Origin of the sequence: Mesorhizobium sp. M2A.F.Ca.ET.046.03.2.1 (genome assembly GCF_003952425.1) — a bacterium.
Classification (GTDB): domain Bacteria; phylum Pseudomonadota; class Alphaproteobacteria; order Rhizobiales; family Rhizobiaceae; genus Mesorhizobium.
The window spans coordinates 4,503,299-4,729,941 of record NZ_CP034449.1 but is presented as its reverse complement, the minus strand read 5'-3'; the positions used below and the strand labels follow the sequence as shown (position 1 = coordinate 4,729,941).

Here is a 226,643-nt window from a genome sequence, read left to right as displayed (position 1 = left end):
CTTCTCCACAAACTCGGCTCCGAGCACCGCCTTGCGGATTTCGAAGCCCTTGTCGAACATGTCCTTACCCATCGGGTTATTCCTTTCTGCTTAGGACGGATCAGAGGCCGGGTGTCGGCCGGTATTTGCGACCGCGCGCCAGCACGTGGCCAAGCGAGCCGTCGGTGAGGTAGATCTGGGTGGCCTTGGAATCGTACTGCACGCTTTCCTGGCCGGGATAGCCGAGCAGCTCGCGCACGCGCGGGTTCATGTAGTAAGTGCAAATCGCGATCGTCGTGACGGCAGAGAAGGCGGCGCCGTCTTCCTTGTTCAGCCTTTCGAGATGCGCTTCCGCGCTCAATGAGGGATCGGCGTCGAGCGCACGATAAAATCCTTCCTTGAGATCGACGCGAAAATCGAGCGCCTGTTCGGCATCGGCGAAGCTGCAGACGGAACCGAACGCCGGCATTGTGCCGTGGGCCGGGATGAGGAAGTCCGCAAGAGCGAGGAACGTCTTGTCTTTGCTCATCTCAGGCGACCTTCTGGTTGCGACGTTTCGCAATCATGCGACGTGTGTTGCGCAACGCCACCGCCATGATCGTCGCAGTCGGGTTTGTCGCCCCCGAGGTCGGGAAGGTCGAGGCGTCCATGATGTAGAGATTGGGCACGTCATGGCAGGCACCCCACTGGTCAACCACCGAGCGCTTGGGGTCGTCGCCCATGACGGTCGTGCCGATCAGGTGCCAGCCGGACTCGCGCACCGGCGTGGAAACGAGCGTCTCGATGGCGCCGGCGGCGCGCACCGATTCCAGGCAGCGGTCGATGTTGAACTGGAGTAGGCGGTTCGAGTTCTCGTTGACCTTGTAGATGATCTGCGGCGCCGGCAGGCCGTCGGAGTCGACGAGATCCTTCGACAGCACCACCTGGTTCTCCTCTTCCGGCAGGTCCTCGCCGACAATGCCCCAGATCAGCGAATGACCGAAGCGGCGGGCGACATTCTCGTGCAGGTTGGCGCCCCAGAAATCCTGGAAGCGGCCTTCCTCGGCGACATAGACCTTGGAGCCGATAGCGCCCGAGACGCCGACCGGACCGCCCGATGGCATGCAGTTCCATTTCGATCCACGCACAAAGCCGCGCCGCTCGTCGGTCTCGTAGAATTCGAGCGAATAGACCTGCTGCCCGAACGGGCCGCGCCAGGAGTCCAACGGATCCGCGTAGGAGGCAAGGATGCTGGCGAAGGGATGCATCATCAGCCGCTTGCCGACCATGCCCGAAGAGTTGGCCAGTCCGTCCGGGTGTTTCGCTCCGCCCGACATCAACAGCAGCCGCGGCGTGCCGACGCCATTGGCGCAGAGGATGACGACCTTGGCGCGCTGGCGCCGGTCGCGGCCATTGGCGTCGACATAGACGACGCCGGTGGCGAGCCCCTGCTCGTTGGTCTCGACCTCCTTGACGCGGGCACGCGTGACAAGCCGGGCGCCGGCCTTCAGCGCAAGCGGCCAGTGCGAACGGTCGGTGGTCGACTTCGCGCCTTCGGGGCAACCGGTGAGACAGGTGCCGCGCCGCACGCAGGCGTTCAACTCGCCGAATTTTTCGGACGGTATCGCATTACTGCCCGGCCACCAGTGCCAGCCCATGCGCTCCATGCCGAGCGCGCCGCGCAGACCGACGGAGCCTATCGGCAGCGCCGGGAAAGGATATGGTCCCCGTGGCGGAAATGCCGGGTCGCCGGCAAGGCCAGACACGCCGACCTCGCGCTCGATCTCGAGCTGGTAGGGCAGCAGATCCTCATGAGAGAAAGGCCAGTCTTCGGCCACCCCGTCGAGCGAGCGGACGCGGAAATCCGAGGGTAGGAAATGCATCCATTGCGCACCGTAGAGAGTGGCACTGCCGCCGACGCCGGCAAACATCAGCGGATTGATGTCCGTGGTCGAGGTGTCGACCGGATAGTCGTTCGGGTTGTCGCGCACATTGGGGTTGGGGTGCCAGAGCTTGGTGCTGACCAGCTCGTGCTCCGGCCGCGCCCCGGTGTAGTCGTTATATTCGGGCCACTCGCCCTGCTCCAGTACGACCACCGAAAGACCGGCCCGGGCGAGATGGAGCGCCGCGACCGAGCCGGAAGGCCCGGCGCCGACGATGGCGACATCCACTTCCTCGTCGCGCCGCGCTCGGGCGCCGCGTTCGCTCAGGCTCTCGACATTCATTTGCTACCTCCCTCGATGGCTGGCGACCGGCTCATGCGAGCCTTGTGCGGTAAAACGCGGCCGCGCCGATGATGATGATGCCCTTGATGATGAGTTGCATCTCGATCGGAAAGCCCAGCAAAAGCACCAGATTGTTGATGACGACCAGCACCGCGACGCCAAGCAGCGCGGCAAAGATGTTGCCGCGTCCGCCCGTCAGCGCCACGCCGCCCATGACCGCCGCGACGATCGAATCCAGCTCGTAACCCTGGCCGACCCAGTTGGAAACCGTCCCGACATAGCCGAGCAGGAACAGGCCTCCTATGCCTGCGCAGACCGAGCAGATGACATAGCAGAAGATGATGACGCGATCGGGCGCGACACCATTGAGGAACGCCGCCTTGCGATTGCTGCCCACCATGAATATCTCGCGCCCGAGACGCGAGCGATGAAGCACGATGCCGAAAACGATCGCCAGCAGCGCCAGGGTGATCAGGTTGACCGGGATGCCGAGGATGCGGCCCGACGCAAGAAAGCCCATGCCCGGCGGCAGGGTGCTGATCGGGGCGCCGCCCGTATAGGCAAAGCGGACGCCCTGCAGGATGATCATCATGGCGAGCGTGGCAAGGAACGGACTGACGTTGCGCTTGGCGATCAGCCAGCCGTTGACGAGGCCGACGACGGCGGAGAAGGCGATCGCCGCCACGAAGATCAGAGGGATCGCGTCATTGGTCGTCGCCTTGAAGGCGGTTGCAAGCACGGCCACCGTCGCCATCAGCGAGGCCACCGACAGGTCAAGTCCGCGCACCAGGATGACGAAGGTCTGACCGACCACCACCATGCCGAGCGGGGCCGCGATGGTGAGCACGTTAACCAGGTTGGCCGGCTGCAGGAAAGTGGGCGAGAGCGCTGCCGCGACCAGCAGCAGCGCGAGGAGGAAGACGATCAATCCATAGCGCTCGAAAACCGAGGCGACGGACATGCCTCGCGACCGGGGCAGCGGTGTCTCCAGCGGTGCCATCACTGCCTCCGCCTCGTGGTGTGGATGCTGACGGCGATGATGATGATCAGGCCCTGGATTACCCACTGGTAATAGGAAGACACGTTGAGGAAGTTCAGCAAATTGTTGAGCATCGTCACCAGGAGCACGCCGAGCAGCGTGCCGAGCACGCCGCCGCGCCCGCCGGCGAGAACCGTGCCGCCAACCACCACCGGCGTGATCGATTGCAGCGTCAAGGCGGTGCCGATGCGCGGGTCGCCGACTCCGGTGCGGGCCGTCAGGAAGATCGCCGCCAGCCCGGCGCACAGGCCGGAGAGCGCATAGACCATGACCACGATGCGGTTCACTGGTAGGCCGTTCAGCCGCGCCGCCTCGCGGTCGCCGCCGACGAAATAGATACTGCGGCCCGAGCGCGAGCGCTGCAGCCAGAGCCCGGCAAGCGCGAAGACCGCCACAAGAACGATCGCCGTCACCGGGATGCCCCACAGCTTGGCGTAGGAAAAGTCGGCTAGCCCACGCGGGACCGATCCGCCCGGCTCCTTGTTGTACATCAGCGTGCCGCCAAAGATGATCGACGACATGCCGAGCGTCACGATCAGCGGATGGACGCGCAGCACGATGGTGAGAAGGCCGTTGAGCGCGCCGATCGCCGTCGCGGCGATCAGGGCGAGCGGCAGAGCCAGCCAGAGCAAGTCCGGCCGCCATTCGAGGAAATGCGCGATGAATACGGTCGATGCGCTGACCAGTGAGCCGACCGCAAGATCGATGCCGCCGAGCAGCACTACGAATGTCTGGCCGAGGCTGACCATGCCCAGCACGACGAGTTGCTGGAATAGGTTGCCGAAATTGCGCCAGGTGAGGAACCGATCGGACAGGAAGCCACCCGCCACAACAAGCAGGATGAGCAACGCCACCACGATGACATAGGACAACGAGAGCCGGTTGCGGCGGAACTCGGCGACGACAGCGCTCATGCGACCTGCTCCAGCCGGGCCGCCTTGCCCTCGCGCCGGTCGACCGAGCGCACCGCGAGATCCATGATCGCCTCCTCGGTGGCGGACGCGCCATCGATCTCGCCCGCGACATGGCCCTGCGACATCACGAAGATGCGATCCGACAGACCGATGATCTCCGGCAGCTCGGAGCTGATCATGAGGATGCCCACACCCTGCTCCGCCAGGCTGCGCACGATACGGTAGATCTCGACCTTGGCGCCGATGTCAACGCCGCGCGTCGGCTCGTCGAGGATGAGAAGCTTTCGGGCAATGCGCGACCAGCGGCCGAAAAGCACCTTCTGCTGGTTGCCGCCGGAAAGATTGCCGACCTTGACCTCCGGCGAAGGCGCGGCCACGGCGAAGTTGTTTATTTGCTCTAGCGCGATGTCGCGCTCGCCGCGCCGATCGATCAGTCCTCGCCTGGTGACGCCTGCCAGATCGGGCGCCATGACATTTGCGGAGATCGGCAGGCCGAGGAAGAGCCCCTCGTCCTTGCGGTTCTCGGTGAGGAAGCCAAGGCCGTTGCGGATTGCCTCCCGCGGCATGCGACGATCGAACGGCTTACCATCGAACTCGATCGTGCCGCCGTCGAGGTCGCGCACACCGAAGATGACCTCTGCAACTTCCGTGCGGCCGGAGCCGACCATGCCCGCGATGCCGACGACCTCGCCCGGCTTGACCGCGATGCTGACATTGCGCACGCGATGACCGGCGCGAAGGTTGCTGACCTTGAGGATGTCCGGCCCGCTGGCTGGCGCCTTGCGGCGTGCCGGATAGATCTGCTCGAGGCGGCGTCCGACCATTTTGGTGATCATCTCATCGCGTGTCAGGTCGCCGACAGGACCAGTACCCGCCACTTGTCCATCCTTCAGGATCGTTACGCGGTCGGCGATCTCGAAGATCTCTTCCAGCCGGTGCGAGACATAGACGATGCCAACGCCTTCGCGCTTCAGGCGCCGCATGTTGTCGAACAGGAGATCGACCTCGTGGCCGGAGATCACGGCCGTCGGCTCGTCGAGCACGAGGAGCCTCACCTCGCCGACCAGCGCCTTGGCGATCTCGACCATCTGCTGGTCGGCAAGCGGCAATTCGTCGATCTTGGCATGGGTAGAGATCTTCACGCCGAGCTGCGACAGGATCTCGGCTGCCCGCGCATGGCGGGCACGGCCCGAGATCAACCCCAGGCCGTTGCGCGGCTGCGCGTCGACCAGGATGTTCTCGGCGACGGAAAGCTCGGGAAACAGAGCGAGCTCCTGATGGATGACGTGGATGCCCGCCGCGCGCGCCTGCTTGGGCGACTGCCAGGAAACCGGCTTGCCCAGATAAGTCATGTTGCCGCCATTCGGTTTGATGGCGCCGCCCATGACGCGGATGAGCGTGGATTTTCCCGCGCCGTTTTCGCCGAGAAGGGCATGTATCTCGCCAGGACGAACGGCAAAATCCACCTTGTCCAGGGGTTTTACGCCCGGATACTCCTTCTCGATGCGACTGAGCTCGATGACGGGAGTGACCATTTATCCGATGCTCGAAATTCCGGTTACACCAGGGTGTGCGTCCAAAGGAACGCACACCCTGGCCAGGCTGGGAGGCTTACTTCGGATAATCGGGCTTGAACGTGCTCGGATTATATCCGGCCGGCAAGCCGTTGCTCGGCGACAGGTCGCCCGGGTCACTCATGCTGACATGGTCGAGAAGATGGCGGTCGCCCTTGACCGAAACCGTGTCGGCTCCGGGCGAGGTCACCACATTGAAACTGACCTCGACCTTCTCGGGAACCGGGATGCCCTTCATGACGTCGAGCACGGTCTCGATGCCGGTGATGCCCATCGAGGTCGGATAGTCGATGCCGACCATCTTGATGTTGTGCTGCGAGGCCAGTTGATACATCAAGGCGATGTCGCCGCCGGTCATCGGCGGAATTTCGCCGTCCTTGTAGCCGGCCGCGAGGAAAGCCTGGATAGCGCCGGAGCCCTGCAGCGCGCTGTCGGCCAGCACGCCGTTGATCTCCTTGCCGTGCTTCTGGATGAGCGCGGCCATCACTGATTTGCCGGTCGCGGGGTTCCAGTCGCAATATTGCTTCTCCAGCACCTTGATGCCGGGGAACTTCCCGAACACCTCCTCATTCGCCTTGATACGGATTTCAGCGACGCTCGAGCCGGCGATGCCGGGCAGCATGACGATGTTGCCCTTTCCGCCGAGCGTCTCGCACAGCCACAGGGCTTCGAGGCGACCGAGCGCCCAGTCCGAGGCGGTGATGTAGGTGATGTAGTTGCTTGCCGTCTTCACCTTGCGGTCGACCATGATGACGGGAATGCCCTGCTCCATGGCGCGGCCGACGACGGAGTCCAACGCGTCTTCCGTCGCGGCTGCGATCAGCAAGACGTCGACGCCCTGGCTGATCAGGTCCTGGATGTCGGCGATCTGCTTGGAGGGATCGTCATTGGCGTCGGTCGCCAGAAGATGCGCAATCTCGTCGCGATGCTGGCCGGCCGCCCAGAACACGCCGTGCTGGAAGGCCACGCGCCAGGCATTGGATATCGAGGCGTTGGAGAAGCCGATCGTATAGGGCCCCTCCTTCTTCCACTTCGAAGTGTCGACCATCGAGTTGGCGTTCGGATTCCAAATCCAGGTCCGCGGCACCCCGTAATAGCCGGGCTTGGCTTCCTCCGCCGCGGCAGGGGCAGTGGCGCCAAGTCCCAGGGCCGAAACCGCGCCGGCGGCCGCCATAGCGGCAGGCGCTTTGCGGATCAAGCTCGCTCGCGATATTTTTTGATCGAAGATACTCTTTACAGTCATACTTTCCTCCTCCTGGGCACCTTTTCGGATGCTGATTGTTCCTACCCCAAGTAAAAACTGAATAATTTATGGTATATTTCGCAACTTATATCGAAAAATACAAAGCGCCCGGCCACAGCCGATTGCCCAGGCCTCCCAACGCTTCGAATTAGCGGACGCATCGCCGCGAAGGTCAATCACCTGAGTTGTAATAGCTGCTATTACGATTTTCTCGATTGGGCACAGCAACGGTTGCGATCTAATAGGCCGCAGGTACCGGAAGGGTTGAGGTCACCCGGGGAGGATCGACGCTTGAAAATTCTCGTTGTGCTGCGAATGATTCCGGATTCCGCGGGCGAGCTCGAACTGACGGGCGACGGACGCGGCATCGACCGCGAATGGCTGGATTTCCAGCTCAATGATTTCGACGACCACGCGCTCGAAGAGGCTATCCTCCTGAAGGAAGCGTCCGGCGCGACGGTCGTCGCCGTCGCCATCGGCGAAGGCAGTAATCGTGTGCTGCAGATGGCGGTTGCGCGCGGCGCAGACGAGGCGGTTGCGGTCGAAGCTGAAGGCGATGGCATGATTGACTCGCGCGCGATTGCCGGTTCGATCGTCGCGCTCGCCCGCTCGAAGGCCGCCGACCTTGTCCTGTGCGGCGTGCAGTCGACCGAGGATCTCTTCGGCCAGCTTGTGCCCTATATAGGCGCCCTGCTCGGCTGGCCGCATGTCTCCGGGTCGAGCAGGCTCGGCATCGAGGGCTCGGCCCTTCGGGTGACGCAGGAACGCGGCGGCGGCATCGCCGCGACCTACGAGATTACGCTGCCAGCGGTGATCGGCGTGCAGACCGCTTCCAAAGCGCCGCGCTATGTTTCGGGAAGCAAATTGCGAGAGGCGTCGAAGACGGCCATCGGCAAGGCGCCGTCCGAACCTGCCAGGTTCGAACGATCGGCCGAGATCGTCGCGCTGAGAATGCCTGGACAGCGCGGCACCGGTGAAAACCTGGGAGACAATCCCGAAAATGTCGCCGAAAGGCTGGCCAGCATCCTGGCGGCCAAAGGTTTTGCGGGGGTTTGAGCGATGCGAATTGTCGCCTGCACGGAAGGCTCATTCGGCAAGCTCGAGCCCTTTTCGCTGGAAATGATCACTGCGGCGCTTGCGGCCGGCACGGCGAGTGACGAGGTCGTCGCTTTCTTCGCCGGGCAGGATCCGGAACCCGCCATCGCCAATCTCGGCGCCGCCGACAGGCTCGTCGCGGCGACAGCGAGCGGCTCTCAGCTTATCGCCGCCGAATCCTACGCGCGGCTGTTGGCAAATACTGTCGCCGCCGAAGAGCCCGGCCTGGTGCTGGTGCCTTATTCCGCCAATGGACTCGACGTCGCCGGCGATCTCGCTGCGCGCACGGGTTGGCCGCTGGTCTCCTATATCAACGAAATTAACCGCGACGGAGACCGGCTAACCATTATCGCGCAGGTCTATGGCGGCAAGATCCTCGCCGAATGCAGCGTGCCCCTGCCGGCCATTTTGATGGTCAATCCCGGCGCCTTTGCCGAGGCCGAACGGCGTGTGGTCGATGCATCCAGGGTGCAGCATTCTGACGCCACGTCAATCGTCGCCGAGGGCAAAGTCCGTCTCGTGCGCGTCGATGTTCCCAGCTATGACAGCGTCGACCTCACGACGGCCGAGCGGATCGTCTGCGTCGGTCGCGGCATCGGTGACGAGGCCAGCATCGACATCGCGCGGGGGCTGGCGGACATCCTTGGCGCGGAGATCGCCGGCAGCCGTCCCGTGGTGGATAGCGGCTGGCTGCCCAAGGTGCGGCAGGTCGGCAAGTCCGGCCAGAAGGTCAAGCCGAAGCTCTATTTGGCGCTCGGCGTTTCCGGCGCGCCTGAACACCTCGAAGGCATGTCGAAGTCCGACCTTATCATCGCCGTGAACACCGACCCCAAGGCGCCGATCTTCAACGTCGCCCATTTCGGCGCGACCTGCGACCTGTTCGATCTCGTCGCCAATCTGAGCGAGCGGCTGCAGGCAGCGTCCGGCCGTTGATATGAGCGAAACGCCAATTCTATGGACCGTCACGCTGGCGGCCGCCGCGCTCACGGCTTGGCGTTCCCGCCGCTACATCGCCGCGCTGGCGCAGGCGCCGGGCGCCAGCCGTTTCGACCAACCCTGGCGCCGCCTTGAAGGCGTCGCCATCGCGATCGGGCTGCATCGCAAGATGCTTCGCAAGCCGCTGTCGGGGGTCCTGCACGCGCTGATCTTCGTTTCGTTCTTTGTCCTGTTCACCGTCACGGTCGAGGCGTTCGGCTCACGCCTGTTTCCCGGCTTTTCACTCGCGCCAGTTGGCGGCGACAGCTGGATCGCCTTGCTCCAGGATTTGTTCGCGGTGCTGATGCTGCTGGGTCTCGGCCTGGCCGTCTACCAGCGCTATATCCTGAAGCCGGCGCGGTTCAGGGGTTCGAGCGGAACCGATGCGGCGATCATTTATGTGCTCATCCTGCTCATCGTCTCATCCCTGCTGATCGAGGCCGGCGCACGGATCCTCGGCGGTGCCGACGGCTCATGGCGGCCGGTCGCGTCGCTTATAGCCGATCTGCTCCGTGCGTTGAGCTTTCCCGCCGATCCGGCGGAGCGGATCGCCTATTGGGTCCATATCGGCGCCATCCTCGCCTTCCTGATCTATATTCCAGGCTCGAAGCATCGGCACATGTTCCTGGCCGCGCCGAACATCTATTTTCGCAACCTCGAAGCGGCCGGGACCGCGCCCGCCGTGCCTCCCGATCGCGAGAGTCCGGGCGTGGCTTCGCTCGCCCAGTTCGACTGGAAGCAGCAGCTCGACCTCTTGTCCTGCACCGAGTGCGGACGCTGCCAGGCGGTCTGCCCGGCCTATGCCTCGGGCTTGCCTCTCAGCCCGAAGATGCTGATCACCGATATGCGCGACGCGCTGGCGAACGACGCGTCAACTCCTCTGGTCGGCGGAGTGATCGCCGAAGAGACGCTCTGGGCCTGCACGACCTGCCGCGCCTGCATGGAGGCCTGTCCGGTCGAGATCGAGCATCTGCCCAAGATCAACGACATGCGGCGCCATCTGGTCGATGAAGGTCATGTCAGCCCCATGCTCCAGGACGCGCTGTCGAACCTCACGCGCCTCGGGAACTCGATGGGCAAACCGTCGAAGATGCGGGCGCGCTGGACCAAGGAACTCGGCTTCCCGGTCAAGGACGCGCGCAGCGAACCGGTCGACGTGTTGTGGTTCGTCGGCGACTACGCATCCTACGACCCGCGCGTCCAGGACGTGACCCGCAAGGTCGCCGAGCTTTTCACGGCCGCCGGCGTCGATTTCGGCATTCTCTTCGATGCCGAGCGCAACAGCGGCAACGACGTGAGGCGCGCCGGCGAGGAAGGCCTGTTCGAAACACTTGCCCAATCCAACATCGACGCGATCCGCGCCTGCAGCTTCAACCGCATCGTCACCACGGATCCGCACAGCCTCAACGCGCTGAAGAACGACTACCGCCATTTTGGCGGCGCGTTCGAGGTGCTTCACTACACGGCGCTGCTTGCCGAACTGGTGGCGGCGGGCAGGCTTGATATCGCCCCGGCCGACGGCGCCACGGTGACCTATCACGATCCCTGCTATCTCGGCCGCTACAATGGCGGCTTCGACGCGCCGCGCGACCTGATCAGGGCAGCAGGCTATACACTGCACGACATGCCGCGCTGCCGCGAGAATTCCTTCTGCTGTGGCGCCGGCGGCGGACGCATCTGGCAAGGCGACGACGGCGTCAAGGAACGACCCAGCGAAAACCGCATCCGCGAGGCGCTTGGCCTCAACGTTGAGATCTTTGTCGTCGCCTGTCCCAAGGACAAGGTCATGTACACGGCCGCCACCGACGCGCTTGGCGTGGCAAGCAGTTTGAGGATCCTCGATGTGGCCGAATTGATAAACCTGCGCGAGGCACCCAGTGCCTGATGGTTCTGTGGTTTGATGGCGGAGCCGGCATTCCGACACCGCTCAATGCCGGAGACGGGAAGTGCTGCGTAGTCGGGATGAACTTTGGGCAAGTCTGCTAGCTGTGTGGCTCACAACGTTCGCTTTCAGGCTGCGGGGAACTGAGCCTAACATCAGTAGGAGGCGCAAAGCGGTCATCCGTGGCTGTGTAACAAACTGGGTAACCAGCCATAAGAAAATGCGAGTAATTTCAATGGTTTAAGCAGGAATTCGAAAGACGCTCTCTCCGCCATCGCTGTTGCTACGATATTGAATCGCCTGCAGATTTCGCAACCCTAGTCTTCAAAGCCCGCATTTTACCCCACATTTTGAACAGGATGTGGCGGCTTATTGAGCGACCGAAGAGGACAAAGCATATGAGATCAAAATCATCGCGGGACATGCCGGGCCCGAAACCCCGGAAGGACAAAGAGCGGGATACCCGGGAGGCGGAGGCCAAACGCCCGACAGGACCAATGACCGGGACCGCGACCTCGTCCACGGTGATGGTCAAACCTCCGGGATAAAGTCTGAGCAGGGCGTGGCCTCAAAATAGTCAAAGACAGCCACGGCAGGCTTGCCCGGGTAGAAAGCGTTGTTTGCCCGCTTTGAGGCCTTACCGCTCGCGGGCTAGACTGGCTCCATGATTTTCAAACTGACGTTTCTTGGCACCTCGGCCAGCGTACCCTCTGCCGAGCGAAATCACCCTGCCCTGCTCATCGAGGCCGGAGGCCACCGAATTCTGGTTGATTGCGGGGAAGGCACGCAGCGCCAGCTGCTGCGCAGCGGCGCCGGGTTCAGGCGTCTTCACCGCCTGTTGCTCACGCATGCCCATTTCGACCATATCCTTGGAATCCCCGGCCTGTTCTCGACACTCCGGTTGCGGCAAAGTGACGATCTCCTGACCGTCCACGGAGGCTCGGACACCCTGGACCTCGTTGTGCGCATGCTCGCTGGTCTGTGGGGTGAAGGACGAGCGCCGATCCCACTAAAGCTCGAGCCGCTGACGCCCGGCCGGTTTTTCGACGCGGACGAATTCATGATCGACTGCTTTCAGGTTCGTCACCGCGACACCGATAGCTACGGCTTCGTGCTCGAGACTCCACCGCGCCGCCACCTTCGCGCCGAGCGCCTCACGTCTCTGGGCGTGCCAGACCGTCCAATCAGGAAGGAACTGGTAGAAGGCCGGTCTATAACCCTCGTCGATGGCCGAACAGTTGCTCCCGAAGATGTATTAGGCCCGCTGGAAGCAGGCAAGAAGCTGGTCATCATCGGCGATACGGAGTCGACCGATGATCTCGCGGACCATGTCTGCGGCGCCGACCTTCTGGTGATCGAGGCCACCTTCCTGGAACGGGATGCGACCATGGCCCGCGACTATGGTCATCTCACGGCTGCGCAGGCGGCATCTCTGGCAGCGATGAGCAACGTGAAGCAGCTCGCTCTTACGCATATCTCTGGTCGATATGCCGACGAAGAAATACTCGCGGAAGCCGTGCGGGCATTTCCGAACAGCCGTATTGCGGCTGATCTCGATGTGCTCACCATATAATGGCCGACAATGAAATTCAGGTTAGGCATCATTTCTGACACGCACGGCCTATTGAGGCCTGAGGCGGAACGACGCTTGGCCGGGGTAAACCACATCATCCATGGCGGAGACATTGGCAGTCCTGACGTTATTTCCGCGCTTCAGCAGATCGCACCGGTTACCGCGATCAGAGGCAACGTGGATACGGCCCGGTGGGCTTCAACCTACGCCGATACGGCGTTAGTGCGGCTGGCAGGCCGAACCTTCTACGTCCTTCATGATCTCAAGGCGCTTCAGGTCTCACCAGCGGCACTCGGCATCGACATGGTCGTGTCGGGTCACTCCCATGTGCCAAAACTCAAAACCGTTGACGGTGTGCTCTACCTTAATCCGGGCAGCGCCGGTCACCGTCGTTTTAAGTTGCCGATCACGCTTGCGACGGTTGATATCACGCCTGACGGTCTACAGCCGGCTATTCACGATCTAAGTAGCGGCTAAGGCGCGGGCTCAAGGCGGTCGGGTGCCAAGCGGGACGCATCGGCCGAATGAACGCCCGCGCGCGATCAATCATGCGGCGCGGGCCAGATGCGGCCAATGCGTCACAGCCGGTCGACGTGCTCGGGTTCGAAATCACCCGGCGGAACCTTTCCTGCCCAGTCTGACGGGGTTACGCTGGTTAGCAAATCAGCCTTCCTGAGAGGCTGCTGCCAAGCCGGCAGGTCATCCCAAAAGTGTCTTCACGTTGTAACCTCCCAATTACAACCTGCATCGACGCGCTAGGGAATATGCGCCGAGATTTGGGTTGGTAGGTCCCGCTGCCGGTTAAGAAGGCGTCCTGGAGTCTCGTCTGGAAGCAGCCAACGGTCTTGCCGCCTTAGGGACAACGGATAGGGTATTCACCTCAGTGACTCAGCCCCACCAGCGCGATGTCAGGTTTCGGGAAAAACGAACTCATTTGCTAATGGATCACCTCTTTTTACATGCATTGTCGAATCGGCGCCTGCGACTGTGATCTGCATGATCTGATGGCCCCGGCATCGCGGACGGTGCAAACAGGGTCCGTCGGCTCTACCTCGGCCATCAGCTCGCGGACTATATCGAACGCGCTTTCCATGGCCTCACCTTGGCTCTTGAGAAAGGTTCCGTGCGCATCATGATAGACATCCCCGCCTTAGTAGTAGTCGGCCGGCGGAGCTTGCGATTCTTCTTAAAGGAATCGACTGGGGCGCTCCCGAGGCGTGTCTGGAGACCTGCGCTCGCCGGCTGAATCGGTCCGCCGGATGCTCGGAAAAGCCTGGAACCCATAGGTCCTGGGCCATGTTGATCGATCTCGCGAATCTGCCTCCCGACCCGCAGCTTTTGCAGCGTCTCGAGCGCGACATGGCTGCAGCGGTCGAGAGCCGCGACGGCTGCTAGCGCAGAGCCCAATAGAGGCGCTTCATTGCCAAAATTGAATGGAAATACACACGGCAAGATTAGCCACCCAGCGATTGCAAAAGACGCCAGTTTACCATATCCATTGCACCCGTTATGATGCCGGTGACCGCGGGTTGCGCTGATGGGGACCTACCTTCGAACCAGGCGCGGGTAGACGGCGTGGTGCATAATCCTTTGGTGTCAATCGTGGTTCCGGCGCACAACGCCGAAGTGACGCTAGCGCGTGCACTCGATTGCCTTCTGAATCAGAAAATAGTGAATTGGGAGGCGATCATCGTTGACGACGCCTCCACGGACCGCACCCCCGCGATCGCCGCCCGTTATGCGGAGCACGATAGCCGTTTTCGGGCATTGAGGTCTTGTGCGAATAGCGCCGCCGGCGCGCGCAATAGCGGGATTGCGACAGCGCGCGGAAACTGGCTCATGTTTCTTGATGCGGACGATTGGGTGGATGCCAGCTTCCTGGCGAAGATGCTGGCCGCACTGGAAACCGCCCCCGATGCAGTGGCCGCCTATTGCGGTTCCCAGCGCGTGATGCCCGATGGCGAACTCACCGCGTCGAGCATCCCAACGGAGGTTGCGATCCAGCCCTTCGAAACATTCGCCCGCCAGTGTGCCATACCGACCAACGCACTCCTGGTCGATCGGCAGACAATTGTCGAATTGGGCGGTTTCGATGTGTCGCTGCGTACCTGCGAGAACTGGGATCTGTGGCAGCGCGTCGCACGGCTAGGGAAGAATTGGGTGATGGTCGACGAGCCGCTGGCTTTCTATCAGACCAGCCCCAACTCGCTCTCGCGTAATTCGAGGCAGGTGCTGGCAGATGCGGAAATCGTGATCGCCCGCGGTTTTTCTCCTGATCCCAGGGTCAAACACCCGGCATCGGCTCACGCCAATGGAGCGGTCGAGACGATCGGCCGCTCCGCATCTGAAGCCCTCGCGTGGTTCGCGTTGTGGAACGCCGCGTCGGATTGCGGCAGCGGCTCGCGTTCGATCGACCCGCAGTCCCTGCGCGCGCTCCCCGCGCAACGCAAGTGGGCGCGACAGATCGCCGAGGTGGCCTTGGATGGCGTTATGGCAGGAAGCCTGTCGGCGCCGGCGCAATTGGCTGCCAGATGGGACAGGTTCGGCGGCGCCCTCACCGGGTTGATCACCAGGCTCGGAAAGGTTTGGGAAAATTCCGTCGCGGCTCGCCGCGTCCAGTATCACCTCGAACAGATGCTTCTCGACTTCGACGATCTCGCCGCGCCGCGACGGCTGGCGCTGACACTTGGACTTCGGGTCGATGCTCGAAATCCAGCCGCGACCCAACTTCCGGAAGGAATCGATCAAATCTATGCCTGGCTGATGCGGGACGCCCAGATCGAGGCTCGCGTGCAGTTTGGCGTGCTCGGGACCGTGGCAAGGCATCACTGGATTGAATTGACCGCAAATGTCGTGGCGCCGGACCAACTGACACGCGGGTCAGATCCGGACAGCCACTTCGGCAAACTCGAGCGATTGGCCGCGAAAGCGGTGGAGCTGGTACGGTCGAACGCCGAACCCACCGAGCCGCCTCCAGCGCCGCGCCATGCACGGGCCGCGGATGGGCGCGACAACGATCGCACGTCGTTCTGGAATGGCTATTTCGCGATCGAGGATCCCTGGAACTACGGTTCGTCCTATGAGCAGGAAAAATATGAGCGGCAGCTCGAAATTCTCCCTGCCGGCCACATCGACCGAGCGCTTGAACTGGCCTGCGCTGAGGGCCATTTCACGCGACAGCTCTCGCCTCGCGTGGGTCATCTGACCGCAACCGACATCTCCGCCATAGCCATCGAGCGAGCACGCGAACGGTGCAGCGATCAGTCTAATGTTGAATTCGGCGTGCTGGATTTCGATGCGGACACGCTGCCGGGCGGGATGGATCTGATCTTTTGTTCGGAAGTGCTCTACTACCTGGATGATCTCGATGAGTTGCGGCGCATCGCTAAGAAGATCGTCGAGGCGTTGGCGCCTGGCGGCAGTTTTGTCACCGCGCACGCATTCGTGCTGCGCGACGATCCGAAAAGGACGGGCTTCGACTGGAACACATTCGGTGCGCAAGCGATCTCGGAGACGCTGTCGGCAACCGAGGGCCTGGTCCTCGAGCACTCGATCCAGACCGAACTCTATCGCATAGACCGTTTCCGCCGCCTGTCGCCGGGCGAGGTGGCGACCGAACCGAGGATTGACCATTTGCCGGTCCGCGCCCGAGTCGAAATCGGGGTCGCGCGAAAAGTCGTCTGGGGGGGGGCGCGGGCCTTGCGCCGCGACGTCGCCCGCAGCGAGCGGCGGCCGCATATCCCAGTCCTCATGTATCACAGCGTCGCCGATGATGGTCCGGCCGGGCTTGCCCGTTTTCGGCTCACGCCCGCCGCGTTCGCCAGTCAGATGGCATGGCTGCGCGCCAATGGCTTTCACGCGATTGGGTCCGAGCAGTTGGAACAGTCCATCGCCAACCGCCAGCCCTTTGTTGGCCGCCCGGTGCTCATCACCTTCGATGACGGCTTCCAGAACTTTGCCGACCATGCCTGGCCGATCTTGCGCGCGAACGACTTGACGGCAGAGGTGTTCCTGGTGACGGACTTGGTGGGTGAAAGTGCAAGATGGGACGCCGACAGCGGCCCGCCGACGCCGCTTATGGACGCCGCGACGGTGCGAAGCCTCGCCAGCGAAGGTGCGTTGTTCGGAAGCCATCTGGCGACGCATCGCGCGATCGACGGTCTGTCGAGCTCTGACCTTGCCGCCGAACTCCTGCGTTCTCGTATGTTCGTCGAACGGTGGACCGGTCGCACAACCACGGCGTTCGCGGCACCCTACTCCGTCACCGACCGACGGCTTGGCCGGTTGGCCAGAGAGTGCGGCTATCGGATCGGCTTCGGCGGCAAACACGGGCCGGCGCACCTCGACTGCGATCCCATCGATCTTCCGCGCATCGAGATTCGCGGGGATCGCTCGCTCGATGACTTTGTTGCCGTTCTCGAGGCCGCGCTCGAATGAACAAATTGCTTCCGCTTTTTGTTTGGTGTCCCGCCCGACTGCCTCGTTCGCAAGTCTATTGGGCGACTTGGGACACGGCTGACATCAGCTCCCGCGGGCTTGGTGCCGCGAACATGTATCGCCCACCCTCCGGAACTTCCGTGAAGCTCCAGCGGACGATCCCCTGCCGGTCCAGTAGGAACTGGCCGATCAGTTGTCCGTGTCCCGTCGCCATCATCTGCTCGTCGGCTTCGGTCACTTCGTAGTGGTCTTTATTGTCGAGAAACTCGCTGGCCGCAAAAGGATCCATGGGACCGGGCAACTCGCCTGGTATGTTGACCCGCATATCCTTTGCCGCTGCCATCGAGACCTTGTACGGCCAGTTGGTCTCGTCTTGGGTGAATTCGAGATTGGGCAGTCCAAAGGCACGATGCGAAGCGCGTTCGGGGTCGGAAGCCGCAAGCAGATTCGGCATCGGGTGGTAACGGAAATAGAGACGTGCCCGCTCGATCGGCGTGTTGACCACCGTCAGGCTTCCCACGCCCTTTTCGCGCAGCTCCGGATCAAGCCGCGCCTGGGCGGCGATATGGCGCCGGCAGAACGCGCAATGCAGACCTCGGAAAAGGCCGACCAAGACCGGTTTTTGTCCGCGAAAATCGTCGAGCGCGATCTTGCCTTCCTGGGTTATAGCGTCGAGTACCACGTTCGGCGCACGATCGCCTGGTTGAAGCGGTATCAAGTCAATGCGCGCTGACATTGCCAACCTCCAACCCGGCTAGTCGAGAAAAGGCAGCACCACAAGCCCTTCCGGGTCGAGCCCGTGCTGGGCGCATATACCCTGCGCCAGGGAAAAGTAGCGTTCGGCCTCGGCCAGATTGTCGAGGTCGAGATTGAGCGTTGCGAGACCATCATAGCACGGAAACAGCAGTTGCGGCTCGCCCGTTTCGCGAGCTACGTCCAGCGCTTCGTGGAATAAGCCAATCGCGAGTTCCGGACGGCCGTTGCACTGGTGGATCTGCCCAAGCACTATCAACGGTACGGACAGGTGCTCGCGCTGGTCGAGCGCCCGGTCGATCTCGATGGCCTTCTCGGCGGCCGGCACGCCCTCCGTCGGACAGCGATCCGTGAAAGTACAGCAAGCGACCGCCAGATTGGCGAGGAGGCGCGCCTGGTATCCCAAATCACCAATACGGCGCGCCACCTCAAGACCGCGCCGACAGACCTCCATCGCCTTTGCCGGGTCGATGGTCGTGTAAAGCACGCCGAGATTGGTGTAGCCGCGGCAAGCCGTGCCCATTAGACCGGCGGCTTCGGCCAATTCGATGCTGCGCTCGACCTGGCCAACGGCTTCGCGGTCTCGTCCAAGGCGTGCCAACGCGACAGCCTTCGTATTGAGCGCCTCGGCAGTCACAAGAGTGGCATCACGCCCTACCTCGGAGACATGTTCGGTTGTCAGCGTGCGTACACAATCCAGCGCCGCGTCCGCCCATTTTGCCGCGAGAGCGTTGCCTCCGCTGCGGAACGCCTGTCGGCCACGTTCTTGCCAGAGATGCGCCTGCTCGACCGGGGCATCGGCGCCATCGAGCAGCGCTGCCGCTTCGGCGTAGCGCGATTCCGCGTTGTCCCGCTTGCCGACGTCCCAGAGCAGCCGACCGATCTTGCGCAAAACCCGCGCCGAAGCGACGCGATCGGCCGACGCGCGATATGCCTGCAGCACCGTCTCGTAGTGCTGGTGCGCGACGTCGCGGCGGCCTGCCGGGCCGCTCAAGTCGGCAATGCGCTCTGCGATTGCCAGTTTGAGCGGTGTTTGCCCGGTCGCGCCCAACGCAGTCAGTGCTCGCTCGTAGAAACGAAGGGCGTCGTCGTTGGCATATATCATGCGGGCGCGATCGCCCGCCGCCTGCAGGTAACGCGCGCCCCTCTCCCGCTCGACACTCTGTGCGAAATGATGACCGAGCGCGGTCAAATCCTCGAGCCGTTCCGGCTTGTCGCCGCACAGTTGCTCCAAGGCGGCACCGACCCGCCCATGGATGTCGGACCGGCGTTGCAGGAGCAGATTCTGATAGATCACGTCCTGCAGCAATGTTTGTGTAAAGCGGTAGCTTTGCGACGAAACCGAACCTGATCCGGCTACCTCCTCTATGATTTCCGCATCGCAAAGCAGTTCGCAACCGGCTTCCAGACGGCCGGGGTCGGCTGTCACGGCTTTCAAAAGGGTCGCGTTGAAACGCGGGCCGATCACAGCGGCTTCCTGAGCCAACCGGCGCACCTCGTGCGGCAGCCGGTCGACGCGGGCAAGCAACATTGCCTGGATGGTGGCGGGAATGCCGGTTGCGACTTCGCCTGCCACTGTCCGCCATCGCTGGCCCTCGCGCATCAGTACACCGCGGTCGATAAGGCCGCGAACGATTTCCTCTACGAAAAGCGGATTGCCGCCCCCGCGCTCGAGGATCTGGTCGGGAAGCCCTCCTGCTGAGTTTACCCAACTCTCGCCGAAAAGCGCCGCCAGCAGTGCGCGTCCGTCATCATTGTTGAGCGGCGAAAGCCTGAGCGCTGTGTGACTGACCCGACTTGAGTCGAGCTGGTCGTTGTCCGGCGCCGGACGATGCGTGACCAGCAACATCAACCGCGTGCGTTCCAATCTGTCCATCACGAAACGCAGTGCCTCGAGCGACGCGGCGTCGGCCCAGTGCAGGTCTTCGACGACAATCAACAGCGGCGATAAAGCAAGCCGCCGTTCGATGATTGTGCGGACTGCGTAGAGAATTTGCCGACGCAACTGCTCGGGCTCGACATGCTGCAAGGTGGCATCGGGGTCGCCAAGGCCAAGCACATGGTAGATCAAAGGCATCAGCCGATCCGCCTCCTCGCCCTCCAGGCCGAGATCGGTTAGCAAACCTGCGAGCTTGCCTCGCATCTCCTCCCCATTGTCGTTTTGCATCATCCCGGCAGCGCTGCGCACCACTGCGCCCAAGGCGCCAAATGATTGTTCCCCCAGCGGTGAGCACGTCGCCTGCCGCACGGCGACGTTGCGAAAACGATCCTCGTCGCCGACGCGGGCGACGAACTCCTTCACCAGCCGCGATTTCCCGATACCGGCTTCTCCGACAAGGCGGACAAGCTGGGCCGAGCCGCCGCACGCCTGGTCAAGGCTGGCCAGCATTCTATTGAGCTCCGCACCGCGGCCTATTATCGGCGCGCTCAGGCCGAGCGCCTCGAGCCCACGCGCTGCACGCGGCGTCGCAAGCGGTGCATCCAGTCGATGGACGAGCACGCTGCCAGCCTTGCCGCGAAGCGCGACATCGCCCAGCGACTCATATGAGAACGCATGGCGGGTCAGCCTGTGGGTGAGCTCGCCGACCAGCACCTCACCCGGTGCGGCTAGCGATTGTAGGCGTTGCGCCGTATTCACCGTGTCGCCGGTCACCGAATAGGATTTGGCGGTGCCGATGCCCAATCCTCCAGTAACGACCGGACCAGTGTTTATGCCGATGTGGAGTAACAGAGGCGAGCCGGAGTGGGAGGTGCTTTCGCCGAGCCGCGCCGTCCGGGCGATCATGTCGAGAGCGGCACGAAGCGCACGCTCCGGATCGTCTTCATGTGCGACCGGCGCACCGAACAAGGCGAGCAGCGCGTCGCCGATGAATTTGTCGACGAAACCACCAAAGTTTCGCACGGCCGCCGTCAATTCCTTAAACAAGTCGTTCTGCAGCGCTTGCATGACCTCTGGGTCGAGCTGCTCGCTGAGCGTCGTGAAGCCGCAAAGGTCCGCGAACAGGACCGTCACCGTTCGGCGATCGGCGTCGGAGGCGGGATGCAGCCCATCTTCGCTTTCGATGTTCGCAAGCAGCGACGGAGTTCGAGAAGGCGGCACAATGGTCCGGCTTGGTGTCGGAGCGGGACGCTCGACGACCTTTGCGGACGCACCGACACCAGCCCCGCATTTCGGACAGAACTCGAAATCAGGTGCGCAAAGGTAGCCGCAACTGGCGCATGGCACGGGCTGGCGCTTGCCACACTTCGGACAGAAGGCGAAACCGCGCTCAACCTCGAAACCGCAGCCCAAGCAGTCCATGCAACAAGACCTCACTTGCGGCCGTGACGGGCATGATCTCGCCACGTACTTCACGGCCAGGGTATTCACACAAGGATGAACCGATCGCCGTCGACCGGCAAGCGCCAGCGCAAATGGGCATGGAGCGACCAGTATGGGTTCAAGGAGGCAGCCGGATCAGAGGCCAAGTTCACCGATAGGTCGCCGTCGGTTGGCGTTGCGCACTAGAAAATCAACCTGAATAGGGCCTGAAGCAAGGCTCAGGTCCCTTGATCTCCGCCCAGCCGATCTTGCGCCATCGGGAGTCTTCGCGGACCAGTTTCAGGTCGTCGGTCGTGTCGGCAAGTGTCCGCAAACTATATTGCCGGAGCAGTTCCGGGAAGAGCGCCCCTTCCGGCAGGCCGGCAAGCTGCTCGCGGACCGATATCTTTTCATCGATGACTCGCATGCCCCAGGCATTTTCGCGCACCTGCAGCTCCGCAGCCAGATCGCGCTCTTCCGGCACGTTTTCATCCAGCGCGGCCAGCAGGATCGAGTGGAAAAGCGCTACGTAGCCAATCTGTCTCAGGCCGCCCACGGCCCGCACGCGCGGCAATATGGCAAGGACGAGGAACATCAGGAACAGGTTCGGCAGCAGCACGCCATCCAGCAGCGCCTGCCTGAGATGCGGCCGCTCGAACGGGATGGAAAGACCGTGCGGCCTGTCAGGCTCGATCAGGTGTCCGTTGTCGAGGGCGAGCTTGCGCACGCGCTGCTCGCGGATGCCCCAGAAATAGTCCGTCGCATTGGGCAGGAATCTGCCAAACGGGCCCGATGCGGCCTCTTGCAACGCATGGTCGAGACGCTGGCGCCTTGCGGGCTGGGTGAGCAGCCTGGAAAGAAGGCTGCCGTCATATTCCAGATGCCGTGCCATGGCAGAAGCGGCGAGCCGATCATCGATGAAGACGGGAGCGGCCATGCCGGAACGATCCCAATTGGCGACCAGATCCTCATTGAGGGCCGTCAGCGCATCGGCGGCGGTTCCAAACACCTTGTCCTGGCTGGAAAGCAGTGTGCCCCGCCAGCGGCTGCCATCCGTTTCATCGCCAACCGCTTCGAGCGCGCGCTTGTTGAGGGAGACAGGACCGGCCACGCAGACGCTCTTGCGGCACAGTTTGTGGCGCCCCAAGCCAAACAGGTTGACCTTGTCGTCGCCGACATCGAGCCATCCCGGACCCTCCCGGCCAATGGTCTCCATGGTCATCGTCGTGCCCATGAAGCCGACGAAGGCCGACAGCCCGTTTTCTACCGCGCCGAGCCAGGCAAGCAGCAGGGCATCGAAGGTAATCCGATCCATCAGGAGGAGGCAGTGCAGGCCGGATTGAATCACCGGTCTGTGCTCGAACTCTTCGACGACCTTAGCGACTTCCTCAGGCTGCATAATTACGTCGAGGCGCTGACGCAGGACGTCGCGCAGGATCGAGCGGGCGGCGATCGCCGGGCCCGATACAGGCCTTGCCACCGGCCGCCACAGATGGCGGGCGTAATCGGAAACCGGTGCATTCCAGTTCTGCTCGATGTCGCGCACGACTTCAGGGCAGAGCAGCGACAGTACAGCCAGAATTTCCACCGGAGGCGTAGGGGTTGGATCGAAGACGGCGGTCATTGATCCCGTCTAGCCGCATGTGGTGCAAACGCCAAGGGAAACAGCGAATCTTAGAACCGCAGTCGGGCCATGCTCAGGAGGTCGTGGTACTGCCCGTCAGTAAAGCCGGCCTTCACATGCCGACCTTCGACCTCGAAGCCGTGGCTTGTGTAGAGACGGATGGCCGGTTCGTTGTCGGCATAGACGGTCAATTCGACCCGCTTCAGGGCCCGCCAGTTATCGGCCACGTCGAGCAGCGCGCCGAGTATGGCAGAGCCGATGCCCTTGCCGACAAAGGCATCGTCAAGGCCGATGTTGATCTCGCCGACATGCGAGCGGCGCGAACCCTGCACGACAAGGTTGCCATGGCCGACGACCTTGCCTTCCAGCTCCGCCACGATCCAGGTGGTTTCCTGGCCGGACTTGGCAATGCGCCGCTCCACCTGCTCCACCCGCTCGAAAGGCATCCTGAGAGTGCCCTGGCGAAAGCCCGGCATGTTGAAGATAGCGCAAAGCGCCTCCGCATCGCTTGGCCGGACGGCTCGAAGCTGCGGTTCGATTTTCTCGGAGGATGGCGAGGTCGTGCTGGTCATGGCGTTCCCGGCTAGAGCAATTCTAGGAAAGGTGTAAGCGGTTTTCCGCCCGGAATTGCGTCAGAACAACGAGATAGAGCAGTTCGCCGTTTCCTTTGAAACGGTGAAATGCTCTAGGGCGATCGGCCCGGCACGATGCACCGGACGTCACTCGAAAATCCAGTCGTCTCCATAGTCTATGATGCCGATTGCGAGCTAAAATACCGGAAGGCAGCGTAGAATTTGAAGACGCCGCTGAGACCGATCCAGCCGAAAAGGGCGAGCCAGCATAATGTCTTTGTTGCCGTCCAGTCGATCCGGTGCACCGCAGCGTCGGTGATGACCAGGCCAAGGATGGCTAGCAGGCCAACCAGAAGCTGCGCCAGACCGAGCACCAGCAATTCCTCGCGCGGAGCGTTTTTCCATAGGAGATACACGCCGCCGGCGCCGGCGAGGAAGATGGCGCTGTAGACCTGGGCGTGGAAGGGATCGACCGGCCACGGCCAGCTGCTGCTGACAACCCGGGGGAACAGCAACATGCCGACGCCGTATAGCCCAAGGATCACCGTTTCCGCTGACATGTAGCCGCGCCATGCGGGGGTTAAGGCCACGCCTTTTGCCGAAGGACGGGCCCTGGCCCGCCACAGGAACAGCCCGGATACCGCGGCCGAGGCAAGATAGACAAGGAACCAGAGCCAGGCCGCTTTTCGTTCGAAGTTGAAATAGCCGAGATTGATGAACGAAGCCGCCGACACGATGACGGTGAAAATGAAGGCCATGACGAGCACCAGCCTGCCGGGCGACCAGCGATTCCAGAACAAGAGCGCCGCCATCACCGCCATTTCGGCGGTGTAGAAGCCGCCGAGGAAGCGGGCGCTGAACGGCGTGACGGGCCACGGCCAGCGCGGCTTGACCAGCGTGGGCGCGAAAAACAGGCCGGCGCCCACGATCAGGACGACGATGACAGCCGCGGAGAAAAGGCGAAGGGCCCCTGGAAGCGGCGGATTGTCGGATTTCGGCATGAGAGAGAGCCCAAGATGAATGCCCATGGACCATCATAGTGCCGCTTGCAGCCGGTGAAAATCTGCCGAGTGGAATTGAACCGTCATCAGGCTTTGTTCTATTCGAATGGCCGTAGGGTCAATTTAGACGTAAAATGGAGCATTCGGACCAAAGCGCGGTCCAGTTAATACGCCTCGGGGCGGATTTTACGGAGCCTGCACGATGAACGAAGCTCAGGATCTGTTCTCGCTTCTGCGGCAAACGGCCGATGTCGATCCCCCGGCTGTTGACGCGATCAAGCGAGCCATTGCCGAGGGCGAGGACCGCGAACTTTGCCGCATCAATGTGCTCGCCTTCGCCAGCAAGCATGGCCTCGACGAGGAGCGCGCCATAGGCGCCTTTCTCCACGCCGCGCGGGTAGGCATCTTCGACATTTCCTGGAATGTTCTGTGCCCCGGCTGTGGTGGGGTGCTCGACACCAACGCCACGCTGAAAACCCTGCAGAAGGACGAATACACCTGCGCGCTGTGTTCCCAGGGCTATTCGCCGACGCTGGACGAGATGGTCGAGGTGACATTCACCGTCAGTCCCCGCACACGCAGGATTGCCGCCCACAATCCACACGAACTTCCTGCGGTGGAATATTTCCGCCAGATCTACTGGGCGTCCGGCGTCGACGTGCCGGAGGAGGGTTTCGCGCAAAAGATGGAAGAGTTCTCGCTGGAGGACATCGAGCTTGCGCCCGGTGAGAAGGCGGTTCTGCCGATACAGCTTCCGTCCGAATTCATCATTGTCTTCGAGCCGGTCACCCATTCAGCGCAGTTCATCGACGTGAAGGGCGAACCGACAAAGGAGCGCCGAAGCCTCTCTCTGGTCTTCGACCGCGACCATGTCCAGAGCCAGACGCTGGAGATGCAACCCGGCCCGTTGCGCATTTCGCTGGAAAATAGGACCGACACGCGTGTGTTGCCGGCAGTTTTCATCGCCGGCCATGAACTGCATGAATTTCTGGGGAAACGCCGACCCTTTCTCACCGCCAAGCGACTGCTGACCAACCAGACGTTCCGCGATCTCTATCGCACGGATACTTTGGCCGTCGACCAGCGCCTGAAGATCACCAGCCTGACTTTCCTGTTCACCGACCTGCGTGGATCGACCGCGCTCTACGAGCGTGTGGGCGACCTTTCGGCCTTCGATCTCGTGCGGGAGCATTTTCAGGTTCTGCAAGATATCGTCGCGGCGGAGGCGGGCGCGGTGGTGAAGACCATCGGCGATGCCGTGATGGCGACCTTCGCCACGCCAGATCGTGCGATTGCTGCGGCCCTCAGGATGCGCGATGCCATGCGCGCGCTCAACGACAAGAGTGGGCGCGAGGATCTGCTGCTCAAGATCGGTGTCCATGCCGGCCCCTGCATCGCCGTGTCCTTGAACGAGCGGCAGGACTATTTCGGCCAGACGGTCAACATTGCTTCGCGGGTCCAGAACCTTGCCAACGCACAGGCGATCTTCGCCACTCGTGCGGTGGTCGACGACAATCTCACCGCCGACCTGCTACGCAGGAAAGCGCTGAAGCCGGAGCCCCACGAGGTCTCGCTGCGCGGCATTGAGCGGGAGGTTGCTGTCTATATGATCCCCTGAAGACTTCTCGACCTCTCACAGTCGCCTATAGATAAATAACGGTCGGCGGGCACCGAAGGCGGCGGCGGGAGGCGTTCCAAGTGCGGGTGATCGAGCGGCGTGCCGCTGACGGCGATGCCGCCGACGCGAAGCAGGCGCGCGGTCAGGTCGGGAAGCCAGGTAGCGGTCACTGCGTCGCGATCTTCATACCCGGTGCCGATGTCGGCATGAAGAAGAGCGGCGTCGATGCCAATGAACCTGATCGCCGTCTCGCGTATTTCGCCGAGCACGAGGTTTTCAGCTTCGGGAATTGAGCTGGCGTGGGCGGCCAGTGCGCGGTCGAACGCCACGATCCGGCGTCCGGGCAGGCGCTCGCGCAGATGATGAAACGTCCGGCCATTGCCGAGGCCGAGCTCGAGGACAGGGCCCTCGATGGTCGCCACCTGCGCGCAGACTTGATCGAGAATGTCGCGCTGCGCGGTCAGCCTGCGGATGAAACTCTCGAGGCGACTCATTTGCGTTTGTGTGTCCTGAACCAGCTCAAGAGATCGGCAATGCCCGGGACCGGAACGGTTCGCGGGTGAAACCCGAGGGCGATGTATTAAACCCCGATCGAGCCTCGCGGCATATAGAGGCGAACGATGAACACTGCAACAACCGAACAGGCTGCGGACAAGGCGGCCCGGCGTACAGCAGGGTAACGATGTCACTTGTAAGGGTCTGCGGCGTCCCGCAGGCCGTCGCCGAGGAAGTTGAACGCCAGGATGACGAGAATGACGGGGAGGATCGGCAAAAGCAGCCATGGATAGAACGCGATCACGCTAACGCTGCGCGCCTCGGTGAGCAGGATGCCCCAGCTGGTTATCGGCGCCCTCAGGCCAAGCCCGAGGAAGCTCAGCGCCGTCTCGCCCAGGATCATGCCGGGGATGGAGATCGTCGCCGTCGCGATCAGATGCGACATGAAGCCGGGAATGAGGTGCCGGCGGATAATGCGGCTGCTGCTGGCGCCCATCAATTGCGCGGCCAGAACGTAATCCTCCTCACGCAAGGCTAGAAGCTTTGAACGCACGGCCCGCGCCAGCCCGGTCCAGTGGAGCAGCCCGAGGATGACGGTAATGCCGAAATAGATCAGAATCGGACTCCAGGTTATCGGCATGATCGCCGCCAGAGCCAACCATAACGGAATGCTGGGAATCGATTGCAGAACTTCGATAATTCGTTGAACGATCAGGTCGGACATACCGCCATGATAGCCGGCCAGCCCCCCGATGACGATGCCAAGGACGAAGCTGAAAGCGATGCCTACGAGGCCGATCGTCAGTGAAATGCGTGCGCCATAGATGATGCGCGAGAGCACATCGCGCCCCAGCCTGTCGGTGCCGGCCAGAAAGAGCTGGCCGTTTTCGGCAGGGCAGACAAGATGCCTGTCACCTTCGATCAGGCCCCAGAACCGGTAACTGTCGCCCTTGCAGAAGAAACGGATCCGCTGAACATCATCCTGCTTGTCCATATAGTTCCGCTTGAGCGTGTCCATATCCAGCGTCATCTGGCGGCCGTAGACGAACGGCCCGACGAACTGGCCGTTGTGGAACAGGTGCACCTGCTGCGGCGGCGAATAGATGTAGTCCATGTTGCGCGTGTGCAGATTGTAGGGCGCCAGGAACTCGCAGATCAGTATCCCGAGATAAAGCGCTACCAGGAATATGCCGGACATGAGGGCAAGCCGGTGCCGCCGGAATTTCCACCACATCAGCCGCAACTGCGACGCCTGAAAGACCTTCGACTGCTCCGGCGTCATCGCCTCGACCGACTGCAGGTCAAAGGGCGCAATGGAAACGTAATGTTGCAGCGGAGCACCCGGAGCGGGCAGCGGAGATTGCGTGTTCATTTGGTGCTGCCGCCCTGCAACCGAATTCGTGGATCAAGCAGCGCCAGCGCGAGGTCGGAAATCAGGACGCCGATGACCGTCAGGAAGGCGAGGAACATCAGGAATGACCCCGCCAGATACATATCCTGGCTTTGCAGCGCCTTGATCAGCATCGGCCCGGTCGTTTCCAAAGACAGCACGATCGCCGTGATTTCGGCGCCGGAAATGATGGCCGGCAGGATCGAGCCGATGTCCGAAATGAAGAAATTGAGCGCCATGCGCAGCGGATATTTGACCAGCGCCTTGAAGGGATGAAGGCCCTTGGCGCGCGCGGTCACGACATATTGCTTGTGCAGCTCGTCGAGCAGATTGGCGCGCAGCCGCCGGATCATGCTTGCCGTGCCCCCGGTGCCGATGATCAAGACCGGGATCCAGAGATGGGCGAGGATCGATTTCGCCTTGGCCCAGCTCATCGGCTCGCCGAGATATTGCGGGTCCATGAGATGGCCGATGGACGTGCCGAACCAGATGTTGGCGAAATACATCAGGATCAGCGCCAGCATGAAATTCGGAATGGCAAGGCCGAGAAGACCGAAGAAAGTCAGGCCGTAGTCGCCCCAGCTGTATTGATGGGTGGCTGAGTACATGCCGATCGGAAAGGCGATGAGCCAGGTGAAGATGATCGTGACGAAGGAAACCAAAATGGTCAGCCACATTCGGTCACCGATGACATCGCGAACCGGCAGCTCATATTCGAAGGAATAGCCGAAATCGCCGTGTAGCATTCCGCCGACCCAGTAGAAGTAGCGAATGACCGGCGGCTTGTCGAAACCATACTCCTTGCGCATCATCTGGATGCGATCGGAATCCACCGCTTCGCCCTGAGCCCGAAGCTCTGCAACATAGCTGTCGAAATAGTCGCCCGGGGGAAGTTCGATGATCGTGAACACCAGCGCCGATATGATCAGCAGCGTTGGAACCATCACAGCAATGCGCCAGACAATATATCGAAGCACGCTCAGGACTCTCCAAGCCAGAATGTGTCCATCATATAGACACCGAAATAGGCGGTCGGATCGTAGCCGTAGAGCGCCTTGTCAGGCAGATTGCGCAGCCTCGAGGACGCCAGAACCGGCTGATGCGTTCCGTTCACCGTGCCGATCGAAAACACCTGATCGGTGTAGATCGACAGCATTGAATTCCAGATTTCGGCGCGCTCCGCGGCTTCGGTCGAAACGTTCCAGCGCTTGAGCAAAGCCATCAACTCAACGACAGGCGGAAGATCGGGCGCCTCGCCGACCGTGCCGTGAGACAGGTAGTGAGCACCCCAGAGCGGCCATTGCAGCTGGTCGTCCATGGTGGGGGCCAACTGGGACGGGTTCATGTCGGCGGTCGGCACACCATTGTCGATACCCGACCAAATCGACATCATGATCTCGCCACCTAGCGCGCGGCTGCGGAAGATGTCTCGCTGCGAAGTCCGGACGAACAGGGCGATGCCGACCTGCCGCCAGTGATCGGTGATGAGTTCGAGCGCGTCCGTTTCCAGCGTGCTTTCGCCGGCCGTTTCCACGATGACCTGCGCCGGGCGTCCATCGGGAAGGATCCGCAGACCGTCATCGTCGCGCGCCTTAAGCCCGACCTCGTCGAGCAGGGCGTTGGCTCGGTCGGGATCGTGGGCGACCCAGGCTCTCGCGAATTCCGGCCGGTAAAGCGGGCTCTCCGGCAGGACTGTATCGGCACTTTCCTGCGCCAATCCATAGAACACGGCCAAGTTGATCTCGCGCCTGTCCACTGCGAGCGAAAGCGCGCGGCGCACGCGCACGTCGCGAAGAAGGTCACGCCACACCGGGTCGGCACAATTGAGGTTGGGCAGCAGCGCCAGCCGCGAACCCTGTGTGCGTTTCCACAGATGCATCTTCACCGGGTAGCGCTTCTCCGCGTCCTTCAGGAAGGCGTAGTCGGCAAAGTCGATTCCCATGCATTGCAGGTCGCTCTCGCCCGCACCGGTCTTGGCGGAAATGATCGCCGACGAGCTGACATTCATGACAACCCGGTCAATGTACGGCAGTTGCCGGCCATTCTCGTCTATTCGATGAAAGAACGGGTTCCGCTCAAAGACGAACTGCTCGGCCGGTGGCTTGGTCCGGTTCTGCCAGGGATCGAGCGTCGGCAGTTCCGGGTTCTCCGGGCGATACTGGCGCGACATGCGGATATGCAGGAGCGTCCATTTCTTGGCCCTGTTCTCCTCCATTAAGCCGGCAAGCCGGAATGGGTCCTGGTATTTCTTGTGGAACTGCTTGAGATAGGCGGCCGGCAGAACAAGCGATAGCGGCGAAGCGGCAGCGAGCTTGGGCAGGAAGTCGGGATTAGGCGCATCCCAGCTATAGCGGACTGTCAACGGATCGACGATCTCGAAGCGTGGCGGCTTGCCGTCCGCCAGCAGGGTCGGGGTGAGCCCGCCTTGCGTAAGCTCATCGTTCAGCCAGACATCTTCCCAGCAATAGCGAAAATCCTCTGGCGTCAGCAGGCTGCCGTCAGACCATTTATGTCCTTCCCGTAGCTTGAAAGTGAAGACACGATCGTCCGCCACGTCGAAACTTTCGAGAATATCGGGCTGCAGGTTGAGCTTTTCGTCATAGCCGACCAGGCGAGCATATCCGTAGATGGTCATCATCCGGATGTCTTTTTGGCTGCCGATGATCGTGCGCAGCGTGCCGCCGTACTGGCCGGGCTGCCGGCCCATCGCAGCGAGGTTCACCACGCGCGGGCTCTTGGGCAAGCGCTTGGCGAGTGCCGGCAGCGCCAGGGCCTTCAGCAGCGGCTGAAGAAATTCCGGCTCCAGATCGCCGGCGTGCAACGTGCTCGGCACAAATGCCGAAGCCATGAGTCCAAGGACGGTGCGCCGGCTGATCAATGGCGTAGCTCGCTGGCATCGGCCGAGCGTCGGGCCAGAACAAGGTGGCCGCCGCCAAGATCGAGCGGCGACAGCACGTCCTCTTCGCCCTCGTCGCGGAATTGCGGTCCCCATGCGCTGGTGTCGGAAGCGCCGCTGAGCTTCAGCGTCTTGAAATCCATCGGCCTGTCGAGATCGGGGAAAGGTACTGCGGCGACCAGTGAGCGCGTGTAGGGGTGGATCGGTTTCCTGAGCAGAATTTCGCGCGGCGCTAGCTCGACGATACGCCCCCCGCACATCACCGCGATGCGGTCTGCCATGTAGTCCACCACCGCCAGGTTATGGGATATGAACAGATAGGTCAGTCCCAGTTCCTTCTGCAGGTCCTTCAGAAGGTTCAGGATCTGCGCCTGGACGGAGACGTCGAGCGCTGAAACCGGCTCGTCGCAGATCAGCAGTTCAGGCCCCAGCGCCAACGCGCGCGCGATGCCGATCCGCTGACGCTGCCCGCCTGAGAAACTGTGCGGATAACGCTTGATGAAGCGCGGATCGAGCCCGATTGCCTGCATCAGGCTCTTGACCGTGGCTAACCGGGATGCGGCATTGCCACGCTGATGAATTTCCAGCGGCTCGCTCAAGATGTTCTCCACCGTCATGCGAGGTGAAAGCGACGAAACCGGGTCTTGGAAGACCATCTGGATTTTCGCGCGCAGCATGTGCAGGGCGTCTCCCTCGCCTGCCAGGACGTCGATCGGTCGATCGCGGCTGTTGAAGATCACAGAACCACCGCTAGGGGTGACAGCCCGCATGAGGATCTTGCTGACGGTGGTTTTGCCGGAACCGCTTTCGCCGACCAGACCCAGGCATTCACCCCGCTTGATGTCGAAGCTCACGCCGTCGACGGCGCGAACAGAGGTTTGATGATCCCCACCGAACCATCCGGACTTGCGGATGGTGAAGGTCTTTGTCAGATCCCTGACCGACAGCAGGATGTCGTCCGGCCCCTTCGATGCCGGCGCGGTCTGCTTGCCGAGCAGGTTTCCGACATTCACCGGCACCTCGCGCAGCGCCTTTAGCCTTTCGCCAGGCTTCAGGTCGAAATGCGGAACGGCTGCCATCAGGCCCTTAAGGTAAGGATGGCCTGGCCGGCGGAATATCGCCTCGACGGGTCCCGCCTCCATGATCTCGCCATGGTACATGACCACCACCTCGTCGGCGACATTGGCGACCACGCCGAGGTCGTGCGTGATCAGCAGCATCGCCATGTTCAGCTTGGTCTGAAGCCCGCGCAGCAATTGCAGGATTTGCGCTTGGATGGTGACGTCCAACGCCGTCGTCGGCTCATCGGCGATCAACAGGGCGGGCCGGCAGATAAGCGCCATGGCGATCATGGCGCGCTGACGCAATCCTCCGGAAAGTTCGAAGGGATACATGTCATAGGCGCGCTTGGGATTGGGAAAGCCGACAAGGCTGAGCATTTCCTCGGTCCGCGCCTTGCGCTCCGCCCGAGCCATGGGCGTATGAATCTGCAGGGATTCGCTGACCTGGTTGCCGATCGTGTGCAGCGGCGACAGCGATGTCATCGGCTCCTGAAAGATTTTGCCGATGCGGCTGCCTCTCAACGCCCGGATTTCGGGCCCATCACGCGACATCTTGAGGATATCCTGCGTCGTGCCGGGCTTTTCAGGATCGGAAAACAGGATCCGGCCGCGAACATGGGCTGTGTTCGGCAAAATGCCCATCACGGCCTGGCTGAGAACCGATTTTCCGGAACCGGACTCGCCCACAAGCGCGGTAACCTTACCGGGCAGGACGCGAAGATTTGCGCGCCTGACGGCATGCAACGGCCCCCCCATGATGGCAAAAGAGATGCCAACGTCTTCGATCCGCAGCAGATCGACACTCGAATTCATCTTCACACCAGCCCCACTCTGGCAGCTCTCCAGAAAGCGAGACTAGCGCATTGCCAGCGCAGAGCAACTTGGATTCGAAGCGGTCGTCAGTGGCGGAACCGACGACCGAACTGGCTACCAAAGGCGATCGGGCCAGATCGCGGCGGTTTACTGGAGCTTACTCGGGTCGCCCGCCGCCATCCGCGCGGCGTCGCGGTGAAGCAGCATGACCTGCTCGGCGTCCGATCTTCGGCCGTGAATCGGCTCCGGCGCACCGTCTTCATCGAGTGCGAGAGCTCCCGACAGATCTGGTGAAAGCACCGTCAGCTTCTGCTTGATGCCAGCCAGTTCCTCGTTGCCGAGCGTCAGCCATTTGTTGGCACCGCAATAGCCGGCGAAGTCTTTGCTGGCCAGAACGCTATGCGGATATTTCTTGGTCAGGGTCTGAAGGCGCTGGACCTCGTTCACAGCCGAGCCGAAGACAGAGAATGTGAGCCGGTCGGTAAGCCCGACATTGCCAAACATCACATTGCCGACATGCAGGCCGATACCAAATTTGATGTCGGACAACCCCTGCTCTTTTCGGCGCAGGTTGAGATCCATCATGCGCGCGCTGGCCTTGTGCGCGGCCGCAAGAGCAGCCTGGCAGGCGATCTCGGACTGCGAACGGTGCCTTTCGCAAGGGTAGACGGCAATGAAGCCATCACCAATGAAACTCATGATCTGCCCGCCGTTGCGATTGAAAGGTGCGGCAACGGCGTCGAAAAACTGGTTCAGCGTATCGATATAGACTTCGCGGCCGGAAGTTTCGGCAAGCCTCGACGACCCGCGCATATCTCCCATTACCAGTGCGGCCCGGATTGTATCGCCCTCGCCGCGCTTGATCTGGCCGTCAAGCACGCGCCTGCCAGCGTCGCCGCCGAGATAGGTGGTCATCATGTTGTCAGCGAGCTTGGTGAGCACCGCCATCTTGGTGGCGATAGCGAGATGGCTCTGGATGCGCAGCAGCGCCGAAATCATGCTGTCGCTGAAGCCCGCGGCGCTGTCGGTGGACCAAGACCCCATCATGCCCTGACTGGTGTTGCCGCTGAAGGGATGGACGAAAGCCATGTAATCGGTGATGCCCATAAGCCGGAGGTCATCGAAAACAGGAAACTCCGATAGCACCGACGGGTCGAGCCGGCGTCGCAGATGGTCGAGCTTATTGCTGAGCAGATGGTAGTATGGACTGGTCAGGAATCTTTCAGACGGCACACCGGCCTCCTTGCGGAAGCCTTCCACTTCCATGCCCTGGCCGCGAACCCAGGTGAAGCCAAGCGCGTCATAGAGCGGATGGAGCATCGAGAAGCTCAAATGCACCCGCTTCAGCGGCAGGCCGGCAGCAGCCAGCCGTTCGCAAAAGCCATTTACCAATGCTTCCAGGTCGTTGCCCGCCAGCGCCGATTCGTTCAGCCAATCGGCAACCTTATCCATGAGGATGGTGGAGATTTCTGCGTACGATGTGCTCATGCTATCCCGAAACCCGTCGGAAGACGGAACCATTATCTTCTGATCTGTCATAACACAGTCCGTCAACGACCCAACGATAAGACACCCGAAGTCAACAAGCCGGCCTCGGCGGCAAAAGCGGCGAAGAATATCCCGGATGACTACCCTTGCGGCCAAGGGGAAGGCGTAAATGCATCTGTATTCCGTGGCGTTATGTGGCGAGTCAGCCGACGCAGTGCAACCACGATCCTGACACCGTGCAAGAAATTCGCCGGCTCAGATGCCGTCAGGCCTTCACCACCGTCTCTCGGTCTAGCCCGAGGCGGCCAAAAACATTGCGCGTGTCGACGATCAGAGGGGCGTGATCAGCGATCGTGTGATAGTCGATCGCGTCGTGGTCGGTTGCAACGACGACAGCATCGAAATCTTTCAGGGCCGCCTCGGTCAATTCGACCGAGCGGCGCCCCTTGATCGCCATATGCTCTCGTGTGGTCGGTATCTCGATAACATGCGGATCGTGGAATTCCGCCTTGCCGCCCCAATCCTCGATGAGTTCAATGAGCCGCAATGAAGGGCTTTCGCGGATATCGGGCACATTCTTCTTATAGGCGAGCCCCACGATGAGAATGCGCGAGCGGCTGAGCGCCTTGCCGCAGCGCTGGTCCAGCGCCTTCGCCAGCTCATCGACCACATGACGCGGCATGGCCGTGTTGATCTCTGCCGCGAGCTCGATGAAGCGGGTCGGCAGTTCGTATTCGCGCGCCTTCCACGTCAGGTAGAAGGGATCGATCGGAACGCAGTGCCCGCCAAGGCCGGGGCCAGGATAGAACGGCATGTAGCCGAAGGGCTTGCTCTTTGCCGCCTCGATCACCTCCCAGATGTCGATGCCCATCGCACCGAGCACGACCTTCAACTCGTTGACGAGAGCTATGTTGACCGAGCGGAAGATGTTTTCCGTCAGCTTGACCGCTTCGGCGGTCGCGGTGGTCGAAACCGGAACGACGGTCTTGACCACGCCATGGTAGAAGGCCTGCACGAGCGTCGCCGCTTCAATGCCGTCGCCTGCCACGACCTTAGGAATCGTCGCGACTTCAAAGCTGCGGTTGCCGGGATCCTCGCGTTCGGGCGAGAAGCCGAGGAAGAAGTCTATCTTCGACCGCAAGCCGGTTTCTTCCAATATGGGCTTGATCACGTCGTCGGTGGTGCCGGGATAGGTGGTCGATTCCAGCACGACGAGCTGGCCTGGACGCAGATGCTTGGCGATGGTGCCTGCTGTGTTCCTGACAAAGGAGAGATCCGGCTCACGGTTTTTCGTCAGCGGTGTCGGAACACAGATGATGATGACCTCGCAGACGGCCAGTTCCGCAAAATCCGCAGTGGCGCGGAACCGTCCGCTCGCCACCTGGCCGGCAAGGGCTGTCGACGTCACCGCCTCGATGTAGGATTGGCCGTTGTTGAGGCTCTCGACCTTGTGGGCTTCGATGTCGAAGCCCGAAACCGGGAAGCCCGCGCGTGCTACCGCAACCGCCAGCGGCAATCCGACATAGCCCAGTCCGATCACGCCGACTTGCGCGGCGCGCGTCGAAATCCGGTTTAGAAGATGGTCATATATCGATCGTGAGGCGTCCAAAAATCTGCTTTCCCGTCAATTCGGACAGGCTTGTCCGTTCCCGTGGCGAGGCTCACTTGGTCCCAGGACCATACCGGAGGCATATTGCGGAAGATCGGTTTCCGCAAGCCGTCATCAAACCGGCACCTTCGCCTTCAGGCTTGCGGCAGCCATCGCATAGCCGCCGGCAGCGCCATCGATGAAATGAAGGTGATCGCGCTGCAGCGGCGAAGCGACGAGACATGTCATCAAGGCCGATTTCTGGCGGTGCAGGCCATAGGTGCAGATGCCCGCCTGTTCCGCCTGTTTCAGCCGGTTTTCGATCCGTTGCAAGACATCGGCGTCAACATCGATGGTCATCTTCAAGCCGTCGTCGAACTTCCGGAAGTCCGAATTGCTGGCCACTTCACGTTTATAGACCTTCGGATCGAAACCGCCGATCGTCCAGCCACATCGATCGGTGACAGCCGTAAGCGTCATGAGGAACACTACCCACAGCTTCGTCAGCCACCGCCGTCCAGCCGGCCCCGTGGCCCGCGCCTCGAGATCGAGACCGGCGGGCAGTAAACTGTAGGCCGGCCCGTCCGCCGGTACGGGGTGGCCATCGCGCTCCTGCCTGCCAGCAAGGGCGATGATGTCGGAAACCAGCAACTGAAAGCCGCGCAAGTCGCGTGACGCCCCTGGTATGGCTATGATCGAGACGATTTCGCCATGTCGGGCCTCGATCGGGTTCCAGCGGCAGGAGAGGCCGGTCAGGTCCGGCCGCGCGCCGGCCGGCGCGGGATCGATGCCGTAGCGCCCCGCTTTCATCTCGGCTTCCGCCCAACTGCCGCCACCGCCGGCGAACATGGCATAGAAGACCGCTTCGGAGGCCTGGAACCTCGCCACGCGAACGTCGAGCCCTTGCGCTCTTATATCCCTTATCGGCACGATTGCGGCACGCAGGGCTAGGTCCAGTTCTTCCGCCACCCATCTCTGGACAGCGGCAAGCGCGTTGCGGGCGATCTCCAGCGCCGAGCCGGGAAACGCCACGAGCGCGCCGTCGCCGCCGAAGACAAAGGGAAAATCTTGCCGACCCAGCGCATTGAGCAGCGCCGAAATGACGCTGGCGCCGGCCATATTGACGGTTTTATAGCGCCCAGCCTCGATCGCCTTGGTCGAGCCGACGATGTCGGCGGTGGCCAGCGCCCAGTCATCGGGGAGAGGCCGATAGTTGTCGATATCGGCAACGCTTTCGAACTTTGCGAAGACCGGCAGAGAAGCGACAAACGGGTCGGACGCGGCAGCTGTTTCCATGGGCATCAGATAGCATATTCCACTGCTTGAAGGGTGAAGTCGATCATGCTTCGAAATTGACTTGCGGCGGCTTTCTGATGATAGGGTCCGGCGATGCGAATTGCCTTCTACGCACCACTGAAGTCACCCAATGATCCCGTTGCCTCCGGCGACCGCCAGATGGCACGGACGCTGATCAAGGCGCTGGAGCACGTGGGGCATCGCGTCGAACTGGCATCCGAATTGCGCTTCTATCTACGCGAACCGGAGCCGAAAAGTTTCGATGCGCGCAAGATCGAGGCCCGGGAAGAAGCCGCGCGGCTGACAAGGCTTTGGGCTCGTGACGGCAAGCCCGATCTCTGGTTCACTTATCATCCCTATTACAAGGCGCCCGACCTGATCGGGCCCGAGCTGACGGCGGCCTTTGCTGTCCCCTATGCGACAGCGGAAGCCTCCTATTCGAGGCGGCGCAACGCCGGTTTGTGGGCTGATACGCAAGCTTTGGTGGCGCGAGCCGTCGAACAGGCGGCGCTGAACATCTGCTTCACGCAAAGGGACCGCCAGGGACTGGCGGATGCGGTACCCGGCGCCACTTTCGGCATGCTTTCGCCCTTCATCGACACATCGGCATTCCGTGAAACGCCGGCACGGGGTTGTCCGACACGCCTCGTTACTGTCGCCATGATGCGCCCGGGCGACAAACTCGAAAGCTATCGCATGCTGGCGCAAGCGCTCGGCTCGATCGGTCACCTGCCCTGGACCATGTCGGTCGTCGGGGACGGGCCTGCCCGTGACGAGGTCAAAGCGCAATTTGCCGGCTTGCCCGCCGAGCGTATCGAATGGCTTGGCGCGATTGAGCCGGCCGCCGTGCCGGATGTCCTCTACAGTGGCGGAATTTACGTCTGGCCGGGTTTCGGCGAGGCCTATGGCGTTGCCTATCTTGAAGCGCAGGCCGCCGGCCTGCCGGTGGTGGCTCAGGACATCGCCGGCGTGCCGGAGGTCGTGCGGGATGGCCGGACCGGGTTCCTGACCCCGCCGGGCGATTTGACGGCGTTCGCTTCAGCCATTGAAAGGCTTCTGGCCCGCAACGACGAAAGAACCGTCATGGCCGCAGAAGCCAGACGTTTCATCCTCGAAGAACGCTCCCTCGGTGCTGCGGCAGCGCGTCTCGCCGAACTTCTTGCGAAGATCCCGGTTTCATGACGTCCGATCAGATCTGGCAACCCTTGGTGAAAGAACTGGCGCGCTGGCAGCGGGCGGACCGCAAGGCAGAGTTCTGGCTGCGCGATGATGACGCCGTGGATCCGACGGCTGCGCTTGATCGGCTGCTCGACCTCACCGGTCAATTCCCAATTCCGGTCACTCTGGCCGTCATTCCGGCCCTGACTGATGGGAAGCTGGTCGCCCGGCTTGACGAGGCGCCGCATGCCACAGTCGCCATCCATGGCTGGGCGCACCGAAATCATGCGTCGGAGGGCCAGAAAAAGCAGGAGCTCGGCCCGCAGCGGCCACGCGAGGCGGTGCTCGATGATCTGGCTCGCGGGCTGTCGCGCATAACCGGCCTGCACGGCGCACGTGCCGTTCCGATGCTGGTGCCGCCCTGGAACAGGATCGACGCCGGCTTGGTATCCGAGCTTGGATCGATGGGATTTGCGGCATTGTCGGTCTATGGGCCGCCGAAGCCGGCTTCGCTGGCGGTCGTCAACAGCAATGTCGACATCATGGACTGGCATGGCACGCGCGGTTGCCGCGATCACGGCATATTGGTTCAGGCCATCATCGCGCAATTGCGACAGGCATTCGACGGCGGCGAACCGGTCGGCGTGCTCGCCCACCATCTCGTACACGATGAATCGGCCTGGCTTTTCCTGGAACGGCTGTTCACGGTCACCGCACAGACTGAAGCCTGCGCATGGCTTCCGATCAGGACATTGGTCAGGCGCGGCGCCGGTAGAGCAATTCCAGGAAAAGTGTGAGCGGCTTTCCGTCCGGAATTGCGTCAAAACAAGAAGAGAGAGGAAACAGCTCAGCGCGCTTTGTGCGATAAGACTGGAAATTCGAGCGTCTGGCCATCCCGCGCGGCGAAAGCGCCGGCAAACCTGTCCTTGGCCAGTTTCTCCATCTCGTCCAACTCATTGTCGGTGCGTGCCGGATCGTGGTGAACCAGCGCAAGCTCCCGCGCGCCGGCCGCCTCGCAGAGCTTGACCCCCTGTTGCCATGTCGAGTGCCCGTTGCCGCGGTAGCGCTCCATTTCCTCCTCGGTGTAGGTGCAATCGTAAATGACGAGGTCGGCATCTTCGATGAGGTCGAGGACCGCCTGATCAAGCTTGCCCGGCTCGTGTTCGGTGTCGGTGATCACCGCCACGACGCGGCCGCCCCATTCGACCCGATAGCCTATACAGCCACCGGGATGGGTTAGGCTGCCGGTTCGGATCACCACCCCTTCGCGCGGCCGAAGAACGTCTCCTGATACGAAATCGCGGTAGTCGAGGCTTGCCTTGCAGACGTCCAGTCTCACCGGAAACCAAGGCGGCCGCATGAACTCATCGACAATCTGCTGAGTCGTCATGCGTCCTGCAAGATGCCCGGACCAAAGCCTGACTTTGACGCTGCGGTCGTAGATCGGCTTAAAAGCCGGCAGCCCGATGATGTGGTCGTAATGGCAGTGGGTGAAAAACAGGTCGAAATCGGTTACGCCCGACGCCCGAAGCGCTCGGCCGGCAGGCGGCAGGCCAGAGCCCGCGTCGAAGAGAATCGTATGCTTACCGCATCGCATCTCGATGCAGATCGTGTTGCCGCCATAGCGGGAGAATTCTGGCCCCGATACCGAAATGCTGCCGCGCACCCCCCAAAACTTGACCAGGAAAACCTCGTCCTCCATGCTGCTCCTTCGCGGTCCAGTCGCCCATGCTAGCCGGAGCCATCACGACGGCGAGGATTAAGTGCGCGTCACTGGTTACTTGGCGCTCCGTGCGTCGATCAGATCCGCGGTCGTATGGCTTAGGCGATCGGCGAGGACCCGCACCATTTCGATGGTCATTTCCGGGAACTCCCTCATGAGCCTCAGGAAATGATCCTTGCGAATTCTCAAAGCTTCCACCGGACTTGCAGCTCTGACGGTGGCCGTGCGAGAGCTGTTGCACAATATGGCGATCTCGCCAACGATCGAATTTGGCAGCAGTTCGGCAACTTTTATCGGTCCGTTGTCGGAATCGACCAGAATATCCGCCTTGCCTGAAAGGATGACATAGGCGGCATCTCCCTCGTCGCCTTGCCGGAAAAGAATCTGGCCGGCGCTGTAGCTGACGCGATCGGATGTGAACGCAAGCAGCTTGAGCTTTGCCGACTCAATGCCGGAGAACAAGGGAACGCGTTGCAGCATTCCAACCTCATCCTTGAGCAGCATTGTCGCAAACCTCCCAAAATTCACGTCTGCCAGACTAGAACAACCCACGCCCAGATGAAAACAATTCCGTTTCCAGGTGGCAATACGAGCCGCTTGAGGTAGCGAGCCCAATCAGCCGGAACTCTCAATCCCTTGACCTTGCAGCGAGTTTCCCACCGGCGGAAGGATTCCATCTGAATGTCCAATGCTCTATGAGAGCAGTTCCTTGAAAATACCGCCCCCGGCCAAAAGCGTCTCGTGTGTTCCGTCTTCCACCAAACGACTCGAGTCGAAGACGACAACGCGATCGAACATCATCGCCATTGCCGGATTCGTCACGACGCACACAATTGCCGGAGAACGGCCGTCGCGCCTGGCTTCCTCGAGCACGTTTTGCGACACCTTGTCCTGTACGCGCTGGTCGAGCGCCGACAGCGGCCGGTTGAGAATGAGAAAATCGGGCCGCTTGAGCAGGGCTCGGGCAACATCGAGCTTCTGTCGCTGCCCAGCGGTCAACCGCCTGCCGCCGGCGCCGACATTGAAGTCCAAACCGACATCCAGCAGTTCGGCATAAAGCCCCAATTCATCAAGAATGTCATAGACGATGGAGCGTATGCGATCCGGCGCGTCGGGATGATTGCTACCCAGACGCCCGAATAGGACATTGTCCATGACCGTAGCCGCGGCAATGTATCTGGCGGGATCGTAGCGTTCGACCGCATTTTGCAGCTCGGGCGGCAGGTTTTCATAAAATCGATTGCGTGCGGCAACGATCTTGTTCATCAGTTCGTCGCCCAGCAGGCCGAAGCGATGCCGGGGCTCGATATAAGCAAAGCTCAGGGTGACGATCATGGCGCGGTCGTTCTCCGAGACCGTCTCGTAGGGACGGTTCTTGAGCCGTTGCAGCAAGGTTTCGTAGGCGGGTATCTCCTCGGCGCTCATGAAGGCGAGCTGCTGGAAGAACTGGTGATCGGGCGGCAGATCGGCAAACAGCTCGATCGATTGTTCGGCGATATTCAGGCCCATCTCGTAGAGCGTGCGATCGAGGCCGGCTTGCCTCAGCACGGAAGCAAAATAGGAATTTGCCGCCAGAGCCTTGTCGGCAAGCTCCGGGCCGGCGGCAGCGCCGAAGAGCAGGTTCTGGCCGATCGTTGCTTCCTTGTTGTAGGCGCCCGGCTCGAAAGGAACCACCAGTTCGTTCAATCCTTCATTTTCCAACCGGGTTCGCAGCGCCGCACGCAGTTCGACGATCCGCCCGGCAAGCTTGGTGTGACGCGTGAGGTCGGCCGAAGAACGCAAGCCTAGATCCAGAATGTCGCGCGACAGAAGAACTGCGTCGAGCACCTGGCGCACGGCTTCAAAGAGGTCGTGCGGGCCGGTAGCGCCGACGGAAGCATAGTCGATCCAGTCGCTGTGGACATCAAGGTCCGGGTTGCCCGACCGGCGCGCCTCGTGAATGTTCCAGCGGTGCTGGTCCGCCGCGGCACCGTCATAAGTCACCGATGTCAGCGGCGCATGCTTCAATCCGTAGAGCAGATTGTCGCGGAGGCTTGCCTGGAACAGGAAAACATCGGACGAGGCATAGGACATGCGCCGGCCGGTCACTGCTTCAGGGAGTTCAAGCAGGTCGTCGGCACCCGAAGCGACCTTTCCGCTTTCCGGCCAGCTCAGCCGCGCGAAGGCCTCTGCAAGCGCCTCCGCTCCACCTGTTGAGGTGCTGACCAGCGCCACCGTCTCACCGGGGTTCACCTGCAGAGAGACCCGGTCGAGGAGCATTGCACCGCCATCGTCTGCCATGGACAGACCGATCGCCGACAGAGGTTTGGTCATCGGACCGGGATCATCGATCGTCAGTGCGCCGATTTGCGGCGCAATGAGACCCTCGACGGTGAATTGTTCGACGACCTGCTGGTATTTGACCTGGACATCCTGCCGATCCTGATCCCAGTCGATCAGTTCCTTCATCGGTCCGGGCAGGTCCTTGTAGGCGCCGATCACGGCCACGAGCTGGCCAACGTCCAGCCGGCCATGGATGACCAGGTAACCGCCGACCATGTAGAACAGAAAGGGCGTGATCTGCGCGAGAAAATTGTTGAGGAACTTCACCATGAATTTCCATTGGTAAAGATCGAAGCGGATCTTGAAGATGAGCCCGAGCCGGGCAGCTATGTCGGCGCGCTCGTAGTTTGATGTATCATGGACGTGAACCGCGCCGATGCCGTCGACGATTTCGCCGACGCGGCCCGATAGCGCGCGCGCCGTCAACTGCCGTTTACGCCCGAGCACGATCAGCCGCCGCCGCATTCGCGGGATGAGCACGATCTGGATCAAAACGATTACGGCGGCGATCATTCCGAGCCAGAAGTTCTGGACCACGATGAACAGCATGGCCGTCACCGCCTGGCCGCCGAGCAGCACCGGCTGCAGGAAAGCATCGCCGATGAACCCGCCCAGCGGCTCCACCTCGTCCTTCACCATGGTTGCCACCTCGGCGGATTTCACGCGCTTGAAATAACGCGGCGGAAACCGCAGCACACGATCGACCAATTCGAAGCGGATACGGCGCAGCATGCGTTCGCCGAGGCGGCCCTTGTAGGTGTTGATGTAGAATTTGAACAGGCCGTTGATGATGACCAGCAGGAGGAACACGAGGCTGAGGGCAAACAGCGTCGTCGTGCGGTCGAGCTGAAAGCCAGGAAAGAACTGGACCTCTCCGATGAACGGCAGGTTGTAGTGCAGCCTCATGAATGGCTGGGTCGCGCCCGGTTGCTCGAACCCCTTGCCTTGGATCGGGCCGTTGACGATCAGCTTCGGCAGGTCAAAGGACATGAAATACGGGATCATCGAAAGCAAGACGATAACCAATATCCAGAGCTGCTGCTTCTTGGTGTGCGTCCAGATATAGCGAGCTAGGCTGGGTTCCATATGCGACTGTGAACCTTCAGTTCAAAGAACAAAGTAAAAGCATCGGCTGGTGGACGGCGCATCGGCAATCATCGCCGGCGACGCGTTCGAAGCCTGCGAGGCGGCTTGGCGAGGCAAGATTGCGTTGTGTCGCCCGAAATCCCAACGTACAAGGCGAATATGATGGATGTCACGCAACCGCGCAATGCCGGCATGGACGGGCACGAGCAGGCCTTGGACCTCACGCGGGGAATTGCCGCCTATGTCAACCACCCTCTCGTGGCAGGGCTGGCGCGCGTCATCGCCAAACATCCGCAGGCCGACATCGCCAACGCCTTCAACCACAAGCAGGTGGCCTGCAAGATGTGGGCGCTCGACAGACTGTTCGAAAGCTGCGGCGGGCGCTTCGCGCGCATATGGGTTCTGGGCGGATGGTACGGCATCTTGCCGGCGATGCTTTTCAACGACCCCCGCTTCGACATCGCGACGATTGACAGCATCGACATCGATCCCGAAGTCGCGCCGGTTGCCCAGACCCTCAACCGGGAAGCCGGCGACCGGTTCCGGGCGCTGACAGCCGATATGTACGCACTCGACTATGCGGCCGGGCCGTCCGACCTGATAGTCAATACGAGCTGCGAGCACATCGCCGATCTGCGCGCCTGGCTTGCCCTGCTCCCGCGGGGCACGAATGTACTGCTGCAATCGAATGACTATTTCAGCGAGCCGACGCACATTAACTGCGTGGCTTCACTTGCAGCCTTCGAGGCAATGGCGGCGCTGCGGGAGATACGATTCTCCGGCGAACTACCGACAAAAAATATACGCGCTTCATGCTGATTGGGACGGTTTAGTGCCTTTCGTCCAAAACCGCGTAGCGGTTTAGGACAACGACATGCATCAAGACTTAAAGCGCGTCGACTGAATCCGTTCAGCGCGACGCGCTTTAGGCCCCGCCGTCTGCTTGGTTATGTCCCGGGCCCCATTTTTAGCGACCGCGTTCGATGCCGCTCGCGCAGGATTTGCGCCGAGTGATGCGCCCCTTCCAGATCGAGACGATGCGCGGACGGCCTCGGCGCCACCAGCGCCTGTTCGATCGCCTGCGCCAAACCTTCAGGCGTCAGGTCCTTTTCCATCAGCACCGTTGCAAGACCGAGTTCTTCGAGCATCAGGGCGCGAACCGTTTGTTCGGTTTCCCCGCCGGCTGCAAACGGCACGAGCAGGGAGCGACAACCCGCGCGCAGGACATCGCAGACCGTGTTGTAACCCGCCTGCGAGACCGACAGGCGGGCACCGGTCAGCAGGCTGGCGAAATCCTCGCGGAAGCGGAAGATGGACAGGCCCGGCGTGGCATCGCGTGCGATCGCGTCAAACTCGTCTTTCGGCAGGTTGGGGCCGGTGATCAAACACCATTTCCAGCCATTTTTGGCATTCCGCGCCGCTGCGATGGTGGAACTGACAAGACCCCTCCCGGCAGCTCCACCGCCAACCGACACCAGAATGTCGAAGCGCTCGGAGGCCGCGGGCGATGGCGGCGCGGCAACGAGCCCTGTGTAGGTGACCTCGGCCCTGATTGCCCAGGCTAGTGGAAATGTCCTGTCGATGGTTGCGAAAGTTGGGTCGCCGTGGACCATGACAAGGTCGAAATGCCTGTTGATGAGATCGACCGTTTCCTCGTTTCGGCCCGGCTTGACGCGCTCCTGAAGGATATCGCGGACGGACGTCGCCAGCAGCGGTCTGGGCGATGTCGCCTCGATGGCTTCGAGCAGCGGCATGAGTTCGAAGCGCATCTGCCGGCGTCCAAATGGAAAGGCCTCGACAATGACGATATCAGGTCTGCAATCCCGGTATGCCTGCAGCAGCATCTCTGAACGCCGTTTCTTGAAATCATCGTCGATGGGCTTGCCCTGCAGGTCGACAAGTCCGGAAAATCCTTCATCACCGGAGGTGACAGGCGGCAGGGTTACAGTTTTCACCCCTGGTCCCGGAAACCCCGCGATCGGCGCGCCGCCGGTCACGACGGTTACGTCAAACCCGACATCGACCAGTGCCGCTGCGATGCGGCTGGAGCGAGCGAGATGGCCGATACCGAGCAGGTGCTGGACATAGAGGAAGACGCGCTTCAATCGGCGGCCCGCCACTCGCGCTCGAACAGTTCCTTGAGCTGTCCGATGCTTGCCGTATGGTCGAAATTGCCGCGCACGCGCCGCTCGGCGGCGTCGCCGAGGCGGGCGCGCAGCACGGGATCGCGGATCAGGCGCTCCAGCGCCTGTGCGAGGGCAATTGGGTTTTCCGTCGGAACCAGCAGCCCGGTTTCATCCGGCGACAAAAGCTCCGGCACGCCGGAAATATCGGTCGACACGCAGGCAAGCCGCTGGCTGGCCGCCTCCACCAGAACATTCGGCAGACCGTCCCGGTCGCCATTTGCGGTGATCCTGCAGGCCAGGGCGAAGATGTCGGCGCACCGGTAGTGCTCAAGCACCTCCTCTTGCGCAAGCGCGCCCTTCCAGGACACGCGACCATCCAGTCCGAACTTTTGCGCCAGCGCCTTGAGCCGTTCCAGTTCCTCGCCGCCGCCGATATGCTCGAAATGCCACGCCAAATCGCCAGGCAATAGGGCAAGCGCCTCCAGCAAGGTATCGTAACCTTTCTTTGCAACTGCGCGCCCGACACTGAGAATGATAACCGGGTCGTCCGCCGCCGAGCCGTCATGCTGTTTTCGCGCCTCGCCGAAACTGCCGAAGCGATCAAGGTCAAGCCCATGGTAGCTCAGATGCACGGACGAGTTGCCGTTTGCGAGTTCTTTAAGACGATCGAAGCCGGTTTTCGTGCAAGTGACCGTCCAGCGCGCCGAGGAAAGCTTGCCGGCCAGATCCCAGTCCGCAGAAGTCCAGATGTCCTTGGCATGGGCTGAGCAGCTCCAGGGCAGGCCACGAAGCTGGCTGACGTAGCGCGTCACCGATGCCGGCGTGTGCGCGAAATGCGCATGCAACCATCCCGCGTCTTCCGGCCATTCGGCCGCCAGCACGAGCGCTTGCCCGAAGCGGCGCACGCGATTGCGCGTAAAGTCGCGGCGGATATCGGCAGCCAGCGATCCGAGCGCGCGCCAGAACCCCGGCCGCAGCAGATAGGCAAACAGCGAGCGAAGCACGCGCAGCGGCTCTTCATGCAGATATTCCGGCAGATAACGGATGGGCGCCTTGATCTCGTCATGCACAGGGTGGCGTTTTGCGTCGGTCGGCCGCCTGAGCGCGACGAGTATCAGGTCAAATCCCGCGCGCTCCAGACCGAGCAGTTCCTGCGCGATGAAGGTTTCCGACAACCGCGGATAGCCCTTTAGAACCACGACGATCTTGCGACGTTGCAACTCAGCTCATTCCCTCAATGACCGAAAGGTGAGGGCTGGCCCGCCGATCGAGCAGTTCTGCGACGATTTCGGAAATATGAGGCAGTCCTTCCAGCCTCAGATGCGGATTGCTCTGAGATGGGCGGGGCCGGTCCGGCAGCGCCACCAGTGCATCGGCAAACCGCTGGGAATCCTTGGCTTCGTCCGGCAAAAGCATCTCGATAAGGCCGAGTTCGGCTGCGCGCCGAGCGCGGATCAGTTGTTCCTCACGGGGCTCGACGCGCGGCACGATTAGCGCCGGCTTGTCGAAAGACAGTATCTCGCAATAGGTGTTGTAACCGCCCATCGCCACTACCGCCTTGGCCCCGGCAATCAGGTCTTCCATGCGGTTGTCGAACTCGATGATCTTGATGCAGGGGATCTTGGCCCCCTTCTTGAGCAGCTTGTTGCGCTTGCGCGCCGGCATGTAAGGCCCAAGCACGATCAGCGCCCTGTGCTGCAACTGCGGGTTCTGCTGATAGGCATCGATGACGTCGTGGATCAGTTCCGCGCCGTCACCGCCGCCCCCTGTGGTAACAAGGATATACTCACCCTCGGGCCGGTGGCCGGGCAACTCGTTCCGCTGCAGGCGCCGTTGCAGGAAACCGACGAACCTCATCTTTGCCCTGACGGCCGGCGGCACATCCAAGCCGGTCAACGGATCGTAGAAATCCGGCGGGCCATAGGCCCAGACCTTGTCGTAGAACAGGCCTATCTTGCGCATCACATCCCTGCGTGCCCACTCTGCTTCGAGCAGATGCGGCGCATCCATCACCTCGCGCAGGCCAAGCACGAGCGTGGTACCCCGCGTCTTGAGGTAGGACAGTGTGTCCTCGATCTCACCGCGCAGGCCGAGCGGTTCCTTGTCGACGATGAAGATATCCGGCCGGAAGGTCTCGGCCGTGTGGCGGATGATCGACTGGCGCATTCTGAGCGTCTCATGCAGATCGATATCCTTTTCCAGCGAGGTGTACTCGCCGTTGCGCAACTTGATGACGCTGGGGATCTTCACGAAGTCGACACGGGCGCGATAATCGAACGCGCCGGCGATGGGCGCACCCGAAATGATCAGCACCTGAAGTCCGCGGAAATCCTCGACCAGCGAATGCGCGATGGTCCGACAGCGCTGCAGGTGGCCGAGCCCGAACGTGTCGTGGCTGTACATGAGAATTCGAGCGTCTTGTACGTGCTGGATCATTTCTGAACGTCTTTTAGAATTCTCGCCTTGGGAACCGGGGCGGTTGGGGAAGCCATCCTGAGGCCTAACCGACCTGTTGTGAAACATGAGGGCGCAATTTTCAATTCGTATTACCCAAGAGGCCGCAGATCGCCCCTCACCGTCCGCGAATTCATAGTCTCCCATGCGACCGGCGCGATGCGAAAGATCAGATAGCGTTCTTCACTCTGGACCCCGCATTTCGTGATGTGATGGGCGCCAATCCGAAGCCCTTCATGGAGCTACATTCGCACGAAGCGCTCGGGTCTGTCTTCCCCGACCTGAACAAGTGCGACTCCACTACACACTTTGTCGGTCAGCAGCATCGATAACTGTTCTCCATATGCTGGCCACCGGAGGTCAGCTCGTCGCCCCAGACGAATTCAGCGCGGATGCCTCCAGTTTGCTCCCCGGACGTAAGCCCATCAGTTGTTATGACTGCTGCGATCGATGCCGCGCGAAGGCCTCACGGACGTCACGAGCCTCACGGACGTCACGAGTAAGAGACGAAGGGCACGCCGGCCCATCGAATGGCGCGTGAGCGTCTCGCGCCAGTGCGGCGCGCCGCCACTGTTCAGAGCGATTGTCGCGTCATTTAAGACAAGCGTCGGCGGCCGAGGATTTCATTCGCACTCATATCCGGGAAGACATACCCATTGTTCGACTGTGCAAGGAAATCGGTGTTAGCCGTCGACAACTGGATTACGCCTTTCGCACTACCTTCGCCGTAGCCCCGCTCGAATTCATCAGAGCGCTCCGTCTCAATGAACAGACGGCTCCTTACTGCGGCACGTGCTGACGGCTTGAGCATAACTGCGGTCGCTATGGAGGTGGGGATCACCCATCTGGGCCGCTTCGCCGCGAATTATCGACTCTTCTTCGGCGAATCTCCCTACGAAACACTGCAGCGCGCCGGAAGATCGTGACCCGGGCGCAACCCGCGCCGAGAAATGCCGGTCACCATCGCCAGCGGTTCGATGGAATTTGCGCAATCCGGATAGAAGTCGAATTTGAGAATTAGTACACTCTAAAGTTCTAGCCTGCGTTGGGTGCTGCATAGTCCGGACATAAGAACGCGCGAAGCGGTGAGCTCTTGGGAGGATCAAAAATGACGAGACCTAGCTTGAGATTGACCGGCGCTGCCGGAATCGTCGTCGTCTTGATGTTTGCGGGGCTCATCGATGCCCTTGCGCCCTTCGCCCCCGTCGTTGGCGAAGCGCAGGCGCGAGTTGGCCATCCGCTCACGCCTGGCAGCGTCGCAGGCGTCGCAAGGCGCACCACACGCCGAACGATCCGCCGTTCGACTATCTACGTGAACAGGCTCCCGGCTGCGTGTGTGACGACTTCGATCAACGGCACCGTGCTTTGGCACTGCGGCAGCAGCTACTATCAACCCTACCAAGGGCGCTATGTCATCGTCTATATACATTGAATGGCAAGCTGCCCCGAATCAATGATACGTCGATTGGGAGCCCAGAATCTGGCGCGCCCGACACGACATCTCGGCTATCTGACCGCGATGTTTTTCCTGATCGCCAGGTCCCTCGTCTTTGGGATCGCCCTCTTGTTGACTGGTCCATCACAGGCACAGGCGCCGGCGACCGTTCCGCCTGAAAAGGTCAAACAGTTATTCGATCTTCTCGACGATCCGTCGGTGAAGGCCTGGGTGGCCGAGCAACGAAAGCAGGACGCCGGGCCGACCGGAACGCCTGCCGCGGCAGGAGCTTCGCCGTCCGGCGCATCGTCCGATGCCGTGGCCGCGCCGGGCCGGATGAATACGATGGCATCCTCGACGCTCGATCGGATCAAGCATCATATCGAAAGAATCGTGGGGACCTTGCCCTCTCTGCCAGGCCAGTTTGCGCGCGTGCGGGCAGAGACCATGGAGGATATGTCCGGCAAGAGGCCTGCCAGCATGCTTTTGCTGATCGCGATTTTCATCGCTGCCGGCCTGGCGCTCACTTGGGCAACGTACAAGCTCACCCGCCCGTTCCGTTTGTGGATCATCGCGCAATCGAAGGATACGCCCATCGGGCGGGCCAAGAAGATTGGTGGCCGCACGCTTTATTCCAGCCTGCTGATCCTCTCGTTCGCGCTGGGCAGCGCCGGCGCGTTCATGTTGTTTGACTGGCCAATGCTTATCCGCGAGATCGTGCTGACCTTTCTGATGGCTGCGGTCGCCACAGCGGCTGTGCGCATGTATCTCGCAGCCCTGCTCGTCCCTTCCTTCATGCAGGTCGAGAACGCCGTCGAGGTTCGTGCTTTGCCGGTGACCAACGAAACGGCCGACCATTGGTTCTATTGGGTACCCAGGATCTTCGGCATCTTCGCCTTCTTCGCCGCCGCGTTCATCCTCTTGCCGGGTCTCGGCATTGACCAGGACGGAATGCTGGTGCTGTCGGTAGGTGCCGATTTCGTGCTGCTGCTGCTCTTTCTGATTGCCGTTTGGCGTCGGCCAAGAACACAGCGGAACGATGGGCACGGTCACACGGCAGCGACATGGTTTTTGACTGCTTACTTCGTCGTCCTGTTCCTGCTGCGCATCGCCGGCCTTCCCATATTGTTCTGGTTTACCTTCGCCGCATTCTTCCTGCCTTTCGCAATCGTGCTGACGCAGCGCGGGGTCAATTTCGTCCTGCGGCCGGGTTCGGAAGATGCCGGCCGGCCTACGATCCCGGCGGTCACGATCGCTGTCATCGATCGCGCAGTCCGGATGATCTTGATCCTGGCGGCGGCTTACCTTCTTGCGAGTGCCTGGGGTCTGGACATGCAGTCGATGCAGGACAGCAACACGACGACCACGCTCATATTGCGCGGCTTGATCAATGTCATTGTCATTGCGCTGGCAGCCGATTTCGGCTGGTCGATCATCAAGGCATTGATCGAGAGAAAGCTGGGCATCGAAGCGCACGCGGTGATCAGCGACGAGGAGATGCCGGTCGTCGATCCGCAGCAGGCGCGGCTGCGCACGCTCTTGCCCATCATCCAAAACATTCTACTGGCAGTGATCGTCGTCATGGCGGTGCTGATGATGCTCGCTTCGGTCGGTATCCAGATCGGCCCCCTGATCGCGGGCGCCGGCGTCGTTGGCGTCGCTGTGGGTTTTGGCGCACAAACCCTCGTCAAGGACGTGATCTCGGGCGTGTTCTATCTGCTCGACGATGCATTTCGTGTCGGCGAATACATTTCATCGGGCAGCTACAGGGGTACGGTGGAGAGCTTTTCGTTGCGCTCCGTAAAGCTGCGTCACCATCGTGGCCCGCTGTTCACGATACCGTTCGGTGAACTCGGAGCCGTCCAGAACCAAAGCCGTGACTGGGTTACCGACAAATTCAACATCACCGTCGGCTATGACACCGACATCGACTTCGCTCGTAAGCTGATCAAGCGGATAGGCCTGGAGCTGGCGGAAGATCCAGAATTCAAGAACTGGGTGATCGAACCGATCAAGATGCAGGGCGTACAGGAGTTCGGTGAGTATGGCATCGTATTGAGGGTCAAGGTCACAACCAGACCGGGAGGTGCCTTCGCTATGAAGGGGAGATTCTTTTTACGCCTCCGCCAGGCCTTCAAGGAGCAGGGCATCGAACTGCCATTCCCGACCGTTCACGTCGAGGGGCTGCAGAGCCCACATGAGGCAGAGAATGCGCCGTTGCAGATCACACCCGAGTTGAAACTGGCCGTCGCGCAGTCGCACACCAACCGGCGTAGGAAAAAAGCCGGCACAACGGAGTAGGAAAGCTATGATACCTAATGCCGGCGATCGATGATATCGTCGGCTACCTCAATTGTGGAGCCGGGGGGGTGGATACGTCCCGCAGTTGCACTTCTTAGTGCGGTCAAGCCATCGGCGCCGCGCCGCGCCGCTCGAGCGCGGTCTTGCGGATGATTTCCGCGATCTCCGGGCTGCTGCTGCACAGCATCTGGAAATCCGACGAGTGCAGCGATAGCAGTGAGACCGCCGTTGCGGCGCTGACGGTCGCCATGCGCGGTTCGCCGCTGATCAGCGCCATCTCGCCGAAGAAGGCGCCAGGGCCAAGCTCCACCGGATTTGGCGTCGCGACGCTGACGCGCCCCTCCACGACGAAGAACATCTGGTCACCGATCTCGCCATTGCGGCAGATCACGGCGCCCGCCGGCACGGTGCGAGGTCTTAACGCGCGCACGATCTCGACCAGCACGGCCGGTCCGAGCTTCTGAAACAACGGCACGGCGGCGACCAGTTGCCAATTACGGACAAAGTCCCCGCGACGGACTTCCTGATAGAAGCCGGTGGCAAGAATGCCAGCCCAGAGGGCGAAGATGCCGATGCCACTCATCATGACGGCCCCGGAAAGGACGCGGCCGGCGAAGCTTTGCGGAATAGCGTCACCATAGCCGGTGGTAGACAGCGTGACCACCGCCCACCACATTGCCTGGGGGATGCTGCCGAACTTTTCCGGCTGGATGCCGCGCTCGATGACATAGCCCGCGAGCGCGACGCCGAACAGAACGACGCCGAAGAGCGTGGTGACGCCGATCAGATTGCGCGCTTCGTTGGCCAGGACTCTGCCCAGCACTGGGAAGAAAGTCGAGTCGCGCAGCGGTTTCAGGAGCCAGACAGCACAGTAGAGGCTCCGGTCGGGCGTGCCAACGAGCAGAAATGCGGCGAGTGGAACCAAGACCGCGAGTACATCGATGGCGATTGCCGGCGTCCTGTCCCGAACGCCTCCCGCCTCACGCTTAAGCAGCGTCGCGGCCATTTGCAGGAGATAGGCGCCCCAAATGGCAGCGAGTACTGCAGCCAGAGCCAGCCTGCTTCGTCCGGACATGTCCGGTATCGTGAGCCCAGCCACCGCCAAAAGCCCAGGCGCAGCCAGCACCGCGTTGAGCGGCGCGTAAATTCTTAAGAAAGGCAGTACCGACATTTTCTATGCCCGCGAGTGGCTGCTGCCCTCCAAAATAGGATGCCTTTGAGGCAAGCGTAAAGGTGCCTAGAGCCGCCACATTCGCACGCGACCTGTGCCACGCAATTCCGTTTCCCCAAGCGGCTCGCAAGCAAAATCCGGTGTGAGCAATTGGTGGGTTGCATCCGAAATACGGATTTCATCGGGCTCAGCGGCCTTTTGGATGCGTGCGGCGAGATTGACGGTGTCGCCCCACAGGTCATAGACAAACCGTCTTTTGCCTATGACGCCCGCCACGATCGGTCCGGAGTGAATTCCAATCCTGAGGCTTAGCGGTTCGCCTGCGAAGCGCTCGCGCCTGGCTGCCGCCCGTAGCTCGAGCGCATAATGCGCCAAGGCTTGCGCATGATCGGATCGCGCGGTGGGCAGGCCAGAGACCGCCATTACGCAATCGCCGATGGTCTTAATCTTTTCGCATCCATATTCTTCCGAGAGCATATCCGCCGACTTGAAGAAGTAATTCAGAATAGCGAGCGTGGGCGCGGCTCCGACGCTCCGCGCCTTTTCCGTAAAACCTACGATGTCGGCAAAGAGCACACTGACTTCCGCATGGTTGTCCGCAATCTGCTCATCCGCTTTCAGCCGCTCCGCGATCGACGCTGGAAGAATGTTGAGGAGCAGGGATTCGGCGCGCCGGTATTCGCGCGACAAGCCCTCCTGGCTCTCCCTTAACGCCTCGTTCGTCGATTGCAGCTTGGCATTGAGCTGGCGCTCCCTCTCCTGCAGGAGCGTCATTTCGTATGCCTTCTGCTGAAGCCGCTGCTGGTGGTCGCGTTCGGGCGTGGCGTCGAGAAACACCAGCCACACCGAGCCGCTGTCACCAAAGAGATGAAGGTCGGCGACGTGGCCGCCGGGCAGTTCCATCATCGGCATATGGAATGGAAGCTCCGGGCAAGGCAGCAGCCCTTCCATGAATTCAAGCTGCTCGGCAACGGGCTCGCCGATGCGAAGCGACGAGAGCCCGTAAAAGTCGAGGTTGCCGCCCTTCTCTTCTATGCATTGCCGGGCGTCGATCTTCAGATACGCTGCGAAGCGCCCATTGGAAAAGAAGTCGTATATCCAGCTTCTGACTTCTTTCGGCAAACTGGACATGGTCTACTTGGCGACCATCGAAGCAAGCTGACGAAACGCATCGTCGACATGTTCGCCCGATAGCGCGCTCGTCAGATAGACCTGCCATCCACGTTGTTTGAGTTCGTCGATCTCGCCTTCCGGTATCGCCCACCGCTCGGTCAGGTCGGATTTGTTGAACAGCAATATGAACGGCATGGCACCGAATTCGGCCTCGCACCGTTCACGCAGCGTGAGCGCCACGGCAAGAGTGGCTGGCCGGGTTCCATCGGCGACAAGCACGAGCCCGGTCGCGCCTCGCACATAGCTGACGCGGAACGAACCGATATCGTCTTCGCCGGCCAGGTCCCACAAGATCAAGTCCACGGTCTTGTCCGGAAACGCGACGCTTTTCTTGTCGATCTTGACGCCGACCGTGGTCAGGTAGTTTTCCGAGAAGATGCTTTGGACAAACCTGCGCACCAGGCTCGTCTTGCCGACGGCGAACCCGCCCAACATGCAGATCTTTTTTTGCAGCATCCCGGGCTCCGCACTACTCCAGGTTCACTGTAACCGAAACCCGGCGGTTGGTGGAGTTCCCAGTTCGGCTATTTTCGTTTTCGGGTACCGCCGGCTCAAAGGTGCCGGCGCCCCGAACCAAGAGCAGTTCCGGAGCGACGCCGCGCTTGTTGAGAAGCGCGCGAACTGTCTCGGCGCGGGCAGCGCTGATCGAGGCGTTGGCCGTCTCACGACCCGTTGTGTCCGAATGGCCGGTCAACATGAACCGCGCTGTCACGCCTGCCTTGCGGGCATTTTCGGCGAATTCCTTCAACTGATCAGCCAATCTGTCGAGCACCGGCGTCTGCTCCGGTCCCGGGACAACTCTACCGGAAGAGAAGAAAATATCGGTCGTCTGGATGGCCTCTCTCAACTGATTAAGCTCTGCAAGGTTCAGCTCGCGCAACTGCGAGACATCCAGAACCACTCCGTCCGCCGAAAGTTGGTCGGCGGCGGCCTGCGCCCGGCTGATCCAGCCGGCAGGTGCCTCGCCCACGACAACGATGCGACTCTGGATGATCGAAAGCCGAACCGATTTCGGCGGGGACAGCGACGCCGTCAGCCGCTTCACCACGAACTTCGGATCAAGACTCTGATAGAATTGCCACTGTGAATGAACGCGGGCGGGATCAACCTTCGTTCCGGAAAGCAGAGCTTGCGGGTCGGCGGCAAGCGGGTCTCTCAGTCCGGAAATGTAGAAATCTCCGCCCCTCTCCGTTTGTTGGGCGACGATTATTCCCGGTTGGGCCTCAAGTCGCGACACATAATATTGCCAATGCTCGGCCGCGCGCGCATCGGGGCTCACATCACGAACCTTGGAGATGTCGAACTCCGGCCCGCCTTCTGAAAGCTGTCTTGCCGCTGCGCGCGCCCGATCTATCCAGGTGTCGGGAGCCTCACCCTCGGCAACGATGCGGCCATTGACGATCGAAAGTCGCACTTTATCCATCGGATACAGCGACGCCGTCAGCCGCTTCAACACGAACTGCGGCTCAAGGCTTTGATAGAATTGCCAGCTCGAATGAACGCGAGCGGGATCGACCTGCGTCCCGGACAGCAGTGACTGCGGGTCGACGGCAAGCGGGTCTCTCAGGCCGGTAATATAGAATTGGCCATCGCGCACATTCTGTTGGGCGACGATGATGCCGGGCTGCGTCTCCAGTCGCGACACGTAGGCCTCCCAACGCTCCTCGGGGCTCACATCACGTACCCCGGAGATGTCGAAGACCGGGCCGCCGGCTGAAAGCTGCCGGGCGGCCGCACGCGCCCGGTTGATCCACGCAGTGGTGGCCTCGCCTGCGGCAACGATGCGATCATTGACGACTGAAAGCCGCACCGAATCCGGCGGCGCGAGCGACGCCGTCAGCCGATTCAGCACGAACTGCGGCTCAAGGCTCTGGTAGAGTTGCCAGCTTGCATGAACGCGAGCGGGATCGACCTGCGTCCCGGGCAGCAGCGACTGCGGGTCGGCGGCAAGCGGGTCTCTCAGACCGGTAATATAGAATTGGCCGTCGCGCACATTCTGATCGGCGACGATGATGCCAGGCTGGGCCTCCAGTCGCGACACATACACCTGCCAGCGCTCCTCGGCGCTCACATCGCGGACCCCGGAGATGTCGAAGACCGGCCCGCCTGCGGAAAGCTGCTGGGCAGCGGCCCGCGCCCGGTTGATCCACGTGGTAGTCGCCTCACCCTCGGCGACGATGCGACCATCGACGACCGAGAGTCGTACCGAATCCGGCGGCGCCAGCGACGCCGACAGCCGCTTCAGCACGAATTCCGGCTCGAGGCTCTGATAGAACTGCCAGTTTGAATGAACGCGGGCGGGATCGACCTCCGTTCCCGACAGCAGCGACTGCGGGTCCGCGGCGAGCGGGTCTCTCAGGCCGGCGACATAGAACTCGCCGCCACGAATTTTTTGGTCCGAAACGACTATGCCCGGTTGGGCCGCCAGCCGCGACAGGTAGGCCTGCCAGCGGTGTGCGGTTTGCCAGGACAGAAAGAACCAGCCGCCCGCCACGATCAATGCCAGCAGGACCGCCGTCACCACCAGCCACGGAAATCCCTCTTTCGAATCCATGTGCTGCAGCTCGACGCAGGTCTGCAACTGCGTCTCAACGCCGGGCAACTGGGAACTGTCGCCGTCGAACCGCTCCAGGGCCCGCGAGAATTCTTGATGGATGCGAAGCAGTACGTCGCGGATGACTTCATGCAGTTCCTCCGGAGGATTTCCCCGGATCACCGCAACCAGGGTCGCAAACTGTCCGACTTCCGACCAGAGGCGAAGTTCCCCAAACCGGATGGTGTCGAGGCCGCTGTTTTCCTTCTCCTTGAAAGAGTCCTTCACAAAATCCTGGATCGCGCTCAGCATCGAGGAAATCAGTTGAGGGTCTTCGCTGGTTGCGTCTTGGGAAGTTACATGCGCAATCAGGAGCCCGGAAGCGCGGCTGATGAGAAAGACATGTTCTACGCGATAGATAAGAGAATGCTTGAGAACAACTGCAGAGAAGCTTGTCCCCGTTCGCCAGGCTTCAAACCTCCACTTCAACCCATGCCATGTGAATATATGCCTCAGAGACTCATTCAACGACTGGAAGGTTTGGTCGATCTTTTCGCCGATCGACTTGCGAATGGCCGGCAGAAACACCGGATATAATATATCGGTGAGCGTGTTTGGGTTCTTTTGGATGGACCGCTGCGCCGCCCGTTCGACAGCCGGGGCAAGAGCCTCGCCGAGTTGCGTATGGGACGCGCGCGCAGTTGCTTCGGGCAGAACGTTGCCCACCGCGGCGGCAAGCTGCTCGGGTTCGTCGAGCAGGTGCGTAACGCGGGACAGCTCCGAGATTTCGCCGCCGACGAGCAGTTGGCGGAGCCTTTCCAGCCGATGGTCGGCGGCTGGAACACCTTCGTAAAGCGTATGGTTGTCCGGATCGACGTTCCGGGCAATTTCCACCAAAAGGCGGGCCAAAGCCTCGCGATCAATACCGGTATCGTTCGAAGCTTGTTTTTGAGAAAGGCTGATTGGTTCGACGCTCGACGTCAAGTTCCGATCAACTCACTTTCCAGCCACGCTCGGAATTGCCCTTGCTGCCGACGGGATCCTGGTTGAGACATTTCGCGACCTCGACGAACAGCCCGGCCAGAAGATTCCGGTCGGTCTTGACGTTGCTGAGATCGGAAAAGATCTTCTCCATGAGCATTTGGGCGCTTTCGTTCTTCTGCTTGATTTCCTCGCGCAGCAAATGGTCGCTTCTGCTCATGCGATCCGCGAATTCGCGCTCGAGCTCACTCAATTGATCCGATAAGGCGCGCACCTGCTTTTCGAGCGCCTGGTTTTGATCGCGAAGATTGCGGTCCATTTCCTTGTCGGCCTCGGCGCGTGCGTCCTTTTCGTTGCGCAACTGCGTCGCCAGCGAGTCAACCTGTTTCTTGGCATTCGACTCGTAGGTTTCAAGATTGCGCTTGGTTTCGGATTCGACATCCTTGAATCGCTGCAGGAACCGTTCCTCAAGCTTGGAGAAGCGGCGATCATAGTCCTGCATCTGATTGCCGAACAAAAGATCGCGTATCTTGTCGACACCTGGAGCGTCACCGCCTGGCCCGCCCTCGCGAGCCTGGGAGGCCATGAAGTTCAGCCCGTTTCCCTCTGAATTACCTATCAGATTTGCATCCGCTTTATTTGCCGAAGAAGCGGCACTAGAAGGTTCCTTGGCCATCTCTAACCCCAATTGCCCACTTAAACATTAGGAGACGGTAAATTATGTCAGACAAATACGAGGCCCGCAAGGTGGAATCCTCTTGGGTTGAAACTGATTCGTCCGCCCCTTGTTCGCCTCTTGGACAGCAGAGCGCATCGAACGGTCCAACGGTCTAATCCATCAGAAGCGACTGGCACTGGTCTATATTGCCCTCGCCGGTTATGCAGACTCTCAGTACATTACCTTCGAAAGCGATGGCCGCCAAAATCAGCCCATATTCGCTGCGTAGAGCGGCTTGCGCCCATAAGGCGCGTGAATAGGTCCCCCATGCGCCGCCGGGTATCGATGCCTTTGCGGGGTCGAGGCAGATGCGGCGCGCAATGTGCTGCGTCGCAGGTCGGCGGGGTGTCGGCTGGCACGATTTAGCCGGACTATTCCAGGCCCGCTCGACGCAGGCCCTCGACGTATCTGGCGCGGTCCTCAGCCGTATCAGCGGGCGGTATTTCTCGACCCAGTCGATGCTGAGATTCGGCTGTAGAGGTTTGCATTCGACGAGTCCTTGTCGGGCCATTTCCAGATCGCCGGCTAATCCTGCCGCGCTGTGAGTGTGCGCCAGGCGGTTCCAAAGTTTGGTCTCATCAGTACGGCCCGACGTTCAGCCCTTACCACTTCGGAGTAGCGGCCGGCGATGAGATGGCAAAGACCTTCAACGGAATCAACCCTGACAGGGAACATGAGAGACTAGTCGTTCAGCTTTCCGCCACGGTGTCCCATCGTCATCTTGGATGCGTACATCGTCGGTGAACGCTTGCCTGGAAGGTTTGCCTCGAGGACGATCTGTTCGACAAAGCCTTGGTTCATCTCCAACTCCACGCATTCGTCGAGCTTATCAACGAGCCAAACCGCGTAGCCTTCAGGTTCCTTCGCGTCAAATTCCGAATCGTCCGCTGGTATCTTGGGCTCCGGAAACGCCGGGATGATCATTATCTTGGGCTTTGGCAAATCGTAGGTATGTCCCTCATAGGCATAACCGACAATAATCCCGCACGATGTTTTCTGTTCTGGAGATGATCCGAGCATGAATGTGCTTCCTACCGTTGAAATGAACGCAACGCCAAAATTCTTCAGGTCTATCTTGAAATGATAAGAGACTCTGATCGGTATTTTGGAAATGGAATAATTCCATTTAATATATCTTGGCGGCCTTTGTTGCTATTATATTTCCCCAACACTTCAAGTGCGTTGGCACGTTGCTCGTCGGTGATGGGTGCCCCAGGCGCGGTTTCGACATACATGCCGGTGTCCCCAAAGGGTGCTGGCGCACCGGGCACGCTGAGTCCAATCTCCGCCCCCAAGCCATAGAGCCTGACCTGTGTTGCGTTGTAAGCGCCTGATGGAAACGTTAGTGTCGGTCGGTGATAGTCGTCGCTCATTTTCCTCGCTCCTTTTTGCTGCATCCTTCAGCTCACAAGATCTCCCGCCAGCTGAAATTCTCATCGAATTTTTCCGCGAGCATCGGCGCGACGCGATCGCTGGCGTCCACCACCAACGCCGCGGCCTTTTCGAACGACAGGTCATCCGCATCGAGGCGTGGCCATGCCTGAGCAAGTGCGAGAGCCACCTCGTCCCTTGCTCTGATCAGCATGCTCTTGAACATGAAGGGCCGAGCGCGGAAGGCGCGGGACGTGAAATCCGAGATGCGCTGCATGTCGGATTGGTCGAGATCTTTGATATCGATCCCCAGCAGCCTCTCGTCGGCCAACCCCTCGTGCACCAGTGCCGCGTGGTAGGCGTCGACGATCGTGTCGAACACAGCCCCCGTGAATGGCCGTGACCTGTCATGGATTTCTGCCGTCACCTCCGACATGCGGCGTGCGTTGCTGGCGAGGCGAATCTGCCGATCGCCGGTCAGTTCGGCAATCCGGTTCAGTTCATTGAGAACAAGTAGGTTGCCGTCGCAGTGCCGCAGCAGCCGGTCCATGCCGCTGTCGAAATTCAGGAAGGATAAGAGCGAGACCAGATCCGAACTGGCTTCGTGGAACGGTCCGAAATCGCCTTGAGTCAGGCCGCCGGCTGGTGTCCCGAACAACGAAAACAAGATTGCGTGGCCGACCTCATGTGCGATCACATCGAAGTTGAGCGCGTAGGGATACTTGCCTCCGTCGATGCCGCGCTCTCGGCCGAGTTCCAGATAGCCATAACCCGATTGCGCATTCTCCCAGTTGACGAAGGGGATGATTTCGAGCCGCTCGTACGTCTCGGCAAAATACCAGACAATCGGTTTGCCGAGGTAGCTTTCCCAGATGTCCAGCACGCGGCTGACCGAGGCGAAAGCGTGTGCAGAAAGGAACTGTCGCGAGGTTAGGGAAATCTGATCGAAATGGCCGTCAAAGCCAGCCTCTGCAGGCGGAAAGATTTCCCCGACAAACGGTGGCAGATAAGGGTAGTCGTAAGGCTCCTTGTCGAGGAGCGGATCGCGAACGCAAATGCGGTGATCTTCCGGGCCGGAGCGGATCAGATCGGGTGGAGTAGAAATCCATACTGTTTCGGGTGTTCCGTAACCCGAAAGATGAGGGACCTGCGGGTAGACCAGGAACCGCGTTCCCAGCAACCGATCTTGCGCAACGACACGATCGACCGCGTCCAATTGCTTGGCCCCCTCTGACGCTGCCACGCTATCACGGTGCTTACGTTGCGTAAATCGTCGGCCGCCAAGAGGTCACGACCTATAGCGCCAGCCCCGCATCATCCATATCCTTGGAGAAGGCGGAGGTTAGCTGCAATTCCGGCATGGGGTGTGCTTTTTCAAATGCTTGGTCCCGCAAAAGTTCGAGTGCCCGCAGGGCATCTTGCTTTTTTTGCTGGACGAAAGCCGCGCCGAGCTCCCTGCACAATTTCTCGACGTCGTCGTTGCCGTGATGCGCATCCCGGACCATCCGTGCCAGGGTGCGCTCGCGAAAGTTGACGGCCTGTGCCGCACCCTCGAGCCTCGCCTGCTGTTCGGATGAAATCACGCCGCGCCGGCAAGCAGCGCGAAGGGTCCGGCGCAAGTCAATCAGCGCATGCGTCAATTGAGCGAAATTCACCTCGGCCGGTCCATGCAATACCGCTACAGCGTCGTCGGGTGCAAAGGCGAAGCGGCGATACCATCGGTAGATAAGCCCGACGCCTTGCATATGGGGGAACAGCTCGGCTGCTCGAAGGGCGCCCATGCTGGCCGCTCCGAAGACATGAATGCCGCGGCTGAGAGCCCAAAGGATTTCCTTGTGCCGAACCGCCGGCTCAGCCTGAAAACCGCCGTCTATGACAAGGATCGCGCTCGGGTCTAAATGCTGCACGGCTGAAACAATCGATCCTTGCACGGCGGGGGGAAGGCATACCGCATCGACGACCTTCAACGCGTCGGCATGGGACACGGTAGGGCCGGTGAAGACGAGTTTCGGGCGCATAAAATCTACCCCTGCAAAAGTGGCTGCAAGACAGGGATGACGATCCTGACAACCGACAGGGCGTCGAACGGTCGCGTTCTTACCCGGACTAGGTGGACCGCATCGAACCCTCCGTCTTCGAGAATTGCCAAGAGGACCGACAGCCCGTCCGACGCCGTGTTGAAATTCTGCTCGGCAAGCGCGCGGAAATCCACGCTGCGCGGTCCATCGCGGAGGAGCCGGCGATGCGCGGCAATCATCTGCCGATCGGGGTATTTCGGATAGGACGCGCGCGTCAGGTCATCGCGTGCCCCCGAGATCGCCGCCAGACGGGCCTGGGCCGCTTCGTAGATGGCGTCCGCCGCCGCGCCGGCAAAACTGAAACCCGCAGCCGAGCCATCAGCCGGATGATCCAAAAGGACCGTTTCCGTCGGTTCGTCTTCCAGCAGATGACACCACACCACCGGGATGCCCAACGGCGACAAAGCCTGCCAAAGGCCGACCAGCACGTTCTTGGCCGCCAAAGTTTCCAGGAGATCACGGAGCGACGGATCATCGATCGTCTCGGGATCGATGCGTTGACGGTGGAAAAAACCGTGGGTCCGGTATGACGTGGCGATCGCGTCCCGTTCGATGCATTCAAGCATGCCATGAACGATGGCATCCCGCTCCTCGAAGCCTGCGGCCAAACCGCTCGTCGATGCCGCGAAAATGCCGTCGTGGGGCAGGGACGGCAACACATACGCGGTGTGCGCGAGCTCGAACGGGACCAGGTCGCGGCTGCCGGTAAGAAGATTGTCCGCGGCTACCCACGCCGTGTCCTTACCGCGCCATCCGGGCGTGGCGCCCCCCCGGAGATGCCTTTCGAACCGACCGGGCGGGATGCGCAATTGATCGGCGGAACCGACGACTGTGTCGAAATTCGCCACCTGCTCTGCAAAGAAGGTCTCGGCCGATTCCAGCATGGCCGATATCGCGGCTTGCGCCAGCGTGGCGCCCTTGCCTTGCGCGACCGCGTTGGAGAGCGAGAAAGGTCTAGTCACCTGCACGACCGGGATGCCGAGTTGGTCGAGTCCGGTAATGTCGGCGATCCGCGTAATGCCAAGGCCTCCGCGCATCTTCATCAGCTTCGCCAGCGCCTCGTCGGGCGGCGGACCAAGGCGTTTGTATCGCTCCAGCATCGCGGATTGCTCTTGCAGGGTCGGCTAGTGCCGAACAGCCGATTCGGGATTGACGATCAGCGAGGCGCCCGGCTCGAGAGCGGATTTCGCACGTTCGACCCGATCGCGATAGCGCGCCGACAGTTCAGGTGACAGGCCTGATGATTGAAGGATTTCGTATGTACTGACGAGGAAAGGCACGGCGCCTTGCTCCGCGGCTATGGCGATGCTCTTTTCGAGGGCAGCGACTACGTCCGCCTTCGCATCGCCCTGGAGAAGAAGTAGCTCGGCCCTTCGCCTGTAGAGTTCTGCCAGCCAGAACCGGCTGCCGCCGGCCTCGGCCTGCGCCACAGCCGAGTCCAGCAGAGCGAGCGCCTCATCAACCTCGGCAGTTCTTGTCAAAAGCTCCGCCAGCATGCCGCAATAGACCGGTTCGTCCTCAGGCGTCTGGAACTCTCCATGGAGGCCGAGGCCTTGCCGCATTTTATCCCTGCCGCCCTCGACCTGGCCGGCGTTGCCGTCGCACCAGCCTTCGAAGATCTGCGCTGCGGCGGCGAGGGCGGGCATATGATGACGCTCGGTCAAGTGGCGCAGATCCGCTATCACGCTTCGCAGCATCGAAAAATCGCGGCGATAGCAGTGCAGCATCGCCTCGTTGAGGTAGGCATGCGCGATGCTGCCGGCATGTCCGGTTTGCTGCGCCCAGCTCCTAGCTTCCGACATCGAATGGAGCGCGCCTGCCGGCTTTCCGACGAACCACATTGACAAGGCGCGGTGGGCGAGCCCGCAGACCCTCGCGTCATGTCCGCCGAACAACGCAGCATGGGCTTTGCCGTGGCCGTGCTCATAGAGCGACAGTCCGGCGTCGACTGTCGCGATGCAGCGGTCGTGGCGGCCAAGATTGAAGTCGATTGCCCACACGCAATGCCTGGCCTGGAGTTGCACTTCGGCATCCTCGACATCCCTGAGATCGCTGAGCACGACCTCCGCGCGCTCGCCGTCCATGACGGTATCCGTAAACCACCAGCCCCAGTAGATCGGGAACCACTTGGCCCGCTCGGCCACCGGCCGCCGCCGGGCGATCACCACACCGTCCTCGTACAATTTGCGGGCGGGCGCCGAGTTCGGACCTTCGACAGCGGTCAGGATGGGACCGAGCACGATCATTGCCGATAGCCGCAGCGCGTCTCGCGTGTCGGCTGCCGCAACGCGCTCGCAGAGCGCCAATGCATGCTCGAGTATCTGCCTCGCTTCCGCCATCGCCGAGCGGGACGAGCTTTCCGTGCCTGCGATCACGAACTGAGCTATCGCGTCCTCCAGAAGGCCTGCGCGCTCTGCATGCTCGGCAACCTCGGCGGTGCCCAGCCACCCGGCCAGGTTTCGATTGCGGCTCACCGCGGCAAACAGGCGGCGATGCAAGGCTTGGCGTCTCTTGCGCAGCGTTGCGTTGTAGATCGTCTCCTGGATAAGCGCATGGCGCACGCCATAAACCGGAGCGCCGGAAGGCCGCACACGGATCAGGAACCCGGCGTCACTCAGCGTATCCAGCGCGTTTGCGATGATTTCGTCGTCGAGCTCCGGCAACAGCGCGCGCAGCAATTCCTGATTGAAACGGTTGCCCGCGACGGCCGCAGCGCGCGCGACTTCGCGTGCCGACCCCAGCGTTTCGAGCCTGGCCTCGATCACGCTTTCGAACACCGAGGCATGACTGCGCGTCGCGGTCTGCTCCAGCCGATCCGTTGCCGACGCCGCGTTCTCGGTCATCCACTGGCAGATTTCTTCGATGAACAGCGGGACGCCTCCGGTCACGCGTTCCACCACGTCGAGAAATTCCGGGGAAGTTGACGGCGTGCCTTGCGGCCACATGGCCGCGATCGCCAGCCGCGTTTGCTCGCGGTTGAGCGGCTTTAGCGAGATATGCCTTGGATTCGATGCTGCCAGCCAGCTCCCGGATTCAGGGCGCGTGGTCGCGATGACAAGCGCCCGGAAGTGACGGGCCGACTGTGCAAGTTCAGCCAACAATTGTCTCGACGTCAGATCGATCCAATGGATGTCCTCGACCACCAGAACAATCGGCCCGCTGGCGCACAGGGCTTCGAGCGCGTGGCGAACCGCCCAATTGGCTTTCGCGCGCATCGCTTCGGCGTCGATCTCCTTGAGCATCGGATCGCCCCCCGCAGCGCCGAGCAGGAACGAAAAGATGTCGATGATTTCAGGATCGTGGACGTCATGATCGCGGAAAGCTTCCGCCACGGCGGCAGCACTCAGCTGCCCTTCATTGCCGGCGAGATCGCCGCCTACGTTCTGTAGCAGCGGATGGAGCGCCGAGCGCAAGCCGCCGGGCGTGCACTGGAAGAATAGGAGTTTCGCGCGCTGGTGACGCGTGCGCCGGCGCACTTCGTGAAGAATGCGCGACTTGCCGATCCCGGCCTCGCCCTCGATCACCACAACGCCGCCGTTTCCCGCAAGGGCGCTGTCCCATGCTTCGGCGATTGTGGCGAGCTCGGCCTCGCGATCGACGAGCGGACTGCTCAGCCGCCCGAAGGCGAAGAAGCGGTCGACCTCGCGCTTGTGACTCAGCGCGCGCCAGACCAGCTCCGGCTCGGCAAACCCCTTGATCGCATGGGCGCCCCTAAAGCTGAACACATGCGACCGTCGTGCCAGGTTGCGTGTCGCGTCCGAGACCATCACCGTATCCGGCTGCGCGATGGCCTGGAGCCGCGTGGCCATCGCGAAGGCCGGGCCGGTGACATTGTCGTGACCGGTATCGGCGTCACCCTTGTGGATCAGGGTCATCGATGTCGCGATTCCGACTCGGACATGCAAATCGGCGCGGCCTTTGTCCGAGCCGACGCGCCTGCAGGCGTCGATGATTTCGAGCCCGGCTCGGATCGCCAGCGATGCCGCGTCCTTGGCGTCTATTTCGGCAGGAAACAAAGCAACGCCGCCATCACCGACCTCGACCTGGACGGCACCCGAGCATGACGCGACCGCCTGTTTCGTCGCCCGCTGGAAGGCTGATATAAGTTCCTCGAACTCTTCGATGTCCAGGATGGCAAGAAGGTCGGTCGATCCGACCAGGTCGTAGCAGAGCGCGGTCAGGATTCGACGCTCATGCCGGGCTTCGGACGGATTGTCGCCGTTGCCGCCCAGAAAACCTGTTGCCACAGACGCCCCCGGCAACGCGACCGGACCCTTCTCCGACATGCTGCGATTTCCTCGCCGAGTGCAGTGGCGGCAACATTAGCAAAGTACGATGCTGTCCACAAAACACTTGATCGGTGGGCAGGGCAGGAAAAAGCCGATGCTGGGATCGTTATGGAGAGAAATCCTCAAGGCGCAAACTCTTGGTGTGGCCAAGCAGAATCTGGATGGCCCGCAGGTTTCCTGTCGCCTTGTAGATGATTGACGCGATTGGGCTTATGCCCCAGGAATACGGAACGCATTCCCTGTGCCCGCCTGGACCCACTCATCGACGAGACGGGCATACTGTCTTGTGCTTAGGTGAGCAGCATGGTTGATCCTGCTAGGGAATGCATAATCATCAACACCACCGCCGCGTCGTTGTAGCCAGGCAAGAAGACTTGCGCGTGCGTCGCTCATCTGTTCGAACTGTACTGGCCGGCTAGTCTTCTGCTGCACGACCATCGAGCGTGTCCGAATTTCCGGGCCGACCACGAGGGTACCGATCTTAATCTTGACGAGGTCACACCCGCGCAGCTTGCTGTCGATCGCGAGATCGAAAAGCGCGCGATCGCGCAAACGCTGCTCCCGATCCAGGAAGAAGCGGATAGCCCATATCTGTCGAGGTTTCAGAGGTCGTTTCGTGCCAACCTTCTTGCCTGCATTCCAAGCGCGGCGACCGTGGGCGGTCGGGTCATATTGTGAATGTCCCATTTCGTTTCTCCTGCGGCCGTGATTGGCCGGCATAGAAACGAGGAGGCAATGGCAACGTCGGGGCCGGCTGCTGTCCGTCCGCTTGTGGGCACTACTCGAAACAGCCGCCGTCGCATGTTCAGCCGCTCAAGCATTGAACGGGGCCGACGCCAGCCATCCGGGAAGGCCGCGTCGGCAGTTCAGCATAGTTGACGGCCCTTATCCGCCGTTCGATGAAGAGAGACTGCCGCGGGGTGGTCTCGCTGTCTCCAGCTGCGCCTTTATGGGTTACAACCGGCATTAATTCGTCTGGGCGGCCACGCCAGCGATGAAGTCGGCGACTTCCTGAGGATGCGAGAGCATCACCGCGTGGCTGGAGTCGATTTCCACCACTTTTGCTTTCGCGCGTGCCGCATTGGCGCGCTGCTGGCTGGGTGGGATCATGTGATCTTTGGTCGTCACCATGAAATAGGTCGGCTTCTCCTTCCAGGCGGGGGCGGTGATCTTTGTCTGCACGGCTTCCAAACCCCAGGGCACCTGCGCATCCGCCATGAAGCGAGCCGTCTTTGGATCGACATCGGCAGCGAAGGAAGTCGGGAACTTCTCCGAGTCGCAGAGCAGGAAGTTGTTACTTGGCGGGAGCAGCGGCGCCTTGTCCTCGCCGGGCGTGGGCGCCGTCGCGATGTCGAACACGGATTCTCCGGCCTGGGGCGCGTAGGCGGCGAGGTAGACCAGGCTCTGCACCTTGGGCAGATCGCCAGCCTCTGTAATGACCGCGCCGCCATAGGAATGACCCACGAGCACCACCGGCTTCTTGGCCCTGGCGATAACCTGGCGGGTCGCTTCAACGTCACCTTTAAGGGTGACAGTCGGGTTCTGCACCGCCAAGACCTCGTAACCTTTCGCGGACAGGATGTCATGGACGGCCTGCCACCCGGAGGCATCGACGAAGGCACCGCGAACGAGCACGATTGAGACGGCCTTTTCGGCAGCGGAGGCTGCGAGCGGGGAAGCCGTTGTGATCATGGCTGCGAGTAATCCTGTAATTGCACGTTTCATTGTCCTGTTCTCCTAGCGTTTCATGTGACGTCGACCGGATCGAGAACGATCGGTGTTCGTTCGGCCAGATCGCCGATCTTCTTTGCATAGTTCTTGAAGTGCGGCGTCTCGCGATGGACGTTAAGCGCGGTGTCGTCTGAGTAGAGCTCGTCAAGTATGAAGCGGTCCGGATTGGCACGGTCGCGCCAGATGTCCCATCTCATATTGCCGGGCTCCGTCCGGCTGGATACTCGTGTGGCGCATAGGAGCCGCTGGAGCTCTGCGGCCTTGCCTGGCCAAGCGGTAAGGATTCCCACGATCTTGACACCGGTCGACATGATCCAGTTCTTTCTCCGGGAGGTTGGGTCGGCGCCGAGGCCGACCCGCAGGACCTCAGGCGGCGCGCTTGCCTTCGCACTGGCGGTCGAGCGCAGCGATCAGCGCTGCACCTATCGGATGATCCGAACGCGGGTTCTGGCCCGTGATCAGTTCGCGATCCTCGACCACATAGGGATCGAAATCGACCGGAGTTGTGGTCACGTTGGCGCCTGCAAGCGTCAGCGCGTAAGGCATGTGGAAATAGATTTTCGCGTGCAAGATGTTGTCCTCGATCACCTTCTCTTCGGTCGAAGAGAATATCGTCATCTTGTAGCCCGCATACTGCCAGCCTTTGGCCCACTCTGCCGCCTTGTCCGGATCTCCGGCAATCAAAGCCGCGCGAAACTCGCGTGCGTAGGGCATCGCGGCGACCGCTGATATGGGTCCGTGGCAAAGCAGGGCCGTGGGCTTCGCCTTCTCATGAAAATGGCGGAGCACATCGCCGACGTCCTGATCCTGCATGAGGTCGACGACCGGGGCCTGCCCACCCGGAGCGAACACACCGGCGTAGTTGTCCAGCCCTTCTTCGATTACCGACCGGAGCATTCGCGGCGTCATCGATGGATGGTCGGCGTAGAAGGCCTTGGCGCGATCGTACGCCTCCTTGTCGCCGCCGAAATGCGCCGGCGCATCAGAAGCCTTGTCGATTACCGGTTTTTCGCCATTCGGCGTCGCGAGCACGACCTCATAGCCGGCATCGATGACGGCCATTGCTGGAACGACCGTCTCATTGAGGTACTGTCCTGTAGCGCCCCACCGGCCGCCCTTAACCTCGATCCTGGTCGCATTGGACCCGAGAATAAGCACTTTTCCTTTGCTCACATTGTCCTCCATTGCGTGTCGTAGGTGGACTTGGCCTCCAGCGCTCGGTGGAGGGCACCGTTTCAGGTCGGTAAGTGGACGATAGGTTGGGCGGGCTAAGCCGGCGAGTGAATCGATGTGAAAAATTGCTGCGCTAGTTGCTTCGACGTTCACATCGATTCATTCGCTTAAAGGAGCGCCGTGCATTATCCTGGAGCGACTCCGCGAGCCAACCAGCCCATGCCCCTCCGACCATCTCAGAGCAGTCTTCCCGATGTCGAGTATGCCAGGATCGGCATCATTGGCTGTGGGCGGCTCGGCTCAGCCATCGCGCGCCTCGCAGTGGGGGCCGGCATGGTGGCGGTTGTCAGCAACAAAGGAGGAAGGTCAACCCTTCAAGATTTTGCAAGGGAACTCGGGGACCTAGCCGTCGCCGCTAGCGTGACCGAGGCGGCGCAAGAAGAAATCGTCGTGCTCGCCGTACCATGGTCCCAGCTTGCCGTGGCGCTACTGGAAGTGCCCGATTGGGACGGCAGGATCGTGATCGATGCAACGAACCCCGACATGCCTACCGCCGCACTCCCCGATTTCCTGGCCAGGAACTCCAGCGAGATTGTATCCCACCTCGTCCCGGGCGCACGACTGGTAAAGGCCTTCAACACGCTGCCGCCTCAGTTGCTGCTGATGTCCCCGGAGGCGGCGACTGGACGGCGTGTCATCTTCTTTTCTGGCGACCATGCGCGTGCCAAGGCGGTGATCGGCAGGATGATCGCGCATCTGGGCCTGGCCGGCATCGATCTCGGCCGACTCTCCGAAGGCGGCAGGTTACAGCAGTTTCCCTCGGGTGCTCTTGTCGGTCTCAATCTCATCAGTATCGGCCCGTCGACTGTCTTCTAGCCGCGTGAGCAGCTGTGCGGCTTCGACGAGATCGACCGTCTCGAATCCCTCCGTGAATTTTGCCCGCAACTCAGACAGGAACGCGTGCGCCACAGCGATCCTGCCCTGTTCCGCCAAAAGACGCGCCAGGCTGATGCCCGTGCGGAGCTCCCAGGCAAGCGCCCCTTGCCGCCGGGCCCAGTCCAGGGAAAGTAGAAAAGTCTCCTCGGCCGCATCGGGTGCCCGTCGTGCGGCCAAAAACTCGCCTTTGACGCGCAGCAACTCCGGAAAATACCAAACGTCCCCCGAGCGTTCGGCGAGTGCGAGTGCATGCTCGATCACTGTCGCCGCATCATCAGCCCGGCCCGCAGCGGCGAGACCCTGCGCCAGGGCGGCCCGAAGCGACGCGTAGTGAGCGTGAAAGGCCGCTTTTGGGAGCTCGGTGAGAGCCACCTCCAATAAACGCGAACCAGCTTCAGGATCGCCGTCGCGGATCATGATCTCGCCCCGGTAGGCTCGAATCCAGACGCCGTAGCTGACTTGCCGCGCTACCGCACCCTGCAGCAAGGCCAGCAGCCTATCGGCGGAAGGCCTGTCGCCCGCCAGGAGCGCGACCCGGCAACCCGACAATGCGGTCGCATGAAATATCGAAGGATCGTGGGCAAGGTTTTGTGCCAGTTGCGCACTGGTCTCGACTATTTTCATTGCCTGCTCGGGCAAACCCTGAAGCCAAAGCGTCAGAGACAATGCCGAATAGGCCGTGACCCGTTGATCGAATTGGAAGCGGATCAGGTGCGAACGATCGGACGGAGCCACATATGAGCGAAGGACCTGTTCCATCGTGCTGCGAGCGGCCTGCAGTTCTCCCTGAGCCCAGAGGACCGTTCCAATGATCCGATCGCCCACGACGGGATCGGCAACATCCGACGACAGCGCCGCGACGTCCCTGAACTTGCGCGCCGCCTCGAGGGCCCTAGCCTGGCTCTCGCCGGTGTGATGGCCAATCCAGGTGCCCCATAGTGCACGGAGCTGATAGTCGATGTCGCCGATCCGCTCAGCGATTTGGAGCGTCGCTGACCAGGCCAGTTCCGATTCCGGTCCCGGCCCCTTGGTAAGGGTCGAGGCCGCCGCAAATGCTGCGAAGAGCTGCATCTCGCGCTTGCCTCCGCGAGCGACATCGGGACTCAAGACTGAGAGAGCGCGTTCGACGCGAGTTCGGCATTCCTCGAGGAGGGTCAGGCGAGTCCACAGCGGAACGGCGTTGGCAGTGAGCGCCACGCCGACATCACCGTCGCCATCAGGCGATAGAGCCCAATCAATGGCAACGTGGACGTTGTCGATGCAGCTGCTGTACTCGGCCATCCACTCGGCTAGCGGCCTGCTGAAAAACTCGGAATGCGCCCGATCAAGAAGCGCGGCGTAGTAGGATGCGTGGCGACGCGCCGAGGCGGAGCTTTCGCCTGCCTCGGTCAACTTCTCGCGAGCGTAGCTTCGAGTCGATTCTAGCAACCTGTATTGGGTCACCGTACCGCTGGTGTCGGCTGCCACCAGCGACTTCGATACCAGGCCTGCAATCACAGCCGCCGTATCGGACGAGGAATGGTCGCTGCCGGCCGCAACGGCAACCGCCGGCGTCATCGTCACGGCTCCGACGAAGACCGACAGACGCCTCAGGACGGTTTGCTCGCTTTCCGACAGCAGTTCATAGCTCCAATCAAAAGTTGCGCTCAAGGTCTGCTGACGCGGTAGCGCCGTTCGCCTGCCGCGGTTCAGCACGCGAAATCGTTCGTCTAACAAAGATGCAAGTTCTCGCATGCCAAATGCATCGACTCGGCCAGCCGCGAGCTCGATAGCAAGCGGAATTCCGTCGAGGCGACGACATATGTCGGCGGCAAATGGCACCGTCGAATCATCGAGTTCGAAATCGCTTCGCGTCGCCTTCGCACGATCGACAAAGAGTTGCGTGGCCGGAAAGCTGAGCGCCTCGGCCGTCGTGAGGCCTTCCAGCCGGGTCGGGAACTCGAGCGACGGCAATCGTGCCACGGTCTCGCCGAGAGCGCGAAGGGGCTCGCGGCTCGTGGCCAGGACGCTGACTTGTGACGTGTTTTGGGTGATCCGTTCTGCCAGTTCAGCCGCCGCGTCGATAAGATGCTCACAATTATCGAGCACGATCAGCATGTGTTTATTCTGGAGGAACTCGAGAAGCTCGGGGGTCGCGTCTTTGGAGCGGACCGGCTTGCCCAGTGCCGTGGCGAGCGCAGTAGGGACGAGTCGTGGGTCAACCAAGCGCGCAAGTTCGACAATATATGCCCCATCGGAGTAACGCGTCGCGACAGATTCCGTGACAGCCAGTGCGACGGACGTCTTCCCCATTCCTCCCGGACCGACCACGCTGACAAGGCGCCGTTCGCACAAAAGGGCGTTCAGCGAGGCCACGAAGTCGTCACGGCCGAAGATGCGAATTCCGGCGACCACTTTCCCGTCGCTTCGCGGTCGTGCGGCGGCGTCTATTTGGCGAGGCACCGGCTCTCCGGTTGTTGCGACTGGCGCGACGAAGCGATAGCCACGGCCGGGAATGGTGGCGATGTACCGGTTATCGCCTTCGCCGTCGCCAAGCGCTTTACGCAGGGCAGCGACATGGACCCTGAGACTACTCTCCTCGACAGCCGTGTTGGGCCAAACGATATCGAACAGCTCCCTCTTGCTGACGACTTCGCCAGCTCGTTCGGCCATCGCGACAAGGATCCCCAAGGCGCGGCTACCAATCCGCACAGGTTGATCCCCGCGTACCAGCAGCTCCCGCGCAGGAAGCAAGTAAAAGGGGCCAAATGACAGCGTCCTGCGATCTGAATCAGTGCCCAAGCGACTGCGCCTCGCGCTTCGACAGTCGTGCCGCAAGGTACAACCGCGACTGTCATTGCTAGTAACACTTTCAAATGAGCGCGTTTAGGCGTCGTGTGCAAGCCACTCGATCAGCAACGACGTCCTGAGAAGGGGGCCCTACGTCCCTTGCTCAACTCGACGCGAGCATCGTCCGGGTCGATGTTCGATCGTGCATTTGCTAGGTCACGCGGTGTGCCGTTCGCATTTGCCACTGGCGCCGAAGCGATCGCCGCCGATCTGGCGGATGTCGCGAAGCTATAAAAACCGATCCCCGTGCGCGACATGGTGAGGCTGTGGGCCGCGTGCAGGGTCGAAATGTTCACTTTGCGAAGTGGATCTGGCGCCGTGTGAGGCCGGGTGACCGAGTTCAGAGACGCCTGTGAATGTCTGCTATAGGGCGCAAAACGGCCATCCTTGGCTGTGTAACAAACTGGGCAACGGGCGACAAAAAAAATTCCAACAGTCTCAACCAGTTAGGTGGTTATTCGAAAGATGCTCTCTCCGCCAGCTATTTTCCTAATAAACCAATTATTTCACGAACTTAGATATTCATGAAGTGTAGTCCACCGGGCCGTTGAACAACGTCCGAGCCTCACCGCATCCGACATCCCTGCCAAGTCTGATGGCAGCATACACCGCGGCCAGGGCGATCAGAAATCTAAGCATGCACTCGTTCCCCCGGTTTCGCGCGAGAGGGACCGCCAACCGTGCCGGTTGGTTCCGGCGTGGCCTGAAAAAGGGGAAACCCGCGCCCCTCGGCGAGGACGCGGGCCGGTGTTTCCACCATTCTGCGACCGCTTGAGGGGGACAGTCGCAGACCTTCTCAACATGGCAAACTGCAGCTTGTTCCGAGTTGCAACAAGAAAACCCGCCAACCAACGTCGAGGCCCGGGCTCATGATCGCGCCACGCACGCGCTCACATACAGTGGCAAACCCTCACAAGGAAAAACACGCCCACTCCGTAAGGGATGACAAGAAGTCCGAGGGCAATCCAATAACCCGGCTGCGCCATTGCCGCGAAATCTGAGAGAAGCTGTTTCATCGCCACCGAACGGAAGGTGATCATCATTGTTCCAAGGGGCAGCGGTCGGAGGGGCATTTCGCCTGCGATTTTTGGGGGCAAGGGAACATGTTCTTGAACTTTCAGTTCGAGACACGATCAAGAAGCAGTGGAGATGTTTGGTGGCTCCTCTAACGCCAGAGCAGGTAATGGCCGCCCGAACCTTGTTGAACTGGCCGCGGGTGCGGCTTGGGGCAAAATGCGACTTGAGCGAAGCGAGCATTCGCGAATTCGAGCGCGGAGGTCGGGTGCCCTCGGCGGAAAAACTGCTTGCCATGCGCCAGGTATTGCAGGCCGCCGGCGTCGCGTTCTTTGGACAGGACAGCTCCGGCAAGCCTGTCGTGCGCTTGCACACTTCGAAAGCTCCGCACGCCACCAATCTCGCCGGGGGCGAAGCCGGGATAATCGGCAACAGCGAAATGTGACCACACAGGTCAAGGAAGCTGCGCCAGTTCTTCGCGTGACAAACTGCGGTTGTTCGGCAGAAGGGGCGCAGGCGGACTGCCCAGATGACGCGACAATGCCTCGACTGTTGGGGTATAGCATTCCCTGAGCGATGCCAGTCGCCCCAAGCCATTCGGTTTTGGGGTTCCGTAGCCTGCCCTTGCCGCACGTTCCAGAACCTGCTGCAGCACCTCTCTATCGGTTGTTGGGCGGTCGATGTCGAGCCGAAGCAGCTTGCTCAGCTCGTCTGCAAGGTGGGTGCCTTCCTCACGCAGCAGAACAGCCTTGCCGCGCAGTTTGGGCTCATCGATCGCCTCGATGACGGCAGCAAGGTCCAACAACGCCGCGAGAGTGGCAGGCCACCCCGCACCAGTTTCCAAAGACCGGAAATAGATCAGGAATGGGTGCGATGCATGGCTCTGCAGCACCTCTGCGCACCAATCTCTGCCCTTTACGAGCACCTGTTCCAGCTCATCCTTGCAACCGAGTGAAGCATAGCGCTCCAGCAGCGCCACCGCGGACGGCGGATCGCCTGACGCTGTGGTGATCTTGAGGATGCCGGAGTCACGCCTGCCGATGCTGGTCTGCACCTGAAGCAGGTAGGTGACGGCCATCGTCATGACCGACAGACCGCAGAATCCCGCCGCGATGTTGACCCAACGGGCAGGACCGGTCGCGTCCGTCTCGCTCAGGCCAACCGTCACCAGGCTGCTTCCGGCAACGAACACCGACTGGGAGAAGGTCGGCACCGCGGGCCGGTACCAACCGCTCAGAGCAGCCACCATCAGCCCGAAACCGAAAATGAGAAGCAGCATCCAGCCGGTGAAGGACGCTACCAGCACGAAAGGCGCGAACGCCGCCGGAATGGCGGCGCCGGCCTTGCGCGTATGGCGCAGCCCGAACAAGCCGGCGAACACCATCCGGCTTGCGAGACGCAGGGACGCCCGGCTCTCGCCCGGCACAACGACGGTGTCAAAGACATCGCGAAGCGTGAACCAGACCACAAGGGCTCCGACGACGAATTGCAGGATATCGACGAACATCTCCTGTAACGCCCAGACCGGACTTGTGTTCAGAAACCCTGGCCTCCTGCTGCATCGGACTCGCAGGGAAGCCGAAGGGGGTAAAGCTCTCCGAGCCGCCGATCGATCATCTCGGCCCCGGAGCCGGCAAGATCGCAAACCGGCGACAGTTACAAACGGGCGTGCGTATCAAACAGCGTGATGGGACGAAGCGATCTGCTGCGGATTCGGCGCCGTCCGATCCTCTTCCGATCCGGCAGCCTCGGCCAGCAAACCTCGCCGGTGCAACCCTTCGCGATGTTCGAGGAACAAAGCAGCCGATTGCCAGTTCAGTAACATCAACAAGCGTTTTCTGATCATGTCTCATCGTCGGTTCTTGCCACTAGCTCTGGGCCTGCTTGTCTTGGCGTTTAGCTCGATGCAGCAAGGCACTGCTCGGGCCCAGGCGCCCTGCCCGGCCGATCACGACAAGCTGCTCTCGGCCTTGAAGGCCAATGTCAAGGCGAGCGGCGGCCCCGCGAATGGCGGCTTCGAGACCAATGAATGGGCAGCGATCGTAGCTCGCGACGGCACCGTCTGCGCGGTCGCCTTCAGTGGACCCACGGTTGATGCGCAGTGGCCGGGCAGCCGGTTAATCGCGGCCGAGAAAGCGAACACGGCCAATGGGCTTAGCCTTGCGAACATGGCGCTTTCGACAGCCAACCTCTTTGCCGGGGTGCAGCCCGGTGGGCCGCTGTTCGGCCTGCAGGCGACCAACCCCGTCAACGAAGCAGCGGCTTACGCAGGCGACCCCAAGACGTTTGGCAGCGCCAGTGACCCGCTGATCGGCAAGCCGATCGGAGGCGTCGTCGTGTTTGGCGGGGGCCTGGCACTTTACGACGGCAAAACAATTGTCGGCGGCCTCGGTGTCAGTGGCGATTCCTCCTGCGCCGATCACAATATCGCCTGGCGCGTGCGCGCAGCCCTTGGCTTCGACAAGGTCCCGGCGGGCGTCAATCCCAACCGAAAGGACGCCATCATCTACGATCTCGATCCCGGCGGGAAAAGCGCCTCCGGCTGGGGGCATCCGCTTTGTGCCGGCCACGAGGCCGACATCGCGGCGGAAATCGGTTCCGGCGTCGGAGGTTCGACGCCCAAATGAAGCAAGCGCACCCAGCACGATCCAGGGATCACGCCTCACTGGCCGGCTACCCGTCGGCACTCCGAAGATATTCTCCAAGCATCTTTCCGACCCTGCTGCTGGCCTGCGCTACGTTGCTGATGGCCGCTTCACAGCCTCCGCCAGCACCGGCGATTTCTCCGCCTGCCGCGGCCGCGCCGCCCGATGACGGGCAATGGACGATGCCGGCCAAGAACTACGCCTCGACGCGCTTTAGCGAGCTCGCGGAAATCAACGAAGGCAACGTCAAGAACCTGCAGGTCGCCTTCACCTTCTCGACCGGAGTGAACAAGGGCCAGGAAGCGGCGCCGCTGGTCGTCGGCAACACGATGTATATCGTCACGCCCTTTCCGAACATCGTCTACGCGCTCGACCTCTCCAAGCCCGGCGCGCCGATAAAATGGAAATACGAGCCCAACCCCGAGCCGGCCGCGCAAGGGGTCGCGTGCTGCGACGTCGTCAACCGCGGCGCAGCCTTCGCGGACGGGCGCGTCTTCTTCAACACGCTGGACGGCCACACCATCGCGCTCGACGCGAACAGCGGCCAGCCGATCTGGAACGCTCATATCGGCAACATCAATATCGGCGAGACCATCACCATGGCGCCGCTCGTGGTGAAAGGCAAAGTGCTGGTCGGCAATTCCGGTGGCGAGATGGGCGTGCGCGGCTGGGTCAAGGCGCTCGACGCCGGCGACGGTCATGTCGTGTGGACGGCTTACAATACCGGGCCCGACAAGGACGTGCTGATCGGCCCGGACTTCAAGCCGCATTACGACATGGACAAGGGCAAGGACCTTGGCGTCACGACATGGCCGCCGGAGGCGTGGAAGATCGGCGGCGGCAACATGTGGGGCTGGATTTCCTACGATCCCGACCTCAACCTGATCTTCCACGGCACCGGTAATCCCGGCCCGTGGAATCCCGACCTGCGGCCTGGCGACAACAAATGGACATCGGGAATCTTCGCGCGCGACCCCGACACCGGAGCGGCGAAATGGTTCTATCAATGGACCCCGCACGATCTCCACGATTATGACGGCATCAATGAGCAGGTCCTGCTCGACATGAACTGGCAGGGCAAGCCGCGCAAGGTGCTGGTCCGCCCGGAACGCAACGGCTATCTCTACGTGCTTGATCGCGCCACCGGCGAGGTCCTGTCTGCAAAACCTTATGGCCCCGTCAATTCCAGCAAGGGCGTCGATCTCAAGACTGGCAGATTGATGGAAAATCCGGACAAGCTGACGGGTACCGGCAAGGTCATCCGCGACATCTGTCCGACCGCCTCGGGCCTCAAGGACTGGCAGCCTTCGGCCTTTTCGCCGAGGACCGGCCTGCTCTACATCCCGCACAACAATCTGTGCATGGACGAAGAAGGCGTCGAGGTGAACTACATCGCCGGCACGCCTTATGTCGGAATGAACGTGCGCATGATTCCCGGGCCGGGCGGCAACCGCGGCGCCTTCACCGCCTGGGATATCGCCGCCGAGAAACCAGCCTGGAGCCTCAAGGAGAATTTCCCGGTGTGGAGCGGTGCGGTCGTGACCGCTGGCGACGTGGTTTTCTATGGGACGATGGAAGGCTGGTTCAAGGCGGTGAGCGCCAAGACCGGCGACCTGCTCTGGCAGTTCAAGACCTCGTCCGGCATCATCGGTCAACCCATCACCTATCGTGGCCCGGATGGCCACCAATATGTCGCCGTTTTGTCCGGCGTCGGCGGCTGGGCCGGCGCCATCGTTTCGGGCGACCTCGACCCGCGCGATGCCACCGCCGCGCTCGGTTTCGTCAATGCGATGAAGGACCTGAAGAACGCGACCACGGCGGGAGGCACGCTTTATGTGTTCCGTCTGCCCTGATGCATTCGGCTTGATCCACGGCGTGGCCCAGAAGCTGCTCACGCGCATGGCGCTCGGCATCGCCGCGGTCGCCTTGCTGCTCTTGCCGGCGACGGCCGGCCCTCGTGAGCTCAGGGTCTGCGCCGACCCGAATAACTTGCCCTTTTCCAACGCGGCCGGCCAGGGCTTCGAAAACAGGATCGCGCAAATCATCGCCGACGATCTCGGGGCCAAGCTGACCTATACCTGGTGGGCGCAGCGCCGCGGCTTCGTGCGCAACACGCTAAAGGCGGGACTGTGCGACCTCGTGCCCGGCACGCCTGCCAATCTCGAAATGCTGCGCACCACCACGCCCTATTATCGGTCGTCCTATGTCTTCGTGACGCGCCAGGACAGCCCGGACGTGACCTCCTTCAACGACCCGCGGCTGCGCGACTTGCGCATCGGCGTTCAACTCATCGGCGACGACGGCGCCAACTCGCCTCCTGTCCAGGCGCTTGGCCGCCGCGGCATCGTCGGGCACCTCATCGGCTACCCCGTCTATGGCGATTACTCCGCTCCCAATCCGCCCGCGCGCATCGTCGACGCGGTGGCGAGCGGCGAGATCGACGTCGCCGTGGTGTGGGGTCCGCTTGCCGGCTATTTCGCCCAGAAGCAGAGGGTGCCGCTACGCATCACGCCCGTCACGCCGCGCATAGACGGACCGCAACTGCCCATGATTTACGATATCTCTATGGGCGTTCGGCGTGAGGACGATGCGCTGCGTGGTGATGTGAACAGCGCTCTCGCCAGGCACAAGGCCGAAATAGACGCCCTGCTGGGTCAATATGCTGTGCCGCGCCTCGACGCCTCCGGGAGGCCTGTGCGATGAGACCGGTTGCCGCGCTGCTCCTGCTCGCGTCGCTGGCCCTTTCTGCCTGCCAGCGCGAGGAACGGGACACACGTCCGCAATCGGCGCTCGGCTCCGGCGAGCAGCCGACTCCGGTGACAACGCTGGAACCCGGCGGGCAGCGCCCCTCCCCCACGGACAACAAGGCGGCGAGCTTCGAGGCCAATGCCTTTCATCTGAGCGAAGGCAAGCGCCTGTTCGGCTGGTTCAACTGTTCGGGATGCCATGCCAATGGCGGCGGCGGCATGGGCCCAGCGCTGATGGACGAAAAGTGGATCTATGGCAGCTCGATGGAGAGTATCCATGCCACGATCCGCGACGGCCGCCCGAACGGCATGCCGAGCTTCCGCGACAAGATCCCCGACGACCAGATCTGGGAGCTTGCGGCCTTCGTTCGCTCGCTTAGCGGCAACGCGCCCTCCTCCGCCGCGCCGTCGCGCAATGACGACATGATGGCGCATCCGTCCGAAAACCGCATGCCGGATGCCGCCACGCTGGGGAAGTCGCCGTGAAACGCCTCGCCTCGATTGCGTTCGCCACGGCAATCGCCCTGTTTCTTCAGGGATGCGCAGGCTGGCAATCGGCGCTTGACCCGAAAGGTCCGGCGGCGAGCGAGCTCGCATGGCTGATCTGGTTCTTCACCGGCCTGTGTGCGGTGGTGTGGGTGCTGGTGATGGCCGCCCTTGCCGTGCCGTTGCTGATGCGGTCCCGGCAACATGCCGAGCCGCTTGCGCTGGACGCCGGCGCCGACAGCCGCAAGCTGCGCGTGGTGATGATCGCTGTCGGGCTGACCGCCGTGATCCTGGTCGGTCTGACCTTGCTCAGCTTCTTCGCCAACAGAACCCTTGCCGCGATCGGCTCGGACGCCGCGCTGACCATTCGCGTCACCGGTCATCAATGGTGGTGGGAGGTGCGCTACGAAGACGCCACGCCGAGCCGCATCCTGACCACGGCCAACGAGATCCATATTCCCGCCGGCGAACCCGTGCGGCTTCTTCTCACCTCGACCGACGTCATCCATTCCTTCTGGGTGCCGAGCCTTTCCGGCAAGCTAGACCTCATTCCCGGCCGAATGAATGTGCTCGATATCAAGGCCGACAAGCCCGGTGTCTACCGAGGCCAATGCGCCGAGTTCTGCGGCGCGCAGCACGCGAATATGGGCACCTTCATCATCGCCGAGCCGCGCGCGAAGTTCGATGCCTGGTGGAATGACCAGTTGGAGCCGGCCGCCGTTCCAACAGGCGACGAGGCCAAGGCCGGCGAGAACCTCTTCCTGAAACGCCCCTGCGTGATGTGTCACAAGATCGGCGGCACGCCGGCGGGCGGAACGGTCGCGCCCGATCTCACCCATCTCGCCAGCCGGCAGACGCTCGCGGCCGGAACATTGACGATGAGCCGAGGCAACCTCGCCGCCTGGATCGCTGACCCGCAAGGCGTGAAGCCCGGCTCGCACATGCCGGTGGTCGATCTGAGCGGCGACGAACTCAACGCCATCGTTGCCTATCTCGAGGGGCTGAAATGAGCAGCGCGGATCTCACCAGCGAACGCGATCTGCCGCCGGAGCGGGAAACGTCCGTCAGGGGCGATATAGCACCAGAGCGTGACGGGCCGCGCGACACCGGCATGGACGACGCCAGCTTGCATCGCTGGTTGGCGCGGACGTGGCGGACGCCTCCCGGAATCATCGGCGCGCTGTCGAGCGTCGATCACAAGGTCATCGCACGCCGCTACCTGATCACCGCCTTCCTTTTCCTGTGCCTGGGCGGACTCAACGCCGTGGCCATGCGCATCCAGCTCTCGGGCCCGCAGCGTGGCCTGATCGGCCCGGACCTCTACAACCAGCTGTTCACGATGCACGGCGTCACCATGATGTTCCTATTCGCCGTGCCCATTGTGCAGGCGACCGGCATTTACTTGGTGCCGTTGATGGTCGGCACCCGCAACATCGCCTTCCCCCGCCTCAACGCCTTCAGCTATTGGGTCTATCTTTCGGGTGGCCTCTTTGCCTGGGTGTCGTTCGCCCTCGCGATGGCGCCGGATGTCGGCTGGTTCGCCTATGTGCCGCTGTCCGGACCGGAATACGGTCCGGGCAAGCGCGCCGACGTCTGGGCGCAGATGATCACCTATACCGAGGTATCCTCACTGGCCGTCGCCGTCGCGACCATCGTGACCGTGTTCAAGCAACGCGCGCCGGGCATGTCGTTGGACAAGATCCCGCTCTATGTCTGGGCCCTCCTGGTCACGTCCTTCCTCGTCGTCTTCGCCATGCCGGCGGTGATGATCACCTCGACCTTCCTGATCCTCGACCGGCTCGTCGGCACGCATATCTTCAACCCGGCCGAGGGCGGCGACGCGCTGCTGTTCCAGCACCTGTTCTGGTTCTTCGGCCATCCCGAAGTCTACATCATCTTCCTGCCGGCCACCGGCATGGTCTCCGCAATCATTCCGGTCTTCGCCCGGCGCCCGGCCTTCGGCCATCTCGGGCTGGTCCTGTCGCTGATCGCGGTCGGTTTCCTGTCGTTCGGCCTCTGGGTCCACCACATGTTCGCAACCGGGCTGCCGAAGCTCGGCGCGAGCTTCTTCACCGCATCCAGCATGTTGATCGCCATCCCCAACGGCGTTCAGATCTTCTGCTGGCTGGCCACTCTCTGGGACGGCAGGCCGGTGATCCGTACACCGCTGCTGTTCGTCTTCGGCTTCTTCTTCACCTTCGTCATCGGCGGACTTACCGGCGTCATGCTCGCCTCGGTGCCGCTCGACCTGCAGGTGCACGACACCTATTTCGTCGTCGCCCATTTCCACTACGTGCTGATCGGGGGTTCGGTCTTCCCGCTGCTCGCGGCCGCCTATTTCTGGTTCCCCAAAATCACCGGCCGCATGATGAGCGAGCGCCTCGGACGCTGGCATTTCTGGCTGGCGATGATCGGCTTCAACGCGGCATTCTTCCCTATGCACATCGTCGGCCTGTGGGGCATGCCGCGCAGGGTCTACACCTATCCGGCCGAGCTCGGCTGGGGGAACATCAATCTCTTCATCAGCGCCGGCGCGGTGCTCTTCTTCCTGAGCTTCGTCCTGTTTGCGTTCAACTTGGTTCATGGCGCGCTAAGGGGCACGCCCGCAGGCGACAATCCCTGGGATGCCGGCACGCTTGAATGGGCGACGTCCTCGCCACCGCCCGGCTATAATTTCGCGCGCATTCCGATCGTGACGAATGTCGAGCCGCTCTGGGCCGAACGCGGGGCGCTTCCTGTCGCGACCGGGCTTCGGGTCGACGTTCGCGAATTGCTCGTCTCCACCGTGGCGGAAGCCCATCCCGACATCCGCGAAAAATCGGCGACGCCGTCGATCTGGCCGCTGTTGGCGGCCATCGCCGTCGGCGCCACCTTCCTGTACTCGATCTTCACGCCCTGGGCGATCATCTGGGGCGCCGCGCCGATCGCCGTCACCTTGGTCGGCTGGTTCTGGCCGAAGGCCGATCCGGAGGACGAGGAATGAACCAGCGTCCCGCCCTCGATCTTACCGGCCTCCCGACCTTTGGCCATGGCCCGCGCAGCCCGACCTGGTGGGGCACGCTTGGCTTCATGGCGCTGGAAGGCATGGGCTTCGCGCTAGCCGCCGGCGCTTACCTCTACCTCGTTACTTTGTGGCCCAACTGGCGCCTGAGCGCTCCGCAGCCCAACCATTGGCCGGGAACCATCGTGACGCTGCTTCTCATCGCCAGCCTGGTGCCCAACCACATCCTCAACGGCTATGCCAAGCGATGCGCCATGCGGTCCGTGCGGATCGGAATGGTGGTGATGTCGCTGCTCGGCCTCGCGCCTCTTGTCGTGCGCTGGTTCGAGTTTCCCGCCCTGAATATCTACTGGGACACGAATGCCTACGGCTCGATGCTCTGGGTGCTGCTTGGTCTCCACACCACGCATCTGATCACCGATGTCGGCGATACGATTGTCCTGACGGTGTTGATGTTCACGCACCATGGCTATAGCGGCCGGCGCTTCGGCGATGTCGGCGACAATGTCTTCTACTGGGACTTCGTGGTCCTCACCTGGATTCCGATCTACCTCCTCATCTACTGGCTACCGAGGTTAGGCTGAGATGCGCGCGCTGCGGCTGGGCACGTCCTGGGGAGGTTTGTTGTCGGGGCCTTTGGCCTGGGCAATCTCGACGCAGCTGAACTATTCGCTCGTGCATTGGCAATGCAATCGCCAGGTCCAGGTGGTGCTACCGGTGGCGCTGTTGCTCGCGGTGTTTTCGCTGCTTGGTGGCGCGCTGTCATGGCGGGCGAAGCGGCAGGGCGGCGCGGCGTTCAAACCGGAGCGCACCCGCAGCACCGAACGTTTCGTCGCCGATCTCGGCATTCTCGCGGCATTGCTGTTCGCCCTCGTCATCATCATGCAGGGCAGCGCAGCGCTCATCCTCGACGAGTGCCTGCGATGAGCTTGGACGCCTTCTTCTCCACCTCGATATGCTACGGCGCCGGTGCGCCGGGGGCCGGATGGACGTTGGCGCTTCCCATCACGTCTCCCTTGGCTGCGATAGCACTAATCTATGCGCTCGGCGCGGGCCGTCTGTGGCGTCGCAGCGGCCGGGGCCGTCCCGAACGGCTACGGCAAGCTCTGTTGTTCGCGGCCGGCTGGAGCGTGCTGGCCGTTGCGCTGGTCAGCCCCATCCATGCGCTCGGCGAGCTGGTATTTTCCGCCCATATGATCGAGCATGAGTTGCTGATGGCCGTGGCGGCGCCGCTTCTTGTCGCCGCCTGTCCCGGCGCGGCCTTGATGTGGGCATTGCCAACCACACTCCGCCGAGGGACGGGAAACGTCACTCGTGGCAAGGTGCTGCAGGCGCTCTGGGCTTTCGCCGCTCGCCCGCTCAGCGCGACGATCCTTCATGGGATAGCGATCTGGATCTGGCATGTTCCGGTGCTCTTCGAGGCAGCGCTGCAGCAGGGTGTGCTGCATTATGCGCAGCATGCGAGCTTCCTCGGCACCGCCCTGCTGTTCTGGTGGGTGCTTCTGCCGCGTTCCGGCCGACAGCAGACCTATGGCATTTCCGTCATGCATCTTTTCTTCACCTCGCTTCACACCGGCTTGCTCGGCGTCCTGCTGCTGGTCTCGCCAAAACTCTGGTATCCGGAGAATGCCTCCGGCGCCGCGCTCTGGCGCCTGAGTCCGCTCGAGGATCAGCAACTCGCCGGGCTTGTGATGTGGGTGCCGGCCGGGCTGATCTACGGCGGAGCCGCTCTGCTGCTCGCCGGCCTTTGGATAAGCAACAGCGGAACCAGGGAGGCGGCCCATGCGCTCCGACCTGGTTAGGCTGCTCGGGGGCGTCCTCGTCGCGATCGTGCTTCTGGTGGTCGTAATCGCGGCGACGACCTTGTGGCTCGACCGCCGCGAGCGTGTCCAACACGAGTCGGACGTGGCGACCGGCGGCGTGGGCGCGCGCGCCATTCCTATCATGACAGCGAATGGCTGCTCAGGCTGCCATACGATTCCCGGGGTGCCGGGGGCGCAAGGCCAGGTCGGGCCGCGGCTGGACGGCAGCCTGGCCGGGCGCGTCTACATCGGCGGTGTGCTGGCGAACAACCCGGAGAACCTGATCCGCTGGATCCGCTCGGCACGGGAAATCAATCCGCACACCGCCATGCCCTCGACGAGGATCACCGAGCAGCAGGCGCGCGACATCGCGGCCTATCTCTATGCCCTCAGATGATCAGCCCTCGCCGCCACGCCGGGACCACAGGCCGCGACCGGGATCATAACCGGCCACCGCCGCGAGGAAGAATGCCACGAGACAGGCGACAACAACGAGCATGGAACCCATTTCGAACCGCAGGTAGAGCGTAAAGCGGATCAACTCGACCGCCGAGCTGAATGGATTCCAGGCGGCGATCGTCGCCAGCACCGGACCGGCTTCAGCGAGGCGCCAGATCGGATAGAGCGCTGTCGAGGCGAAGAACATCGGGAAGATGACGAAATTCATCACGCCGGCGAAGTTTTCCATCTGAGTGGACATCGAGGAGACCAACAGACCGAACGCGCCGAGCATCAAGCCCGACAGCACGAGCGCCGGGAACACGGCGACATAGCCCAGGATCGGCGGCCGTACGTCCCAGAAGCGCGCCACGAAAAGAAACAGATAGACGAGCGGCAGGCCGACAATCACGCTGGCAAGCAGGCGCGCGGCAAGCAGGTACCAGCGCGGCAGCGGAGCCGTTAGCAACAGGCGCATGCTGCCCATCTCGCGGTCATAGACCATGGCCAGCGAGCTCGCCATGGCATGGAACAGCAGCATCATGGCCGCCAGCCCAGGCACTACATAGACCTCGTAAAGAACATAGGTCTGGTAGGGCGGCGTGATCGACAGGCCGAGAACGGAGCGGAAGCCGGCCGCGAAAATCGCCAGCCAGACCAGCGGCCTCACCATTGCGGAGAACAGGCGCGCGCGCTGCCGCAGCGAGCGCAGCATTTCCCGCCGCAAGATGCCGTCGAGTGCCCGTAATGCGTGATCGACTTTCATGGCGAACCCGTCAGCAAGGCGAATGCTTCAGCGACGCTTACCACGCCGAGTTCGGGCGCGATGCGGTCCGTGGGGCCGGTCCAGCAAACCCTACCCCGATCCAGCACCACGACGTCATCGTCGGCCGCTACTTCTTCGAGAAAATGCGTCGCCCATAGGACGGCGATGCCACGTTCCCGGCAAAGGTCCCTTACATGCTGCTCGAGCGCGCGCCGTCCCGGCACGTCAAGCCCGGTGGTCGGCTCGTCGAGCAGCAGCAGGCGCGGGCTGTGCATCAGCGCCCGCGCAATCTCCACGCGCCGGCGCTGGCCGCCGGATAGCGCGCGGGTCCGATCGTCGATCCTGTCCAGCACCTCGAGGCGGCTCAATTCCTCCCGTGAGCGCGCCTTGGTCAGTTCCGTCGGAAGTCCATGCAGCGCGGCGTGGTAGCGCAGGTTCTCGCCCGGTGTTAGATCGAGATCGAGCGTCGGCAACTGGAAGACGACGCCCATTTGCGCGAGCGCGGCGGACGGGTTCGCCTGCATCGCCATATCGAACACACGCACCAGCCCGGTGCGCGCGTAGTAGAGACCGGTGATCAGCGAGAACAATGTCGTCTTTCCGGCGCCGTTACGGCCAAGCAGGATGCACATTCTGCCTTCAGCAACAGTGAACGAGACATTCTGGAGAACCTGCCGGGTTCCGAAGCTGTGGCTAAGATTCTCGATCGCCAGGGCGGTCATGGGCCGATCACGACGCCCCATGGACCGCGCCCCACCGGCAGCGACTTCACGACCTCCTGGTTCTCCAGGTCGATGAAGGAGATATCGCCGGAGTTGCCGTTCGCGCTGATCAGTTGCTTCTGGTCGTCAGAGAGCGCGACATGCCAGGGCCGCTGGCCGACGAGATAGAGGCGCCTGACCGTGAATGTCTTCGTGTCGACCTCGGCAATCCTGTTAGCCGGGCCGAGCGCGACATAGGCAGCCGCGCCGTCGCGTGACATCTCGATGCCGACCGCTTGCACGCCCTCACGCCGGATACCCGGCACCTCGAACTCGATCTTGCCAGTTTGAGCGCGTGTCGCGGTGTCGAAGACCGTGACGGTGCCTCGGATTTCGGACGACACCCATAATTGCTTGCCGTCGACCGAGAACGCCGCGGCGCGCGGCCGCGTGTCGACGAGCAGATTGTCGATGAGTTCGAGCGTAGTGGCGTCGATGAGATGGACCATGCTCGTCGTCTCCGACGTGCAGGCGACGGTTCGGCCATCGGCGCTGACCGCCATTCCCTCCGGCTCGACACCGACATCGACTGTGCCAATGATTTTCGCGCCAGCTATATCCACCACCGAGACCTGGTTGTCGTTCTCATTGGCGACGAAGAGCCGCTTGCCGTCCGGGTGCACGACAAAGAATTCCGGATCGGCGCCAGAAGGCAGTTGTCCGACTATCTGCCGCTTCGCGAGATCGACCACGTCGATGCGGTTGTCGTCGCCTTCGGCAACGAACAGCGTCTTCTTGTCAACCGAAAGCGCCATGCCGCGCGGGCGCCGGCCGACATCGATCCCCGCCTGCAGTGTCATGGTCGCCCCATCGACGACCGCCACGGTGTTGTCCTGCTCATTAGAGACGTAAATCGTCTCGGCCGCCGCGGGCGGGACAAGGACCAACACCAGCACGAGCGCGATCAGCGTTTGCATGTGCTCTCCTCCAGATCGATGCCCAGAGTGTCGAGCGGCGTGCGCTGATGCAGAAAACCCGGTTGTGGCGAACTGGAAACGAGCAGCCGGGGGCCCGCGATCAAGATGGGCTGGCGCATCTGCCCGTCCCACGGACGGAAACTCAGCCCTTGTCCTTTGAAGCCGGCGAGCAGGAAATCGTCGCTGCGCAGATACTTTGCTATCGCAGTCGGATCGAGGCTGTGCAGCCGCGTTGCCGCCTCGCCGACGCTTCTGACCGCCAGCCAGGCGGCGTAGTCGCTGGGCAGCATCCAGCGTCCGGCCAGCTTGTGAAAGCGGTCCTGGAGCTGCGTGGCGCCCCATTCTTCGTCGACCGCGCTCCAGCCGGTGGCGACCAGCCCTTGCGTCCCGGCCACCGTCCTCGGCAAGGCGGTGCGCCCCTCGAGATAAGCGCCGAACTCGTCGGCTTCATCGGCGACGACCAGAACATCATAGTCGCCGACCTGCGTTGCAGCAGGGATCTCCGTCTGGAGCGTGACATGTCCGGTGTCGGCGCGGCCGTTGGCGGGCCGGAACGTCCAAGGTTTGTCGATGGTGATCTGCGCCCCGAAACGCGTCGCTGCCCGCCGAAAGGCCGCCGCCATGGCCAGGTCGTCGGGATGCGGACCAGTCAGCAGGAACCAGTGCTGCCAGCCTTTCCAGACCAGGTATTGCGCCAGGGCGTCGGCCAGCATGGCGCGGCTCGGAATGGTGTGCAGAACGTTTCTTCGGCAGTCCTCCTGACGCAGGCTGTCATCAGGATCGCGGCTGTTGAAGAGCATCATACGCTCGGCACCGGGCGCTGCGCTCGCCTGCAGCAATTGCGCGGCATCGAGATCGGCAACGACGAAGCTGATGCCGGCGGCCGCGAACGCGTTGACAGCTTCGGCAGGTGCTTCGCCCGGCTTGAGAACCCTTTCTTGCAGCCGAAATTGCTGGCCGAGAAGGCGGCCGGTGCCGGCGTCGTCGGCAATGGCCAGTCTGGCGCCTTGCAGACCATCATCTGTGACGGCCTCGTCCAACGGCCCAAGGGATAGAGGCAGTTTGCGCTGTTCGCCGAGATAGCCGATCACCATCGTCTGCGGCTCGGCAAGCGCGGGGACGGCGACGGCGAGCAGACCGACAAACGCCAGAGCCAGCCTCGTCTGATTCAGGTCGAGCAAGCCAAGTTGGATGTTCGAAATCGCCACGGGAACTCCAGGACGGCAGAGACCCTAATGATTTTCGACGAGGAATGTTCCTGGACGGCAAACCGAGTCGAGCCCGCCCTGCTGCAAAGCAGTGTGGGCCCGGAGCCTAGACCGGTGGTGGGAGGACCGACCTGGGCTCCAACTTGTGGAACCTCCGATTGTTCCTGCTTCCAAAATCAGCGTTTCGCGCTGTCGCTGTCCATGTCTGCCCGCGCCAGGAATTGTTCTGTGACCTGCGGCAGGTTGCTCTTCAGCCACTCGGCCATCGCTTCCTCCTCACGCAGGTTCTGTTCGCACACGCGGGCAATCTCGGCCTCGCCCGCGGCATTGGCGGCGGCGATGAGGATCGTGTAAGAGGCGATTTCCATATGTTCGAAAGTGTAGCTCGCCAGCGAGCCTTTCATGACTTCGTCGCCGGCGAACACGCCGCTGATCGACTGCGCCGTGGCAGTCAGCTTGCCGCCTGCATCCTTCAGCATGGACGATCCTTCGTCGAGCCCGTCCAGGCAACTCTTCAGCCGCCTTGCCTGCTCTTTCGTCTCTTCCAGATGAGAACGAATTCGCTCGCTGAGCTCAGGGTAACTCTCAATCCGGCTCAATTGCCCCGACAGCATTGTCTCTGCCTGTTCCTCCATGGCGTGAGCGTCCCTCAACCATTGGACAAGCCATTCGCGCGATTCAGCCATTGTAGTATCTCCATCGATCTGACGCCGCCCGAACCGCCGGCGGCGTGCATTGTTCCTTGAACGTGAGTTCCGGTTACGATTCCCGCGAGAACGGATCGGAATCGGAGAGCTTCTCGCGCACCGACTCGTCGGCCTTGTCGGCAGTGGCCTTGACGACACCGCCGACCTTGTCGGCCAGCGTCCCCTCGTTTGACGCCAGCCGTCCGGCTTCGTCGCTCGCCGTCTGGTAGGCTTCGGCCGCAACTTGCTTTGCGGCGTCGAGGCCTTCTTTCAAAGTCTCTTCGGCAGTGTCCCGAAGCTTCTCGCGATAGCCGCCCAATTGCTCGTCCTCGAGTTCCGTGTGGGGCAGCATGGCGCCGATCGCAGCTCCGATGGCGAGGCCGACGGCGGCCGCAGCGAGAGGCTGGTCCTGCAGCAGATTGTGCGCGGACCGGCCGGCGCTTGTCGCCATGTCGGCCGTAGCTGCCGCCGAGCTCGCAAGCTTGTCCGCAGCGCTGCTTGCCATGTCCGACACTGCACCGGCTGCTTCGCCTGCCATTCCCGAGACGGTTGCGGCCGCTCCGCTGGCTGCTTCGCCAACAGAGCCTGCCGCATTCGAGGCCGTCGAACTCATTCCAGCCCCAAATGCTCCCTGATCGGGCCCGGAACCGCGCCGCGTCACGCGATCGGTGCCAGTCGACGCGCTCGAAGCGCCACTGCCCAACATCAGCCAGGCCAGACCCGCGCCGATCATGGTCAGAGGTAATGGATTGTCCCGAACCTGGACCTTCAGGTTGTGGAGCATGTCGGAGCCCGTGCCATTCCTGAAAAGCCCCGTGAACTCGTCGAAGAGCTGGCCCGGGGTCATCTTGTCGCGAATGGAGTCGGCGGTCGCCACCACCCTTGCGCGCGTGGCTTCCGCCTCGCGTTCGAGCTCGGCTGCGGATTTCTCGGTCATCTCGCTTGTTCCTTGATCACGTTCACGTCACGCTTGAGCTGTTCTTGTGTACGGTCCGGCGCGAGCTCGGAGGGCGCCATGCTTGCCATGCCCGTCCGCAACAGGATCACGCCCAGAACGGCAACCACCACACCGACGAGCAAGGCGGACCATCCTGCACCCAGACCAAGGCGAGCCAGGGCGATGACAAGCGCCTGCAACAAGACCAAAAGCGCCGCGAGCAGGCATATCGCGCCGCCCAGCACCTCGACGGCGCCCGCGCCGGCCTTGGTCGCGCTCTCCGAGATTTCCGCCCTTAGGAGCCTGGCCTCCGTTTGCACGAGCGTGCTCACCTGTTGCGCCAGATCGGCAACCAATGTGCCGAGACTTGGATTGTCCTGAATGCTCATTTCTTCAGCTCCGCTGCCTTCCCCGGTATGCCGCCGTCTGAACCCCAGTTCGCTGGAGGGTCATCCCGGTCTGCGTCCGTTCCCATGCCGGTTTGGCTGGGATATTCAGGCGTGGCCGCGCCCTGCGTCGGGAGGCGCGTGCCGGGCGGCGAAGCCTTTATGAAACGGCCAAGCGCCAGTCCCGCCAGAACCGAACCGGCAAGAAGCGCTCCAGGATTCTGGCGGCCAAAGGACTGGACGTCTTCAAGCACCTGTCCGAACGGCTTCTCCTTCAACGAGGAGGACAGCTGTTCCAGCCCGCTCGCGGCCTCCTGCATGAATTTCGAGGCCGCGCCCTGGTCGCTCTCGGCCAGGTGATCGCTCGCGGCGCGCAGCGCGCCGCCGAAAGCGGACAGGCTCGATCCGATATCGCGCTGCGCCTGCTCGGCTTTTTCGGCGACCGCCTGCCGGGCTTCGGCCGCATACGCCCCCGCCCTGCGGGCGACCTCGTCGCGGGCATCGTGAAGCGCTTCACCCGCGCTTTGGGTTTCCTCCTGGATCCTGTCGGCAAGTTCGTCCTTTGCCTTGCCAAAGTCGGCGGGCTCGCGGCCCCGATCGTTCTCGCGCTGCATGGTGCCTCCTAGTGAAAACCGAGGAAGGAAAGCACCGCGAGCACAACGACGATCAGACCGATGAGATAGATGACACTGTTCATGGCGCAGCCTCCTCCATGCGAATCCAACTTCGCGCAGGCTGCTATGTTCCCCCGCATGGGCAGCTTTTTAGCAAATCGTCATTTGCCCTCGGGCTTCGCCTTGAAAGCGGCAAGCTCCTCGTCGCGGCAGAGCAGCCTGGGGCGCGTCGGATCGGAAATATCGAGCTTGTCCCAGGGAATGCGATAAAGGCCTTCACGCCGCCGCAACGCGAAGAAGTCGAGCAAGGCGGTGCCGATGGTCGAAGCGGACAAGCGCTCGAACGCGGCAAAGATCCCGACATGGAATTCGGTGACGACAAGGTCGCTGCCGTCCCGCTCGGCGATGATCTCCTCGATATAGCCGATGCTCCTGCCGTGCTCGGAGAACACGCGCCTGCCGGCAAGGTGATCGAGGTGTACAGTCGCCATGCTCACGCTCCCGGTATTCGGCCGACCACATGTTCGCGCAGCCAGTCCTGCCAGGCGAAGATCCTGGTCCGGCGGACGTCGATTTCGAATTCTAAGTCGACGCCGATATCGCGCACCTTGTCCCAGGCGATCCGGTGGGGCCGTGCCTGCTGCTTGCCGCTCAGCCTTGCCGCGAGCTTCGCCGTCCATCTTGCGGGCGCCGAGCCAAGCCGTCGCGCCAGCGCGATCGAGCCGAGTTCAACGGCACTTACACTGGGCTGCTTGCCCGGCGTCAGCTCGGCGACAATGCTGTCCACCTTGCCGATCTTGACCTGCTCGCGATCGACGACCTGCTTGTCCAGTATGTCGCGCAGCAACTGCATCACGTACCTCCGAATATCTGCAGTGGAATGGACACCACCGCCAGCACGAAGCCGAGCGCGATGACGAAGATCACGGCCGCGTTGGAAACCACGCCGTTGCGGTGCTCGCCGACATAGCGGTCGTCATTCAGCAGGAAAAGGAAAGGCACGACCGTCAGCGGCAGGCTCGCCGCGGTCAGCGCCATCGAGAAGATAGTGAGCTTCAACGGGTCGAGACCGAGCGTGATCGGAACGGCGGCAAGGAAGAGCGTCAGCGTGTAGACCAGGCTGAAACCGGGATCGTCGCGGGGCTTGAGATCCTCGCCCCAGTTCCAGCCGAACCCTTGTGCGACGAGATAGGCCTGCTGCAAGGCCACTTCGAGCGCGGCGCCAAAGCAGGCGATTGCCAGCGAAGCAACGAAAAGGACAAAGCCCCAGAAGCCGAATATCGGAATCAGCATCAATGGCAGCTGGTTATAGTCGTCCACTTCGGTAACGCCATGAGCGCCAAGCACGAGCGCGGCCACGACGAGAACGCCCACGGAAATCGTCCCGCCGAAACTCATGCCGAGGCCGGCAATCGCCCGATTGGTGCCGAGATAGCTCTTGTCCCACTGATCCTCGATCGCGCCGGAGGAATAGAACATGAAAAGGTAAGGCGAGATCGAGGCGCCGAGAATGCTGACGGCCATGAACCAGTATTTCGCCGTGTCGTGGTGCGGCAGGCTGGGCACGGCGCCGACAGCCACTTCTTTCCATTCAGGCCGAAGCATCACGGCCGCGACGACGAAGCACACGGTGACGAGGCCAAGCATCGACACCCCTTTCTCGATGAGGCCAAACGTTCCTTTCCACAGCAGCAGCCACGCCAGGAAAGCCACCGGCAAGGCCCACCATTGGAAGCCGATACCCGTTGCGAGCTCGGCGGCAATGGCAACACCGCCGATCTCGGCGGAAAGCACCAGGAAGTTGACCAGCAAGACCGCAAGCAGCGGCCAGATGAACGCATTGAAGCCGAACCTCTCGCGGATGCCGTCAGCGATGGTGTGATGACTGACCGCAGCGAAGCGGCCGGCCATCTCGACCAGGAAGATGATGCAGATGGTGCCGAGCACGACCGCCCAGATGAGCTGGAAGCCGAACAGCGCGCCGGCCTGTGCCGCCGTCGCCATCGACCCGACCTCCAGGAAGCCGCCGACGCTGGTGACGACACCAAGCGAGATCTCGAGCAGCTTCTTCATCGGCCCGGCGAGAAGTATTGTCGATAGGCGGCGGCGAGGTCGCCTTGCGCGGCGCGAAGTTCCTGCTGCGCCTGGCTGGCCTCGGCGTGCTGTCCGGCCTCGACCGCGTCCTTGGCCCGCCTTGCCGCGTTCGACAGCCTGCTGAGAGCCTCTGCCAGCGCATCCCGCTTTGCCTGGTCGGACGGAGACGCCGATTGCACTTGCCGGCCGGCGTCGGCGAGTGTCTCGGCAAAGGATTGCAAGGCGGACGATGCGTAGCGGGACGGCGCGGCGCCGGCGAGCCAGGCATCACTTACCATCACCGCCGACTGTACCGTCGAGGCTGCAAGCTTCGATTGCTGGTCGACGGTTTCAGACGAGGAGCAGGAGGCAAGCGCCAGCGCCAGCAGAGGCAGGGAGGCCCGGCACGGCCGGGCAACGGTGCGCAACATCTTCCACTCGTTGCAATCGCTTGAAATCACGATGATAAAGCCGCACCCACGGGAAAGTTCCTCCGTGTTCGGGATTTGCGCCACCGATGCCTGCTGCAGGGCGCGCGCGTAGACAGCTTTCGGCTCTTCTACCCTGGCCGGGAATTGCAATTTCTTGTCGGTAAAAAACGAGGCTGGTTCTCCGTTGGAAGCCCGCCGGACCTCGGCCGTATTACTTTGTTCCGCGGGCCCCGCGCACTTAATCATGTCGTACGAGCCGGCGCTTCGCCATGTCACCAATATTGGCAAAAGCCGCAACCTTGTCGATCATCGCTAGGATCGCCTTCGGATTGCTTTGATGCACCATATGTCCGGCACCCGGGACGATATCCAGAAGTGAATGGCTTATCTCGCCTTGCAACCGCAGCGCCTCGGTCTTGGCATCGAACAGCTGGTCGCCCGCGCCGGCAATTATCCCGACAGGGACGGCGATTTCGGCATATTGGCGATTTGGGAAAAGTGCCGATGCCAGCATCAGGAAGGATTCAGCGGAGATGGATCGCAGTTGCGAGGGCCGGCTCGCCAACCCTCTTGTCGTTGTCGCGAAAGGGATCGCGATCGTTGCCGGATGAAAAATCTTCTTCATCGCCCAGCGCCAGTTCAGCCTGACTAGCGAAGGCAGCACCGCGTGGCGCAGCACCGTCCCGATCAGCGGAACCGCCGGCAGCGCGGAGATGACAAGGGCAAGCCTTGGCGACGGGTAATGATAGCCGGCGACGACAACGGCGCCGGCAACCGACCGGGGATGCCGGCGCGCCATTTCGAGCGCCACCGCTGCTCCCCAGGAATGGCCGACAACCATGTAGCGCTCGATGCCGAGTTTCGCGACCGCGGCATCGATGAGGTCGGCCTGGGCAGCTGCTGTCCAAGGTCTGCCGGCCGGGCGTGGACTCATGCCGAAGCCGGGCCTGTCGAAGGCAAGTACGCGATATCTAGCGGCGGCCCTGCCGAAGATGCCGCTTGTCTTGAAGTCTTCCGCCGAGGCGCCATTGCCGTGCAACAGCAGAAGCGGTTGCCCGTGGCCCGCCTCCAGGAAATGCAGCTTCGTTCCCCGGAGATGGATGAAGCGCCCGAGCGGACGTGCGGCCAACGCCCGTCTCGCCAGGAGATTGTTATAGAGCGCCAGCCCGAACGTTGCGGCCGCAAGCAACAGAAGCAGGTTCTTCCTGGACTTTGCCGTCATGGTTGGAATTTAGGCGGGGGTGCGAAAGCAGGCGAATTTTTGCAGTGGTGGGCTGCTTGCTATCAGGCCGACCCTTTCTGAGGCAGATCAGTCTCTTCCTCGGTTTGGTCGCGCAGGCTTTGCTCGGCCTCCTTCTTATCAGTCCCGCCCGACAGCTTTTGCCGGGCGAGCTCGCGATCCACAACCTTCCGCGAGCCTTCAACCGGATCTTCTTGCGGCGAATCCCTGTCCGCTCCTGCTTGCTGGCCGGTCCTACCACTGCTTGGAGTGGATCGCACAGGATCTTCGTTTTGGCGCGACTTCGTCATTGAGCACCTTCTCCGCTTTGGTCGGATGTCTGCTGGCTTCCGGGCAGGCTGGAGGCAGGGTCCAAACCTTTGTGGCCGCCCTTTGTTCCGTGCGCGGCGCGACCGGCCTCGCCACCTTCCGCAACCGGGCAGAACCAACGGCTGCTCACTGCAACAAATGTGGTTGAGGCTGAACCGCTGCACTTCTACGACTGCGGCAAGCGTCCGGTTGCCTGCTGCGTCCGCCTCGCGATGGAGGAACCATGACGCGCCACTCTCCACTCAGCCTTTTGGAATTCGAAGCGCTCACGCAAGCAGCTTCGAAACTGTCGAAGGATCACGGCGAAACGCTGGAAAGCGTGGTGACCTCATTGTTCGAAGCGCTGCGCGAAGGAGAGACCTGCCCAAAGGCGGTTCTGGACGCGGTAATCGCGGCGCTTGCCAAAGGAGATCCGCTAGACTAGTCGGCCGGCCTGCCGGACCCCTCGGTATCTGTTCAGGCTCAACGGCTTCCAGGGTATCGATCACAGGCGCCAGCGAATTCTCTTCATCTCGACTGGATTCCGACCCTCTGTTTTCTTCGCCGATTTTGTCCAGCGCGCGTTGGATGGCGTCTTCAATATTGCCGACCTCCTGCTCCCGCACCTCGCGACCGTAACCGGCGGCGTCGGCGTCCTGTTCGAATTGCTGCGCCAGCATCGGAACGCTGATCTCGGTTTCGGCGGGCAAGTTGCCGACATTCTCTTCCAGCCAGCTGCGCAGGAATTCTTTCGTCGCGTTCATGAGCACCTCCTCCTTGACGCGAGATAACTGGACGATGACGCCGATGTTCCCGCAAATCCTAGACCGCGGGGAATGAAACGGATCGCCGCACCGTGGGGAGCTTGAACACTCTGGCAATCTGCTCGATGGCTTTCCACGGCGAGAGCGATTGACACGAGGGGACGTTGCCGCCTCGAGGTAGGTTGCAGCCCAACATATCCAGCGGGAACCCGGATTGCTCTCAGCCGTTCGCAGGCATGGCAACATTGCAGCTTCGAGAAGCGCTGACCAAAGTCGGCACACTGACGTCCCGACCGGCGGCCTTTTTGGTTTTGGGCGGCTACACTGTTGCTTGGTACTTCTTCGAGCGGGAGACGCTTGACTGGCATGGCGCCGCGACGCTGGTCACCTGGGCAATGACGCTGTTTATTCAAAGGGCCGAGCATCGCGACACCCAAGCGCTGCAGGCGAAGCTCGATGAGCTGATCAAGGCCAACGACAAGGCTCGCAACGAGATCGCCGGAATGGACGACAAAGAGCCGGAGGAAATCGAGCGAATGCGCGATGTCGGATAAGGCGGAAGTTAACTTCCTCATCGACCGGACTGCCTTCAGAGCCAAGTCGTTGAGAGTACGGCGCCAGCGATGATGACACTCTTGTCGGAACTTCGGGTCTCCGGGCGGATTAGGAAGAGTGCCGCAGGCACATCCCTACACCCAAGGAGGACCTAAGATGCCGAAAAAAGCTTCGTCCGCGACCTCGAACGGCTTGGAAAGCCTGTTCTTGGACGGACTAAAAGACCTCTACTACGCGGAAAAGAAGATCCTGAAGGCTTTGCCAAAGCTGGCGAAAGCAGCACAGTCCGAAAAGATAAGCGCCGCTTTCGAAAAGCACCTCAAGGAAACCGAAGACCAGGTGGACCGCCTGGAGCAAGTCTTCGACATGCTCGGCAAGCCGGCCAGGGGCAAGACCTGCCCGGCCATTGACGGCATCATCGAGGAGGGCTCGGAAATCCTCGAAGAGTACAAGGACGAGCCGGCGCTTGACGCAGGGCTGGTTGGCGCCGCCCAAGCAGTCGAGCATTATGAAATCGCGCGCTACGGCACGCTGATCGCATGGGCCGAACAGCTCGGCCTCAAGGATGCTCTTCCACTGCTCCGGCAGACTTTGAAGGAAGAATCGGCAACCGACGAGGCGCTCAACGCTCTTGGTGAGAGCGACGCCAATCAACGTGCCTTGCAGGCGGCCTAGCAACGCCCAACACTTTGCATTGGCGGCGCCGTCGCTCCGTGCGAGCTGCAGAAAGGAGAACTCGATGAAGAAGACCTGGAAGAAACCAACCATGTGTCAGGTGGCGGCGGGCTTCGAAATTTCGCGATATCTGCCTGCTGAAATCCGGCGGAAAAAGTAGCCCGTGAATTGCATGCCCTGCTCAACGGGGCATGCAATTCTTTGCGATATCAGAAGACGCGGACGCAAATCGACCGCAGCCGCAAAAGTGGCGCCGGTCAGTTGGCCCGCGGGGCATGCATTGCCATGCGCGTGAAGATCATCGGATCGGCGGCGGGAGGCGGCTTTCCGCAGTGGAACTGCAATTATCGCCTGAGCCGCGCGGCCCGCGCCGGTGTGCCCGGTCTGCGCTCCCGAACCCAATCGTCCGTCGCCGTATCGGCGGACGGAACAGGTTGGGTTCTCTTCAACGCATCGCCCGACATCCGCCAGCAGATTGCGCAAACGCCCGAGCTGCAGCCCGCGGCCGACGCACCGCTGCGCTCGACGCCTATCCGCGCTGTGGTGCTGACCAATGCCGATGTGGACCATGTCGCCGGCTTGCTCAGCCTGCGTGAGCGAGAGCCTTTCGCGATCTATGCGACGGCGCAGGTGCTGGCGACGTTGGAGGCCAATTCGATCTTCAATGTCCTCGATCCGGCGATCGTGCCCCGGCGCCTCCTGGCGCCGACGGAAGAGATGGCGATCTGCGGCGCGGACGGCCATGAGACCGGCGTTGCCATCGAGGCCTTTCCCGTGCCCGGCAAGGTCGCGCTCTACCTCGAGCAAAGAGGGGACGCCGGCGCAGACTTCAGCTCCGACACGGGCGATACGATCGGCGTCCGTATCAGCGGAGCGGTCGGTCGCGGCGCCGTTTTCTTCGTCCCGGGCTGCGCGCGTACCGATGCCGCGTTGCGCACGCGGCTGGCCGATGCCGCCTGCCTTCTGTTCGACGGCACCGTCTACACGGACGACGAGATGGTCACAGCCGGCGTCGGCCAGAAAACCGGCACACGCATGGGGCACATCGCAATGTCGGGGCAAGCGGGTTCGATCGCCGGTCTGGCCGATGTGAAGATCGCTCGCCGTATCTTCATCCATATCAACAACACCAATCCTGTTCTGGACGAGAATTCCGCCGAGCACGCGGCGATCAAGGCGGCTGGCTGGGAAGTCGCCTCCGACGGCATGGAGATGGAATTTTGAGCGATTTCCACGATGCGGCCCGAGGCGGCCTGTCAAAGCGCGAGCTCGAAGCCATGCTGCGGCGGGTCGGCGACGAGCGCTACCACAACCGCCATCCTTTCCATCACAGGATGACCGGTGGCGCCCTGTCGAAGGCCGAAATGCAGGCCTGGGCGCTGAACCGCTATTGCTACCAGGCCGTCATTCCGCGCAAGGACGCCATGATCCTGGCTCGTGCCGAAGATCCGGCTTTTCGCGCCGCCTGGCGCAAGCGCATCGAGGACCATGACGGCGAGGACGGCTGGAGTGGCGGCATCGCGCGCTGGCTGCATCTGGCGACCTCGCTCGGGCTCGATGCCGAAGCGGTCAAAAGCGAAAGGCTGGCGCTGCCGGCGACCCGATTCGCCGTCGGCGCCTATCTCTCCTTCTGCACCAACCGGACGCTGCTCGAGGCAGTCGCGTCCTCGCTGACCGAGATGTTCTCGCCGGCCATCATCGGCGAGCGGGTGCCGGCGATGCTGGCCAGATATGAGCACATCACCGAGGATACGCTGGCCTATTTCACGCGACGGCCCGAACAGGCATCGCGCGACGCCGACTTCGCCCTCGCCTATGTGCTCGTCCATGCCGACACGCCCGAACGCCAGCAGCAGGCGATCGATGCGCTGGTGTTCAAATGCGACATACTCTGGGCCATGCTCGATGCGCTCCAGCATGCCTATGGCGCGCCGGGGAACATACCGCCCGGCGCCTTCCGCCCGGAGACGGCTTCATGACGGCGCCGCGCGAAAGAGCCATCGTGTCGTTGCGCTCCGCGCCATCGCTGCCCAGGCATGTGCGCATCCAGCACGACCCCGTGCGACTGGCCTTCGCCGTGCTTGCGCCGGAGAAGGTGTTCTGGCCGAATGACATCAGTCTCGACATACTGCGCCGCTGCGACGGGCAATCAACCGTCGAGCGCATCATCGCCGATCTTGCGGCCGACTACGACGCGGATCCGCAGGACGTGGCGGACGATGTCATCCGCTTCCTGCAGGAATGGTCGGACAAGCTTTTGGTGAAGCTGTGAGCGAGCCCATTCTGCCTCCGATCGGCATGCTGGCGGAACTGACGCATCGCTGCCCGCTGCAGTGCCCCTATTGCTCCAACCCGCTTGAATTGCTGAAGGCCAACCGCGAGCTCGACACGCAGACCTGGCTCGATCTCTTCTCGCAGGCCGCCGATCTCGGCGTCCTGCAGGTGCATCTCTCCGGTGGCGAACCGACGCTGCGCCGCGACCTCGAGCAACTGATCGCCGGGCTTTCCGCGCGCGGCGTCTACACCAACCTCATCACCGCCGGTGTCGGCATTGCCGAAGGCCGCATCGAGGCCTTTGCCGAAGCCGGCCTCGACCACCTGCAACTGAGTTTCCAGGGCGCCCGCCCAGTGACCACCGATGGCATCGGCAACCACCGGGGCAGCCATGAGAAAAAGCTGGAGACGGCGCACCGCGCCCGCGCGGCCGGGCTGCCGCTCACCATCAACGCGCCGGTCCATCGGCAAAACATCGAGGAAGTGCCGGAATTCATCGACCTCGCCCTATCCCTGGGCGCGGAGCGGCTCGAGATCGCCAATGTCCAATATGCCGGCTGGGCGCTAGCCAATCGCAGTTTGCTAATGCCCGACCCTGCCGCGGTCGACCGGCAGGCCGACATCGTCGCGGCTGCCCAGGAACAGCTCGCCGGCATCATGACCATCGATTTCGTCACGCCGGATTACTTCGCCATCTACCCCAAGCCATGCATGGGCGGCTGGGCACGCGACGCCTTCATGGTGGCTCCCGACGGCACCGTATTGCCGTGCCATGAAGCGCAGACGATTCCCTCGCTGCGCTTCGAGCGCTTCGGAGACCGCAGCCTCGCCGAAATCTGGACCGACTCACCGGCCTTCAACGCCTTCCGCGGCACCGAATGGATGCGGGAGCCGTGCCGAAGCTGCGAGCGTCGCGAGGTCGACTGGGGCGGCTGCCGGTGTCAGGCATTGGCGATTGTCGGCAATGCCGCTGCAACAGATCCAGCCTGCATCAAGTCGACAGCACACGCACGTATGGCCGCCTTGGTCGGTGAAGCGCGGCGCAGCAATACCGCCGGAGACGATGCTTTCATGTATCGCCGGATAGGATCGTGATTTTGACGGTAGCAACAATCGCCGCCGATACGGTCCCGGCTTCGGCTAGAGCAATTCCAGGAAAAGTGTGAGCGGTTTTCCGTCCGGAATTGCGTAAAAACAAATAGATAGGGCGTTTCGCCGTTTCTATGAAACGGTGAAACGCACTAGCAGCGACGGTCCATCTCGGCGATTGATATACTCTTCGCTTGGAAGCACGCTGGCGGGCAATTCCCTCAGCGCAAAAGGCCGTCCATATCGAAATCTTCCCAGCCTCTCAGGCGGGGCGCATCGTCCCGGCTCACGTCGGTGTTGCTTGCGGCCCCAGCGCGATTCTTTTGGGAGCGCTTCAGAGCCGCCCTTGCGGCGGCGCGTCTCCGGTTCTCGGCAGCTGTCGCCGCGTCTACATCACGCCAGACGGTGACCAGATCGCGGTCAAGCACATCCTCGATGTGGCGAGGGTCGAACACGTGGAAGGTGATCTTCCTCGCCCGGCCGCGAAGTTTCACGGTTCGCGTCCCGGCGCTTTGAAGCCGACCGTCCTTCAGCCAGCGGTGCCGCTCGCCGGACGAGATCGTCAGGATATCCTCGACCTCGCGAGGGATGACCGGCAGGTCTGCGATGTCGCGCATGGCTTTGGATACGACCACCGCTGCCGCTTCAACATCGGCATCCGAGCCCTCCGGGAGGCGCAAGGTGAGCACCCGAGATTCAATGTGAAGCAGCTTTTTCAGGGGCGCAGGAAGGCGAGCGCGTATCTCGAGGAAGATGCCCCTCGTCCGCATCGACGATCCCAAGGTGGCCGCCGACGAAAGCGGCCACTCAGCTATCAACTTGGCGGTAGGTTCGGTTTTTCGGCGCCCTGGCATATCCGATAAATAGGTCGGGCTGATCCCAGAGCAAAGCCGGCTCAAGAGGCAACCCGTTGTGCCGCGACGCAGTGATCGCAGACAAGCATTCTGCCACGTGTTGCCAGCTGAGAAGGTTCAATGGAGCGAATTGTCAATCGGCGAGTTAGGCTGGCTAGACCGAAGAGACTGGACTAGAATGGATGGCTGCGTCGAAAAGCAACAGATATTTCACGCCAACCAAGCCGGCGCCGGAAGGCCTCGCCCCTGCCCTGGCGCGAAACATTGAGGCGCTGATCGAGAGGCGGAAACGCGAAGCCAAGGCCGCGACGCTGGAGGAGCGCGCGGCCGCAGCGATCAGCGGCTTCGCCGGAAGCATGTTCTTCGTCTACTTACACGTTGCCTTCTTCGGCGGTTGGATCGCCCTCAATGTGGGCATCCTGAGCTCCGTCAGACCCTGGGACCCGTCACTGGTCATCCTGGCCATGTTCGCCTCGGTCGAGGCCATCTTCCTCTCGACCTTCGTGCTCATCAATCAGAACCGAATGGCCGCGGAGGATAATTCCAGGGCAGACCTCGATCTGCAGGTCAGCCTGCTTAACGAGCACGAAACCACCAAGCTCATCAAGCTGGTGGAGGAGATTGCCAAGCGTCTCAACATAGATACCGACGCGGATCACGAGATCAAGGAACTCAAGCGCGATGTGGCGCCGGAGGCAGTTTTGGACAAGATCGAAGAGGTGTCCGACCGTCAGCCGCCCGAGTGACAGATCACCAAAGCTAAGCGTTACTAAGTTGGGTCAATCAGAGGATAGGAGCATGTTCGACCACATCGGCTTCAATGTCGGGAACTTTGAGAAATCGCTCGCCTTTTACAAAGCAGTGTTCGCACCTCTCGATCTTGGCGTGCTGGAATCTGGCGAGGGCTGGGCCATGTTGGGCGGCTACTCCGGTCGTCTCTGGATCGGGGCATTCGGGCCACCACCTGGACCCATCCACATGGCGTTCCGCGCCGGCTCCCGCGCGATGGTACACGCGTTCTACGAGGCAGGCCTTGCAGCCGGAGGTCGCGATAACGGCGCTCCTGGCATTCGCACCCAATACGCGCCGGATTACTTTGCAGCTTTCTTGCTTGACCCGGACGGGCACAATGTCGAGGCCGTAAGCTTCGCTCCGGAAAATTGAGCTGCGCGTTCTGCGCCCCGTCAGCGCACGAGGCCGTGCATATCGAAATCTTCCCAGCCTCTAGGCCCGACGTAGCTGCGAAGCTCATCAGCGTACACCGAAATCGAGTTGGAGTTGGAACAAACGCGGCGGCCTTCTGTTTGCCTCTGAGCACAATTCAGTGCGTTAGAGGACATCATCTATGAAGTTGCGTTTGTTATCGGCCGCGCTCTGCACGGGCGTCGCCTTGGGTTTTGCCCATCCGGCGCTCAGTGCCGAAAAGGCGCAGGATTTCGTCAACAAGGCTGCCGAAGGCGGGATCTTCGAGGTCGAGTCCAGCAAGATCGTCCAGGGCAAGGCGAAGGACCAGGCTGTCAATGAGTTCGCCCAGAAAATGATAACTGATCACGGCGCGGCCAACGCCAAGCTGCAGTCGATCGCCGGCGAGCAGAAACTGCAGATTCCCGCCGAAACGGACGCGAAGCACAAGAGCGATCTTGAGGCGCTGAAATCGGCCAACGGTTCGGCCGACCAGTCCTACGTGAAGATGCAGCAGGACGCGCATGCCGACGCGGTCAAGCTATTCCAGGACTATGCGGCCGACGGCGACAACGCGGGACTGAAGGCATTTGCCCAGCAGACGCTGCCGACACTCAAGATGCACCAGGAGATGATCGAAAAGATCGCCTCAGGCAAAACCGACAGTACGGCAACGACCAGCACCGCACCTGCGGCGACAGACACAGACCAGAACGCATCCGCCCCGGTGCCTGGAGCAAACAGCTTTACCGAAGCGCAGGCGAAGTCGCGGATCCAGGATGCCGGCTTCTCGAAGGTCAGCGCCCTGACGAAGGATGACCAGGGCATCTGGCGCGGCACCGCCGAGAAAGACGGAAAGCAGGTTGCCGTCGCGCTCGATTTCAAAGGCAACGTTGTTGCCGGCGCTCAATAACCATTCAGAAATGGAGTGAAACATGACGACTGTCACCGGACTTTTCGATGACTATCAGGACGCCGCTGACGCCGTAAGCGAACTCGAAGCGATCGGTGTGCCGCGAGACGACATCAGCATTGTGGCCAACAATTCCGACAATCGGTATCGGCAGGATGAAACTTCAGACGCCGGTGAAGATGCCGCCGCCGGCGCCGGCCTTGGGGCGCTCGTCGGCGGCGCGGGCGGGCTCCTTACCGGGCTCGGGATCATGGCCATCCCGGGAGTGGGACCCGTCGTGGCGGCAGGTTGGCTAGCAGCTACGGCTGTAGGCGCGGTCGGCGGCGCTGTGGTGGGCGGAGCCGCCGGCGGCATGGTCGGGGCGCTCACGGAATCCGGTGTTTCGGAACGTGATGCACATGTCTATGCCGAGGGCGTGCGCCGCGGCGGCAGTCTGGTGACTGCCAGAGTGGATGATCGGCTAACCGGCGAAGCTGAACGGATCCTGCGTGGAGAGCGTGCCGTCAATCTTGACGAGCGGCGTAGCGCTTACGAGGCCGGGGGATGGACAGGATTTGATGCTGCCGCGGAGCCTTATGACGACATTGAGGCTGAACGAGATCGTGTTCGGCGAACCACACCGCTCTAAGAAATGCGGCCCCGTCGAACTCTCGGCGGGGCTTTTTCTTGCCGCGCGAGCGAGGCGTCCGGCATTTGGATTGCCCACGTCGGAGCCGAGGGGATGACCCGGATCGCGACCTTCAACGTCAATGGTGTGAACGGCCGACTCCCCGTGCTCCTGAAGTGGCTTGGCGAGGCCGATTATGACGTTGTTTGCCTCCAGGAGCTGAAAACGTCCGACGAGAATTTTCCCATCGAGGCAATACGGGACGCCGGCTTCGGCGCGATCTGGCACGGCCAGAAATCCTACAACGGGGTGGCGATATTGGTGCGCGGGAAGGATCCGGTCGAACGCCGCCGTGGCTTGCCTGGCGATCCCGATGACACGCACAGCCGCTATCTGGAGGCAGAGATCGACGGTCTCATCGTCGGCTGCATATATCTGCCCAATGGCAATCCCGCGCCAGGCCCCAAATTCGATTACAAGCTTCGCTGGTTCGACCGTCTCGTCGACTACAGCCGATCGCTGTTGGGCGAGCGCGCCGTGCTTTGTGGTGACTACAACGTCGTGCCCACTGAGATAGATGCTGCAGTACCCAGGCGTTGGCTGGGCGATGCTGTCTTCTTCCCCGAAAGCAGGAAAGCTTATGCGCACATGCTGAGCTTGGGCTGGGTGGATGCGATGCGCCATATCCATCCGGACAAGGGCATATACACCTATTGGAATTTTTCCTATCGCGGCGGCTACGACCGAAGCTCAGGCCTGCGGATGGACCATCTGCTCGTGAGCCCGTCACTTGCGGAAAGCCTTATGGCCGCAGGTGTCGATGTCGAGACTCGTGGGTGGGAAAAGCCAAGCGATCACGCCCCTGCCTGGGTCGACGTCGGTTAAAACCTTTTGCGCTATCGCAGTTGCAGAAAGCCTGCTTGGCAGCCGTCGCCCACGCTTCATGTCGAACCTCTGAAGGAGGCCTCAAGATGCCAAGGTTTGTTCCAGATATGACCGCACGCCTCAACCCGTCAGAGAATGCCGCTCACGAGCAGGACACGAAGTTGCGCTCCGAAGGCGCACCATCGCGAGTTTCAACTCCCGATGCATCCGGATTGCGCACCTGTACCGGCGTTCTCGCCCTCTCTATCAGGGCGTCATGTCATCAGATCTGCCGATCGCCGGACCGCGATCGAAGCTGCTGACCTCTCCGAAGCCATCGACAGAATCTCGCAGGGCCCCTGTGCTGTCCCGCACGGCGTCGTCGAGGAGGAAAAAGACCGCCGCCATGTCAACTTTTCTGCACGAGTTGGGATAGCGAACGCATAGGCGGACGGGAGGCATAACGGTCATCCGCGGCTGTGTAACAAACTGGGTAACAAGCGATAAGAAAATGCGAATAGATTCAACGCTTTAACTGATAGTTAGAAAAACGCTCTCTCAGCCAGAATTTTCCTAATAATCAATGATTTCAAATAGTCATCAGGCGCTTCAAGGCCAAAGCGTCGTTGGTCCGTGTAAGGAACCCGCATAGTTCGCCATGACGTTGCTCAACACCGAGGGGGTCGGCGTCCTGTCCCACGCATGTTCGATTGCGGCACCTGTCCATTGCAAGCGTCGCCGACGGCCTGGTAGGCATCAGTCGCCCGATACGGACAATCCCGCGAGAAGCGGAGCGTAGGCGGCAAGCCTGCGGGATACGAATTCCGTGAAGAGCCGCACGCGCTTCGTCTTGCGTGCCTCTCCCTGTGTGAGAAGCCAGAGCGTTCCGTACATGTGCAGGTCGGTACCCGGCACCCTCGCCAGCAGGGGGTCGGCATCTCCCACGAAGCACGGCAGAGTCGTCATCCCGAGCCCCTGCCGCACCGCGACGATCTGCGCCTCGGCATCCGTGACCCTGAACGGAACCCCGGGCGATTGGACCGACGGTCGTCGCCAAGTCGCTGCGGGAAGCGCTCGAGGCCGACACCATCATCCTGGCGGTTCCGTTCGGGAATCATTGCGACGTTGCGAAGGCTCTGCCGAGCTGGGAAGGCAAGACAGTCATCGATGCCACGAACGCGTTTCCGGTCCCTGAAGAGCTGGACGGTCTCCCGTCCTCCGCTTTCGTCGCGAAGGCGTTCACCGGCGCCAAGCTCGCGAAAGGCTTCAATCACCTGGTTGCGGCCACCCTGGCTACCGATCCGGTCGTCGAGGGCGGCCAGGGTCGTCTTTCTGTCGAGCGACGACGAGGACGCGGCCGCTCACGTCGCGGCCTTGGCCAGACAACTCGGGTTCGCGCCCGTCAAGCTGGGAAAGCTCAACGAGGGTGGCGCGCTCGTGCACGCACGCGGCCGCACTTGGGGCCCGCTGATCTTCCAGGACCTGTTCAAGAAGGAACCGTAATGGATTTGCTGTCCACTGTCAGAGGTGCGGCTTGCGCGAGCCCCTCCATGAGAGATCCACGCGGGCTAAGTCAAATCCGAGGTCCGGCAGCGAAGACGGCTTACTGGTTCGTGGCGTTGCGATAGATATTGAGCACGCGCGTCACGCTGCCGAGCAGAAGCCCATGCGCGGTCGGTCTGATGCGGCCCGCGCCGACCTCGACATCGAGGTGGCCAATATATTGGCTGATCAGCGGGCGGGGAATCTCCCTGTCGCCAAGCGCGGCCAGCACCGCTCCGGTTGCGCGCTGCGCTTCCGGCGCCAGCCAGTAGTAACGGATGCGATCGCTGAAGGAGAAATGCCGCCGCAGACGCTGCTCGTCGGGCGTGCCACAATAGTATTTCTGCCAGTTGCCGGACGAGGCGAGCATCACGCGCTCCATGGCCGCCGGCAGGGTTTCACGCAACGGATCGGGCGCCAGTTCGTCGGCAATGTGGCTGAGGCCGTAGAGCGCCTCGCGCAGCGCGAATGTCAGCCACGGGCCGACTTTGAGGATGGCGAAACCGTCACGCACCAGCATGCCAAGCGCTTCCGCGGGCTGGTAGTCGGTCGAGTGCGCTTCGAAGACGAATTGCGGCATGCGTTCCAGCACAGTGACCAGCTCAGTCGCTTTCTCCGTCGCATAGGCGACGATATCGGCATTGCCGAATTCGACGCCGGGCTGGACGACGACGCCGACGACCCGGTCAAAGGCGCCATCGAGGCCGAGGCGAGAGAAAGCCTTGCGGTGGACCTCGACCGTGCGGAGCGCGTCGGCAGGCTCGGTCACATGCGTGTGCTCGAGCGGTTCGAGCGCGCCGCCGGGCACCGGCACCTCGGTGCCGATGATGTAGACGGGTTTCTCACCGCCGGCGCGCGCGACCGCCGCCTCGGCGACCTTGGCAAGCTCAGCCGCGCGGGCGGCAATCGTCTCGTCGGGGAGCGGCACCGGATCGTCGGCGCAGGCCATGCTGGTGTCGAGATGCAGCTTGGTGAACCCGGCGGCCGCATAGGCGTCGATCATCGCGGCCGCTTTCCGCATCGCCCCGGCAGCGGAGTCGTGCTTCCAGGGATTGGGTCCAAGATGGTCGCCGCCGAGGATCAGACGATCGAGGGGAAGACCGGCCCTGCCGGCATACGTTTCGACGAGGCCGCGAAAGGCGGCCGGCGCCATGCCGGTGTAGCCGCCTTCGTGATTGACCTGGTTACAGGTCGCCTCGATGAGGACATCCGCGCCATGCAGCGCGCCGTGGCGGAGCGCCGCGTCGATCACCAGCGGATGCGCCGAGCAGATCGAGGTGATGCCTCCCTTGCCGCCCGCCGCCCGCCGCGCGCCGATGGCCGCAAGTCTCTTGGTCGCGGAGCTCATGCGCGTGTACCGGCCCCGGCTATGAAAGCCTCGACATCGGCGAGCCGGTGAATGCCTTCCATGGGTCCCTTCCGCGTCACGGCCAGCGCGCCGCAGGCGTTGGCGATGCGCAGCGCCTCGGCAGGTGCGGCGCCGCGCAACCAGAAGCATACGAAGGCGGCTCCGAAGCAGTCGCCGGCGCCAGTCGGGTCCACTTCCTCGACGGCGAATCCGGGCATTGCGACCGAGCGCTGGCGATCGTGATAGACGGCGCCGGCAGCGCTCTCTTCAGCACGATGCAGGCTATGCCCCGACCAAGCAGCTCGGCGATCACGCCCTGCTCGTCGCCCGCTGAAGAGAACAGGAGCAACTCGTTGCCGCTTGGCAGAAAGACGTCGGTCTGCGCCAACACCCTGTCGAGCGCCTCGCTCATGCCGGTGTCCTGCATGATCTCGCGCCGGACGTTGGGGTCGAAGGACACGGTGCCGCCCCTGGCCTTCACGGCCGCGGTCGCGGCGAGCACAACGTCGGTCGCCTTTTCCGAGAACAGCGACGAGCCCATGACATGAAAATGGTCGGCGTCGGCAAGCAAGTGTCTTGCGGCATCATCGATGGCCAACAGGCCCGCCGCGCTGTTGCGGATGTTGAAGACGAAATGCCTGGAAGCGTCGGCTCTATAGGTGACGAAGGCGGTGCCAGTTGCGTGGCCTCCATGGGTGGCGATCGCCGAAACGTCCGCGCCGAGCCGGCGCAGTCGGTCTATGTTCAGTTGGCCGAAATCGTCCCTGCCGACGGCCCCGATAAGCCCCGCTGGCTGACCAAGCGCTGCCGCTTGGCCAATGAAGATCGCTGGCGCGCCGGATGGGAACGGCCCCACCAGTGGCCCGGGTTCGAGAAAGCTCTGGCCGGTCCGATCCGCCATATCTCGACGAGGATCTCGCCGGCGGAAACCAGCTTCTTCATCACGGCCTCCCGGCATTTGCCGCGTGGCATCACCTCGAAGCGGAATAAGGCGCGTCCTTCTTCACGTCAATTAATAAATTTACGAACGCAATAATTTTCGTCAGCGAATTGAAACTTGAAGCGCTTCCTGTAAAGTTTTTGAACTTGCAGTCCCGGGTCGGCGCACCGTATGGAAGGCGCCGGGACGGCGCATGGACCAGGCGGGAAATCCGTGGCGCGAGGGCTTTGAATGTCGATGACGCACAAGACCATGGAGGATTTCGCCCGCTCCTGCGGCGTCTCCAGACCGACACTGTCGAAATTCTTCGACGATCCGACCAGCGTCAAGCCGGCAACGCGCAAGCGTATCGAGGATGCGCTGCGCTCGTCCGACTACCAGCCGAACCTCTTCGCGCGCAATCTCAATCGCAAGCGCACGCGCAGCATCGGCATTGTCGTGCCGACGGTGACCGACCCGTTCTATTCAGAGATGGTCAGCCGCATCGAGCTCAGGCTGCGCGACGAAGGCTACTGGCCGGTCGTCATTTCCTCGCATGGCTCGACCGAGCTCGAGATTGAAGCCACCCGAACCATCTTGTCGCTGAAGGTATCCGGCGCGCTAATCGCGCCGCTGGGCAAACGATCCGATCAGAGAACCCTGGAAAAGCTCACGCAGACCATCCCGATTGTTTATTTCGACACTTTCCTGGAAGGTGATACGCCATTTGTTGGCAATAACAACGCAAAAAGCGTCGCGACGATCGTGGATTACCTTTGCCGTTCCGGCGATGCCCCGGTCTATTTCGACATCCCGCACGTCAATCACAATTCGGCGGAACGATTGAGCAGCTATGTCGCCTCGATGCAGCGACTGGGATTCGAGCCGATCGTCTTCGGCGACACCGACGACTATACTTGGGAGTTCGAGCGCATCGGCTACGAGCAGACGGAGAAGCTGCTCGGCAATGGCGGCCTGCCGGGCAAGACCATCCTGTGCGCCAACGACCGCCTGGCCTTCGGCGTCATGGCGGCGGCCTTCTCGAAAGGGTTGAAGGTGGGCCGTAAGCCGGGTTGCGACCTGCGCATCGCAGCCCATGATGATCATCCACTCAGCCGCTACACCTGCCCAGCGCTCACCACCATGGCGCAGGATTTCGCCGCCATGGCCGGCCGCAGTGTCGAGACGCTGCTTGCGATGCTCGACGAGGATGCGGCCGCCGTGACGCCAAAGGTCAGCCTCGACGCAACGCTTGTAATGCGCCAATCGGCCTAGACCCCTTCAAACGCCGGATCGAAATTGCGCCAGGCCGCAACAGCAGCCTCGACCGCCTGACGCGACGCCGGACCATGGCGGCCCATTGAGACGAACCCATGGATCTGCCCTGGCCAGCGTTTGACCACGATCGGGACGCCGTCCATCTCGAGCCGCCTTGCATAGGCCTCGCCCTCGTCGGCGAGGATGTCATGGCCGGCAATGGCGATGAAGGCCGGCGCCGCGCCGGCAAGGCTGTTGGCCTTTAGCGGCGAGACGCGCCAGTCATTGATGTCGACCGCGTCACGGACATAGTGGTCGCGGAACCAGGCCATGGTCGCGGCCGTCAGGCCGAAACCTTCGGCGAAGCGGCGATAGCTGTCCGCCGTTTGGGCGGCATCGGTGTTGGGATAGAACAGGAGCTGCGCGGTCGGACGGCATTTGTCATCGCGGGCAAGCAGCGCCAGCACCGCGGCGAGGTTGCCGCCGGCGCTGTCGCCGGCGACGGCGATGCGGCTGGCGTCGATGCCAAGCCCGCCGGGCATATCCTGCATGAAGGAGAGAACGGCACGGCAATCCTCGACCGCAGCCGGAAACTTGTGCTCCGGCGCCAGCCGGTAGTCCGGCGAAACGACAACACAGGCGGCGATGTTGGCGTACCAGCGGCAGATCTCGTCATGCGAATCGAGATTGCCGATCACCCAGCCGCCACCGTGCAGGTAGAGCAGCGCCGGCGCGTCGGCCGCCGGCGCGCCCTGCCCGCGATAAACGCGAAGGTTGAGACGGCCACCGGGCCCGGCGATGGTTTGTTCGCGCACCGAAGCGACAGGCTCGCGCTCGCCTTGCAGGCTCGGAAAGCCTTCGTCGTAGGCGCGTCGCGCCTGCTCGGGCGTGCCGGTCTCGAAGGGCGGCTCATGCGCCTGTCGGCCAAGGTCGAGGACCTTCCGCGCCTGTGGATCGAGCGATACGGGCGATGTCGGCATGGGAGCGCCTTAGGCCAGCAGGCTCGCCGCCTCGTCCTCGCCCAGCAGCGGCGGCTGGTCGACAGTGCCGGCGATGGCGACCGAGTTGCGGCTCTCGCCCGAGGCGAGGATGGCCTCCATGATCTCCAGCACATGCAGCGCCAGTTCGCCGGACGCGCGCGGCTTTCTCTTCTGCGACAACGAACGCGCCAGGTCGGCGACACCGAGCATGCGGTAATTGGCGCGATCCGGCGCCGCATAAGGCCAGTTGCGCGCGCCATAGAGCTCGCTTTCGCTGGCGAAATCCGTCCACTCGGCACCGCGCGCGGAAAGCGAGACCGTGCCGCCGAAAGTGTCGGGGTCGGGCAGCCTGAGCGACCCTTCGGTGCCGTGCAGCTCGATGGGGTGGTTGGAGTGCTTGAAGACATCCCAGGAAGCACCGAAAGTGACGGTGGCGCCGGAGCGGAACTCGAGCAGCGACAGGATGTTGGTCGGCGTGCCGACCCTGAAGCTGGTGTTCTTGTAAGGGCCGTCGGCGGTGATCAGCCGCTCCTCCTGGCCGCGCGTGGCCATCGCCATGACACGGGTCACGGGGCCGAGCAGGTTGACGAGCATCGTCAGATAGTACGGCCCCATGTCGAAGACCGGGCCGCCGCCTGGCTGGTAGTAGAATTGCGGGTTGGGATGCCAGTGCTCCATGCCGCGCCCCATCATGAAGGCGGTGCCGGTGACGGCGCGGCCGATCGCGCCCTCGTCCATCAGCCGGCGGGCGCGACGTCCGGCGGCGCCGAGGAAAGTGTCGGGAGCCGAGCCCAGCAGCAATCCCCGTTTCGCCGCCTCCCCCACCAGCTTGCGGCCGTCGCTGGCCGAGGTGGCGAGCGGCTTTTCGGTGAAGACATGCTTTCCCGCCGAGAGCGCCGAAAACGAGATGTCGAAATGCGCCGCGGGAATGGTGAGGTTGAGGATGAGATCGACCTCCGGGTCGGCGAGCAACGCATCGACGCCGAGCGCGCGAATGCCATATTCCTTCCCGCGCAAGACAGCCATCTCGGCGGAGATATCGGCGCAAGCGCGCAGTTCCACGCCGGCGAAAAGTGCCGCGTTGCGCAGATAGGTCATCGAGATGTTACCGCATCCGATGATGCCGATACCGAGCTTCGCTCCTGAATTTGCTTGCATTTCCCTTTCGACCTCCCAATCGGCGACGCCCGAGACAAGCCATCGCGACGGCGACGGACAATTTTCGTGACTCGCTATAGCGCATTTTAAATCTTGACGCGCGTAAAATTTTTATACAGCATGTGAAAACGATGGCCAGTATCACAGGCCGCCGGCCTTGCAAATCAAGAGATTAGGGAATTATGAGCCTAGGGACCAAAGTGCGCCTCGCGCGCCTCTTTTCGCATCCATCGGGGAATCTATTTGGCGGCGCGGTCGACCACTTCGTCGGCTATGGCGACGTGCGCAAAGGCGGCCTTGCCGATCTGCCCGGCGCGCTGGCCCGCGTCATGGCGGGCAAGCCCGATTACGTCAGTATCCAGCCCGGCACCGCGCGCCATCTGTGGCCGCAATATGCGGGCAAGGCTGCCCTGGTGATCCAGGCCGGCTGCTTTACCCCGGACGACCGCATCAGCGAGTTGATTGCAACGCCCGAGGATGCGGTGCGCGCTGGAGCCGATGCGTTGGCCGTGGCCATTCCGGTGCGAGGCGCGACTGAAGGCAAATACATACGCTGGCTGACCGATTCGGTGAACGCGGCGGCCCGCTACGGCATGCCGGTGGTGGCGCATATCTATCCGCGCGATTTCACCGACGGGGCAAAGATCATCTTCACCCCCGACGAGATCGCCTATGCGGCGCGCATCGGCTACGAGTCCGGCGTCGACGTCATCAAGATCGGCTACACGGGCGATTTCGAGTCGTTCCGGGAGACCGTCCGGACCTGCCCGGTGCCGGTCGTGATCGCCGGTGGCCCGAAGACCGACACGCTGCTCGGCGCGCTTCAGCAGACGGCGGACGCCATCCGCGCCGGCGCGCGCGGCGCCGTGGTGGGCCGCAATCTCTGGGGGCACGGCGATCCTCAGAAGGCAGCGCTTGCCTTTCGGGGCGTCATCCATGACGGGCTTTCGGCGCAAGAAGCGCTTGCGAAGGCGGACGCCTGAACGATGCGCGCCGTCCCCTCGATCCTCGGCTTCGGCGCCATTGCGATCGACGACATCGTCTATGTCGATCAGCCGTTGTCGGCGGGCAAGGGGAAGGTTCTGCAAAGCACGCGCGCTTTCGGCGGAAATGTCGCGACGGCCCTTGCCGCCGTCGCGCGGCTTGGCGGGAGCGCCGGGTTCATCGGATGGCTGGGCAGCGCCGATGACGATGCCGCCTTGTGCGACCTCGTCGCCAGCGGCGTCGAAACCGCGTTCGCGCCACGCCATCCCGACGCGCGCCCGGTACGCTCGCGCATCACCGTCGGCTCGGACGGGGACCGGTTCATCGCCTATGACGACGACGCGATGCTGGGCACCGCACCGGACTTTCCGGAAGATATCCTCAGCCGCGCGAGCGTCCTGATCGTCGACAGCTACGCGATCCGCTCGCTGGATGCCGTGGCCCGGGCTCGCGATCTCGGCCTCGCGATCCTCGGCGACATCGAATGGAGCGCCGGGCCAGCCACCGATAGGCTGATCGAGCTCTGCGACCATCTCATTCTTCCGCTCGCCTTTGCACAGACCGCCACAGGCCGCCGCTCGCCCGCCGAGATGCTTGATGCATTGTGGTCGCCGTCGCGCTCCGCCGTCGTCCTGACCGACGGCGGCCGGGGCGTCTATTATCGCGGGCGCGGGGAGACAACGCTCTGGCACCTGCCTCCGCATCGGGTTGCGATCGTCGACTCGACCGGTGCCGGCGACTGCTTTCATGGCGCCTATGCCCATGCATTGACGCGCGGAGCCGACACCGCGGGCCGGGTGGCATTCGCGGCCGCGGCGGCCGCCCTTTCAATAACCGGGCGCGGCGGACGCGAGGCGCTTCCGACCGACAGCCAAGTCACGCAATTGCTGGCATCGGCGAGCGCGCCATCGGCGGTCGAACTGAAATATGCGCAACTCGATACCGGAACATAAGCTGAAAACCACCCGAGAGATTTTCACAAGCAAAAAGCCAAGGTGAAAAAAAAATCATCAGCTTTGACTTGTGGAGGGAGGAATATGGCGGAAGTCATTCTTGAGAATATCTGCAAAACCTACGGGAACAGTTTTCGTGCGATCGACCGATTGAACCTGTCGATCGAGGATGGCGAGTTCCTGATCCTGGTTGGGCCGTCCGGCTGCGGGAAATCCACCGCCTTGCGGATGATCGCGGGATTGGAGGACATCACCAGCGGCAGCCTTCGCATCGGCGGCATAGACGTCGTCGACATGCCGCCCAAGGACCGTGACATCGCGATGGTCTTCCAGAGCTATGCGCTCTACCCGCATATGACGGTGTTCGAAAACATCGCCTTCTCGATGCGGCTGGCGGGCAAGCCGAAGGCCGAGCGCAAGAAGCGCGTGGACGAGATCGCCAAGACCCTTCAGCTGACGTCGCTGCTGGACAGCAAGCCCGCCAACCTTTCCGGCGGGCAGCGTCAGCGGGTCGCCATGGGCCGCGCCATGGTGCGCGAGCCGGCTGCTTTTCTCATGGACGAGCCGCTCTCCAATCTGGACGCAAAACTGCGCGTGCAAATGCGCGCCGAGATCACCAGCCTGCAGAAGCAGCTCGGCGTGACGACTATTTACGTCACCCACGACCAAACCGAAGCGATGACGATGGGGGACAGGGTCGCGGTGCTGAAAGGCGGCGTGCTGCAGCAGGTCGACACACCGAAGCGGCTCTATGAATCGCCGGTGAACGCCTTCGTCGCCGGTTTCATCGGCTCGCCTTCGATGAACCTTTTCGAAGGGACGCTGACGGGCGACGAACTGACGGCCGGCACCTTCGCCATCCAGCTGCGGGATGCAGCCTTCGAGCGAAGACCGGGCTTGAGGTCGTATGCGGGGCGCAAGATCGTGTTCGGGATCCGGCCCGAGCATCTCTATGACAGCAGCCTCGAATCCGGCCGCAAATACCAGACGATCCCTGCAAAGGTGACCTCGATCGAAGAGCTCGGGTCCGAACACATCGTCCATCTCAACATCGACGCGGTCCGGGTGGATTCAGGCGACCCGGACGCGGTGAGGGATTTCGGCCTGGCGTCGAATGCGGTGGCGAAATTCGAACCGGAAAGCGCAGTCCGCTCCGGCTCGGAAATCCGGTTGGCCCTGGATGATACCAAGCTCCATTTCTTCGATCCCGAAACGCATCTGGCGATCTGAAGATTTGCGGCAAGGCCAGCAGGCGGGAGCGAGGCGCCTGCGAATGAAGACTGCTGAATAAACCAGACGATCGCCCGCATTGTGCGGCCGATCTCAAAGAAGGAGGAGAAAATGACATTTCGGATAAAGCCCGCCATGCTGAAGATGGCCGCGGCCGCATGGCTGCTTGGCGCAACCAGCGCCATGGCGGACACGACCCTGGAATTCGCCCAATGGTGGGAGCCCGAATTGCCCGCAGGCTCGCTGCGGAAGATCATGGACGAATTCGAGGCCGCGAATCCCGGCATCAAGGTGACGCTGGTCAGTGGCCCCTATGCCGCCACGCGGGATCAGATCTCGGTCGGCGCGGCGACCGGAACGCTGAGCGATGTCGTCGGCCTCGATGGCGCCTGGGTGAACAATCTTAACGCGCAGAACGCGCTCGCCGACATGAACCCGATGATGGATGCGAGCAAGTTCGACAAGACGCAAGTCGCGGACATCATCAAGGTGGACGGCAAGGCCGTGATGTTCCCGGTCGCTTCCTTCGTCTATCCGGTATTCGTCAATCTTGACCTCGCCGCCCAGGCGGGCGTCACCAAGCTGCCATCGACCCGCGCCGAGTTCCTCGAAGCCGCCAAGAAGATGACCCATGCCGACAAGAACCAGTATGGTTGGGTGCTGCCGCTGTCGCTGCAGTCGCCGTCCGGCGTCCAGAACGACATGATGTCGTGGGTCTGGGCATCGGGCCAATCGATGATGGCCGACGGCAAGCCCGCCCTCGAGGGCAAGCCGGTGGTGGACATGCTCACCTTCGTCAAATCGCTCAATGACGCGGGCACCATCTCGCCCGGCATCGCCACCAAGACCGAACAGGAAAAGGTCGAGGAATTCGTCAACGACCGCGTCGGGATGATGATCGACTCGCTCGCGCATGTGAACCTCATCCGCAAGCGCAATCCGAAGCTGAACTTCGACCTCATTCCGGTCCCGGTCGTGGAGAACTACAACGGCAAGCGCGGCCTTCCTTACGCCTCATGGGGCATCGGCATCTCCGCCGGCTCGAAGCATCAGGAGGAGGCCTGGAAACTCGTCCAATATCTGATGAGCGAGAAGGTCAACGCCAATCTGGTGTCGCTGGCCAACGCCTTCCCGGGCAATGTCAACGCCAAGCCGGACTTCGTGACCTCGGACAAGGCTTTCGGCAAGGCTTTCGAAATCTTCAAGACCGGTTACCTCGCCAATGAGTTCACGGGTCTGCCGGTGGCGGAAGACCTGATGACCCAGTTCGACGTCGAAGCCCAGAAGATGCTGGCCGGCGAGCAGTCTCCGGAACAAGCCGCGGCCAACGCTCAGAAAGGATGGACGGCTAAATTCTGATCGGCCTGTTTCACGATCTTCGACCGGGAGGCCTGACTTCGGGCAGGCCTCCCGGCAACAACGTACCGGCGACGCGAGTGTTCGCGAAGCTCGCCTTCTCTCGAAGGCGTATCCCAAGGTTGGCACATGACCCGGCAGAAGCGCTCCCGTCACAGACTGAAACGAACGGTCGCACCCTATCTCTATCTGTCGCCCTCGCTGGTGATCATCGGCCTGCTGATGCTGCTGCCGATGGTGACGGTGATTTCCTATTCGTTCCAGAACAGCGCGGTGCTGCGTCGCGACTCATCCTTTGCCGGGCTGAAACACTACCAGGCGATCTTTGCCGATCCCGTGTTCTGGGCCTCGCTATGGCACACGCTCTACTTCACGTGCATGAGCGTCGTTTTCCACATGACCATCGGCATGATCTTCGCGCTCATGCTGAACAGCGACCGCATCAACCCGACGCTGCGCAATATCCTGCGCGTGCTCTACATACTGCCCTGGCTCTTCACCGCGGTGATCATAGCGGTGATCTGGCGCCTGCTGCTCGAGCCCAACGGTGTCGTCAACAGCATTCTCATGCAGCTGGGTCTCATCGGCTCCAAGATCGAGTGGTTTTCCTCGCCCAAGACGGCGCTGCATGCCGTCACCTTCGCCAATATCTGGGCGGGCTACCCGCTATTCATGGTCAGCCTGCTCGCGGGCCTGCAGGGCATTCCCAAGGATTTCTACGAGGCCGCCGATATCGACGGGGCGAAGGCCTACCAGAAGCTGATCTTCATCACCATTCCCCAGCTGATGCCGATCATCATCAGCATCTCGCTGCTCGATTTCATCTGGACGATGCAGGTCTTCCCGTTGATCTGGATCACGACGGGCGGCGGTCCGATCTACTCGACCGAGGTGCTCAGCACCTACACCTACAAGCTGGCGTTCTCGAGCTACAACCTGTCCCAGGCGTCGGCGAGCGCCGTGGTCATCCTGCTGATCTCGCTTGGCCTGACGCTGTTCTACATCCGTTATCAGAAGGCCCGGTAATCACCATGAGGAAAAGGCACACGACGAAGGACAGGCTGATCACCGTCGCGCTGCATATCGCACTTGTCGCGGGGCTGTTTTTCGCGGCCTTCCCGATCTACTGGATGCTGAGCAGCTCGTTCAAATCGAACACCGAGATCTTCGCCCTGCCGCCGACCATCCTGCCGAAGGCCTTCACGCTGGAAGCCTATGCAGAGATCCTTGGCGACCCGGTCAAGCTGCGCTTCTTCTTCAACAGCTACTTCGTGGCCTTCGTGGTGACTGTGCTGACGGTGCTGATCGCCTTGCTGGCGGCCTACGGGTTCAGCCGCTTCAATTTCCGTGGCAAGGGCAGCCTGAACACCCTCATCATCAGCACGCAGACCATCCCGCCGATCACGCTTCTGATCCCCTTCTTCGGGCTCGTCGTCTCGTATCGCATCTTCGACACCTATATCGCGCTGATCCTGACCTATCTGGTCTTCACCCTGCCCTACGCGATCCTTTTGATGACGGGCTATCTGAACACCTTGCCCCGCGATCTCGACGAAGCTGTCGCCGTCGACGGCGGCACCAGTTGGACAGCGCTCTGGCGGGTGATCGTGCCGATCTCGTTGCCTGGCATCGTGGCGACCTCTGTCTATACTTTCCTGTTGTGCTGGAACGAATTCCTCTTCGCGCTGACCCTGACGAAGTCGACCTCCATGCGCACCGTCCCCATCGGCATCCAGCTTTTGATGGGGCAGCACGCTTTCGAATGGAACCAGATGATGGCGATGAGCGTGCTCGGCTCGTTGCCGCTCTTGTTGATCTACCTCATTGCCCAGAGGTTCTTCCTCGCCGGCATGACCGCGGGCTCGGTCAAATAGGCACGTCCCGCAGAGAACCAAGGAATGAAAGGATGAACGTGAGAGACCTCAAAGTCGGTTGCCAGACCTTCACCTGGGAAATGCTGGGAGACCGGTTCACCGGCGGCCCCGATGATCTCATCAAGGCGATCGCCGACGGCGGCTATGCTGGCATCGAGATCACCGACACGATGATCGGCCGCTATGCCGGCAAGCCGGCCGAATTCGCCGCCGCGCTGAAGGCGTCCGGCCTCACGCTCGTCTCCTTCGCCTTCGGTTCGAAAAGCGGCTTTACGCTCAAAGAGAAAATCGGCGAGGACCTCGACACAGCCAAGCGCTGGATCGACTTCGCCGCCGCCTTTCCGGGCACGCTGGTGTCGATGGGCTCGGCGACGGTCATGTCGGACGGTCCGCGCGAGGACAAGTTTGCCATCGCGGCGGAAGTCTACAACCGTGCCGGCGAGCTCGGCCGCAAGGCCGGCGTCCAGGTCGCGGTGCATCCGAGCTCGCACCACAACACGCTGCTGTTCGACCGCGCCGACTATGACAGCATCTTTGGGTTGATCGACGCTTCGCTGGTCGGCTGGGTGCCGGACACGGGGCACATATTGCGCGGCCACAAGGACATGGCCGACACGCTCACGACCTATCGCGACCGCATCCGCTACGTGCATCTGAAGGACGTCGATGCGAACGGCACCTGGGCTATGCTTGGCAAGGGCGTCTGCGACACGGCAAAGGTGATCGAGATCGCAAGTGCTGCCCCCAACTTCAACGGCTGGCTGGTGCTTGAGGAGGAATCCGAGACTGCCGCCGCCGATCCGGCCGGCGCGGTCAAGACCAACCGCCAGACCATGCGCGGCTACGGGGCGTGAGACGATGATCCACAAGCAAGACCGTCGCCTTCGTGTCGGTGTGCTCGGCTGCGGGCCGATCGCGCAATTCGCGCATCTGGAATCCTGCGTGAAGGCAAGCAACGCCGATCTCTACGCGATCTGCGATGCGGCGCCCGATCTGCTGGCGCGGATGGGCGCCACCTACGAGCCGCGCAAGATGTATGGCGACTATGACGAGATGCTCGCCGATCCGGAGCTCGAGGCGGTGATTGTCGCCACATCGGACGCCTATCACGTGCCGATGTCGATCAAGGCGCTGGAAGCGGGCAAGCATGTGCTGTGCGAAAAGCCGATCGGCGTCTCGGTCGAGGAAGGCGAAAAGCTTTCCGAAGCGGTCAAACGCTCGGGCAAGGTGCTGCAGGTCGGGCACATGAAGCGCTTCGACCCGGCGCTGGAAGCGGCGCGCGATTTCGTGCGCGACGAGATGGGCGAGATCCTGGCGCTCAAGGCTTGGTATTGCGATTCCACCCATCGCTATACCAACACCGACGCGGTGCAGCCGCTGCCTATCACAAGCAAGCTGGCGAAGAAGCCGGGCGGCAATCCGAAGGCGGACCTGCGGCAGTACTTCATGCTGGCGCATGGCTCGCATCTCGTCGACACGGCCCGCTTCCTGTGCGGCGAGATCACCGCCGTTCGTGCCCGCCTCAACGAGCGCTTCGGCGCCTATTGCTGGTTCGTCGAGACCGAATTCGCCAATGGCGCGCTCGGCCATCTCGACCTCACCGTCGCCGTGCGCATGGACTGGCACGAAGGCTTCCAGCTCTATGGCCAGAACGGCTCGGTGATCGCGAAGACTTTCAATCCCTGGTATTTCCGCGCCAGCGAGGTCGACATCTTCCACGAGAAGGACGCGACCTCGCGCAAGCCGCTCGGCGCCGACGGCCATTTCTTCCGTCGCCAGTTGGAAGGCCTCGCCGACACGGTGCTCAACGGCGCGCCGCAGCGCGGCGCCACGGTCGAGGATGGGCTCGCCTCGATACGCGCCATGGTAGCGATCGCCCGCTCGGTTGAGAGCGGCGAGCGCGTCGCGCTCGCCAGCGTGACGGGAGCGGTCTGATGCAGGTCGGCGTGTTCGCCAAGACTTTCCCGGGCAGCGAGCCGACCGGCGTGCTTGCCGCTGTCCGTGATGCGGGCTTCGCGGCCACGCAGTTCAACCTCGCCTGCGCCGGCCTGCCGTCGATGCCGGACGCGGTTCCGGACGCGGCGATCGACACTGTCGGTGCCGCTGCCAAGGCGACCGGAATCAGTCTCGTCGCTCTCTCCGGCACATACAACATGGCGCATCCGGACAGCCGGATGCGCCAGGACGGACTGCGACGGCTGGCGGTTGTCATCGAAACCGCGGCCAGGCTTTCGATCCCGCTCGTCACGCTCTGCACCGGGACGCGCAACGCCGAGGATCAGTGGGCGTACCATCCCGACAATTCCGATCCCACGGCCTGGGCCGACATGGCGCGCGAGATGGAAAAGGCGCTTCGGCTTGCCGAGCGCCACGGCATCGATCTCGGCATCGAGCCGGAACAAGCCAACATCGTCACATCGGCTGAAGACGCGATACGACTGATCGGCGAGATGGGCTCGAAGCGGCTGCGCATCGTGCTCGATCCAGCCAATCTGTTCGAGCGGGCGAATGCCGAACAGGCACGCTCCATCGTTGCCGAAGCGGTCGAGTGCGTGGCTGGCCATGTCTCTTTGGCGCATGCCAAGGACCGCTTCGCCGACGGCCGCTTTGCCACGGCCGGACAGGGCGTCGTCGACTTCGCCGACTTCATCGCCCGGCTGAAAGCCACAGGCTTCGACGGGCCGCTGGTGACGCATGGGCTCTCGGCCAGGGAGGCGCCGGGCGTCGCGCGTTTTCTCAAGGAGCTGGTGTGATGGCGGGCCAGATTGCGCTTCTTCGCGACGGCGCGACGCTGCTCCGCACCGACAGGGGCGAAGGCCCGGCGGTGGTGTTCCAGCACGGGCTCGGCGGCGGTGAGGCGCAGGTCGCCCAGACTTGCCCCACCGGCTTCCGCCGCCTCACGCTGGAATGCCGCGGCCATGGCGGCTCAGGCTTCGGTGAACGGCGACCGTTCTCGTTCGAAATGTTCGCCGACGATGTGCTTGCCGCGGCCGACCGGGCCGGCCTCGACCGCTTCGTTGCCGGCGGCATCTCGATGGGCGCAGGAATTGCGCTTCGTCTCGCCTGCCGTCATCCGGAGCGCGTCGCTGGCCTCATCCTGGTGCGGCCGGCATGGACGTTCTCGCCAGCGCCGCAGAACATGCAGCCGATCGCCGAGGTCGCCGAGCTCATCCTCGAACATAGCGCCGACGAGGCAAGGAGGATCTTCGCGCAATCCGAGACCGCCACGCGGCTCTACCGCGACGCGCCTGACAATCTCGCTTCGCTGCATGGCTATTTCGACCGGCCCGACGCCAAAGCCTTCGCGCGGGTGCTTGCCGACATCGCCGGCGATGGACCCGGCGTTTCGGAACGCGACGCTGCCGCGCTCGACATTCCGGCGCTGGTCATCGGCAACGAAATCGATGCCGTGCACCCATTGTCGACTGCCCATGCACTGGCTGCGGCAATACCCGGCGCGACCTTCACGAAAGTAACGCCCAAGGCGCGCGACAGCGCGAAGCATTTCGCCGAGCTGCATGAGCAGATCAACTTCTTCCTTCATTCCCACTCGAAAGCCCGGAGCCTCATTCCGTCATGATCGCCAAACTTCTCTCCGGACCCGCGGCCATAGCCGCGCTGCCGCGCAACCGGCTCATCGGCGAATTCTCGCTTTGGTCGGCGGATCTCGCCAACATGGAGCGCGACCTGAAGCGGATCGAAGCCCATGCCGACCTGCACCACATCGACGTGGCGGACGCCCGCTTCACCCCCGGCTTCCTGTTCTTCCCGGATCTGGTGGCACGCATCGCCAGGCTGACCGCCAAACCGATCCATGTGCATCTGATGGTCGAGGCGGAAATCGTCGAGGCGCAGACGCGCCAGTTCATCGAGGCCGGCGCCGACCTCGTCACCATCCACGCCGAAAACGGCGAGGCCGGGTTGCGCGCGGTGAAACTGGCGCATGAGCTCGGCGCCGAGGCGGGCGTGGTGCTGCGGCTAGAAACGCCGGTCGACGCTATCGAGCCGTTCCTGCCTGACGTCGCCTTCGTGACGCTGCTCGGCACCTCGATCGGCGTCAAGGGGCAGAGCCTGTCCGAAAAGGCCTGCCCGCGGCTGGTCGAGGCGCGCGCGCTGATGCGACAGGCCGGCCGCGAGGCCGACATCATCCTTGCCGCCGATGGCGGCATACGCCACGAGACGGTGCCGCTGCTGCGCGCCGCAGGCGCAGACACTGTGGTGCTGGGCTCGCTCGCCTTTGGCGATCCCGACCTCGCGCGGCGCATGGCCTGGCTGCACGGACTGAAGGCCGCCGCCTGATGAGCACGCTTGCGCTAGCCTTCGACCTCGGCGGCACGGAGCTGCGTGGCGCGCTGATCGGGCGCGGCGGCGAGGTTGTAGCGCGCGTCTCGGAACCGACGATGACCGAAGCAGGATCCGAGGCGGTCATCGGCCGGATCATCGCGCTCGCCGACAAACTGCTGGACGACCACCCGCAGGCCAAAGTGATCGGCATCGGCGCCTGCGCGCCGGGTCCGCTCGATCCCAAGGCAGGCATCGTCATCGGACCGCCGACGCTCTCCGGCTGGCACAACGTGCCGATGATCGACATTTTGAGCCGGCAGTTCGGCCTGCCGGTGCGGTTGGAGAACGATGCCAATGCGGCAGCGCTCGGCGAATGGCGCTTCGGCGCCGGACGCGGCGCCGGCTCGCTGGTCTTCGTCACCGTGTCGACCGGCATCGGCGGCGGCGTGATCGCCGACGGTCACATCTATCACGGCAGGCGCGGCCTGGCGGCCGAGATCGGCCACATGACGATCACCGGAGAAGGCGATCGCTGCTTCTGCGGCAATGTCGGCTGCTTCGAGGCCGTCGCTTCGGGCACCGCTCTCGGGCGCCGGGCGACGCGGCTCACCGCGCCCGGCGACGGCTCGCAGTTGCGGCGGCTCTCCAATGACGGCGACGTCTCGGCCCGGCATGTCATCGAAGCCGCGCGGACAGGCGACGCGGCGGCGCGCGACCTGGTCGAGGCGGAGGCGAAATGGCTCGGCATCGGCTTTACCAACCTTCTGCATCTCTATTCGCCCGAGGTGATCGTCATGGGCGGCGGACTCGCCAACGGCTTCGACCTGCTGGCCCCGGGGATCAGGGCAACGATCGAGGAGCGGGCAATGCAGGCCTATCGCGACGTGCCGATCGTGCCGGCCGAGCTCGGCGACCGCGCCGGACTGGTGGGCGCTGCCAGCCTTATCCTGTGGGAAGGCGAGCCGGGCACGGCGCTTTCGATGGTGCAGGACCAGGAGACAGGCGACCGGGCCGGCGGAGCGGCCGGCGCCAGAGCCGGATGATTTCAATTGAAATCGGGAAGGCGCTGACGCGACTTCAATCTGTCCGAGTTCCGTCCGGCTCGGCGGCTCAGGCCCGCTTCGGGATCTCCCTGTTCTCCAGCAGCAGCGTCAGCCCCATGGCGACGAAGTAGAGCGCCGCCACCCAGATGAACATCACGTTGAAGCCGCTGGAGTAATGATCGAGCACCACCTCGCGGATCGCGGCGGGCAGGCTCGAAGCGATGTGCGGGGTGAGCCCGTTCAAGCCCTGCGGCAGCAAGGCGGCGGCGTCAGCGGGAAGCTGCGCGGTCTGCCGGTTCAAGGCCCAGATCATCACCGCGCCGTTCAGCGCCAGGCCCAGCGATGCGCCAAGCGTGCGCGCCTGCGTGATCAGCGAGGTCACCGCTCCGATGTCCTGCAAGGGTGCGGCTGCCTGGATCGCCACGATCAGCACCTGGAACTGCAGGCCCATCGAGATGCCGAATGCAGCCATCATCGCCGCCAGCACCCAGATCGGCGTGTGCTGGCCGGTGAAGACAAAGCCTATCATCAGCAGGCCACCCATGCCCATCGCCACCACCGGCATCCATTTGTAGCGTCCGGTTGCGGCAATGACCCGTCCGGCGACGATCGAGATGACCATCGACGTCAGCGAGGCCGGCAGGAACAGGAAGCCGACTTCGGCAGGGCTGAGACCCGTCAGCGTCTGCATATAGAGGGCGAAATAGAAGAACATGCCCAGCGTCACCGTTCCGGCAACCAGCGAGACGCCCGAGACGATGCTGACCGTCGAGATGGCGAAGAGCCGCAAAGGCACAATCGGCTCCCCGCCCCGCCGTTCGACCATGATGAACAAGATGATTGCGACCAGCGCAAGCAGCGGCAGCACGAAGGTGAATGTGTCCGGCCCAGAGGGATCAAGCACATGATAGCCCCAATAGACGATGGCCGTCGTGCCGATGGCCAGCAGTGCGCCGCCGAGATAGTCGACATGGTGCTTCTTCTCGTTGAAGCGGCTGCGCATGGCGAATGCCAGCACCGCCATAACGATAATACCGATCGGCAGATTGACCAGGAAGACCCAGCGCCAGCCGAACAGGCTGGTGATGTAGCCGCCGGCCAACGGGCCGAGCACCGAGGACAGCGCGAACACCGCCGAACTGTAACCCTGGTACTTGGCGCGGTCGCGCGGCGAGAACAATTCGCCGATCATGGCGAAGGCGGAAACCATCAGGCCGCCGCCGCCGATGCCCTGGAGCACGCGAGCGGCGATCAGGCTCTCCATCGACCATGCCATGCCGCAGACCAGCGAGCCCAGCACAAACAGGCCGATGGCCGTCAGGACGACATTCTTGCGACCATACATATCGCCAAGCTTGCCGTAGAACGGCGAGACCGCGGCGGTAGAGAGCAGATAGGCGGCACCCACCCAGCCAAACAGATGCAGGTTGCCGAGCTCTCCGGCAATGGTGGGCAAGGCGGTGACGACAATCTGCATGTCGATGGTGGCCATGAACATGGCAACCAGCGCACCGCAATAGACGATCAATGTTGTAAGAGCGGGCCTGGCTTCGGCCTCCACGGGCGGCGCATCCGGAAGAGTTGAGTCAAGGCTCATCGCGTATCTCCAAGGGCTAGGGCGCGGTTTATGTGCTCACAGCAGATGTATGTCAACGTCAAATATATGCTATTTAGCATACAATTGACATCGGCATATATTTTTGCTAGCGCGCTGCGGGATGAGCAACGATGCCGAGCCGGGCAAGCCGGACCGATTTTCCAACCTGTGCCAGACGCGAGGCGATCAGGATCTCGCCGATCTGGCGCGCGGCCATGGCCTGTCCGAAGCGGCAGCCGGGGCTGTGGCGGCCATCGATGCGGTGATGAGCAAGGTGCGCCGCTCGGTCCAGCGCCGGGACTTCGGCCGTTTGATCCTGGCCCGCATCGACCCCTCGCTGGAATTGAGTCATCTCGATGCGATCATCGCGCTCAGCGCGGTCGCCAGCGACACCCCGCAGGACGAGGTGACGGTCGGCGTCATCGCCGAGCGCATGGGAATCGATCCCTCCCGTGCCAGTCGCATCTCCGCGGATCTCGTCGAGCGCGGTTACGCCTTCCGCGTCGCATCGCAGCTCGATGCCCGGCGAATTTGCCTCAAGCTCACCGCCAAGAGCGAGCGCCTCGTGACGGCGGTGCGCCAGACCAAATGGCGGATTTTTGCTGGATCGCTGACGCAGTGGAATGAGCAGGACCTTGTGACGTTCGCCGCCCTTTTGGAACGCTTCGCCGGTTGGGCCATGGACGAAGCGGAGATGCGCAGGTCAGCCGATGCCGTCAAACAGATGATGGACGAGACGGAGCCGTCGCTCCCCCAGGCGAAATAGCCGGCGAGCCACGAGCAGCCATTTCCGAACAGCGGACCGTGTGGTCGTCGATGATCGCCGGTTCGATCGCTTTGGTCGAGCGCAAGCGTGGTCTTCGGAGCCCCGTCTGCTAAAGACACAATGGCGGCACGTCACAGACGCCGAGCCCATTAAAATGCACTGTGCTCCATTTTAATTCTTGACGTACGTAAAATTATTTCCAAACATGCGATAACGCTGATGTGATATCATCAGCGCTCTGGGAGGAGCAACGCCTGATATGAAAGAAACCCGAACCGGGCGCCTTGTGCGCGCACCAGCTTGTCTTTCCAACGCAAGCCCCGGGCTCGCGTGTGTTTCGTCAGCCATGCCGTTCGCAGAACAACGAGCCGACAATCAAAAATCCGGAGGAGGAAGATATATGCGCATGTTCAATTGCCTGGCGCTCGGCGCTGGGCTGCTTGCCACGCCGCTTGCCGTGCCCGCGCAAGCCGAAGACGCCAAGGTCGCGGCGATCGTCAAAGGCCTCGACAATCCGTTCTTCCAGACCATGCAGAAGGGCATCGAGGAACAGGCCAAGGCCGACGGCGTTGGTGTCACCGTGCAGGCGGCCGCCAATATGGGCGATGCGACGGGGCAGGCCGACAAGCTGACAGCCATGGCCCTGCAGGATTACGATTGCTACCTGGTCAATCCGATCAGCGTCTCCAACCTGGTGCAGGCGCTGGTGCCGGTCGCCCAGAAGAAGAAGCCGATCGTCAACATCGACTCGACCATCGATGCCGAACAGGCCAAGGCCGCGGGCTTCGCCGTCTCGACCTATATCGGCACCGACAACGTCGCCGCCGGCGCGCTGGCCGGCGAGGAGATGCTGAAGCTGGTGCCGAAAGGCTCCAAGGTGGCGCTGATTGCCGGTATCGTCGGCGACGTCGGCTCGAACGCCCGCATCAAGGGCTTCAAGCAGGCGGTCGAGGGCAAGCTGGAAGTGGTGGTTATGGTGAGCGCCGACTGGGATCGCGAGAAGGCGCTGACTGCTGCCACCGACATCCTGGCCGCGCATCCGGATCTCGCCGGCTTCTTTGCCGCCAACGACATCATGGCGCTCGGCGTCGAGCGAGCCGTGCAGACGTCCGGCAAGGACGTCAAGGTGATCGGCCTCGACGGCATTGTCGACGCTCTGAAATCGGTCGCCGCCGGCGAACTCACGGCCACCGTCGCGCAATACCCCTATGTGGTCGGCGCAATGGGCGTCGAGGCGTGCAAGCTTGCCGCAATGGGTAAGGAACTCCCCGCCAACGTGCCTGCGCCGGTGCTCCTCATCAACAAGGACAATGCGGAAGCCTCGCTGAAGAACTTCCCGCGTCCAGGCGGCGACTATCCGGATCCCTTGCGCGAGATGCTGAAGTGAGCCTTCCAGCCGACAACGCGCCCGCCTCCCGACAGGCGGGCGTCCACGAGGAGAGCCGTCCCTCCCTGGCGGCTCTCCTCATCGATCCTTCCTTCTGGGCCGACTGGGCATCTGTCGTCGGCCTGGTCGGTCTCGTCATCCTGTTCGGCGTCACCTCGCCAGTCTTCCTCAGCGTCGCCAACATGCAGGCGATCCTGCTTGCCGCCGCGATCCTGGTGGTGCTGTCGATCGGTCAGACCTTCGTTGTCGCCACGTCCGGCATTGACCTCTCGCTCGCAGCCTCCGTCATGCTTGGCGCGGTCATCCTCGGCCTGGTCAATGCGGCGGGTCTCGGCATCTTCGCCGCCTGTGTGCTCGCGGTGCTCGCCACCAGCGCCATCGGCTTCATCAACGGCGTGCTGATCACCGCCGGGCGTATTCCCGATTTCGTCGTGACGCTCGGCACGCTCTCCGGTATTACTGGTCTTGGCCTCATCCTGTCCGGCGGCGAGCCGACCATGGTGGGCTCGACGTTCCTGCTCAAGCTCGCGTCAGGCTATCTCGGGCCGTTCGGCTATCCGGTCTGGGTGGCGATCGCGGCCGTCCTTGTCGCGCATGTTGCGCTCTACCACACGCGGTTCGGCGTGCATCTGCTTGCCACCGGCGGCCAGGCAGAGAGCGCCAGCGCGCTCGGCATTCGCACGAACCGGGTCAAGATCGCCGCCTATACGATCTCCGGCTTCTGCGCCGGCATCGCGTCGATCCTTCTGGTGGCGCGCATCGGCTCGGCCGAGCCGCAGATCAACACGAGCCTGCTCCTGAACTCCGTGGCGGCCGTGGTGCTGGGCGGCGTCAGCCTGTTCGGCGGCCGCGCCAGCATCCTGGGACCCGCCATCGGCGCGCTGATGCTGACGGCCCTCGTCAACGGGCTGACGCTGCTCAGCGTCTCGGCCTTCTATCAACCACTTGCCGTAGGCGTGATCGTGGTCCTGGCGGCGCTGATCATGCGATATCAGAAATGAGCACCGTCAATCACATCGCGCCTTCCGAGGCGATCCTCGCCTGCCAGGGACTGAGCAAGCATTTCGGCGGCATCCGCGCCTTCACCGATGTCGGGTTTCAAGCCCGGCGAGGTGAGGTCACCGCGGTGATCGGCGACAATGGCGCCGGCAAGTCGACTCTCATCCGTTGCCTGGTCGGCGTGCATGTGCCCGACGGGGGCACGATCTATTTCGACGGCCGCCAGCACCCGTTCTCCAATCCGGACGAGGCGCGCAAATCGGGCATCGAGACCGTGCACCAGAACCTGGCGCTGATCGACGAATTGACGGTGGCGCAGAACCTTTTCCTCAACCGTGAGATCGTGCGCCGCATCGGCCCGTTCGCCCTGCTCGACCGCAAGGCGATGAAAGACGAGGCGCGCGCCATGCTGTCGCGGCTGTCGATCAACGTGCCGTCGGTGACCCAGCGCGTCCGGCGTCTCTCGGGCGGCCAGAGGCAGGCGATCTCGATCTGCCGCGCGGCGGGGTCGGGCGCCAAGCTGGTGGTTATGGACGAGCCGACGGCGGCGCTTGGCGTGCAGGAAACGGCAAATGTCGAGGCCCTTATCCGTAAGCTGCGCGAGCAAGGCGTAAGCGTTATCCTGATCAGCCACAATTTTGATCAGGTGCGACGGCTCTCCGACCAGATCTGGGTGATGCGCGCCGGCAAGATGGTGGCGACGGTGCGCTCGTCCGAAACCACCGGCAACGAGCTCGTGGCGCTGGTGACCGGCGCGGCGTGACAGCCGCGCCGCGCATGGAATTTGAAACAAACTAGCGAAGGAGTTCGCCGTGGCGCTGATCCGTGTCGGGCTTGTGGGTCTTGGAGAGGTCGCGCAATCGATCCATCTGCGGGTGTTGGCCGACCAGCGCGACCGCTGGGTCATCGCTGGCGCCCATGACGTTTCACCGAGCCTGGTGAAACTCATCACCTCGCAATACCCAACCGCCAAGGCCTATGAAAGCGCCGAGGCGCTGATCAATTCGCCGGATATCGACGCGGTCTTCGTGCTCTCATCGGACGACACGCACAGCCGCTTCGTCCGCGCCGCGATTACAGCCAACAAGCATGTCCTGCTCGAAAAGCCCGCCTGTCTGACGGTGCGCGAGATCGACGAGCTGATGGCGCTGAGCAGGGACTACGAAAAGACAATCTTCATCGGCTATATGCGCCGCTACGCGCCGGCCTATCTGGCGGCGCGAGACGAGTTGCCGGCACACGGAGACATCACCCATGTGCGCATTTTCGACCTGATCTCGGAAGGCCGGCATTTCCTGAAGAAGAGCCAGAACATCCTCTATCCGCGGGACATCGACCCGGCGATCCTTTCGCGCGGTGCCGAGGAGCGCGACGCGCTGATCCGCGAGGTGGTCGGAAAAGACGCCTCGGCCGAGCTCGTGCGCGCCTATCGAGGCCTGACCGCGCTCTCCTCGCACCACATCTCGGCCATGCGTGGCTTGATTGGCGAGCCACAGCGGGTGGTGGCGGCGCACCACACCAATGGCGGCGCCAACACCAGCGTCACCTTCGATTACGGCCACTTCGCCTGCCTCTATGACGCGGTGGTCGACGATCTCGGCCTGTTCGATGCCATGATCGAGGTTCGCTCCAACACCAAACGGGTACGGATCATCTACGACACGCCCTATATCCGCAGCCTGCCGACGCGCCTGGAGGTGACGGAGGCCGGGCCGCTCGGCCCAGTGACGAAGGCCTTCGGACCGCTCTATGGCGATGCCTTCTCCAACGAGCTGGAGACATTCCATCGCCACATCATGGAGGGCACCAAGCCGCTCACCGACCTGGCGGACTCACGGCGCGACCTTGCGCTGATGGCCGAGATCATCGCGCGGATGAGAGAGAGCGGCGGGAGATAAGGTCGCCGGCCGCGACATGCAGGCGGTCAGGTCCCGCTGGGGTCCGACCACCTTGTCAGCGCGACGGAGATGGCGAGGGCACCATGTGGCTGCCCCCGCCAGAAGCATCAGCGATCGGCGCTTCAAGTCACCGTGCGTTCCTGAATTGAAAGCCGCTGAGCACTTGCTCGTCGGGATCGATCGCACCCAGATTCTTGACGATCCGGAATCGACCGCTCTGTGCCTGCGCGATGTACATGTTCATGCGAACATGGTGTTGTCCGGGAACCATCTCGGCCGGACCGCCCGGGCCTTCGCCGATCCGCACGTGATCGAGCGCCTGTATAACCGCATCTCGCTCGACACTGCCTGCTTCCTTTACCGCAGCTTCCCACATCTTGATTGCCCGGTAATGTCCGGTGCACCCGCTGCCCGCGGTCAAGGTGGCGCCGCCTGGGAACCGCTCGCTATAGCGGCGCAAGAGCGCGCGGCCGAACGGTTCGTCGAGTTCCTAGTAGTAGTCGAGGCAGCTGTAGAGGCCCTCGATCTGCTCGGACGGCACCAGATTGAAGAAGTTCTCGTCGAAGTAAGTGCAGACGATTCTGCCGCCGCGTTTGCCGAAACCGGCCTTGTGCAGTTCTTCGAGGAATGGCGTCAGGCCCGGCGGGACAATGGTGTTGAAAACCACGTCGGTGCCGCTTGCCATGATCTGCTGCACCGTCCGCCGGAAATCGACGGTGTCGAGCGGGAAATACTCCTCGCCGACGATCTCGCCGCCATTGGCGTGCACCGCCCGACTGGCGGCCTTGTTGAGCAGATGCGGCCAAATGTAGTCGGCCGACGGCAGATAGAACCGCTTCGCCCCGGTGCTCTTCATCAGCCATGGGATCAGCGGGTCGACCTGCTGCGCGGGCACGGGGCCCGTGCAGAAGATCAGGGGATCATTTTCGTGTCCTTCATACTGCTCGGTATAGATGTAGAGCGTCCTGCCCCGCGTGACCGCCTCGCTTTTGATCGCCAGGCGGGTCGAACTGTAGATACCGCCGACGACCACATCGACCTTGTCGGCATCGACCAGTTTCGCGGCCTTTGCCATGGCGACACTGTCGGTAGTCTCGCCATCCTCGATGACGAGTTCCGCCGGCCGGCCGAGCAGGCCGCCTTTGGCATTGATATCGTGACGAGCATCGTGGTGAGGTTCGCGTTTGCGATGCCCATGAAAGACAATGGGCCTGTCAGTTCGGCGATGAGGCCGATCTTGATGGGTTTCGGATCCATTTGAAGTCTCCGATTACCGGTTTCATGTCTAGATTTTGCCGGACGCGCCGCCGCCGACGGCAGGCGACGCGCGGCGTGGACCTCAGGCCTCGTAGCGGCCGAGCAGCAGTGCCGCCTGCGGCTTGCCGACATGGCCGGCTTCCTGAAGGATCGCCGGCACCTCCGGATCCGACACGAAATTCTTCCAGCCCTCGGCGTCCCAGTCGAAGATCGCCCAGACGCGGTCCGGTTCGCTCGGGTCGCGGAACACGGTTGCGCCGTTTGAGCCGTGCAGTCGGCGCTTGTCGGCGCCCTTGGTTGAAAAGATGCGGATAAAGTGGTCGACGTCCGCCACCTTGGTCGTTGCGAGAAGCATCGGATTTCCTCCTGTCGGTCGCGGCCACCATTGGTCCGTCGACAGGAGCACGATGCGCGCCTTGCAGCGGGCGCACATGGGGTGAATTCCCTAGCCGGCATTTCGCCCGGCCGGACAAGGCCATGCTCGACCGCGTAGAGCGCGGCTGCGCCACGGGTGCCCACGCCGATCTTGGCGTAGACCGCCTGGATGTGATGGTCCGCGGTCTTGGGCGAGATATCCAGCTTCCGAGCCACTTCCTTCGCGGTAAGCCCAGCGGCGATCAGGCGCAGCACCTCGATTCGCGCGGCGTCATGCCGGCCAGCGCCTGCGGCAAGGCCCGGCGCGACTGCTGCCCGGCGAATGACAAAACGGCTTCGGCAGCGTCGGGGTAGATACAGCCGTCACGAACAGCCGCGCGCAGCTGTGCCGCCGCCGCTTCGCTGGACAGCGCCTTGCGGTGCGCACGTTCCTCGCGTGACGTTTGAAAGGCTTCGGCAGCGGCCAATATCCTCGCCGCCGGGGAGAGGTCGGAGCCGCCGACCTTGCGGTGATATCCCGAACCGTCCAGGCGTTCGTGGTGACGCAGCACGAGCGCGCCCATCGCATCGCCGTCATGGCCGAAGGAAGCCAGCGCCCGCTCGCCGTAATAGGCATGCAGTTGCGCGGCGTCGCGCTCGCGCACCGATAGCGGGCCGTTGCGCATCCAAGTCGCCACAGGCACCACGAGCTCTCCGATGTCATGGATGCAGCCCGACCAGCGCAGCGCGCGAACATCGGCGGCGGGCAGACCGATCCTTGCTCCAGCGCCCGCGGCCAGCTCCGACACCATCCGCGAATGGCCCTGCGTGAATGGCATGCGCATGTCGATCATGTCGGCGATGGCGAGGAACGCCTCGTCGCAAGCCCCTTCGTCCAGCGTCACCGGCGGATCCGGCTCCAGCGCTAGAATCGTCTCGCGGTCGATCGTGGCGCCGATACCCCGCATCAGCATCGCGGCGTTGGCTGAGACGAGCCGGGCCAGATCGGCCTCGTACGGGCCGTCGGCACGACTGGCGATGGTCTCGGCCATCCCGTCGATGCCGACGGCATCACTGAGCGCGATCGCATCCTGCGCCAGTGTGATCAGGCGCACGGCGGGCAGGACCTCCTCGCCGCTCAGTCCACGCGGCAGGCCCTTGCCGTCCCAGCGCTCGTAGATCTGTCCGAGATTGCGCCGGATTTCGTCGGAGAGACCGAGGCGTTCGCCGATCCGCTGCGCCACCTCGCAATGGGCTGTCAGAACCGGGCGCGCCACGGCGAGCGCCTGCGACATCGCGGCCTCGACCGCCTTGGCCTGCGCGTCAGGCGCGAGATCATAATAGAACCGCTTGAAAGCCTGCACGAAGACCCTGCCCAGTTCCGCACGGTGACCCATGTCGAGACCGACAAGGTCCTGGCGAAGCGCGATTTCGTCGCCGAAGAGACCCGAGAGAAGGTCGGTGTCCGCGTTGCAGCCGACATAACGCAGCATGGACTGGTGATAGGCATTGCGCCGAACCTGCTCCGAAACGCCAGCAAGCTCGGCGATCCGCATTGCCAGCACGCAGGATTTCAGCGCGAAGTCGCGGGAATGGCCTGTCGCGAGATCCGAGGCATAAGCGAGGACCATCATGAAGTCTGCGCGGCGTATCGAGACTTCTGTCATCGCACACCCTCAACCAGGTCCTGCCTACTCGGCGCACCAAATCGTCAAATGTCGACAGTGTCTCAGCTGAAATTTTCGACGTGGACAAACCAGCCTTGACGAAACCCTCTTATACCAGCAAGCCCTAATGTAGGTAAGCGTTTGATTTCCTCGCGGATATCAGCCGCTTCCGACTATCGCGATGGAACTGAAGCATGTCTCCCGAAAGTGGGAACTGGCTTCGGGATAAAGACATGCGCAAATCAAAGACCAAAGCGCATGGAGCGAATCCGAAGGATCGCGACGCGCTTTAAGTCGCGATTGAGGCGCATCGAACTGGTCGGGATATAGATTTGTCCTTAAGCGAGCCCTGTCCAACGAGCGTCTCGCGGTATTGCAACCGGCAATATCAGCCGTCCAATTTCGCCCGACATCTCGGCTACGCTTGAAACCGGCGCGATAATCGTATCGCCTGCCGGCTGGCCCGATGGCGTATCGGCCATGCCTCACCCGTCGGGAAACGTCGCGCGGCCAGAGGCCTCGGCTATTCGGCCGCAACCCGCTGACCGCCCGCGCGACGCAACAGCGCGTATCCTGCTTCCTCGACCGCCTGCGCGGCGCGTTTGCGGATCGGATCGGACACGAGAACGCCATCGGCGAAATCCTTGTCCGTCGCGTAAACCCCCGTCGGCAAGGCAAGCGCCTCGAAGAAGCCGAACAGCGGCCGAAGCTGGTGCTCGACGATCAGCGCGTGCCGTTCGCCGCCGCCCGTGGCAAGCAGCAGCACCGGCTTGCCTCTCAGCGCCGACGGGTCGAGCAGGTCGAAGAAGTGCTTGAACAGGCCCGTATAGCTGCCCTTGTAGGTCGGTGATCCGACCACCAGCACATCGGCATTGACGACCTTGTCAAGGACGTCGCGGCCCTTTTGATCGAGATCTCGCGCCCATTTGGCGCTGCCGAGCGAGGCGCCGACATCTTCGATGTCATAGGTGCTCGCCGACAGATTGTTACGGACCGCGATATCCCTGACGACGTGCTCGACGAAGCCGCGCGTCTTCGACGGCCGGGTGAAATTTCCGGAGAAACCGACAACGGTTGGATTGGGCATGCTGTGGCACTTTCTCGGTATGTCGACGACCAGGGTCCAATGTCTATAATTTTTATAGACTCCGACCCGTCTTAGAAGGAACCGTCGACCCTTGGAGGGCTCGCCGCCGAACAATTTTTCCATGGATCGAACAGATTATGGATACCGACGGCGAGACGCGCATAGGCAGCTTGCCGGTCAGCAGCGGAAAAGGACGCCAAGACATAGGGCGCCGAGCGTCCCTTCAGCCCTGCGGATGAATCTGCGGCAGGGCGGCGGCGAGCGACCGCTCGAACGCATCGACCAGCACGTCGATCTGGGTCTCGGTGATGATCAGAGGCGGACAGAAGGCGATGGCATCGCCCATGTTGCGCGAGATCACGCCATTCTGCTGCAGGAAGCCGTTGACCAGCGCGCTGAGCGCCGCCGGCTTGCCCCAGGGCGCCTTGGTCGCCTTGTCGGCGACGAGCTCGACGGCGGCGATGAGGCCGACGCCGCGCACCTCACCCACCAGCGGATGCGAGGCGAGCTTGCGCAGCCTTGCCTGCAAATGCGCGCCGACCTTGCGCGCATTGCCGACGAGGTCGCGCTCCTCGATCAGCTTGATGTTCTCCAGCGCGACCGCCGCGGCGACCGGATGACCGCCGCCGGTGAAGCCGTGACCGAAAGTTCCGATGCGGTTGCTCTCGTCGGCGATCGGCTCGAACACCTTGTCATTGATGAGCAGCGCCGAGATCGGTAGATAGGAGGAGGAAATCTGCTTCGACAGCACCATGATATCTGGCTTGATGCCGAAGGTCTGCGAGCCGAACATCTCGCCGGTGCGGCCAAAACCGCAGATCACCTCGTCGGCCACCAGCAGGATGTCATACTTAGACAGCACCGCCTGGATTTTCTCCCAATAGCCGGCGGGCGGGACGACGACGCCGCCGGCACCCATGATCGGCTCGCCGATGAAGGCGGCAATCGTTTCAGGCCCCTCCCCAAGGATGAGCTTTTCCAGCTCGTCGGCGAGCCGGGCGGAAAACTGTTCCTCGCTTTCGCCGGGCTCCGCGTCGCGCCAGTGATGCGGCGTCGACGTGTGCAGGATGTTGGCGATCGGCAGATCGAAGGAGAGATGGTTGTTCGGCAGACCGGTCAGGCTCGCCGAGGCGATGGTGACGCCATGATAGCCGCGCTTGCGGCTGATGATCTTCTTGCGCGCCGGCTGTCCGAGCGCGTTCGAGCGGTACCAGATCATCTTGATCGCGGTATCGTTGGCCTCGGAACCGGAATTGGTGAAATAGGCCTTGCTCATCGGCACCGGCGCCATCTGCACCAGCTTCTCGGCCAGGTCGATCAGCGGCGCGTGCGCCTTCGAGCCGAAGTCGTGGTAAAAGGGCAGCTTCGACATCTGTCTTGCCGCGGCTTCGACCAGCCGCTTTTCCGAGAAGCCGACGGCGACGCTCCATAAGCCCGCCATCGCCTCGATGTAGCGATTGCCGGCAATGTCCTCGACATAGACGCCATCGCCCTTTTCGATGACCAGCGGACCGGTTTCCTGGTGCTTGCGCGCGTTGGTGTAGCCGTGCATGTGGTAGCGGATATCGCGGGCTTCGGGGGAATTCGGTCTGGCGTCCATCATGGTGGGGTCCTGTCTTGGGGGTCCAAAGCGGAAATAGGACGAGCTTCCTCGTTGTGAAATCCGAAAGTTCCGCGTTGCATTGTCACGGCTGATGCCTCATCGCGAAGGCTGGTCGCAAGAGCCGCGAAGCCGGTATCGATAGCGCCAACAAGCCGCGACAGTCGCGGAACTGATGGCGCAGCAGGGTTAGCAATGGAACAAGTCGACTGCATTATCGCGGGCGCAGGCGTGATTGGTCTGGCGGTCGCGCGCGCATTGGCCGCCAAAGGTCTCGACACGCTTGTCCTCGAAGCCGCGGATGCCATCGGCACCGAGACGAGCTCGCGCAATTCGGAAGTCATCCATGCCGGGATCTATTATCCGCAAGGGTCGCTGAAGGCCCGGCTCTGCGTCGCTGGCCGCGACATGCTGTATCGGTACTGTGCGGAACGCGCGATCCCGCATCGCCGCGCAGGCAAGCTGATCGTCGCGACCGACGAGGCCCAGGACCCCGTGCTCGCCACGATCCAGGCTGGCGCCGCTGCCTGCGGCGTCGACGATTTGCGCTTCGTCTCCGCCGCCGAAGCGCAAGCCCTGGAGCCGGCGCTTCACTGCACCATGGCGCTGCTTTCGCCGTCCACTGGCATCATCGACAGCCACGCGCTCATGCTCGGCCTGCTCGGCGACGCCGAGGAGCACGGCGCGACGCTGTCGCTCAACACCCGCATCGTCTCGGGCCGCGTCGAGCCGGGCAGGATCGTGGTGCGGACGATGGACGCGGCGAGCGGCGAGCAGTTCGAGATCGCCGCGCCGCGCCTTATCAATGCGGCCGGCCTGGGCGCCGTCGCCTTGGCAGGCTCGCTGGAAGGATTTGGTCGGCAATTCCTGCCGGCGCTTCGCTACGCCAAGGGCAATTATTTCTCGGTTGCCGGGCGCGCACCCTTTTCACATCTTATTTATCCCGTGCCTGAGCCCGGCGGGCTCGGCGTCCATCTTACGCTCGATCTTGCAGGCGCCGCACGCTTCGGACCGGACGTCGAGTGGACGGACACGATCGACTATCGCATCGATCCGGCGCGCGGTGAGCGCTTCTATGCCGCGATCCGCAAATATTGGCCCGATCTGCCCGATGGCAGCCTGCAGGCGGCCTATAGCGGCATCCGGCCGAAGCTCTCCGGCCCAGGCGACGCCAACAGCGATTTCGTCATCCAGGATGCCGCAACGCATGGCATCGACGGCCTCGTCAATTTGTTCGGCATCGAAAGCCCCGGCCTGACTGCCAGCCTGGCGATTGCCGAGCACGTGATGTGTATCCTCGCGCCCAAGACGGGCTGACGACGCCGCGGCGTGAAGACGCGGCGCCCTGGCACTCAATGCCGCGCCCACGTCCTACGAGGCGGTATCTGAAGCGATCGCGCACGAACTCGTTGAAGAATTGGCCTTTTGAGAAAGCTGCCTTGAAGGCCATGTAGATCTCGGGTTCCACATCCTCATAGTCGTAGCGGTCGCCGCTCGGAACGAACCATACCGAAAGGACTCGCCGCGACGTATCGTAGTGAATGTTCTGGATTGCGGTGGAAGGCATGGCCGGCATCCTGCTTCCATCCTAACCCTTCACGCATCTTCCAGGTTCCGCGGGCCGTGAGCGGCCTTGCACACGTGCTCCGATCGCCTATCTGAGCCGCATGTCATCAGCCAAACGCCCGACCAGGGAGAGCGCCCGCCAGGGCGATCTCTTTGGTGCGCCCTCGCTGCCCGCAAGCCCGCCCGAAGGCTTCTCCTACAAGCCGGAACTGATCACCCGTGACGAAGAGCACGCATTGGTCGGCCATATCCGCGGCCTGCCTTTCAAGCCGTTCGATTTTCATGGCTATCTTGCCAACAGGCAGGTCGTCGGCTTCGGCCTGCGCTATGACTATGAGCGTCGCCAGGTGCTCGAAGCGCCGCCCATTCCGGACTTCCTGCTGCCGCTGCGCGCCAAGGTCGCCGAATTCGCGGGCGTCGCGGCGAGCGAATTCGCGCAGGTGCTCATCAACGAATATCGCCCGGGCGCCGGCATAGGCTGGCATCGCGACAAGCCGCATTTCGAGCTGGTCGCCGGCGTCTCCCTGCTGGCGCCCTGCAGTTTCCGGCTGCGCCGCAAGAGCGGCGCGGCATGGGACCGGGCAACGATCGACGTCGAGCCCAGGTCGGTCTATCTCATGGCCGGCCCGTCGCGAAACGAGTGGGAACACTCCATCCCGCCTGTCGCGCAACACCGCTACTCCGTCACCTTCCGGACGATGCGCGTCTCTTAGAGCGTTTCACCGTTTTACGGAAACGGCGAACCGCTCTATCTTTGTTTTTGAAGCAATGCCGGACGGAAAACCGCTCACACTTTTCCTGGAATTGCTCTAAGTCGCCGCTGTCGCGGCTTTCCTGGAACCATCACCCGGCCCCGGGGTTGTGTCGTCAGATTTCGAGATCGAAAGGAAAGATGATGCGCACCTTGACGATAGTCCTGACGCTGTCGGCAATGGCATTGGCGCAGCCCGCTTCTGCTCAACGCGCCGATCCGCAGCCGCCGCAAGCCCCGCCTCCTGCTCAGGAGCCCATTCCACACCAGCCGCAGTCCGGCCAGCCGCAGCCCGGCCAACCACAACCAGGCCAGGACGATGCCGCCCAGAACGTCACCAACATCGTCGTGGTGGCGATGGAGGACCTGCCTTCGGAAGTGAAGGCGCAGGCGGAGGCCATAGTCACCAGGACGACTGCCAAGGAGCTGGCCAAGCTGCAGAGCTCGGTCGATGCCTCGCCCGAGGCGACGTCGGTCCTGCATGCGAACGGGCTGAATTCCTCGCAGGTCGTCGCAGCCAACATCGACGGTGACGGCACGCTGACGCTGATCATCCAGACGACGGCCTGACCTAAAGCATGTCTCCCGAAAGTGGGAACCGGTTTCGGGACCAAGGACATGCGTAGAATCAAGAACCTAAAGCGCAGGGAGCGAACCTGAAAGATCGCGACGCGCTTTAGGGGCATGACCCGGCCGAACGGCCGCCGTCGCCTTCGATCCTCACTCTTGCGGAGGTCGCCATGACCGAAGCCGCAGTCCGCAACTTCACCCTGAATTTCGGGCCGCAGCACCCGTCCGCGCATGGCGTGCTGCGGCTGGTGCTGGAATTGGACGGCGAGATCGTCGAACGCGCCGACCCGCATATCGGCCTGCTCCATCGCGGCACCGAGAAGCTGATCGAATACAAGAACTACCTGCAGGCCCTGCCCTATTTCGACCGGCTCGACTATGTCGCGCCGATGAACCAGGAGCATGCCTTCTGCCTTGCCGCCGAAAAGCTGCTGGAAATATCGGTTCCGCGGCGGGGGCAACTCATCCGCGTATTGTTCTGCGAGATCGGGCGGCTGCTGTCGCATCTTCTCAACGTCACCACGCAGGCCATGGATATCGGCGCCCTGACCCCGCCGCTCTGGGGCTTCGCCGAACGCGAGAAGCTGATGGTGTTTTATGAACGCGCATCTGGCGCCCGCATGCACGCCAATTATTTCCGCGTCGGCGGCGTGCACCAGGATCTGCCGGAAGAGCTGCTCGACGACATCTGGAATTTCTGCGATCCGTTCCTGAAGGTCTGCGACAATCTCGAAGGGCTGCTTACCGACAACCGCATCTTCAAGCAGCGCAACGTCGATGTCGGCGCGATCTCGCTCGATGACGCATGGGCGTTGGGTTTCTCCGGGCCCATGGTGCGCGGCTCGGGCGCCGCCTGGGACCTGCGCAAGGCGCAGCCCTATGAATGCTATCCCGAGATGGAGTTCGATATCCCGGTCGGCAAGAACGGCGACTGCTACGACCGCTATCTGGTACGCATGGAAGAGATGCGCCAGTCGGTGAGCATCATGCGGCAGTGCCTGCAGAAGCTGCGCTCAGCCGACGGCCAGGGTCCGGTCGCGGTTGCCAATCAGAAGATCACACCGCCGCCGCGCGCCACCATGAAGCGCTCCATGGAAGCGACCATCCATCATTTCAAGCTTTATACCGAAGGACACCGCGTGCCGCGTGGCGAGGTCTACGCCGCGGTTGAGGCGCCGAAGGGCGAGTTCGGCGTCTATCTGGTCTCCGACGGCGGCAACATTCCCTATCGCTGCAAGATACGGGCGCCATCCTTCGCCCATCTGCAGGCGATCGATTTCCTGTCGCGCGGGCACATGGTGGCGGATGTCGCGGCGATCATCGGTTCGCTCGACATCGTCTTCGGCGAGATCGACCGCTAACGCAAGGAGGGCGGAGAACTCGCCAGATCTCCGTTACTCCTATCAAGATCTCGAACCAACGCCCCGGTGCGTAGGTGCACGCCTAGTGCATGAACACAGCTCTCAGCCACGCAAGGATGCCCGCACCCGGAGAGACCGCCGCGCGCACGCGCGACGCCGCCCAGCGCGCCGGCATGTTGGCGCCGACATGACAATGGCAGACAACCTCATGCAGTTGCCAGTCGCTCATCTCGAAGAAGCGCTTGGCTTCGCCATACGAGTCATCCTGCAGGCCCTGCGCACGGAAGATCGGATCTTCGAATGCGACGGTGATCGCCGATCCGTCGGTGCGCATTCTTTCACGCACGTCGGGTGGAGCGTATTCGGTGCCCGCCAACGCCGTGAGGCGGCGGCTGGGGCTTTGTTCGAGAAGTTGCGCCCAGCGCTCAAGGCGCTGGCCCCGGTTGGCGATGAGAGCCGGTGCTTCGGCCTGAACGTCGGCAACGGCGTTGATTTGGTCAAGGGTTTGGTGCTTCACGGCCGTCTCCTGTATCGACAGATGATCACCCGCCCACACTGGGAACTAAGGCGCCGCCCAACGCCGGCAAGGGCCGAAACGGACCCGCGGAATCATTTGATCGTTCTCGCGGCGCGATCGTGTGGGAACGATCCGCTGGCGCGGCCGTTCTGCCAGCTTGCGCCGCCGATCGCTCCTGACGAAACCGTCTGAATACGGCGATCGCCTCCATCATTTTCAGGTCGGGCAGGACATCCCGCTTGTCGGGATCGCGTAGAGCCTGCCAAGGCGCCGAGCGGAAGGAAAAAGCGATGGCCATTCTCCCCAATCCGGACCCGTCTCCAACGCCGGTGCCCACGCCTCCGCCCATCCCGGAACCCAAGCCGATGCGCGAGCCGGATCCGGATCGGCTTCCCGATGAGGCGCCGATCCCCAATCCCGATGAGAATGACGAGCCGCCCAAGCATTCCACGCCCAGGCGGCCCCGACCTTGACCGGCTCACGGGAGGCGCGCCGGACGCACGTCGCGATCAAGGGCTAGTTTGCGGGAGTCGCTTAGCCAGCCTCATCGACGTTCGGCAATTCAAGCGCTGAACGCAGTAAACCGCGATCGCGCTGGTAGAGGGTAGAATATGTGACCGGCTCCAACAAATCGGCGTAGGGCCGGAAATCCGCGATGCGCTTGTTGAAGGGCATCGCCCCGCAGCCGGGAACCAGACAATCCCGATTTCCCTTCGGACAGCGGTTGAAGGAGCAAAGCCGGCCAAGGTAGTGGTCGCTGCCGGGCTCGAACAGGAAAACGTCGAGTTGATGGTCGGCGACACTGATGCCAAGCCCGGCCTCGAACGCCTGCCGCAGCGCCGCGGCGCCCTTACGGCGCAACTCGCCAAGCCGGTGTTGCGAGTCGACCCAGACAGCCAGGTCGAGGTCGCTGCATTCATGCCAAACATCGATACCCGCGCGGCGGAAGTCGCTGAACCTCGGAATCTCCTTCCAGAGCGGTTTCGCCACCGAGCCGATGACAGCGATCGCCTTGATCTCGGGGAACGCCATCCAGGACTGCGTGACGACATCGGCGGCCTGGCGGAATTCGCGCTGGCGCCGCAGGAGGTAACGGTTCTGCTCTTCGATCTGCGCGCGCTTCATGGTTCACCGAGGCGGCTTTATCAAACTGCGTTTGCGGCCATCGGAGGCTGAGTTTGGCAAGCCGTCAAGAGTGCGATTGCCCCTCAACCAAGCCTCGCCTGCGTCCAAGCTCCTCCAGCCGCGTTCGACTCCACCGCCGCCGCCACGAACTTCACGCCACGCGCGCCGTCGACCACGTCGGGCACCTGCGCTGCCCCCGCGGCATCGACCGCGCCACCCGATCGATGCGCGCGGATGATGTCGGCGGCGTCACGGTAGAAATTGGCGAAGGCCTCGATGTAGCCTTCCGGGTGCGCTGCCGGCATGCGCGACACGCGCCTCGCTTCCGCCGTCGCGCCATGGCCGCCGCGCACCAGCGTGCGCGTCTCCTCGCCATAGGGCGAGAAGCGCAGTTCCTCCGGCCGCGATCCAGACCATTCGAGCCCGGCCTTGTCGCCATAGATGCGCACCGAGAGGTCGTTGTAATGGCCGGGCGAAGTCTGGCTGGCGAGGATCGTGCCGCGCGCCCCGCCCGCCCAGCGCATCAGCACATGCGCGTTGTCGTCGAGCCGCCGTCCGGGCACGGCGGTGAAGAGGTCGGCCGAAACCGCCTCCGCCTCGAAACCGGAGACGAAGCTTGCCAGGTTGAAGGCATGCACGCCGATATCGGCAAGCACGGCCGACTGGCCGGCGCGCGCTGGATCGGTGCGCCATTCGGCCTGCTTCTGGCCCTCGGCGTCGATCGGCTTGGTCAGCCAGTCCTGGATATAGGCGCCGTGCACCGACACGATGCGGCCGAGCTCGCCCGCCGCCACCATTTCGCGCGCCTGGCGCACCATGGCGTAGCCGGTGTTATTGAGCGTGACGACGAAGCGGCGCTGCTTCGCTTTGGTCAGCGCCACCAGGGCTTCGGCCTCGCCAAGCGTCGTCGACAGCGGCTTGTCGCAGATGACGTCGATGCCAGCCTCGAGGAAGGCCGTCGCGATTGGTGCGTGCAGATGGTTGGGCGTGACGATGACCACCGCCTCGATGCCGTCCGGCCGTGCCGCTTCGGCTTTCGCCATGGCATGGTAATCGGCATAGCTGCGCTCCGGCGCGATGCCGATCTCGGCGGCGGAGGCCGCGGCATTCTCCGGATCCGAGGACAATGCGCCGGCGACCAGCGCGATCTGGTCGTCGAGCCGCATGGCGAGGCGATGCACGGCGCCGATGAAGGCGTTGCGGCCGCCTCCGACCATGCCGACCCGCAGGCGTTGACGCGACGTACCATCGGCGGTTGCATAGACCATGATTGCGATTATCCTCCCCAAGTTTCGATATGCCGGTCGGTGCGGATGTTGTGACCGGCGACGGCTGTTTTCGAATGATATTTCTATTTTTTGTTTTGTAAAACGATTGTGCCGCGTTAGCTTTTTACCCTCGGTCCAGGTGACGGACCGCATCCGGTGGGCAGGGATCGGATAATGCATCCGATGGTTGGGGTCACGATGAGGCATATCCTATGAGCGGCCGCGGCAAGGCGGCCGACGAGCCGTCCTCGCATAGCCTGGAGACGGCAGCGAGGAAGAGGAGCCGATCACTGGCAGCACTTGGCTACACCAAGCCGCAAACCTATGAAGAGCTGCGCGCAGTGCTTTCGTCAGGCACCGTGCATTTCCCGAAACGGCTTCGCCAGGTGGCGATCTTCCTCTGGCAACATCCGAGCGAGGTTGCGCTCGGCACGATCGCGCAGGTGGCTGACCAGGCCGGCGTGCAGCCCTCGACCCTGGTGCGCTTCGCCCAGATCTTCGGCTATTCCGGCTTTTCCGATTTCCAGCTCCTGTTCAAAGACCGCATGAAGGGCTCCTGGCCGGATGCGCAAGGCAGCCCGGACAAGGCCGGGGAGCCGAATGCCGACCTGCATTTCCTCAATGGCATGGTCGGCGCCTGCCAGGCCTCGCTCGGCCGCATCGGCAACAATTTCGATATCGCCGCTTTCGAGACGATGGTCGGTCATCTGGCGGCGGCCGAGCTGATCTACGTCATCGGCAGCAAGCGCGCCTTTCCCGTCACCACCTATCTGTCGCTGACGCTTTCGCAGCAGGGCGTGCGCAATGTGCTGGTCGACAATGTCGGCTCGACCGCGCTGGACCAGGTCGGCTGCATCACGCCGCGCGACGCGGTGCTCGCCGTCTCGTTCAGTCCTTACAATTCGATCACGCCCGACCTCGTCGCCGTCGCGCATGAGCGCAAGGCGCGCATCCTCGCCATCACCGACAGCACATTTTCGCCGCTGGCAAAACTCTCCGACACCTGGCTGGAAGTGGTTGAGCAGGATTTTGGCGGCTTCCGTTCGCTAGCCGCCTCGCTCGCGGTCGGCATGGCCTTGGTCCATGGCGTCGTCGCGCGCCGGACAGATTAACATTCCAAGAAAAGTGTCAGCGGTTTTCCGTCCGGAATTGCGAAAGACAAGGAGATAGAGCGGTTCACCGGTTCCATGGAACGGTGAACCGCTCTAGCACGATTGACTAACGGGAATTATCGTTCCATATTTGAAAAAATGGAAACTTTGTTCCGGGAGGAGGAATGGAGGTTCGTCTCGACGGCAAGGTGGTGCTGGTCACCGGCGCGACGCAAGGCATCGGCCGCGCGACCGCCGAGACGCTTGCGCGCTCCGGCGCCGCCGGCCTGCTGATCACCGGCCGGGACCAGAAGCGCGGCGATGCTGTCGCCGCCGAGCTCACGGCCATGGGCGCTGCTGCCGTCTTCGCTGCGGCCGATCTCGGCGATCCCGAAGCCCCGGCGCGGTTGGCCGGGGCCTGCATTGAACGCTTCGGCCGCATCGACGGTCTCGTCAACGCCGCCGGCCTCACCGATCGCGCGTCCTTCACCGACGCCACGTTCGACGATTGGGCGTCGCTGTTTGCGGTCAACGCCCGCGCGCCCTTCTTCCTCATGCAGGCGGCGATCGCCGACATGAAGAAGCGCGGACAGGGCGGCGCTATCGTCAACATCCTGTCGATCAACGCGCATTGCGGCACGCCGGAGCTTGCCGTCTATTCCGCCACCAAGGGCGCTCTGGCGACGCTGACCAAGAACGCCGCCAACGCCCACCGCTTCGACAGCATCCGCGTCAACGGCATCAATGTCGGCTGGACCGACACTCCGGCCGAACGGATCATGCAGGCCGACACGCTCGGCCAGGGTTCGGGCTGGCTCGACGCCGCCAATGCGACGCAGCCCTTCGGCCGGCTGTTCTCCGTGACCGACATAGCCAATCTTGCCGTCTTCCTGCTCTCCGACGCCGCCGGTCCGATGACCGGCACGCTGGTCGATCAAGAGCAATGGGTGATCGGAGCCAACCGGTGAGCGCGTCATCGCCCGAAAGCCTCAGCCCTGCCCTGCTCGGCCGCTTGCCATCCGAAGGCCGCAAGCCGGCTTACGATCGCAGGGCGTTGAGGCCCGGCATCGCCCATATCGGCGTCGGCGCCTTCCACCGCTGCCATCAGGCCGAATACACCGACGACCTGCTGGCGAAGGATTTCGACCGCTGGGGACTGATCGGCATCAACGTCCGCCCTCCCTTGCTTGCCGATACGCTCGGCCGGCAAGGCGGCCTTTACACGCGGCTCCTCCGCCAGAACGACGAAGTCGAGGCGCGTATCATCGGCAGCATCGTGCGCGTCGTCGACAGCCAGGAGAGTGCCGCGCCGGCGCTGGAGGTGCTCGCCTCGCCCGAGATCGAGATGGTCACCATGACGGTGACCGAGAAAGGCTATTGCCACATCCCGTCGAGCGGCGCGCTCGACCTTGACCATCCCGATATTGTCCACGATCTCGCCAATCCGGAAACGCCACGCAGCGTGCCCGGCATCCTGGCACAGGCGCTGGAACTGCGCATAGCCACGCATGGCCGCCCGGTGACGCTGCTGTCCTGCGACAACATCCCCACCAACGGCACCATTCTTGGCAATGTCGTGCGTGCGTTCGCAGAGCGGCGCGGCGGCAAGCTGGCGGACTGGATCGAAGCCAATGTCGCCTTCCCTTCGGCCATGGTCGACCGCATCGCGCCGGCGACGACCGCGGCCGATATCGATACGGTCGAGCAGCGCTATGGCTACCATGACAGCGCCCTCGTGGTCGGCGAGCGTTTCCGCCAATGGGTGATCGAGAACCGCTTCGCCGGACGCGTGCCGCGCTGGGACCTTGTCGGCGCGGCCTTCGTCGACGATGTCACGCCGTTCGAGCATCTCAAGATGCGGGTGCTGAACGGCGCCCAGACGACGCTCAGCTATCTCGGGGTTTTGGGCGGTTTCGAACATACGTTCGAGGCGATAGCCAACCCGCTTCTGGCAGGCTTCGTCCGCCGCATGCTGACCGAGGAAACACTGCCGACGCTGATGCCGGTCCCCGGCATTGCGCCGGCGGCCTATGTCGAGCAGAGCCTGTCGCGCCTCACCAACTCGGCGATTCGCCACCGCAATCACCAGATCGCCACCGACGGCTCGCAGAAGATCGTGCAGCGCCTGCTCAACCCGATCCGCGACCGCCTGGTGAAGGGTGGGAGCATCGAGCTTCTTTCGGTTCCCGTGGCAGGCTGGATGGCCTATCTGATCAAGGCATCGGCGCGCTTCGGCCGCGCCTGGCAGGTGTCCGACCCCTTCGCCGGCAGGATCGCGGCGATCGCCGACCGCGTTGGTTCGGACAGCAAACTGCTCGCCGACGCGATCTTGGCAATCGACGCTATCTTCGACCCGTCCTTGGCCGCCAACGCGACTTTCCGCGCGCATGTCGTCGCCGGCCTCGACGGCCTGCTCTCGAACGATCCGATGGGCTTCGTCAGACAAGTCTGCTCTGGGCCAACAGAGGCGCCATTGAACCAGCCGGCTCGATCTGCATAGTTTGGTATTGGGAGGCATCATGAAACTTGGACTGCTCACGGCACCATTTCCGGATACTGCTCTCGGCGACGTCGCCGATTGGGCGCGTTCGGCCGGTTTCGAGGCGCTGGAAATCGCCTGCTGGCCGAAGACTTCCGGGGCCAGCCGCCGCTATGCCGGCACCAGCCATATCGATGTGGACATCTCGGCCGCTGAAGCCAAGGATATTGCCGCCGGGCTTGCCGGCAAGGGCCTGGCCATCTCGGGCCTCGGCTTCTATCCCAACCCGCTCCATCCCGACCGGGCGCATCGCGAGGCGGTGATCGGTCACCTGAAGAAGGTGATCGTGCTGGCGAGCCGCATGGGGGTCTCGCTGGTCAACACCTTCTGCGGCGGCGACGCCTCGAAGACTGTCGACGCCAATTGGGAGGACGCGCAAAAGGTCTGGCCGGCGATCATCGCCCACGCCCGCGAACACGGTGTGAAACTCGCTTTCGAGAATTGCCCGATGATCTTCAGCTATGACGAATGGCCGGGCGGGCACAACATCGCCTACTCGCCTTACGTCTGGCGCCGCATCCTCGAAGCCTGGGGCGGCGAAGTCGGCATGAATTTCGACCCCTCGCATCTCGTCTGGCAGATGATCGACAAGGAGCGCTTCATCCGCGAGTTCGGCAAGAACATGCTGCACGTGCATGCCAAGGACCTGATGATTGATCATGATGGTTTGTACGAGCGCGGAATCCTCTCGGCTGGCATAGGCTGGCAGGTGCCGCGCATGCCGGGGCTTGGGGACATCGACTGGAGCAGGATTTTTTCGGGCCTCTACCGGGCCGGATATGACGGCCCGGTCATCATCGAGCATGAGGACCGGCGCTTCGAGGGGACGGATGAAAAGGTCAAGCGCGGCTTCCTGCTTGCCCGCGACGTGCTGCACCCCTTCGTCAAATGACGAAAAGCTTGGCGCCGACCATGTCGGCGCCCTGGAACTGAGCTGAACAATCGACTGAACTGAAAAGATCAATGTGGAGGAGTACTGACATGAAAAGACATCTGACCGTGGCCTCGCTACTTGCCGGCGCCGCCTTGCTCGCCTCGGTAGGCGCCTCGGCCGCCGCCGGCAAATACACGATCGGCATTTCCAACACAGTGCAGGGCAATGGCTGGCGCGAGGAGATGATCTGCGCGATGAAGGCGCAGGCGCTCGCTTCCGGTGAAGTGGCGAAGCTCAACATCGCTCACCGCAACACCGACGCCGCCGGCCAGCTCGAGGACATCCGCAACCTGATCAGCGCCAAGGTCGACGCCATTGTCGTCAACCCGGCCGATCCGGCCGGCATCAAGGCAGGCCTCGAGGAAGCCACCAAGGCCGGCATCGTCGTCGTCGCTGTCGACCAGGCGGTGACCGAACCGTCCGCCTACATCATCTCCAACAACCAGGAACAGTATGCCTATCTCGGCGCCAAGTGGCTGTTCCAGCAGATGGGCGGCAAGGGCGAGGTGTTCTATATGCGCGGCGCCGCCGGCGCTTCGGCCGACTCTGACCGCGACAAAGGTTTCAAGAAGGCGCTCGCCGAATTCCCCGATGTGAAGGTCGCGCAGGAAGTCTTCACCGGCTGGCAGCAGGACCAGGCCAAGCAGCAGATCCTGTCCTTCCTCGCCACCGGCACGCCGATCAACGGCATCTGGACCTCCGGCATCGACAACGTAATCGTCGACGCGCTGGTCGAGCAGCAGGCGCCGATGGTGCCGGTCGTGGGCGCCGACAATGCCGGCTTCGTCGGCCAGTTGAGCTCGGTCAAGGACCTGGTCGGCGCGGCCGTCACCAATCCCGGCTCGATCGGCGGCGCGGGCGTGACGCTCGCGCTGCAGATCCTCGACGGCAAGAAGCCGGCGCAGCAGACCGTCCTGGTCGAGCCGCAGCTCTGGGAGAACGCCACCGAGGAAGGCAAGGCCAAGCTGAAGAGCGTCGTCGACCCCTCGCTCAGCCCCGAATGGCCGGTCTCGATCTCCATCCCGGACTGGACGACCTACACCAAGGACCAGATCGTGGCCTGCAAGGGCCCGGGCGAGTAAGGGCCTGATCCGAACGCAAGCGCAGGGCGCCGGACCAAGGTCTGGCGTCCTTGCCATTTGATCTGGCACGCATAGTTTGAGCCTTCGAGCAATTCCAGGAAAAGTGTGAGCGGTTTTCCGTCCGGAATTGCGTAAAAACAAAAGGATAGAGCGGTTCGCCGTTTCCTTGAAACGGTGAAACGCTCCAGATCGAGAACGCTTTGACCACCAGCCCTCTCCTCGACGCCACCGGCGTGGCTAAGAATTACGGCGCGGTTGCCGCGCTACGCAACGCTTCGCTGTCCGTGCTGCCGGGTGAGGTCCACGCGCTGATGGGCGCCAACGGCGCCGGCAAGTCGACGCTGGTGAAGATCCTGACCGGGGCGATAAAGGCGGATGCAGGGCGCATCCTGATCCGCGGCCAGCAGCTCGATGTCCGCTCCCCCGCGGCCGCCCGCCGCGCCGGGCTGCTGCCGGTCTATCAGGAACCGTCGCTGATTCCGGATCTCGACGTCCTCTCCAATCTCAGGCTCACCGGCACGCCGGTCGAGCCCTTCCGCGCATGGGTGCGCGAGCTCGGCATTCCCGACCTCGACATCCGCGAGACGGCCCGCCATATCCCTCTGGCCATCCTGCGCGTGCTCGACCTGGCGCGCGCTCTGGCCGTCGAGCCCGACGTGCTGCTGCTCGACGAGATGACCGCGGCGCTGCCGGCGAACCTCGCCGAGAAAGTGCTGGAAGTCGTGCGCCGCCAGGGTGACGCCGGCCGCTCGGTCATCTTCATCTCGCACCGTTTCGTCGAGATCTCCGCGCTCTGCGACCGCGCCACCGTGCTGCGCGACGGCTCCACCGTCGGCGTCGTCGACATCGAGCCGGGCGTCGAGGAAGGAATAGTCGAGATGATGCTCGGCACCCGCATCGAGAAGACGCGCGTCGCCGCGCGAGCGGCGAATGATGTGGCGGTTGCGGCCGGCGGCCGTCCGCGCCTGTCCGTCCGCAACCTGCAGCTCGGCACCAAGCTCAACGACGTCTCCTTCGATCTCGCCAATGGCGAGGTCGTCGGCGTCTTCGCGCTCGAGGGCCAGGGCCAGGACGAGCTCTTCGCAGCGCTTGCCGGCTCGATCCGCCCGACCGGCGGCACGATCGACGTCGACGGCGCGCCGGTGAAATTCTCGCATCCGAGCGACGCCATCCAGGCCGGCATCGCCTATGTGCCCGGCGACCGCACCGAGGCCTTGGCCTTGCAGCGTTCGGTGCGCGAGAACATCGCGCTGCCCTTCAGCGCCGGGCTGCGCAAATGGGGGCCGATCCGCATGCGGCGCGAGGAGTTTGTGGTTTCCGGCGCCATCGGCAGGCTGCAGATCGACACCCGCGCCCAGGGCGAGGTGCAGCGCCTTTCCGGCGGCAACCAGCAGAAGGTGACCATCGCCCGCTGGATCGCTGCCAACGCCCGCACCATCCTCTGCTTCGACCCGACCCGCGGCATCGATGTCGGCACCAAGCAGGAAATCTACAAGCTGCTGCGCGAGCTCGCTGGCCAAGGCAAGTCGGTATTGTTCTACACCTCCGAGATGGAGGAGGTGCAGCGCGTCTGCGACCGTGTCATCGTCATCTTCGGCGGCCGTGTCGTCGACACCTTCCCGGTGGAAGAGGCCGATGAAGCGGCATTGATGCGCGCAGCTTACGGCCTGCCGCGCGGCGCTAGGGCCGATGTCGGCATCCTTGCCGAGGTCAAACCCGCTTCCGATGCGGAGGTCGCGCCATGAGCCGCTTCCTCCGCAACCAGGGCTGGGTCGCCGGCCTCTTTGCCCTGCTGATCTTCCTCTTCGTCGTCACCAAGCTGATCCAGCCCGGCTATGGCAGCGGCGACTTCGGCTCGCTGGCGCGGGCGGTTCTGCCTTACGCCTTCGCCGTCGCCGCTCAGACCGTCGTCGTCATCGCCGGCGGCATTGACCTTTCGGTCGCCGCTATGATGGCGCTGACGAGCGTGACCGCAGCCTCGATGATGAACGGCGCCAGCGAGGAATATGCGCTCTTCGTCGTGCCCTTCGTGCTGGCCATGGGGCTGGTGCTCGGCGCGCTGAACGGTATCCTCATCGTCGTGACCCGCGTGCCCGACATCGTCGTCACGCTTGCCATGCTGTTCGTGCTGCAGGGCGCGGCGCTCCTCGTGCTCGGCGCTCCGGGAGGCGCGGCCGCCGAATGGCTGAAGGCCAGCGTCATCGGCACGGTGCCGGTCCCCGGCCTGCCGGATTGGGCCGACGCCTGGGTGCCGAAGGCGCTGGTGCTGCTCGTCGTCTGCCTCTGCATCGTGTGGATTCCGCTCAGGCGCTCACGCCTCGGCCTATCCATCTACGCCATCGGCAGCAACGAGCTTGCCGCCTTCCGCAGCGGCGTGCCGGTGGCCAGCACCAGGATCATCGCCTATGCGCTCTCCGGTCTGTTTGCGGCGCTCGGCGGCCTGTCGCTCACCATCAGCACCGGCATCGGCGCGCCGATACCCGGGCCTTATCTGCTCGCCAGCGTCGCCGCGGTGGTGCTGGGCGGCGTCGCGCTCGGCGGCGGCAAGGGCGGCCTGCTCGGGCCGATCATCGCCGTCTTCGTGCTGCGGCTGGTGCGCACCGACCTGACGCTTCTGGCCATCGATCCGAACGTCACCGCCATCATCGAAGGTTTGATCATGGTCGCGGTCGTGATGTTCGGCGCCTTCATCACCATGCGAAGCCGTCCGGCAGGAGCAACGCCATGACCGACATCGCGACCATGCCCCGGCCCGTCTCGTTCGGCCGCCGCCTGAAGCGCTTCATGGCGGACCGGCCGCTGATCCCTTTGATCATCCTCTTGATCATCCTCGTGGTGATCCTGCAGATCCTGCGCCCCGGCATCGTCAACGAGCGCTGGCTCGCCAACACGGCGAAGTTCGCCATTCCGCTGGCGATCCTCGCCGGCTGCCAGAGCATGACCATGCTGACCGGCGGCATCGACCTTTCCGTCGGCACGGTGGCGACGATGAGCGCCTTCATCATGGCCACCCAGATCGTCAACCAGGATCCGGCTGTGGCTTTCCTGCTGGCCATGCTGCCCGCCGTGCTGATCGGCCTCGTCAACGGCATCGGCGTCGGCGTGTTCCGGGTGCATCCGCTGATCATGACGCTCGGCACCAGCCTGATCGGCACCGGCTTCCTGCAGGTCTACCAGCGCACCGTGATCGCGTCGGGCGCGAAAATCCCGGATTTCCTCAACTGGCTGGGCACCGGCCTCACCTACGGTTTTCCCAATGCGCTTCTCCTGTTCGTGCCGGTGGCCGTGCTGATCGTCTTCATGCTGAACCGTACCGGCTTCGGCCGCCTGCTCTATGCCGTCGGCGACAATGAGCGCGCCGCGCGCCTGTCCGGCGTCCGCTACTGGCAGGTGATCACCGCGCTCTACATCCTCTCCAGCCTGCTCGCCGGCATCACCGGCCTGCTCTATATCGGCCTGATCAAGGCGCCTTCGCTGTCGCTCGCCGAACCGCTGGTGCTGCCTTCGGTGGCCGCGGCCGTCATCGGCGGCACCTCGATCTTCGGCGGCCGCGGCGGCTATACCGGCACCATCATCGGCGCGCTGATCCTGACCGTGCTGACGACGCTGCTCACCATCCTGCAGATGCCCGAAGGCGGCCGCCGCATCCTGTTCGGCTTCATCGTGCTATTCGTGACGGCGGCCTATCTGCGCATCGTCGAGGACCGCTAGAGCAAATCCAGGAAAAGTGTGAGCGGTTTTCCGTCCGGAGTTGCGTAAAAATAAGAAGATAAACCATTTCACCGTTTCGGTAAAACGGTGAAATGGTTTAGCCGGCGCACGGCTCACTCCGCCGCCTGCACCTGGCGGGCGCCGATGATCGCACGTATCTCGGAGCGGCAGGAGCCGCAATTGGTGCCCGCGCGCAACGTCTCGCCGATGGCCTCAAGGCTGTCGCATCCCGAAGCAACCGCCGACGCGATTTGGTTGGCGCCGACATGGAAGCATGCGCACACGACCCGCCCAATAGGCGGCATGGGCACGGGCGAGCGGCCGGATAGAAGCGCGTGGCGGTCGGCCGTCGACAGCTTCTGGCGCGTGGCGAGCAGGGACACCAGCCAGTCGCGCGCCGGCAGTTGGTCTGGAGCGGCGACCAGCAAGGCCTCGGCCATGGCGCCGCCATCGTCGATGGCCGCCGCGCGATAGGCGAGCCCGCGGCGATCGGTGTATTCGAGCAACTGGTCCCGCCGTTTGACGCCCAGCAGCTTGCGCGCCAGGAGGATCCCCTGGTCCGGCGGCTCGGTTCCAGTCAGTTCATAGACCCAGCCGCCATCGACCGCATGCCGGCTCCAGTGGACGAAACCTGTCGGCCGCAGATCACGGCGTGTGATGAGCACGCCGGCCCAGCCGGTCTCTTCCCGCACGATCCTGACTGGAACATGCTTGAGCTCCGGTTGGCCGGAATGCGGATCGGTGACCGGCGAGGACAGCAGACCGGCCGCGGCCCTGGCCGCGAACTGTCCGCTCCAGTGCATGGGCAGGAAAGCATGGCCACGCCGCTGCGAGTCGGCCACGCGTACTCTCGCCCGAACGAAGCCGAAGCGGGTTGAAAGCTGGGCGAGGTCGCCATCCTTTAGGTGTCGCGCGGCCGCATCGGCCGGATGAAGATCGACCGCCGGCTCCGGCACGTTAGCCATCAAACGCGGCACATTCCCGGTGCGCGTCATGGTGTGCCACTGATCGCGCAGCCGGCCGGTGTTCAGGGCAAGTGGATAGTCGGCATCGACGCTGAAGGCCGTTGCCTCCTGCCGCACCGCCACGAAGCGCGCGCGGCCGTCGGGCGTCGGAAAACGACCGTCGCCAAACAATCTCGTCTGGTGCTCGCCTCGATCCGACGTGGGCCAAAGACGCGGCGCGAAGGTTGAATAGTCTTCATCGGTAAGATCAGCAAAGCCGCCGAGATCGAATAGGCGCTCGCCCCCGTTCTCGAAGGCGGAGAGCGCCGCATGCTCGCGGAAAATCTCGGCCGGCGCCCGGAAGGCGAAGGCCTCGCCAAAGCCCATGCGGGCGGCGACATCGCAGACGATGCGCCAGTCGGCTCTCGCCTCGCCCGGCGGCGGCAGGAACGGCCGCTGGCGCGAGATACGCCGTTCCGAATTGGTGACCGTGCCGTCCTTCTCGCCCCAACCAGCGGCCGGCAGCAGAACGTCGGCGCAGCGCGTGGTGTCGGTGCGGGTGACATCCGAAACGACGACGAAATCGCATTTAGCGAGCGCGGCACGCACGCGTGAAGCATCCGGCATGGAGACCGCCGGATTGGTGCCCATGACCCACAGCGCCTTGATGCGGCCGTCGGCGACCGCCTGGAACATGTCCACCGCCTTCAGGCCGACGCGGCGGGCGATGTCGGGCGCCTTCCAGAAGCGGGAGACACGATCGATGTTGGCTTCATCCGCGAAGTCCATATGCGCGGCGAGCTGATTGGCCAGGCCACCCACCTCGCGGCCGCCCATGGCGTTCGGCTGCCCGGTGACCGAGAACGGTCCCATGCCGGGCTTGCCGATGCGGCCGGTGGCGAGATGGCAATTGATGATGGCGTTGACCTTGTCGGTTCCATGCGCCGACTGGTTCACACCCTGGCTGTAGACGGTGACGGTCCGGTCAGTGTCGGCGAAGAGATCGTAGAAGGCCTGGACATCGGCGGCCGCCAATCCGCAGCCCTTCGCAATACGTGCGATCGACGGCGCATCGGCGCTGGCCAGCGCGGCCGCGGCGTCGAAGCCCGACGTGTTGTCGCGGATGAAATCGGTATCGCTCTTCCCGCTCTGGACGAGATACGCGAGCAATCCGTTGAACAACAGCACGTCCGTGCCCGGATCGAGCGCCAGATGCAGGTCGCACTCGTCGGCGGTCGCGGTGCGGCGAGGATCGATGACGACGATTTTCGTCCCACGCTCCCGGCGCGTTGCGAGCATGCGCTGGTAGAGCACCGGATGACACCAGGCGGTGTTGGAGCCGGTGAGCACGATGAGATCGGCGCACTCCAAATCCTCATAGACACCGGGAACGATGTCCTCGCCGAAAGCACGGCGGTGGCCGGCCACGGATGAGGCCATGCAAAGCCGCGAATTGGTGTCGATATTGGCCGAGCCGACAAAACCCTTCATCAGCTTGTTGGCGACGTAATAGTCCTCGGTGAGCAATTGGCCGGACACGTAGAAGGCGACCGAATCCGGCCCGTGCTCGGCGATCGCCCGCGAGAATTTTTCGGCCACGAGATCGAGCGCTTCGTCCCAACCGGCCTGCCTGCCGCCGATCTCCGGCTGAAGCAGACGGCCTTCGAGGCCGAGTGTCTCGGCGAGGGCGGAACCCTTGGAGCAGAGCCGGCCGAAATTGGCCGGGTGCTCGGGATCGCCGCGGACGGTCGTCGTACCGTCCGCGGCGACCTTGGCCAGCACGCCGCAGCCCACCCCGCAATAGGGGCAGGTGGTCCTCACCTCGCGCGCTTCCTCCATGCCTCAGGCCGCTTTTGAGGCCAGCGCTTCGAGCGCGATGAAGAGCATTTCGCCCTCGACCCTCACCGGGATCGTTCGCACCGCGCCCTCGTCGGCGCCGAGCGCCTTGCCGGTCTCCAACGAGATCACCCAATTGTGCAGCGGGCAGGTCACCGCCGCGCCATGGACGATGCCTTGGCTCAGCGGCCCGCCCTTGTGCGGGCAGTGGTCCTCGATGGCGAAGACATGGTCGTCGGCCGTTCGGAAGACCGCGATCTTGCCTTGCGGGGTGGCTACGCAGCGTGCGCCGCGGCTAGGGATTTCGGCGATGGAGCCGATGGCGATCCAGTTCATGCGGTCTCTTTCCTGTCGACTCACTCCGCCGCCTCCGCGAACCCGACCGAAGCCATCGGCCGGAACTCATGCTTGTCCTTGCCGGAGACGCGCTCCGACCACGGGTCGACCTGCGCGAATTTCTGGCTGAAGACGAAGCGCTCGTAATAGGCTTTGCGCTTCTCGGCATCGTCCAGGATCTGTTTTTTGATCTCGGCGGTGCCGATGCGCTTGGCCCATTTGTAGATGCGCTCGAGATAGCGCGCCTGCTCGCGATACATCTGGACGAGCGCCACGATCACCTCCAGCGCCTCGTCCTCGGTCTTCACGAGCCCCAGCACTTCCGTGCCCTTGATGTCGAGGCCGGCAGCGCCCGCGAAATGGATCTCGTAGCCGGAGTCGACGCAGACCACGCCGACATCCTTGCAGGTCGCCTCCGCGCAGTTGCGCGGGCATCCCGACACTGCCATCTTCACCTTGGCCGGCGTCCACGAGCCCCACATGAATTTCTCGATGCGGATGCCGAGCCCGGTCGAATCCTGCGTGCCGAAGCGGCACCAGTCGGAACCGACGCAGGTCTTCACCGTGCGCAGGCCCTTGGCATAGGCATGGCCGGAGACGAAGCCGGCCTTGCCGAGATCGGACCACACCGCCGGCAGGTCTTCCTTGCGGATGCCCAGCATGTCGATGCGCTGGCCGCCGGTGACCTTGACCATCGGGATCTCGAACTTGTCGACGACATCGGCAATGGCGCGCAATTCGTTGGCGCTGGTCACCCCGCCCCACATGCGCGGCACCACCGAATAGGTGCCATCCTTCTGGATGTTGGCGTGGACGCGCTCATTGATGAAGCGCGACTGATAGTCGTCGGCATATTGGTCGGGCCAGTCGCAGACCAGATAATAGTTGAGCGCCGGACGGCATTTGGCGCAGCCGCAGGAGGTCTTCCATTCGAGTTCCTGCATGACGGCCGGAATTGTCTTCAGGCCCTTCGCCTTGATCAGGCGCCGCACATCGTCATGACCGAGGCTCGTGCAGCTGCACATGGGCTGCACCGCCGCCGGATTGTACGCTTCGCCGAGCGTCAGCTTCAGCAGCTGTTCGACCAGACCCGTGCACGAGCCGCAGGAGGCCGAAGCTTTCGTATGCGCGCGCACATCGTCGAGGCCGGTCAGCCCCTTGGCCGAGATCGCGCCGGTGATCTTGCCCTTGCAGACGCCGTTGCAGCCGCAGATTTCCGCATCATCCGCCAGTGCCGCAACGGCCGCCAAAGGGTCCGAGGAAACGCCTCCCTGGAACGCCTGGCCGAAGATCAGCGTGTCGCGCATCTCGGAGATGTCGGTCGCCTTCTTCTTGAGGTCGTTGAACCAGGCGCCATCATCCGTCTCGCCGAACAGCACCGTGCCGATGATGCGATTGTCCTGCAGCACGAGGCGCTTGTAGATGCCAGCCGATGCGTCGCGCAGGATGATCTCCTCGCGGTCCTCGCCATCGGCGAAGTCGCCCAGCGAATAGAGGTCGATGCCGGTGACCTTGAGCTTGGTCGGCGTGTCGGAATGGACGAAGCGCCTGTCCTCGCTGTCCGCCAGCGCGGCCGCAGCGACCCGCGCCATCTCGTAGAGCGGGGCGACCAGTCCGTAGACGTGGCCGCCGACCTCGGCGCATTCGCCGAGCGCCATGATGGCAGGATCGGAGGTCCGCATGCGGTCGTCGACGACAATGCCGCGATTGACCTCGAGCCCGGCCTCCTTGGCAAGCGCGGTGCTCGGGCGGATGCCGACCGCCATCACCACCAGCGTCGCCGGGATGATCGTGCCGTCCATCAGCTCGACACCCTCGACCTTGCCGTCGCCGACAATCGCCTTGGTGTTGGCCTTGGTCATGACCTTGATGCCGCGCGCCTCGACGGCCTTCTGCAGCAGATAGCCGGCGGCCGGATCGAGCTGGCGCTCCATGAGCGTCGGCATGACGTGCAGAACCGTGACATCCATGCCGCGTTCCTTCAGCCCGGCCGCGGCTTCGAGGCCGAGGAGGCCGCCGCCGATGACGACCGCTTTGGCGCGCGACTGCGCCGCAAGCAGCATGGCGTTGACGTCATCGAGGTCGCGGTAGGTGAGCACGCCCGGCAGGTCCTTGCCCGGCACCGGAATGATGAAGGGCACCGAGCCGGTGGCGATGACCAGCCGGTCGTAGCTCTCGGTCACGCCGTGGTCCGAGGTGACGGTCTTGGCCTCCCGGTCGATGGCGACGATGCGGTGGCCCTTGTAGAGGGTGATGCCGTGCTTGATGTACCAGCCGTCGCCATGGATGACGATTTCCTCGAACGCCTTCTCGCCCGACAGGACCGGCGACAGCATGATGCGGTCGTAGTTCACGCGCGGCTCGGCGTTGAAGATGGTGACAACGTAGCGGTCGGGCGCCGCTTCCAGCAGGTGCTCCAGCATCCTGCCGGGCGCCATGCCGTTGCCGATGATGACAAGTTTTTCGCTCATGTCGCTCTCCGGTTATTCGGCGGCGTAGGAAAGGGACGATGTCTTGACGGCCGCCCGGCGCTCCATCCGGCGGATGCTGAAGTGCATCCAGACCAGGCAGGACAAGACGATCACGAAGAGCAGCATGAAGCAGCTCGACCAGACGCCGGTGAGGTCGTTCAGCGCGCCGAAGGCGATCGGCAGGATGAAGCCGCCGAGGCCGCCGATCATGCCGACCACGCCGCCGACCGCGCCGACGCTCTGCGGATAGTAGACGGGGATGTGCTTGTAGACGGCGGCCTTGCCGAGGCTCATGAAGAATCCGAGCACGGAGGCGATGGCGATGAAGGCGAGCGGGCCGATCTCGAAGTGGAACGGGATCGGCCCGCTGATGCCGCGCACCACGTAATCTGCCGAGGGGAGAGACAGAACGAGGGTCGCGACGGCAGAAACGCTGAAGGTCCAATAGAGCACGGCGCGTGCACCGATGCGGTCGGACAGCACGCCGCCATAGGCGCGGAAGATGCTTGCGGGGATCGAATAGGCGGCGCCGATCATGCCGGCGGTGGCGATGCCGAAGCCGTAGGCGCCGATCAGGTAGCGCGGCAGCCAGAGCGACAGCGCCACGAACGCGCCGAAGGCGAAGAAATAGTAGAAGGCGAAGCGCCAGACCTGCAGGTTCTTCAGCGGCGCGAATTCCTGCCAGAAGCTCCTCGTCGGCGCCGCCTTGCCGGCACGGCGTTCGCGGATGACAGGATCGTCGTTGGTGGTGAACCAGAAGACGATCGCCATGACGACTAGCGCCGCGGCCCAGATCAGCGCCACCGACTGCCAGCCCCAGGCAAGCAGCACGAGCGGCGCCAGGAACTTGGTGACCGCCGCACCGACATTGCCGACGCCGAAAATGCCGAGCGCCGTACCTTGTCTGCCGGCGGGGAAGAAGCGCGACACATAGGCGACGCCGACGGCGAAGGAGCCGCCAGCGAGACCGACGCCGAGGGCGGCAAGCAGCATCTGCTGATAGGTGTGGGCGAAAGCGAGCAGGAAGGTCGCGACCGCCGCCGCGAGCATGGTGAGCGTGTAGACCAGGCGGCCGCCATAGCGGTCGGTCCAGACGCCGAGCACCATGCGCACCAGCGATCCGGTCAGGATCGGCGTGCCGACCAGCAGGCCGAACTCGGTCTCGTTCAGCCCAAGCTCCTGCTTGATGCGCACGCCGATGATGGAAAAGATCGTCCACACCGCAAAGCAGACGGTGAAGGCGATGGTGGACATGACGAGCGCCTGCCGGGGAGCACTGTCCTGGCTTTGCGCGGCTGGGAGGTTTGCGGTCATGGTTGGCTCCGGTTTGCGGCGGCGGGCGCCGCGTGTGGTGTTGATCAGGCGTGCGGCATCGGTCAGCGCGCCGGGGCTTGCGCGGTCACATGCGAACCGTTGCCCTCGGCTTCGTGGCTGGCGGGAAACAAGAACAGCGCGGCAATGAACAGCACCGCCGTCAGCGCGCTGCTCGCCAGGACATCGCGGCGGGTGAAATCCTTGAGCGAGGGTCCGATCCGTCTGGTCATCGTCATCTCCGGTCCAAAACGAAAAAAGCTGCCGTCCAGGCCCCCTCGCGTCCGTACATCCGGGATCGCGTGGTGACCTGAGCGGCAGCTTTGCCTGTGGCGCCCGCCATTGGACGCCTGTTCTGTTGCCCACGAGGGGCTCGTCTATTTCAAAGCACGAAGCGTGCCAGTTTTACGAGAGATCAGAATTTCATTTAAAATCAGCATGCTGCACAATGGGCCTGCGGCGGAGCCAAGCTGCAACGCGGTCAAACATTGATCAATGGTATGGACATGCCGCACAAATTTTGTGCATCGCACAAGACTGGCGCGCGAATGATCAGGCGCGTTTCTGGCCGGCAATGTAGGCGTCGATCCGGTCCGGATCGAAGATCTGGCCGTCGAAAAATCCGTCGGGACCAAGCACCAGGCTCGCCCCCGCCGAGCCGACTGGCGTCGCAACCTTCAGCGCGCCCTCGACCTTGGCATTGGCGCCGGGCAGCGCCACGCCGAGCGGCTTCAGCGCCGAGCGGTAGAGGTCGGGCCGATAGCAGTCGCGGGCGATGGCGAGGTTCTGCGGTGTGTGCGGCAATTGCCCCCAGCGCACCATCTGCGTGTAGAACCACAGCGCATGGCTTTTCCAGGGGAAGTTCGCCGCCTTGTCGAAGGGCAGGAAGAAATCCTCGACGCGCCGCTCCACGCCGCCGCCAAGTTGAAGGCGTCCAGTGAGCGCCGGCATCTGGATTGCCTCCGGCTGCCCAAGGAAGGCCGGCTTCGCCATCAGCGCAGCCAGTTCGCCGCGGTTCGCCGGGTCCTGGCACCAGCGGGCGGCGTGATGCAACGCCCTGAGAAGTGCTGCAAGCGCCTCCGGGTTCTCCTCGGCCCACACCTTACGCGCGCCGATCACCTTTTCCGGACTGTTACGCCAGAGCAGCGCCTTGACGGTGACGATGCGGCCGGTTCCGGCCGCGACAGCGGCGCTGTTCCAAGGCTCGCCGACGCAATAGCCGTCGATGCGGCCGGCAGCCAGCGCATCGGCCATGAAGGGCGGCGGCACGATGACGATCTCGATGTCGCGGTCGGGATCGATGCCGCAGGCGGCCAGCCAGTAGCGCAGCTCGTAATTATGCCCGGAATGCGGATGCACGACGGCGAAGCGCAGCGGCTCGCGGCCGGCACCCGCCCGCTCGCGGATCAGAGCGCCAAGCGCCGACCCCGCGCGCGCCGGATCGAGGTCGGGCGCGGCACCTTGCGTCGCCATGCCGTCCCAAACCGCGTTGGACACGGTGATGCAGTTGCCGCCGAGCCCGAGCGAGAAGGGCACGATGGTCTCCGAGGCAAGCGGCGTGAGGCCGAGGCTGCAGGCGAGCGGCATCGGCCCCAGCATATGGGCGACGTCGAAATGGCCGATGGCGATGCGGTCGCGGATGTTGGCCCAGGAGGTCTCACGCTGCAGCTTGAGCTCGATGCCCTCGCGGGCGGCAAAGCCTATCTCGCCGGCCACGACCAGAACGGCGCTGTCGAAGAGCGGCATGAAGCCGGCGGTGATTTCGTGCGCCATGCTCATTCGCCCTCCAGCGGTCCCAGCAATCCCGCCGCGGTCACCAGACTCTGGGCGATCTCGGCGATCTTGCGGTTCTGGTTCATGGCGGTCTTGCGCAGAAGCGTGTAGGCAGCCTCCTCGCTCAAGCCCCGCGACTTCATCAATATGCCCTTGGCCCGGTCGATGACCTTGCGGTTCTCCAGCTCGCTGCGCGCCTCCTCCAATTCGCGCGCCATGCGCGAGAAGGCGTTGAAGCGGCTGATCGCCATGTCGAGGATCGGCTTGATGCGTTCCTTCTTCAGCCCGTCGACGACATAGGCGGACACGCCCGCATCGACTGCGGCCTCGATCGAGGCCTGGTCGGAGCGGTCGACGAACATGGCGATCGGCCGCTTCACCGCGCGCGACAGCTGGAACATGTTCTCCAGCATGTCGCGGTTGGGATTTTCCAGATCGATGACGATGACGTCCGGCTCGATCTCGGCGATGCGCCGGGCAATGCCGGCCACGTCATGGATCACCGTGACATGGCGATGGCCTGCGTCCCGCAACCCGGCCTCGATGATCGAGGCGCGGATGCGGTTCTCGTCGATAACAAGGATGGTCAACGAACCGGTGGACATGCGCCTATTGTGCAGGCGGCCCGCAATTGTGCAATGCGGCGATCGACGGATTGGTTTCCATCCGATCCTCGAGGCACGGGCTGCGACGCTTTCGCGTCCCGGCCTGCGTTGCCGGTGAAGGGCGGGAACACTATAGATGTTCATCGTGCGCGAAGATATTCACACGGCAGGCGTCCCGGTACTCTGCGTTTCATGCGAGGCGCGGCACCGCGGCATATGCGGCGCGCTCAACGCCGGGCAGCTCGTCGATCTTGCCAAATCGACGAAACGGCACGAGGCCGAGGCCGGCAAGGAGTTGGTGGGCGATTCCAGGAGCGTCGAGCGTTTCTCGAACGTGCTTTCAGGCGTCGTGAAGCTGACCAAGACGCTTTCCGACGGCCGCCAGCAGATTGTCGGCCTGCAATTCGCTCCCGATTTCCTCGGCAGACCGTTCCAGAGCGAGAGCACGCTCAGCGCCGAGGCGGCGACAGACGTCGAACTATGCTCGTTCCCGCGCCAGGCGCTGGAGCGCATGATAAAGGAGCAGCCCAACCTTGAGCATCGCCTGCTCGAACAGAAGCTGCGCGAGCTTGACCAGGCGCGCGACTGGATGGTGGCGCTCGGCCGCAAGACGGCCTCCGAGAAGATATCGAGCTTCCTTCTGATGATCGCGCGCAACATCGACCCCGCCGCCGGGCCGGAGCGGCGCAGCGCCGCTTTCGATCTGCCGTTGTCGCGCGCGGAGATCGCGGATTTCCTGGGTCTCACCGTCGAGACGGTAAGCCGGCAGATCACCCGGCTGCGGGGCGAGGGCGTCATCCGCGTCGAAAACAACCGCCACGTCATCGTCGACGACATCGGGCGCCTGGCCGCGCGGGCCGGAGACTGATCCCCGGGGCGTTCGTTTAGAGCAATTCCAGGAAAAGTGCATAGCGGTTTTCCGTCCGGAATTGCGTAAAGACAAATACTTACTGATTGCCGAGAACCTTCGGCAGCACGTGGTCGCGCTCAAAGGCAATGTGGCGGCGCAACGATTCGAAGAAGGCGCGCAGCATATAGCCGAACGCCTCGGGATTTTCGATCTGCCGCCCGTGGCCGTAGGCCAGCAGCGCCTCGCTGAGATCCGCCGCCGCGCTTTCATCCTCCAGGTGCTCGAGCTTCAATCGCGCGACGGTGTCTTCCTCGCCCGTCTGCCGCGCAAAGGCAGGGAAGACGACCTCTTCCTCGAAGCGGTGGCACTCGCGCAGCAGCGGCAAGAGGTCGGCCGCCACGGCGAGGCACTGGAGCCGGTCGACGCGCGATGGCAGGTCGTCGGCGATGCCTTCGAGCATGTGGCAGAGCGCGAGCTTCTGCATATGCGCCCGCCGCATATCTGCCGGGCTGTGCAGCGGCTCCGGCTCGGCGCTCGTCATGATAGCTCCTCCGTCACGCCCGGGCTCAAGGCGGGTTGCTGCTCGACGGCAACAGGATCGGGAACATCGCCAGCCCACCGTGGCAATTGCCGTCGCGACGCCGAGGAAGAAAGTCGGACATGGAGCATCCTTTCTGGACATCGCCTCATAGCGCGACACGAATGCTGGAGACTTGACCTGAATCAACTCATGTCCTCCTCGCCTGTGCGAGAAGCGGGCCATGAAAACGCAGGTCGTTCCCGCACCGGTTCCTGATTCCGCCGCCGCGACGCCCGGTACCTTTCAGTCGCTTTCCGCCGCCCAGGGACTGGCAAGGCGTGGATTGCGCGGTCTTCTCGCCTTGCAGGCGGTCCGCACCGTGCTCAGGCTCGGCGTCGCCGCGACGGCGGCGATGGCCGCCGGCCGGCTCGTGATGGGCGAGACGGTCGATCCATGGCTCGTCGCCGGGATGATCGCGCTGCTCGCGGCCACATGCCTCGCCGGATTCGCCGCCGAAAGGATGCAGGCTTCCGCGGAAAACGCCATGTCGACGCGACTGCGGGCGCTCGCGAGCGAGCGACTGGGCAAGATGCCGGCGCGGCAGCTGCAGTCGCTCTCGACAGGGGCCTTGATCGTCTCGATGCAGCGCCATCCGGAGGCGATCGCCGCACTGGTGGTGGGCCATCGTGCCGCCACGGCCATGATGGCGGCCGGGCCATTGCTCGCTGCCATCGCGCTTTGCTTCGTCTCCTGGCAGGCCGCGCTGCTGGTCATCTGCCTGACGCCGGTCATGATCCTGTTCTTCGCGCTGGTGGGCAATGCGATCCGCCGGCGCGCCGACGCCCAGGAGTGTGCCTTCGGCCGGCTGGCGGGCCAGTTCGCCGACCGCGTCCGCACGCTGCCCACAATTCTTGCCAACCACGCGACGGCAAGCGAGGAGGCAAAACTCGGCCATCGCCTGGAGGGCTACGCGGGCGAGACGATCGGTCTGCTGCGTATAGCCTTTGCCAATGCCGGGATCATCGACTTCTTCGCCTCGCTCTCGATTGCGATCCTCGCCATCCTCCTCGGCCTGGGGCACCTGAAGCTTGCGACGATCCCCGGCTTCTCCAATCTCGAGCTCTGGCAGAGCCTGTTCATCCTGATGATCGCGCCGGAATATTTCGCACCATTCCGCCGCTTCTCGGAGCAGTACCATGCCAAGGCGGAAGGGTTGGCGGCTGCCACCGCGCTGGACCGGCTGCTCGGCGCCGAACCGATCGCGTCGACGACCTTGCCGGTGCTCGACCGGTTGCGCCTGACATTGCCTGCACATGGCCTCGTCGCCATCGTCGGTCCGAGCGGATCGGGCAAATCGACGCTTCTGCGCCGTCTCGCCGGGCTCGAGCCGGGCGCCATGCCGAAGCCGGGAACCCGTCCGCTGGCCGCTGGGGAGATCGCCTGGGTTTCGACGGATGCCTACGTGCCCGAAGGAACGTTGTCGGAGGCTATTTCGTGGAATGGCGGCGCGCTGGACCGGAGCCGGCTGGAAAATGCCGCGCGCGCGATCGGGCTGCTCGACGACGCCCTGCTGCCAGGCGGTCTCGATGCAAGGCTGGACAAGGGCGGCGCCAATCTTTCGGGCGGCCAGCGGCTTCGCATCGCCATCGCCCGCGCGCAACTTTTCGGACGGACCGTGCTGGCCGACGAGCCGACGGCAAAACTCGACCGCGCGACCGCCGAGGCCGTGCAGCGCATGCTGATCGGGATTTCAGAGGCGCGGCTGGTCGTTGTGGCGACGCATGACCGGGAGCTTGCCGCCGCCGCCGACCTGGTTGTGGATCTCACCCGTGACGATACCGTCGAGGTGGCGGCATGAGCACAGCGTTTCAGTCATCGAACCGGAAGTCGTGGCGGCTGGCGACGGGCTTCGCCTTCACCGCGCTGGCCTGCGCCATATTGCTGGGCGGCGTGTCCGCTTGGCTGCTCGGCTCGGTGGCGATCGCCGGCCTTTCCGCCACCGCTTTCACTTTCAACTTTCACACCCCCGCGGCTTTCATCAGGCTGTTCGCGGTTGGCCGCACCGCCGCCCGCTATGGCGAGCGGCTGACCGGACACAAGGCCGCGCTCACCGATCAGATATCGCGTCGCGTCGAGCTGTTCGCCGCGATGGCGGCGGCGCCGGCGGTGCGCCGGGCCGGATGGCAGCTGGGCGACGATTCGCGCCTTGCCGACTATCTGGACGATGTCGAGGACCTCGACTTCGCCAGGCTGCGCGCCGGCCTGCCGGCTCTGACGCTTGCCTGCGGCCTCGCGGTCCTGGTCGCCGGCTCGGCGGTGCTGGCGCCTTTGTCCCTCCTGCCCATCATAGTCTTGCTGCTTGCCATCCTGTTCGCGGGGAACCGGGTGGCCAGAGCTGGCGCCATGGCATGGCGTGAGACCAGGTCGCTGCGCCGCGGGGGCGCGAGCCGGCTTGGCGCGGCCATGGCGTCAGCGGTACCCCTGAAGGCGGAGGGCGCCTGGAACCGCGAATGCACTGAGGCCCTTGCCGCGCTCTCTCGCGCCGACGCCGCGCAGCTTGCCCTTCGCCGGCTGCAGGCCATGCTGGACATGATCGGCGCGGCTTTCGGTCCGGTTGCCGGCGTCAGTGTGATGGCGGCTGCCTGGTATGCGGGCAGACAAGGCACGGAGCTTCTCGCGCCGATGCTGCTCGCCTTCTCCTGGCTGGCGCTGGGCGAAACCATGAATGGCGCATCGCGCATGCTGGTTGCCGTGCTCCGCCGCAACGCGGCTTGCGCCGAGATCGGCCAATGGACACGCGGCACCGCGGCCGGCAGGCGCGAATTCGCCCTGGATGACATCAAGCCCGCCCTGCTGCTTCATGGCGGCCTGCAACGCCGTGCACCCGACGGCCGGTCGATCGGAACGCCCATCTCTCTGCTCCTCGCGCGGGGCCAGCCGACACTGCTCGTCGGCGCAAGCGGTTCGGGCAAGACGAGCCTGCTCAAGCAGATCGCCGGCTGGATCGGCGACGATGCCTTCGCCACCGACGACCGCATCCTGTCGGCAGGCGAGCGGCGGGCGCTCGTGTCCCTCGTCCTGCACGACGCGGTCGTGCTGGAGGACACCGTCCGCGCCAATCTCTTCGCCGGCGATGTCCCGGATGCCGCGCTGTGGCGGGCGCTGGAAGCCGTCGAGATGGACGGCCGCATCCGCGACTCGGGGGGGCTGGACAGCTGGGTCAGGCAGGACAGGTTCTCGCTCGGCGAAGCGCAGCGCATCAACCTCGCGCGCGCCTGGCTGTCACCCCGACCCGTTGTGTTGCTTGACGAACCGACCGAGCATCTCGACGAGGCGCAGGGCGAGCGCATCCTCGAGCGGCTGCTCGCCCGCTTCAGCGATAGGATCGTCGTCGTCTCCACCCATCGCGCGCCGCCGCTTCGCGATGTCCGCACGATCGAGTTGCAGCCGTAATCACGCCGCCGAGCTGTCCTGCTCCAAGGCGTTCGGGTCGCCCGGCGCCGTCGCCCAGGCGAGCTCGACCAGCGTCACTGTGCGTCGCCCTGTGCCGTCGACCTGACAGACGATGAGGCCCTGCTCCTCGATATAGTCGAGCAGCCGCCGCGCGCGGCGCAGCGAATGCGAGCCGTAGGCCCGCGCAATCGCCGCGTCGCTCGGGCAAGGCCAGCCTTCCTTGGCGGCGCGGGCGATCATCATGAACACGCCCTGCATGTCCTCGGGCAGCAGCGAGGCGCGCACGGAGACGTCCCGCCAGGCATCGTCCTCGGCCATGTCGGAGCCGACGCCGGCACGCGCCCTGGTCAGCATTCGGCGGAATTCCGGAAGATCGGGCACCACCGAGGCAAGCCCTTCGATGCGGCAGCGGACCACGAACTCCTGATAGAGCACGCCGATGACGCGGAAACCCGCATCAGGCTCGGCCAGAATGGCGCGCAGGATGCGGTCCATGCGCTCGCGCCGTTCGGCCAGGTCCTCGGCGCTGGGCTGCGGCTCGGCCGGCTCAGGGCGTATCTCCAGCGGCGCGGCCTTGGCTGCCATCAGCTGGTCGAGGAGATCCGGCGAAGGCCGGCGCTGCGGCCTGACCGTCTCCGGTGGCGGCGCGGCAAGGATGATCGAGCGCGCATCCTCCAACGCCGCTTCCGGCAGCGGCATCAGCCGCGGCGTGCCGTTGCGCGGGCTGGTCTCGGTCTGGCCGATGCGCACGCCGAGCGGGCGGCGCGACAAAGCGGGCCCAAGCGCCATGAAATGCCCGCGCTCCAGGTCGCGGAAGGCTTCGGCCTGGCGCCGCTCCATGCCGAGCAGGTCGGCCGCGCGCGCCATGTCGATGTCGAGAAAGGTGCGGCCCATCAGGAAGTTGGAGGCTTCCGCCGCGACGTTCTTGGCGAGCTTCGCCAGCCGCTGCGTGGCGATGATGCCGGCCAGCCCGCGCTTGCGGCCGCGGCACATCAGATTGGTCATGGCGCCGAGCGAAAGCTTGCGCGCCTCGTCCGAAACCTCGCCGGCGGCGGCGGGCGCGAAGAGCTGCGCCTCGTCGACGACCACCAGCATCGGGTACCAGTGGTCGCGCGCGACCTCGAACAGCCCGCCGAGGAAAGCCGCTGCGCGCCGCATCTGGTTCTCGGCGTCGAGCCCCTCGAGATTGAGCACCGTCGAGACGCGGTGGATGCGCGCGCGCTCGCCCGCCGCCTGCAGACCGCGCTCGGTATGCTCCTCGGCGTCGATCACCAGATGTCCAAAGCGTTCACCCAGCGACACGAAATCGCCTTCGGGGTCGATGATGGTCTGCTGCACCCAGGGCGCGCTCTGTTCGAGCAGCCGGCGCAGCAGATGCGACTTGCCGGAACCCGAATTGCCCTGCACCAGCAGGCGGGTCGCCAGCAATTCCTCAAGGTCGAGGGCCGCCGGCGCGCCTGCGCTCGTCTGCCCCATCTCGATTGCAACCGTCATATTTCGACTCAGAACGCCTCCATGCGCGCAAGCGGGCTTATCAACCGAAGCTGGGCACGTCGAGCATGGCCGCGCACCGCCGGGCGGTGTTCCACATCTAAGGGCGAGCGTGCTCGTCCCCATGGGCGAGCGTCGGCTCGCCCCATGCGCGAGCGTGAGCTCGTCCCTACACGGCGGATGGCGGCAGGCTGTCGCCATCGGCACTGGTCGGACCACCATTTCGCTGGCGCAATCCAGCCATTGGCGTATCATCTTTCGAGGGAGGGTTCATGGCAGGAGGAGGCCAATGAACGTCGCTGCGGAAGTGCCCGTCATGGATCCGACGGTGCAAGACCTTGTTTCGTCTGCCCTTTCGAAGTTTCGCGCCGGCGACACCGTGTCCACACGCGCCATGCTCGATGCCATACGCCATGCCGATCCATCCTGCGAGGACAGCGATGACCATCTGGTTGAGCTGATCGTGATGGCCGCCGTTGGTAAGACCATGGGTGTCGTGTTCGACCACCGCTCGCCCGATGAGCGGTTGCCGCGGCTGTCATAGGCTCTGAAGCGTTTGCCTGCGTATGTGAGCACCGGAAGCGCGGGAGCCCGCCGTTTGTAGGCCGGCCTCACGGCACGCTTTAGCCCAATGGATGCGGCATGTAACCGACGAAGCCCGCGATCTTCCAGCGGCCGCCGACCTTGCGGCAGAAATAGAGCGTCTGCCATTTCAGCCGGTCGACGCCGCCATCGGCCTTGGCGACGGAACCGTCGAACTTCTTGTGCAGCACCGCGCGATCGCCGTCGACATCTATGTCGCGCATGTTGGTGACACGAAACAGCGCCTCGCGCAGCGGCTCGGCGAATTTTGTCGCCGCAGTTTCCTTGGCCTGGCGCAGCCATTCGTCGCGATAGACCTCCAGCTTCGGGAACTGCAGCCGCCACGCATCGGCATTGGCGAGGAAATGCGCGTGCATGCCGAAGAAGCTCTCAGCGATGAAATCGTCCTCGACCATCGACCAGTCCTGTCCGAGGAAGGCATCGATGTCGCGCCGCACCAGCATTTCCCAAAGCGCGTGGCGGTCGGCATCGCCTTCCGGGAAGGGGTTCTTATCGAAGGTCATGCTGGATCTCCCTCATATCGCGGCCGAAGGCGGCGTCGAGCGCAAGATGCTCAGGCTTCTGTAATAAAGCAACATGGATTTCGAAAAAATGTTGCTTTCCGACATCGCCTCTATGAGGATCGTGCCGACAGGCGTAGACGGCTATGCGACCGGTTACGTTCAAACGCCAAGAGGAGACTCACTTGCCCAAGCAATGCTTTGGAAAATCGCATGTCCCGCTCTCGCCCGCCGTGCGCGCCGGCGATTTCGTCTATGTCTCCGGCCAGGTGCCGGTGGGCAGCGACGGGCTGGTGGTGAAGGGCGGCATCGCCGAGCAGACCGAGCAGGTGCTGCAGAACGTCAAGGCGGCGCTGGCGCTGGCCGGCTGCGGCATGGACGATGTGGTCAAGACCACCGTCTGGCTGGAGGACGCGCGCGATTTCGGCACCTTCAACACCGTCTATGCGAAGCATTTCCCAAACGACCCGCCGGCGCGCACCACGGTCGAGTCGCGCCTGATGATCGACATCAAGATCGAGGTCGAGGCCGTCGCCTACCGGCCGGTCTGATCGCGCTACAAAACCGGAGGTACCGATGCAGTTCGATCTCCTGATCAAGGGCGGGCGCGTGATCGATCCCGCATCGGGCCTGGACGCGCAGCGCGACGTCGCCATTGCCGATGGCCGCGTCGCCGCGATCGAGGCGGCCATCGATGCCGAACATACCGCGCAGGTGGTCGATGCCAGGGACTGCATCGTCACGCCCGGCCTCGTCGACCTGCACAGCCATGTCTATTGGGGCGGCACCTCGCTCGGTGTCGATGCCGACCGGCTGGCCGCCAAGAGCGGCACCACCACCTTCGTCGATGCCGGCAGCGCCGGTGCCGGCAATTTCCTCGGCTTTCGCCGCCATGTCATCGAGCGCTCGAAGGTCCGCATCCTCGCTTACGTCAACATTTCCTTTGCCGGCATATTCGGCTTCGCCAAGACCGTATCGGTCGGCGAATGCAGCGACCTCAGGCTCTGCGAGCCGCGCGAGACGGTGGCCGCGGTGCGCGAGCACACCGATCTCGTCGTCGGCGTGAAAGTCCGCTCCGGCAAGCATGCCGGCGGTACCAGCGGCATCGCCCCGGTCGATCTCGCGCTCGAAGCCGCTGACAAGGTCGGCTTGCCGCTGATGGCGCATATCGACGAACCGCCGCCGGGCCGTTCGGAAGTGCTGCCCAGGCTGCGCCGCGGCGACATCCTCACCCACTGCTTCCGGCCATTCCCCAACGCCCCGGTCTTCGCCTCGGGCACGGTGCGGCCGGACATGCGGCTCGCGCGCGAGCGCGGCGTCATCTTCGACATCGGCCACGGCATGGGCTCCTTCGACTTCGAGGTGGCGAAGGCGATGCTCGCCGAGGGTCTCGCGCCCGACGTCATATCGAGCGACGTTCACCTCTACTGCGTCGACGGCCCGGCCTTCGACATGCTGGTCTGCATGTCGAAGCTCATGGCGCTCGGCATGCCGCTGGTCGAGGTGCTGCGCGCCGCGACGGTGAATCCCGCGCAGGCGATCGCCCGACCCGAGCTCGGTGCGCTGAAGGTCGGCGGCATCGGCGACGTTGCGGTGCTGCGGCTCCAGCCCGGCCGCTTCACCTTCGTCGATGCTGTCGGGGCGTCATTGATCGCGGACCAGCGCCTGGTGTCCAACGGCATTGCCATCGGCGGCAAATGGTGGCCAAACGAAGCGCCCGACCACGACGAGACCGAACGCTTCGAAGCGCATGCGCATCACACGCATGTGGATGTGGCGGCCAGGCATCTTGGCCCCTCAAAATCGTCGTTCTAGGGTCTACGTACCGCCTCGCGTCGCACCGCCCCAGGATAACAAACGCTAGGTTCGCGAATTACTCGGCTCGCCATAAACAGGCGTCGCAATTCCTTCCATCCGCGCCTTCAGCTGCAGCGCCACATATTTCGAATAGAAGCGCGACAGCGCCAGATTGCCACCGTGGAACCACAGCCCCTCCTGCGCCGTCGGCTTCCACATGTTGCGCAACTCGCCCTGCCAGGGACCGGGGTCGCCCTTCACGCCGGAGCCGAGGCCCCAGCACGGACCGACCTTGTCGGCGACCTCGCGTGAGACGACAGCGGCAACCGTCTCGTTCATCGACTGATAACCGGTGCAGCAGACGATCGCATCGACTTCCAATTCGCTGCCGTCCTCGAACAGGATGCCGTTCGGCGTCAGCGACTTGATGCCGACGCCGCTTTTGACTTTGATCTCGCCGTTCAGGATCAGCTCGCAGGCGCCGACATCGATGTAATAGCCCGAGCCGGTGCGATAGGCCTTCATCAAGAGCCCGGTCTCGTCTTCGCCGAAATCGATGGAGAAGCCGCTGTCGCTGAGACGCGTGTAGAAATCCCCGTCTCGCGCCCTGATCACGTCATAGAGCGCGCGCTGGCCCTTGGGCACCAAAGCGAAGGGCGTGGAAGCCACGATCATATCGGCCTTGTCGGTGGTGATGCCGCGCGCCAGCGCCTTCTCGGAAAAGATCTCGAAGCCGACATCCATAAGCGTATCGGATTTCACCACGGTCGTCGGCGAGCGCTGCACCATGGTGACCTTGGCGCCTGCTTCCCACAGGTCGACGCTGACATCGTGGCCGGAGCTTGCAGCACCGATCACCGCGACGCGTTTGCCGCGGAACTTCTCGCCGGTGGAATACTGGCTGGAATGCAAAAGCTCGCCCTTGAAGCTGTCGACGCCCGGCAATTCGATCCGCCGCGGCGGCCCGTAGGCGCCGGTGGCGAAGACGATGTGCTTCGGCTTCAGCGTGACGCGCTGGCCGACGCGGTCGACCACCACGGTCCAGACCTTTTCGGCCTCGTCATAGGCAGCGCTGATGCATTTGGTGGCCACCCAATAGTTCAGCTCCATGACGCGCGTGTACATTTCCAGCCAGTCGCCCATCTTGTCCTTGGGCGTGAAGACCGGCCAGTTTTCCGGGAACGGAATGTAGGGCAGATGGTCATACCAGACCGGGTCGTGCAGCACGAGCGAGCGGTAGCGGTTGCGCCAGGAATCGCCGGCGCGCGCATTCTTCTCGATGATGAGCGTCGGAACGCCGAGCTGCCGCAGCCGGGCGCCGAGCATGATGCCGCCCTGCCCGCCGCCGATCACCAGGCAATAGGGCTGCTCGTGCACGCCGAGATCGCGCGCCTCACGCGCTCTCGCTTCGGCCCAGGTCTCGCGCTTGGGGTCGGCCTTGTGGCGGATGCCGAGCGGCCGCGCCGGGCCCTTTTGCTCCTCGAAACCCTTGAGCTCGCTCATCGCCGTGAACAGCGTACGGCAGCGGCCATCCTTGAGCCGCAGGATCCCCTCGCCCCGCGCCACCCCAGTCTCGAACGTGAACCAAGCCTCGACGATGCCGTCGTCGACGCTCGGCTCGCCGGTCAGGTGCCAATGTGATGGCTGCGCCAGCGACAGCGTGGCCTTCAGCATCTCGCGGATCGCGGCCTGCCCCTCCATGGTCTTTATGTTCCATGTGAAGGTCAAAAGATCGCGCCAGTAGCAATCCTCCGCAAAGAGGTTCGTCGCCGCCTCGATATCGCCCGCCTCCAGCGCCCGGCCGAATGAGCCGAGCCAGGTTGCCGCCTGTTGCGATGGTGCGATGTCGAGCATTTTTCTTCGTTCCCTTTTTCAGTTCGAAATCCGGCGGCGCCTTCCCCTTCTCCCCTTGTGGGAGAAGGTGTCGCCGAAGGCGACGGATGAGGGGGGCTCCAGGGAAAGCCAGCGTCTCACTCCGCTGGAACACCCCTCATCCGTCTCGGCGCTATCGCGCCGATCCACCTTCATCCACAAGGGGAGAAGGATAGTCGCTAATCCCCGAGCGGCTCCATCTCCTTGCCCGTCCGATGGATCTGCGCGTTGTATTTGATCCGGCGCACCGTCTCGCGCGCCGGACCGTCAATCTTGTAGGCTGTCGCCACCGCCAGCAGATCGATGGCCGCCAGGAATGCGTAGCGCGACGCGGTCGGCTTCAGCGTGTCGGGATATTCAGGCACGGCAACCGCCAGCCGTACATCGCAGACGCGGGTCAGCTCGGTGTCCGGCGCCGTCACGCAGATCGCGTTGGCGCGGTAATGCTTGGCGAGCTCTACCGCCTCGATCACCTCGCGTGTGCGCCCTGTGGCCGAGATCGCGATCACCAGATCGCCCGGCTTCAGCGTCGAGGCGGTCATTCGCATCAAATAGGGATCGCTTTGCGCATTGATGGTGATCCCATAGCGGAACAGGCGGTATTGCGTCTCCTGCGCCAGCGCCGACGAGCTGCCGCCGAGGCCGAACACCGTCACCTGCCGCGCCCTGGCGATCAGTTCTGCCGCCTTCTGCAGCTGTCCCGGATCGATCTGCCGCTCCGCCTCCTGCAGCGCGCGTCGCGCCTCGCCGAACACGGCGTTCCAGAACGGCATGCCGCTGTCGCTGTTCGCGGGCTGGGGCTTGGTGGCGAGATAGAGCGCGCCGACGACGAGGCTCTGCGCCAGCTTCAGCTTGAAATCGCGCACGCCCTCGCAGCCGATGGCGCGGCAGAACCGTGTCACCGTCGGCTCGCTGACCCGGGCACGTTGGGCAAGCGCCGAATTGGACGCGTCGACCGCATATTTGACATCGTCGAGCACGACATCGGCGACGCGGCGCTCGGCCGGCCGCAGCTCCGCATAGCTGTCCTTCACCTGCGAGATGATATCGGGAAAGCGCCTGACATGGTCGTGCCGGTCGCCGTCTTCGTCCGCAATTCGCAATGCCTGGCTGTCAGCTTCGGTCATTCGCCAGTCCTCCCCAGCCCGCTTCTGGATCCGTCATCTTCGCGATTATCCGCCCGCTGGCCATAGGCAATCAACCGCGATGAGTATGTAGGAAAGTAACACATACCGCAAGCGGCGATAAATCTGTTTTAAATCAGCACATTAGCTGGTATCTGATTGAACCTGATTGCTTCCGCCGTCTGTCGCCGCTTGACAGTAAAGTAGGATAGTTACAGACTGATTTTGCGGACAGATGGGGCCCTGGGCAACTCATCGCGCAGTCTCCGAGGGGGAGCATGAGTACGGCAAGCGCAAGAACGCCGAAGCTCGGCGTGCAGGCAGCGACCAAGGTCTATCAGACAGGTTCCGGCGATCTTCTGGCGCTGGACCGCTGCAGCCTCGATGTCCAACCCAATGAGATCGTTTCGATCGTCGGCCCTTCCGGCTGCGGCAAGACCACGCTGTTGTGGTCTATGTCGGGCCTGCACCGGCTGACCGGCGGCGCGATCCTGCTCGACGGCAAGGAGGTCACTGGACCGCGCCCCGAGATCGGCATCGTCTTCCAGGAAGCGAACCTCCTGCCCTGGCGCAATCTCGACGCCAACATAAACTTCCCCTTCGAGATCAAGGGCGAGAAGCCCGACCGCGCCTGGATCGCCCATCTCTTGCACCGCGTCGGGCTGGATGGCTTCGGCGGCAAATTCCCGCGCGAGCTTTCCGGCGGCATGCAGCAGCGCGCCGCGATCGTGCGCGCGCTGGCGCTGAAGCCTTCCGTGCTTTTGATGGACGAACCCTTCGGCGCTCTCGACAGTTTTACCCGCGAGGAGATGAACCGCCTTGTCGAGGAGATCTGGCTCGACACCAAGACCACCATCGTCTTCATCACCCACAGCATCGAGGAAGCTATCTTCCTCTCCGATCGCGTCGTGGTGCTGACCACGCGGCCCGGCCGCGTCGCCAAGATCTACGACGTGCCGTTCGCGCGCCCGCGTTCGCTGGAGATCATGGCGACGAAGGAGGTCTTCGACCTCACCAACCGCATCAAGATGGACATCGTCGGCGAGCGTAGGCCGCAGGCCCAGGAACAGCCGGAGCACAAGAGCGCTGAAATCGTGAGGATCAGGCCGTGAGCGGAGGCGACGCCATTCCGGAATTCTCGAAGGCCAAATCCGGAGACGGGCAGGACGTCAGCCTGACCAATCTTTCGGCCTTCGCCAGCGGTCCCGGCATCAAGTCCGGAGCCGAGGTGGCGGCGATCCTTGCCGTGGCGGTGGTCATCATCGGCGGCATTGAGCTGGCGCTACGCCTCTTCCACGTGCCGCAATATATCATGCCGCCGCCGAGCTCGATCGTTTACGCGCTGTTCGACGAGTTCCCGCTGATCGCGCCGCATCTCGGCTACACGCTGGTCGAGCTTGTCTCAGGCTTCGCCATCGGCGCCATCGTCGGCCTGGTGATGGCGGCGGTGATCACGCAGTTTCCCTTCGCCGAGAAGATCGTCGCGCCTTACATCCTGATCCTGGTCACCACGCCGATGCTGGCGCTGGTGCCTTTGCTCATCCTGCGCTTCGGCTTCGGCTACACGCCGCGCATCATCGCGGTCGCTCTGGCCGCCGGCCCGATGGTGATGATCAACGCAGCGACCGGCTTCCGCCGTGTCGACAGCGCCAAGATCGCCTTGGCCCGCTCCTATGGCGCAAGCACGCTGCAGATCTTCTGGAAGATCCGCGCGCCGATGGCGCTGCCGATGATCTTGGTCGGGCTGATGATCGGCGCGATCTTCGGCCTGCTCACCGCCGTCGGCGCCGAGATGGTCGGCGGCGGCTTCGGCCTCGGCAACCGGCTGACTTCCTATTCGTCGATGATCCAGATGCCGCAATTCTTCGCCGTGGTGTTGATCCTCTCGACGCTCGGCATCCTGATCTACGTGCTGTTCTTCCTGATCGGCAAGAAGTGGGCGAGCTGGGAGACCTGACCAACAGGCAAAATCACGCCCGGGAGGCGGGCGAAGGCAAGGCAAGCGATCAATAAGGGCAATCAACAAAGGGGAATGCCATGACCAACGACAATCCGATCCATTCCAGCGTCCCGGCCGGCATCAGCCGCCGCTACTTCCTGCAGGTGACGGCGGCCGGCGTCGTGACCGCCACCGCGCTCGGCGCATCCGGCCTGAGGGCCAGGGCGGCGGCCTATGAGAAATTCACCTGGATCTCGCCGCGCGGCACGCTCGAAGTGCTTGACGACTATCCCTACTGGTCGGCGAAGAAGGCCGGCTATTTCGGCGACCTCGCCACCGACATGCAGCCCGGCCCTTCGGATGGCACCGCGACGGTGAAATTCGTCGATGTCGGCCAGGCCGACATGGGCTTCCCCTCGCCCGGCGTCTTCTCCTTCGCCATTCAAAACGGCATGAAGCTGAAGTCCGTCTTCCACATGGGCGCGCGCGATACTTTCAGCCTCGCCTTCCGCAAGGGCCAGGGCACCAACAACCTGAAGGACCTCGAAGGCAAGACCATTCTGCTCGGCTCCGCCGCCTGGCAGGCGATCGTCGATCCGCTGCTGGCGGCCCAGGGCGTCGACATCAAGAAGGTGAAATATGTCGAGGCCGGCTGGCCGACCTGGGGCACCGCGCTGGCCGGCGGCCAGGGCGATGCGGCGCTTTCCTGGGAAGGCTTGCGCGCCGAATGGATCGCCAAGGGACTCGACTTCGAGTACTGGCTCGGCGTCAAGAACTCCAAGCTGCCGGCCAACACCTTCGTCGTACGCGCCGCCGACCTCGAGGATGCCGATAAGAAGGCCTTCCTGGAGAAGTATCTGCGCGGCTGGGCGATGGGCCTCGAGTTCGGCTACCAGAATCCGCGCGCCGCGGTCGAAGCCGTGTTCGAGCAGTTCCCGACCTTGGCCAAGAACCTCGGCCCCGAGCTCGGCACCACTTCGATCCTGCAGCAGATCAACGTCTTCCGCGGCGACATGGACAAGCGCGGCGGCTGGGGCTCGCACGACATGGCGAGCTGGCAGGGCTTCTTCGACGAGATCCTCAAGATCGGCCAGATCAGCGCGCCGGTGAAGGCCGAGGACGTCTGCACCAACGATCTGATCCCGGCCGCCAACGATTTCGACAAGGCCAAGGTCAAGGCCGATGCCGACGGCGTCAAACTGTCGGAAGGCTTTGCCGCGCTCGATGTCGACAAGATCAAGGCGCACCTGTTCGATTCGGCGGTGAAGTAACGCGACTGCCATGACCACCGGGCGGCGCGAGGCGCCGCCCGCAATTCCGTTTAAAGAGCATTGGGGGAGGCTTCGATGGCCGACAAGGTGAAAATACTGGTGGTTGGTCTGGGCAATATGGGCGCTTCGCATGCCAGCGCCTATCACCGCTCCGACGGCTTCGAGATCGTCGGCATCATGAGCCGCACCATCAAGAACAACAAGAAGATCCCGAAAGAACTCGCCGGCTACCCGCTCTATGAGGATTTCGACCTGGCGCTGAAGGAGACGAAGCCGGACGCGGTCTCGATCAACAGCTGGCCGAACACGCACGCCGAATACGCGCTGAAGGCGATCGCCGCCAACTGCCATGTCTTCATGGAAAAGCCCCTGGCCACCAACATCGCGGACGCCGAGAAGGTGGTGGCCGCGGCGCGGGCGAAGAACCGCAAGCTGGTGCTGGGCTATATCCTGCGCGTCCACCCGTCCTGGATCAAATTCATCGAGGTCGGCAAGACGCTCGGCAAGCCGCTGGTGATGCGCCTGAACCTCAACCAGCAGAGCAGCGGCACCGCCTGGCATTGGCACAAGAACCTGATCGACTCGCTGATCCCGATCGTCGACTGCGGCGTCCATTATGTCGACGTCATGTGCCAGCTGACCGGCGCCAAGCCGGTGCGCGTGCACGGCATCGGCGCAAAACTCTGGGCCGAGGCCGACAAGCAGAATTACGGCCATTTGCACGTCACCTTCGATGACGGCTCGGTCGGCTGGTACGAGGCCGGCTGGGGTCCGATGATGAGCGAGACGGCCTATTTCGTGAAGGACGTGGTCGGCCCGAAGGGCGCCGTCTCGATCGTCGCCGGCCAGGGAGGGAGCAGCGCCAAGGATGCCGAGGAGGTGTCCGATTCCGCCGACATCGACCGCCACACCAAGACCGACGCGCTGAAGATCCACTATGCACAGGTCGACGGCGACAAGAATTTTGCCAAGCCCGACGAGATCGTCAGCATGGAGGACGAGCCCGGCCATCAAGAGCTTTGCGACCGCGAGCAGGCCTTCTTCCTGCGCGCCATCCGCGAGGACCTCGATTTGACCGAGCAGATGGATGCCGCGGTCAACAGCCTGCGCATCGTGCTGGCGGCCGAACAGAGCATCGCAGAGAAGCGCACCGTCGAGCTGGCGTGAGGTTACCCGATCAGCGGTAGCGCCAGCCCCCTCATCCGGCCGCTTCGCGGCCACCTTCTCCCCGGCGGGGAGAAGAGATTGGCGCCGGCACCGAAAGCCTCCTCTCCCCGCCGGGGAGAGGTCAGCCGAGCGAAGCGGAGGCTGGGTGAGGGTGAGTCTGGGCCAGTTCGCAACTGACGGCACTTGTAAGTGGGAGGAACACATGGCTGCGGTCTAGGAGAGCCTGCTCGAAACTTACAAAGATTCCGACGCGCTGGCGCTCGCCGCCCTGGTGAAGCGCGGCGAGGTCGCCCCCGCTGAGCTCGTTGAAGCGGCGATCACCATGATCGAACGCCTCAACGCATCGCTCAATGCTGTCATCCACCGCCTCTACGACATGGCGCGCGCCCAGGCGGCGACGGTGGACAGGAACGCACCCTTCGCCGGCGTGCCCTATCTGCTCAAGGAGCTCGCCTCGTCCTGGAAAGGCGCGCCTCTTACCAACTCCTGCCGCTACCTGAAGGACTTCGTCGCCGATTCCGACAGCGAAGTGGTGCGCCGCATCAAGGCCGCCGGGCTCGTCCTCGTCGGTAAATCCAACGCGCCGGAAAACGGCTGGTCGATCACCACCGAGCCAAAACTTTACGGCGCGACGAAAAACCCGTGGAAGCAAGGCATCACGCCGGGCGGATCGAGCGGCGGCGCTGCCGCCGCGATCGCTTCGCGCATGGTGCCGATCGCCGAGGCCAGCGACGGCGCAGGCTCGATCCGCGTGCCGGCTTCCTGCTGCGGCATTGTCGGCCTGAAGCCTTCGCGCGGCCGCGTCAGCCTCGCGCCCTACGGCGACTATTGGTATGGCGGCGCCTATTTCCTCTGCTGCTCACGCACCGTGCGCGACACCGCCGCCTATCTCGACGCGGTGGCCGGCGCCCTGCCCGGCGACGCCTACACCCCGCCGGTTCCGGCGGAAAGCTGGCTGAACCTCTCCGCACGGGCGCCGAAGAAGCTGCGCATCGGCTTTACCGTCACGCCGCCGAACGGCGCCGCGATAGATCCTGAAGTCAAGCAGACCGTGCTTTCCACGGTCGCCCTGCTCGAACGCCTCGGCCACGACGTCGAGGAGCATGACATGCCGCTCGACGCCGATGCCGCGTGGAAGACCTACACCGACATGACCAACGTGCAGACGGCCGCCACCTTCGGCTTCCTCGAAACGCTGGTCGGCCGCCCCGTGACACCGAACGATCTCGAGCCGGTGACCTGGGCGGTCATCGAGCGCGGCCGCGCGACCAGCGGCATCAAACATGTTTCCGACGTCGAGCAACTGAGGCTGATCGGCCGCGATATCGTCGGCGACCTAAACCCCTATGACATCTTCATCACCCCGACGCTGACGCAGCTGCCGCGCCCGCTCGGCTACTACGACATGTCGGAGACCGATCTCGACCGCTACAACGCCAAATGGGGCGACGCGGTCTTCAACTTCCCCTTCAACATCTCCGGCCTGCCGGCGATCTCGCTGCCGCTCGGGCAATCGGCGGGCGGCGTGCCGATCGGCGTGCAGCTCGTCGGCCGGTACGGCGACGAGGCGTCAGTGCTGGCGCTGTCCACGCAGATAGAAGGGGAGATGCCGTGGAGGGATCGGCAGCCGGGGATTTAGGCGATCACCTTTGTCGGGCAAGGCTATCAACGACCGTTGGGGTCAGCGCAAACGCTGGTGATGAGCTGAAGGCTCATGAACCTCGTCATTCCAAGGCTCCGCCCGTGGATGACGATGCGATAGGTGTCTCGCCCAGTCGCCAAGGCATGGAACCTGCCAACGCACACTAACCAACCGGACCTTCGGACGGCGTCGGCCAAAATCCCTATAAAATTCCTATATCTTTCCCGCCCGCTCCGTCTCGAACCTTTATGGCGATCGGGTCCATATCTCCTTCGAAGAAACGCTTGATCGCCGTCGCCGCCAAGGTGTCGAGCGTCCGCGTGCAGTTTTGAGCCCGCCACCGCGAGCCCGCAAACACAAAGTGGAACAAGGAAGACCTGCCATGGACCTCATCGTTCTCGGGATCGGGATTTTGTTCTTCGCCCTGTCCTTAGCCTACGTCAAAGCCTGCGACAGAATCTGAGCGGAAGGGCCGGATCATGCTTCTCGATTATTTCCTTGGCGGCGCGGTGACCTTGTTCCTGCTCGCCTACCTTACCTACGCCCTCATCCGCCCCGAGCGTTTCTGAACGTTCCGGCGCCAGGCACGGAAAGCCATCACCATGACAATCTACGGCTGGATACAGATCCTTCTCTATTGCGGCATCCTCGTCGCGCTCGTTAAGCCGGTCGGCTTCTATATGCACCGCGTCTTCAACGGCGACCGCACTGTTCTTTCATCGGTTCTGGTTCCGATTGAACGCGGCCTTTATCGCTTAGCTGGCACCAATGAGCGAGAGGAACAACACTGGGCCGTCTACACGACAGGCATGCTGCTCTTCAATCTCGCCGGCTTCCTCGTTCTTTACGCGTTGCAGCGGCTGCAGGGCGTGCTGCCCTACAACCCCGCAGGCATGACCGCGGTCGACCCGCAGCTCGCCTTCAACACCGCCGCGAGCTTCGTCACCAACACCAACTGGCAGAACTACGGCGGCGAAAGCACGATGTCCTATCTCGTGCAGATGGCGGGCCTCACCGTCCAGAATTTCGTCTCGGCCGCCACCGGCATTGCGATTGCAATCGCATTGATCCGCGGCTTCGCTCGTGCCTCGGGCAAGTCGATCGGCAATTTCTGGGTCGATCTGACCCGCTGCACGCTCTACGTGCTCCTGCCGATGTGTATCGTGCTGACGCTGGTCTATGTCTGGCTCGGCATTCCGCAGACGCTTGGGCCCTATGTTGACGCCACCACGCTGGAAGGCGCCAAGCAGACCATCGCACTCGGACCGGTCGCCTCGCAGGTCGCCATCAAGATGCTCGGAACCAATGGCGGCGGCTTCTTCAACGCCAATGCCGCGCATCCGTTCGAGAATCCGGACGCGATCTCCAACTTGATCCAGATGCTGACCATCTTCGTGCTCGGCGCCGGCCTCACCAACGTCTTCGGCCGCATGGTCGGCAGTGAGCGCCAGGGCTGGGCGATCCTCGCCTCGATGGGCGTGCTGTTCATCGCCGGCGTCGTCGTCTGCTATTGGGCCGAGGCCGCCGGCAACCCGCTGGTCCATGCGCTCGGCATCGACGGCGGCAACATGGAAGGCAAGGAGACCCGCTTCGGCATCGCCCTGTCGGCCTTGTTCGCGGTCATCACCACCTCAGCCTCCTGCGGCGCCGTCAACGCCATGCACGATAGCTTCACCGCGCTCGGCGGCATGATCCCGATCATCAACATGCAGCTCGGCGAAGTCATCGTCGGCGGCGTCGGCGCCGGTTTCTACGGCATCCTGATGTTCGTCGTCATCGCCGTCTTCGTCGCCGGTCTGATGGTCGGCCGTACGCCGGAATATCTCGGCAAGAAGATCGAGGCCAGGGAGGTGAAGATGGCGATGCTCGCCATCCTGTGCCTGCCGCTGGCCATGCTGATCTTCACGGCGATCGCCGTGGTCCTGCCGAGCGCCGTGGCCTCGATGGCCAATGGCGGCCCGCACGGCTTCTCCGAGGTGCTCTATGCCTACACGTCGTCCGCCGCGAACAACGGCTCGGCCTTCGGCGGCCTCACCGGCAACACACCCTGGTTCAACCTCACGGGTGCAATCGGCATGCTGATGGGCCGCTTCCTGGTCATCATCCCGGCTCTGGCCATTGCCGGCTCGCTGGCGGCGAAGAAGACCGTGCCCGCTTCGGCCGGCACCTTCCCGACCGACGGCACGCTGTTCGTCGGCCTGCTGGTCGGCGTCATCATCATCGTCGGCGGCCTCACCTTCTTCCCGTCGCTCGCCGTCGGCCCGATCGTCGAGCATCTGGCGATGATCCATGGACAGACCTTCTGAGATGACCATGCCCGGGTTCAACCACATACGTCGGCACGACGGTCACCAGGCCGGTGACGGAGCGCCCGACAACGGAAGGGACGAGAAGCCTCGTCCTTTCCCGACGCTTTCAACCTTTCTCGGCATGGCGGCCGTGCTGTTCGTGCTGTGGCTGCTGGCCACCGGTCTTCCGCACCTCTTCCCGAAGACCGAACACCCGGCGCCGTCCAACATAACCGATACTGGAGCCCAAAAATGAGCCAGTCCAAATCCGCGAGCATTCTGGATGCCCGCATCCTGGTGCCCGCCATCGGCGGCGCCTTCCGCAAGCTGAACCCGCGCACGCTGGTCCGTAATCCGGTGATGTTCGTCGTCGCCGTCGTCTCGGCTCTCACCACCGTTCTGTTCGTCAAGGATCTCATCGCCGGGGGCGGCGATCTCGGCTTCACCCTGCAGATCATCATCTGGCTGTGGTTCACCGTGCTGTTCGCGAATTTCGCCGAGGCCGTCGCCGAAGGCCGCGGCAAGGCGCAGGCCGACACGCTGCGCAAGGCGCGCACCGAGATTCAGGCCAAGCTGCTCAGCAACGGCGACCGCGCGAAATTCAAGCTGGTGCCGGGCACCAGCCTGAAGGTCGGCGATGTCGTGCTGGTCGAGGCCGGCGACATCATCCCGTCCGACGGCGAGGTGATCGAAGGCGTGGCCTCCGTCAACGAGGCGGCGATCACCGGCGAATCCGCGCCCGTCATCCGCGAATCCGGCGGCGACCGTTCGGCCGTCACCGGCGGCACCCAGGTGCTGTCCGACTGGATCCGCGTGCGCATCTCCGCCGCCTCCGGCCAGACCTTCCTCGACCGCATGATCTCGCTGGTGGAGGGCGCCGAGCGCCAGAAGACGCCGAACGAGATCGCGCTCAACATCCTGCTCGTCGGCATGACGCTGATCTTCGTGCTGGCGACCGCGACCATCCCGAGCTTCGCCTCCTATTCGGGCGGCTATATCCCGGTGACGATCCTGGTTGCTCTGTTCGTGACGCTGATCCCGACCACGATCGGCGCATTGCTGTCGGCCATCGGCATCGCCGGCATGGACCGGCTGGTGCGCTTCAACGTGCTTGCCATGTCCGGCCGCGCCGTCGAGGCCGCCGGCGACGTCGACACGCTGCTGCTCGACAAGACCGGCACCATCACGCTCGGCAATCGCCAGGCGACCGAGTTCCGTCCGGTCAAGGGCGTCACCGAGCAGGAGCTGGCCGATGCCGCCCAGCTCGCCTCGCTCGCCGACGAGACGCCGGAAGGCCGCTCGATCGTCGTGCTCGCCAAGGAGAAATACGGCATCCGCGCCCGCGACATGGCGACCCTGCACGCAGCCTTCGTGCCCTTCACCGCGCAGACCCGCATGAGCGGCGTCGACATCGACGGCTCGTCGGTGCGCAAGGGTGCCGTCGACGCTGTGCTCAATCACGTCAACCAAGCGACCGCCGCAGCCCACGGCACGCGCCCGACGAGCGACACGATCCGCGATCTCCAGGCCGTTGCCGACGAGATCGCCAAGGCCGGTGGCACCCCACTGGCGGTCGAGCGCGACGGGCGCCTGCTCGGCGTCGTCCACCTCAAGGACATCGTCAAGGGCGGCATATCCGAGCGTTTCGCCGAGTTGCGCAAGATGGGCATCCGCACGGTGATGATCACCGGCGACAACCCGCTGACCGCGGCCGCCATCGCCGCCGAGGCCGGCGTCGACGACTTCCTTGCCCAGGCGACGCCTGAGAACAAGCTGTCGCTGATCCGCGAGGAGCAGGCCAAGGGCAAGCTGGTCGCCATGTGCGGCGACGGCACCAATGACGCTCCGGCGCTCGCCCAAGCCGATGTCGGCGTCGCCATGAACACCGGCACGGTCGCCGCGCGCGAGGCCGGCAACATGGTCGACCTCGACAGCGACCCGACCAAGCTGATCGAGATCGTCGAGATCGGCAAGGCGCTGTTGATGACGCGCGGCTCGCTGACGACCTTCTCGATCGCCAACGACGTGGCCAAGTACTTCGCCATCATCCCGGCGATGTTCGCGGTCTTCTATGTCGCGCCCGGTCAGTCCACCGGTCCGCTGCAGGCGCTCAACATCATGCATCTGGCGACGCCGCAGAGCGCCATCCTGTCGGCCATCATCTTCAATGCGCTGATCATCATCGCGCTGATCCCGCTGTCGCTGAAAGGCGTGAAATATCGTGCCATCGGCGCCGGCTCGCTGCTCACCCGCAACCTGCTCGTCTACGGCCTCGGCGGCATCATCGTGCCTTTCGTCGGCATCAAGGCGATCGACCTGATCGTCACGGCCCTCGGCCTCGCATAAGGATTTATCCCGATGTTCAAGCAACTCAGACCCGCTATCGTCATGATCGTCTTCTTCACGGCGCTGACCGGCCTGATCTATCCGATCGGCATGACCGGCATTGCCCAGGCGCTGTTCCCGAACCAGGCCAATGGCAGCCTGATCGAGAAGGATGGAAAGGTCATCGGCTCCAGCCTGATCGGCCAGGCCTTTGCCGGCGACCGCTATTTCCACGGCCGGCCGTCGGCCGCCGGCGACGGCTACAATGCGACGGCCTCCAGCGGCTCGAACCTCGGCCCGACAAACGCGAAACTGATCGACCGCATCAAGGGTGACGCCGAGAAGCTGAAGGCCGAGAACCCGAACGCGCCGGTGCCGATGGACCTCGTCACGACCTCCGGCAGCGGCCTCGATCCCGACATCAGCCCCGAGGCCGCCTATTTCCAGGTGCCGCGCGTCGCCAAGGCCCGCGGCGTTGACGAGGCCAAGGTCAAGGCGCTCGTCGACGGCCATGTCGAGGCTCGCGAGCTTGGCGTCCTCGGCGAGCCGGTGGTCAATGTGCTGGCGCTGAACCTAGCGCTGGACGAGCTGAAGTGATCCACGCGCCGGGGATCGACACGGTCCCCGGCGCAATCCATGATTGGACTGATGCCCGACGACCGGACCGACTCCGAGAACCGCCCCTCCCCCGACGCGCTGCTGGAGCATGCCGAGCGCGAGGGCCGCGGCCGCCTGCGCATATTCCTTGGCGCGGCACCTGGCGTCGGCAAGACCTACGAGATGCTGATGGCGGGCCGCGCCCGCCGCGCCGACGGCGTCGATGTGGTCATCGGCATCGTCGAGACGCATGGCCGCAAGGAAACCCAGGCGCTGGTCGACGGCTACGAGGTGATCCCGCGCCGACTGGTCGACTATCGCGGCCAGACCTTGGAAGAGATGGACATCGACGCCATCCTGAGGCGCCGCCCCGACCTCGTCCTTGTCGACGAGCTTGCCCACACCAACGCGCCAGGCAGCCGGCATCCTAAGCGCTATCTCGACGTCCAGGAGATCCTGGCGCAAGGCATCGACGTCTACACCACGCTGAATATCCAGCATGTCGAGAGCCTGAACGACGTCGTCGCCCAGATCACCCGCGTCAGGGTGCGCGAGACGGTCCCCGATTCCATCATCGACGAGGCCGACGACATCGAGGTCATCGATCTCACCCCCGACGACCTCATCAAGCGGCTGCACGACGGCAAGGTCTATTTCCCCAACACCGCCCAGCGCGCCATCGAGAATTATTTCTCGCCGGGCAATCTGACGGCGCTGCGCGAGCTGGCGCTGCGCCGCACCGCCCAGCGCGTCGACGAACAGCTGCTCAACCATATGCAGTCGCACGCCATTCCGGGCCCCTGGGCGGCCGGCGAGCGCGTGCTCGTCTGCGTCGACTCGCAGCCTGGCGGCGCGGCCCGCATCCGCTATGCGCGCCGGCTCGCCGACCGGCTGCGCGCGCCCTGGACGGCGCTTCACATCGACACGCCGCGTTTGGCCGGCATGTCCGAGGAAGACAAGGACCGGCTGGCCAGGAACCTGCGCCTTGCCGAGCAGCTGGGCGCCGAGATCACCACCCTCCCCGGCCAGAACGTCGCCCAGGACATCGTGCGCCACGCGACGGCCAACAATTTTACCCATATCGTCATCGGCCGGCCTACCCGTTCGCGCTGGCGCGAGCTGATCGAGGGTTCGCTCACCTATGATCTGATCCGCAATGCCGGCGACATCAGCGTCCATGTCATTTCCGGCGCCGAGCGTGATACCGACACGCCCTCGGCGCGGGTCAAGGCCGCGACCGAGCAGAAGCCTTTCCAGATCTGGCCCTATCTGATCTCGACCGTCTATGTCGCCGGCGCGCTGGCCGTCAGCTCGATCCTCGACCAGTTCCTCGACGTGCGCAATCTCGCCAGCGTCCTGCTGCTGGCGGTGCTGACGTCGGCGGTCACCTTCGGGCTCTGGCCGGCGCTCTACGCCTGTTTCCTCTCCGCGCTTGCCTTCAACTTCTTCTTCCTCGAGCCGCGCTACACGCTGACGATCAGGGACCCGGAAAGCATCGTAGCCTTCGCCGTCTTCCTCGTCGTCGCCGTGATCGCCAGCAATCTGACGGCGCGCGTGCAGCGGCAGGCGGTCGCCGCGCGCTCGCGGGCGCGCGCCACCGAGGACATCTACTCCTTTTCCAAGAAGCTCGCCGGCGCCGGCACGCTCGACGACGTGCTGTGGGCCACGGCCTTCCAGATCGCCTCGATGCTGAAGGTCCGGGTCGTGCTGCTTCTGCCGGAAAACGGCACCATCACCGTCAAGGCCGGCTATCCGCCGGACGATACCCTGGCCGAGGCCGATATCGCGGCCGCGCGCTGGGCCTGGGAGCACAACCGCGCAGCCGGCCGCGGCGCCGACACCTTGCCCGGCGCAAAACGCCTCTATCTCCCCTTGCGGACGGGGCGGACGGCGATCGGGGTGGTCGGCCTCGACAATGACAAGCAGGGACCGCTGCTGACGCCCGAGCAGCAACGCTTGCTCGACGCCTTGGCCGACCAGGCCGCCGTGGCCATCGAGCGGGTCCAGCTGGTCGCCGATGTCGACCGCGCCCGGCTTGCGGCCGAAGCGGACCGGTTGCGCTCGGCGCTGCTCACCTCGATCTCGCACGACCTGAAGACGCCGCTCGCCGCGATCATGGGCGCGGCCGGCACGCTGAAGGAATTCGCGCCGGCGCTGCCGGAAAAGGATCGCGCGGAGCTTCTGTCGACGGTCGTCAGCGAGTCGGAGCGGCTGAACCGCTTCATCGCCAATCTGCTCGACATGACCAGGATCGAATCGGGCGCGATGGAGCCGAATTACGCGCTCCATTATGTCGGCGATGTCGTCGGCTCGGCGCTGAACCGGGCGCAGAAGATCACCGCCGAGCACACAATAGAGACCGACATTCCGGCCGACCTGCCGATGCTGCGGCTCGATCCCGTGCTGTTCGAGCAGGCGCTGTTCAACCTCCTCGACAATGCCGCCAAATATGCCTCGCCCGGCTCGATCATCCGGCTGCAGGCCTGGGTCGACAATGGCGCCGTCATCCTGCAGGTAATGGATGAGGGGCCGGGTATCCCACCGGGCGACCTGGAGCGGATATTCGATACGTTCTACCGCGTGCGCAAACGCGACCAGGTGCGTGCCGGCACGGGCCTCGGCCTGTCGATCAGCCGCGGCTTCATCGAGGCGATGGGCGGCACGATCGCGGCGGCCAACCGCACCGACCGTCCCGGCGCGATCTTCACCATCCGCATGCCGGTGCCGGCTGACTTGCCGGCGCTCGGCGTGCCCCTTACGGATGATGCGGCATGACAAATCAGACCGTGTCGATATTGGTCGTCGACGACGAGCCGCCGATCCGCAAATTGCTGCGCGTCGGCTTGGGCAGCCAGGGCTATACGGTCTCCGAGGCGCCGAACACCAAGGCGGCGATCGAGTTCTTGCAGACCGAACGGCCGGACCTGATCCTACTCGATCTCGGCCTGCCCGGCATGACCGGCCTGGAGCTGCTCGGCAAATGGCGCGGCGAGGGTCTCGACATTCCGGTCGTGATCCTGTCCAGCCGCACCGACGAGGCCGGCATCGTCTCGGCGCTCGAGCTTGGCGCCGACGACTATGTGACCAAGCCTTTCGGCATGAACGAGCTGGTCGCGCGCATCCGCGTGGCGCTGCGCCACAAGTTCCAGCAGCAGGGCGAGAAGCCGGTGTTCCACACCGGCGATCTTTCGGTCGACCTGGTGAAGCGCATCGTCAGGGTCGAGGGCAAGGAAGTGAAGCTGTCGCCCAAGGAATACGCCATCCTGCGCATGCTCGTGCAATATGCCGGCAAGGTGCTGACGCACCAGTTCCTGATGAAGCAGATCTGGAACGACTCGACCGACGTGCAATATCTGAGGGTCTACGTCCGCCAGCTGCGGCAGAAAATCGAGAAGACCCCGGACCAGCCGCGCTACATCATTACCGAGACGGGCGTCGGATATCGTTTGCGCGAAGTGGACGGAAACGAATAAGGTGACCGGCTTTCGCCAATCGCCTCAAAATGAATACCCTCGTTGTGGATCAATCCGCCGACAGATCCGCCGTCCGCGCCAGCGCGCTTCCAAAACCGTTGAGCGAGATGGTGAAGGAGATCGGCTGCATGGTGTCCGCGGCGATAGCGTTGATCTTGAGCGTGGTGGCGTTCTGCAGCAGCGGCGTGGTGTCGGCGTCGAATGTCACCGGAACCAGGCAACCCACCGCCTGGCAGGTGCTGAACTGCAGCGTGCCGTCGAGCTTCTTGTCGTCGATTTCGAGCGCGACGCCGTTGGCCAGCGCAAGTCCGAAAGGCAGCGCCAGCGTGCCCGCGGCGTCCTTACCCGTCTTGGTCGTCAATTCGATCGCCAGCAGCCTCTGGCCGCTCTGCTTGTTGAACTGCTGATGCGACAGGCTGCAGACCTTGTTGGTGCCGGTGACCTGGCAGTTCACCGTCCAGTCGCCATGCGTTTCCGAAAGCGCCGACGCGCCACCCGGCAGTTGCGGCTTGGCCGCCGCGCCGGCGGGCTGGGCGGCCACCTTGTCGCCCTTGTTCTGCGCGGCGAATGCCGGCGGACCGACGATGCCCGCGACGGCCAGCATCGCTATGGCAAACTTATACCTGATTTTCATCGAATCCCTCTTTGCCAACCGGCCAGTCGCGTGGACGGGCGGAGCCGCTGTTAGAGCCGCCAGCCGCCGCCGCCGTCAAGTGCAATGCTGAGGCACGGGCCGGATCTCCTTTGGCATGACAATCGATCAGCTGACCATGGCGCCGCCGGTCGAACACCCTATATTAGGCAGAGGTTCTGTTTTTCATGCGGACAAGGAAGCCATGTCGTCCCGCCGCCTATCGACGTTTCTGATTTCAGCTGTCCTGGCGGCCACCGGCTTGCTGGGCATGGCTTCCGGCGTATCGGCCCAGGTCGTCATCCCGACGAATCGCAACGCATTGGTGCAGCAGAACCAGCTGCAACAGTTGCAGAACCAATTGCAGCGGCAGCAATACCAGCAGCAGCAGCAGATCTATCGTGAGCTCGACCGGCCGACAGCGCGCCAGCCTCAGCCCAACGTGCCGGTATATGATCAGACATGTCGCATGGAAGCGGTCGGCAACACGATTTCGCGGGTTTGCCGCTGACATTTTGTTTTTTTAGTTTATTAGCCGACTTAGTTACCGGCAAAATACCGGATTGCAAGGGCGGTGGTTTTAGAGCAATTCCAGGAAAAGTGTGACACGGTTTTCCGTCAGGAATTGCGTAAAAACAGAAAGATAGAGCGGTTCGCCGTTTCCACAAAACGGTGAGACGCTCTAGGGTTTGCAGGGGGACAGGTTTTTGCCGCGTGGTAGCTTGCGGCGGGACGCTGCTCCTACCGGAATTTGGGATGGCAACAACCAAGAAGAAAGCAGTTCGCCGAGCCAAGAAAGGGCAACGGATCCGCCAGGTGGCGGCGATTCCGTTTCGGTTGCGGGAAGACGGTGGCCTCGAAGTGCTGCTGGTCACCTCACGCACCACGCGGCGCTTCATCGTGCCCAAGGGTTGGCCGATGAAAGGCAAGAGCGGACGCAGGGCGGCAACGATCGAAGCCCAGGAAGAGGCCGGTGTTCTCGGCAAGTCGCTGAAGCAGCCTGCCGGTACCTATTCCTATTGGAAACGCATGACCGAGGGCTTCATTCGGGTGGACGTTTCGGTCTATCTCCTCCAAGTCACGGAGGAACTTGCCGATTGGCGGGAGGCCGCGAACCGGCAACGCGCATGGCTGCCGCCGGCAGACGCTGCCCTGCTCATCGACGAGCCTGAGCTTTCGACGCTGCTCCGGGATCTGACCATTCCAGCGCCCGATCCGGCTTAAACCGTCCTATTCGGTGTCGGGAAAAGGCCGTACCGGCATGCCGGTATAGGCCCACAGCCATTCCCGGGGCAGCGGCCCCTTGTTGCGGTCGCCTTGTTGCGACTGTTCCCATGCATGCGCCAGAATGCCGACCGACCGCGACAAAACGAACAGGCCGCGCGTCAGCGCCGGGGGGAACCCGAGCTCGCCATAGATGACGGCCGTCGTGCCGTCGATGTTGAGCGGGATCGTCTTGCCCTTGCGCGCGGCGACTTCCGCCTCGATTGCCCCGGCAATGTCGGCAAAACGCCCACTGACCACGCCGCGCGCGGCGAATTCCCGCGTCAGCTCGATGAGGCGGGGCGCGCGCGGATCGACCGGGTGGAAGCGGTGGCCAAGCCCCGGCACATAGCCTTTCTCCTCGGCGAAGAAACGATCGAGCCGCGTCTTCACTGCCTGGGCAAGAGGCGTGCCGCCATCCATCGCCGCGGCGATATCGCCATAGAAGGAAAGCGCCTGCTCGCCGGCGCCCCCATGCACGTCGCCAAGCACGTTGATGGCCGACGCCATCGCGTTGTTGATGCCGACGCCGCAAGTGGCGGCCATGCGGGCGATCGCGATCGACGGGGCCTGCGGACCGTGGTCGACGGCCGCGCCCAGCGCAATGCCGAGCAGTGCCGCCTGCTCTTCGCTTGGCAATTCGCCGCGCAGCATCAGCCAGATCATCGCCGGGAAGCTGACGCGGCCGATCAGATCCTGGATCTCGTAGCCGCGCAGCCGGATGACGCCCGGCCGCATCTCGATGATGGACGTTTGCCACCATTCCTCCGCGCGCCCGCGGCCGGTCTTTTTATCTTCGCTCATGCCTGCGCCCTCGACGTACCGCGCCCGGGCAAGGCGGCGAACACCTCGTCCGTATGCTCGCCAAGGCGCGGCGGCGGTGCCGTTGGCGTGGGCGCCACGCCGTCGACCATGAAGCCGCCGCGCACCACCGTCAGCGGCCGATCCATGCCGGACATGCCCTCGAACGAGGAAGCCATGCCGCGCTCGGTGACCTGAGGCTCCTCGAGCACCTGCGGGATCGTCAGCACCCGCCCTGCCGGCACGCCGGCACGGTTGAGTTTCTCTTCCCACGTCGCCGCCGAAGCGCTGCCAAGCGCGTCCTCGATCAGCACCTTCAGCGCTGCCCGGTTCTGCTTGCGCGTCTCGCGCTCGGCAAAGCGTGTATCCGACGCCAACTCCGGCCGCCCGATCAACCCGCAAAGGGTCACGAATTGCTCCTGCTTGTTGGCCGCGATGTTGAGCAACCCCTCGCCGGTGTGGAACGCGCCGGAAGGTGCGGCCGTCATGTTCTCATTGCCCATCGGCTTTGGCTCGACGCCAGCCGTCAGATAGTTCGACACCGGCCAGCCCAGCGCCGACAGCGTGCATTCGAGCATCGAGACGTCGAGAAAGGCGCCCTCGCCTTTTGTCTTCTGCTTCACCAGCGCCGCGGCGATGGCGAAGGCGCCGACCAGCCCGCCCAGCGTGTCGGCCACTGGATAGCCGACGCGCAGCGGCGCCGTTTCCGGCGTGCCGGTAATGCTCATGATCCCCGACAGGCCCTGGATGATCTGGTCGTAGGCGGGATTGCCGCGCATCGGCCCGGTCTGGCCGAAACCGGATATCGCGCAATAGACGAGGCCCGGTCGGACTTCCTTCAGCTTTTCATGGCCGAGGCCGAGGCGATTCATCACCCCCGGCCGGAAATTCTCGACCAGCGCGTCGGCCGTCGCCACCAGGTCGAGGAAACGCTCGCGATCGTCGGGCTTCTTCAGGTCGAGCACAACAGATCGTTTGCCGGAGTTCTGCGCCAGGAACGAGGCCCCCATACCGGCCTGGTTGAGTTCAGGCGAGGCGCCGAGCTGGCGCGCAAGATCCCCGCCCGGCGGCGCCTCGACCTTTATGACGTCGGCGCCGAGCAGCGCCAGCTGGTAGGCGCAGTAGGGACCCGCCAGCACATTGGTGAGGTCGAGGACGCGGATACCGGAAAGCAGGTCTGTCATGATGCTCCAACCCGGTCAGGCATCGCCCGGCACATGCTCCGGCCCGCGCCTGCGCCGGTGCTCGATCCAGGCCCAGATATGCGGCCCGACAAGGCCGATGAAGGCGAGCGTCAAAAGCGTCAGCGACAGCGGATGCCGGAAGAACACCGTCCAGTCGCCGTTTTCTATCGTCATCGCGCGGCGGAACTGCGTTTCGGCAAGCGGTCCCAGGATCATGCCAATGATCACCGGCGCTGTCGGGAAATCGAAGCGCCGCATCAGGAAGCCTGCCGCGCCCAAGAGATAGAGGATCGCGAGATCGATCGGGGACTGCGAGATGCCGTAAGTGCCGACGGTGGCGAACACCAGGATGCCGGCATAGAGCTGCGGCGCCGGGATCTTCAGGAGCCGCACCCAAAGGCCGATCAGCGGCAGGTTGAGGACGACCAGGATGACGTTGGCGATGAACAGGCTGGCGATCAGGCCCCAGACCAGATTGGCCTGCGTCGTCAAAAGCAGCGGCCCCGGATTGATGCCGTAGCTCTGGAAGGCCGACAGCATGATCGCCGCGGTCGCCGAGGTCGGCAGGCCGAGGGTCAGCATCGGCACCAGGACGCCGGCGGCCGATGCATTGTTGGCGGCTTCCGGCCCCGCGACGCCTTCGATGGCGCCGACCGTGCCGAACTCCTCCTTATGCTTCGAAAGCTTCTTCTCGATCGCATAGGACAGGAAGGTCGGGATCTCGGCGCCTCCGGCCGGCATGGCGCCGATCGGAAAGCCGATCGCGGCGCCCCTGAGCCAAGGCTTCCACGAGCGCGCCCATTCGGCCGCCGTCATGTAGAGCGAACCTTTCAGCGGCACGATCTCGTCCTTGCCGGCATAGCGGCGCGAGGCCATGTAGAGCGTCTCGCCGACGGCGAACAGGCCGACCGCGATGATGATGACGTCGACACCGTCGAGCAATTCGGCCGTGCCGAAGGTGAAGCGCGGCTGTCCGGTCTGCAGGTCGACGCCGATCATGCCGACGACAAAGCCGGCGAACAGGCTGGTCAGTCCTCGCACCGACGACGAACCGAGCACCGCCGAGACGGTGATGAAGGCCAGCACCATCAGCGAGAAATATTCGGCCGGCCCGAACTTCAGCGCGTATTTGACCACGGTCGGAGCCAGGAAGGCGACACCCAGCGTGCCGAGCGTGCCGGCAACGAAGGAGCCGATCGCCGAGGTGGCGAGCGCCGCCCCGCCGCGCCCCGAACGCGCCATGCGGTTGCCCTCGAGCGCGGTGACGATCGTGGCGCTTTCGCCAGGCGTGTTGAGCAGGATCGACGTCGTCGAGCCGCCATACATCGCGCCGTAATAGATGCCGGCAAACAAAATGAACGAGGCCTCCGGCGCCACCTGGTAGGTGATCGGCAACAAGAGCGCGATGGTCAGCGCCGGCCCGAGCCCGGGCAGCACGCCGATCGCCGTTCCGAGCGTCGTGCCGACAAGGCACCATAACAGGTTGGTCGGCGTGAAGGCGACAGCGAACCCGTGCGCGAGATGGCTGAGCGTGTCCATGATCTCAGCCCCCCTTGCCGCCGAGCATGGCGCCCATCAGCGCGTTGAGCTGGTTCTCGATCAGGCCGGCACCGATGTTGACGCCGAGCGCCTTGGCGAAGCCGAAATAGGCGGCAAGCGCCAGCACGAGGCCGAGCAGCGCGTCACGCAGCGGGTGCCGGCTGCCGAAGCCGAAACAGACCAGCACGAACATGATGACCGAGGCCGCGGTGAAGCCGAGCGGCTGGATGAGCACGAGGTTGGCAACGAGACCCGCCGCCACGAGGCCCATCGCCTTCCAATCGGTCGGCGTTTCCTTTTCCTCCTCCGGCTGCCAGCCGCCGCGAATGGCGGCGAGGATGAGCAGCAGCGACAGCAAGATCATCCCGGCCATGGTGATATAGGGGAAGACCGTCGGGCCGACCTTGGAGTAGAGCGGCGAGACCGGGATCGCCAGCGTCTGCCAGGCGACGGCGCCGGCGCAGGCGAGAAGCCCGACGCCGATCAGTAATTCAGGTAAGGCAAGACCCGGCGGTGACGCCTGATGGTCGCTGGTGCTCATGATCTCCTCGCCGGATGGCCGGCACGCGGCTGCCGGCATCGCCGCAGTCCATTTCCTGCTTGCATGCTGTCACGGAGGCGGTGCCGCCTCCGTGATCCGGTGGACGCCTCAGGCGAGACCGAGATCCTTCAAAATGGCGCCGATGCGGGCGGTGTCCTCGGTGACGAACTTGGCGTAGTCGTCGCCAGTGAGCAGGATCGGCGTCCAGTTGCGGTTCTTGCACTCTGTCGCCCAGGCGTCGCTCTTGGCCATGGTCTCGATCAGCTTGATCATCGCCGCCTTGTCGTCGTCGGACACGCCGGGCGGCGCGAAGACGCCGCGCCAGTTGAACAGCTCGACATCGAAACCGGCCTCCTTCAGCGTCGGCGCATCGATGCCGTCCTGGCGCTTGTCGGCCGAGATGGCGAGCAGCCGGAGCGCGCCGGCCTTGATCTGCTCGGAGAATTCGCCGTAGCCGGAAATGCCGGCCGCGACCTGGTTGCCGAGCAGCGCCGACAGCGCCTCGCCGCCACCGGCGAACGGCACATAGGAGAGGTTCGCCGCCGGCACGCCGGCCGTCTTGGCGATCAGGCCGAACAGGATGTGGTCGGAACCGCCTGCCGAGCCGCCGGCAACCGGAACCTTGGTCGGATCGGCTTTCAGCGCGGCGACGAAATCGCCGGTCGTCTTGAACGGCGATTCCGCAGGCACCACCAGCGCCTCGAACTCACCCGTAAGGCGAGCGATCGGTGTCACCTCGGTAAGATTGTTGGCTGCCTTGTTGGCGATGATGGCGCCAACCATGACCATGCCGGCGACCATCAGCGAATTGCCCTTGCCTTTCCACTGATTAACGAATTGCGGCAGGCCGACCGTGCCACCGGCGCCGCCGACATTGGTGATCTGCGAGCCGGATATGAGCTTCTCGGAGCGCAGCACCTGGTCGATCGTGCGCGCCGTCTGGTCCCAGCCGCCACCGGGCGCCGCCGGAACAAAAATCTGGATCTGCGGCACGTCCTGCGCCAAGGCGGGGGTAAAATGCAGCGCGGTGAAACCAGCGGCGCCGACGGCTGCCGTGCTCGTCAGGAATTTGCGTCTGTTCAGCATGGGGATTTCCTCCAAATCACGACACCTCTCCTCCAGGTGCCCTGCCAAGACGAGGCCCGACACAGGCCTTCACTTCGATTTCAAGCAAATGTTATCTCGTTCTGTCAATAGGAATACCATTCTGCTAGACAGAACGGCGGCGTCGGGATTAAATCTCGTGTCCGGATCAGTTCCGGATGGGCGACTGCGATGAAATCACCGTTGCAATGACAGACACGCCTCCCAGCTCGGCACGGGCCGACGGCGTTGCCGCGCTTGAACGCGCTATCGCCATTCTCGATGCCTTCACCGCTGCCGACCGCTCGCTCGGTCTGGCCGAAATCGCCGCCCGTACCGGCCTTTACAAGAGCACGATCCTGCGGCTGGCAAATTCCCTGATACGCGGGCAATTGCTGGAGCGCCTGGATGATGGGCGCTATCGCATCGGGCCTGCCGCATTCCGGCTTGGCGCGCTCTACCAGCGGTCCGTCGTGGCGATGGACGTCCTGCTGCCAATCATGCGCGATCTTTCCGAGCAGAGCTGGGAAAGCGTCGCTTTCTACGTGCGCTCCGGTGATCTGCGCACTTGCCTTTACCGTGTCGAATCCAAGCATCCGATCCGCTACACGATCCGCGAAGGCGATGTGCTGCCTCTGCTTGTCGGCTCCGGCGGCCGGGTGCTTGCCGCCTTTTCGGGCCAGGAGGGCGAGCCCTACGAAACGATCCGCAACACCTACAACTACATCTCGATCGGCGACCGCGACCCGCAGACCGCCGGCATATCCGCGCCCGTCTTCGGACCAGGACGCACACTGCTCGGCGCGCTGACGCTCGCAGGGCCGAGCACGCGCGTCGACGCGGCCTTTCTCGAGCGCATGAAACGCCCGCTGCTGGAAGCCGCCGCGCGCGCTACCCGCGCCTTCGGCGAGGATGCCTTCATGCTGGACGTGGCAGCCCTCAACACGGGCGCCGGCAACTAGCGCCGTCCAGGTTTCTGCTTGACTCACATATATCCCGATGGTTATACGTCAATCAATAGCCAACGGGTTATCGATCTGAGATGCCGGCCACGCACGATATGCTGTTCAGGACGCTTGCCGATCCGACGCGGCGCGCCATCTTCGAACGTCTCTGTCGCCAGGGCGAGCAGACGGTCGGAGCCCTCACCGCGCAGGCAGGTGTGTCGCAGCCGGCGGTGTCGAAGCATCTGGGCGTGCTCAAGGAAGCGGGGCTGGTGCGCGACCGCCATGAAGGGCGCCAGACCCATTACAGCGCGCAGCTCAAGGCGCTTGCGCCGTTGATGGATTGGACGCGCGACATGGCGGGGTTTTGGGAAAGCCGGTTCGACGATCTCGAAGACCTGCTCAAAAGGATGGATCAATGAACGAAGCCGCAACGCGCTCCGTCATCGTCGAACGCGAGATACCTTTTGCGCCGGAAAAGATTTGGCGCGCGCTTACCCAACCGCATCTCATCGAGGCGTGGCTGATGAAGAACGACTTCAAGCCGGTCGTGGACCATCGCTTCAATCTGAGCGCCGAATGGGGTGGCGTCGACTGCCAGGTGCGGACGGTCGAACCAAACCGGACGCTGTCCTACAGCTGGGACACCAAGGACCTCGAGAGCGTGGTCACCTGGACGCTGACCCCGACGGGCACGGGCACGCATCTGCGTATGGAGCAGGTCGGCTTCCGCACGGATCAGGAGCCGTATTACCGCGGCGCCACCGTCGGCTGGAAGAGATACCTGGCGACCTTGGAGGAGGTCCTTTCGCGGCTCGACTGAAGGTCGCCGCCAACAGCAGGACTGCTCGGAACAACACACTGTTTGGCGGGGCGGCACACCGCAGGCGTAAGCCATGGAGATATCGAAATGAAGATCAAGTTGACCAGCATCTATGTCGACGACCAGGAGAAGGCCCTCGCCTTCTACACCGGCGTTCTGGGCTTCACCAGGAAGGCGGATTTCACCAACGGTCCATTCCGCTGGCTGACCGTCACCTCGCCCGACGATCCGGATGCACCGAACTGCAGCTGGCACTCAACGACAATCCGGCGGCAAAGACCTATCAGCAGGCCATCTTCAAGCAGGGCCAGCCGGCGCTGATGCTGTTCAGCGACGACATCAAGGCCGACCACGAGCGCATTAAGGCCAAGGGCGGCAATTTTGCCATGGCGCCGACCGCGGTGACCGGCGCCACCATCGCGCAGCTCAACGACACCTGCGGCAACCTCGTCCAGCTTTCGCAGCTGGCGCGCTGGTAGGCGCCTCGATCCGTCTCGTCATTTGCAAGGGAGGTTACATTGAGCTGGAGCAAGTGGATCAGGCAGCTTCATCGCTGGCTGTCGATCATCTTCACCGTCACCGTCATTGCCAATTTCGCCGCCATGGCCATGGGCCCGCCGCCCGCCTGGATCGTCTATTCGCCGTTGATCCCGCTTTTCCTGCTTTTGTTCAGCGGACTCTACATGTTCGTGCTGCCCTATGCCGCCAGAAGGCGCGGCGAGCCGTCGCCCGAGCGCACGGGATCGGCCTGATGGCGAAGGCGAAATCGAAAGCCGACGCATCTCCGCACGAGAAGCCGGTCCTGCTTTCAGGCGGCAATCCGCAGATCGCCAAGGGCCATGGCGACGCTCCCGTGCAGGCCTATATCGCGGCGATGCCGGGCTGGAAGAGCGAGGTCGGGCGCCGGCTCGACCAGCTCATCGTGCAAGCCATTCCCAACGTGCAGAAGGCCGTCAAATGGAATTCGCCACTCTACGGCATGAAGGACGAAGGCTGGTTTCTCGGCATCCATTGCTTCGCCAGCTACATCAAGGTGGCGTTCTTCCGCGGCCTGTCGCTGGACCCCGTGCCTCCGGTCGAATCCAAGAGCGGGGACACGCGCTATTTGCATATCCGTGAGGACGATCGGCTCGACGAGAAGCGGTTCGTTTCCTGGGTGAAACAGGCGAGCCGGCTGCCCGGCGAACGGATGTAAGCGCAAGGAAGGATCAAGCGCCGCCCTCCCGAAGGACCACGGCGGCGATGTCATATCCGGCATTGAGGAGAAACCAGACATGCAAAAAGACGGCGAGCAGGACGGCAGGTCTGCGTCCGAGCTGATCGATAGAAGGATCGAGGAACTGGGCGACTGGCGCGGCGAGATGCTTGCCCGGCTCCGCGCCCTGATCCGCCAGGCCGCGCCGGAAGCCGTCGAGACATGGAAATGGCGCGGCGTGCCGGTTTGGGAGGATGCCGGCATCATCTGCACCGGCGAGACCTACAAGGCCGTCGTCAAGCTGACCTTCGCCAGAGGCGCGGCGCTGCCCGACCCCAAGAAGCTCTTCAACTCCAGCCTCGAAGGCAACACGAGGCGCGCCATCGATTTCAAGCAAGGCGACACGATCGACGCCGATGCGCTGAAGGCGCTCGTACGCGAAGCCGTGACCCTCAACAGATCGAGGGCCAAGCGCTGAGAGAGGACTGCGGTATAACGCTATCGGGTTGATGTTGCCGGCTTTTTCTTCCGCGCACCGGCAACACGGATCAATACATCGCATCACCCGGCGTAAGCGTCTGCCAGGCAACAATTCATGAAACAAGTACCGGACAAATTTATCGGCCGTTAAGCCAAGAGCGCTATCTGGATCGATGTCGCCGGCAACGGGGCGACATGCGGGGAAAAATATCGTCTCAACCGACGGATGAGCCAGTCGGACAGACGCCGGGGGAGCAGAACGAGCTCCATGGGAATGGGATGAAGTTCTCGTCGACCGATGCCGGTCCGCGTCTGATAGGGCTGGTCTGTCCCTTCGTCGCGGTGGTCCTGACCCAGGCGCTGGTCGCAACCCTCAGCCTCCACACATTATCCGCGGTCCGCGCCTATGTCGGCGGCGAAAGCCAATGGTCGAAAGGCCGGATGCACGCCATCTATTTCCTGAACCTTTATGCCGATACCGGCCGGCAGGAATATTTCAACGAATATCGTCAAGCCATCGCCGTGCCGCTCGCCGATCGCGCCGCGCGGCTGGCGCTCGAACAGGCCGAGCCCGACACGAATGCGGCCCGGCTTGGCTTTCTCGGCGGCAACAACCACCCCGACGATGTTGACGGCCTGATCTGGCTGTTCCGGAATTTCCGCGGCGTCAGCTATCTCGACACCGCGATCCGCCACTGGAGGGATGCCGACGAGATGATCCTCGCCATCGAGGGACTTGGCGACGAGATGAATCGAAGGCTGGAAAAAGGGCCGGCAACGCTAGCCGAGATCAGCCTCTGGAAGGCGAAAATCCACCAGCTCGACCGCCGGATCGGGCCGCTGGCCAAGGCGTTTTCCGACAGCCTCGGCGAGGGATCCCGCTTCATCAAGATGGCGCTGACGGCGGCCAATCTCGCCACCGCCGCCCTGCTTATCCTGCTCGTCGTCTGGCGCACGCGCAAGCTGATGATACAGCGCCAGGCGTTTCAGAGCGCCCTCAACGCCGAGCGCGAGCGTGCCCAGATCACGCTGGCCTCGATCGGCCAGGCCGTCATCAGCACCGATGCCGAGGGGCGGCTTGACTATATGAATGCCGGGGCGGAGCGGCTGCTTGCCTGCTCGCTGGCCGCAGCCAGGGGCAGGCCCATCGCCTCGTTGTTCCGGCTTGTCGACAAGGACAGCGGCGTCGAGGAGACCGATCTGATCGCGCGCCTGCTGGCAGGCGAGCCGCGCCGCTCCAATGTGCGCCCGCAGCTCCTGGAGCGTCCCGACAGCTCGGTCGTGCCGGTGGCGCTGAACGGCGCGCCGCTGATCGTCTCAGGCCAGATCCTCGGCTGTGTCCTGGCCCTGCACGAGATGACGCGCGAGCAGGATTATATCGAGCGCCTGTCGTGGCAGGCATCGCATGATGCGCTGACCGGTCTCGTCAACTGCCGCGACTTCGAGAACCGGCTGGCAGGCGCGATCTCCGAAGCGCCGGAAAGGTCGCGCAGGCATGCGCTGATGTATCTCGACCTCGACCAGTTCAAGCTGGTCAACGACACATGCGGCCATGCCGCCGGCGACCAGCTGCTGCGCCAGATCTCGGTGCTGCTCGCCAACGAGCTGCCGCCCGGCGACATCCTGGCCAGGCTCGGCGGCGACGAGTTCGGCGTGCTGCTCTTCGATTGCGATGCCGACTGTGCCGCCGCAACCGCCGAACGGCTGCGCGCCACGGTCCAGGACCTGCATTTCTCCTGGGACGGACGTCCCTTCAACATCAGCGTCAGCATCGGCATGGTCGAAGTCGCCAACGTCGGCATGACGCTGGAGGAGGTGCTGCGCGCAGCCGACGTCGCCTGCTACATGGCGAAGGAAAAGGGCCGCAACCGCATCCATTTCCACAGCGAGGGCGACACCGCGCTGCGCGAGCGCTTCGGCGAGATGGCCTGGGTGCAGCGTCTGCACGCCGCACTGGATCAGAACCGCTTCAGGCTGCATGCGCAAGAGATCGCGCCCCTGCGCGACGATATCCCGGAGCAGGGCGCGCATATCGAAATCCTGCTCAGGCTGACCGACGAGGACGGCAGCTTCGTCACGCCGCAGAGCTTCATCCCGGCGGCGGAGCGCTACGGATTGATGCCGGCGATCGACCGCTGGGTGGTGCGCGACACCCTCGCCACCTTGGCGGCCAGGCGCGCCGACCCGCACGCGACGCCGATATCCACCTGCGCGATCAATCTCTCCGGCGCCACCTTCGGCGACGAGACCTTCCTCGGCTTCATGCGCGAGCAGTTCGCCGCGCACGCCATCGTCCCCGAAACGATCTGTCTGGAGATCACCGAGACCAGCGCCATTGCAAATCTTTCCGAAGCCATGCGCTTCATCGCCGATCTGCGCGGGCTTGGCTGCCGCTTCGCGCTCGACGATTTCGGCTCCGGCATGTCGTCCTTCGCCTATCTGAAGCATTTGCCGGTCGACTACCTCAAGATCGACGGCAGCTTCGTCAAGGACATGCTCGACGACCGCATCGACCGCGCGATGGTCGAGATGATCCATCACATCGGCAAGGTGACGGGAAAACGCACCATCGCCGAATTCGTCGAAAGCGAGGGCATCATCGACGCCTTGAAAGCGATCGGCGTCGACTATGCGCAGGGCTATGCGATTGCGCGTCCCCAGCCATTCGACGCAACCACGGTGCTGCGCGGCAATCGCAGCGAGCGCGATGCAACGGCGGATGGATGGGAGACTTTGGCGCGGACGCTGCGCCGCAAAGCCAGCTAATCTAGGCGACAACCCCTCCGGCCCGCCGTTCCAACAGGATCGTCGGCTTCTCATGATAGGTGGTCCGCAAAATCTCTCCATAACCGTTCTTTTCGGCGACCTTCAGCGAAGCGCCGTTTTCCGGATCGATGATGCAGACGGTTCTCGCTTGTCCCAACGCCTCGTCGCTCCAGGCGACGATCCGCCCGACGACCTCGCTCGCAAGCCCCCGGCCGTGCGCCTCCGAAGCCAGGGCCCAGCCGGCTTCCGGCACGCCTTCGATCGAAGGTTCGATCTCGCGCTTCAGATCATGGAAGCCGGCCTCGCCGATGAAGCGCCCCGTCGCCTTGTCCTCGATCGCCCAGAAACCGTAGCCGATCAACGACCACAGCCCGGCATGGCGCAGGAAGCGCATCCAGCTTTCCTCGCGCGTGCGCGGCTTGCCGCCGATGAAACGGGTGACGGCAGGTTCCGTCCACATGGCGGCATAGGTCTCGAAATCGCCCGGACGATGGGGCCGCAGGATGGTCCGCGCCGTCTCGAGGATCGGCACGCCAGCTTCCGTCTTGATGCTCATGGCACTCCTCTCGTTGAGACGGCAGCGGTTAGTGTGTTTCACCGTTTCGCGAAATGGTGAAACACACTAACTCTTTGTTTTCACGAAATTCCGGACGGAAAACCGCTCACACTTTCCTGGAATTGCTCTAGCAAACCGGCGTCCCCCGGCAAGGGCCAGGGTTGGCCGGGATCATCCTCCAGCGCAACGATTTCGCCGTCTGGGAATCTTGACCGATGATGCTACTCTTCTGACACGGTATCCAGCCGCGTCGCGGCCGCCAGGCGCAGGGAAGAACATGGACACCACTGACCTTGTATTGGCTATTCTCCATCACCTGCTGGTGTTCTCGCTGGCCGGCATCATCGGGGCCGAGTTCGTGCTGGTGCGCGACGATCTGGGTGCGGCGACGCTGAAGCGCCTTGCCGGCATCGACCGCCATTACGGCATCATCGCCGCGCTGATCATCATCGTCGGCATCTGCCGGGTGTTCTTCGGCCTGAAGGGTTGGGAATTCTATGTCTACAATTGGGTGTTCTGGGCAAAGATGGCGGCCTTCGCCATCGTCGGCCTGCTGTCGATCGTGCCGACCACGCGCTTCCTCTCCTGGAACAGGCAGGCGAACGGCAATCCGTCTTTCGCCGTGCCGGCGGCGGAACTGGCCTCGGTGAAGAACTATGTCCGCGCCGAAGGCTTCATCTTCCTGCTCATTCCGGTCTTTGCCGCGGCCATGGCGCGCGGCTACGGCTATTAGAGCCAGACCCGCTCTAAAGCATGTCTCCCGAAAGTGGTTACCGGTTTCGGGGTAAAGACATGCGCAAAATAAAAAACCTAAAGCGCATGGAGCGAGACTGAAAGATCGCGACGCGCTTTAGGCCTCGGCCGCAAACGTCTCATCCAGCGGCGCGATCGGCATCAGCGGCGCCGGAATGTCGGTGGTCTTTTCCTTCGACTTGCAGATATCGGCGATCACGCAGGCCGGGCAATCGGGCTTGCGCGCCTTGCAGACATAGCGGCCATGCAGGATCAGCCAGTGATGCGCATGTCGCATGAACTCGGCCGGGATGACCTTGAGCAGCCCCTGCTCGACCTGTTCCGGCGTCTTGCCGGGAGCCAGCCCAATCCGATTGCCGATGCGGAAGATATGCGTGTCGACCGCCATCGTGTGCTGGCCGAAGGCGACGTTGAGCACGACATTGGCGGTCTTGCGCCCGACGCCCGGCAGCTTCACCAGCTCGTCTCGATCCTGCGGCACCTGGCCCGCATAATCATCGATCAGCGCCTTCGACAGCGCGATCACGTTCTTCGCTTTGTTCCGCCACAGCCCTATCGTGCGGATGTAGTCGCCGACCTTGGCCTCGCCCAGCGCCAGCATCCTGGCTGGCGTGTCGGCAGCCGCGAACAATGCCTTGGTCGCCTTGTTGACGCCCGCGTCGGTTGCCTGCGCTGACAGCACCACCGCGACCAGCAGGGTGAAGGCGTTGACATAGTCGAGCTCGCCTTTCGGCTCAGGCCGCTGCACGGAAAAGCGCCTGAAGATCTCATGCACCTCGGCGGCACTGTAGAGCGACCGGGAAGCCGCTTTTCGCGGCCGTGTACCAGCCGCCGGGCCGCCGCCGGCAGGGGCGGGTTGAGGCTTTTTGACAGCGATGGATTTTTTGGACTTGGGAGGCGCCATGTCCCTTCCTATAATATCCCCTCATGAGCGACACAAACGCGTCATTCGAAGCCGACCAGCCATTTTTCCAGGCCCTGCTGACGCCGCACCGCTCGCTCGGCCGCACCGGTTTCCTGATCCTGATGGGGGCGCTTGTCTTCGGCTGGGCGGTCACCGGCGCCTTTTTCCTGGCGCATGGCGCCTGGCCGGTGTTCGGCTTCTTCGGCCTCGATGTGATCGCCGTCTATATCGCTTTCCGCGCCAACTATCGCGCCGCGCGCGCCCGCGAGGAAATCTCGGTATCGCGCACCAGCCTCGACATCCGCAAGACAGCACCTTCCGGACGCTCGGAGGCGCATCATTTCAACCCGTTCTGGACGCGGTTCTCGATCGCCCGCCACAGCGAAATCGGCATCACCAGGATGGCCGTCGAAGCGCAGGGCAAGAGCGTGGCGATCGGCGGCTTCCTCAATCCCGACGACCGCGAAAGCTTCGCCACCGCCTTTTCGCGCGCGCTGGCGACCGCCAAGACGCGCTGAGCATGATCCCGAACCGAAGTCCGCGTCAGCGAAAAGTGGACGCCGGTTTTGCTTTCGCTGAGCTGCGGTTCGGACAAGATCATGCTCCGAGCAAGTCAAGCAAATCAGAAGCGGTAGCGCAGCAGCCTGCCGACCTTGCGCATGGCGGGGACATGCCTCCAGAGGCCGACGAACAAGCATGCGGACCAGCCCAGCGCCCCTTGTTCCGGTTTCTAGGATGGTCTGGGTGCCTGCGTCAGGAAGGCAAGTTTCGGGTGGTTGCAAAGCTCTGGAAGACCGATATTCGCGGCCAAGGAGACATTGCCATGAACGCGCAGATGACCATGAATACGCAGATGAAGCCGATCGCGATCCTTGAGAACGATATCACCCCGGAAGGCAGCGACTATGATGTCGTGCGCCGCGCCATCGAGAAGATCAGCCTCGACTATCGCGACCAGCCCTCGCTGGAGGTGCTGGCCGAGGAAGTCGGCGAGACGCCGACCGGCCTGCAGAAGCTGTTCACCCGCTGGGCCGGCCTGTCACCGAAAGCCTTTCTGCAGGCGGTGACGCTCGACCACGCGCGCAGGCTGCTCGATTCCGGCATGCCGCTGCTGGAGACCTCGTTCGAGCTCGGCATGTCCGGCCCCGGCCGGCTGCACGACCTCTTCGTCACCCATGAGGCGATGTCGCCCGGCGACTACAAGACGCGGGGCGCGGGCCTCACCATCCGCTACGGTTATCACATCTCGCCTTTCGGCATCGCGCTGATCATGGTCACTGACCGCGGCCTCGCCGGCCTCGCCTTCTGCGATGCCGGCGGCGAGCGGGCTGCCTTCGCCGACATGTCCGGCCGCTGGCCGAACGCGACTTATGTCGAGGACATGTCGGCCACCCAGGCTTACGCCGCGCGGGTCTTCGACCCGACCAACTGGCGCGCCGACCAGCCGCTGCGCGTGGTGATGATCGGCACCGATTTCCAGCTGCGCGTCTGGGAAGCCTTGCTGCGCATCCCGATGGGCAGGGCCTGCACCTATTCCTCGATCGCGGCGAGCATCGGCGCGCCAAGCGCCAGCCGGGCCGTCGGTGCGGCGGTAGGCGCAAACCCGATGTCCTTCGTGGTGCCTTGCCATCGGGCGCTGGGCAAGTCCGGCGCGCTCACCGGCTATCACTGGGGTCTGACGCGCAAACGCGCCATCCTCGGTTGGGAAGCGGGACAAGTGACGTCCTGAAACATTCGATTTTTTCGCATGCCATTGCGAAAAAACCGCGTATCGTAATATAAATCGGTACATCCTAAATAATTGATCGATTCATCTGCGAAATGCAACCGGAGACAACCTATGGTTACAGCCGGTTTTCTTGTAAGTTGCTTCCCCGCGTTATTTCACTTAACGCTAAATTAACCACGATAAAGGGAAGATGACCCGACGTTGAGCCGGCACCATCCGGCTCGAAGGAGGGATCTCAATGAAAATCGCTCGGGCCGCAATGGCAGCAGGCCTGCTGGCCGCCTGCGCCTGCCAGACGGCATCGGCCGCTACCGGAAACGTGCTTTTCAACGGCACGATCACCGCGACCTGCACCATCACGATCAACTCCAACGGCACGATGACCGTGAGCAGCAATCTTCAGTCGCTGAGCTCGCACAATGCCGGCGGCTCGGCAGGCAGCGCTCAGGTCGATACGACGGGCGGGGTCTCGCTCAGCGTGGACCCGGTGACAACGACCACCGTGCCGGCCTCGGACACGACGGCGACGACATGGACTCCGACCTTCGCCACTTCAGGCGCGCAGACGATTGCCGAAACCGGCACCGCGACCGCGCTGACGGTGCCGGGCACATCGACGGTCGCGGTCAATCTCGCCGGCACCAAGAGCGGCACGAACCGGTTCTCCGCCGGCAACTATCAAGCAACGGTGACGCTGCGCTGCGAATAGTCCTCACGCGAAAGGAGCGGTCCTTGAGAAGAATCGCATTGAGAAGAATTGCAATCCTGGCGGCGGGCCTGATCGCCGCGCTGCCTCCCGTAGCGGCGACCGGCCAGTCGATGACGCCGATGCGGGGCGAGGTGCGATCCTTCACCGATGCCTTTGCTGTCCGTGTCTTTCCGGGCAACCCGTACAACCAGCGCATCCGCGTCGAGGTCCATGTCTACGACCAGGATTTCCAGCCTGTCGCGGCCAGGATCACGCCGAGCGCGTTCCTTCTGGCCGGCCAAGCGTCGCGCCCGGTCCTGGTGGTCGTCCCGTTCGACGGCGCGAACGAGCGTAAAGTGCGTATCTGTACCGAGAGTATCCCCTTTCCAAGCGAGCAGACCCAGATAAGGGCACAGATATGCGGAAAGTTCTTCGGGCATCGCAGGTTCTGACCTTGTCCTTGCTGCCCGCCCTGGCTGTCGTCGGTCGGGGACTTGCCGAGGATATCCTGAACCTGAATCAGAACCAGACCGGTTTCAGCCTGCCCGGCGTCACCTTGCCCCAGGGCCAGGACGAGGTTCATGCCAGCGACGGCACGACCTGCCGCTCAGCCGTTTCCGGCAGCGGCGCCTATCTCGACCTCGGCGTCATCCGCGGCAACAACTCAAGCAACCAGACCAACAGCGACATCGCCACCTATGGCCGCGTGGTGATCCCGATCGGGCGGACGCCCAAACGCGTCGATTGCAGCCGCCTCTACGAGTTGGAAGTCGAGCGCCTGCAGTTGGAATTGAAGCTGCTCAAAATGGGCCTCGGCGCCGACGGCCAGACGACGGGAAGTGTGCCCGCCTCGCCGCCCCAGGACGCTGCGTCCCAAGCCAGCGCGGCGCAAGCCGGCGCGGCGCAAGCCAACGGGGTCCAAGCCAACGTGGCTCAAGTCAAATCAGCGGGATGGGCCAATGAAGGCTGGACCATCAGAGGCACGACCAGCAATGAGAAGAAGAAGCGGAAATAGAAGCGCGCTGTTAGCGCTGGCGGCGCTTGCCGGTCTCTGCCTTCCGGCGCAGGCGGCGATCATCGGCACCTGCACGATCATGATCGGCGCCTCGGGGACGATGAAATCGAACCCCGCCATCAACATCTTCGGCTCAAAGCAGGCAGGCGGGTCGAGCGCCGGCGCCACCATCACAGCGAACTCGACGCTGTGTTCCATCCTAAACCTGCTGGACTGCTATACCGTTTCCGCGCCGGCGCCGATCGCCTTTACCTCGGCACCGAGCGGCGGCGACACCAATGTCTCGTTCGCCTCCGTCTTCCGCCTCGACGGCTCGGGCGTGGACATACCGGGCAGCTCGCCGCAGCGGGTGACCAACGGCACCCACACCATCCAGGTCGATCTCACCGCCACGAAGTCGCCCGGCATCTTCCCGGCAGGCAACTATCAAGGCACGGTGACGGTGCGCTGCGAATGATGCCTGTGGGCCAAGAGCCCGCGCAACCGGCATGATCTGGCAACCGGCGGTCTTTGCGGCTAGCTTCGCCCCCAGCACGCAATTCCGCGATGAGCGCTTCGCCGCCCATTTCCCAGGAATTGCGAAAAGCAGAATCTTGGAGCAGGTCCGCCTTTCAAGCAAGGGCCGGGCCGCTTCAACGGGAGGCAGTTTTTGTGATTATCGTTGTCGGCTCGATCAACCTCGATCTCATTGCCAATGTCGACCGCCTGCCGGAACCCGGCGAGACGGTGCGCGGCTCGAGCTTTGCCACCGCCCCCGGCGGCAAGGGCGCCAACCAGGCGCTGGCCGCGGCGCGCGCGGGAGCCCAGGTGCGCATGGTTGGCGCGGTCGGCAAGGATAGCTTTGCCCCCGAAGCGCTCGCTTTGCTCAAGGCCGGCAATGTCGATCTCTCCGGTGTCGGCCAAAGCTTCGCCTCCACCGGCACGGCGCTGATCCTGGTCGGCGCCGACGGCGAGAACGTCATCGCCGTCGTGCCGGGCGCCAATGATTCGGTGGTGCCGGGCGATGTCACCAAGGCCTATCTCAAAAAGGGCGATGTCGTGCTCCTGCAGCACGAGATCCCGCTGCAGACGGTCGAGGCCGCGCTCGACGCGGCGCGCGCGGCGGGCGCCGTCAGCGTGCTCAACACCGCGCCTTTCCGGGCCGAAGCCGCCGGCTTCCTCGGCAAGGCCGACTATGCCGTCGCCAACGAGACCGAATTCGATCTCTACGGCGAAGCGCTGTCGCTTTCCGGGCGCGACCGCCCCGCCCGCATGCGCGACTACGCCCAAAAGACCGGCCGCGCCATCGTCGTCACGCTCGGCGGCGACGGCGTGCTGGCCGCAACGCCGGACGATTTCCTCACAATCCAGGCGCTAAAGATCACGCCGGTCGACACCGTCGGCGCCGGCGACACTTTTTGCGGCTATTTCGGCGCCGGCCTGTCGTCCGGCTTGTCGCTTGGGGATGCGATCACCCGCGCCGCCGCGGCCGGCTCGCTTGCCTGCCTGAAGCCAGGCGCGCAGCCGGCGATCCCACTGGCCAAGGATGTCGACGCTGCCCTGGCGGGAACGCGTTAAGCATGCGGCCCGTCACCAAGCATGCCCTGCCGGCGGCCGGCGATATCTGTCGCCTCTCCGCCGTCGAGCTCGCCGACAGGATCAGGCAAGGGCAATTGTCGGTGCGTGAAGTCGTCAGCGCTTCCCTTGACCGCATCGAGGCCGTCAACCCGCTGGTCAACGCTATCGTCTCGCTGCGCGAGCGCGCCGACATCCTGGCCGAAGCCGACAACGCCGATGCTCATCTGGCCCGCGGCGGCGAGGCCGGATCGCTGTTCGGCCTGCCGATCGCCATCAAGGACCTCGCCCTGACCAAGGGGCTGAGGACCACCTTCGGCTCGCCGATCTTCGCCGATTTCATCCCTGAAACGGACGACTTCTTCGTCGAGCGCATCCGCAAGGCCGGCGCCATCATCATCGGCAAGACCAATGTTCCGGAATTCGGCCTTGGCTCCAACACGTACAATCCGGTCTTCGGGCCGACGCTCAACGCCTTCGACCCGGCGCTGACCGCCGGCGGCTCGAGCGGCGGCGCGGCGGTGGCACTGGCGCTCAACATGCTGCCGGTCGCCGACGGCAGCGACTTCGGCGGCTCGCTGCTGCATCCGGCGGCCTACAACAATGTCTACGGCTTCCGTCCCTCGCAGGGGCTCGTGCCCGCCGGCCCCGACATCGACGTCTTCCATTCGCAGATGGGCGTCGAGGGACCGATGGGCCGCAGCGTGCGCGACATCGCACTGCTGCTCGACGAACAGGCGGGCTACCATCCGCAGGCACCCTTGTCCTATGCCAAGGAGGGCTCGTTCCTCGGCGGCTTGGGGACGAAAGCCTCCGGCGGCCGCGTCGCCTGGCTGGGCGATCTCGGCGGCCATCTGCCGACGGAACCGGGCGTGCTCGACCTCTGCGAGACCGCGCTTGCCCGCTTTGCGGACGCGTCGTTCCCCAGCGAAGCGCTGGTGCCGGATGTCGATTTCGAGGCGTTGTGGCAGGCTTTCGTCACCTTGCGCCAGGCAAGCAGCGGCTGCGGGTTGAAAGCGCATTACGATGACCCGGAAAAGCGCAGGCTTCTGAAGCCTGAGGCCGTCTGGGAAGTGGAACAGGCGATGCGCCTTACCGCGCCGCAGATCCATGCCGCCAGCGTCTGGCGCACCGAGTGGCATCGCACGCTGCTGTCGCTGTTCGAGCGCTTCGACCTCATCGCTCTGCCGACCGCGCAGGTCTTCCCGTTCGGCGTAACCACCCACTGGCCGCGCGAGGTCGCGGGGCGGAGCATGGACAGCTATCACCGGTGGATGCAGGTCTCCGCCTTTGCCACGCTGGGCGGCTGCCCGGCGCTCAACGTGCCGGCCGGCTTCGACGCAAAAGGCCGGCCGATGGGCATGCAATTGATCGGCCGCCCGCGCGGCGACCTCGCCGTGCTCAAGGCCGGCGCCGCCTACGAGGCGACGCTGCCCTGGCCGGTGGGGGCCGCGTGACGGGCCGCCCTGCCCGGCCAGCTTGCGCCAGCACCAATCCCGTGCATTGATCGCGCTCCGCCCAAGTCGGCGCCGTCCTGTTCGAGGGAAATCATGTCGCTGGAACTCTACGCCACCTATGTCGTCGCCTGCATCGTCATCATCCTGGTACCGGGCCCGACCGTCACGCTGATCATCGCCAACAGCATCCGCCACGGCTCGCGCGCCGGCTTGGCCAACGTCGCCGGCACGCAGGCCGGGCTCGCCATCATGATCGCAATCGTCGGCATCGGCCTCAACACACTGATCGCCGGCATGGGCCACTGGTTCGAATGGGTGCGGCTGATCGGCGCCGCCTACCTGATCTGGATGGGCATCCAGATGTTTCGCGCAAAAGGCGCGCTGAACCCGGACGGGTCGGCGAAGAAGCCGCGCGGCGGCTTCTTCCTGCAGGGTTTTCTGGTGGCGATCAGCAATCCGAAGACCTTGGTGTTCTTCGGCGCCTTCTTCCCGCAGTTCATCGCGCCGCAGGGCAATTACACGCTGCAGATCGTGGTCATGGGCCTGACGGCGATGATCTTCGCCGCCATGTCGGACTCGACCTACGCCCTTGCCGCCGGCCGCGCCGGCCGGCTGCTGTCGGCCAGCCGCGTCAGGCTGATGTCACGCATCAGCGGCAGTTTTCTCGTCGGCGGCGGGCTCTGGCTGGCGTTTACGAAAGCGAAGTGAGCAGTCTTCCTCGCCCCGTTCACGGGGAGAGGGTGGTCGCGAAGCGACCGGGTGATGGGCAGCGCCGGGGTTGCAGGCAAAACACCAACATTCGCGCCGCCCCTCATCCGCCTGCCGGCACCTTCTCCCCGTAGACGGGGAGAAGGAAGCTTTCAGAGCCGCCCCAGCCGCTCCACCAACAGCGCGAAGAAGCCGTCATGGTCGATGTCGCGCATCACGGTGGCGTTCTTTTCCCGCTTGGTGACGCCCCACCAGTCGATCACCGTCATGCCCATGGTGAGCTCCGACGCGGTCTCCACGCTGACATTGCAGCGGCGACCCTTGAACAGTTCCGGCTTCAGGAGATAGGCGATCACGCACGGATCGTGCAGTGGCCCGCCATCGGTGCCGTATTTCTCCTCGTCATAGCGTTCGAAAAACTCCAGCATCTCGGCGGTCGCGGTGCCGACCTTGGTGCCGAGCTGGCGGAAAGCCTGTATGCGCTTTGACGAGGTCAGCGCCTTGTGGGTGACGTCGAGCGGCATCATCACGATCGGGATGCCCGATTTGAACACCAGATCGGCGGCCTGCGGGTCGACATAGATGTTGAATTCGGCGGCCGGGGTGACATTGCCGCCCTCGAAGAAGCCGCCGCCCATCAGGACGATTTCCTTGATGCGGGGCGCGATCCTGGGCTCGCGGATCAGCGCCAGCGCTATGTTGGTGAGCGGTCCGAGCGGGCACAGCGTGATCGTGCCGCTTTCTTCGCGCATTAGCGTCTCGACGATGAAATCGACCGCGTATTGTTCCTGCAACGGCATGGTCGGCTCGGGCAGCTGCGGGCCGTTCAAGCCGGTCTTGCCATGCACTTCCTCGGCGGTGACCAACTCGCGCGTCAGCGGCCGGATGGCGCCAGCATAGACCTTCATGTCTGGCCTGCCGGCCAGCTCGCAGATCTTGCGGGCGTTGTTCTGGGTCAGCTTCAGCGGCACGTTGCCGGCAACCGCGGTGATGCCGACGATCTCCAGCTCGGAACTGCCGAGCGCCAGCAATATGGCGACGGCATCGTCCTGGCCGGGATCCGTGTCAATGATGATCTTTCTGGACTGGGGCATTTCAATTCCTTTTTGGGGAGTCTTTTTGGGCGGGGTTTAATGGCTTGAACTTGATCGCGCGGCGGACCATATCAAGACCATCGGGAAAAATGCCATCCGGGTTTTTCCAGTTTGTGTCGCTCTTCAGAGGACAGTGTAACAATGAGTCGAATGACGCCCTTCTCCAGCCCGCTTCTTTTGGGTTTCGATGCCATGGAAAAGACGCTGGAGCGTCTGGCGAAGACCGGCGACAGCTATCCGCCGTACAACATCGAGCGCCTCAGCGCCGCTGACGGCAAGGCCGAAAGGCTGCGCATCACACTGGCCGTTGCCGGTTTCGCCGAAAGCGACCTCGATGTCACCACGGAGGAAAACCAGCTGATCGTGCGCGGTCGCCAGACCGACGACACCGAGCGCGAATTCCTGCACCGCGGCATCGCCGCGCGCCAGTTCCAGCGCTGTTTCGTGCTGGCCGACGGCATGCGGGTGATAGCGGCCGAGTTGAAGAACGGCCTGCTGTCGATCGATCTCGATCGGCCGGAGGCCGAGCGGCTGGTACGGAAAATAAACATATCGGTGAAAGACTGACCTTCGCCGATGGCTCTATGCGAGGCGGCCAATCCTGGCGTCCTCGCGCCAAGGAGGCTTGAAATGACCAGAACTGACGAAATGATCACCATGACCAGCGGCGAACTCGCCCATCTCGGCGAAGGCTCTGTCGCTTATCTGCGGAAAGTGTCGAGCGACGACCTGCGCGGCCGCTTCCCGGGCCTCGGCGAAATCGCGCCCGGCCTGGAGCTGTGGGCTTTGTTTGCCGCCAACGGCCAGCCGATCCTGCTTTCCGATGCCCGTGACCGGGCGCTGGCGGGTGCGTTGGAGAACGATCTGACCACTGTCGCCATCCACTAGAGCAATTCCAGGAAAAGTGTGAGCGGTTTTCCGTCCGGAATCGCGTAAAAACAAAGGGATAGAGCGGTTCGCCGTTTCCGTGAAACGGTGAAACGCTCTAAGGCGATTGCTGGCAGTTCGAAAATGGAAAGGGCCGCTCCCGGCGGCCCCTCTAGGGTTTCTTCTCAAAACTAGAGTTCTATCCCAAAACTTCAGGCTGCGTGCGAGGCCTGCGTGTCGGACAGCAGGGCGTGGATCGCCACCGCGTCGCGCGTACCCCTGATCTTGGCCACTGTGTCGGCATCGCGCAGCACGCGCGCGATGCGCGACAGCGCCTTGAGATGGTCGGCGCCTGCGCCTTCGGGCGCCAGCAGCAGAAAGACGAGGTCGACCGGCTGGTCGTCCAATGCCTCGAAATCGACGGGCGTTTCCAGCCGCGCGAAGACACCGGCGATCCGCTTCACGCCGGCGAGCTTGCCGTGCGGAATGGCGATGCCGTTGCCGACGCCGGTCGATCCCAGCCGTTCGCGCTGCAGGATGGTGTCGAACACCTCCCGCTCCGGAATTCCCGAAATCGCCGCCGCCCTCTCCGACAGCAATTGCAGAAGCTGCTTTTTGGAATTCGCCTTCAACGCCGGCATGATCGCCGGGACGCTGATGAGATCGCTGAGATCCATGCTTGAAAAATCCCTTGCTCGCCTGCCGTGCCAGTCGTCGCCCCCTCGCGCGGCCGGCTTTTTATGCTTGTGCGACTTTGGTCGTCGACGGATCGATCCAGCCGATATTGCCATCCGGCCGGCGGTAGACGATGTTGAGATGGTCGGTCCCGGCGTTGCGGAACAGGAATACCGGGCTGTCGCTGTTGTCGAGCTCGATGACGGCAGACGCCACCGACATGGTCCGCAGCGTCATGCTTGATTCGGCGACGATGGCCGGAGCGAAGTCCTCCGGAATGTCTTCCTCATCATCTGTGAGGGGAGCCATCACCGTATAGGCGATGTCGGTCGGCTCTTCGCCATTGCCGTTGCCGGTGTTGCGCGATTTCAGCCGGCGCTTGTAGCGGCGCAGCCGTGTTTCCAGGCGATCGGCGGCCGCCTCGAAGGCAAGCGTCGGGTCCTGGGCGTCGCCGGTCGCCTGCAAGGAAGCGCCGGAATCGAGCCGGATCATGCAGTCGGCGGAGAAACGCGACCCCGATTTGATGACCGTGACATGTCCTGAAAAACCCCGATCGAAATATTTCTCGATCGCCTCGCCGACCCGGTCGTTGATGCGCGTGCGGAACGCATCGCCGATGTCCATGTGTTTTCCCGAAATGCGTAGATTCATCTGAAAACTGACCTTCCTTGCCCAGGCTTCAAACTGGTCCCGAGTTTATACCCGTGGTGCGCGCGCACAAGCTTCGCAGCGGCATGCGCGCCGATTTTAGACCCGAACTTTCCGGTTGATCACAAGTCGCCTTCTTGGCCGTCCATGGCCTTGTCTGACGGACCCATTTGCAAGCGGGCATTACGCCCTGCTCATGCGGGCGGGCTTCTAGACACTTCATTGCGGCTTGTCAATCAAGCTTGGGGATTGCGGGAAATCATCGGGATTCGGGTCGGGCCGGCATCGCCCGAATACAGGCGGGCCTAGCGGCCGGCGTTCGCGAGCGCCCGCTTCTCCCGCCGCCTTTGCACAGACGATGGGATATTCATGCCTTCGCGGTATTTCGCGACGGTGCGGCGCGCGATATCGACACCAATTTCCTTGAGCATGTCGACGATGGCGTCGTCGGAAAGCACGTCGGCGGGCTTTTCCTCGTCGATCATCTGCTTGATGCGGTCGCGCACGGCCTCGGAAGAGTGCGCTTCGCCGCCTTCGGCCGAGGCGATCGACGCCGTGAAGAAATAGCGCAGCTCGAAAACCCCGCGCGGCGTCAGCATGTATTTGTTGGCGGTGACGCGGCTGACGGTCGATTCATGCATGCCGATGGCATCGGCCACCGTGCGCAGGTTGAGCGGCTTGAGGTGGCGCACGCCATGGACGAGAAAGGCGTCCTGCTGCCGCACGATTTCCGACGCCACCTTGAGAATAGTCTTGGCCCGCTGGTCGAGGCTGCGCGTCAGCCAGTTGGCGTTCTGCAGGCATTCGGCGAGAAAATCCTTTTCCGCCTGGTCCTTGGCGTGGCTCGAGACACGGGCGAAGTAGACATTGTCCACCAGCACGCGCGGCAGCGTGTCGGCATTGAGCTCAACTGCCCAGCTGCCGTCATTGGCCGCGCGGACCTCGACATCGGCGACGATTGCGTCGCTTGCGCCGCCCGAAAACGCCAGGCCGGGGCGCGGATCGAGAGCGCGGATCTCGGCAAGCATGTCGAGGAGGTCCTCCTCGTCGACGCCGCAGATGCGTTTCAGCGTCTGGAAATCGCGCCGCGCCAGAAGCTCGAGGTTGGCGACCAGCGCTTTCATTGCCGGATCGAGCCTGTCGCGCGCCTGAAGCTGCAGCGACAGGCACTCGGCAAGGTCGCGCGCGAAGAGCCCTGCCGGCTCGAAGCTCTGGCAGGCGCCAAGCACACGCGCCACCGCCGCTTCATCCGTGCCGAGCCGGACCGCGATCTCCATCAGGTCGGTGCGCAGATAACCGGCCTCGTCGAGCCCATCGGCAAGCTCGCCCGCGATGAGACGTTCGCCGGGGCTTAGCGAAGCAAGTGCGATCTGCTCGCCGACATGTTCGCGCAATGTGACTGCGGCCGCGGCCATGTCGCCGACGTCGAATCCCTCGGATGAGGCTGTGCCGGCGCTGCCCGCTGCAGACTTCCACTGAGCCGTGAGATCCGGCCCCAGCCGCTCGCTGGTGCCGGGATCGTCGGGAAACAGGTTTTCCAGGGAAGAGTCGAGCTTTTGCGAGATCGCTTCCGCGCTCCACTCCGTCTCGCCCTCGAACCAGTCGCCGGCGCTATCCAGCTCCGGCGCGGCCTCGCTTTTCTGGGCCTGGTCGCTGGCGGCGTCGTCCTGCGGTTCGGCGCGCTCCAGGAGAGGGTTGCGCTCGATCTCCTCGTCGATGAAGCGTTCGAGCTCGACATGGGTAAGCTGCAGCAGCCGGATCGACTGCATCAGCTGCGGCGTCATCACCAGCGACTGGGATTGTCTGAGCTGCAGTTTGGCTGCCAGCGCCATGGTGGGATTCAAACGCCTCGTCTACGCGTCGCACTCTTGCATTCCAGTCGGGCATAGAAACTGGCCCGGCTTTTGCTTGTCAAGGAAAACGCTAGCAGGATCGGCTTACCGGAGCGTTATTGGGCCGAAAAATCGCAACAAACCAGTCGAATTTCGCTCAAATTCACTCTGAAGAAAGGTATTTTACGCTCAGAGCGTAAAACCCTCGCCGAGATAGAGACGCCGCACATCGGCGTTGGCGACTATTTCGTCGGCCCGGCCATGCGTCAGCACCTGGCCGGCATGGATGATATAGGCGCGATCGATCAGGCCGAGCGTCTCGCGCACATTGTGGTCGGTGATCAAGACGCCGATACCGCGCGCCGTGAGATGACGGACGAGCTGCTGAATGTCGGCGACGGCAATCGGGTCGATGCCAGCAAAGGGCTCGTCGAGCAGCATATAGGCAGGCCGCGTCGCCAGCGCCCGCGCAATTTCAAGGCGACGCCGTTCGCCGCCCGACAGCGACATCGAGGGCGCCTTGCGCAGATGGCTGATGTGGAATTCCTCGAGCAGCTCGTCGAGGTTGCGTTCGCGCACCTTGCGATCCTTTTCGACCACTTCCAGCACGGCGCGGATATTCTGTTCGACGTTCAGGCCGCGGAAGATCGACGCTTCCTGTGGCAGGTAGCCGATACCAAGGCGGGCGCGCCGGTACATCGGCATCGACGTGACATCGAAGCCGTCGATCTCGATCGAGCCCTCATCGACGGGAACAAGGCCGGTGACCATGTAGAAACACGTGGTCTTGCCGGCGCCGTTGGGGCCAAGCAGGCCGACGGCCTCGCCGGCGCGCACGCCGAGCGTCACCCCACTCACCACCTTACGGCCCTTGTAGCTTTTGGTCAGGCCTTTGGCGATCAGGGTGCCCTTGAACTTCGCCTTGTCGGTGCCGACCGTCGCCGGGGCAGCCGGCTTTGCGGCCGCCCGTCCCGGAAGACGGGCAAGCAGCGAGGATACGCCGGCCATTAGTTGCCCGACGCTCCCTGCTGCTGCGCGCCCTGCTTCTGGGGCGTGAACGACATCATCACGCGGCCGCCGCAGCCGTCGACATTGGCGAGGCCGCTCTTCATCTGCACGGTGAGCTTGCAGCCCTTGAGCACATTGTCGCCTTGCGAAAGCACCACTTCCTTGCCCTTGAGCACCAGCACCTGCGTCTTCATGTCGAACGTGCCGCTGTCGCCGGTGGCGACCTGGTCGTTCGATTTGACGTAGACCTTGTTCTCGACCTCCAGGTGATCGATATTGGCGGCGCCCGTCATTGCCGACGCGCCGGCAGCCGCGCTTTTGTCAGCCTTGGGGTCCTTGACATAGTAGACCGTCATCTTGCCGGCCTTTAGCAGGGTCGGCCCCTGATTGACGGTCACATTGCCGCTGAATATGGCCATGCTCTCGGCTTGGCGGACCTCAAGCTTGTCGCTTTCGATCTGGATCGGCTGGTCGCCGGATAGCTTGAGCCCGGACATCTGGCTGGTCGCGCTCGACTGCGCGAAGGAATGCGCCGTCCCCAGAAACAGCAATGCGGAGGCTGCGCCCAGAGCCCACGCGGATTTACTGCGACGCATTCTGTTCTCCACTGTTTACCCCTGCCGCCTTCAGCGCAGTCGGATCGATGTTGACGCGAACCCGGTTCTCGAAGACCACGAGCCTGCCATTATCCTCGACCGACATCGAGTCCGCCGTGATGCGCGACCCGCCGCGGCTGACGTCGACCGGATTGCTCGTCTTCATAGAGCCTTTACCCATGTCTAGGAAGATCGATTTGAATTTCGCCGCAAGGCCGTCCGTAGTCGTCACGCTGACGTCGCTGGTGAGGTCCATCGTATTGGCGTCGCGATTGTAGATACCGTGCTCGGCATCGACCGACACGATATTGTCGGTGGCGACGGGCAGTTTGGCGTTGATGCCTTCGAGGTCGATCACGGCCTGCTGGCCGACATCCTGCGTCGCCCTGGTCGCGGTCAGCGAATAGGGCAGCTTCTGCTTGGTGAAGCCGTTGAGCTTCGGATTGGCCATCACCAGCTTGCCGTTCGAAAACGCCGTGCCGTCGGCCTGCACGGAAATGGAGACTGGCGCTTTGAGGTAGGAATAGACTGGAAAGGCGATCGCAATCGCGGCCGCGAGCAGCGGCACCGCGAATTTCAGCACGCGCACGCGGCGCGAGTGCCGTTGCGCGCGGTTGAACGCCTCGCCGCGCGTGCCCTCTTGGATCGCGGGAGCCGGTGCCGCAGCGGCATCGCTCGTTTCGTCAGATCGCGCCAACATGACTTTTCTAATGGACCTTTGTCCGCCCAAACATCGCCTATAGGTGGTATGCCGGCACCTACACGCAAGCACAAGGGGACGAAAACTGCAAAAATGTGACGGCTGCCGCCCACAAAATCGGGAGGAATTCGGGGAGACGACCCGCACTTCATAGCAGATACAGAAGGGGACTGGGTTAATTTTTCGTGAGGTCGCCATCAACGCCGAGCTCGAAGCCGGCGTTCAGGAAACGGTAGCCGTGTGCCGAGGCTTGCTTTAAAAGCTTGCTTTCCCGCCGACCCATGAGGCTGACGATGGCAATGAGAGCCGACGACCTGATCGACCGCCGCCGCTTGCGCCGCAAGCTGACTTTCTGGCGCGTGGCTGCGTTTGTGGTTCTGGCGGCAGCGGTGATCGCCTTCTCGGCATGGGTCTATGACGACAATTTCACCGGCCAGGCGATCCCCCATATCGCCAAGGTGAAGATCGAAGGCACCATCACCGAGGACGAGGAACTGCTCAAAAGGCTGGAAGCGATCCGCAAGTCTGCGGAGGTGAAGGGCGTCATCCTGTCGATCGATTCGCCCGGAGGCACCACGGTCGGCGGCGAGTCGACATTCGAAGCCGTGCGCAAGCTTGCCGGCGACAAGCCCGTAGTGGCCGAGGTCGGCACGCTGGCGGCATCGGCCGGCTATATGATCGCAAGTGCTGCCGACCATATCGTTGCCCGCAAGACCTCGATCGTCGGCTCGATCGGCGTGCTGATCCAATATCCTGACGTCAGCGGTCTCATGGACAAGCTCGGCATCAAGCTGGAGGAAGTGAAATCCTCGCCGCTCAAGGCTTCGCCCTCGCCCTTCAAGCCGACCAATGACGATGAGCGCGCCATGGTGCGCAAGCTGATCCTCGACAGTTACGACTGGTTCGTCGGCATCGTCGCGGACCGCCGCAAGATGACGCATGAGCAGGCGCTGGCGCTGGCCGACGGTTCGATCTTCACCGGCCGCCAGGCCTTGGCCAATCATCTGGTCGACGCCGTCGGCGGCGAGCAGGAGGCGATCGACTGGCTGGCGACGAAGGGCGTGGATGCCAAGCTCAAGGTCGTCGAGTGGAAGGACAAGGACAGGCGTGGCGGCTTCCTGTTCTCGCAGTCGATGGCAAAACTAGCCGCCAAGGCGCTTGGCCTGCCGGATGCCGGCGGCGATATCATTCACGAGCTCGGCGCCGACCGCTTGTTTCTTGACGGTCTCGTTTCGGTCTGGCACCCTTGACATGCCGTTGGCGCGAGCCAAAAAAGCAATAAAAATCATCCTGATAATCGTCTGCAGTGGTTTCACGGGGAACGTTCCATGATCAAATCCGAGCTTGTGCAGATCATTGCTGCACGCAACCCGCACCTTTTCCTGCGCGACGTCGAAAACATCGTCGGTGCGATCTTTGACGAAATCACCGACGCGCTTGCCGAGGGCAACCGGGTCGAGTTGCGCGGTTTCGGCGCCTTTTCGGTGAAAAACCGTCCCGCCCGCACCGGCCGCAACCCGCGCACCGGCGAGTCGGTCGAGGTCGAGGAAAAGTGGGTGCCGTTCTTCAAGACCGGCAAGGAGTTGCGCGAAAGGCTGAACGGCGGCAAATAGGCGCCGCGCCGGCGGGTCGAGACGGCATCTTGGCGCTTAAAGCATGTCTCCCGAAAGGGAAGGCCGGTTTCGGGACAAAGACATGCGCGCTTAGGAAGCTTCTCTATACGGAGATCTGATGTTCAATCGCTTCATCCTCGTCGTGGTCTTCGTGCCGCTGGCCATCATCCTGATCGCGCTCGCCGTCGCCAATCGCGGCGCCGTCGCCTTCACGCTCGATCCGTTCCATCCCGGCAATCCCGCGCTGACGCTGAACCTGCCGCTTTTCATTTTCCTGTTCCTGGCCCTGGCCGTCGGCATGGTCGTCGGCAGCATGGCGACCTGGGTGAAGCAGGGCCGCTACCGCAAGCTCGCGCGCCAGCGCGGCCTGGAGGCTGAAAACCTGCGCCAGGCGGTGAGCCGCGCGCCGGCCGCGCCGAATGGACCGGCGTTGCCCAAGCCGACCAACTAAAGCAATCCGGAGCCTTCGATGCTGACCATTTCGGCCGCCGAGGTCGACCGCGCGCTGACCTTTCCCGGCCTGGTCGAGACATTGCGCGCCGCCTTTCGCGAGGGCGCCGTGCAGCCGGTTCGTCACCATCATGGCGTGGAGCGACCGGAGGGCGCGGCCTCGACCCTGCTTTTGATGCCGGCCTGGACCGACTTCAACGCCGCAGGCACCTCGGCGGGAGGTCATATCGGCGTCAAGATTGTCACCGTGTCGCCGGACAACAACGCAAAAGGCAAGCCGGCGGTGATGGGCCTCTATCTTTTGCTCGACGGCGTCACCGGCGAGCCGCAGGCGATGATCGACGGGCAGCGGCTGACGCAGTGGCGCACGACCTGCGCCTCCGCGCTCGCCGCTTCCTATCTGGCCCGCAAGGACGCCTCGCGGCTTCTGGTGATCGGCGCCGGCGCGCTGTCGCCATTCCTTGCCAAGGCGCATTCGGCGGTCAGGCCGATCACCTCCATCCGCATCTGGAACCGCACGCCGGCCAATGCCGAAAAGGTGGCGGCCGCCTTGCGCGCCGAAGGCTTTCCGGCCAATGCCGCCGGCGATCTCGACGCGGAGCTTGCCGAGGCCGACATCATCGCCTCCGCGACCATCTCCAACACGCCGCTGGTCAAGGGCGCGCTGCTCAAGCCGGGCGCCCATGTCGACCTCGTCGGCGGCTTCACGCCCGACATGCGCGAGGCTGATGACGATGCGATCAAGCGCGCCCGCGTCTATGTCGACACCCGCGCCGGCGCCACCAAGGAGGCCGGCGACATCGTCCAGCCTCTGGCCTCGGGCCTGCTGAAACCGGAAGCGATCATCGCCGATCTGCATGAGCTCGCGCGCGGCGAGAAACAGGGCCGGCAAACCGACAGCGAGATCACGCTGTTCAAGTCGGTTGGCGCAGCCCTTGAAGACCTCGCCGCCGGCATCGCCGTCTACAAGGCGCTCAAGGGGTAAGGGAGCAGGGCAGTAAGGGAATAAGGGGGGAAAGAACACCTACTGCCCTACTGCCCTACTGCCCTCCTGCCCATTCGGCCAATAAACGCGCAGGCGATGATTGTCCGGATCAAGCGCGACGAAGGTGCGGCCGAAATCGAGATCGGTCGGAGCCTGCAGCATTTTGAGGCCTCTGCCAGCCCAATCCGCATGGGTGGCATCGACCGCCGCGCCGTTGTCGACGGCAAGCACAAGCTCGCCGCCACCGCCTGCCCCCGCAGCCGCCGGTTCCACCGTGTGGCGCGACCAGAGGCCGAGCTTGAAACCCTTGTCGAGCACGAACATCACGAAGGTCGGCGAGGACTCGACCGGCTCGCGCCCGAGCAGCGACGCGTAGAACGCACCGCTCTTTTCCGGGCTGTCGACATAGAGGATGACGAAATTCGGCGTGGTCATATCTGATCTCCAAAGTGTCTGGACCTTCGGGACCATATGCGGACCTACTGTCAGATTCTGGCAGCAGCGATCAGGCGGAATCGCCCTTCCTGGCGTTTGAGCGGGGCGCGTCCAGCGTCGCCCGCCACTCCTTCAGCATCGCCTGGCGGCGGCGTGGGTAACGGACGCCGGTCGGAGTCAGGTCGGACATCCGGTCGGCGCGGAAATGACGGAAATCCTGGCGCGTTTCGCACCACGCCGCCATCACCCGCACCTTGTCGAAGAAAGCGAGCGCGAAGGGCCAGACCAGCCGCTCGGAGGCCGCACCCTCGGCGTCGCGATAGAGGAAGCCCAGCTTGCGTTCCTCGCGGATCGCCTGCCGCACAACGCCGAGGTCGATCGCTTCGAGATTGTCCGAGCGCGGCCCGACAAGCAGCGTCGTGGCATCGAGGTCCTCGCGCAGATCATCCGGCAGCACCGCCGCGATCTTGGCCAGCGCATCGGTCGCGGCGGCGGCCAGCTTTTTGTCCGGCTGCTTTGCCACCCAGCGCGAGCCGAGCACGATGGCCTCGATCTCCTCGTCTGAGAACATCAGCGGCGGCAGCATGAAGCCTGGCTTCAGCACATAGCCAAGCCCCGCCTCGCCTTCGATCGGCGCGCCCTGCCGCTGCAGCGACACGATATCGCGATAGAGCGTGCGAATCGACACGCCCATCTCGTCCGCAAGCGTGCGGCCGCTCACCGGCCGACGGTGGCGGCGCAGGATCTGGATAAGGTCGAGCAAGCGTTCAGAACGGGACATGGTCGGTTTGCGTGTCTCCAGAGCTGGGTGCATCATAGATGCGGGACCATTTTGTTGCGCGGCCCGAATCCCTATGTCAAAAGCGGCCTGCCGTTCCGGAGACCGTTCTTGAAATCCTTTCGCGATCGAAACCGCGACAACCGCCTGCGTCAGCCCGTAAAAGCCAGCAGTGTCCAACCGCGTCCAGACGAACGGCGCGAAGCGAGGCCGGAACACAGGCAGGACGCCAAGCCGGCGCCGCGCGTGCTTGCGCGCCGCGAGGGTTCCTTGCCCGCCGAGCGCCTGCCGCTGATCCTCGAAGTCGCGCCCAACGCCGACTACGCGCTGCTGGACAGCGGCGCGGGCGAAAAGCTCGAGCAATACGGCCCCTATCGCATCGTGCGCCCCGAGGGTCAGGCGATCTGGCAGCGCGCCCTTCCGGCAAAGGAATGGGAGCGCGCCGACGCCGTCTTCACCGGCGACACCGACGAGGAAGGCATCGGCCGCTGGCGCTTCCCGAAGGCGCCGCTCGGCGAGACCTGGCCGATGAAGCATGACGGCATCGACTACCTCGGCCGCTTCACCTCGTTTCGCCATGTCGGCGTCTTTCCGGAACAGGCTTCGCATTGGGACCATATGGCGGGGCTGATCGCGGCGGCGAAGCGGCCGGTCAAGGTACTGAACCTCTTCGGCTATACGGGGCTTGCCTCGCTGGTGGCGGCCCGCGCGGGTGCCGAGGTCACCCATGTCGACGCCTCGAAGAAGGCGATCGGCTGGGCGCGCGAGAACCAGGAGATGGCCGGGCTTGGCGACAAGCCGATCCGTTGGATCGTCGAGGACGCGGTGAAATTCGCCGAGCGCGAGGAGCGCCGCGGCAGCCGCTACGACATCGTGCTGTTCGACCCGCCCGCCTATGGCCGCGGTCCCAAGGGCGAGGTCTGGCAATTGTTCGAGGACCTGCCGGGCCTTACCGACCTCTGCCGCTCGATCCTGACGCCGAAGCCGCTGGCCGTCGTCCTCACCGCCTATTCGATCCGCGCCTCCTTCTTCGCCATCCATGCGCTGATGCGCGATACCTTCGTCGGCATGGGTGGCACAGTCGAATCCGGCGAATTGATCATTCGCGAGAAATCCGCCGGCCGCGCGCTGTCGACCTCGCTGTTCTCGCGCTGGGTGGCTTGAAATGAACGCACACGACGGCGCTCGCCCTGTCGGGCAGGTCAAGGAAGTCACCAGCCTCGCCAATCCGCTGGTCAAGGACATCAAGGCACTGGCGCTGAAGAAATTCCGCGATCAGCAGAACGCCTTCATGGCCGAGGGCCTGAAGCTGGTCATCGATGCCCTCGACCTCGGCTGGTCGATAAGGACTCTGGTCTTCGCCAAGGCCGGACGCGGCAACGCCGCCGTCGAAAAGGTCGCCGCGCGGACCGTCGCCGCCGGCGGCACGGTGCTGGAGGTCTCCGAAAAGGTGCTTGCGGCCATTACCCGGCGTGAAAATCCGCAAATGGTGGTCGGCGTCTTCGCCCAGCAAACCGTGCCGCTGAAGGATATCCGCGCCAGGGACGGCGATGTCTGGGTGGCGCTCGACCGGGTCCGCGACCCCGGCAATCTCGGCACCGTGATCCGCACCATCGACGCCGTCGGCGCCAAGGGCGTCATCCTGGTCGGCGACACCACCGATCCGTTCTCGCTGGAGACGGTGCGCGCCACCATGGGGTCGATCTTCGCCGTGCCGGTCGCGAGAGCAACCGAGCAGGCTTTCCTCGCCTGGCGGCGCGATTTTTCGGGGCTGGTCGTCGGAACGCACCTCAAGGGCGCGGTCGACTATCGGTCCGTCGATTTTTCCAGAGGGCCGGTTCTGTTGCTGATGGGCAACGAGCAGCAGGGGCTGCCCGACAGCCTCGCCGAGAGCTGCGACCGGCTGCTCCGGATCCCCAGGCCGGCCGCGCCGATTCCCTCAATCTGGCGGTCGCCACCGGCGTGATGCTGTTCGAGATAAGGCGTGGCGCCTTGAAGCTCGACACGATCGAGACGCGATGAGGACTAATAAGTGAAATCCTGGTCCCCTTATGCCCTGCTGGTCGGGATCGCCATTGCGCTCGACCAGTGGATCAAGCAGCTGGTCGAGAACGGTCTCGCCTTTCAAGAAAAGGTCGATCTCCTGCCCTTCCTGGCGCTGTTCCGCACCTACAACACCGGCATCGCCTTCTCGATGTTCCAGTCCTTCGGCGATACCGGCCTGGTGGTGATCGCGGTGCTGGTCGTCGCCTTCGTGCTCTATCTCGCCACGCGCACCCCGGCCGGCCATGTCGTCGCCCGCATCGGCTTTGCGCTCATCATCGGCGGCGCGCTCGGCAACCTCATCGATCGCGCTATTTTCGGCCACGTCATCGACTACATCCTGTTCCACACGCCCGTCTGGTCCTTCGCTGTGTTCAATCTCGCCGACGCCTTCATTTCGGTCGGTGCGGCGCTCGTGGTCTTCGACGAGCTGATCGGCTGGGCCCGCGAAGCCAAACCGCAGGACCCCGGCAATTGACCTCACGCGGTTGAAGCCGCAGAGTTCTCACCAGCCAGAACCGAGGAGAAAACCGTGTCCGACACCTTCAAAGCCATCCTCGTTTCGCGCGATGCCGAAAAGAAGCAGTCGGTCGAGGTCGTCGACCTCACCGAGGCCGACCTGATGGAGGGCGATGTCACCGTCGCAGTCGAGGCGACGACGGTCAACTACAAGGACGGGCTCGCCATCACCGGCAAGGCGCCGGTCGTGCGCCGCTGGCCGCTGGTTCCGGGCATCGATTTCGCCGGCACCGTGATCGACTCTTCCCATGCCGATTGGCGCAAGGGCGACAAGGTAATCTTGAACGGCTGGGGCGTCGGCGAGACGCATTACGGCGCCTATGCCGGCCGGGCCCGCGTCAAGGGCGACTGGCTGGTGCCGCTGCCCGAGGGCATGAGCGCGCACGATGCGATGGCCGTCGGCACGGCTGGCTACACGGCCATGCTCTCCGTCATGGCGCTGGAGCGTCACGGCATCGTGCCGGATCGCGGTCCGGTGGTGGTGACGGGCGCGGCCGGCGGCGTCGGCTCGGTCGCCATCTCGATCCTCTCCAGCCTGGGCTACCACGTCATCGCCTCGACCGGCCGCAACGCCGAGAGCCCCTATCTGATCGACCTCGGCGCGGCCGAGGTGATCTCGCGCGAGGAGCTCAGCCAGCCGGCGAAGCCGCTCGCCAAGGAACGCTGGGCAGGTGGCGTCGATTCGGTCGGCAGCCATACCTTGGCCAATGTCCTGTCGATGACCTCCTACGGTGGCGCAATCGCCGCCTGCGGCCTGGCCGGCGGCATGGACCTGCCGGGAAGCGTCGCGCCCTTCATCCTGCGCGGCGTCTCGCTGCTGGGCATCGATTCTGTGATGGCGCCGAAGCCGGTACGCCTCGAGGCATGGCGACGCATCGGCGCCGACCTTGACTTGAAGAAGCTGTCGACATTGTCGCGCACCATCGG

General features: G+C 63.3%; 218 protein-coding genes and 7 pseudogenes (2 of these 225 running past the window's edge). 118 read left to right on the top strand and 107 right to left on the bottom strand.

Annotation, left to right across the window (positions count from 1 at the left end; genetic code table 11):
• The 7 genes from EJ072_RS22585 to EJ072_RS22555 form a co-directional block, all read right to left on the bottom strand.
• A protein-coding gene (locus EJ072_RS22585) for a carboxymuconolactone decarboxylase family protein (protein WP_040985791.1) crosses the window boundary here: on the bottom strand, window positions 1–72 show its 5' portion. Its footprint begins 306 nt before the window's first position; 72 of the gene's 378 nt are visible here — the first part of the coding sequence; it begins with the start codon at window positions 70–72; its stop codon lies beyond the left edge, outside the window.
• 28 nt (window positions 73–100) lie between these two features.
• A complete protein-coding gene (locus tag EJ072_RS22580; RefSeq protein ID WP_126081364.1) occupies window positions 101–508 on the bottom strand; it encodes a hypothetical protein in 408 nt (135 codons plus the stop codon).
• Between the two features lies 1 nt (window position 509).
• Window positions 510–2,183, bottom strand: coding sequence for a GMC family oxidoreductase (locus EJ072_RS22575; RefSeq protein WP_126081363.1), 1,674 nt, complete (start codon window positions 2,181–2,183; stop codon window positions 510–512).
• A gap of 31 nt (window positions 2,184–2,214) precedes the next feature.
• Complete coding sequence (locus tag EJ072_RS22570) at window positions 2,215–3,183, bottom strand: ABC transporter permease (protein ID WP_126081362.1); 969 nt, start codon at window positions 3,181–3,183, stop codon at window positions 2,215–2,217.
• Window positions 3,183–4,136 carry an ABC transporter permease gene (locus EJ072_RS22565; RefSeq protein ID WP_126081361.1) on the bottom strand — a complete coding sequence of 318 codons (954 nt, stop codon included), beginning with the start codon at window positions 4,134–4,136 and terminating at the stop codon, window positions 3,183–3,185. The genes EJ072_RS22570 and EJ072_RS22565 overlap by 1 nt, the downstream gene beginning before the upstream one ends.
• On the bottom strand, window positions 4,133–5,671 hold the full coding sequence (locus tag EJ072_RS22560) for a sugar ABC transporter ATP-binding protein (protein WP_126081360.1): 1,539 nt from the start codon (window positions 5,669–5,671) through the stop codon (window positions 4,133–4,135). Before EJ072_RS22560 ends, EJ072_RS22565 begins: the two co-directional genes overlap by 4 nt.
• Before the next feature lie 76 nt (window positions 5,672–5,747).
• Window positions 5,748–6,953, bottom strand: coding sequence for a substrate-binding domain-containing protein (locus tag EJ072_RS22555; RefSeq protein ID WP_126081359.1), 1,206 nt, complete (start codon window positions 6,951–6,953; stop codon window positions 5,748–5,750).
• Between the two features lie 291 nt (window positions 6,954–7,244).
• Between EJ072_RS22555 and EJ072_RS22550 the strand changes: the two genes are divergently transcribed.
• The 6 genes from EJ072_RS22550 (at window position 7,245) to EJ072_RS22520 (ending at window position 16,915) form a co-directional block, all read left to right on the top strand.
• On the top strand, window positions 7,245–8,009 hold the full coding sequence (locus EJ072_RS22550; RefSeq protein WP_126081358.1) for a hypothetical protein: 765 nt from the start codon (window positions 7,245–7,247) through the stop codon (window positions 8,007–8,009).
• Between the two features lie 3 nt (window positions 8,010–8,012).
• Window positions 8,013–8,981, top strand: a complete 969-nt coding sequence (locus tag EJ072_RS22545) for an electron transfer flavoprotein subunit alpha/FixB family protein (RefSeq protein WP_126081357.1) — start codon at window positions 8,013–8,015, stop codon at window positions 8,979–8,981.
• 1 nt (window position 8,982) lies between these two features.
• The gene (locus tag EJ072_RS22540; protein WP_126081356.1) at window positions 8,983–10,908 is read left to right on the top strand and encodes a (Fe-S)-binding protein; all 1,926 of its coding nucleotides are present in this window, start codon (window positions 8,983–8,985) and stop codon (window positions 10,906–10,908) included.
• A gap of 664 nt (window positions 10,909–11,572) precedes the next feature.
• Window positions 11,573–12,478 carry a ribonuclease Z gene (locus EJ072_RS22530; RefSeq protein WP_126083721.1) on the top strand — a complete coding sequence of 302 codons (906 nt, stop codon included), beginning with the start codon at window positions 11,573–11,575 and terminating at the stop codon, window positions 12,476–12,478.
• A gap of 9 nt (window positions 12,479–12,487) precedes the next feature.
• A complete protein-coding gene (locus tag EJ072_RS22525; RefSeq protein ID WP_126081355.1) occupies window positions 12,488–12,955 on the top strand; it encodes a metallophosphoesterase family protein in 468 nt (155 codons plus the stop codon).
• A 1,032-nt stretch (window positions 12,956–13,987) separates the two neighbouring features.
• Window positions 13,988–16,915: a trifunctional glycosyltransferase/class I SAM-dependent methyltransferase/polysaccharide deacetylase gene (locus tag EJ072_RS22520; RefSeq protein WP_245466952.1), complete on the top strand. Its 2,928-nt coding sequence runs from the start codon at window positions 13,988–13,990 to the stop codon at window positions 16,913–16,915.
• A 55-nt stretch (window positions 16,916–16,970) separates the two neighbouring features.
• On the opposite strand, the gene EJ072_RS22515 is transcribed toward EJ072_RS22520, so the two are convergent.
• The 5 genes from EJ072_RS22515 to EJ072_RS22495 all read right to left on the bottom strand — a co-directional run bounded on the left by EJ072_RS22515 (window position 16,971) and on the right by EJ072_RS22495 (window position 24,193).
• Entirely contained in the window at window positions 16,971–17,651 is a 681-nt protein-coding gene (locus EJ072_RS22515) for a redoxin domain-containing protein (protein WP_126081354.1), read from the bottom strand.
• 18 nt (window positions 17,652–17,669) lie between these two features.
• Window positions 17,670–20,969: an adenylate/guanylate cyclase domain-containing protein gene (locus tag EJ072_RS22510; RefSeq protein WP_126081353.1), complete on the bottom strand. Its 3,300-nt coding sequence runs from the start codon at window positions 20,967–20,969 to the stop codon at window positions 17,670–17,672.
• A 211-nt stretch (window positions 20,970–21,180) separates the two neighbouring features.
• Complete coding sequence (locus tag EJ072_RS22505) at window positions 21,181–22,593, bottom strand: hypothetical protein (RefSeq protein WP_126081352.1); 1,413 nt, start codon at window positions 22,591–22,593, stop codon at window positions 21,181–21,183.
• Window positions 22,594–22,643: 50 nt separating this feature from the next.
• Window positions 22,644–23,165: a GNAT family N-acetyltransferase gene (locus EJ072_RS22500; RefSeq protein ID WP_042639164.1), complete on the bottom strand. Its 522-nt coding sequence runs from the start codon at window positions 23,163–23,165 to the stop codon at window positions 22,644–22,646.
• A 176-nt stretch (window positions 23,166–23,341) separates the two neighbouring features.
• Window positions 23,342–24,193: a hypothetical protein gene (locus EJ072_RS22495; RefSeq protein WP_245466950.1), complete on the bottom strand. Its 852-nt coding sequence runs from the start codon at window positions 24,191–24,193 to the stop codon at window positions 23,342–23,344.
• Window positions 24,194–24,368: 175 nt separating this feature from the next.
• Between EJ072_RS22495 and EJ072_RS22490 the strand changes: the two genes are divergently transcribed.
• Window positions 24,369–25,784, top strand: a complete 1,416-nt coding sequence (locus EJ072_RS22490; RefSeq protein ID WP_126081351.1) for an adenylate/guanylate cyclase domain-containing protein — start codon at window positions 24,369–24,371, stop codon at window positions 25,782–25,784.
• Here the strand turns inward: EJ072_RS22490 and EJ072_RS22485 are convergent.
• The 8 genes from EJ072_RS22485 to EJ072_RS22450 all read right to left on the bottom strand — a co-directional run bounded on the left by EJ072_RS22485 (window position 25,769) and on the right by EJ072_RS22450 (window position 36,811).
• Window positions 25,769–26,278 carry a class I SAM-dependent methyltransferase gene (locus EJ072_RS22485; RefSeq protein WP_126081350.1) on the bottom strand — a complete coding sequence of 170 codons (510 nt, stop codon included), beginning with the start codon at window positions 26,276–26,278 and terminating at the stop codon, window positions 25,769–25,771. The two genes, EJ072_RS22490 and EJ072_RS22485, sit on opposite strands and share 16 nt — an antisense overlap.
• A 191-nt stretch (window positions 26,279–26,469) precedes the next feature.
• Window positions 26,470–27,651, bottom strand: coding sequence for an ABC transporter permease (locus EJ072_RS22480; protein WP_126081349.1), 1,182 nt, complete (start codon window positions 27,649–27,651; stop codon window positions 26,470–26,472).
• Window positions 27,648–28,646, bottom strand: a complete 999-nt coding sequence (locus EJ072_RS22475) for an ABC transporter permease (RefSeq protein WP_042639159.1) — start codon at window positions 28,644–28,646, stop codon at window positions 27,648–27,650. Before EJ072_RS22475 ends, EJ072_RS22480 begins: the two co-directional genes overlap by 4 nt.
• A 2-nt stretch (window positions 28,647–28,648) precedes the next feature.
• Window positions 28,649–30,547: an ABC transporter substrate-binding protein gene (locus EJ072_RS22470; protein ID WP_126081348.1), complete on the bottom strand. Its 1,899-nt coding sequence runs from the start codon at window positions 30,545–30,547 to the stop codon at window positions 28,649–28,651.
• The gene (locus EJ072_RS22465) at window positions 30,544–32,439 is read right to left on the bottom strand and encodes an ABC transporter ATP-binding protein (RefSeq protein WP_126081347.1); all 1,896 of its coding nucleotides are present in this window, start codon (window positions 32,437–32,439) and stop codon (window positions 30,544–30,546) included. Before EJ072_RS22465 ends, EJ072_RS22470 begins: the two co-directional genes overlap by 4 nt.
• A 147-nt stretch (window positions 32,440–32,586) precedes the next feature.
• Entirely contained in the window at window positions 32,587–33,927 is a 1,341-nt protein-coding gene (locus EJ072_RS22460) for an adenylate/guanylate cyclase domain-containing protein (RefSeq protein ID WP_126081346.1), read from the bottom strand.
• Between the two features lie 265 nt (window positions 33,928–34,192).
• Window positions 34,193–35,536, bottom strand: coding sequence for a nucleotide sugar dehydrogenase (locus EJ072_RS22455; RefSeq protein ID WP_126081345.1), 1,344 nt, complete (start codon window positions 35,534–35,536; stop codon window positions 34,193–34,195).
• Window positions 35,537–35,650: 114 nt separating this feature from the next.
• Window positions 35,651–36,811, bottom strand: a complete 1,161-nt coding sequence (locus EJ072_RS22450) for a DUF3095 domain-containing protein (RefSeq protein WP_245467377.1) — start codon at window positions 36,809–36,811, stop codon at window positions 35,651–35,653.
• Window positions 36,812–36,904: 93 nt separating this feature from the next.
• Here EJ072_RS22450 and EJ072_RS22445 point away from each other — a divergent pair, with 93 nt between their 5' ends.
• Both EJ072_RS22445 and EJ072_RS22440 read left to right on the top strand, forming a co-directional pair.
• A complete protein-coding gene (locus EJ072_RS22445) occupies window positions 36,905–37,993 on the top strand; it encodes a glycosyltransferase family 4 protein (RefSeq protein ID WP_126081343.1) in 1,089 nt (362 codons plus the stop codon).
• On the top strand, window positions 37,990–38,766 hold the full coding sequence (locus EJ072_RS22440; RefSeq protein WP_126081342.1) for a polysaccharide deacetylase family protein: 777 nt from the start codon (window positions 37,990–37,992) through the stop codon (window positions 38,764–38,766). The genes EJ072_RS22445 and EJ072_RS22440 overlap by 4 nt, the downstream gene beginning before the upstream one ends.
• A gap of 50 nt (window positions 38,767–38,816) precedes the next feature.
• On the opposite strand, the gene EJ072_RS22435 is transcribed toward EJ072_RS22440, so the two are convergent.
• The 3 genes from EJ072_RS22435 to EJ072_RS22425 form a co-directional block, all read right to left on the bottom strand.
• Window positions 38,817–39,671, bottom strand: a complete 855-nt coding sequence (locus tag EJ072_RS22435) for an MBL fold metallo-hydrolase (protein WP_126081341.1) — start codon at window positions 39,669–39,671, stop codon at window positions 38,817–38,819.
• 75 nt (window positions 39,672–39,746) lie between these two features.
• Window positions 39,747–40,196, bottom strand: coding sequence for a cyclic nucleotide-binding domain-containing protein (locus tag EJ072_RS22430; protein ID WP_126081340.1), 450 nt, complete (start codon window positions 40,194–40,196; stop codon window positions 39,747–39,749).
• A gap of 189 nt (window positions 40,197–40,385) precedes the next feature.
• Window positions 40,386–43,100 carry an ABC transporter ATP-binding protein gene (locus EJ072_RS22425; protein WP_126081339.1) on the bottom strand — a complete coding sequence of 905 codons (2,715 nt, stop codon included), beginning with the start codon at window positions 43,098–43,100 and terminating at the stop codon, window positions 40,386–40,388.
• 162 nt (window positions 43,101–43,262) lie between these two features.
• On the opposite strand from EJ072_RS22425, the pseudogene EJ072_RS22420 reads away from it, so the two are divergent.
• Window positions 43,263–43,933, top strand: a pseudogene (locus tag EJ072_RS22420) (class I SAM-dependent methyltransferase).
• 114 nt (window positions 43,934–44,047) lie between these two features.
• Here the strand turns inward: EJ072_RS22420 and EJ072_RS22415 are convergent.
• The 3 genes from EJ072_RS22415 to EJ072_RS22405 are packed head-to-tail and all read right to left on the bottom strand — an operon-like array spanning window position 44,048 to window position 47,662.
• Window positions 44,048–45,205, bottom strand: a complete 1,158-nt coding sequence (locus EJ072_RS22415; protein WP_126081338.1) for a glycosyltransferase family protein — start codon at window positions 45,203–45,205, stop codon at window positions 44,048–44,050.
• Complete coding sequence (locus EJ072_RS22410; protein ID WP_126081337.1) at window positions 45,202–46,446, bottom strand: glycosyltransferase; 1,245 nt, start codon at window positions 46,444–46,446, stop codon at window positions 45,202–45,204. Before EJ072_RS22410 ends, EJ072_RS22415 begins: the two co-directional genes overlap by 4 nt.
• A gap of 1 nt (window position 46,447) precedes the next feature.
• Window positions 46,448–47,662 (bottom strand): glycosyltransferase family protein, encoded by a 1,215-nt coding sequence (locus EJ072_RS22405; RefSeq protein ID WP_126081336.1) that lies wholly within the window; start codon window positions 47,660–47,662, stop codon window positions 46,448–46,450.
• A 1,180-nt stretch (window positions 47,663–48,842) separates the two neighbouring features.
• Between EJ072_RS22405 and EJ072_RS22395 the strand changes: the two genes are divergently transcribed.
• Window positions 48,843–49,112 (top strand): hypothetical protein, encoded by a 270-nt coding sequence (locus EJ072_RS22395; protein ID WP_245467376.1) that lies wholly within the window; start codon window positions 48,843–48,845, stop codon window positions 49,110–49,112.
• Window positions 49,113–49,145: 33 nt separating this feature from the next.
• A complete protein-coding gene (locus EJ072_RS22390; protein ID WP_245466948.1) occupies window positions 49,146–51,416 on the top strand; it encodes a mechanosensitive ion channel family protein in 2,271 nt (756 codons plus the stop codon).
• Window positions 51,417–51,519: 103 nt separating this feature from the next.
• Here EJ072_RS22390 and EJ072_RS22385 read toward each other — a convergent pair whose 3' ends face one another.
• From EJ072_RS22385 to EJ072_RS22335, 11 genes are all read right to left on the bottom strand, one after another.
• On the bottom strand, window positions 51,520–52,587 hold the full coding sequence (locus tag EJ072_RS22385; RefSeq protein WP_126081333.1) for a cyclic nucleotide-gated potassium channel: 1,068 nt from the start codon (window positions 52,585–52,587) through the stop codon (window positions 51,520–51,522).
• Between the two features lie 66 nt (window positions 52,588–52,653).
• Window positions 52,654–53,718 (bottom strand): adenylate/guanylate cyclase domain-containing protein, encoded by a 1,065-nt coding sequence (locus EJ072_RS22380; RefSeq protein WP_126081332.1) that lies wholly within the window; start codon window positions 53,716–53,718, stop codon window positions 52,654–52,656.
• A gap of 3 nt (window positions 53,719–53,721) precedes the next feature.
• Window positions 53,722–54,216, bottom strand: a complete 495-nt coding sequence (locus EJ072_RS22375) for a Rab family GTPase (RefSeq protein ID WP_126081331.1) — start codon at window positions 54,214–54,216, stop codon at window positions 53,722–53,724.
• A gap of 13 nt (window positions 54,217–54,229) precedes the next feature.
• Window positions 54,230–57,277, bottom strand: a complete 3,048-nt coding sequence (locus EJ072_RS22370) for an OmpA family protein (RefSeq protein WP_126081330.1) — start codon at window positions 57,275–57,277, stop codon at window positions 54,230–54,232.
• 7 nt (window positions 57,278–57,284) lie between these two features.
• Window positions 57,285–57,950, bottom strand: coding sequence for a hypothetical protein (locus EJ072_RS22365; protein ID WP_042639131.1), 666 nt, complete (start codon window positions 57,948–57,950; stop codon window positions 57,285–57,287).
• 723 nt (window positions 57,951–58,673) lie between these two features.
• Complete coding sequence (locus tag EJ072_RS22360; RefSeq protein WP_126081329.1) at window positions 58,674–59,012, bottom strand: hypothetical protein; 339 nt, start codon at window positions 59,010–59,012, stop codon at window positions 58,674–58,676.
• Between the two features lie 50 nt (window positions 59,013–59,062).
• A complete protein-coding gene (locus tag EJ072_RS22355) occupies window positions 59,063–59,365 on the bottom strand; it encodes a hypothetical protein (RefSeq protein ID WP_126081328.1) in 303 nt (100 codons plus the stop codon).
• Between the two features lie 32 nt (window positions 59,366–59,397).
• Window positions 59,398–60,579 carry a hypothetical protein gene (locus EJ072_RS22350; RefSeq protein WP_126081327.1) on the bottom strand — a complete coding sequence of 394 codons (1,182 nt, stop codon included), beginning with the start codon at window positions 60,577–60,579 and terminating at the stop codon, window positions 59,398–59,400.
• 79 nt (window positions 60,580–60,658) lie between these two features.
• Window positions 60,659–61,381 carry a TfuA-like protein gene (locus EJ072_RS22345; protein WP_126081326.1) on the bottom strand — a complete coding sequence of 241 codons (723 nt, stop codon included), beginning with the start codon at window positions 61,379–61,381 and terminating at the stop codon, window positions 60,659–60,661.
• A 5-nt stretch (window positions 61,382–61,386) separates the two neighbouring features.
• Entirely contained in the window at window positions 61,387–62,541 is a 1,155-nt protein-coding gene (locus EJ072_RS22340; protein ID WP_126081325.1) for a YcaO-like family protein, read from the bottom strand.
• 24 nt (window positions 62,542–62,565) lie between these two features.
• On the bottom strand, window positions 62,566–65,727 hold the full coding sequence (locus tag EJ072_RS22335) for an AAA family ATPase (RefSeq protein WP_126081324.1): 3,162 nt from the start codon (window positions 65,725–65,727) through the stop codon (window positions 62,566–62,568).
• A gap of 49 nt (window positions 65,728–65,776) precedes the next feature.
• On the opposite strand from EJ072_RS22335, the gene EJ072_RS36980 reads away from it, so the two are divergent.
• Window positions 65,777–65,929: a hypothetical protein gene (locus EJ072_RS36980; protein ID WP_245466946.1), complete on the top strand. Its 153-nt coding sequence runs from the start codon at window positions 65,777–65,779 to the stop codon at window positions 65,927–65,929.
• Window positions 65,930–65,940: 11 nt separating this feature from the next.
• On the opposite strand, the gene EJ072_RS22330 is transcribed toward EJ072_RS36980, so the two are convergent.
• The 4 genes from EJ072_RS22330 to EJ072_RS22315 all read right to left on the bottom strand — a co-directional run bounded on the left by EJ072_RS22330 (window position 65,941) and on the right by EJ072_RS22315 (window position 68,787).
• Window positions 65,941–66,417, bottom strand: coding sequence for an integrase (locus EJ072_RS22330; protein WP_245466945.1), 477 nt, complete (start codon window positions 66,415–66,417; stop codon window positions 65,941–65,943).
• 279 nt (window positions 66,418–66,696) lie between these two features.
• A complete protein-coding gene (locus EJ072_RS22325) occupies window positions 66,697–67,455 on the bottom strand; it encodes an alpha/beta hydrolase (RefSeq protein WP_126081323.1) in 759 nt (252 codons plus the stop codon).
• Window positions 67,456–67,475: 20 nt separating this feature from the next.
• The gene (locus EJ072_RS22320) at window positions 67,476–67,772 is read right to left on the bottom strand and encodes a putative quinol monooxygenase (protein WP_126081322.1); all 297 of its coding nucleotides are present in this window, start codon (window positions 67,770–67,772) and stop codon (window positions 67,476–67,478) included.
• 55 nt (window positions 67,773–67,827) lie between these two features.
• Window positions 67,828–68,787, bottom strand: coding sequence for a DJ-1/PfpI family protein (locus tag EJ072_RS22315; protein ID WP_245466943.1), 960 nt, complete (start codon window positions 68,785–68,787; stop codon window positions 67,828–67,830).
• 66 nt (window positions 68,788–68,853) lie between these two features.
• Between EJ072_RS22315 and EJ072_RS22310 the strand changes: the two genes are divergently transcribed.
• A complete protein-coding gene (locus EJ072_RS22310) occupies window positions 68,854–69,510 on the top strand; it encodes an NAD(P)-binding domain-containing protein (RefSeq protein ID WP_126081321.1) in 657 nt (218 codons plus the stop codon).
• Here the strand turns inward: EJ072_RS22310 and EJ072_RS22305 are convergent.
• Complete coding sequence (locus tag EJ072_RS22305; RefSeq protein ID WP_281059407.1) at window positions 69,439–72,261, bottom strand: winged helix-turn-helix domain-containing protein; 2,823 nt, start codon at window positions 72,259–72,261, stop codon at window positions 69,439–69,441. The genes EJ072_RS22310 and EJ072_RS22305 overlap by 72 nt on opposite strands.
• Window positions 72,262–73,289: 1,028 nt before the next feature.
• Entirely contained in the window at window positions 73,290–73,442 is a 153-nt protein-coding gene (locus tag EJ072_RS36105) for a hypothetical protein (RefSeq protein ID WP_167507968.1), read from the bottom strand.
• A 140-nt stretch (window positions 73,443–73,582) separates the two neighbouring features.
• On the opposite strand from EJ072_RS36105, the gene EJ072_RS22300 reads away from it, so the two are divergent.
• Window positions 73,583–73,858 (top strand): helix-turn-helix transcriptional regulator, encoded by a 276-nt coding sequence (locus EJ072_RS22300; protein WP_126081319.1) that lies wholly within the window; start codon window positions 73,583–73,585, stop codon window positions 73,856–73,858.
• 9 nt (window positions 73,859–73,867) lie between these two features.
• Here the strand turns inward: EJ072_RS22300 and EJ072_RS22295 are convergent, their stop codons facing one another.
• Both EJ072_RS22295 and EJ072_RS36100 read right to left on the bottom strand, forming a co-directional pair.
• The gene (locus tag EJ072_RS22295; protein WP_126081318.1) at window positions 73,868–74,920 is read right to left on the bottom strand and encodes a hypothetical protein; all 1,053 of its coding nucleotides are present in this window, start codon (window positions 74,918–74,920) and stop codon (window positions 73,868–73,870) included.
• A gap of 168 nt (window positions 74,921–75,088) precedes the next feature.
• On the bottom strand, window positions 75,089–75,259 hold the full coding sequence (locus EJ072_RS36100; protein ID WP_189343073.1) for a hypothetical protein: 171 nt from the start codon (window positions 75,257–75,259) through the stop codon (window positions 75,089–75,091).
• Window positions 75,260–75,317: 58 nt separating this feature from the next.
• Between EJ072_RS36100 and EJ072_RS22290 the strand changes: the two genes are divergently transcribed.
• From EJ072_RS22290 to EJ072_RS22245, 10 genes are read left to right on the top strand one after another with little or no spacing between them, the layout of a single operon-like run.
• A complete protein-coding gene (locus tag EJ072_RS22290) occupies window positions 75,318–76,040 on the top strand; it encodes a heme-binding protein (protein WP_126081317.1) in 723 nt (240 codons plus the stop codon).
• Complete coding sequence (locus EJ072_RS22285) at window positions 76,037–77,911, top strand: methanol/ethanol family PQQ-dependent dehydrogenase (protein WP_126081316.1); 1,875 nt, start codon at window positions 76,037–76,039, stop codon at window positions 77,909–77,911. The genes EJ072_RS22290 and EJ072_RS22285 overlap by 4 nt, the downstream gene beginning before the upstream one ends.
• A 46-nt stretch (window positions 77,912–77,957) precedes the next feature.
• Window positions 77,958–78,761 carry a substrate-binding domain-containing protein gene (locus EJ072_RS22280; protein WP_189343369.1) on the top strand — a complete coding sequence of 268 codons (804 nt, stop codon included), beginning with the start codon at window positions 77,958–77,960 and terminating at the stop codon, window positions 78,759–78,761.
• Complete coding sequence (locus EJ072_RS22275; RefSeq protein WP_126081314.1) at window positions 78,758–79,291, top strand: c-type cytochrome; 534 nt, start codon at window positions 78,758–78,760, stop codon at window positions 79,289–79,291. The genes EJ072_RS22280 and EJ072_RS22275 overlap by 4 nt, the downstream gene beginning before the upstream one ends.
• Entirely contained in the window at window positions 79,288–80,301 is a 1,014-nt protein-coding gene (gene coxB / locus EJ072_RS22270) for a cytochrome c oxidase subunit II (RefSeq protein WP_189343072.1), read from the top strand. The genes EJ072_RS22275 and coxB overlap by 4 nt, the downstream gene beginning before the upstream one ends.
• Window positions 80,298–82,274, top strand: coding sequence for a cytochrome c oxidase subunit I (gene ctaD, locus EJ072_RS22265; protein ID WP_126081313.1), 1,977 nt, complete (start codon window positions 80,298–80,300; stop codon window positions 82,272–82,274). The genes coxB and ctaD overlap by 4 nt, the downstream gene beginning before the upstream one ends.
• Window positions 82,271–82,876, top strand: coding sequence for a cytochrome c oxidase subunit 3 (locus tag EJ072_RS22260; protein ID WP_126081312.1), 606 nt, complete (start codon window positions 82,271–82,273; stop codon window positions 82,874–82,876). Before ctaD ends, EJ072_RS22260 begins: the two co-directional genes overlap by 4 nt.
• A gap of 1 nt (window position 82,877) precedes the next feature.
• On the top strand, window positions 82,878–83,219 hold the full coding sequence (locus EJ072_RS22255; protein ID WP_126081311.1) for a hypothetical protein: 342 nt from the start codon (window positions 82,878–82,880) through the stop codon (window positions 83,217–83,219).
• Window positions 83,216–84,094: a cytochrome c oxidase assembly protein gene (locus EJ072_RS22250; protein WP_126081310.1), complete on the top strand. Its 879-nt coding sequence runs from the start codon at window positions 83,216–83,218 to the stop codon at window positions 84,092–84,094. Before EJ072_RS22255 ends, EJ072_RS22250 begins: the two co-directional genes overlap by 4 nt.
• Complete coding sequence (locus tag EJ072_RS22245) at window positions 84,075–84,491, top strand: c-type cytochrome (protein WP_126081309.1); 417 nt, start codon at window positions 84,075–84,077, stop codon at window positions 84,489–84,491. Before EJ072_RS22250 ends, EJ072_RS22245 begins: the two co-directional genes overlap by 20 nt.
• Here EJ072_RS22245 and EJ072_RS22240 read toward each other — a convergent pair whose 3' ends face one another.
• The 15 genes from EJ072_RS22240 to EJ072_RS36975 all read right to left on the bottom strand — a co-directional run bounded on the left by EJ072_RS22240 (window position 84,492) and on the right by EJ072_RS36975 (window position 95,603).
• Entirely contained in the window at window positions 84,492–85,298 is an 807-nt protein-coding gene (locus EJ072_RS22240) for an ABC transporter permease (RefSeq protein ID WP_126081308.1), read from the bottom strand.
• Window positions 85,295–86,020, bottom strand: a complete 726-nt coding sequence (locus EJ072_RS22235; protein WP_126081307.1) for an ABC transporter ATP-binding protein — start codon at window positions 86,018–86,020, stop codon at window positions 85,295–85,297. The genes EJ072_RS22240 and EJ072_RS22235 overlap by 4 nt, the downstream gene beginning before the upstream one ends.
• A complete protein-coding gene (locus EJ072_RS22230) occupies window positions 86,017–86,976 on the bottom strand; it encodes a PQQ-dependent catabolism-associated beta-propeller protein (protein WP_126081306.1) in 960 nt (319 codons plus the stop codon). The genes EJ072_RS22235 and EJ072_RS22230 overlap by 4 nt, the downstream gene beginning before the upstream one ends.
• Window positions 86,964–88,184: an ABC transporter substrate-binding protein gene (locus tag EJ072_RS22225; RefSeq protein ID WP_126081305.1), complete on the bottom strand. Its 1,221-nt coding sequence runs from the start codon at window positions 88,182–88,184 to the stop codon at window positions 86,964–86,966. Before EJ072_RS22225 ends, EJ072_RS22230 begins: the two co-directional genes overlap by 13 nt.
• Before the next feature lie 176 nt (window positions 88,185–88,360).
• Window positions 88,361–88,870: a DUF892 family protein gene (locus EJ072_RS22220; protein ID WP_126081304.1), complete on the bottom strand. Its 510-nt coding sequence runs from the start codon at window positions 88,868–88,870 to the stop codon at window positions 88,361–88,363.
• Window positions 88,871–88,943: 73 nt separating this feature from the next.
• Window positions 88,944–89,807 (bottom strand): DUF3618 domain-containing protein, encoded by an 864-nt coding sequence (locus tag EJ072_RS22215; RefSeq protein WP_126081303.1) that lies wholly within the window; start codon window positions 89,805–89,807, stop codon window positions 88,944–88,946.
• Window positions 89,804–90,196 (bottom strand): phage holin family protein, encoded by a 393-nt coding sequence (locus EJ072_RS22210; protein ID WP_126081302.1) that lies wholly within the window; start codon window positions 90,194–90,196, stop codon window positions 89,804–89,806. Before EJ072_RS22210 ends, EJ072_RS22215 begins: the two co-directional genes overlap by 4 nt.
• Window positions 90,193–90,807, bottom strand: coding sequence for a hypothetical protein (locus tag EJ072_RS22205; protein WP_189343071.1), 615 nt, complete (start codon window positions 90,805–90,807; stop codon window positions 90,193–90,195). Before EJ072_RS22205 ends, EJ072_RS22210 begins: the two co-directional genes overlap by 4 nt.
• A 161-nt stretch (window positions 90,808–90,968) precedes the next feature.
• Window positions 90,969–91,298 (bottom strand): hypothetical protein, encoded by a 330-nt coding sequence (locus tag EJ072_RS22200; protein WP_126081301.1) that lies wholly within the window; start codon window positions 91,296–91,298, stop codon window positions 90,969–90,971.
• Between the two features lie 2 nt (window positions 91,299–91,300).
• Window positions 91,301–91,660: a hypothetical protein gene (locus EJ072_RS22195; protein WP_126081300.1), complete on the bottom strand. Its 360-nt coding sequence runs from the start codon at window positions 91,658–91,660 to the stop codon at window positions 91,301–91,303.
• Entirely contained in the window at window positions 91,660–92,880 is a 1,221-nt protein-coding gene (locus tag EJ072_RS22190; RefSeq protein WP_126081299.1) for a divalent metal cation transporter, read from the bottom strand. Before EJ072_RS22190 ends, EJ072_RS22195 begins: the two co-directional genes overlap by 1 nt.
• The gene (locus EJ072_RS22185) at window positions 92,877–93,587 is read right to left on the bottom strand and encodes a hypothetical protein (RefSeq protein ID WP_126081298.1); all 711 of its coding nucleotides are present in this window, start codon (window positions 93,585–93,587) and stop codon (window positions 92,877–92,879) included. The genes EJ072_RS22190 and EJ072_RS22185 overlap by 4 nt, the downstream gene beginning before the upstream one ends.
• Window positions 93,550–94,533, bottom strand: coding sequence for an alpha/beta hydrolase (locus tag EJ072_RS22180; RefSeq protein ID WP_126081297.1), 984 nt, complete (start codon window positions 94,531–94,533; stop codon window positions 93,550–93,552). Before EJ072_RS22180 ends, EJ072_RS22185 begins: the two co-directional genes overlap by 38 nt.
• 62 nt (window positions 94,534–94,595) lie before the next feature.
• Entirely contained in the window at window positions 94,596–94,841 is a 246-nt protein-coding gene (locus tag EJ072_RS22175; RefSeq protein ID WP_126081296.1) for a hypothetical protein, read from the bottom strand.
• 285 nt (window positions 94,842–95,126) lie between these two features.
• Window positions 95,127–95,603, bottom strand: a complete 477-nt coding sequence (locus EJ072_RS36975; protein ID WP_126081295.1) for a DUF768 domain-containing protein — start codon at window positions 95,601–95,603, stop codon at window positions 95,127–95,129.
• A 236-nt stretch (window positions 95,604–95,839) separates the two neighbouring features.
• Between EJ072_RS36975 and EJ072_RS22165 the strand changes: the two genes are divergently transcribed.
• The 7 genes from EJ072_RS22165 to pqqE all read left to right on the top strand — a co-directional run bounded on the left by EJ072_RS22165 (window position 95,840) and on the right by pqqE (window position 100,202).
• Window positions 95,840–96,157, top strand: coding sequence for a low affinity iron permease family protein (locus tag EJ072_RS22165; protein WP_126081294.1), 318 nt, complete (start codon window positions 95,840–95,842; stop codon window positions 96,155–96,157).
• 157 nt (window positions 96,158–96,314) lie between these two features.
• A complete protein-coding gene (locus EJ072_RS22160) occupies window positions 96,315–96,833 on the top strand; it encodes a ferritin-like domain-containing protein (RefSeq protein ID WP_126083715.1) in 519 nt (172 codons plus the stop codon).
• Between the two features lie 64 nt (window positions 96,834–96,897).
• Window positions 96,898–96,993 (top strand): pyrroloquinoline quinone precursor peptide PqqA, encoded by a 96-nt coding sequence (locus tag EJ072_RS22155; RefSeq protein WP_126064473.1) that lies wholly within the window; start codon window positions 96,898–96,900, stop codon window positions 96,991–96,993.
• A gap of 125 nt (window positions 96,994–97,118) precedes the next feature.
• Entirely contained in the window at window positions 97,119–98,057 is a 939-nt protein-coding gene (pqqB, locus tag EJ072_RS22150) for a pyrroloquinoline quinone biosynthesis protein PqqB (protein WP_126081293.1), read from the top strand.
• A complete protein-coding gene (pqqC, locus tag EJ072_RS22145; protein ID WP_126081292.1) occupies window positions 98,054–98,812 on the top strand; it encodes a pyrroloquinoline-quinone synthase PqqC in 759 nt (252 codons plus the stop codon). Before pqqB ends, pqqC begins: the two co-directional genes overlap by 4 nt.
• Window positions 98,809–99,105 (top strand): pyrroloquinoline quinone biosynthesis peptide chaperone PqqD, encoded by a 297-nt coding sequence (gene pqqD / locus EJ072_RS22140; RefSeq protein WP_126081291.1) that lies wholly within the window; start codon window positions 98,809–98,811, stop codon window positions 99,103–99,105. The genes pqqC and pqqD overlap by 4 nt, the downstream gene beginning before the upstream one ends.
• The gene (pqqE, locus tag EJ072_RS22135) at window positions 99,102–100,202 is read left to right on the top strand and encodes a pyrroloquinoline quinone biosynthesis protein PqqE (RefSeq protein WP_126081290.1); all 1,101 of its coding nucleotides are present in this window, start codon (window positions 99,102–99,104) and stop codon (window positions 100,200–100,202) included. Before pqqD ends, pqqE begins: the two co-directional genes overlap by 4 nt.
• Window positions 100,203–100,417: 215 nt before the next feature.
• Here pqqE and EJ072_RS22130 read toward each other — a convergent pair whose 3' ends face one another.
• Window positions 100,418–101,050 carry a hypothetical protein gene (locus EJ072_RS22130; RefSeq protein WP_126083714.1) on the bottom strand — a complete coding sequence of 211 codons (633 nt, stop codon included), beginning with the start codon at window positions 101,048–101,050 and terminating at the stop codon, window positions 100,418–100,420.
• 182 nt (window positions 101,051–101,232) lie between these two features.
• On the opposite strand from EJ072_RS22130, the gene EJ072_RS22125 reads away from it, so the two are divergent.
• The 5 genes from EJ072_RS22125 to xth all read left to right on the top strand — a co-directional run bounded on the left by EJ072_RS22125 (window position 101,233) and on the right by xth (window position 104,637).
• Window positions 101,233–101,796 (top strand): DUF1003 domain-containing protein, encoded by a 564-nt coding sequence (locus EJ072_RS22125; protein ID WP_126081289.1) that lies wholly within the window; start codon window positions 101,233–101,235, stop codon window positions 101,794–101,796.
• Window positions 101,797–101,848: 52 nt separating this feature from the next.
• Window positions 101,849–102,214: a VOC family protein gene (locus EJ072_RS22120; RefSeq protein WP_126081288.1), complete on the top strand. Its 366-nt coding sequence runs from the start codon at window positions 101,849–101,851 to the stop codon at window positions 102,212–102,214.
• Window positions 102,215–102,395: 181 nt separating this feature from the next.
• Window positions 102,396–103,145 (top strand): DUF4142 domain-containing protein, encoded by a 750-nt coding sequence (locus EJ072_RS22115; RefSeq protein ID WP_126081287.1) that lies wholly within the window; start codon window positions 102,396–102,398, stop codon window positions 103,143–103,145.
• A 22-nt stretch (window positions 103,146–103,167) separates the two neighbouring features.
• A complete protein-coding gene (locus EJ072_RS22110; protein WP_126081286.1) occupies window positions 103,168–103,773 on the top strand; it encodes a general stress protein in 606 nt (201 codons plus the stop codon).
• A 93-nt stretch (window positions 103,774–103,866) separates the two neighbouring features.
• Complete coding sequence (gene xth, locus EJ072_RS22105; RefSeq protein WP_126081285.1) at window positions 103,867–104,637, top strand: exodeoxyribonuclease III; 771 nt, start codon at window positions 103,867–103,869, stop codon at window positions 104,635–104,637.
• Between the two features lie 246 nt (window positions 104,638–104,883).
• On the opposite strand, the gene EJ072_RS36090 is transcribed toward xth, so the two are convergent.
• Together EJ072_RS36090 and EJ072_RS22095 are read right to left on the bottom strand one after the other, a co-directional pair.
• Window positions 104,884–105,024, bottom strand: coding sequence for a hypothetical protein (locus EJ072_RS36090; RefSeq protein ID WP_189343070.1), 141 nt, complete (start codon window positions 105,022–105,024; stop codon window positions 104,884–104,886).
• Window positions 105,025–105,372: 348 nt separating this feature from the next.
• Window positions 105,373–105,657 (bottom strand): annotated as a pseudogene (locus EJ072_RS22095) (LysR substrate-binding domain-containing protein); the annotation flags it as partial.
• Here EJ072_RS22095 and EJ072_RS22090 point away from each other — a divergent pair.
• A pseudogene (locus tag EJ072_RS22090) lies at window positions 105,645–106,119 on the top strand (NAD(P)-binding domain-containing protein); the annotation flags it as partial. The pseudogenes EJ072_RS22095 and EJ072_RS22090 overlap by 13 nt on opposite strands.
• Window positions 106,120–106,219: 100 nt before the next feature.
• On the opposite strand, the gene EJ072_RS22085 reads toward EJ072_RS22090, so the two are convergent.
• Both EJ072_RS22085 and EJ072_RS22080 read right to left on the bottom strand, forming a co-directional pair.
• Complete coding sequence (locus tag EJ072_RS22085) at window positions 106,220–107,506, bottom strand: D-tagatose-bisphosphate aldolase, class II, non-catalytic subunit (protein ID WP_126081283.1); 1,287 nt, start codon at window positions 107,504–107,506, stop codon at window positions 106,220–106,222.
• Window positions 107,503–108,448 (bottom strand): annotated as a pseudogene (locus EJ072_RS22080) (sugar kinase). Before EJ072_RS22080 ends, EJ072_RS22085 begins: the two are co-directional and overlap by 4 nt.
• A 229-nt stretch (window positions 108,449–108,677) precedes the next feature.
• Here EJ072_RS22080 and EJ072_RS22075 point away from each other — a divergent pair.
• Window positions 108,678–109,700 (top strand): LacI family DNA-binding transcriptional regulator, encoded by a 1,023-nt coding sequence (locus EJ072_RS22075; RefSeq protein WP_126081282.1) that lies wholly within the window; start codon window positions 108,678–108,680, stop codon window positions 109,698–109,700.
• Here the strand turns inward: EJ072_RS22075 and EJ072_RS22070 are convergent.
• Together EJ072_RS22070 and EJ072_RS22065 are read right to left on the bottom strand one after the other, a co-directional pair.
• Window positions 109,697–110,662, bottom strand: coding sequence for an alpha/beta hydrolase (locus EJ072_RS22070; protein WP_126081281.1), 966 nt, complete (start codon window positions 110,660–110,662; stop codon window positions 109,697–109,699). The two genes, EJ072_RS22075 and EJ072_RS22070, sit on opposite strands and share 4 nt — an antisense overlap.
• A 9-nt stretch (window positions 110,663–110,671) precedes the next feature.
• The gene (locus EJ072_RS22065) at window positions 110,672–111,820 is read right to left on the bottom strand and encodes a Gfo/Idh/MocA family oxidoreductase (protein WP_126081280.1); all 1,149 of its coding nucleotides are present in this window, start codon (window positions 111,818–111,820) and stop codon (window positions 110,672–110,674) included.
• Between the two features lie 182 nt (window positions 111,821–112,002).
• Between EJ072_RS22065 and EJ072_RS22060 the strand changes: the two genes are divergently transcribed.
• The 12 genes from EJ072_RS22060 (at window position 112,003) to EJ072_RS22005 (ending at window position 123,544) form a co-directional block, all read left to right on the top strand.
• On the top strand, window positions 112,003–112,803 hold the full coding sequence (locus tag EJ072_RS22060) for a class I fructose-bisphosphate aldolase (protein ID WP_126081279.1): 801 nt from the start codon (window positions 112,003–112,005) through the stop codon (window positions 112,801–112,803).
• Window positions 112,804–112,806: 3 nt separating this feature from the next.
• Window positions 112,807–113,757 (top strand): PfkB family carbohydrate kinase, encoded by a 951-nt coding sequence (locus tag EJ072_RS22055; RefSeq protein WP_126081278.1) that lies wholly within the window; start codon window positions 112,807–112,809, stop codon window positions 113,755–113,757.
• Window positions 113,758–113,841: 84 nt separating this feature from the next.
• Window positions 113,842–114,987: an ABC transporter ATP-binding protein gene (locus EJ072_RS22050; RefSeq protein WP_126081277.1), complete on the top strand. Its 1,146-nt coding sequence runs from the start codon at window positions 113,842–113,844 to the stop codon at window positions 114,985–114,987.
• Between the two features lie 111 nt (window positions 114,988–115,098).
• Window positions 115,099–116,346, top strand: coding sequence for a sugar ABC transporter substrate-binding protein (locus tag EJ072_RS22045; protein ID WP_126081276.1), 1,248 nt, complete (start codon window positions 115,099–115,101; stop codon window positions 116,344–116,346).
• A 126-nt stretch (window positions 116,347–116,472) separates the two neighbouring features.
• Entirely contained in the window at window positions 116,473–117,369 is an 897-nt protein-coding gene (locus EJ072_RS22040; protein ID WP_126081275.1) for a sugar ABC transporter permease, read from the top strand.
• Window positions 117,370–117,374: 5 nt separating this feature from the next.
• Window positions 117,375–118,217 carry a carbohydrate ABC transporter permease gene (locus tag EJ072_RS22035; RefSeq protein ID WP_126081274.1) on the top strand — a complete coding sequence of 281 codons (843 nt, stop codon included), beginning with the start codon at window positions 117,375–117,377 and terminating at the stop codon, window positions 118,215–118,217.
• Between the two features lie 32 nt (window positions 118,218–118,249).
• Complete coding sequence (locus EJ072_RS22030) at window positions 118,250–119,071, top strand: sugar phosphate isomerase/epimerase (RefSeq protein WP_126081273.1); 822 nt, start codon at window positions 118,250–118,252, stop codon at window positions 119,069–119,071.
• A 4-nt stretch (window positions 119,072–119,075) separates the two neighbouring features.
• Complete coding sequence (locus EJ072_RS22025) at window positions 119,076–120,152, top strand: Gfo/Idh/MocA family oxidoreductase (protein ID WP_126081272.1); 1,077 nt, start codon at window positions 119,076–119,078, stop codon at window positions 120,150–120,152.
• Complete coding sequence (locus tag EJ072_RS22020; RefSeq protein WP_126081271.1) at window positions 120,152–120,970, top strand: sugar phosphate isomerase/epimerase family protein; 819 nt, start codon at window positions 120,152–120,154, stop codon at window positions 120,968–120,970. Before EJ072_RS22025 ends, EJ072_RS22020 begins: the two co-directional genes overlap by 1 nt.
• A complete protein-coding gene (locus tag EJ072_RS22015) occupies window positions 120,970–121,797 on the top strand; it encodes an alpha/beta hydrolase (protein ID WP_126081270.1) in 828 nt (275 codons plus the stop codon). The genes EJ072_RS22020 and EJ072_RS22015 overlap by 1 nt, the downstream gene beginning before the upstream one ends.
• Window positions 121,794–122,516: a ribulose-phosphate 3-epimerase gene (locus EJ072_RS22010; RefSeq protein ID WP_126081269.1), complete on the top strand. Its 723-nt coding sequence runs from the start codon at window positions 121,794–121,796 to the stop codon at window positions 122,514–122,516. Before EJ072_RS22015 ends, EJ072_RS22010 begins: the two co-directional genes overlap by 4 nt.
• Window positions 122,516–123,544, top strand: coding sequence for an ROK family protein (locus EJ072_RS22005; protein WP_126081268.1), 1,029 nt, complete (start codon window positions 122,516–122,518; stop codon window positions 123,542–123,544). Before EJ072_RS22010 ends, EJ072_RS22005 begins: the two co-directional genes overlap by 1 nt.
• A 67-nt stretch (window positions 123,545–123,611) precedes the next feature.
• On the opposite strand, the gene EJ072_RS22000 is transcribed toward EJ072_RS22005, so the two are convergent.
• Window positions 123,612–125,141 (bottom strand): MDR family MFS transporter, encoded by a 1,530-nt coding sequence (locus EJ072_RS22000; RefSeq protein WP_126081267.1) that lies wholly within the window; start codon window positions 125,139–125,141, stop codon window positions 123,612–123,614.
• A 121-nt stretch (window positions 125,142–125,262) separates the two neighbouring features.
• Here EJ072_RS22000 and EJ072_RS21995 point away from each other — a divergent pair, with 121 nt between their 5' ends.
• From EJ072_RS21995 to EJ072_RS21975, 5 genes are all read left to right on the top strand, one after another.
• Window positions 125,263–125,907: a MarR family winged helix-turn-helix transcriptional regulator gene (locus EJ072_RS21995; protein ID WP_126081266.1), complete on the top strand. Its 645-nt coding sequence runs from the start codon at window positions 125,263–125,265 to the stop codon at window positions 125,905–125,907.
• 400 nt (window positions 125,908–126,307) lie between these two features.
• Window positions 126,308–127,294 carry a substrate-binding domain-containing protein gene (locus tag EJ072_RS21990; protein ID WP_126081265.1) on the top strand — a complete coding sequence of 329 codons (987 nt, stop codon included), beginning with the start codon at window positions 126,308–126,310 and terminating at the stop codon, window positions 127,292–127,294.
• Window positions 127,291–128,295, top strand: coding sequence for an ABC transporter permease (locus tag EJ072_RS21985; RefSeq protein WP_126081264.1), 1,005 nt, complete (start codon window positions 127,291–127,293; stop codon window positions 128,293–128,295). Before EJ072_RS21990 ends, EJ072_RS21985 begins: the two co-directional genes overlap by 4 nt.
• Window positions 128,292–129,056 (top strand): ATP-binding cassette domain-containing protein, encoded by a 765-nt coding sequence (locus tag EJ072_RS21980; protein WP_126081263.1) that lies wholly within the window; start codon window positions 128,292–128,294, stop codon window positions 129,054–129,056. Before EJ072_RS21985 ends, EJ072_RS21980 begins: the two co-directional genes overlap by 4 nt.
• 49 nt (window positions 129,057–129,105) lie before the next feature.
• Entirely contained in the window at window positions 129,106–130,191 is a 1,086-nt protein-coding gene (locus tag EJ072_RS21975; RefSeq protein WP_126081262.1) for a Gfo/Idh/MocA family oxidoreductase, read from the top strand.
• 127 nt (window positions 130,192–130,318) lie between these two features.
• Here the strand turns inward: EJ072_RS21975 and EJ072_RS21970 are convergent.
• From EJ072_RS21970 to EJ072_RS21950, 6 genes and pseudogenes are all read right to left on the bottom strand, one after another.
• A pseudogene (locus tag EJ072_RS21970) lies at window positions 130,319–131,299 on the bottom strand (substrate-binding protein).
• A gap of 231 nt (window positions 131,300–131,530) precedes the next feature.
• The gene (locus EJ072_RS21965) at window positions 131,531–131,803 is read right to left on the bottom strand and encodes a hypothetical protein (RefSeq protein ID WP_126083713.1); all 273 of its coding nucleotides are present in this window, start codon (window positions 131,801–131,803) and stop codon (window positions 131,531–131,533) included.
• A gap of 191 nt (window positions 131,804–131,994) precedes the next feature.
• Window positions 131,995–132,078 (bottom strand): annotated as a pseudogene (locus EJ072_RS37570) (LuxR C-terminal-related transcriptional regulator); the annotation flags it as partial.
• Window positions 132,066–133,469, bottom strand: coding sequence for an HD domain-containing phosphohydrolase (locus tag EJ072_RS21960; RefSeq protein ID WP_245466939.1), 1,404 nt, complete (start codon window positions 133,467–133,469; stop codon window positions 132,066–132,068). The gene EJ072_RS21960 and the pseudogene EJ072_RS37570, both read right to left, overlap by 13 nt.
• A gap of 523 nt (window positions 133,470–133,992) precedes the next feature.
• The gene (msuE, locus tag EJ072_RS21955) at window positions 133,993–134,556 is read right to left on the bottom strand and encodes an FMN reductase (RefSeq protein WP_126081261.1); all 564 of its coding nucleotides are present in this window, start codon (window positions 134,554–134,556) and stop codon (window positions 133,993–133,995) included.
• A 223-nt stretch (window positions 134,557–134,779) separates the two neighbouring features.
• Window positions 134,780–136,156 (bottom strand): aspartate aminotransferase family protein, encoded by a 1,377-nt coding sequence (locus EJ072_RS21950; RefSeq protein ID WP_126083712.1) that lies wholly within the window; start codon window positions 136,154–136,156, stop codon window positions 134,780–134,782.
• 195 nt (window positions 136,157–136,351) lie between these two features.
• Here EJ072_RS21950 and EJ072_RS21945 point away from each other — a divergent pair, with 195 nt between their 5' ends.
• Entirely contained in the window at window positions 136,352–137,473 is a 1,122-nt protein-coding gene (locus tag EJ072_RS21945) for an NAD(P)/FAD-dependent oxidoreductase (protein ID WP_126081260.1), read from the top strand.
• On the opposite strand, the gene EJ072_RS37565 is transcribed toward EJ072_RS21945, so the two are convergent.
• A complete protein-coding gene (locus tag EJ072_RS37565) occupies window positions 137,382–137,723 on the bottom strand; it encodes a KTSC domain-containing protein (RefSeq protein ID WP_126083711.1) in 342 nt (113 codons plus the stop codon). The genes EJ072_RS21945 and EJ072_RS37565 overlap by 92 nt on opposite strands.
• A gap of 100 nt (window positions 137,724–137,823) precedes the next feature.
• On the opposite strand from EJ072_RS37565, the gene EJ072_RS21935 reads away from it, so the two are divergent.
• The 3 genes from EJ072_RS21935 (at window position 137,824) to EJ072_RS21925 (ending at window position 140,404) form a co-directional block, all read left to right on the top strand.
• The gene (locus EJ072_RS21935; protein WP_126081259.1) at window positions 137,824–138,435 is read left to right on the top strand and encodes an alpha-ketoglutarate-dependent dioxygenase AlkB; all 612 of its coding nucleotides are present in this window, start codon (window positions 137,824–137,826) and stop codon (window positions 138,433–138,435) included.
• 179 nt (window positions 138,436–138,614) lie between these two features.
• Window positions 138,615–139,043: a hypothetical protein gene (locus EJ072_RS21930; protein WP_245466938.1), complete on the top strand. Its 429-nt coding sequence runs from the start codon at window positions 138,615–138,617 to the stop codon at window positions 139,041–139,043.
• A gap of 170 nt (window positions 139,044–139,213) precedes the next feature.
• Window positions 139,214–140,404 (top strand): NADH-quinone oxidoreductase subunit D, encoded by a 1,191-nt coding sequence (locus tag EJ072_RS21925; protein ID WP_126081258.1) that lies wholly within the window; start codon window positions 139,214–139,216, stop codon window positions 140,402–140,404.
• 82 nt (window positions 140,405–140,486) lie between these two features.
• Here the strand turns inward: EJ072_RS21925 and EJ072_RS21920 are convergent, their stop codons facing one another.
• Window positions 140,487–140,921, bottom strand: a complete 435-nt coding sequence (locus EJ072_RS21920) for a hypothetical protein (protein WP_126081257.1) — start codon at window positions 140,919–140,921, stop codon at window positions 140,487–140,489.
• 290 nt (window positions 140,922–141,211) lie between these two features.
• On the opposite strand from EJ072_RS21920, the gene EJ072_RS36960 reads away from it, so the two are divergent.
• The gene (locus tag EJ072_RS36960) at window positions 141,212–141,394 is read left to right on the top strand and encodes a hypothetical protein (RefSeq protein ID WP_126081256.1); all 183 of its coding nucleotides are present in this window, start codon (window positions 141,212–141,214) and stop codon (window positions 141,392–141,394) included.
• A 61-nt stretch (window positions 141,395–141,455) separates the two neighbouring features.
• Here EJ072_RS36960 and EJ072_RS21910 read toward each other — a convergent pair whose 3' ends face one another.
• The gene (locus EJ072_RS21910) at window positions 141,456–142,046 is read right to left on the bottom strand and encodes a hypothetical protein (protein WP_126081255.1); all 591 of its coding nucleotides are present in this window, start codon (window positions 142,044–142,046) and stop codon (window positions 141,456–141,458) included.
• 83 nt (window positions 142,047–142,129) lie between these two features.
• Entirely contained in the window at window positions 142,130–143,314 is a 1,185-nt protein-coding gene (locus tag EJ072_RS21905; RefSeq protein ID WP_126081254.1) for a Gfo/Idh/MocA family oxidoreductase, read from the bottom strand.
• A 212-nt stretch (window positions 143,315–143,526) separates the two neighbouring features.
• On the opposite strand from EJ072_RS21905, the gene EJ072_RS21900 reads away from it, so the two are divergent.
• The 8 genes from EJ072_RS21900 to EJ072_RS21865 all read left to right on the top strand — a co-directional run bounded on the left by EJ072_RS21900 (window position 143,527) and on the right by EJ072_RS21865 (window position 152,671).
• Entirely contained in the window at window positions 143,527–144,426 is a 900-nt protein-coding gene (locus tag EJ072_RS21900; protein ID WP_126081253.1) for a MurR/RpiR family transcriptional regulator, read from the top strand.
• Between the two features lie 164 nt (window positions 144,427–144,590).
• A complete protein-coding gene (locus EJ072_RS21895) occupies window positions 144,591–145,373 on the top strand; it encodes an SDR family oxidoreductase (protein WP_126081252.1) in 783 nt (260 codons plus the stop codon).
• Complete coding sequence (locus EJ072_RS21890; RefSeq protein ID WP_245466937.1) at window positions 145,370–146,905, top strand: mannitol dehydrogenase family protein; 1,536 nt, start codon at window positions 145,370–145,372, stop codon at window positions 146,903–146,905. The genes EJ072_RS21895 and EJ072_RS21890 overlap by 4 nt, the downstream gene beginning before the upstream one ends.
• 19 nt (window positions 146,906–146,924) lie before the next feature.
• Window positions 146,925–147,836 (top strand): sugar phosphate isomerase/epimerase, encoded by a 912-nt coding sequence (locus EJ072_RS21885; protein WP_126081250.1) that lies wholly within the window; start codon window positions 146,925–146,927, stop codon window positions 147,834–147,836.
• Between the two features lie 89 nt (window positions 147,837–147,925).
• Window positions 147,926–148,960 (top strand): ABC transporter substrate-binding protein, encoded by a 1,035-nt coding sequence (locus tag EJ072_RS21880; RefSeq protein WP_126081249.1) that lies wholly within the window; start codon window positions 147,926–147,928, stop codon window positions 148,958–148,960.
• A gap of 200 nt (window positions 148,961–149,160) precedes the next feature.
• Entirely contained in the window at window positions 149,161–150,705 is a 1,545-nt protein-coding gene (locus EJ072_RS21875; RefSeq protein ID WP_126081248.1) for a sugar ABC transporter ATP-binding protein, read from the top strand.
• Window positions 150,702–151,688 (top strand): ABC transporter permease, encoded by a 987-nt coding sequence (locus tag EJ072_RS21870; protein WP_126081247.1) that lies wholly within the window; start codon window positions 150,702–150,704, stop codon window positions 151,686–151,688. Before EJ072_RS21875 ends, EJ072_RS21870 begins: the two co-directional genes overlap by 4 nt.
• On the top strand, window positions 151,685–152,671 hold the full coding sequence (locus EJ072_RS21865) for an ABC transporter permease (RefSeq protein ID WP_126081246.1): 987 nt from the start codon (window positions 151,685–151,687) through the stop codon (window positions 152,669–152,671). The genes EJ072_RS21870 and EJ072_RS21865 overlap by 4 nt, the downstream gene beginning before the upstream one ends.
• A 113-nt stretch (window positions 152,672–152,784) precedes the next feature.
• Here the strand turns inward: EJ072_RS21865 and EJ072_RS21860 are convergent, their stop codons facing one another.
• The 7 genes from EJ072_RS21860 to EJ072_RS21835 all read right to left on the bottom strand — a co-directional run bounded on the left by EJ072_RS21860 (window position 152,785) and on the right by EJ072_RS21835 (window position 161,947).
• Window positions 152,785–155,454: a nitrate reductase gene (locus EJ072_RS21860; protein WP_126081245.1), complete on the bottom strand. Its 2,670-nt coding sequence runs from the start codon at window positions 155,452–155,454 to the stop codon at window positions 152,785–152,787.
• 3 nt (window positions 155,455–155,457) lie between these two features.
• Complete coding sequence (nirD, locus tag EJ072_RS21855) at window positions 155,458–155,787, bottom strand: nitrite reductase small subunit NirD (protein WP_126081244.1); 330 nt, start codon at window positions 155,785–155,787, stop codon at window positions 155,458–155,460.
• Window positions 155,788–155,807: 20 nt separating this feature from the next.
• Window positions 155,808–158,258, bottom strand: coding sequence for a nitrite reductase large subunit NirB (nirB, locus tag EJ072_RS21850; protein ID WP_126081243.1), 2,451 nt, complete (start codon window positions 158,256–158,258; stop codon window positions 155,808–155,810).
• Window positions 158,259–158,270: 12 nt separating this feature from the next.
• A complete protein-coding gene (locus EJ072_RS21845; RefSeq protein ID WP_126081242.1) occupies window positions 158,271–159,572 on the bottom strand; it encodes a nitrate/nitrite transporter in 1,302 nt (433 codons plus the stop codon).
• 62 nt (window positions 159,573–159,634) lie between these two features.
• Window positions 159,635–159,802 carry a hypothetical protein gene (locus EJ072_RS36085; protein WP_189343069.1) on the bottom strand — a complete coding sequence of 56 codons (168 nt, stop codon included), beginning with the start codon at window positions 159,800–159,802 and terminating at the stop codon, window positions 159,635–159,637.
• A gap of 319 nt (window positions 159,803–160,121) precedes the next feature.
• Window positions 160,122–161,348, bottom strand: a complete 1,227-nt coding sequence (locus tag EJ072_RS21840) for a CmpA/NrtA family ABC transporter substrate-binding protein (RefSeq protein ID WP_126081241.1) — start codon at window positions 161,346–161,348, stop codon at window positions 160,122–160,124.
• Window positions 161,345–161,947, bottom strand: a complete 603-nt coding sequence (locus EJ072_RS21835) for an ANTAR domain-containing response regulator (RefSeq protein ID WP_042638220.1) — start codon at window positions 161,945–161,947, stop codon at window positions 161,345–161,347. The genes EJ072_RS21840 and EJ072_RS21835 overlap by 4 nt, the downstream gene beginning before the upstream one ends.
• A gap of 136 nt (window positions 161,948–162,083) precedes the next feature.
• Between EJ072_RS21835 and EJ072_RS21830 the strand changes: the two genes are divergently transcribed.
• On the top strand, window positions 162,084–162,815 hold the full coding sequence (locus tag EJ072_RS21830; RefSeq protein ID WP_126081240.1) for a Crp/Fnr family transcriptional regulator: 732 nt from the start codon (window positions 162,084–162,086) through the stop codon (window positions 162,813–162,815).
• A gap of 79 nt (window positions 162,816–162,894) precedes the next feature.
• Here the strand turns inward: EJ072_RS21830 and EJ072_RS36955 are convergent, their stop codons facing one another.
• The gene (locus EJ072_RS36955) at window positions 162,895–163,524 is read right to left on the bottom strand and encodes a hemerythrin domain-containing protein (protein ID WP_245466935.1); all 630 of its coding nucleotides are present in this window, start codon (window positions 163,522–163,524) and stop codon (window positions 162,895–162,897) included.
• Between the two features lie 34 nt (window positions 163,525–163,558).
• Here EJ072_RS36955 and EJ072_RS21820 point away from each other — a divergent pair, with 34 nt between their 5' ends.
• Both EJ072_RS21820 and EJ072_RS21815 read left to right on the top strand, forming a co-directional pair.
• The gene (locus tag EJ072_RS21820; RefSeq protein WP_126081239.1) at window positions 163,559–165,175 is read left to right on the top strand and encodes an ATP-binding cassette domain-containing protein; all 1,617 of its coding nucleotides are present in this window, start codon (window positions 163,559–163,561) and stop codon (window positions 165,173–165,175) included.
• The gene (locus tag EJ072_RS21815; protein ID WP_126081238.1) at window positions 165,172–166,770 is read left to right on the top strand and encodes an ATP-binding cassette domain-containing protein; all 1,599 of its coding nucleotides are present in this window, start codon (window positions 165,172–165,174) and stop codon (window positions 166,768–166,770) included. Before EJ072_RS21820 ends, EJ072_RS21815 begins: the two co-directional genes overlap by 4 nt.
• Here the strand turns inward: EJ072_RS21815 and EJ072_RS21810 are convergent, their stop codons facing one another.
• Window positions 166,771–168,264 (bottom strand): ATP-binding protein, encoded by a 1,494-nt coding sequence (locus tag EJ072_RS21810; protein ID WP_126081237.1) that lies wholly within the window; start codon window positions 168,262–168,264, stop codon window positions 166,771–166,773.
• A gap of 286 nt (window positions 168,265–168,550) precedes the next feature.
• Between EJ072_RS21810 and EJ072_RS21805 the strand changes: the two genes are divergently transcribed.
• Complete coding sequence (locus EJ072_RS21805) at window positions 168,551–168,805, top strand: hypothetical protein (protein WP_112126404.1); 255 nt, start codon at window positions 168,551–168,553, stop codon at window positions 168,803–168,805.
• 79 nt (window positions 168,806–168,884) lie between these two features.
• Here the strand turns inward: EJ072_RS21805 and EJ072_RS21800 are convergent, their stop codons facing one another.
• The gene (locus EJ072_RS21800; RefSeq protein ID WP_126081236.1) at window positions 168,885–169,367 is read right to left on the bottom strand and encodes a hypothetical protein; all 483 of its coding nucleotides are present in this window, start codon (window positions 169,365–169,367) and stop codon (window positions 168,885–168,887) included.
• A 182-nt stretch (window positions 169,368–169,549) separates the two neighbouring features.
• On the opposite strand from EJ072_RS21800, the gene EJ072_RS21795 reads away from it, so the two are divergent.
• A complete protein-coding gene (locus EJ072_RS21795) occupies window positions 169,550–169,915 on the top strand; it encodes a RidA family protein (protein WP_126081235.1) in 366 nt (121 codons plus the stop codon).
• Between the two features lie 25 nt (window positions 169,916–169,940).
• A complete protein-coding gene (locus EJ072_RS21790; protein WP_126081234.1) occupies window positions 169,941–171,179 on the top strand; it encodes an amidohydrolase/deacetylase family metallohydrolase in 1,239 nt (412 codons plus the stop codon).
• A 45-nt stretch (window positions 171,180–171,224) separates the two neighbouring features.
• Here EJ072_RS21790 and EJ072_RS21785 read toward each other — a convergent pair whose 3' ends face one another.
• Window positions 171,225–173,015 carry an NAD(P)/FAD-dependent oxidoreductase gene (locus EJ072_RS21785; protein WP_126081233.1) on the bottom strand — a complete coding sequence of 597 codons (1,791 nt, stop codon included), beginning with the start codon at window positions 173,013–173,015 and terminating at the stop codon, window positions 171,225–171,227.
• A gap of 197 nt (window positions 173,016–173,212) precedes the next feature.
• Window positions 173,213–174,160, bottom strand: coding sequence for a MurR/RpiR family transcriptional regulator (locus tag EJ072_RS21780; RefSeq protein ID WP_126081232.1), 948 nt, complete (start codon window positions 174,158–174,160; stop codon window positions 173,213–173,215).
• Between the two features lie 275 nt (window positions 174,161–174,435).
• Between EJ072_RS21780 and EJ072_RS21775 the strand changes: the two genes are divergently transcribed.
• The 12 genes from EJ072_RS21775 (at window position 174,436) to EJ072_RS21720 (ending at window position 188,859) form a co-directional block, all read left to right on the top strand.
• Window positions 174,436–175,269, top strand: coding sequence for an ABC transporter ATP-binding protein (locus EJ072_RS21775; protein ID WP_126081231.1), 834 nt, complete (start codon window positions 174,436–174,438; stop codon window positions 175,267–175,269).
• Window positions 175,266–176,114: an ABC transporter permease gene (locus EJ072_RS21770; protein ID WP_126081230.1), complete on the top strand. Its 849-nt coding sequence runs from the start codon at window positions 175,266–175,268 to the stop codon at window positions 176,112–176,114. Before EJ072_RS21775 ends, EJ072_RS21770 begins: the two co-directional genes overlap by 4 nt.
• Before the next feature lie 80 nt (window positions 176,115–176,194).
• On the top strand, window positions 176,195–177,367 hold the full coding sequence (locus EJ072_RS21765; protein ID WP_126081229.1) for an ABC transporter substrate-binding protein: 1,173 nt from the start codon (window positions 176,195–176,197) through the stop codon (window positions 177,365–177,367).
• 75 nt (window positions 177,368–177,442) lie between these two features.
• A complete protein-coding gene (locus EJ072_RS21760) occupies window positions 177,443–178,534 on the top strand; it encodes a Gfo/Idh/MocA family oxidoreductase (protein ID WP_126081228.1) in 1,092 nt (363 codons plus the stop codon).
• Window positions 178,535–178,757: 223 nt separating this feature from the next.
• Window positions 178,758–180,173: an amidase gene (locus tag EJ072_RS21755; protein ID WP_281061020.1), complete on the top strand. Its 1,416-nt coding sequence runs from the start codon at window positions 178,758–178,760 to the stop codon at window positions 180,171–180,173.
• Between the two features lie 482 nt (window positions 180,174–180,655).
• Window positions 180,656–180,745, top strand: coding sequence for a K(+)-transporting ATPase subunit F (locus EJ072_RS21750; protein WP_126081227.1), 90 nt, complete (start codon window positions 180,656–180,658; stop codon window positions 180,743–180,745).
• Window positions 180,746–180,778: 33 nt separating this feature from the next.
• Window positions 180,779–182,482 (top strand): potassium-transporting ATPase subunit KdpA, encoded by a 1,704-nt coding sequence (gene kdpA / locus EJ072_RS21745; RefSeq protein ID WP_126081226.1) that lies wholly within the window; start codon window positions 180,779–180,781, stop codon window positions 182,480–182,482.
• A gap of 7 nt (window positions 182,483–182,489) precedes the next feature.
• The gene (locus tag EJ072_RS21740; RefSeq protein ID WP_126081225.1) at window positions 182,490–182,720 is read left to right on the top strand and encodes a hypothetical protein; all 231 of its coding nucleotides are present in this window, start codon (window positions 182,490–182,492) and stop codon (window positions 182,718–182,720) included.
• A complete protein-coding gene (kdpB, locus tag EJ072_RS21735) occupies window positions 182,717–184,810 on the top strand; it encodes a potassium-transporting ATPase subunit KdpB (protein WP_126081224.1) in 2,094 nt (697 codons plus the stop codon). Before EJ072_RS21740 ends, kdpB begins: the two co-directional genes overlap by 4 nt.
• 12 nt (window positions 184,811–184,822) lie before the next feature.
• On the top strand, window positions 184,823–185,386 hold the full coding sequence (gene kdpC / locus EJ072_RS21730) for a potassium-transporting ATPase subunit KdpC (RefSeq protein ID WP_126081223.1): 564 nt from the start codon (window positions 184,823–184,825) through the stop codon (window positions 185,384–185,386).
• 51 nt (window positions 185,387–185,437) lie between these two features.
• Window positions 185,438–188,161 (top strand): sensor histidine kinase KdpD, encoded by a 2,724-nt coding sequence (locus EJ072_RS21725; protein WP_126083708.1) that lies wholly within the window; start codon window positions 185,438–185,440, stop codon window positions 188,159–188,161.
• A complete protein-coding gene (locus EJ072_RS21720) occupies window positions 188,158–188,859 on the top strand; it encodes a response regulator transcription factor (RefSeq protein ID WP_126081222.1) in 702 nt (233 codons plus the stop codon). Before EJ072_RS21725 ends, EJ072_RS21720 begins: the two co-directional genes overlap by 4 nt.
• A 49-nt stretch (window positions 188,860–188,908) precedes the next feature.
• Here EJ072_RS21720 and EJ072_RS21715 read toward each other — a convergent pair whose 3' ends face one another.
• A complete protein-coding gene (locus EJ072_RS21715; RefSeq protein ID WP_126081221.1) occupies window positions 188,909–189,493 on the bottom strand; it encodes an invasion associated locus B family protein in 585 nt (194 codons plus the stop codon).
• Between the two features lie 115 nt (window positions 189,494–189,608).
• On the opposite strand from EJ072_RS21715, the gene EJ072_RS21710 reads away from it, so the two are divergent.
• Window positions 189,609–190,001 carry a hypothetical protein gene (locus EJ072_RS21710; protein ID WP_245466932.1) on the top strand — a complete coding sequence of 131 codons (393 nt, stop codon included), beginning with the start codon at window positions 189,609–189,611 and terminating at the stop codon, window positions 189,999–190,001.
• A gap of 245 nt (window positions 190,002–190,246) precedes the next feature.
• Window positions 190,247–190,714, top strand: coding sequence for an NUDIX hydrolase (locus EJ072_RS21705; RefSeq protein ID WP_126081220.1), 468 nt, complete (start codon window positions 190,247–190,249; stop codon window positions 190,712–190,714).
• A gap of 6 nt (window positions 190,715–190,720) precedes the next feature.
• Here EJ072_RS21705 and EJ072_RS21700 read toward each other — a convergent pair whose 3' ends face one another.
• The 5 genes from EJ072_RS21700 to EJ072_RS21680 all read right to left on the bottom strand — a co-directional run bounded on the left by EJ072_RS21700 (window position 190,721) and on the right by EJ072_RS21680 (window position 195,904).
• Window positions 190,721–191,557: a citryl-CoA lyase gene (locus tag EJ072_RS21700; protein ID WP_126081219.1), complete on the bottom strand. Its 837-nt coding sequence runs from the start codon at window positions 191,555–191,557 to the stop codon at window positions 190,721–190,723.
• Window positions 191,554–192,738 carry a CoA transferase gene (locus tag EJ072_RS21695; protein ID WP_126081218.1) on the bottom strand — a complete coding sequence of 395 codons (1,185 nt, stop codon included), beginning with the start codon at window positions 192,736–192,738 and terminating at the stop codon, window positions 191,554–191,556. Before EJ072_RS21695 ends, EJ072_RS21700 begins: the two co-directional genes overlap by 4 nt.
• A 15-nt stretch (window positions 192,739–192,753) precedes the next feature.
• Window positions 192,754–194,277, bottom strand: a complete 1,524-nt coding sequence (locus EJ072_RS21690) for a tripartite tricarboxylate transporter permease (protein ID WP_126081217.1) — start codon at window positions 194,275–194,277, stop codon at window positions 192,754–192,756.
• Window positions 194,278–194,281: 4 nt separating this feature from the next.
• Window positions 194,282–194,818, bottom strand: coding sequence for a tripartite tricarboxylate transporter TctB family protein (locus EJ072_RS21685; RefSeq protein ID WP_126081216.1), 537 nt, complete (start codon window positions 194,816–194,818; stop codon window positions 194,282–194,284).
• A gap of 108 nt (window positions 194,819–194,926) precedes the next feature.
• Window positions 194,927–195,904, bottom strand: a complete 978-nt coding sequence (locus EJ072_RS21680) for a tripartite tricarboxylate transporter substrate-binding protein (RefSeq protein ID WP_126081215.1) — start codon at window positions 195,902–195,904, stop codon at window positions 194,927–194,929.
• A gap of 206 nt (window positions 195,905–196,110) precedes the next feature.
• On the opposite strand from EJ072_RS21680, the gene EJ072_RS21675 reads away from it, so the two are divergent.
• The 9 genes from EJ072_RS21675 to EJ072_RS21640 all read left to right on the top strand — a co-directional run bounded on the left by EJ072_RS21675 (window position 196,111) and on the right by EJ072_RS21640 (window position 202,109).
• Window positions 196,111–196,863, top strand: coding sequence for an IclR family transcriptional regulator (locus EJ072_RS21675; protein WP_126081214.1), 753 nt, complete (start codon window positions 196,111–196,113; stop codon window positions 196,861–196,863).
• Window positions 196,864–196,943: 80 nt separating this feature from the next.
• Window positions 196,944–197,267, top strand: a complete 324-nt coding sequence (locus tag EJ072_RS21670; protein WP_126081213.1) for a metalloregulator ArsR/SmtB family transcription factor — start codon at window positions 196,944–196,946, stop codon at window positions 197,265–197,267.
• Window positions 197,264–197,668 carry an SRPBCC domain-containing protein gene (locus EJ072_RS21665; RefSeq protein WP_126081212.1) on the top strand — a complete coding sequence of 135 codons (405 nt, stop codon included), beginning with the start codon at window positions 197,264–197,266 and terminating at the stop codon, window positions 197,666–197,668. Before EJ072_RS21670 ends, EJ072_RS21665 begins: the two co-directional genes overlap by 4 nt.
• A gap of 87 nt (window positions 197,669–197,755) precedes the next feature.
• Window positions 197,756–197,989, top strand: coding sequence for a VOC family protein (locus EJ072_RS37350; RefSeq protein WP_281061009.1), 234 nt, complete (start codon window positions 197,756–197,758; stop codon window positions 197,987–197,989).
• Window positions 197,911–198,147 carry a VOC family protein gene (locus EJ072_RS37345; protein WP_348525943.1) on the top strand — a complete coding sequence of 79 codons (237 nt, stop codon included), beginning with the start codon at window positions 197,911–197,913 and terminating at the stop codon, window positions 198,145–198,147. Before EJ072_RS37350 ends, EJ072_RS37345 begins: the two co-directional genes overlap by 79 nt.
• A 39-nt stretch (window positions 198,148–198,186) precedes the next feature.
• The gene (locus tag EJ072_RS21655; protein WP_126081211.1) at window positions 198,187–198,420 is read left to right on the top strand and encodes a hypothetical protein; all 234 of its coding nucleotides are present in this window, start codon (window positions 198,187–198,189) and stop codon (window positions 198,418–198,420) included.
• Window positions 198,420–198,863, top strand: coding sequence for a DUF1801 domain-containing protein (locus EJ072_RS21650; protein ID WP_126081210.1), 444 nt, complete (start codon window positions 198,420–198,422; stop codon window positions 198,861–198,863). Before EJ072_RS21655 ends, EJ072_RS21650 begins: the two co-directional genes overlap by 1 nt.
• Window positions 198,864–198,942: 79 nt before the next feature.
• The gene (locus tag EJ072_RS21645) at window positions 198,943–199,341 is read left to right on the top strand and encodes a DUF1801 domain-containing protein (RefSeq protein ID WP_126081209.1); all 399 of its coding nucleotides are present in this window, start codon (window positions 198,943–198,945) and stop codon (window positions 199,339–199,341) included.
• Window positions 199,342–199,622: 281 nt separating this feature from the next.
• Window positions 199,623–202,109, top strand: coding sequence for an EAL domain-containing protein (locus EJ072_RS21640; RefSeq protein ID WP_126081208.1), 2,487 nt, complete (start codon window positions 199,623–199,625; stop codon window positions 202,107–202,109).
• 1 nt (window position 202,110) lies between these two features.
• Here the strand turns inward: EJ072_RS21640 and EJ072_RS21635 are convergent, their stop codons facing one another.
• Complete coding sequence (locus tag EJ072_RS21635) at window positions 202,111–202,665, bottom strand: GNAT family N-acetyltransferase (RefSeq protein WP_126081207.1); 555 nt, start codon at window positions 202,663–202,665, stop codon at window positions 202,111–202,113.
• 277 nt (window positions 202,666–202,942) lie between these two features.
• On the opposite strand from EJ072_RS21635, the gene EJ072_RS21630 reads away from it, so the two are divergent.
• Complete coding sequence (locus tag EJ072_RS21630; RefSeq protein ID WP_126081206.1) at window positions 202,943–203,398, top strand: DUF2214 family protein; 456 nt, start codon at window positions 202,943–202,945, stop codon at window positions 203,396–203,398.
• Window positions 203,399–203,515: 117 nt separating this feature from the next.
• Here the strand turns inward: EJ072_RS21630 and nth are convergent, their stop codons facing one another.
• Window positions 203,516–204,322 (bottom strand): endonuclease III, encoded by an 807-nt coding sequence (gene nth / locus EJ072_RS21625; protein WP_126081205.1) that lies wholly within the window; start codon window positions 204,320–204,322, stop codon window positions 203,516–203,518.
• A gap of 23 nt (window positions 204,323–204,345) precedes the next feature.
• On the opposite strand from nth, the gene EJ072_RS21620 reads away from it, so the two are divergent.
• From EJ072_RS21620 to EJ072_RS21575, 9 genes are all read left to right on the top strand, one after another.
• Window positions 204,346–204,840 (top strand): DUF2244 domain-containing protein, encoded by a 495-nt coding sequence (locus EJ072_RS21620; protein ID WP_126081204.1) that lies wholly within the window; start codon window positions 204,346–204,348, stop codon window positions 204,838–204,840.
• 305 nt (window positions 204,841–205,145) lie between these two features.
• A complete protein-coding gene (locus EJ072_RS21610) occupies window positions 205,146–206,051 on the top strand; it encodes a methylated-DNA--[protein]-cysteine S-methyltransferase (protein ID WP_126081203.1) in 906 nt (301 codons plus the stop codon).
• A 238-nt stretch (window positions 206,052–206,289) separates the two neighbouring features.
• Complete coding sequence (locus tag EJ072_RS21605; protein WP_126081202.1) at window positions 206,290–206,760, top strand: hypothetical protein; 471 nt, start codon at window positions 206,290–206,292, stop codon at window positions 206,758–206,760.
• A 38-nt stretch (window positions 206,761–206,798) separates the two neighbouring features.
• Complete coding sequence (locus EJ072_RS21600; RefSeq protein ID WP_126081201.1) at window positions 206,799–207,191, top strand: hypothetical protein; 393 nt, start codon at window positions 206,799–206,801, stop codon at window positions 207,189–207,191.
• Complete coding sequence (locus EJ072_RS21595; RefSeq protein ID WP_126081200.1) at window positions 207,158–207,754, top strand: hypothetical protein; 597 nt, start codon at window positions 207,158–207,160, stop codon at window positions 207,752–207,754. Before EJ072_RS21600 ends, EJ072_RS21595 begins: the two co-directional genes overlap by 34 nt.
• Window positions 207,732–208,211, top strand: coding sequence for a hypothetical protein (locus EJ072_RS21590; RefSeq protein ID WP_189343067.1), 480 nt, complete (start codon window positions 207,732–207,734; stop codon window positions 208,209–208,211). The genes EJ072_RS21595 and EJ072_RS21590 overlap by 23 nt, the downstream gene beginning before the upstream one ends.
• 194 nt (window positions 208,212–208,405) lie before the next feature.
• Window positions 208,406–209,311 (top strand): ribokinase, encoded by a 906-nt coding sequence (locus EJ072_RS21585; RefSeq protein ID WP_126081198.1) that lies wholly within the window; start codon window positions 208,406–208,408, stop codon window positions 209,309–209,311.
• A gap of 2 nt (window positions 209,312–209,313) precedes the next feature.
• Window positions 209,314–210,765, top strand: coding sequence for an amidase (locus EJ072_RS21580; protein ID WP_126081197.1), 1,452 nt, complete (start codon window positions 209,314–209,316; stop codon window positions 210,763–210,765).
• Window positions 210,766–210,858: 93 nt separating this feature from the next.
• Window positions 210,859–211,473: a LysE family translocator gene (locus EJ072_RS21575; protein ID WP_126081196.1), complete on the top strand. Its 615-nt coding sequence runs from the start codon at window positions 210,859–210,861 to the stop codon at window positions 211,471–211,473.
• Between the two features lie 152 nt (window positions 211,474–211,625).
• Here EJ072_RS21575 and EJ072_RS21570 read toward each other — a convergent pair whose 3' ends face one another.
• A complete protein-coding gene (locus EJ072_RS21570) occupies window positions 211,626–212,567 on the bottom strand; it encodes a nucleoside hydrolase (RefSeq protein ID WP_126081195.1) in 942 nt (313 codons plus the stop codon).
• Between the two features lie 141 nt (window positions 212,568–212,708).
• On the opposite strand from EJ072_RS21570, the gene EJ072_RS21565 reads away from it, so the two are divergent.
• Window positions 212,709–213,134 (top strand): Hsp20 family protein, encoded by a 426-nt coding sequence (locus tag EJ072_RS21565; RefSeq protein ID WP_042641067.1) that lies wholly within the window; start codon window positions 212,709–212,711, stop codon window positions 213,132–213,134.
• 63 nt (window positions 213,135–213,197) lie between these two features.
• Window positions 213,198–213,455 carry a DUF1150 family protein gene (locus EJ072_RS21560; RefSeq protein ID WP_126081194.1) on the top strand — a complete coding sequence of 86 codons (258 nt, stop codon included), beginning with the start codon at window positions 213,198–213,200 and terminating at the stop codon, window positions 213,453–213,455.
• Between the two features lie 191 nt (window positions 213,456–213,646).
• On the opposite strand, the gene ptsN is transcribed toward EJ072_RS21560, so the two are convergent.
• The 6 genes from ptsN to lptC all read right to left on the bottom strand — a co-directional run bounded on the left by ptsN (window position 213,647) and on the right by lptC (window position 218,893).
• Window positions 213,647–214,111 (bottom strand): PTS IIA-like nitrogen regulatory protein PtsN, encoded by a 465-nt coding sequence (ptsN, locus tag EJ072_RS21555; protein ID WP_042641064.1) that lies wholly within the window; start codon window positions 214,109–214,111, stop codon window positions 213,647–213,649.
• A gap of 61 nt (window positions 214,112–214,172) precedes the next feature.
• The gene (gene raiA / locus EJ072_RS21550; protein WP_126081193.1) at window positions 214,173–214,760 is read right to left on the bottom strand and encodes a ribosome-associated translation inhibitor RaiA; all 588 of its coding nucleotides are present in this window, start codon (window positions 214,758–214,760) and stop codon (window positions 214,173–214,175) included.
• Between the two features lie 302 nt (window positions 214,761–215,062).
• Window positions 215,063–216,589: an RNA polymerase factor sigma-54 gene (gene rpoN / locus EJ072_RS21545; protein ID WP_126081192.1), complete on the bottom strand. Its 1,527-nt coding sequence runs from the start codon at window positions 216,587–216,589 to the stop codon at window positions 215,063–215,065.
• Window positions 216,590–216,778: 189 nt separating this feature from the next.
• Window positions 216,779–217,597, bottom strand: coding sequence for an LPS export ABC transporter ATP-binding protein (gene lptB, locus EJ072_RS21540; RefSeq protein WP_042641058.1), 819 nt, complete (start codon window positions 217,595–217,597; stop codon window positions 216,779–216,781).
• Window positions 217,597–218,193: an LptA/OstA family protein gene (locus EJ072_RS21535; RefSeq protein WP_126081191.1), complete on the bottom strand. Its 597-nt coding sequence runs from the start codon at window positions 218,191–218,193 to the stop codon at window positions 217,597–217,599. Before EJ072_RS21535 ends, lptB begins: the two co-directional genes overlap by 1 nt.
• Window positions 218,180–218,893, bottom strand: coding sequence for an LPS export ABC transporter periplasmic protein LptC (gene lptC, locus EJ072_RS21530; protein ID WP_126081190.1), 714 nt, complete (start codon window positions 218,891–218,893; stop codon window positions 218,180–218,182). The genes EJ072_RS21535 and lptC overlap by 14 nt, the downstream gene beginning before the upstream one ends.
• Before the next feature lie 293 nt (window positions 218,894–219,186).
• Between lptC and sppA the strand changes: the two genes are divergently transcribed.
• The 4 genes from sppA (at window position 219,187) to EJ072_RS21510 (ending at window position 221,941) form a co-directional block, all read left to right on the top strand.
• The gene (sppA, locus tag EJ072_RS21525; RefSeq protein ID WP_126081189.1) at window positions 219,187–220,143 is read left to right on the top strand and encodes a signal peptide peptidase SppA; all 957 of its coding nucleotides are present in this window, start codon (window positions 219,187–219,189) and stop codon (window positions 220,141–220,143) included.
• Between the two features lie 78 nt (window positions 220,144–220,221).
• Window positions 220,222–220,506, top strand: coding sequence for an integration host factor subunit beta (locus tag EJ072_RS21520; protein WP_027165368.1), 285 nt, complete (start codon window positions 220,222–220,224; stop codon window positions 220,504–220,506).
• A 118-nt stretch (window positions 220,507–220,624) separates the two neighbouring features.
• Window positions 220,625–220,957, top strand: coding sequence for a DUF1049 domain-containing protein (locus EJ072_RS21515; protein ID WP_126081188.1), 333 nt, complete (start codon window positions 220,625–220,627; stop codon window positions 220,955–220,957).
• An 18-nt stretch (window positions 220,958–220,975) separates the two neighbouring features.
• Window positions 220,976–221,941, top strand: a complete 966-nt coding sequence (locus tag EJ072_RS21510; RefSeq protein WP_126081187.1) for an ornithine cyclodeaminase family protein — start codon at window positions 220,976–220,978, stop codon at window positions 221,939–221,941.
• Between the two features lie 39 nt (window positions 221,942–221,980).
• On the opposite strand, the gene EJ072_RS21505 is transcribed toward EJ072_RS21510, so the two are convergent.
• Together EJ072_RS21505 and EJ072_RS21500 are read right to left on the bottom strand one after the other, a co-directional pair.
• The gene (locus tag EJ072_RS21505; protein WP_126081186.1) at window positions 221,981–222,376 is read right to left on the bottom strand and encodes a VOC family protein; all 396 of its coding nucleotides are present in this window, start codon (window positions 222,374–222,376) and stop codon (window positions 221,981–221,983) included.
• A 70-nt stretch (window positions 222,377–222,446) separates the two neighbouring features.
• Window positions 222,447–223,157, bottom strand: coding sequence for a YafY family protein (locus tag EJ072_RS21500; RefSeq protein ID WP_126081185.1), 711 nt, complete (start codon window positions 223,155–223,157; stop codon window positions 222,447–222,449).
• A gap of 108 nt (window positions 223,158–223,265) precedes the next feature.
• Here EJ072_RS21500 and EJ072_RS21495 point away from each other — a divergent pair, with 108 nt between their 5' ends.
• From EJ072_RS21495 to EJ072_RS21480, 4 genes and pseudogenes are all read left to right on the top strand, one after another.
• On the top strand, window positions 223,266–224,318 hold the full coding sequence (locus EJ072_RS21495) for a class I SAM-dependent rRNA methyltransferase (RefSeq protein WP_126081184.1): 1,053 nt from the start codon (window positions 223,266–223,268) through the stop codon (window positions 224,316–224,318).
• A 1-nt stretch (window position 224,319) separates the two neighbouring features.
• A pseudogene (locus EJ072_RS21490) lies at window positions 224,320–225,176 on the top strand (RNA methyltransferase).
• A gap of 10 nt (window positions 225,177–225,186) precedes the next feature.
• Window positions 225,187–225,675, top strand: a complete 489-nt coding sequence (gene lspA, locus EJ072_RS21485) for a signal peptidase II (protein WP_126081183.1) — start codon at window positions 225,187–225,189, stop codon at window positions 225,673–225,675.
• A 54-nt stretch (window positions 225,676–225,729) separates the two neighbouring features.
• Window positions 225,730–226,643: the 5' portion of an MDR family oxidoreductase gene (locus tag EJ072_RS21480; protein WP_126081182.1), read on the top strand. The gene runs 76 nt beyond the window's last position; 914 of the gene's 990 nt are visible here — the first part of the coding sequence; it begins with the start codon at window positions 225,730–225,732; its stop codon lies off the right edge, out of view.

Coding starts and splice junctions, on each gene's coding strand:
- EJ072_RS22580 (WP_126081364.1), bottom strand. CDS start 508: ATGAGCAAAGACAAGACGTTCCTCGCTCTTGCGGACTTCCTCATCCCG.
- EJ072_RS22575 (WP_126081363.1), bottom strand. CDS start 2,183: ATGAATGTCGAGAGCCTGAGCGAACGCGGCGCCCGAGCGCGGCGCGAC.
- EJ072_RS22570 (WP_126081362.1), bottom strand. CDS start 3,183: ATGGCACCGCTGGAGACACCGCTGCCCCGGTCGCGAGGCATGTCCGTC.
- EJ072_RS22565 (WP_126081361.1), bottom strand. CDS start 4,136: ATGAGCGCTGTCGTCGCCGAGTTCCGCCGCAACCGGCTCTCGTTGTCC.
- EJ072_RS22560 (WP_126081360.1), bottom strand. CDS start 5,671: ATGGTCACTCCCGTCATCGAGCTCAGTCGCATCGAGAAGGAGTATCCG.
- EJ072_RS22555 (WP_126081359.1), bottom strand. CDS start 6,953: ATGACTGTAAAGAGTATCTTCGATCAAAAAATATCGCGAGCGAGCTTG.
- EJ072_RS22545 (WP_126081357.1), top strand. CDS start 8,013: ATGCGAATTGTCGCCTGCACGGAAGGCTCATTCGGCAAGCTCGAGCCC.
- EJ072_RS22540 (WP_126081356.1), top strand. CDS start 8,983: ATGAGCGAAACGCCAATTCTATGGACCGTCACGCTGGCGGCCGCCGCG.
- EJ072_RS22525 (WP_126081355.1), top strand. CDS start 12,488: ATGAAATTCAGGTTAGGCATCATTTCTGACACGCACGGCCTATTGAGG.
- EJ072_RS22520 (WP_245466952.1), top strand. CDS start 13,988: ATGATGCCGGTGACCGCGGGTTGCGCTGATGGGGACCTACCTTCGAAC.
- EJ072_RS22515 (WP_126081354.1), bottom strand. CDS start 17,651: ATGTCAGCGCGCATTGACTTGATACCGCTTCAACCAGGCGATCGTGCG.
- EJ072_RS22510 (WP_126081353.1), bottom strand. CDS start 20,969: ATGGACTGCTTGGGCTGCGGTTTCGAGGTTGAGCGCGGTTTCGCCTTC.
- EJ072_RS22505 (WP_126081352.1), bottom strand. CDS start 22,593: ATGACCGCCGTCTTCGATCCAACCCCTACGCCTCCGGTGGAAATTCTG.
- EJ072_RS22500 (WP_042639164.1), bottom strand. CDS start 23,165: ATGACCAGCACGACCTCGCCATCCTCCGAGAAAATCGAACCGCAGCTT.
- EJ072_RS22495 (WP_245466950.1), bottom strand. CDS start 24,193: ATGGGCATTCATCTTGGGCTCTCTCTCATGCCGAAATCCGACAATCCG.
- EJ072_RS22490 (WP_126081351.1), top strand. CDS start 24,369: ATGAACGAAGCTCAGGATCTGTTCTCGCTTCTGCGGCAAACGGCCGAT.
- EJ072_RS22485 (WP_126081350.1), bottom strand. CDS start 26,278: ATGAGTCGCCTCGAGAGTTTCATCCGCAGGCTGACCGCGCAGCGCGAC.
- EJ072_RS22480 (WP_126081349.1), bottom strand. CDS start 27,651: ATGAACACGCAATCTCCGCTGCCCGCTCCGGGTGCTCCGCTGCAACAT.
- EJ072_RS22465 (WP_126081347.1), bottom strand. CDS start 32,439: ATGAATTCGAGTGTCGATCTGCTGCGGATCGAAGACGTTGGCATCTCT.
- EJ072_RS22460 (WP_126081346.1), bottom strand. CDS start 33,927: ATGAGCACATCGTACGCAGAAATCTCCACCATCCTCATGGATAAGGTT.
- EJ072_RS22450 (WP_245467377.1), bottom strand. CDS start 36,811: ATGGAAACAGCTGCCGCGTCCGACCCGTTTGTCGCTTCTCTGCCGGTC.
- EJ072_RS22445 (WP_126081343.1), top strand. CDS start 36,905: ATGCGAATTGCCTTCTACGCACCACTGAAGTCACCCAATGATCCCGTT.
- EJ072_RS22440 (WP_126081342.1), top strand. CDS start 37,990: ATGACGTCCGATCAGATCTGGCAACCCTTGGTGAAAGAACTGGCGCGC.
- EJ072_RS22435 (WP_126081341.1), bottom strand. CDS start 39,671: ATGGAGGACGAGGTTTTCCTGGTCAAGTTTTGGGGGGTGCGCGGCAGC.
- EJ072_RS22430 (WP_126081340.1), bottom strand. CDS start 40,196: ATGCTGCTCAAGGATGAGGTTGGAATGCTGCAACGCGTTCCCTTGTTC.
- EJ072_RS22425 (WP_126081339.1), bottom strand. CDS start 43,100: ATGGAACCCAGCCTAGCTCGCTATATCTGGACGCACACCAAGAAGCAG.
- EJ072_RS22405 (WP_126081336.1), bottom strand. CDS start 47,662: ATGATCCAGCACGTACAAGACGCTCGAATTCTCATGTACAGCCACGAC.
- EJ072_RS22395 (WP_245467376.1), top strand. CDS start 48,843: ATGTTTGCGGGGCTCATCGATGCCCTTGCGCCCTTCGCCCCCGTCGTT.
- EJ072_RS22385 (WP_126081333.1), bottom strand. CDS start 52,587: ATGTCGGTACTGCCTTTCTTAAGAATTTACGCGCCGCTCAACGCGGTG.
- EJ072_RS22380 (WP_126081332.1), bottom strand. CDS start 53,718: ATGTCCAGTTTGCCGAAAGAAGTCAGAAGCTGGATATACGACTTCTTT.
- EJ072_RS22375 (WP_126081331.1), bottom strand. CDS start 54,216: ATGCTGCAAAAAAAGATCTGCATGTTGGGCGGGTTCGCCGTCGGCAAG.
- EJ072_RS22365 (WP_042639131.1), bottom strand. CDS start 57,950: ATGGCCAAGGAACCTTCTAGTGCCGCTTCTTCGGCAAATAAAGCGGAT.
- EJ072_RS22360 (WP_126081329.1), bottom strand. CDS start 59,012: ATGCTCGGATCATCTCCAGAACAGAAAACATCGTGCGGGATTATTGTC.
- EJ072_RS22355 (WP_126081328.1), bottom strand. CDS start 59,365: ATGAGCGACGACTATCACCGACCGACACTAACGTTTCCATCAGGCGCT.
- EJ072_RS22345 (WP_126081326.1), bottom strand. CDS start 61,381: ATGCGCCCGAAACTCGTCTTCACCGGCCCTACCGTGTCCCATGCCGAC.
- EJ072_RS22340 (WP_126081325.1), bottom strand. CDS start 62,541: ATGCTGGAGCGATACAAACGCCTTGGTCCGCCGCCCGACGAGGCGCTG.
- EJ072_RS22335 (WP_126081324.1), bottom strand. CDS start 65,727: ATGTCGGAGAAGGGTCCGGTCGCGTTGCCGGGGGCGTCTGTGGCAACA.
- EJ072_RS36980 (WP_245466946.1), top strand. CDS start 65,777: ATGCTGTCCACAAAACACTTGATCGGTGGGCAGGGCAGGAAAAAGCCG.
- EJ072_RS22330 (WP_245466945.1), bottom strand. CDS start 66,417: ATGGGACATTCACAATATGACCCGACCGCCCACGGTCGCCGCGCTTGG.
- EJ072_RS22325 (WP_126081323.1), bottom strand. CDS start 67,455: ATGAAACGTGCAATTACAGGATTACTCGCAGCCATGATCACAACGGCT.
- EJ072_RS22320 (WP_126081322.1), bottom strand. CDS start 67,772: ATGTCGACCGGTGTCAAGATCGTGGGAATCCTTACCGCTTGGCCAGGC.
- EJ072_RS22310 (WP_126081321.1), top strand. CDS start 68,854: ATGCCCCTCCGACCATCTCAGAGCAGTCTTCCCGATGTCGAGTATGCC.
- EJ072_RS36105 (WP_167507968.1), bottom strand. CDS start 73,442: ATGATGATCACCTTCCGTTCGGTGGCGATGAAACAGCTTCTCTCAGAT.
- EJ072_RS22300 (WP_126081319.1), top strand. CDS start 73,583: ATGGCCGCCCGAACCTTGTTGAACTGGCCGCGGGTGCGGCTTGGGGCA.
- EJ072_RS22295 (WP_126081318.1), bottom strand. CDS start 74,920: ATGTTCGTCGATATCCTGCAATTCGTCGTCGGAGCCCTTGTGGTCTGG.
- EJ072_RS36100 (WP_189343073.1), bottom strand. CDS start 75,259: ATGATCAGAAAACGCTTGTTGATGTTACTGAACTGGCAATCGGCTGCT.
- EJ072_RS22290 (WP_126081317.1), top strand. CDS start 75,318: ATGCAGCAAGGCACTGCTCGGGCCCAGGCGCCCTGCCCGGCCGATCAC.
- EJ072_RS22285 (WP_126081316.1), top strand. CDS start 76,037: ATGAAGCAAGCGCACCCAGCACGATCCAGGGATCACGCCTCACTGGCC.
- EJ072_RS22280 (WP_189343369.1), top strand. CDS start 77,958: ATGGCGCTCGGCATCGCCGCGGTCGCCTTGCTGCTCTTGCCGGCGACG.
- EJ072_RS22275 (WP_126081314.1), top strand. CDS start 78,758: ATGAGACCGGTTGCCGCGCTGCTCCTGCTCGCGTCGCTGGCCCTTTCT.
- ctaD (WP_126081313.1), top strand. CDS start 80,298: ATGAGCAGCGCGGATCTCACCAGCGAACGCGATCTGCCGCCGGAGCGG.
- EJ072_RS22260 (WP_126081312.1), top strand. CDS start 82,271: ATGAACCAGCGTCCCGCCCTCGATCTTACCGGCCTCCCGACCTTTGGC.
- EJ072_RS22255 (WP_126081311.1), top strand. CDS start 82,878: ATGCGCGCGCTGCGGCTGGGCACGTCCTGGGGAGGTTTGTTGTCGGGG.
- EJ072_RS22250 (WP_126081310.1), top strand. CDS start 83,216: ATGAGCTTGGACGCCTTCTTCTCCACCTCGATATGCTACGGCGCCGGT.
- EJ072_RS22245 (WP_126081309.1), top strand. CDS start 84,075: ATGCGCTCCGACCTGGTTAGGCTGCTCGGGGGCGTCCTCGTCGCGATC.
- EJ072_RS22240 (WP_126081308.1), bottom strand. CDS start 85,298: ATGAAAGTCGATCACGCATTACGGGCACTCGACGGCATCTTGCGGCGG.
- EJ072_RS22235 (WP_126081307.1), bottom strand. CDS start 86,020: ATGACCGCCCTGGCGATCGAGAATCTTAGCCACAGCTTCGGAACCCGG.
- EJ072_RS22230 (WP_126081306.1), bottom strand. CDS start 86,976: ATGCAAACGCTGATCGCGCTCGTGCTGGTGTTGGTCCTTGTCCCGCCC.
- EJ072_RS22220 (WP_126081304.1), bottom strand. CDS start 88,870: ATGGCTGAATCGCGCGAATGGCTTGTCCAATGGTTGAGGGACGCTCAC.
- EJ072_RS22215 (WP_126081303.1), bottom strand. CDS start 89,807: ATGACCGAGAAATCCGCAGCCGAGCTCGAACGCGAGGCGGAAGCCACG.
- EJ072_RS22210 (WP_126081302.1), bottom strand. CDS start 90,196: ATGAGCATTCAGGACAATCCAAGTCTCGGCACATTGGTTGCCGATCTG.
- EJ072_RS22205 (WP_189343071.1), bottom strand. CDS start 90,807: ATGCAGCGCGAGAACGATCGGGGCCGCGAGCCCGCCGACTTTGGCAAG.
- EJ072_RS22200 (WP_126081301.1), bottom strand. CDS start 91,298: ATGGCGACTGTACACCTCGATCACCTTGCCGGCAGGCGCGTGTTCTCC.
- EJ072_RS22195 (WP_126081300.1), bottom strand. CDS start 91,660: ATGCAGTTGCTGCGCGACATACTGGACAAGCAGGTCGTCGATCGCGAG.
- EJ072_RS22190 (WP_126081299.1), bottom strand. CDS start 92,880: ATGAAGAAGCTGCTCGAGATCTCGCTTGGTGTCGTCACCAGCGTCGGC.
- EJ072_RS22180 (WP_126081297.1), bottom strand. CDS start 94,533: ATGACGGCAAAGTCCAGGAAGAACCTGCTTCTGTTGCTTGCGGCCGCA.
- EJ072_RS22175 (WP_126081296.1), bottom strand. CDS start 94,841: ATGACGAAGTCGCGCCAAAACGAAGATCCTGTGCGATCCACTCCAAGC.
- EJ072_RS36975 (WP_126081295.1), bottom strand. CDS start 95,603: ATGAACGCGACGAAAGAATTCCTGCGCAGCTGGCTGGAAGAGAATGTC.
- EJ072_RS22165 (WP_126081294.1), top strand. CDS start 95,840: ATGGCAACATTGCAGCTTCGAGAAGCGCTGACCAAAGTCGGCACACTG.
- EJ072_RS22160 (WP_126083715.1), top strand. CDS start 96,315: ATGCCGAAAAAAGCTTCGTCCGCGACCTCGAACGGCTTGGAAAGCCTG.
- EJ072_RS22155 (WP_126064473.1), top strand. CDS start 96,898: ATGAAGAAGACCTGGAAGAAACCAACCATGTGTCAGGTGGCGGCGGGC.
- pqqB (WP_126081293.1), top strand. CDS start 97,119: ATGCGCGTGAAGATCATCGGATCGGCGGCGGGAGGCGGCTTTCCGCAG.
- pqqD (WP_126081291.1), top strand. CDS start 98,809: ATGACGGCGCCGCGCGAAAGAGCCATCGTGTCGTTGCGCTCCGCGCCA.
- EJ072_RS22130 (WP_126083714.1), bottom strand. CDS start 101,050: ATGCCAGGGCGCCGAAAAACCGAACCTACCGCCAAGTTGATAGCTGAG.
- EJ072_RS22125 (WP_126081289.1), top strand. CDS start 101,233: ATGGCTGCGTCGAAAAGCAACAGATATTTCACGCCAACCAAGCCGGCG.
- EJ072_RS22120 (WP_126081288.1), top strand. CDS start 101,849: ATGTTCGACCACATCGGCTTCAATGTCGGGAACTTTGAGAAATCGCTC.
- EJ072_RS22115 (WP_126081287.1), top strand. CDS start 102,396: ATGAAGTTGCGTTTGTTATCGGCCGCGCTCTGCACGGGCGTCGCCTTG.
- EJ072_RS22110 (WP_126081286.1), top strand. CDS start 103,168: ATGACGACTGTCACCGGACTTTTCGATGACTATCAGGACGCCGCTGAC.
- xth (WP_126081285.1), top strand. CDS start 103,867: ATGACCCGGATCGCGACCTTCAACGTCAATGGTGTGAACGGCCGACTC.
- EJ072_RS36090 (WP_189343070.1), bottom strand. CDS start 105,024: ATGGCGGCGGTCTTTTTCCTCCTCGACGACGCCGTGCGGGACAGCACA.
- EJ072_RS22085 (WP_126081283.1), bottom strand. CDS start 107,506: ATGAGCTCCGCGACCAAGAGACTTGCGGCCATCGGCGCGCGGCGGGCG.
- EJ072_RS22075 (WP_126081282.1), top strand. CDS start 108,678: ATGTCGATGACGCACAAGACCATGGAGGATTTCGCCCGCTCCTGCGGC.
- EJ072_RS22070 (WP_126081281.1), bottom strand. CDS start 110,662: ATGCCGACATCGCCCGTATCGCTCGATCCACAGGCGCGGAAGGTCCTC.
- EJ072_RS22065 (WP_126081280.1), bottom strand. CDS start 111,820: ATGCAAGCAAATTCAGGAGCGAAGCTCGGTATCGGCATCATCGGATGC.
- EJ072_RS22060 (WP_126081279.1), top strand. CDS start 112,003: ATGAGCCTAGGGACCAAAGTGCGCCTCGCGCGCCTCTTTTCGCATCCA.
- EJ072_RS22055 (WP_126081278.1), top strand. CDS start 112,807: ATGCGCGCCGTCCCCTCGATCCTCGGCTTCGGCGCCATTGCGATCGAC.
- EJ072_RS22050 (WP_126081277.1), top strand. CDS start 113,842: ATGGCGGAAGTCATTCTTGAGAATATCTGCAAAACCTACGGGAACAGT.
- EJ072_RS22045 (WP_126081276.1), top strand. CDS start 115,099: ATGACATTTCGGATAAAGCCCGCCATGCTGAAGATGGCCGCGGCCGCA.
- EJ072_RS22040 (WP_126081275.1), top strand. CDS start 116,473: ATGACCCGGCAGAAGCGCTCCCGTCACAGACTGAAACGAACGGTCGCA.
- EJ072_RS22035 (WP_126081274.1), top strand. CDS start 117,375: ATGAGGAAAAGGCACACGACGAAGGACAGGCTGATCACCGTCGCGCTG.
- EJ072_RS22030 (WP_126081273.1), top strand. CDS start 118,250: ATGAACGTGAGAGACCTCAAAGTCGGTTGCCAGACCTTCACCTGGGAA.
- EJ072_RS22025 (WP_126081272.1), top strand. CDS start 119,076: ATGATCCACAAGCAAGACCGTCGCCTTCGTGTCGGTGTGCTCGGCTGC.
- EJ072_RS22020 (WP_126081271.1), top strand. CDS start 120,152: ATGCAGGTCGGCGTGTTCGCCAAGACTTTCCCGGGCAGCGAGCCGACC.
- EJ072_RS22015 (WP_126081270.1), top strand. CDS start 120,970: ATGGCGGGCCAGATTGCGCTTCTTCGCGACGGCGCGACGCTGCTCCGC.
- EJ072_RS22010 (WP_126081269.1), top strand. CDS start 121,794: ATGATCGCCAAACTTCTCTCCGGACCCGCGGCCATAGCCGCGCTGCCG.
- EJ072_RS22005 (WP_126081268.1), top strand. CDS start 122,516: ATGAGCACGCTTGCGCTAGCCTTCGACCTCGGCGGCACGGAGCTGCGT.
- EJ072_RS22000 (WP_126081267.1), bottom strand. CDS start 125,141: ATGAGCCTTGACTCAACTCTTCCGGATGCGCCGCCCGTGGAGGCCGAA.
- EJ072_RS21995 (WP_126081266.1), top strand. CDS start 125,263: ATGAGCAACGATGCCGAGCCGGGCAAGCCGGACCGATTTTCCAACCTG.
- EJ072_RS21990 (WP_126081265.1), top strand. CDS start 126,308: ATGCGCATGTTCAATTGCCTGGCGCTCGGCGCTGGGCTGCTTGCCACG.
- EJ072_RS21980 (WP_126081263.1), top strand. CDS start 128,292: ATGAGCACCGTCAATCACATCGCGCCTTCCGAGGCGATCCTCGCCTGC.
- EJ072_RS21965 (WP_126083713.1), bottom strand. CDS start 131,803: ATGCTTCTCGCAACGACCAAGGTGGCGGACGTCGACCACTTTATCCGC.
- EJ072_RS21960 (WP_245466939.1), bottom strand. CDS start 133,469: ATGACAGAAGTCTCGATACGCCGCGCAGACTTCATGATGGTCCTCGCT.
- msuE (WP_126081261.1), bottom strand. CDS start 134,556: ATGCCCAATCCAACCGTTGTCGGTTTCTCCGGAAATTTCACCCGGCCG.
- EJ072_RS21950 (WP_126083712.1), bottom strand. CDS start 136,156: ATGGACGCCAGACCGAATTCCCCCGAAGCCCGCGATATCCGCTACCAC.
- EJ072_RS21945 (WP_126081260.1), top strand. CDS start 136,352: ATGGAACAAGTCGACTGCATTATCGCGGGCGCAGGCGTGATTGGTCTG.
- EJ072_RS37565 (WP_126083711.1), bottom strand. CDS start 137,723: ATGCCTTCCACCGCAATCCAGAACATTCACTACGATACGTCGCGGCGA.
- EJ072_RS21935 (WP_126081259.1), top strand. CDS start 137,824: ATGTCATCAGCCAAACGCCCGACCAGGGAGAGCGCCCGCCAGGGCGAT.
- EJ072_RS21930 (WP_245466938.1), top strand. CDS start 138,615: ATGATGCGCACCTTGACGATAGTCCTGACGCTGTCGGCAATGGCATTG.
- EJ072_RS21925 (WP_126081258.1), top strand. CDS start 139,214: ATGACCGAAGCCGCAGTCCGCAACTTCACCCTGAATTTCGGGCCGCAG.
- EJ072_RS36960 (WP_126081256.1), top strand. CDS start 141,212: ATGGCCATTCTCCCCAATCCGGACCCGTCTCCAACGCCGGTGCCCACG.
- EJ072_RS21910 (WP_126081255.1), bottom strand. CDS start 142,046: ATGAAGCGCGCGCAGATCGAAGAGCAGAACCGTTACCTCCTGCGGCGC.
- EJ072_RS21905 (WP_126081254.1), bottom strand. CDS start 143,314: ATGGTCTATGCAACCGCCGATGGTACGTCGCGTCAACGCCTGCGGGTC.
- EJ072_RS21900 (WP_126081253.1), top strand. CDS start 143,527: ATGAGCGGCCGCGGCAAGGCGGCCGACGAGCCGTCCTCGCATAGCCTG.
- EJ072_RS21895 (WP_126081252.1), top strand. CDS start 144,591: ATGGAGGTTCGTCTCGACGGCAAGGTGGTGCTGGTCACCGGCGCGACG.
- EJ072_RS21885 (WP_126081250.1), top strand. CDS start 146,925: ATGAAACTTGGACTGCTCACGGCACCATTTCCGGATACTGCTCTCGGC.
- EJ072_RS21880 (WP_126081249.1), top strand. CDS start 147,926: ATGAAAAGACATCTGACCGTGGCCTCGCTACTTGCCGGCGCCGCCTTG.
- EJ072_RS21870 (WP_126081247.1), top strand. CDS start 150,702: ATGAGCCGCTTCCTCCGCAACCAGGGCTGGGTCGCCGGCCTCTTTGCC.
- EJ072_RS21865 (WP_126081246.1), top strand. CDS start 151,685: ATGACCGACATCGCGACCATGCCCCGGCCCGTCTCGTTCGGCCGCCGC.
- EJ072_RS21860 (WP_126081245.1), bottom strand. CDS start 155,454: ATGGAGGAAGCGCGCGAGGTGAGGACCACCTGCCCCTATTGCGGGGTG.
- nirD (WP_126081244.1), bottom strand. CDS start 155,787: ATGAACTGGATCGCCATCGGCTCCATCGCCGAAATCCCTAGCCGCGGC.
- nirB (WP_126081243.1), bottom strand. CDS start 158,258: ATGAGCGAAAAACTTGTCATCATCGGCAACGGCATGGCGCCCGGCAGG.
- EJ072_RS21845 (WP_126081242.1), bottom strand. CDS start 159,572: ATGACCGCAAACCTCCCAGCCGCGCAAAGCCAGGACAGTGCTCCCCGG.
- EJ072_RS36085 (WP_189343069.1), bottom strand. CDS start 159,802: ATGACCAGACGGATCGGACCCTCGCTCAAGGATTTCACCCGCCGCGAT.
- EJ072_RS21840 (WP_126081241.1), bottom strand. CDS start 161,348: ATGAGCATGGCGCACGAAATCACCGCCGGCTTCATGCCGCTCTTCGAC.
- EJ072_RS21835 (WP_042638220.1), bottom strand. CDS start 161,947: ATGTCCACCGGTTCGTTGACCATCCTTGTTATCGACGAGAACCGCATC.
- EJ072_RS21830 (WP_126081240.1), top strand. CDS start 162,084: ATGTTCATCGTGCGCGAAGATATTCACACGGCAGGCGTCCCGGTACTC.
- EJ072_RS21820 (WP_126081239.1), top strand. CDS start 163,559: ATGAAAACGCAGGTCGTTCCCGCACCGGTTCCTGATTCCGCCGCCGCG.
- EJ072_RS21815 (WP_126081238.1), top strand. CDS start 165,172: ATGAGCACAGCGTTTCAGTCATCGAACCGGAAGTCGTGGCGGCTGGCG.
- EJ072_RS21810 (WP_126081237.1), bottom strand. CDS start 168,264: ATGACGGTTGCAATCGAGATGGGGCAGACGAGCGCAGGCGCGCCGGCG.
- EJ072_RS21805 (WP_112126404.1), top strand. CDS start 168,551: ATGAACGTCGCTGCGGAAGTGCCCGTCATGGATCCGACGGTGCAAGAC.
- EJ072_RS21800 (WP_126081236.1), bottom strand. CDS start 169,367: ATGACCTTCGATAAGAACCCCTTCCCGGAAGGCGATGCCGACCGCCAC.
- EJ072_RS21790 (WP_126081234.1), top strand. CDS start 169,941: ATGCAGTTCGATCTCCTGATCAAGGGCGGGCGCGTGATCGATCCCGCA.
- EJ072_RS21785 (WP_126081233.1), bottom strand. CDS start 173,015: ATGCTCGACATCGCACCATCGCAACAGGCGGCAACCTGGCTCGGCTCA.
- EJ072_RS21780 (WP_126081232.1), bottom strand. CDS start 174,160: ATGACCGAAGCTGACAGCCAGGCATTGCGAATTGCGGACGAAGACGGC.
- EJ072_RS21775 (WP_126081231.1), top strand. CDS start 174,436: ATGAGTACGGCAAGCGCAAGAACGCCGAAGCTCGGCGTGCAGGCAGCG.
- EJ072_RS21765 (WP_126081229.1), top strand. CDS start 176,195: ATGACCAACGACAATCCGATCCATTCCAGCGTCCCGGCCGGCATCAGC.
- EJ072_RS21760 (WP_126081228.1), top strand. CDS start 177,443: ATGGCCGACAAGGTGAAAATACTGGTGGTTGGTCTGGGCAATATGGGC.
- EJ072_RS21750 (WP_126081227.1), top strand. CDS start 180,656: ATGCTTCTCGATTATTTCCTTGGCGGCGCGGTGACCTTGTTCCTGCTC.
- kdpA (WP_126081226.1), top strand. CDS start 180,779: ATGACAATCTACGGCTGGATACAGATCCTTCTCTATTGCGGCATCCTC.
- EJ072_RS21740 (WP_126081225.1), top strand. CDS start 182,490: ATGCCCGGGTTCAACCACATACGTCGGCACGACGGTCACCAGGCCGGT.
- kdpB (WP_126081224.1), top strand. CDS start 182,717: ATGAGCCAGTCCAAATCCGCGAGCATTCTGGATGCCCGCATCCTGGTG.
- kdpC (WP_126081223.1), top strand. CDS start 184,823: ATGTTCAAGCAACTCAGACCCGCTATCGTCATGATCGTCTTCTTCACG.
- EJ072_RS21725 (WP_126083708.1), top strand. CDS start 185,438: ATGCCCGACGACCGGACCGACTCCGAGAACCGCCCCTCCCCCGACGCG.
- EJ072_RS21720 (WP_126081222.1), top strand. CDS start 188,158: ATGACAAATCAGACCGTGTCGATATTGGTCGTCGACGACGAGCCGCCG.
- EJ072_RS21715 (WP_126081221.1), bottom strand. CDS start 189,493: ATGAAAATCAGGTATAAGTTTGCCATAGCGATGCTGGCCGTCGCGGGC.
- EJ072_RS21710 (WP_245466932.1), top strand. CDS start 189,609: ATGACAATCGATCAGCTGACCATGGCGCCGCCGGTCGAACACCCTATA.
- EJ072_RS21705 (WP_126081220.1), top strand. CDS start 190,247: ATGGCAACAACCAAGAAGAAAGCAGTTCGCCGAGCCAAGAAAGGGCAA.
- EJ072_RS21700 (WP_126081219.1), bottom strand. CDS start 191,557: ATGAGCGAAGATAAAAAGACCGGCCGCGGGCGCGCGGAGGAATGGTGG.
- EJ072_RS21695 (WP_126081218.1), bottom strand. CDS start 192,738: ATGACAGACCTGCTTTCCGGTATCCGCGTCCTCGACCTCACCAATGTG.
- EJ072_RS21690 (WP_126081217.1), bottom strand. CDS start 194,277: ATGGACACGCTCAGCCATCTCGCGCACGGGTTCGCTGTCGCCTTCACG.
- EJ072_RS21685 (WP_126081216.1), bottom strand. CDS start 194,818: ATGAGCACCAGCGACCATCAGGCGTCACCGCCGGGTCTTGCCTTACCT.
- EJ072_RS21680 (WP_126081215.1), bottom strand. CDS start 195,904: ATGCTGAACAGACGCAAATTCCTGACGAGCACGGCAGCCGTCGGCGCC.
- EJ072_RS21675 (WP_126081214.1), top strand. CDS start 196,111: ATGACAGACACGCCTCCCAGCTCGGCACGGGCCGACGGCGTTGCCGCG.
- EJ072_RS21670 (WP_126081213.1), top strand. CDS start 196,944: ATGCCGGCCACGCACGATATGCTGTTCAGGACGCTTGCCGATCCGACG.
- EJ072_RS21665 (WP_126081212.1), top strand. CDS start 197,264: ATGAACGAAGCCGCAACGCGCTCCGTCATCGTCGAACGCGAGATACCT.
- EJ072_RS37350 (WP_281061009.1), top strand. CDS start 197,756: ATGAAGATCAAGTTGACCAGCATCTATGTCGACGACCAGGAGAAGGCC.
- EJ072_RS21650 (WP_126081210.1), top strand. CDS start 198,420: ATGGCGAAGGCGAAATCGAAAGCCGACGCATCTCCGCACGAGAAGCCG.
- EJ072_RS21645 (WP_126081209.1), top strand. CDS start 198,943: ATGCAAAAAGACGGCGAGCAGGACGGCAGGTCTGCGTCCGAGCTGATC.
- EJ072_RS21640 (WP_126081208.1), top strand. CDS start 199,623: ATGAAGTTCTCGTCGACCGATGCCGGTCCGCGTCTGATAGGGCTGGTC.
- EJ072_RS21635 (WP_126081207.1), bottom strand. CDS start 202,665: ATGAGCATCAAGACGGAAGCTGGCGTGCCGATCCTCGAGACGGCGCGG.
- EJ072_RS21630 (WP_126081206.1), top strand. CDS start 202,943: ATGGACACCACTGACCTTGTATTGGCTATTCTCCATCACCTGCTGGTG.
- nth (WP_126081205.1), bottom strand. CDS start 204,322: ATGGCGCCTCCCAAGTCCAAAAAATCCATCGCTGTCAAAAAGCCTCAA.
- EJ072_RS21620 (WP_126081204.1), top strand. CDS start 204,346: ATGAGCGACACAAACGCGTCATTCGAAGCCGACCAGCCATTTTTCCAG.
- EJ072_RS21610 (WP_126081203.1), top strand. CDS start 205,146: ATGAACGCGCAGATGACCATGAATACGCAGATGAAGCCGATCGCGATC.
- EJ072_RS21605 (WP_126081202.1), top strand. CDS start 206,290: ATGAAAATCGCTCGGGCCGCAATGGCAGCAGGCCTGCTGGCCGCCTGC.
- EJ072_RS21595 (WP_126081200.1), top strand. CDS start 207,158: ATGCGGAAAGTTCTTCGGGCATCGCAGGTTCTGACCTTGTCCTTGCTG.
- EJ072_RS21590 (WP_189343067.1), top strand. CDS start 207,732: ATGAGAAGAAGAAGCGGAAATAGAAGCGCGCTGTTAGCGCTGGCGGCG.
- EJ072_RS21580 (WP_126081197.1), top strand. CDS start 209,314: ATGCGGCCCGTCACCAAGCATGCCCTGCCGGCGGCCGGCGATATCTGT.
- EJ072_RS21575 (WP_126081196.1), top strand. CDS start 210,859: ATGTCGCTGGAACTCTACGCCACCTATGTCGTCGCCTGCATCGTCATC.
- EJ072_RS21570 (WP_126081195.1), bottom strand. CDS start 212,567: ATGCCCCAGTCCAGAAAGATCATCATTGACACGGATCCCGGCCAGGAC.
- EJ072_RS21565 (WP_042641067.1), top strand. CDS start 212,709: ATGAGTCGAATGACGCCCTTCTCCAGCCCGCTTCTTTTGGGTTTCGAT.
- EJ072_RS21560 (WP_126081194.1), top strand. CDS start 213,198: ATGACCAGAACTGACGAAATGATCACCATGACCAGCGGCGAACTCGCC.
- ptsN (WP_042641064.1), bottom strand. CDS start 214,111: ATGGATCTCAGCGATCTCATCAGCGTCCCGGCGATCATGCCGGCGTTG.
- raiA (WP_126081193.1), bottom strand. CDS start 214,760: ATGAATCTACGCATTTCGGGAAAACACATGGACATCGGCGATGCGTTC.
- rpoN (WP_126081192.1), bottom strand. CDS start 216,589: ATGGCGCTGGCAGCCAAACTGCAGCTCAGACAATCCCAGTCGCTGGTG.
- lptB (WP_042641058.1), bottom strand. CDS start 217,597: ATGGCCGGCGTATCCTCGCTGCTTGCCCGTCTTCCGGGACGGGCGGCC.
- EJ072_RS21535 (WP_126081191.1), bottom strand. CDS start 218,193: ATGCGTCGCAGTAAATCCGCGTGGGCTCTGGGCGCAGCCTCCGCATTG.
- lptC (WP_126081190.1), bottom strand. CDS start 218,893: ATGTTGGCGCGATCTGACGAAACGAGCGATGCCGCTGCGGCACCGGCT.
- sppA (WP_126081189.1), top strand. CDS start 219,187: ATGGCAATGAGAGCCGACGACCTGATCGACCGCCGCCGCTTGCGCCGC.
- EJ072_RS21520 (WP_027165368.1), top strand. CDS start 220,222: ATGATCAAATCCGAGCTTGTGCAGATCATTGCTGCACGCAACCCGCAC.
- EJ072_RS21515 (WP_126081188.1), top strand. CDS start 220,625: ATGTTCAATCGCTTCATCCTCGTCGTGGTCTTCGTGCCGCTGGCCATC.
- EJ072_RS21510 (WP_126081187.1), top strand. CDS start 220,976: ATGCTGACCATTTCGGCCGCCGAGGTCGACCGCGCGCTGACCTTTCCC.
- EJ072_RS21505 (WP_126081186.1), bottom strand. CDS start 222,376: ATGACCACGCCGAATTTCGTCATCCTCTATGTCGACAGCCCGGAAAAG.
- EJ072_RS21500 (WP_126081185.1), bottom strand. CDS start 223,157: ATGTCCCGTTCTGAACGCTTGCTCGACCTTATCCAGATCCTGCGCCGC.